Here is a 226,492-nt window from a genome sequence, read left to right as displayed (position 1 = left end):
CGGGAATTCCTGGTCGGACAGGTAGTCGACGGCGCGCTGGGCCTCGGCGTAGGTCGGGTACGAGCCGACCGGCCAGCCCTTCGGCGGGGTCGGCAGGCTGGCGGGGCCACGCCCGACACCGGCTGCGCCGGGCGTTGCGCCCGGGGTCTGTCCAGGCTGAAACGGACTGGTCATCGCTGCTCCATCTCCTCTTTTCGCGCCCGATCGCACTGTCGCATTCACCAGGATCAACGCTGCGAGAGCCGCGATCGTGCCCGGCGGGTGCGCTAGGTTGACAGCATGACAAATCCCGGCGACGACGCGAGACAAACGTCATCATCCGACGCCGCCAGCGGTGCGTCGGAACCGACTTCCAGCGGCTCAGAAGCGCCATCGATCGAGCAGTCCACGGACCAGGCCGCAGCGCAGAGCCAGGGCGGGCAGACCGAGGGCGGACAGGCTTCCGCACCGTACGAAATGCCGGGGCAACCCGGCTACAGCCCGCCGGCCTACGGCGCACCATACGAGACTCCGTCCGGTTACCCGCCGAGCTATCCCCCGCCGTCCGGTTACCCGCCGCCGCCCCAAGGTGGCTACCCGCCCCCGTCGGGCGGCTACCCCCCGCCGTCAGGCGGCTATCCGCCGTACTCCGACCCGTCCACCTTCGGGCAGGCGTATCCGCCGCCGCCCTACGGCGCAGCTCCGTACGGTGGCTCGCCCTACGGCGCACCCGGCGGGTACGGCGCGACCGGCTATGCCGGCGGCTACGGCCTGCCACCACAGGACAAGACGAACGGGATGGCCATCGGCTCGCTGGTGGCCTCGCTGGTCGGCATTCTGTGCGGCATCGGCGCCATCATCGGCATCGTGCTGGGCATCGTCGCGCTCAACCAGATCAAGGAAACCGGTGAGGGCGGCCGCGGGTTGGCCATCGCGGGCATCGCCGTCGGCGCAGCGACGTTTCTCTTCAACGTCATCCTGGCCATCGCCATGCTGGGCACTTGAGCGCTGAGCCGTAGCGTCACTCCGTCGGGCGGAACGGCTCCCCCTGGCGTTGCATGCCTGCAGCGCGGCCCTTTCCGGCGATCACCAAGGCCATTTTCCGGCTCGCCTCGTCGATCATCTCGTCGCCCAGCATGACGGCTCCCCTGGCCCCGCCCGCGCGCGAGGTGTGCCACTCGTAGGCCTCGAGGATCAACTCGGCGTGGTCGAAGTCCGCCTGCCGCGGGCTGAAAATCTCGTTGCCCGCGGCGATCTGGTCGGGGTGCAGCACCCATTTGCCGTCGTAGCCCAGCGCGGCGGAGCGACCGGCAACCCGGCGGAAGCCATCGACGTCGCGGATCTTCAGATACGGGCCGTCGATGGCGAGCACGCCGTGGGTCCGCGCGGCGATGAGGATTCGCATCAGCACGTGGTGGTGCGCATCGCCGACGTCGTAACCCTCCGGTTGCTCACCGACCTCCAGCGTGCGCATGTTCAGGCTGGCCGCCATGTCGGCGGGTCCGAGCACCAGCGCCTGCACCCGCGGCGCGGCGGCGATCTCGTCAATGTTGGTGAGCCCCTGCGCATTCTCGATCTGCGCCTCGATCCCGATGCCGCCGACCGGCAGTCCATGGGTGGTCTCGAGTTGGTTCAGCAACAGGTGCAGTGCGTGGATATGAGAAGCGTCGGTGACCTTGGGCAGGACCACGATGTCCAGCGCCGCGTCCGGTGACGAAGCAACCGTCGACACCACCTCGATGATGTCGGCGTACGTCCAGGGCGTTGTCCAGTCGTTGACCCGCACACCGCGCAGTTGACCGGCCCAGCCCGGCTCGGCCAGCGCGGTCGCCACCCGGGTACGGGCCTCGGCCTTGGCGTCCGGCGCGACCGCGTCCTCGAGATCGAGGAACACCTCGTCGGCGGCCAGGGATTTCGCTTTCTCGACCATCTTCGCGCTGCTCCCGGGAACGGAAAGCACCGTTCGGCGGGGTCGATACCGGTTTTCCACAACAACACTCTCTACCCTTTGAGTCATGGCGGCGGTGAACAGGGTCTATGCGGCCCGACTCGCGGGAATGGTGGTGTTGGGCCCCGATGGGGAGTCCATCGGCCGAGTCCGCGATGTCGTGATCAGCATCAGTCTCGTGCGCCAGCAGCCCCGGGTGCTCGGCTTGGTCGTCGAAATGCTCACGCGGCGAAGGATTTTCGTACCGATTCTGCGGGTGACGTCGATCGAACCCGGTGCCGTGACGCTTGCCACCGGCAGTGTGTCGCTTCGCCGGTTCGCGCAGCGTCCCGGAGAGGTGCTGGTGCTGGGGCAGGTCATCGAAACACGCGTGCGCGTCGACGATCCCGACCTGCCGCAGCTGGCGAACCTCGACGTGATCGTGGTGGACCTCGGCATCGAGCAGACGCGCACCCGCGACTGGATGGTCACCAAGGTGGCGGTGCGCTCGCATCGACGGCTGGGCCGGCGAAGCAACATGCACGTCGTCGACTGGCAGCACGTGCATGGCCTGACGCCGTCCGGTCTGGCGATGCCCGATCAGGGCGTGGCGCAACTGCTCGAGCAGTTCGAGGGCCAGCGGGCGGTCGAGGTCGCCGAGGCCATCCGGGAACTGCCGGCCAAGCGCCGCTATGAGGTGGTCAACGCCCTGGACGACGAGCGGCTGGCCGACGTGCTCCAGGAGCTGCCCGAAGACGACCAGACCGATGTCCTCAAGCGGCTGACCGCCGACCGGGCCGCCGACGTGCTCGAGGCGATGGACCCCGACGACGCCGCCGACCTGCTGGGGTCGATGACGCCGGTGGATGCCGAGCAGTTCCTGCGGCGGATGGATCCCGAGGACTCCGAGGACGTGCGGCGGCTGCTGTCGCACTCCCCCGACACCGCCGGCGGGCTGATGACGTCCGAGCCGGTGGTGCTGGCCCCCGACACTACGGTCGCCGAGGCGCTGGCCCGCGTCCGCGACCCCGACCTGACCCCGGCGCTGGCGTCGCTGGTGTTCGTGGCGCGCCCCCCGACGGCCACGCCGACCGGCCACTACCTCGGTTGCGTGCACCTGCAACGGCTGCTGCGTGAGCCGCCCGCCGATCTGGTCAGTGGGATCATCGACACCGATCTGCCGAATCTCGACCCGGAGGACTCCCTGGCGGCGGTGACCCGCTACTTCGCCGCCTACAACCTGGTCTGCGGGCCGGTGGTCGACGAGCAGAACCACCTGTTGGGCGCCGTGTCGGTCGATGACGTGCTCGACCATCTGCTGCCCCACGACTGGCGGGAGACCGAAGAGCCGGAGCTCACCGGCGCCGAGGGGGCCACATGACCGACCGCGGCCGACTCGACACGCCGCTGGCGTCGCGGCGGCGGTTCTCCTTCAACGTCGATCCCGAGGCGGTCGGGAACTTCAGCGAGTCCATTGCCCGGTTCCTGGGCACCGGGCGGTACCTGGCGTGGCAGACGATCATCGTGATCGTCTGGATCTTGCTGAACCTGTTCGCCGTCGGCCTGCGCTGGGACCCGTATCCGTTCATCCTGCTCAACCTGGCGTTCTCCACTCAGGCGGCGTACGCGGCGCCGCTGATCCTGCTGGCGCAAAACCGCCAGGAAAACCGGGACCGGGTCTCGCTCGAAGAGGACCGCAGGCGCGCGCTGCAGACCAAGTCCGACACCGAGTACCTGGCCCGCGAACTGGCGGCGTTGCGATTGGCCGTCGGCGAGGTCGTGACCCGCGACTACCTGCGGCGGGAGCTCGAGGAGATGCGCGAGATGCTGGCCCAGTTGCAGCCTCCGGCGCCCGATGCGGCTGACGACGGTGCCGGCCGGCCCGAAGCGGGTGACCGGCGGGCCAAGAAGTCGAGTGCGGGCAGCTAACACCATTGCTCAACGCGCGCGGAGCCGAGTAGGTATGGTGACTTGGTTCACAAGCGATCGCAGACCAAGGACGGTTGAGTGCACATAAGGGGAGGAGCCGCCCTCAGGGCCGTGCGGCGCCGAGCGGGGGGCGTGGTGACCGCTTCGGGCCCCCGACTGCGGAAGCTGGCGTCCGCCAACCGCATGCGCGCGGGCCTCGGCGTCGCGATCATCACCCCCGTCGTCCTGGCCGGCAGTGTCGGCGCATCCGCCCCGTCGCCGCGCACACCGTTCAGCGATGCCGCGGTGACCCCGCTGGCCGCCGTCGAACCGTCGCCCGGCAATAGATCCGGGGCGTCGGTGGTCGCGGTGACCAAGGCGCCCTCGGCTTTCCACATCGCCGCCTCGACAGTGGCGGCTCCCCCGCCCGCCGCAATAGTCAATTCCCCTGGTGCTCTTGGCATTCCGGCGATGGCCCTGTCGGCTTACCGCAACGCCGAACGGATGATGGCCGCGGCCTATCCGGCCTGCGGAGTGAGCTGGAACCTGCTGGCCGGGATCGGCCGCATCGAGTCGATGCACGCCAACGGCGGCGCCACCGATGCCCGCGGTACCGCGATCCGGCCGATCTTCGGACCCGCGCTGGACGGCACGCTGCCCGGCAACGAGGTCATCGTGCAAAGCCGCACGGCCGATCGCATCACCTACGCCCGCGCCATGGGCCCCATGCAGTTCCTGCCCGGCACCTGGTCGCGCTACGCCTCCGACGGCGACGGCGACGGCAAGGCCGAAGTGCAGAACCTCTTCGACGCGAGCCTGGCCGCGGCCCGCTACCTGTGCAGCGGCAACCTGAACCTGCGCGACCAGTCCCATGTGATGTCGGCGATCCTGCGCTACAACAACTCGGTGGCTTACGCCCGCAATGTGCTGGGCTGGGCGGCCGCCTATGCAACCGGTGTGGTGCCGATGGACCTGCCACCGATCACCGGCTCGGTTCCCACGCTGGGTGAGACCGGCGACGACGTGCATCTCACCGAACTCCACGAGTACGAGGGTCTCGGCCCCGGCCTGCCGATCAACGCGCTCGGCCTGCCCGCGAACGACCCGATGGCGCTGATGCCGCTGCTCGAACGCGATTCGGTCGCCAGCCAGATCGGTGCGCCCGGCCAGCGGCTCGGCCCGCTGCCCGGACCCATGCCGCAGGGACCGGCCGCGCCACTGGCTCCGCCGCAACCGCCGCCGTGGACGCCGCCGTGGATGCAGCCACCGCCGCGACCCGAGTGCGCGGTGTTCTGCATCGAGGACAACCCGGCACCGCCGCTGCAGCCGGCGCTCGCCGGGCCGCCGGTTGCCCAGCCGTTGGTCCCGCCCGGCCCGGCTCCACTGGCGCCACAGGCAGCGCCGAATCCGATGGCGCCTGCGCCGGGCCCCGCACCGGCCGCCGCCCCGCCGGCACCCGCACAGGCCCCGGCACCGGGACCTCAGCCGGGACCGGCGCCCGGACCGGTCGGTTAAAGACCGCCGTCGAGTCGGCCTAGACTCGACGGTGATGTCTCAATCACCCCCTGACTTGGAAGCCGCGGTTCGTCGCGCGCTCGCCAAGGTGATCGACCCCGAGCTGCGGCGGCCGATCACCGAACTGGGCATGGTCAAAAACGTCACGGTCGAGCCCGACAGCGCGGTCCATGTCGAGGTGTATCTGACGACTGCCGCGTGCCCGAAGAAGACCGAGATCTCCGATCAGGTCAGCCGCGCAGTCGCCGACGTCCCCGGCACCGGCGCCGTCCGGGTCAGCCTCGACGTGATGAACGACGAACAACGCACCGAATTGCGCAAGCAACTACGCGGCGATGCGCGTGAGCCGGTCATCCCGTTCGCCCAACCCGGCTCGTTGACCCGGGTCTATGCGGTGGCGTCCGGCAAGGGCGGCGTGGGCAAGTCCAGCGTGACGGTGAACCTGGCGGCGGCGATGGCCGCGCGTGGGGTGTCGGTCGGCGTCCTGGACGCCGATATCTACGGGCATTCCGTCCCGCGCATGATGGGCACCACCGATCGGCCCGTTCAGGTCGAGTCGATGATCGTGCCGCCGGTCGCCCACGACGTGCGTGTCATTTCCATCGCCATGTTCACCCAGGGCAACACCCCGGTGGTGTGGCGCGGGCCGATGCTGCACCGGGCACTGCAGCAGTTCCTCGCCGATGTGTACTGGGGCGATCTGGATGTGCTGCTGCTCGACCTGCCGCCGGGCACGGGCGACGTCGCGATCTCGGTGGCCCAGTTGATCCCGGGCGCGGAGATCCTGGTGGTGACGACGCCGCAGCTGGCCGCCGCCGAGGTGGCCGAGCGGGCCGGAGCGATCGCGCTGCAGACCCGTCAGCGCATCGTCGGCGTGGTGGAGAACATGTCCGGGCTGCTGCTGCCCGACGGTACGACCATGCAGATCTTCGGCGAGGGTGGCGGCAGGCAGGTCGCCGAGCGGCTGTCGCGCGCGGTCGGAGCCGACGTGCCGTTGCTGGGCCAGGTGCCGCTCGACCCGGCGCTGGTGACAGCCGGCGACTCCGGTGTTCCGCTGGTGCTGTCGGCGCCGGACTCGGCCGCGGGCAAGGAGTTGCGCAGCGTCGCCGATGCCCTTTCCAGCCGCAGGCGCGGGCTGGCCGGCATGTCGCTGGGGCTGGACCCTGCCGGCCGATAACGGTTCCGGTCTCGAGCATCGAAGTAGGTCACACCATGTCGGGCCGGGCGTTAAAGTGCTGATCGTGGGTAGGAGGTTGTTAGCCAACGGGCGCGGCAAGTTGCTGGCCTTGGCGACCTCGATCGCGGTTTCGGCCGCGTTGTTCTACGCCCAGACCGCAGAGCCACCGAAACCGAATGCCGCCGCAGCGCCGGTCGAGAGTCAGGAAGCTGCCCCTGTCGGTGCGCCGCCGCGGGTACCCCGTCTCACCGAAGCCGAGTTGATGGCAGCCAGCGCTCCGGTCGCCAGCACGGCGACCCGGTTCGCGTTGCCGGCCGGCGTCGCGCCCGAAGACGGGCTGCAGGTCAACACGATCCGGGTGGCCCGCGCCATCAGCGTGTTGTTCCCGGAGGTCACTACGATCGGCGGACACCGCCAGGACCCGCTGCCGTGGCATCCCAACGGCTTGGCGATCGACGTGATGATCCCGAACCACGGCAGCGAGGAGGGCATCGCGCTCGGCAACCAGATCGCCGGGTACGCGTTGGCGAATGCGAAACGCTGGGGCGTGATCCACGTGATCTGGCGCCAGGGCTTCTACCCCGGCGTCGGCGCCCCGAGTTGGACGGCGGACTACGGAAACGAGACCGCCAACCACTTCGACCACATCCACATCGCCACCAACGGCGGCGGATACCCCACCGGGGACGAGCAGTACTTCATCTGAGCCCGCGGCCGCGGAGCTAGGTCGCGTCGCTGTCGAACGGTGTCGCGGATGTTTCCGGCTGGCCCGGTGCGGCAGGCGGTATCTGGGGAGTCGGCGCGTGCGGGCTGACCGGTTTGTCGTCCGGTTTGTCGTCCACGGAACGGTCGAACTTTCCGGTGAACAGGGAGTCGTCGCCGTCGAGCAGATGCTTGGTGAGTGCCGCGCGCGGGCTCATGCCGCGCAGTTTGTTGAGCTCGCTCAGCGGCTCACGCAGGTCCTCGAACTCGGGTCCGAGGTCGTCGCGCAGTTGGCTGGTGGCGCCGCTGATGTAGTCGCGGGCCTGCCGCAGCGCACCCGACGTCCAGCGAATCGCACCGGGCAGTCGCTCCGGCCCGAGGATCACCAGACCGGCGATCACCAGGATCAGCATCTCGCCCCAGCCGAGGTTGGCGAACATCGGTTAAGCGGTGTTGTCGGGACCCGGGTTGACGGTCAACGTCACCCGACGACCGTCGCGCATCACCTCGATCGGCGCGTCCTGGCCGATCTTCAGCTGACGCACCGCGACGACGAATTCGTCGGCGTCGGCCACGGTGCGATCGCCGACCTTGACCACGACGTCGTTCTCCAGGATGCCCGCCTTCTCCGCGGGGCTGCCGGCTTTGACGTTGGCCACCTGCGCACCCGAAGCGATGTCGTTGCTGACCGAACGCGCGGTCAGGCCAAGCGTCGGGTGGGCGATCTTGCCGTCGCGGATCAGCGAGTCGACGACCGCCTTGACCTCGTTGACCGGGATAGCGAACCCGAGACCACTGGCGCTTTCCGAAAGCGATTTGCCCGCGGTGTTGATGCCGATCACGTTGCCGTTCATGTCGATCAGCGGGCCGCCGGAGTTGCCGTGGTTGATCGGCGCGTCGGTCTGCAGGCCGTCGATCACCGTGTCGGTGTCCGAGCCGTCGCCGGACAGCGGCACCGGGCGGTGCAAGGCGCTGATGATGCCCGCGGTGACGGTGCTGCGCAAGCCCAGCGGGGCGCCCGCGGCGATCACCTCGTCGCCGACGCGCAGCTTGTCCGAGTCACCCATCTGCGCGACGGTCAGGTTGTCGACATTGTCGACCTTCAGCACGGCGAGGTCGGTCTTGGGATCGCGGCCGACGAGGTTGGCGGGCACTTCCTTGCCGTCGTTGAAGACGATTTTCATCTTGTACTTGCTCGGGTTGTTCGCCGCCTCGGAGATCACGTGGTTGTTGGTCACGATGTAACCGCGGCCGTCGATGACGACGCCGGAGCCCTGCGAGCCTTCCTGATCGCTGGTCGCCTCCACGGTGACAACCGAATCGGCAACCGCTGCAGCGACTTTGGCGATCCGTCCTTCGGGTGGCGGGCCGCTGTCGGAGGTGTTGAGCGTGACCTTCGACGTGGTGAACGCCTCGACCACCTCGGCGGTCTTGCGGCCCACCCAGCCGCCGGCGAAGCCGATCACCAGTGCGACGATCGCGAGCACGGCCAACGCGACGTAGGACACCCGGCCGCCGAACAACACGTCGCGCACGCCCAGCTTGCCGGTCATCGCGTTCCCCGGAGCGCGCGGCGGCTCGTGCACCGCCGGGGCGCCGAGGGCCGCCGGAGCGGACGGATCACGCCATGGATCGGCGAGCTCATCGGGCTCCTGCGCCTCGCGTTCGGCATCGAGCGCGCCCGCGTCGGCCGGATGGCGCTGCAGTGAGTCACCGCCGGCATACGGCCTGCCGAACGCCTCGGCCAACACCGGGTCGGGCGGCTGGTCCGTCGGGGTGAACTCGCCTTGGTCGCGGTACTTCTCCAGGCCCACGAACGAACCTCGAACCCCGTCGGGCCTGCCGAATGCGCGTTGCGCCGACGGGTCGACGGGCGGACGGGAGACAGGACGCGGCTCCAAGCGCTCACGCCCGGTCTGGTCGAGATTGGTCACCCGTATATCACCCTCTGTGAAGGCGCCCGCAATCGCCGGCGCAGAACCCTGCTCGTCTTCGCATTTACCCTACCGGCGCTTACGCCGTGGACGCTCTGCACTGTCAGCAAACTGTGACCGCTGCGTCTCGACGGGCGGCTCCGGCGGAGCATGGTGCGGGATCTCGGACAACAGGCCGAGCAGCGAGCTCGGCACGACGATGGGTCGCGAATCCCGCAACGCCGCGCGGGCCTGCCGCTGGGCGTCGACCTCGGCTGCGCACTGGGGGCACAGCGACAAGTGGTGGGCCGCACGCAGATGTGGAGTCAGCCGCAGTTCGCCGTCCACGAAGGCGGCGATGGCCTCGGTGGACAGGTGCTCGGTGGAGCCGAACTGCCGCGGCCCGACCGGCGCGTCACTCTGGGAGGCGAACTGAGTGGGCAACCATGAGAAGGCGCGGCGGAACACGTGTCCCGGCTCGACCATCGCCCAGCTCCTCTCGCGTCGTGTCACGGTGCTCACTCGAATGTAGCGCGGCGCGGGGTCCGGAACGCCGCGAACCTCAGGCCGTCTGGGCCGAGATTTCGCTGTGGGTGGCCAGATAGTCGCGAAGTGCCTGCCGACCGCGGTGGATACGGCTGCGCACCGTACCCAACTTGACGTCGAGCGTCGCGCCGATCTCCTCGTAGGACAATCCCTCGATGTCGCAGAGCACGACCGCGGCGCGGAACTCCGGCGGCAGTGAGTCCAGCGCGGCCTGCAGATCGGGGCCGAGCCGCGAGTCGTGATAGATCTGCTCGGGGTTCGGGTCGTCGGCGGGGACGCGGTCATAGTCCTCGGGCAGCGCCTCCATGCGGATGCGGCCGCGCCTGCGCACCATGTCGAGGAACAGGTTCGTGGTGATGCGGTGCAGCCAGCCTTCGAACGTGCCGGGCTGATAGTTCTGCAACGACCGGAACACCCTGATGAACGTTTCCTGGGTGAGGTCCTCGGCGTCGTGCTGGTTGCCCGCCAGGCGGTAGGCCAGCCGGTACACCCGATCGGCGTGCTGGCGCACCAGTTCGTCCCACGACGGCATCGTCGCTTTGTCACCGGTGGCGTCGAACACCGCGGTGCCGGTCAGTTCATCCGAGGGCTCAACCCACTCCCCATCCGCGAACTGCTCGAGGTGGGCCATGGAAACCGGAGCCGTCTTGATGGTGGTCGTCAGATCCTCCTGGTCACAGCCGCCATCACGGCGCGGCGGCTCGTTATTGGCGGCAACGTGGAGACCCACATAGGTATTCCCGTGTTCCTGCCCTGAAAGCCAGCGTTCGCCGTTTTCCATGGGACATACCGTCGCCGACCGTTCCGTGCTTGGCATATGAGCAAACTGAACATTTCCTGAGAATGCTTCTCTACCCACTTTCGACCTGCACGAATCCCACAAATTCGGCTCGATCCGGCGTTCGGCAACGGGCGTGTCGCGATGCTGGCCGACGCCGGTTGGCTACGCTGCGGGAATGGCCGGCACCGACGACGTCATCGGACCGCACAGCCGTGCCGACGCCATCGTCTCTCATGCCGAGCAGTCCATCTCAGAGGACGCCATCGTCGCTGCCGCCCGGGAACGCGCCCTCGACATCGGGGCGGGCGCCGTGTCCCCCGCGGTGGGCGCGTTGCTGTGCGTGTTCGCCAAGTTGACCGCCGCCAGGGCCGTCGTCGAGGTCGGCACCGGCGCAGGGGTCAGCGGCCTGTGGCTGCTGTCGGGCATGCGCGAGGACGGCGTGCTGACCACAATCGATGTCGAACCCGAACACCAGCGCATCGCCAAGCAGGCGTTCACTGAAGCCGGTATCGGGCCGGGACGAAGCCGGTTGATCAGCGGCCGCGCCCAGGAGGTGTTGACCCGCCTCGCCGACGAGTCCTACGACCTGGTGTTCGTCGACGCCGATCCGGTGGACCAGCCGCAGTTCGTCGCCGAAGGCGTCCGGTTGCTGCGCCCGGGCGGGGCGATCGTCCTGCACCGCGCGGCGCTGGGCGGGCGCGCCGGTGACGCCACGGCCAACGATGCCGAGGTCATGGCGGTGCGGGAGGCTGCTCGGCTGATCGCCGAGGACGAGCGGCTCACCCCGGTGCTGGTGCCGCTGGGCGACGGCCTGCTCGCGGCCGCCCGCGACTGAGCACTCCTCGCCGAGCACACGTGACCTGCCCCTTTTCGGGGTGCTTCTTGGGCAATCTGCGGCTGATGGCGCCACCCCCTTGACCGCTGGCTGAACGCGCGTTTAATCTACTGAACATGCGTTCAGCTTCGAACGACCGAACGGCGGTGGCGAGGATCCGCGACGCCGCGATCGAGCAGTGGGGCGAGCAGGGGTTCAACGTCGGACTGCGGGCGGTCGCCGAGGCCGCCGGGGTGTCGGCCGCGCTGGTCATTCACCACTTCGGCTCCAAGCAACGCCTGCGCAAGGCCTGTGACGACTACGTCGCTGAAGTGATCCGCGAGGCCAAGTCGGAGTCGCTGCAGAGCGGCGATCCGGCGACCTGGCTCGCGCAGATGTCCGAGATCGAGTCGTACGCGCCGCTGATGGCGTATCTGGTGCGCAGCATGCAGTCGGGCAGCGAGCTCTCGAACACCTTCTGGCAACAGATGATCGGCAACGCGGAGCAGTACCTGGATGAGGGCGTGCGCTCCGGTCTGCTCAAGCCGAGCCGTGACCCCCGGGCCAGAGCCCGCTTCCTGTCGATGTCGAGCGGCGGCAGCTTCCTGCTGTATCTGCAACTGCACCCCTCCACCGATCTGCGCGAGGTGCTTCGCGACTACGGCGAGGAGATGATGCTGCCCGCGCTCGAGCTCTACACCGAAGGGCTGATGACGGACTCGAAGATGTACGACGCGTTCCTCGAGCAGCGCAAAAAAGGTATCCCGTTCAGCACACCCCGAGAAGGAGACGGCGATGACGGCTCAACCAGCCAAGCCCCTGCAGCGGGTTGACGCCGGCGGTGGTCCGGCAGTCGAAATCCGCGGCTTGTCAAAATCGTTCGGCCGAACCAAGGCGCTCGACGGGTTGGATCTGACCGTCGCACCGGGTCAGATCACCGGGTTTCTCGGACCGAACGGCGCGGGCAAGTCGACCACGATCCGCGTGCTGCTCGGACTGCTGCGGGCAGACCGGGGCGCGGTGCGGCTGCTCGGCGGCGATCCGTGGCACGACGCGGTGGAGTTGCATCGCCGTATCGCCTATGTCCCCGGCGATGTGACGCTGTGGCCCAACCTGACCGGCCTGCAAGCGATCGACTTTCTGGTCCGCCTCCGCGGCAACGGAGTCGACACGACCCGCCGGGATCAGCTGATCGACCGCTTCGAACTCGACCCGCACAAGAAGGCGCGCACCTACTCCAAGGGCAACCGGCAGAAGGTCGCCATCGTCGCCGCGTTCTCGACCAACGCCGAACTCTACATTCTCGACGAGCCGACATCCGGCCTGGACCCGTTGATGGAGAAGGCATTTCAACAGTGTGTCGGTGAAGTCGCCGACCGCGGTGCCGCGGTGCTGCTGTCCAGCCACATCCTGGCCGAGGTCGAAAAGCTCTGTGACAGCGTGACGATCATCCGCGCAGGGCGCACAGTGCGGGCCGGCGCCCTCGACGAGCTGCGCCACCTGATGCGCACGACCGTGACTTTGCGCACCCGCCACGACGGCCAGCGGCTGCGCGGCGCACCCTTCGTCCACGACTTCGCGGTCAGGGACGGCCATTACGTCTTCTCGGTCGACCGCAACGACCTCGACCACGCGATGGCCTTCGTCAGCGATCTGGGGATCATCGACCTGACGGTCACGCCGGCCTCGCTGGAGGACTTGTTCCTGCGTGAGTATCAGGGGGTCGATCGATGACTGCCACGGTCGACGCACCGACCACGACGCGGCACGGCACGGCAAGCGGCGCGTGGACCGGAACCGCCAAGCTGCTGCGACTCGCGTTGCACCGCGACCGGGTCCGGCTCGGTGTCTGGATAGCGGTGCTGACGTCGCTGATGGTTTACGCGCCGGGCGCGATAAAGCTGGCCTACCCCGAAGAGGCGCAACGCCTGGCCCGGGTCGACCTGATGAAGACGCCCGCAGGGATCATGATGGGCGGGCCGATGTTCGGCAGCAACGAGACCGACCTCGGCGCGATGATGGCCAACGAGCTGATGCTGACGTTGATCGTCGCGACGTCGATTCTCGCCATTCTCACCGTCATTCGTCATACGCGCGCCGAGGAGGAAAGCGGCGCAGCGGAGTTGGTGTTGTCGTCGGTCGTCGGCCGGTACGCCCGCACCGCAGCCGCGCTGATCCTCGTCGGCGCGGTCAACGCCGTGCTGGCGGTGACGATGACTCTGGCGATGGCGGCCACCGGCTTTGGGCTCGTCGACACCGCGGCGATGTGCCTCGGTGTCACCGGGGTGGCCATGGTGTTCGGCGCGGTGGCTGCCGTCACCGCACAGCTGTGGCGACAAGCGCGCACCGCGACCGGCGCAGCGATGGCGACGCTGGCGGTCGCTGCCCTGGTGCGCGGCATCGGTGACGTCATCGACAACTCGGGCAGCGTGCTGAGTTGGTTCTCCCCGGTTGCATGGGCGCAACAGATGCGCTCCTTCGTCGATCTGCGGTGGTGGCCGTTCGCCCTACTGGTCGCATTGACCGTGGCCCTGATGGCGCTGACCGCCGTGCTGGAGAGCAGACGCCAGTACGACGACGGCACCCTGCCGTCCACCGGCGAGCGCCCCGACGCCCGTCCGATCACGGGCGTGCTGGCCCTGCACCTGACGCTGCAACGCGGCCAGACCGTCGGCTGGACGATCGGACTGTTCCTGGGCGGACTTGCATTCGGGTCGATGACGAAGTCGCTGCTCGACGCGGCGGAAAACAACGAGATGATCCAGCGGGTCATCGCCCAGCAGGGCACCGACAGCGTCCACACCACCATGACGCAGTTCCTCGCGGCGGCGGCGAGCGCGTACGTCGTCGGCGCGGTGCTGCGGGTGTACGCAGACGAGGTCAAAGGGTTCGGCGAGGCGGTGTTGGCCGGCTCGGTGTCGCGGTGGCACTGGCTGTCGACGGCCGTCGGCTCGGCGCTGCTGGGCTCGACCGTGCTGATGGTGGCCGCCGGTCTCGGCAACGGGCTGGGCGCGGGCATCACGGTCGGTGAACCGGCCACCGTGCTGCGGCTGACCCTGGCCGGGTTGGCCTTCGTGCCCGCCATGGCGGTGATGGCAGGGATCGCCGCCCTCGCCGTCGCAGTGCGGCGACCCTGGATCGGCTGGCTGGCGGTGGCGTTCGTCGTCGTCTCGCTGTATCTCGGAGCGCTGTTGCGCTTGCCGCAGTGGCTGATCGACCTCTCGCCGGTCGGGCGCACCACCGCGCCGATGGACTACCCGGTCACCGCGCTGGCCGTGATGGTCGTCGTCGCAGGGGCCCTGATGTTGATCGCGGGCGCGTTGTACCGCCGGCGCGACGTGGTCTGAGGACTAGGAGGAACCGTGAAGGTCGCTCTTCAACTACTGGCGTCGACGCTCGGGGCAATCCTGTTCATGGGTGTGGTGCTGTTCTTGCCCGCAGGGACGTTCGACTATTGGCAGGCATGGGTTTTCATCGCCGTTTTCCTCGTCGGCACCATGGTGCCGACCGTGTACCTGGCGGTGAAGTATCCCGAAGCCTTACAGCGTCGCATGACATCAGGGCCCTGGGCGGAGACCCGGCCGGCGCAAAAGCTGATCACGGTCGGCATCATCGTGTCGGTTGTCGCCGTCGGGGTCCTCAGTGCCCTTGACTATCGCTTCGGTTGGTCGACGGTGCCGACTGCGGTTGTCGTGATCGGCAACGTACTGGTATTGGCGGGCCTGGGCTTGTCCGAGCTGGTGGTGATCCAGAACAACTATGCCGCAGCGACGATCACCGTCGAGGATGAGCAACCGGTCGTGTCGACGGGTCTGTACGGCGTTGTGCGGCATCCGATGTACGCCGGGGCGCTGATCATGACGTTGGGCATGCCACTTGCCCTGGGCTCGTACTGGAGCTTGCTCATGGTGATTCCGGGCGCCCTCGTCTTCGCAGCCCGCATCATCGACGAGGAGAAGGCGTTGCGAGAGGAACTCCACGGGTACAGCGAGTACACCGAGAAAGTGCACTACCGCCTGGTGCCGGGGGTGTGGTGACGATGAAAACCACTGTCCAGGCAATAGTTACGTCTCTTGCCGGCTTCATCGTGTTCGGCCTCCTGGTGTTCGGCCCTGCGGGTACGTTCGACTACTGGCGCGGTTGGGCGTTCATTGCGGTGTTCGCCACGGCCACCCTGATACCGAGCGGCTATCTGGCAAAACGGAATCCGGAGGCGCTGCGCCGTCGTATGCAAGCGGGCCCGCAAGCTGAGACACGACCCCTGCAGAAACTCATCATCGCCATCGCCTTCATCTCGATGGCCGCCATGATCGCGGTGAGCGCGCTGGACTTCCGCTTCGGATGGTCGTCGGTGCCCGCCGTCGTTTCGGTGGCCGGACTTGTCCTCGTCGCAAGCGGGCTCACCATCGCGATGCTGGTGACCATTCAGAATGGTTATGCCGCAGCAAATGTCACCGTCGAGTCGGGTCAACAGCTGTCATCCACCGGCTGGTATGGATTCGTCCGGCACCCGATGTACTTCGGCAATGTGATCCTGATGGCCGGCGTGCCGCTCGCGCTGGGCTCCTGGTGGGGTTTGGTGTTCGTCCCCGTCGGCCTCGCGATCCTCGTACTTCGAATCGGCGACGAGGAGGCTCTACTCAAACGAGACCTGGCCGGCTACCGCGAGTACATGCAGAAGGTGCGCTACCGTTTGGTGCCCTACGTCTGGTGAAGTTTGGTGGTCCGCCCGGCGCAAGCGGAAGCACCGGCTCATAATGCCGCTGTGGAACTGCTGACCGGGCTGGGACTGGCGACAGCCGCGGGACTCAACGCCTACATCCCGCTGCTGGCGCTCGGCCTGCTGTCCCGGTTCACCGACCTCGTCACGCTGCCGAGTGGCTGGGCCTGGCTCGAGAACGGCTGGGTGATGGCGATCGTCGCGGTGTTGCTGGTGATCGAGATCGTCGCCGACAAGATCCCGGCCCTCGACAGTGTCAACGACGCCATCCAGACCTTCGTGCGACCGACGGCGGGCGGCATCGTGTTCGGATCCGGCACCGCCGCACAGACCTCGGCGGTCGCCGACCCCGGCGCGTTCGCGCAGTCCGGGCAGTGGATACCGGTGGCAATCGGGGTCGTCGTGGCCCTGGTCGTGTCGCTGACGAAATCCGCGGTGCGACCCGCCGCCAACGTCGCGACAGCGGGTGCCGCCGCGCCGGTGCTCAGTACCGTCGAGGACGGCGTGAGCGTCGGCCTGGTCTTTCTGGCAATCGTGCTGCCGGTGCTGGTGTTGGTGGCCGTGGCGCTGCTCGTGTGGGCGGCGGTCCGGCTGGTGCGGCGACGACGGCGCAACACCGCAGCAAGTTGATTTCGCTTATGTGAGCGTGGTGACGTAATGGCCGCCGGAGAAGATGTCGATGTAGCTGTTGCCGCTGATGTCCTTGTAGGCGCAGGTGGACACCGTCCCCCTTTTTGTGTAGGACCCGCCGGCGGCCTTGCATTCGCTCTTGATGGTCTTGTCCGAGAGCTTCTCGGCGTGCGCGGCCGGGGCGGTCGTGCTCATCAGCGCGCCGACGGCGATGGCGCCGGCGGCGATGGCGGCCGTAATGCTGGTGCGTCTCATCGTGCTGTCTCCTGTGTTCGTGGCCTCGTTGGCCGTGGTGATCGAACCAGGGTGAAACACAACCGCATAGCGCATAACGGGGCCGAGACCCAAGGCTGTTGCTGCGTCGTAGGGGTTGCCTGGCAGGCGGCGGTTAGGGGCCTAGGGGCTAGATCCAGACGCCCTTGCCGACCGCGACCACTCCCCCGGCGCTGATCGCGAACCGTTCGCGATCCTTGTCCAGATCCACCCCGACCATTTCGCCCGGGCCGACGACGACGTTCTTGTCGAGGATCGCGTGGCGCACCACCGCGCCACGGCCGATCCGGGCGCCGGGCATGATCACGCTGCCTTCGACGATCGCTCCGTCATCGACGACGACGTTCGACGACAACACCGAATTACGCACGGACGCCGCCGAAACGATGCTGCCCGCGCCCACCACCGACTCCTGCGCGGAGCCGCCGTTGACGAACTTCGCCGGCGCGAGCATCTCCGACTCGCCGCGGATGGGCCAGCGCTTGTTGTAGAGGTTGAACACCGGGTGCACCGACACCAGGTCCATGTGTGCGTCGTAGAACGCGTCAAGGGTTCCGACGTCGCGCCAGTAGCCATGATCGCGTTCGGTCGCGCCGGGCACCTCGTTGTTGCTGAAGTCGTACACCGCCGCCATCCCATCGGCGACCAGACGCGGGATGATGTCGCCGCCCATGTCGTGGTCCGAGTGGTCGTCGTCGGCGTCGGCGCGGATCGCGTCGATGAGCACCTTGGTGGTGAAGATGTAGTTGCCCATCGACACGAACGTCTGCTCGGGATCGTCGGGCGTGCCCGGCGGGTCGGCCGGCTTCTCGATGAATCCGCGGATGCGCCCGGACTCGTCGGAGTCGATGCAGCCGAACGCGGTGGCCTCCGCGCGAGGCACCCGGATACCCGCGACCGTCGCGCCCGCGCCGCTCTCGATGTGGAACTGGACCATCTGCTCGGGGTCCATGCGGTAGACGTGGTCGGCGCCGAACACCACGATGTAGTCCGGGTCCTCGTCGTAGATGAGGTTCAGCGACTGATAAATCGCGTCGGCGGAGCCGGTGTACCACCGCGGCCCGAGCCGCTGCTGAGCGGGCACGGGCGTGATGTATTCGCCGGCGAGCCCCGAAAGCCGCCAATTCTGCGAGATGTGCCGGTCGAGCGAATGCGACTTGTATTGCGTCAGCACGCAGATGCGCAGATATCGCGCGTTGACCAGATTCGACAGCACGAAATCGATGAGCCGGTAGGCGCCGCCGAAGGGAACAGCGGGCTTGGCCCGATCCGCGGTCAACGGGTAGAGCCGCTTGCCCTCACCGCCGGCCAGGACGATGCCCAGCACGTGTGGCAATTCCCTCATCCCTCAAACCTATCGGCCGGTTGTGTCCGGGGCCAGGCATTGGTGCGCTGAGTCAGTCACTCGCGGGCTCGGCACAAGCCTGCGGTGGCCCGCCCCCGTAACTATCGTCTAGGACCATGCGGGTGGCGATGATGACCCGGGAGTATCCACCCGAGGTTTACGGCGGCGCGGGGGTGCACGTCACCGAGTTGGTCGCTCAGCTGCGCCACCTCTGCGAGGTCGACGTGCACTGCATGGGCGCCCCGCGCCCCGACGCGATCGTTGCGCAACCCGACCCGGCGCTGCTGGGCGCCAACGCCGCGTTGACCATGCTCTCGGCGGACCTGAACATGGTCAACGCCGCGGCCCAGGCGCACGTCGTGCATTCGCACACCTGGTACACCGGGCTGGCAGGACATCTCGCCGGCTTGCTCTACGGCATCCCGCACGTGCTGACCGCCCATTCGCTGGAGCCGATGCGGCCGTGGAAGGCCGAACAGCTCGGGGGCGGCTATCGGGTGTCGTCGTGGGTGGAGAAGACGGCCGTTGAGGCCGCCGACGCAGTGATCGCAGTCAGCTCCGGCATGCGCGACGATGTGTTGCGTACCTATCCCGCACTGGATCCGAACCGGGTCCATGTGGTGCGCAACGGAATCGATACCGAGGTCTGGTATCCCGCGCCGCCGGAACCGGGCGAGTCGGTGCTGGCCGAGCTCGGGGTCGACCCCACGCGCCCGATCGCGGCCTTCGTCGGGCGGATCACCAGACAGAAGGGCGTCGCGCATCTCATCGCTGCGGCACACGATTTCGCCCCCGACATCCAACTGGTGTTGTGCGCAGGAGCGCCCGACACCCCCGAGATCGCTGCCGAGGTGACCGCGGCTGTTGCCCAACTCTCGCGGGCCCGCGCTGGCGTCTACTGGGTGCGCGAGATGCTTCCGATCGTGAAGATTCGCGAAATACTAACCGCAGCAACAGTTTTCGTATGCCCTTCGGTCTATGAGCCGTTGGGCATCGTGAACCTCGAAGCGATGGCGTGCGCGACCGCGGTGGTGGCCTCCGATGTCGGCGGTATTCCGGAGGTGGTGGCCGACGGGAACACCGGGCGGCTGGTGCACTATGACCCGCTGGACCCGACGGGTTACGAGAGCCGGTTGGCCGCGACGGTCAACGAGCTGGTGGCCGACCCGCAGAAGGCGCGACAGTACGGCAGGGCCGGGCGGCAGCGTTGCATCGACGAGTTCTCCTGGGCGCACATCGCCGAGCAGACGCTGGAGATCTACCGCAAGGTGTCCGACAGCGAACTCACTAGCTTGTGACGTTCTTAAGCTCGTCCCCGAGCGCGGCGGCTTCGTCGGGAGTGAGCTCGACGACCAGTCGCCCGCCGCCTTCCAGTGGTACCCGCATCACGATGCCGCGCCCCTCCTTGGTTGCTTCCAGTGGACCGTCGCCGGTCCGGGGCTTCATCGCCGCCATCGAGTGCTCCCTCCACATGAGCCGGCCCACTGCGGGCTCGGTCGGGGCCGAGTCTGCCCACCCGTTTGACAGCTCCCGGCACTGAACTGCTACTGAACGCCCCTATTGTTCCCTATCGGCGGTGTTCGGTGTGCAAAGACCCGGCTATGGCCGTCTTCGGAGACGGCGGCGACGTCGCCGGCACCCAGCAGTCGGCAGTGTGGTCGTCGACCATTCCGGTGGCCTGCATCAAGGCGTAGGCGGTCGTCGGCCCGACGAAGCGGAACCCGCGACGCTTCAGTTCCTTGGCCATCGCGGTCGACTCCGGGGTGACCGCCGGAACGTCGGCGACGCCGGCGGGCCGCGCCCGGGGCGGCGGCGCGAACGACCACAACAACTCGGCGAGCTCGACCCCGGCATCGGCGAGGGCGGCGGCGGCCCGCGCGTTGGCGATGGTGGCCTCGATCTTTGCGCGGTTGCGCACGATCCCGGCGTCGGCCATCAACCGCGCGATGTCGCGTTCGGTATAGCGGGCGATGCGCTCGACGTCGAAGCCGTGAAAGGCGCGCCGGAAGTTCTCCCGCTTGCGCAGGATCACCAGCCACGACAGCCCGCTCTGGAACGCTTCGAGGCTGACCCGTTCGAACAGGGCGGCCGAGTCGCGCAGCGGTCGCCCCCACTCGGTGTCGTGATAGTCGCGATAGAGCACGAAATCGGCGGGCGCGAGCCGTGATTCGTCGATCCAGGCGCACCGGATGCGACCGTCGGATGCGGCGGCGAGCTCCGTCGCGGCGGTCATGATTCCGCCCCTTCCTCAGATGGCAGCGCGTGCGCGCCACCCTCGACGGGCTCGTCGTCATCGATGCCGTGGGTCGCCCGCAGCGTGGCGAGCTGGCCACGAAGCTGGTCGAGCTCCTGGCCCAACCGGTCGAGCACCCAGTCCACCTCGCTGGTCTTGTAGCCGCGCAGCGTCTGGGTGAACTTGACCGCGTCGACGTCGGCGCCCGTCACACCCGAGGCGGGCAACACCGTGGCGGTGGTGTCGCGCGGCAGGGGCGGCAGCGGTTCACCGCGGCCGAACAGCACGCTGCCCACGGCGAACAACACCACAGCGATCAGCACCAGCACGACCAGATACAGCAGAACCAGGGTCACGCTGTCGATACTGCCTCAGGCGTGCGACAAAAGCGGCCGACTACCCGCGCGGGCGCAGCGTCGCCATCGGCGGGCGGTCGGTGAGCGACACCGGCGAGGTCCGCGGCGTGTAGTCGTCGCCGTCGGCGAAGAACTGCGTGAGCCCGACGCCGGAGTCGGGCACGCCGCAGCGGGACAACAGCGTCGCGATGACCTGCCTGCTCATCGTGGCCAGCTCGGTGAGCGACCGGTTGCGGTGCGTCCGCACGCCGAGGTTGACCTGCGCGATTCCATCCAGCCCGAGACGGTCGTAGGCGTCGATGAGCAGGCCGATCTCCACGCCGTACCCCGGCGCGAACGGTACGGACGTCAACAGCTCACGGGTGCCGGCGTACTCACCGCCCAGGGGTTGCAGGATGCAGCTGAGCTCGGGGCGCAGCGAGGCGAGCAGCGGCCGGGCCACCAGCTCGGTGACGCGCCCGCCACCGTTGGCGTCCTGGCTGCCGCTGACCTTGAGCGGCCTGCGGTAGAAGCCCTTGACCAGGTGCACCCCGTCGGCGGTGAGCAGCGGGCCGACGAGCTTGGGCACGAACATCGGGTCGGGGTCGATCAGGTCGGAGTCGACGAACACCACGATGTCGCCGGTGGTCGCGGCCAGTGAACGCCACAGCACCTCGCCCTTTCCGGGCTGCGGGGCCACCTCGGGCAGCGCGACTTCCCGGCTGACCACCCGGGCCCCGGCGGCCAGCGCGCGGATCTCGGTATCGTCGGTCGATCCCGAATCGAGCACGATCAGCTCGTCGACCAGCCCGCCCATCAACGGCGCGATGCTTTCGACGACGCTGCCGACGGTCTCCTCCTCGTTCAACGCCGGCAACACCACCGAGATGGTGCGGCCGTTCTTGGCGGCTTCGAGTTCGGCGATGCTCCACGCCGGCCGGTTCCAGCTACGGTCGGCCAGCCACTGTCCAGTACGGACCGCGGCGCCGGGCAGTTCCGGAGTGAGTGTCATGCCAGTCCCCTCACCGTGCGCGTCGGCGGCCGTCCGCCCTGGATCGACGCGACCATCTCCAGTACGCGCCGAGTCGGTGCGACCTCGTGCACCCGGAACATCGCGGCTCCGTCTGCGGCCGCCAGGGCGGTGGCTGCAAGGGTGCCCTCCAGGCGTTCGGTCAAACCCACACCCAGAGTCTCCCCGACGAAATCCTTGTTGCTCAGCGCCATCAGGACCGGCCATCCAGTTTTTACAAGCTCTTTCACATGGCGCAACAAAATAAGACCGTGGTAAGTGTTCTTGCCGAAATCGTGGGTCGGATCGATCAGCACCGCGTCGCGCGCCACCCCGGCGGCCACCGCTCGTTCGGCCGCGGCGGTCACCTCGGTGATCACGTCGTCGACGACGCCGCGTTCGGAGATCCCGTAGTTGACCCGGAAAGGCCTCGTCCGCGGTTGGGCGCCGCCGGTGTGCGAGCACACCAGGCCGGCGCCGAATTCCGCGGCGACCTCGGGTAACGCCGGGTCGTGGCCGGCCCAGGTGTCGTTGATCAGGTCTGCACCGGCCGCACAGGCTTGTTTGGCGACCGCCGAGCGCCAGGTGTCGACGCTGATCAGCTGGTCGGGATAGGTGCCGCGCAGCCATTCGATGAACGGGACGACGCGGGCGACCTCTTCGTCGGCGTCGACGAGCCCGCCCGGACCCGCCTTGACCCCGCCGACGTCGATGACGTCGGCGCCCTCCTCGATCACCCGGTGCGCGGCGGCCTTGGCTGCCTCGTCGGTGAACGCGGCGCCGCGGTCGTAGAACGAGTCCGGCGTCCGGTTCACGATCGCCATGATCAGCGCCCGGTCGCCGGCGACGGGTCGCCCGAGGAACCTTGACTCCACGTTTCCAGGCTACGGCCGTGCGATTTGTGGAGTTTTTGCGGCGCTCACCGCCGCTGCGGCTCCACGAATCGCTAGTTCTTGGGCTTCTTTCCGTCGGCGACCTCTTTGGGGTATGCGTCGTAGAACTCGACGTAGCCCTCGTCGCGGCCGGACAGCACGTAGATCGGGTCGTCGATCTCCTCGACGTTGTAACCCTCCTTGCGGAGGTCGACCTTCTGGCTCTTGAACGTCGACGTGTGCGCCAGCTCCTCGACCACCCGAACGAACAGCGGCACCGCATACCCGGGCAGCTTGTCGTAGGCGGCCTTGGCCAGCGCCTTGCCGTCGAATTCCTGGCCCTCCTTGAGCTGGATCGCCGCCATGCCCGCCCGGCCGCCGGTGCCTTCCACCTCGACGCCGAACACCGTGCACTCCTCGACCTGCGGGTCGGCCGAGATCGCCGACTCCACCTCGGTGGTGGCCACGTTCTCGCCCTTCCAGCGGAAAGTGTCGCCGAGCCGGTCGGTGAACGACGCATGCCCGAACCCCTGCGAGCGCATCAGGTCGCCGGTGTTGAACCAGACGTCGCCGTCACGAAAGGCGTTGCGCACCAACTTCTTTTCCGTCTCCTTCTTGTCGGTGTAGCCGTCGAACGGCTGGAAGTTGCTCACCTTGGACAGCAGCAGCCCCGCCTCACCGTTGCGCACCTTCTTGACGCGGCCCTTGTCGTCGCGCAGCGGATCACCGGTCTCCTGGTCGTACTCCACGAAAGCCACGGGCGTCGGGCAGATGCCGGTCGACTTCGGAACGTTGAACACGTTGACGAACGCGGTGTTGCCCTCGCTGGCGCCGTAGAACTCGCACACCCGCTCGATGCCGAACCGCTCGGTGAACTCGTCCCAGATCGCCGGGCGCAATCCGTTGCCGCAGATCACCCGGACCTTGTGCGCCCGGTCGGTGTCCTTTTCCGGCTGGCTGAGCAGATAGGAGCAGATCTCGCCGATGTAGACGAACGCGGTGGCGTCGTAGCGGATGACCTCGTCCCAGAACTTCGACGCCGAGAACGACTTGCCCAATGCCAGCGTGGCACCCGAGTTCAGCACCGACGACAGCGCGACCGTCAGCGCGTTGTTGTGGTACAGCGGCAGGCAGCAGTACAGGGTGTCCTTGCTGGTCAGCCGCATGCCGAGGCCGCCGAATCCGGCCAGTGCGCGCAGCCAGCGGTAGTGGGTCATCACGCTGGCCTTGGGCATGCCGGTGGTGCCCGACGTGAAGATGTAGAAGGCCTTGTCCTTGGCCAGCACCGCCGCGGTGGTGGGCGGGTTGCCGGTGGGCGCGGTGGCGGCCAGGCGCTTCAGCTCGTCGACGGTGATCAGGCCCGAGGTGTCCGCGCCGGACTCGGTGATCGGCTCGACGAAATCGGTGTCGGCGACCACGGCCTTCGCCTCCAGCAGCCCGAGGCTGTGCTGGAGTACCTCACCGCGCTGGTGGTAGTTGAGCATGCCGGCGATCGCCCCGCACTTGACGGCAGCGAGCATCAACAGCACGGATTCGGGTGAGTTGCGCAGCATGATGCCGACGACGTCGCCGTGCCCGACGCCGCGGGCGGCCAGCACCGCGGCATAGCGGTTGGCAGTCTCGTTGGCCTCGCGGTAGGTGATCTGCTCGTCGCCGAACTTCAGGAAGACCTTGTCGGCGTAATGGGCAGCGCGCTCCTGGAACACCCTGCCGATCGACGTCTTGGCCGACGGCCGTGCGCCGAAGCCGGTGACCACGCCGCGCAGGATGGTCGGCACGTCCACGATCAGGCCCGGCATCCTGGCGGCGATGTCCAGCAACCCGACGCTGCTGCCGGTCCCCGACTTCTCGGTCATGTGCGTCCGTCCCTCCGCTCTTCGTTTGTCGCACACCCTAGTGACCCAGGTCATGCCGCGGCGCGCACGCCGCCATGGCCGACTCGATATCGGTCACGACGACCAGCCGGTCCAGCGCCTCCTTGGCGACGTAGCCGCTGTCGAGCAACCCGTGCAACCAGGCCAACAGGCCGTCGTAATGCCCGATTGGATCGAGCAGCACGACGGGTTTTTCATGCATACCCAGATAGCCCGCTGTCCAGGCTTCGAAGAACTCCTCGAGGGTGCCGATGCCGCCGGGCAGCGCGATGAACGCGTCCGATCGGCCTTCCATGACCTGCTTGCGCTCACGCATCGTGTCCGTGACGACGAGTTCGTCGGCGTCCACGTCAGCGACCTCCCGATGCACCAGCGCTTTGGGAATGACGCCGACGGTGTGTCCTCCGCGGGACCGGGCCGCGACGGCGAGCGCCCCCATCGCCGAGACGTTTCCGCCGCCGGAGACCAGGCTCCAGCCCCGCTCGGCGATCGCCACACCCACCTCCTCGGCCAGTGCGAGGAGTTCGGGGTGCGCCGGCCCCGACGCACAGTAGACGCACACCGCCCATTGACGGTCAGGTTCGCCGGACACGAGCACAACCTAGCCGCACGACGATCAAGCGGCCCCCGGGCCGCGCTGAGGAGTGCGGTAATCGAACCAGCCGGACGACGATCAAGCGGCCCCGGCCGCGTTCAGGAGTGCGGCGATCGATTTAGCCATAGACTCCGGCGGTGCCGATTGAGTGGGTCACCTCGCCGCCCGGACCGGCACTCGACTCGATCGAAGCCGGGCTGCGCAAGCGTTCCGGTGCGGTGCTGATCGGGCCTGCCGGCGTGGGCAAGACGACGCTGGCGCGCGCGGCCGTGGACCGGTTCGGCGCCGGGTATCCGCGCGTCGACTGGGTGACCGCGACCAGGCCGATGGCCGCAGTGCCGTTCGCAGCGGTCAGCCACCTCATCGAGATCCCCGAAACCGGCAAGACCGCCGACGTGTTGCGGTGTGCGCGTGAATCTCTCGGTGACGGCCCCTTGCTGGTGCTCGACGACGCCCATCTGCTCGACCCGCTCTCGGCGGCGCTGGTGTATCAGCTGGCAGTCGGTGCCGCCGCCACGTTGATCGTGACGGTGGCGCCCAACGGCGTGATGGCCGAAGGAGTCTCGGCGTTGTGGGAGGACGGCCTCGTCGAGCGCATCGAGCTCGAGCCGCCGGGGCACGACGACAGCCGGCTGGCCACTCGCGTCGGGGAGTTCGTCGCGGCCCTGCCCACCGCCGCGCACCGCGTGCTGGAGTACCTCGCGGTCGACGACCCGCTCGCCCTCGCCGAACTCGAAGCCCTGGCCGGACGCGACGCCGTCGAGGGCGCATCGGCTTGTGGCGCAGTGGTCGTCGACTACGGCTGGGTGCGTCCGGCACATCCGCTGTTCGCCGACGCGGTGCGCGACGATCTGGGTGGCCCGGAGTTGCGGCGGTTGCGCGGTGAGCTCGTCGACCGGCTCGCGGCGCGGCCCGACGACACCGCGGTCGACCGGCTGCGCCGCGCGGTGCTGGCGCTCGACAGCGACAGCCCGCAGGAGCCCGCCGAGGTGGCCGCGGCGGCCGCAGAGGCGCTGCGGCTCGGCGATCTGACGCTCAGTGAACGGCTCGCCCGCGCCGCGCTGCATCGCGCACCGGTTCTGCCGACCCGGCTGACGCTGGGCTATTCGCTGGCCTGGCAGGGCCGCGGCCGTGACACCGACGCGGTGCTCGCGGAGGTGGACAGCGCCGCGCTCTCGGAGCACGAGTTGATGGCATGGGCGCTGCCGCGCGCGGCGAACCAGTTCTGGATGCTGTCCGAGCCGGAACGGGCGACCGCGTTCCTGCGTGCGACGCGTAATCGGGTGTCGTCGCCGGCCGCCCGCACCACGCTGGACGCGTTGTCGGCGACGTTCGCGATGAACGCGGGCAGTGTGTCGCGGGCCGTGGAACTCGCCGAGGAGGTGCTGGGATCGCCGGCGGCCGACGACACCGCGGTCGGTTGGGCCGCGGCTGCCGCGGCGTTGAGTTCGGCGCGGACGGGCCGCTTCACCGAGGTCGACGCATTGGCCGACCGTGCGATCGCCGCCGGACACCCGGGGCTGCTGCGGTTCACCAGTGGGTTCGGCCAGACGACGGCGTTGGTGATGGCCGGGCAACTCGACCGGGCGCAGCAGCTCGCCCAGCGGCTCACCGACTTCGCGCAGCTGCAGCAACCCGGCCGGGCGATCGGCGAGGTGTTGGTGGCCGACGTGCTGATCGCCAAGGGCGAACTCGACGAGGCGGTGCGGCTGCTGCGTCGCGCGGCCTCCGCCCTGTCGCCGACCGGCTATTCATGGGGTGCATTGGCCTGGATGCTGCTGGCCCAGGCGCTCGGCCAGCTCGGCGCGGGCGTCGAGGCCGGAAAAGCGTTGGCGCGCGCAGAATCTCGACACGGCCTCAAGTCGATGTTGTTCGCTCCGGAGCTGGCCGTGGCGCGGGCGTGGACGATGTCGGCGCGACGCGACCGGCACGGCGCCGTCGACGCCGCCCGCGACGCGGTGCGCAGCGCGGAACGGGGCGGGCAGACGGCGGTCGCGTTGCGCGCCCTGCTCGACGCGGTGCGGCTGGGCGACGTGCGCGCCGTCGACGCGATCGGGCGCATCAGCGCCGAATGCGATTGCGCGACCGGGCGTTTGGCGCTGGCACACGGCCGGGCGCTCGCCGCGCGTGATGCAGCCTCGCTGGTCGAGGTGTCGCAGAGTTACGCGGCGGCCGGGTGGCACAGCGCCTCGGCCGACGCGGCCGCGCAGAGCGCTGAGCACCGCTGAATTGGCGTCGGAGACGGTTCGGTCGCGGCCCTAGACTTTCACTTCGACGGAGGTGCAGATGAGCCAGTTGAACGTGCAGACCGATGGGGTGCGGTCCTACGCCCAGATCCACGACCGGGTCGCGACGGACCTGTCACAGATGGTCGACGCCGATGCCAGTGAAGCGGCCGGCGTGCAGGCCAGCCATGGCACGATCGCCGCCGCCGTGGGCGCCGCGCTCACGAGCGCACTCGGCACCCGCCGCGACACCGTGCAGGCCACCGCCCGCTCGGGCGAGACGCTCTCCGAGCTGCTGCGTGAGGCCGCTCGGATGTACGACGAGGGCGACCAGGCGGGCGCCGACAAGTTGCGCGCTGCCGCCGATGCCCTCGAGTCACAACAGGGCACGCCCGGCGGTACCAGCGGCCCTGTGGGCGCGGGCGGCCCGGCGGCAGCCACCGGAAGCCCGGCGGGCGGCGATCAGATGGCCGGTCAGCTGGCCGGCCAGGTCGGCCAGCAAGTAGGTCAGGCGCTCGGCGGGCTGACGGCGTCGCTGGCCGGCCTCGCGCAGGGGCTGGTGCAGGTCCCGCAGCAGGTCATGCAGGCCGTGCAAGGCGCCGCTGGGTCGACGGCCGACGACAAGGCGCCCCGTGAGGCGTACGACGAGGCCGACCGCACGCAGGACGCCGGCGGCGCTGAGGAGGCCCCGCGGCAGGATCGGGCGCCGCAAACCGAGCGCGCGGTCGAGGGCCAGCCGGTCGAGCGGGCCGATGCGGGTGCGGCGGCGAGCGGTCGGACGCCGGATGTACCGGCCGAGCCGCAGCGGCCACAGCCGGCGCAGACGCGCCCGCAGGCGACTAGTTAGCCGGCGCTGAGTTCTGACGCCCGCTAGACGTTGCGGGCGATCGCGTCGTCGCCGCGTCCGGGCTCCGGCGGGGTCACTGGCGCCGGGCCAGCTGCACTGCCCTCGGGTCCTGACGCGCCGGCCCATGGACGATCGTCGGCGTGCTGCAGCGGTTGGCGCTCGTCAGGTTCATCGCGCTCATGCGGTTCGGGTTCCCTTGCCTCGCTGGGTGTTTCGCCTCGCCACTGGGCGTCGTCGCGCGCTTGCTGCGCGGTTGCGCCCGCCGGACCGGCTGGCGTGCCGCCCGAGCCCGCACCGGCGGCCCCCTGACCGCCTGCGGTCTGGCCACCCGCCGCTTGAGCGCCCTGCATGGCCTGCTGCATCAGCGATCCGAAGATTCCGGTCTGGCCGCCGAGCGCCTGCGCCGGCGCCCCCGCCATCTGCCCCATCTGACCGGCCTGCTGGCCGACCTGGCCGAGCATTCCCACGAGCTGGCCGACCGACTGCGAACCGGCGTCTTCGGCGTTCTGATACGCGGCCTGCGCGGCGCCCACCTTGCCGGAGAACGTGTTCTCCTTCGCAGACAGCGCTGCGACGTTGGCCGTCAGCTCGGCGGCCAGCGTCGGCAACACGGCCGAGATGGTCGCGCTCATCGCATCCTGCCCGGCGGGAATCATCGGGATCTCCGGCAGTTCGACCGCCGCGGCGTTCCAGCTGATGCCCTCGGGCTTTCTCAGCGTGCTCATGCGTGCTCCTCGTCACCAGTCGTCATCGTCGTCTTCGTCGAGGTCATGCTCGAGCGGGGCGGGCACGGACAGGCCCGCCACGGTGCCCCCGCTGTCACCGCGCTGACCCATCATCGGGGCCATTCCGCCCATCCCGCCGCCCGCGGCCATCGGGGCGGCGCCGGCGACCACAGCGGAGCCGGCCGTGGCGCCTTCCGCGGCGGGAGCCGTGCTGACGGGCTTGCTGCCGACCAGATTCGCCATCTGCGGCGTCTGCAGCGGCGCGCCACCGGAACCCGGAAGCGATGCCGCTCGCACCATGCCCGAACCGCCGCCCGCACCCGATCCGCCGGCCAGCGGATGGTTGGAGAACGACGAGAACGGCAGCCCGGCGGCGCCGAGCGCGTCGGCCTTGCCGCCTTGGCCGAACATCGACGTCAGTTGCTGCAACGGCTGCGAGAGCTGCTGGAGCTGCTGGCCCATCTGCTGGGGCAGCTGCATCAGCGACTGGCCGATCTGCATGGGCAGCTGCGCGGCCATCGACCCCATCTGGCTCATCATCTGCATCGCCTGCTGCGAGCCGTCGCCGGCCTGTTTCGCGGCTTCCTCACCGCTGTCCTGGGCTTCCTTGCCGCCCGGCACGGGCGGGGCGCCGAAGAACGGGATGCTCGGCGGCACGCCGAGGGTGCCGGCGAGTTCGGTCGTGTTGGTCGTCACGTTGGCGATGTTCTGCGACAACCCCATCTTGATGCGGCTCTGCACCAGCTCTTGGGTATTGCTGAACGGCATCGCCGCGATGGCCTCGCACTCGTGCTGGACTTCCTGCGCGATCGTGTTTGCCAGCATCTTCGTCTTGACGACGGTGGCCTCCATCGCGCGCAGCTTGGCAGCGATCCCGGCCGCGTGCGCGGCGTTGGCCTCGTGGCCGCCGATGATGGTGGTGGCCTCCCCCGCCGCGGCCATCGACGCGACGCCCTCCCACGAGTCGGACAGCTGCATCAACTGGCCCTGCTGTTGCGGCACCACGTTGCCGCTGATCTTGGCGGCCAGCGCCTCATACGACGCCGCCGCCGCTGCCAGCATCTCCTCGTCGACGTTCGGCCAGCCGGGCCCGGTCACGGTCTGCGAGCCGTACGGACTGGAATCCGGAGCGATTCCCATGACGCGACCCCCTTTCGTGACACGCTTCGGGCGTCAAATTTACCGTGCCCTCGACCCCACTCGATGCGCTGATTCGCCAGCGTCCATGCCCCGGTCAGGGAGCGTCAGGTCTCCTGGAGACCGCCGTCGGACAACCGCAGTCGGCGTCGCACCCCGATGTCGGCGAGGAATCGCTCGTCGTGGCTGACGACGATGAACGCGCCCCGGTACGCGTTCAGCGCCGACTGGAGTTGCGCGACGCTGACCAGGTCGAGGTTGTTGGTCGGCTCATCGAGCAGCAGCAGTTGTGGCGCCGGTTCGGCGTAGAGCACGCAGGCCAGCGTCGCGCGCAGTCGCTCGCCGCCGGACAGCGCACTCACCGGCAGGTGGATCCGATCACCCTGAAACAGGAACTGCGCGAGCAGGTGCATCCGACGGGTGTGCGAGAGGCTCGGCGCATACGCGGCCAGACTCTCGGCGACCGTGGCGCGCGGATCCAGCAGGTCGAGCCGCTGGGACAGGTATGCCGTCCGGCCGTCGGCCCGCTGCACCGTGCCGTCGTCGGGTTTCAGGTCGCCACTGAGCAGGCGTAGCAGCGTCGACTTGCCCGTCCCGTTGCGCCCGGTCAGCGCGATCCGTTCGGGACCGCGGACCGACAGGTCGACGTCCGCGAGCAGCACCCGCCTGCCGGCGCGGGCACGTAGCCCGTTGGCGCTGAGCACAACACGCCCCGCGGGCACGTCGGTGTCGGGCAGATCGAGGACCAGGGCGTCGTCGTCACGCACCGCGCGCTCGGCGTCCTCGAGCCGAGATCTGGCATCGCCGACCCGCGCGGCGTTGACCGCGTCGATGCGGCCGGCCGACTCCTGTGCCCGCCGCTTGCGTGCTCCGGCAACGATTTTCGGCAGGCCGGCGTCCTTGACCTTGCGCGCTGCGGTTCCGGCTCGCCGGGCCGCCCGCTCCCGGGCCTGCTGCAGTTCGCGCTTCTCGCGTTTGAGGTGTTGTTCGGCGCTGCGCACGTTGCTCTCGGCGACGCGTTGCTGTTCGCTCACCGACTCGGTGTACATCGTGAAATTTCCGCCGTAGAAGTTGATTTCACCCCGATGTAGTTCGGCGATGCGGTCCATTCGGTCAAGCAGTATCCGGTCATGGCTGACCAACAGCAGGCAGCCGCTGAAGGCGTCGAGCGCGTCGTAGAGCCGTTCTCTAGCGTCGACGTCGAGGTTGTTCGTCGGCTCATCGAGCAGCAACACGTCGGGCCGGCTGAGCAGCCGGCCGGCGAGCCCGATCGCGACGGCCTCGCCACCGGACAACGTGCCGAGCCGCCGGTCGAGCGAAACATGGTCGAGCCCGAGCCGATCCAGCTGCGCCCGCGCGCGTTCCTCGACATCCCAGTCGTCGCCGATCGCGGTGAACAGGTCGGCGTCGGTGCGTCCGTCGGCCAGCGCGTTCAACGCCTCGACGACGGAGGCGATGTCGAGCACCTCGGCGACGGTCCGCTGGCCGTCGTACGGCAGCGACTGGGGCAGGTAGCCCAGGGTGCCGTCGACCGTGACGGCGCCGGCTTTGGGAGTGAGCTCACCGGCGATGAGCTTGAGCAGCGCGCTCTTGCCCGCGCCGTTCGGGGCGACCAGGCCTGTGCGGCCCTCGCCGACGGTGAAGGACAGCTCGTCGAACAGCGGCGTGTCGTCGGGCCATGCGAAAGACAGGTTGGAACAGACGATGGAAGGCATGTGAGAGATCTCTTCGTTGAGCGCACGGGATCGCACGAACAATTGGGACGGCTCGAGCCGGGAGAGTCCCGGCAGACGTCGTCAACTCACATGTCTTCAGGGTAGGTGTGCGGTCAAGCGGTTAAGTACCGGCGCAACATGTCCGTCGCCGCGGTGATCTTCTCGACCTCGACACGTTCGTCGGCGCGGTGCGCGAGGTTGGGGTCGCCGGGCCCGTAGTTGACCGCCGGGATACCGAGCGCGGCGAACCGCGACACGTCGGTCCACCCGTACTTGGCGCGCACCTGTCCTCCGGCGGCGGCCACCAGCGCCGCGGCGGCGGGCTTGGTCAACCCGGGCAGCGCGCCGGCCGCCGAGTCGGTCAGCTCGATCTGCACGTCGAGCCCGCCGAGCACCTCGTGTACGTGTTGCAGCGCGTCGACGACGTTGCGGTTCGGAGCGAACCGGAAGTTGACCGTGACGGACGCGGCATCGGGGATCACATTGCCGGCGATGCCGCCGTCGATGCGCACCGCCGACAGCCCTTCGCGGTAGGTGCAGCCGTCGATCTCGATGCTGCGGGCCTGATATGACGCGAGCCGGTCCAGAACAGCACCGAGTTTGTGGATCGCGTTGTCCCCCAACCAGGATCGCGCGGAGTGCGCGCGGGTGCCCGTCGCGCTGACCACAACGCGCAGCGTCCCCTGGCAACCGGCCTCGATGTAGCCGCCCGACGGCTCGCCGAGGATCGCGACGTCGGCCTGCAACCATTCGGGCAGTTCGCGCTCGATGCGCCCCAGGCCGTTGGCGGACGCCTCGATCTCCTCGCAGTCATACATCACCAGCGTGATGTCGTGCTTCGGTGCCGTGACGGTGGCGGCCAGATGCAGGAACACCGCGTCGCCGGACTTCATGTCCGAGGTACCGCAGCCGTGCAGTTCGCCGTCGACGAGGCGACTCGGCAGGTTGTCGGCGGCGGGCACCGTGTCGAGGTGGCCGGCGAGTAACACCCGCGACGGCAAGCCCAGGTTGGTGCGGGCCAGTACGGCGTCGGCGTTGCGGACGACCTCGAGGGAGGTCTGCTCGCGCAGCGCGGCTTCGACCTCGTCGGCGATGCGCTTCTCGTGGCGAGATTCGCTGGGGATGTCCACCAGCGCGGCGGTCAATGCGACCGGGTCACCGTGCAGGTCGAGGCTCACGGGCTCGACGTTAGTCTTACCCGTGTGACTTCTGCTGCAGGTATCGGGCTGGCGACCATCGCCGCCGACGGATCGGTCCTCGACACATGGTTCCCAGCACCCGAACTCGGCGCCGACGGCCCGTCGGGCACGACTCGGCTCTCGGTCGCCGAGGTCCCGCCCGAGCTCGCCGAGCTGACAGGTCCGGATGAGGACCGCGGGGTCGACGTCGTCGTGGTTCGCACCGTCGTCGGGTCGCTGGACGACAAGGCCACCGACGCCTACGACGCCTATCTACGGCTGCATCTGCTGTCGCACCGGCTGGTCGCGCCGCACGGCCTGAACGCCGACGGTTTCTTCGGTGTGCTGACCAACGTGGTGTGGACCAACCACGGTCCCTGCGCGGTCGACGGCTTCGAGACCGTGCGGGCACGTCTGCGCAAGCGCGGTCCAGTGACCGTCTACGGCGTCGACAAGTTCCCGCGGATGGTCGACTACGTGTTGCCGGCCGGGGTGCGGGTGGCCGACGCCGACCGGGTGCGGCTCGGGGCCCACCTCGCGGCAGGCACGACCGTCATGCACGAGGGGTTCGTCAACTTCAACGCCGGCACGCTGGGCAGCTCGATGGTCGAGGGGCGGATCTCGGCGGGCGTCGTCGTCGGAGACGGGTCCGACGTCGGCGGCGGCGCGTCGATCATGGGCACCCTGTCGGGCGGCGGCACCGAGGTGATCTCCGTCGGCGAGCGCTGCCTGCTCGGGGCCAATGCGGGACTTGGCATTTCGCTCGGTGACGACTGTGTGGTCGAGGCCGGTCTCTACGTCACGGCGGGCACCAAGGTGCTGACCGCCGACGGTCAGACGGTCAAGGCGCGAGAGTTGTCGGGGGCCAACAACCTGTTGTTCCGGCGTAATTCGCTGTCGGGTGCCGTCGAGGTGGTCAAGCGCGACGGCACCGGTATCACGCTGAACGAAGCCCTACACCAGAACTGACCCCCTCTTTTCTTCTGCGCGAGCGACCGCGTCTGCACGGCGACACGCCGGCTGGGGCGTGCATTGAGCGGTCGCTCGCGGGCAACGAGGGCCGCCCCCGCGCAGCTGGGGACGTACTCAACCCGCCGCCGCGTTCGGTTTCAGCGGCGGACAGCGTCCGTCGACGGCGGCCAGCTCGAAGTGCCATATCTCGTTCGCATAGATCTGACAGAGCCCGAACTCGCGTCCGTTGGCGATCAGCCACCTGTCGGCCTCGACCGGCGCTATGTCCACGGCTTCGCCGGTGACGTGCTTCGACTTCTCCGGTGAGGCCACGAATTCCCGTGCCGCCTCGATACTTCCGTAGCGTTCGACACCGTCGGCGAAGAGCCGCTCCTGGAATCCCTTCGATCGCCAACCCGAGTTGACGCGGATGTCGACGCCCTCAGCTCGGGCCTGACGAGCCGCCTCCTGGACCGCCTCGAGCAGCTCGGGGTCCAGCCAGCCGACGATCGGGTCGTCGGTGTCAAACGGGCTCAGCGTCGTGCCCTCGGGCAGCCAACCGCCGACGGTGTCCTGCGCGGCCGGTCCGATGCTCAGCGTCTCCTGCCCGAGGGCGGGTCTCGGAGCCGGCGCCGGTTCGGACGTTCCGCACGCGACGATTGCGCACGCCGAAGCGAGCGCGAGCGTGGACAGGACGCACATCCCCAGCTGCCGCGTGGGCCCACGCGCAATAGTCAGGAGGTGGCGGCGAGGATGCAGAATTCGTTTCCCTCCGGATCGGCCAGCACGACCCAGCTCGCGTCGCCCTGACCGATGTCGACGCGCCGAGCACCGAGGCCGAGGACGCGCTCGACCTCGGCCCGCTGATCGTCGGGGCGAAAGTCGAAGTGAATCCGGTTCTTGACGACTTTGTCATCGGGTACCGCCAGAAACAACCAGTTCGGCCCGGCCCCGGGCGGCGCGTGCAACACCACGTCGCCGTCGTCGTCGACCTCGTGGGCCCAGCCCAGCACCTGCGACCACCACCGCCCCAGCGCGGAGGCGTCGTGCGAGTCGATGCAGATCTCGTCGAACTTGAGCGTCATCGTGCCAGCTCCTTCTTGAGCACCTTGCCCATGGCGTTGCGCGGCAGCTCCTTCACCAGCCGCACCTCGCGCGGGCGCTTGTGCGCCGAAAGCTCCTGCGCCACATAGTCGATGAGCGCCTCCGCGCTAGCGTCACCCACGACGAACGCGACGATGCGCTGCCCCAGGTCGTCGTCGGAAACACCGACGACGGCCGCCTCCCGCACGCCGGGGTGTCCGAGCAGCGCGGTCTCGATCTCCCCCGCGCCGACGCGGAACCCGCCCGTCTTGATCAGGTCGACGGACTCGCGGCCGACGATGCGGTGCATCCCGTCGGCTCCCACGACCGCGGCGTCGCCGGTGCGGTACCAGCCGTCGGCATCGACCGCCTCCGCGGTGGCGTCGGGGCGGTTGAGGTAACCGTCGAACAGCGTGTCACCGCGAACATCCAGTCGCCCAATGGTTTCCCCGTCGTGTGGAACGGCGGCGCCGTCCTCGTCGACCAACCGGGTCTCGACACCGGTCAGCGGCAGGCCCACCCAACCGGGCCTGCGCTCACCGTCGGCCCTGGTGCTGATCGTGATCAGCGACTCGGTCGAGCCATAGCGTTCGACCGGCCGGTGCCCGGTCAACCGAACCACGTTGTCGAACACCGGCACCGGCAGCGGCGCGCTGCCCGAAACCAGCAGCCGCGCCGACCGCAGCGCCGTCGCCGACTCGCGGTCGTCGGCCACCCTCGACCACACGGTCGGCACGCCGAAGTACAACGAGCCGCCGGCCGCCGCATACGCCTGTGGGGTCGGTTTCCCGGTGTGCACGAACCGGTTTCCGATGCGCAGCGAGCCGAGCAGCCCCAGCACCAACCCGTGTACGTGGTACAGCGGCAGGCCGTGCACCAAGGTGTCATCGGGCGTCCATTGCCACGCTTCGGCGAGCGCGTCGATATCGGCGGCGATCGCGCGGCGGCTCAGCACGACGCCCTTGGGCGGGCCGGTCGTGCCCGAGGTGTAGATGATCAACGCCGCCGAGTCGGCGGGCGGTTCGGCGTAGCGGTGCCAGGAACGGGCGTGCAGCCGTACCGGCACGTGTTGCAGCCCGTCGGTCTCGGCCGGCTTGTCCCCCAGCCACGCCTGCGCGCCGGAGTCGGTCAGGATGTGCCTGCGTTCGGCGGCACCGACGTCGGCGGGCACCGGCACGACGGGCACCCCGGCGATCAGGCAACCGGTCACCGCAAGCACGGTCGACACGGTGGGAGTGGCCAGCACCGCGACCCGGCGCGCGCCCGCCACCCGCTCGGCGACCGACGTGGCGGCACCGACCAGATCGCTGCGACTCAGCACCGCCCCGTCGACACGGACCGCGTCCCCGATGTCGGCGCCGCCCGCCACCGCGGCGGGGTTGAGCGAAGCCAGGAGCATAACCAGCGAGGTTACCCACATCGGCTCGGCGATACTGGGTCGCGTGACTCACATCGAGCGGCTGGCGACGCGCGAGGTCTACCGGAACAACTGGATGACGCTGCGTGAGGACGACATCCGCAGGCCCGACGGCAGCAGCGGGATCTACGCGGTCGTCGACAAGCCGACGTATGCGTTGGTGATCGCGCGGGACGGTGACCGATTTCGGCTCGTCGAGCAGTTCCGTTATCCGCTGGGCTTGCGGCGCTGGGAGTTCCCGCAGGGCACCGCGCCCGAGCGGCGGCATCTCGAGCCGGCCGACCTGGCAGCGCGCGAACTACGCGAGGAGACCGGGCTGCGGGCGTCGCACCTGAGGGTCCTGGGCCGGCTCGACGTGGCGCCCGGGATGAGCAGCCAGCGCGGCTGGGTGTTCCTCGCGACGGACATCACCGAGGGCGATCACGACCGCGAGCATGAGGAACAGGACATGCACAGCGAATGGTTCAGCCGTGCCGAGGTGGAGCAAATGATGCGTGACGGGGTTATCACCGACGCGCAGTCGATCGCCGCGTGGGCGCTGCTGTTGCTCGCGGAGCGCTGACTCACCCGTGCCGGCGCGATGAGTTTCGAACCGTACGGCGGTCTATCTCGTTGTAACCAGTAGGACGAACGAAAGGGGTGACACGATGACCGCGCTGTACGGGATGATGGCGATGATGCCCCTGTTGTTCGGCGGGGCCGGCTACGTGCTCGTGGCGTCCGCGGGCTGCGACGAGACTCGGAAGCGCCCGCCCCGGTGAGTGACGAAGAGGCCATCCGCGAGTTGATCGTCCGGTGGGCCGCGGCGGTGCACGGCGGTGACTTGGATTCCGTTGTGGCCGACCATGACGCGGACATCGTGATGTTCGACGTGCCACCGCCGCACCGCGGCGTCCGCGGCATCGACGAGTACCGGGACTGTTGGCCACCGTTCTTCGAATGGCAGCGACAGGGCGCGGTGTTCGAGATCGTCGAACTCGACCTCACCGTGGGCGCCGACGTCGCGTTCGCGTGGGCACTGCTGCGCTGCGGCAAGCCCGCCGAGCTGGCGGCCGACCCCGAGAACCGGCTGCGGCTGACCATCGGATTGCGCAAACGCGACGGCCGCTGGGTCGTCACCCACGAGCACCACTCGTTCGCCGATACGAATCCGTGATGGTCTCGTAGCCGTCGGCAAACCGTGTCGTAGAGCTTTCCGGCGGCTGGTCGATTACCGTTTCGGCCATGTCTGCCCGCCGTCTGACCAGCGCGGTCTTTGGCGTGACTTGTGCTGCGGCCGCGAGCTTTTCGGTGCTGCCGCTGGCCGTCGCAGCGAACCCGGCATGGAATGGACGCTACGAGATCGTCACCTACGCGTCCGACAAGATGGGCAGCAGTATCGCGGCCGCTCAGGCCGAACCCGACTTCGCCGCGCAGTACGACCTGGTGACCGACTGCTCGACGGGGCTGTGCGTGGCCACCGTCGTGGAGGGACCTGCGCCGAGTAACCCAACCATCCCCCAACCGGTTCGCTACACCTGGGACGGGTCAAGGTGGCAGTACGCATACAACTGGCAGTGGGAATGCTTCCGCGGCGACGGCGTGCCCAGCGAGTACGCGCCGGCACGATCGAAGGTGTTCTACGCGCCCGACATCGACGGATCACTGTTCGGGACGTGGCGCACCGAGATTCTGGCCGGAGCGTGCCGCGGCACCGTCGTGATGCCGGTCGCCGCCCGCCCCGTCTAGTTCGTCCCGCGTTCGGCCAGCGCCCGCAGGAAGAACACCAAGTTGGCGGGACGTTCGGCGAGCCTGCGCACGAAGTAGCCGTACCACTGAGTGCCGAACGGCACGTACACCCGCACATGGTCTCCCGCGTCGGCGAGCCTGCGCTGCTCGGCGTCGCGAATGCCGTACAGCATCTGGTATTCGAAATCGTCACGGCCGCGGTTGTTCTCACGCACCAGCGCGGGCACCGCTGCGATGACAGCGGGGTCGTGGGAGGCGACCATCGGGTAGCCGTCGCCCGCCATCAGTATCCGCAGGCAGCGCAGGTAGGAGTCGGTGACGTCGTGGCGGTCGCGGTAGGCCACTGACGCCGGCTCGTCGTATGCGCCCTTGCACAGGCGAATCCGCGCGCCGGACGCGGCGAACGCCTCACAGTCGGCGTGGGTGCGTTTCAGATAGGCCTGCAGAGCCGTTCCCAGCCAACCGAACTCTGTGCGCAGATCGCGCACGATCGCCAGTGTCGAGTCGGTGGTGGTGTGGTCTTCGGCGTCCACCGTCACCCATACGCCCGCTCGTTGTGCCCGCTCGCAGATGGTATGGGCGTTCTCCAGCGCGATCTTGTCCCCGTCGCGGGCCAGCGCCTGCCCGAGCGCCGACAGTTTCACCGACACCTCGAGCGGCGGCACCCCGGTCCGCCTCTCGGCCCGCGCTTCCCCACGCCGCGCGAGGCCGTCGAGCAGCCGGAGATACGCGTCGACGTTCGCGGTCGCCGCGTCGACGTCAGTGACGTCCTCACCGAGGTGGTCGATCGAGACAAGACGGTTCGAGTCACGCAGGCGCGCAACGGAGTCGAGCACCTCGGGCACCGTTTCACCCGGTACGAACCGGTGCACGACGTCGCGTGTCATGGGCAGCCGCTCGGCGGCTCTGCGCAGACCTTCGCGCCGACCGGCGGCCATGATCGCCGGGCGCACCACCCGCTCGAACACGCGCATTCAGACCCCCATGTGGGGATAGTTGTGATCGGTGGGCGGCACGAAGGTCTCCTTGATCGAGCGCGCCGATGTCCATCGCAGCAGGTTCAGCGCCGAGCCCGCCTTGTCGTTGGTCCCCGACGCCCGCGAGCCACCGAAGGGCTGTTGCCCGACGACCGCTCCGGTGGGCTTGTCGTTGACGTAGAAGTTGCCCGCCGCGTGGCGAAGTCGCCGTTGCGCCCGCAGCACCGCGGCGCGGTCATCGGCGATGACCGCGCCGGTCAGCGCGTACCTGACACCGGTTTCGACGACGTCGAGGATGCGGTCGTAGTCGTCGTCCGGATAGACGTGCACTGCGAGGATCGGCCCGAAGTACTCGGTGCAGAACGCCTCGTCGGTCGGGTCGTCGGACAACAGGACGGTCGGCCGCACGAAATAGCCTTCGCTGTCGTCGTATTCGCCGCCAACGGCGATCGTCACCGGGGCGTTCTTCGCCCTCTCAATAGCCTTGACGTTCTTGGCGAAGGCCCGGTCGTCGATCAGCGCGCCACCGAAATTCGACAGGTCGGCGACGTCGCCATAGCGCAGCGCTTCGGTCGCCGACAGGAAGTCGTCGCCCATCTGCTGCCAAACCGTCCGCGGGATGAACGCCCGCGACGCCGCCGAGCACTTCTGCCCCTGATAGTCGAAGGCGCCGCGGATCAGCGCGGTCCGCAGGACGTCGGGGCGTGCGCTGGCATGCGCGATGACGAAGTCTTTGCCGCCGGTCTCACCGACCAGTCGCGGATAGCCGTGGTAGCGGTCGATGTTGGTGCCGACCTCCCGCCACAGGTGCTGGAACGTCGTCGTCGACCCGGTGAAGTGGATGCCCGCCAGCCGCGGATCGGCCAGCGCCACATCGGAAACCGCCACCCCATCACCGGTGAGCAGGTTGATCACCCCTGGCGGCAGACCCGCGGCCTCGAGCAACTGCATCGTCAGGTAGGCGGCGAACGTCTGGGTGGGCGAGGGCTTCCACACCACCGTGTTGCCCATCAGCGCGGGCGCCGTCGGGAGGTTGCCCGCGATAGCGGTGAAGTTGAACGGGGTGATCGCATAGACGAATCCGTCCAGCGGTCGATAGTCGGTCCGGTTGCGGATGCCGCGCACGCTGATCGGTTGCTGGGCAAGGATTCCGCGCGCGAAGGCGACGTTGAACCGCCAGAAGTCGATCAGTTCGCACGCCGCATCGATCTCGGCCTGATACGCCGACTTGGACTGGCCGAGCATCGTGGCGGCGCAGATCGTCTCGCGCCACGGTCCGGCGAGCAGCTCGGCTGCGCGCAGGAAGACGGCTGCGCGGTCGTCGAACGGGGTGGCCTCCCAGTCCGCTTTCGCGGCCATCGCGGCGTCGATGGCGGCGACGGCGTCGGCGTGCGTGGCGTTGGTGAGGGTGCCCAGCCGCCCGGACGGGTCGGAGTGGCGGTGCGGCTGCACCACGTCGACACGGTCACCGTCACCCATTCGGCGGCGCCCGCCGATGACGTGCGGCAGGTCCACCGGCTCCGTCGCGACGGAGCTCAGAGCTTCGAGAAGACGGGTGCGCTCACCCGAACCAGGCGCATAGTCGCGTACCGGCTCGTTGGCCGGAAGGGGCACGTCGATGATGGCATCCATGCCGAAATGATGCTCGGATGCGGCCGCCCTGCCGATGGTCGATCCGACAAGACCGTTGCCGGGCTATAGTCGGATCACACAAAGGGGCGTGCAGTGGACCCAATGGACCCGCGAACCACCGGCCTCGGCCTCGGCCAGCTGCTGTTGGCGCTGGACCGCACCATGGTGACGCTGATCGATGCGCCGCGCGGGCTGGACATGCCGGTCGGATCGGTCGCGCTCGTCGACGCCGATGACGTCCGGTTGGGACTGGCCGTCGGTCCCGGTTCGGCGGACCTGTTCTTCCTGCTCGGCGTCTCCGATGCGGACGCAGAGCGCTGGCTCGAGCGGCAGTTCACCGGCACCGGCCGAGCGCCCGCGGCGATCTTCGTCAAGGAACCGTCTGCCACCGTTGTCGAACGGGCGGTCGCGCTGGGCGCCGCGGTGGTGGCCGTCGAACCGCGGGCTCGCTGGGAGTCCTTGTACCGCTTGGTGAACCACGCGTTCGACCACCACGGCGATCGCGGCGACCCGCACCATGACCCGGGCACCGACCTGTTCGGTCTGGCCCAGTCCATCGCCGACCGAACCCGCGGCATGATCAGCATCGAAGACGAGGACTCCCATGTGCTCGCCTATTCCGCGTCCAACGACGAGGCCGACGAATTGCGCCGGTTGACCATCCTCGGCCGCGCCGGCCCGCCCGAGCACCTCGCCTGGATCGGCCAGTGGGGCATCTTCGACGCCCTGCGTTCGAGCACCGACGTCGTGCGCGTCGCCGAGCGACCGGAGTTGGGGTTGCGACCGCGGCTGGCGGTCGGCGTCCACGTGCCCGACGCAATCGTGCCGCGAGGGTCGCGGTACGCGGGAACCATTTGGCTGCAACAGGGTTCGGCACCCTTGGCCGACGACGTCGACGACGTGCTGCGAGGCGGTGCGGTGCTGGCGGCCCGGATCATGTCCAGACTGTCGGCGTCTCCGTCCACCCACACCCGGCAGGTGCGAGAGCTGCTCGGGCTTTCCGGCGACGACGTCGAAGTAGTCACGCTCGCCCGGGAACTGGGCATCGCGACCGACAGCCGTGCCGCACTTGTGGGCTTCGCAGATGCGCAGTGTCCGGCGCCGCCGGACGTCATCGCGCTGAGCGCCAGCGCTTTTCGTGCCGATGCACAAGTCGCGTCGGACAACGGCCGGGTCTACGTGCTGCTGCCCCAGATCGGGGCGCCGTCGTCGGTGATGTCCTGGGCGCGCGGTGTCGTGTCGACCCTGGACCGCGAGCTCGGGCGCTCGCTGCGGGCGGTCGTCGCCGCCCCGCTCGCGGGTTTGGCGGCCGCCGCGAATGCCCGCGCCGAGGTGGACCGGGTGCTCGACAGCGCTGCCCGTCACCCCGGCGCGATCGGACGCGTCACCTCGCTCGCCGACGCGCGCACCACCGTGCTCCTCGACGAGATCGTGTCTCGGGTGGCCGCGCAGCCGCGCCTGATCGACCCGCGGGTACGTCAACTGCGCGAGCAGGATCCGATGCTCGCCGAGACTCTCGGGGCGTATCTCGACGGGTTCGGCGACATCGCCGCGGTCGCAGCACGGTTGCACGTGCATCCGAACACCGTGCGCTACCGCATCCGTCGCATCGAGAAGCTGTTGTCGACCTCGCTGGAAGATCCCGACGACCGCCTGGTGCTCGCGCTCGGCTTGCGCGCGACGGAACCGTTGGCGCGAGAAGACGCAAACCGCTCAAAATATTGAGGGTTTCAGGGCACTTCGCGTCTGCTCGGTAGAGAGGATGTCAGCTCGTAAGCCGTTGCGCCGCTGCCGAAATCCGTTCATCGGTCGCTGTCAGCGCCACCCTGACATGCGTGGTGCCGCGGGGGCCGTAGAACTCGCCGGGTGCGACCAGGATTCCGCGTTGCGCCAGCCAGGCGACGGTGTCCCGGCACGGCTCGCCGCGGGTCGCCCACAGATACAGCCCCGCCTCGGAGTCATCGACGCTCAGCCCGGCAGAACGCAGGGCGGGTAGCAGGACGTCGCGCCGCCGCGCATAGCGGGCCCGCTGTTCGCGCTCGTGCTCGTCGTCGTCGAGCGCGGCGACCATGGCCGCCTGTACCGGCGTCGGCACCATCATGCCCGCGTGTTTGCGGACGGCCAGCAGCTCGGCGACGACGTTCGGATCGCCGGCGACGAAACCCGCCCGGTAGCCCGCCAGCGACGACGTCTTCGACAACGAATGAACGGCCAGCAGCCCGGTGTGGTCGCCGCCGCTGATCGACGGGTGCAGGACCGACAACGGTTGGGTGTCCCAGCCGAGTCCGAGGTAGCACTCGTCGGAGGCGATCAGGACGCCCCGTTCGCGCGCCCAGCCGACGACCTTGCGCAAGTGGTCGGCGCCGAGCACCTTGCCGGTCGGATTGCTCGGCGAGTTCAGGTACACCAGCGCGGGCGTCTGCGGGCCTAGTTGGGTCAGCGAGTCGGCGCGCAGGAACTGCGTGCCGGCCAGGCGCGCGCCGACTTCGTAAGTCGGATAGGCGAGTTCGGGCGCCACCACCGCGTCGTCGGGACCGAGGCCCAGCAACGTCGGCAACCAGGCGATGAGCTCCTTGGTGCCGATCACCGGCAGCACCGCGCCGTCAGCCAGGCCCGAGACACCGTAGCGCCGCGCCAGCGCATTGACCGCCGCGGCCCGCAGCGCTGGGGTGCCCGCGGTGGTCGGGTAGCCGGGCGAGGAACCGGCCGCGGCCAGTGCCTGCCGGACGACCGGAGCTACCTCGTCCACCGGTGTGCCGACCGACAGATCGACGATGCCGTCGGGGTGTGCCCGGGCCAGCGCGGTGACGTCGGCCAGCGTGTCCCAGGGGAAAGCCGGCAGCGCCGCCGAGACGCGCTTACGAAGCCCGGCGCGAGCCGTTATCAGTCCTCACCTTGCGGCGGCAGGCTCTTGACCGCCTCCGGATCGTTGTCGGTCTGCCCCACCTTGGACGCGCCGCCGGGCGAGCCGAGCTCGGCGAAGAAGTCGGCGTTGATCTGGGTGTAGCTGCTCCACTGGTCGGGCACATCGTCCTCGTAATAGATGGCCTCGACCGGGCACACCGGTTCACAGGCACCGCAGTCCACGCATTCGTCCGGATGGATGTAGAGCATGCGGGCGCCCTCGTAGATGCAGTCGACTGGGCATTCCTCGATGCACGCCTTGTCTTTGACGTCGACACAAGGTTCGGCAATGACGTACGTCACCGTGTTCTCCTCAAGGTCTCCTCGATCTCCTGTCCGGTGGGCTGCCGTACGGGGTAGGGCATCTGAGCTCAGCCGCAAGTATCCGTCGCCGGTACCTGGACGGTCGTCTCAGTGTGCCCTAACTTCACGCGCAACCCGGTTTAGGGGTTGCGCGTGGTTACTGATACTAGACGTTGCACATACAGCTGCCCAACAGACACCCCGGATTCGCCCGGATCTGCTGGTCGACTGCTCAGCATCGCCCCTTGTCGCCTCCGACCTTGCTATACCTGCGGGATGGAACGCTGTGCACCTCCGGTCGACAGGACCGCTGTCCTGCATGTCCGCCAACTGACCGCCGACGAACTCGACGCCGTGCGCGCCGCCAAGAGGTTCTTCAGGGAGAGCGCCTGGGACGAGTGGCGAACCACGCAACCCCTCCGGTTCGAGGGGCCCAACGAGCGATTCGAGGTCCCCGCCGACTTTCCGACCGACCTGGTGTCAGTGCCCGGCGTGGTCGCCTGGTTCGTCCCACGCGCCGGCCGCTACGCGCGTGCGGCCGTGCTTCACGACTACCTCTGGCGCTTCCCCGAGCGCACGGGGTGCGATCGCCGGGCCGCCGACTACCGCTTCCGCCTGCAGATGCAACGCGATGGCGTGAGCCTGCTGCGTCGCTGGATCATCTGGGCCACGGTGCGGCTGTCCGCGATCTTGCAGGGCAAAGGTGGTGCGGGGTGGTGGAAGGACCTTCCCGGCGCGACGCTTCTCGTGCTGCTCGTCGCCGCGCCGATCATCGTCGTACCCGCGGCGGCGATCCTGGTTTCGACCGTGGTGTTCTGGCTGCTCGAATCGGCCATCGCGCTCGTGGTGCCCGACGAGACGCCACCACCGCTGCAGTTGAAGACCTGACGGTCACTCGACGGGCGCGAGCGACCCCGAATTGCACACCAATTGCGGCGTGTCGGGGAACAAACGCGGTCGCTCGCGCTGAAGGGAGCGCTGAGGTAGCTACGCGGCCAGTGGGGCGTACGTCGTGGAGCGCTGGCGGGCCGGGCGGCCGATGCCTTCGGCGATCGCGACGAGGTCCTCGACCGTCTTGTACGAGCCGAACTCCGAGCCGGCCATCCGCGAGATCGTCTCCTCCATCAGCGTGCCGCCGAGGTCGTTGGCGCCGCCGTTGAGCATCACCTGCGTACGCTCCACGCCGAGCTTGACCCAACTGGTCTGGATGTTGGCGATCCTGCCGTGCAACATGATTCGCGCGAGCGCATGCACCGCGCGGTTGTCGCGGTGCGACGGGCCCGGCCTGGCGCCGCCGGCCAAATACAGCGGCGAGCTCTGGTGTACGAACGGCAGCGGCACGAACTCGGTGAAACCGCCTGTGCGGTCCTGAATTTCGCGTAGCACCCGCAGGTGGCCGACCCAGTGCCGCGGCTGGTCGACGTGCCCGTACATCATCGTCGAACTGGAGCGCAGCCCGACCTCGTGCGCGGTCGTCACGACCTCGATCCACATCGACGTCGGCAACTTGCCCTTGGTCAGCACCCACCGCACCTCGTCGTCGAGGATCTCGGCGGCGGTGCCGGGGATACTTCCCAACCCCGCCTCCCGCAAGGAGATCAGCCACTCTCGAATCGACAGCCCACTGCGGGTGACGCCGTTGGCGATCTCCATCGGCGAGAACGCGTGCACGTGCATCGACGGCACGCGTTTCCTCACCGCGCGCACCAGATCGGCGTAGCCGGTGACGGGCAGTTCGGGATCGATGCCGCCCTGCATGCACACCTCGGTCGCGCCTGCGACGTGCGCTTCCCAGGCACGGTCGGCGACCTCGTCGACCGACAGGGAGTAGGCGTCGGCGTCGCCTTTGCGTTGCGCGAACGCGCAGAACCGGCAGCCCGTGTAGCAGATGTTGGTGAAGTTGATGTTGCGGTTGACGACGAACGTGACGTCGTCACCGACGGTGTCACGGCGCAGCGAATCCGCCAGCGCGGCAACGGCGTCGAGGGCCGGACCGTCGGCACACGCCAACGCCAGGTACGCGTCGTCGGACAGGCCGGCCGGATCCCGCTCGGCCGAGCGCAGCGCCGCCAGCACGTCGGTGTCGATGCGTTCGGGCGCTCGGGCGGCCAGTTCGGAGACCTTCTCGCGGATCGACTCCCAGTCGCCGAACGCACTGTCGAGGTCGCTGCGGGTGTCGGTGAGCCGGCCCGTCGCATCGATCGCGGAGTGAAGATCAGTGCGCCCCAACGACTCCGACGCCTCGTCGGGTTCCTGCCACGGTCGGCCCGCCGGGTTGACGTCCAGCGCGAACCCGGACTCGGGGTCTGCCAGCGCGTCGACGTGGCCCCGCACCCGCGGATCGATCCACGCCGCGCCCGCCTGCACGTATTGCGGTTGCGCGGTCAACCGCTGCACCAGGTCGTATCCCGCTTCGGCGGTCACCGTCGCCAACTCGTCGAGCGCCGGCCACGGCCGCTCCGGGTTGACGTGGTCGGGAGTCAACGGCGAGACGCCGCCCCAGTCGTCGACGCCGGCGCCGATCAGGGCCAGACACTCGGTGCGTGACACCAGGTTCGGCGGCGCCTGGATGCGCATCTTGGGCCCCATCACCAACCGGGTGACCGCCACCGTCGCCAGGAAGTCCTCGAATGCCGCGTCGGGGGTCGACGCCATCGCGGTGTGGTCCTTGGCGCGGAAGTTCTGCACGATCACTTCCTGTACGTGCCCGAACTCCTTGTGCGACCGACGAATCGCGTGGATGGTCTCGGCGCGCTCGTGAAGCGTCTCACCGATTCCGACCAGCAGGCCGGTGGTGAACGGGATCGACAGCCGGCCCGCGTCGGCCAGCGTCCGCAACCGAACCTCGGGGTCCTTGTCGGGGCTGCCGTAATGCGCCAGCCCCTTCGTCTCGAACAGCCGCCGCGACGTGGTCTCGAGCATCATGCCCATCGATGGCGCGACCGGTTTGAGCCGCGACAACTCCGACCAGCTCATCACGCCCGGGTTCAGGTGCGGCAGCAGGCCCGTCTCCTCGAGCACGCGGATCGCCATCGCACGCACGTAGTCCAGCGTCGAGTCGTAGCCACGCTCGTCGAGCCATCGGCGGGCCTCGTCCCACCGCGCCTCGGGGCGGTCGCCGAGCGTGAACAACGCTTCCTTGCAACCGAGTTCGGCGCCGCGACGGGCCACGTCGAGAATCTCGTCGGGCTCCATGTACAAGCCCATGCCCTGCGCGCGCAGGCGGCCCGGCACCGTGACGAAGGTGCAGTAGTGGCAGGTGTCGCGGCACAGATGCGTGACCGGGATGAACACCTTGCGCGAGTAGCTGACCGGTGGCCGCCCGGTCGCTCCGCGCCGCGCCGCGGCCTCGAGACCCGCGTCGCGCACCCGCGACGCGCTGGCGCACAGGTCGGCGAGGTCGTCACCGCGCGCGGTCATCGCGATCGCGGCTTCGTCGACGTTGAGCGCCACCCCGTCGCGGGCGCGCCGCAGCACCCGCCGCACAGCGGCAGGATTGGGTTGATCGGACTTCGGTGGGATCACCGGGTCGGGCAGATCGGCGCCGCGCTGAGGGTTCAGGGCCACTCCCCTGTAACCCCGGCGTCGACGCGAATCATCCCTGGCGACTCACATCCGGGATCCGCTTCGCCTGACATACGGGTCACCCTAGTCCCCGGTTCACGCGCCCCCACAGCACCGCCGCCGGCGGCAAGGTACCGAGCACGATCAGTAGCAGCGCCGCGTACTCCATGACCCCGGTCCCGCCGAACACGATGTCGTCTCCCGGCCCGCCCAGTGTCATCAGGGCCACCGTGAGCAGCCATGTCCACAACGGCAACGCCGCCACCCGCGGCGAAGAGGTCCAGTGCAGCGCAGCCCACACCAACGCGGCGTTGAGAAGGCCGGCGATCAGCGCGCTGATGGGAAACGGAACCGAGCCGATGCGTACGGGAAGGAATAAGGCCGCCGCGACCGCGCACAGCGCCCCGTCGACGGCCAGCAGCGTCAGCACGGCCACGCGTCGACGATCCGTGGTGGCGAACGTAGACGAGCTCAGGTCGGGATGCTGTCCAGCACTCCGGTCAGCGAGCCGATCACCCACTGAAGGCTGTCGAGCCGGTCCTGCCAGTGCTGCAGGTTGGGATCGAGGTCCTGATCCATGTGCCGTCCCTTCGTGGCGCCGCTGACTGCGGTGCAGCTTACTCCCCGCGGCACCGCTATTGAAGGTTCAGTCCGGCGAGCAGGTCGGTTTCCCAGCCGCGGTCGTCGCGTTCCCCGGGTGTGCCCGCAGCCAGGATGTAGTGCTCCACCGCGCCGACCGGTAACGCGATGTTGTTCGACAGCGCGAAGGAGCGGCCGTTCGGCGCGACGCTGATCTGCGTGGCGTGGGCGCGCATCGCCGCGACCTTGGCGCTCAACTGCGCGGGCGCGTCGATCATGGCGTCGATCGCGTCGTCGGGATAGCCGAACGGCACCTCGTCGACCGTCACCCGCGTCCACTCCGGCGGCGCGTCGTCGATCGCTGCGAGCCCCTCGGCGATCGCGGTCTTCGACGTCACCGCCCAGTAGACCTTCGGCACGCGCCACGGTTCACCGGCAACGTCGGTTGCGCCGGCTGCCCTGACCGCGGCCATCGTCACCTCGTGGCTGTGGACGTGGTCGGGGTGGCCGTAGCCGCCCTGCGGGTCATAGGTGACGACGACGTGGGGGCGCAGCTCGCGGATGACCGCCACCAGCGCGCCGACCGCCTCGTCGGGGTCGGCGTCGATGAACCGCTGATGGTGTCGTAGCGGCGTGCCCGTCATCCCGGAATCGCGCCAGCGTCCGGCCCCACCGAGGAACTCCGGTTCGTCGATCCCCAGCGCGCCCAGGGCCGCGGTCAACTCGCCGATGCGGTATCCGCCGAGTTGGTCGGCGGCGTCGACGGCCAGACCTGCCCACCGCTGGCCGATCACCTCGCCCTCCTCGCCGAGCGTGCACGTGACGACGCGCACCTGCGCACCGCGGGCGACGTAGTGGGCGATCGTGGCGCCCGTGGTCAGCGTCTCGTCGTCGGGGTGGGCGTGCACGAACAACAGCCGCCCGGTGGCGCGGTCAACCGTGTTGGGTTCCATTCGCACCAGCTTGCCTGGCCCGATAACGCTGTGCTGCAGGTGCTACGGCTTGGTCTTCACCCATTGGCCTGCGTCGCCGACGATGCCGACCGGCACGGCGCCCGACAGGCTGACGTTCTGGACGCTGGGGCCGGCCGCCACGATCGTGGTGTCCTGCAGGATCGGCAACACGGTCGCCATGTTCCACAGCCGCGGTTCGACGGCGGTGATCACGTCGGCGATGTCCGCCGAGCCGTCCAGCGCGGCGTCGATCTTCGGCTGGATGCTGCGGTCGCAGATGCCGGTGATGTTGCTCGGGGCCTGGACGAGCTCGCCCGGTTCGGGCGCCGGACTCGGTGTGGTGGCGGTCGGCGTCGGCCTCGGCGCGGTCGGCGCGGTGGCGGTCGGCGTCTTCGGCGTCGTCGCCCCGGGTTGCACCGTCGCCACCGGCGTCGCCTCCAGCGCCCGGCAGCCGTAGCGCGACGCGAGCGCGGTGGCGAGGTCTCCGCCCGCGTGCCGCCACCCGACCACCGCGTCGACCCGGTTGTTGGTCAGCGCGTCGCCGTAGAGCACCACGGGGTCCAGCGCCGACACCGATGCCGTGATGCCGACGTTGCGCAGTTGGTCGGCGGCCGTGTTCGCGACGGCAACCGAGGTCGGGTCGTTGGCCGCCACCCCGATCACCAACGACAGCGGCACGCCATCCTTGGCGATCCGCCCGCGGTCACCGTCCGGCGGCGGGGCGCCGGGGGTGGGGGGCGCGGTGGTCACGACGGGCTCCAGCTCATAACCGGCGTCGGCGAGCAACCCGAGCGCGTCCTCTTTGGCCATGGCCGGCGGGGCGGTCGGCACGTAACCCGGATCCGACGGCGACCGCACCTGCGCCTGCGCCAAGGTCACCGTGTTGTCGTCACCAGCGCCCACAGACGCGAGAAGGTCGACGTCGAGCAGACCCAGAATCGCCTTTCGGACTTGGGAATCCGCCAATGCGGGTTGCTGGGCCCGCAGGGTCAACTGCATCACACGCGGAGTGACGATCCGCGCGGTGCGCACGTCGGGGATCGCGGACAGTTGCGCGAATGTGGCCGCTCCGCCGTGCACTTGGGCGACCTGCGTGTCGCCGTTGCGGATCGAGTCGGCCAGCGCCGCGGAGTCGCCGCCGCGACGCAGCAGAACCAGGTCGGGCTTGGCGGGTGGACCCCAGTACCGGTCGTTGCGGGCCAGCAGGATCTCGTCGCGCTGCGGGTCGATGTTCTCCACCCGGAACTGCCCGCCGGTGACGGGCAGGGTTCGCGCCAGCCCCGCGGCGAAACCGCCGGGCACGTCCTTGACGATGTGGGCCGGAAGGATGTCGTTGAACAACTCGCGCCACGCCGGATACGGCTGCGAGAACGTCACGACCGCGGTCTTGCCGCCCTCCACCGACTGCACGCCGGTGATCAGGTCATAGCCCGCGGGGTCGACGACGCCGGGCTGGCTGACCATCTGCTGCCACAGGTACCAGTAGTCGTCGGCGCCGATCGGCGCATTGTCGGTCCACGACGCCTCGGGCCGGATCTTGTAGGTGACCGTGAACGGGTCCTCGCTCGTCACCTCCGCGGACTCCAACAGCGTGGGGTCCATCTCCCAACGCGACCCGGTCGGCGTCTTCGGATCGGGAATGGGCCGGAACGAACTGGGCAGCACCAGCGCGCTGATCGCCGCGTTGACCGGCGACTGGTCGGACAGCAGGTGCGGATTGAAGCCTGGGCCGATCCAGTCGATCGCCATGATGATCTGCGTCGCCTTCACCGGCGGAGGCGCCGTCGTCTCCGAGGTGTCGGTGCTCTGCGGCGCGGGCGGCGGGCTGACGGTGCAGGCAGCTACCAGTGTCACCATCGCCGAAAGTGCAACGATGATGCGTAGGGGTCCCGACACGGTGTTCAGGGTATCGGCAGCGCCGGCGCCGCTCGGCCGGGCGACATTCAAACTCAGCCCCGGGCTTTCGCCCGCGCCTTGGCACGCGCACGCAAGCTGGCGTTCAGCTCGACCTTGCGGACGCGGACGACCTCGGGGGTCACCTCCACGCATTCGTCCTCGGCGCAGAACTCCATCGCTTGTTCGAGGGTCAGTTCCAGCGGACGGGCCAGCGTCTCGATGACGTCTGCCGTCGAGCTGCGCATGTTGGTGAGCTTCTTCTCCCGCGTGACGTTGACGTCGAGATCCTCGGCGCGCGGATTGATGCCGACGACCTGTCCCTCATAGGTGTCCTGCCCGGGTTCGACGAAGAACTGGCCGCGGTCGGCAAGCTGGATCATCGCGAACGGTGTGATGCTGCCGCTGCGGTCGGACACCAGCGACCCGCTGTGCCGGGCGCGGATCTCACCGGCCCACGGCCGGTAGCCGTCGAACACCGCGTTGGCGATGCCGGTGCCCCGCGTCAGCGTCAAAAAGTCGGTGCGGAAACCGATCAGCCCGCGGCTGGGCACGATGAAGTCCATCCGCACCCACCCCGCGGCATGGTTGGCCATGTCCTCCATGCGGCCCTTGCGCGCGGCCATCAGCTGGGTGATGGCGCCGACGAACTCCTCGGGGCAGTCGATGGTCATCGCCTCGAACGGCTCGTGCAGCTTGCCGTCGATGGTGCGGGTGACCACCTGCGGCTTGCCGACGGTCAGCTCGAAGCCTTCGCGACGCATCTGCTCGACGAGGACGGCGAGCGCCAACTCGCCACGGCCCTGGACCTCCCAGGCGTCCGGCCGGCCGATGTCGACCACCTTGATCGACACGTTGCCGACCAGCTCCTGGTCCAGCCGGTTGCGCACCATCCGCGCGGTGAGCTTGTGGCCCGACACCTTGCCCGCCAGCGGCGAGGTGTTGGTGCCGATCGTCACCGAGATCGCCGGCTCGTCGACCGTGATGCGCGGCAGCGCGTGCGCGTGGTCGGGGTCGGCGAGGGTGTCGCCGATCATGATCTCGGGAAGGCCGGCCACCGCGACGATGTCTCCGGCCGTGGCCACGTCGGTGGGATTGCGTTCGACGCCGACGGTGGCCAGCAGTTCGGTGATCTTCGCGTTTGTGACGACGGGCACGCTGTCCACCTCGCGCATCCAGGCCACCTGCTGACCCTTGCGCAGCTTGCCGTTGTAGATGCGGACCAGCGCCAGACGACCCAGGAACGCCGACGCGTCGAGGTTGGTGACCAGCGCCTGCAGCGGGGCTTCCGGATCGCCGCTGGGCGGCGGGATGTGCTGCATCAGGACGTCGAACAGCGGATCGAGGTTGGTGCCGTCGGGGTTCTCGCCGTTGGCGGGCTGCGTGGTGCTGGCGATCCCGGCCCGCCCCGACGCGTACAGCGTCGGCAACCCGAGTGCCTCCTCGGCGGCCTTCTGCGCGTCCTCGTCGAGATCGGAGGCGACGTCGAGCAACAGGTCGTGACTGTCGGAGACCACCTCGCCGATCCGCGCGTCCGGGCGGTCGGTCTTGTTGACGACGAGGATGACCGGCAGGTGCGCGGCCAGGGCTTTGCGCAGCACGAACCGGGTCTGCGGCAGCGGGCCCTCGGACGCGTCGACCAGCAGCAGCACGCCGTCGACCATCGACAGGCCGCGCTCGACCTCACCGCCGAAATCGGCGTGTCCGGGCGTGTCGATGACGTTGATGATCGTCACGCTGCCGTCGGTGTGGTGACGGTGCACCGCGGTGTTCTTGGCCAGGATCGTGATGCCTTTTTCCCGCTCGAGGTCACCGGAGTCCATGATGCGCTCGGTGGCGTCGTCACCACGGTGGGTCAGGGCGCCGGACTGCCGCAGCATGGCGTCGACCAGGGTCGTCTTCCCGTGGTCGACGTGTGCCACGATGGCGACGTTTCTAAAGTCAGGCTGCGAATTCACTTCCGAATTATCCCAGTGCGGTCGGCCAATCACGAAAACGAGAGATTCCCGTCACTTGAAGCCCAGCAAGCTCGCCGACCTCAAGCCGAAGAAGAAGTGCTGCCGAAGCAAGCCGCGGTGCAAGCGCTGTCCGGTCGTCGTACACCAGGTGCGCAAGGCTGAGCGAAACGGCATCCGGGGCAAGCATCTGGCGAAGGTGCACAAGCGGGCGCGGCGAGCTTGAAGACGCCGAGACTGCGTACAGATCGCGAATTCTGCGCGACATGCGACCTGTGCGCAGTCTCGATGCATGAGTTAGTGCGCGAGCGCCTGCTTGAGTTCGGCCAGCCACGTCCGGTCGGCGGGTACCCAGGCAAGGTCGTCGAGGTCACAGACGCCGATCCAGCGCAGGGCGCGATGGTCGTTGGGGTGCAGGGTCCCGCCGGCCTGGGTGACGAGGTAAGCGCGCAGCACGGTGGTCGGGTTGAGCGCGACGTCTCCGCCGAGGCGCGCGCCGACGCGCACGACGACGCCGAGTTCCTCGTGCAGTTCGCGGGCCAGCGCGGCTTCGTCCGTCTCACCGGCCGCCACCTTGCCGCCGGGCAACTCCCACAGGCCGGCCAGCTCGGGCGGCCGGTCGCGCTGGGCGACGAGCAGCTGCGGGCCCGAAATGAGGGCACCGGCGACGACGATCTGGTTCGGCTTCGGGGTCAACACTGCGGCCGACGGTATACGGTCGAATCCATGGCTGTGTTGACCGACGAACAAGTGGACGCCGCACTGCCCGACCTGCCCGGCTGGGAGCGCGCCGAGGGCGCCCTGCGGCGCTCGATCAAATTTCCCGCATTCCTCGACGGTATCGACGCGGTGCGCCGGGTGGGCGAGCACGCGGAGGCCAAAGACCACCATCCCGATATCGACATTCGCTGGCGGACAGTGACTTTCGCGTTGGTCACGCATTCTGCGGGCGGTATCACGGATAAGGACGTCGAGATGGCCCGCGACATCAACGCGATCGTCGACCAGTAGCCAGTCCGATCCAGCCCAACGTCGCCAGCGTGGCGACGATATAGATCAGCCCCGCCCACGCCAGATACCACGGTCTGGAGATCTCCCAGATAGTCGGCTGCGCGAAACTCAGCAGCCACGGCAGCCCGATCAGGGTCAGCGCGAGCCAACCCCAGCCCAACGCCCGCGCGCCCAACCGGCGGCGCAGCGGCCCGTGCAACAACCACATCATCAACGGAATCAGCCACACCCAGTGGTGTGTCCACGAGATTGGTGACAGCAACAGGCCGAACAACTGCACCACCACGATCGCGCCCAGCCGATCCGACGCCCCGCCGATCGCGCGCCACGCCAGCACGGCCAACACGGCGGTCAGTGCGATGCCGCACAGCACGGCAGGCCCGTAACCGGCGTCGTACCCGAGGATTCGCGACACTCCGCCCCGCCACGACTGGTTGAACGACGTGCCGATCGGGCCGACACGATCGGCGTCACCCAGCAGTTCGGTGAAGTAATACCGGGTCTCGTCACCGACCACCAGCACCGAAACACCCACCGTGGCAAAGAAAACGAGCGCCGAGAACGCCGCCGCACCCCATCGCCGCGCCCCGACGAGATACAACCCGGAGATCGCCGGCGTCAGCTTCACCCCGGCCGCCAGCCCGATCAACAATCCGGACAGCCACCAGCGTGTGCTGTACACCGCACCGAGGACGGCCAGCGCCAGCAACACGTTGATCTGGCCGTAGTCGAAGGTGCTGCGCATCGGTTCGATCCAGATGCCGACCGCCGTCCACAGCATCGCCAGGCGCCGATCGCCGGCGCCCAGCAGCCGCTGACTGATCCACACGACGCCGTACAGCGCGGCGATGATGCCGAGTTGCCATAGGAACGCGACGAATTCGAACGGCAGCAGGTGCAGCGGATAGAACACCACCGCCGCGAACGGCGGATAGGTGAACGGCAGCGGAAAGTCCGGCGTCTGGTCGGCGTAGACGTAGTCATAGAGCGCGCCGGGGTGGTCCAGCGCACCGGCACCGCCGACGTAGACATGCAGGTCGACGAAGTTCGCGCCGTTGGGCACCAGGTAGGTCCACGCCAGTCGCGCGGCGATGCTGACAACCAGCAGCACCGGCGCCGCAACGGCCAGTCGGGCGGGCGTGCGCGGCGGTGACGGATCGGCGCTCGTCGAGGTGTCTATCCGCCCGACTCTATCGGCCGGTCACCGAAACCCTTCGCTTGAGTAACGGTTGAGTCACCGCCACACGTGTCACTTGAGTAACACCAGTAACTCCGTAGCTTCGGCCGCAGGCGTGCCGAAACAACTGATTGGGAGAACCATGCACAGCACCGGAAAACTGTTCGCCACCACGATGATCGCCGCCGCGGGAGCGATCTCGGCCGCGCTGGCGCTGAGCGCCACCGCGTCCGCACAGCCTGCCGCCCCGGCCCCCGCGCCGAGTGTGCCCGGCCTGCCCCTGATCCAGCAGTTGGCGTCGAACCCGGCCGCCGCATCGCAGCTGATGCAGGGTGTCACGTCGCTGCTCGGCAGCGCCCAAGCGCCGGCCGCCCCGGCCGCGACACCTCCGTCGGCGACAGCGTCGGTCACGCTGCCGCAGCCACCGGCAGCGTTGGCCGGTACGCCGGCACCCGCAGCGCCCGCGACGACGGCGGCCAATCCGGCGGGCAATCTGCTGTCGAACCTGCCGACCGGCCTCGCTTCGCTGATGCCGCAGAACTCGCCGTTGGCGGGCCTGCTGCCTGCCGCGGCGACCGCCGCCACGCCGAGCGCCCCGGCCGCCGCCGTCGCACCCGCGGCCGTCGCACCTGCGGCGTCGGCAGCACCCAGCGCAGGTATGGCGCCGCTGCTGATGCCGCTGTCCGCCCTTCCGTGATCACCGCGGCGACGCCGGACTACCAACTGGCCGACACGACCACCACAACCCGAACCGAGGGAGCCATGTCAGCTCGAAGGATGTTCGCCACCGTCGCCATCGCGATCGGCTCATCGGCCACGCTGCTCATCAGCGGCGTGACCGGTGTGGCCGGCGCGGAACCTCCGCCCCCGCCGCCGATCGACAGCCTGCAAGCGCCGGGCCTGACCGCGGTGCAGGGCATCAGCCCGGCGATCCAGCAGGCCGCCGCCGATCCGACGAATGCGGCGTCGACGCTGATGGCTGCGGCCGCGGTGTTCGCCGGTGACGCCGTCGCACCTGCCGACTCGCGCAATGTCGCGACGGCGGTCAACCAGTTCGTCGCCCACAATCCGGCGCCCGGCGCCGTGCCGGGCGCACAGGCGCACCTGCCTGCGGGCGTCGACCCGAGGCATGCCGTGGGACCCGCGCCGGAAGCACTGCCGGCCCCGGCACCGGAAGCGGTCGTCCCGCCGGCACCGGCCCCTGCGCCCGCGCCGGCACCCGCCCCTGCCCCAGCGCCGGCACCAGCGCCGGCGCCCGCACCCCTGGCCGCTCCGGCCCCTGCGCCGCAAGCCGCGCCAGCACCCGCGCCTGCGCCTGCGCCCGCACCCGAGGCCGCCCCCGGTCCGGCGTTCGGACCGGACGCACCACCGACGCAGGACTTCATGTACCCGTCGATCAGCAACGGCTGTCTCGCTGACGGCGGAAATGTGCTCGCCACCGCGATCTCGGTGGCGGGTCCTGCGAAGATCCCGACACCGGGACCCGGCCCCGGCCAGACCGCCTATGTGTTCACCGCGGTCGGCACGCCGGGCCCCGCGGCCGAGCAGAAGCTGCCGCTCAACGTCACCTGGGTCAACCTGACCACCGGCAAGTCAGGCAGCGCCACGCTCAAGCCGCGGTCGGACATCAACCCGCAGGGACCGACCACCTTGACCGCGATCGCCGACACCGGATCGGGCAGCATCATCTCGACGATCTTCGGACAGGTCACGACCACCGAAAAGCAGTGTCAGTTCATGCCGACCATCGGCTCGACGGTCGTTCCTTAGCGCACACTTCACCTCCGCGAGCGGCCGTGTTTGCACGGCGACACGCCGCCGCGCAATGTACAAACGCGGTCGCTCGCGCGGAGTTGTGAAGCGGAAATCAGTAGGCCATGAAGAGGATTGCGTCCCGGTCGTACTCGCGACCGGGATGCGCCTCGGAGAGGTGCGCCTGCGCCTTCTCGACCAGGTCCTCCTCGTCCTTACCGACGATCGCTTCGCCACAGGGGCAGTTCAGGTGCGTCTTCATATCCTCACCTTCGCACACGTCGCCACCGACAGGCCCAAGATATAGCCATGGACCTCTACAGCGTCATGCGCACGACCGCGGCGGTGCGCGAATACAACGGCGACCCGCTACCCGACGACGTCATCGAGCGCATTCTCGACAACGCCCGCTTCGCGCCCAGCGGCGGCAACCGTCAGGGCAACCGGGTCGTCGTGGTCCGCGATCGGCAGACCCGCGAGGCCCTGATCGAATGCGCGATACCCGGCACCAAGCGCTACATCGCGCAACTGCGCAACGGTGAGAGCCCGTGGAATCCGCTGCAGCCGTGCGGGGTTGACGCGCAGACGATCGAGGCGGTGAACGTGCCGGACCAGTCGCCGCTGCGAACGGCCGAGGCGGTGCTGGTGGTCTGCGTCGACCTCGGTGTCGTGGCAGCGTTCGACCAGCACCTCGACCGGGTCGGCCTGATCGCTGGCGCCTCGGTCTACCCGTTCGTCTGGAACATCCTGCTGGCCGTCCGAAACGAGGGCTACGGCGGTGTGCTCACCACGGCCGCGGTCGCCGAAGAGCCACGCGTCCGGGAACTGCTCGGCATCCCCGACAACTACGCGATCGCCGCGCTGCTGCCGCTCGGCAAACCGGTCCGCCAACTGACCAAGCTGACCCGGCGACCCGTCGCCGAGATCGCCACCAAGGAACGCTTCGACGGCGCCCCGCTCGGCAGCTGACGCCCCGATGCATGTTGACGTCCGGTAACAGTTCGGTCGGCAACGAGACTCGATGTCGTGGTGTCTGTTTCGGCCCCGCGGATGTCGTGCGACCTTGAATAGGTGACCTGCATGCTGGGCTACGCCACAGCAAGCACCGCCGAGCAGGGCCTCGACGGTCAGCTCGCGGCGCTCAACGCTGCAGGCGTCGATCCCCGGCGCGTCTTCACCGACCGGCTGACGGACTCCGCCGACCGCATCGGCGCGGGACTGCACGCGATGCTGAGCTATGCGCGCTCGGGCGACACCATCGTCGTCGTCGCGCTCGACCGGCTCGGCCGCACCGGCGCCGACGTCACCCGCACCGTCGCTGAACTGTGCGACCGCGGCCTTCGGCTACGCACCCTCAAGGAGGGCCTCGACACCGGAACCACGACCGGACGCGTCGTCGCCGGGGTCATCAAGACGCTGGCCCGCCTGGACTGCGACGACTCCGCGGTATCTAGCCCTTAGCGGCTTTCGCTCCGGCTGAATTCGCTCAGGCCTTGGCCGCCTTCGCGGCTGCCTTGGCCTGCTTCTTGTACGACCGCACCTTCTCCAGCGACCCGGCGTCCACCACGTCGGCCACCGACAGGAAAGAACCCGCTTCGCCGTAGTTCCCGGCGGCCTCGCGCCAACCTTGCGGCGTCACCCCGTACTGCTTGCCCAGCAATGCCAGGAAGATCTTCGCCTTCTGCTCGCCGAACCCGGGCAGCGCCTTGAGTCGGCGCAGCACCTCCGCACCGTCCGGATCACCGGCCGTCCACAACGCCGCCGCATCACCGTCGTAGCGGTCGACAATCAACTGCGCCAACGCCTGGACGCGCTTGGCCATCGAACCCGGAAAGCGATGTATGGCAGGGGTTTTCGAACACAACGAGGCGAACTTGTCGGGGTCGTACTCGGCGATCTCACGGGCGTCGACGCCGCCGATCCGGTCGGCCCTCTTCTTCGGCCCGGCGAACGCCGCCTCCATCGGATACTGCTGATCGAGAAGCATGCCCACCAACAGCGCGAACGGATTGGATTCCAACAGCGCGTCGGCCTCAGGGTCTTGAACTAGCTGCAGTTTCGCCACTCGGCCAGTCTAGATCCGATGTTGGGCTTACAGTTGCGTGGCAACCAGCCCAGCGTGACGCACAACTACATCGAGGTCAGGAGTCGCCGGTGCCCGAGACCCAACAATCACCCTCGGACACCCCGATCAGCGGCAAAGAGTATCGGGCCGCACAAGCCAGCCCGGAGTTCCAGGAACTGCGTAGCAGGCTGCGCCGCTTCGTCTTCCCGATGAGCGCACTGTTTCTCGTCTGGTACTTCGCCTACGTGCTACTGGGTGCGTTCGCGCACGACTTCATGGCGATCAAGGTGTGGGGCGATATCAACGTCGGAATCCTGATCGGCCTGGGCCAGTTCGTCTCTACGTTCGTCATCACCGGTCTCTACGTCCGCTTCGCCAACCGTGAACTCGATCCGCGGGCCGACGCGATCCGCACCAAGCTGGAAGGCAACGCGGTATGACCACGCTGCTGGCCGCCGACTCGGGCGTCGGCAACCCCGTCGCCAACATCGGAATCTTCGCACTGTTCGTCGCGGTGACGCTGTACATCGTGATCCGCGCGAGCAAGAAGAACGCCACCGCCGCCGAGTTCTTCACCGCGGGACGAGCGTTCACCGGCCCGCAGAACGGTATCGCGATCTCCGGTGACTACCTGTCGGCCGCCAGCTTCCTCGGTATTGCGGGCGCGATCGCGGTCTACGGCTACGACGGGTTCCTGTACTCCATCGGTTTCCTGGTCGCCTGGCTGGTGGCGCTGCTCCTGGTCGCCGAATTGCTGCGCAACGCAGGCAAATTCACGATGGCCGACGTGTTGAGCTTTCGGCTCGAGCAGCGTCCGGTGCGCCTCGCCGCGGCGACCACCACGCTGGCCGTCTGCCTGTTCTACCTCCTGGCACAGATGGCCGGCGCCGGCGGTCTGGTCGCCCTGCTGCTCAACGTCACCAGCGACCTCGGCCAAGCCCTCGTGATCGCGGTCGTCGGGGTACTGATGATCGTCTACGTGCTGATCGGCGGCATGAAGGGCACCACCTGGGTGCAGATCATCAAGGCCGTGCTGTTGATCGGCGGTGCCGCGCTGATGACGGTGTGGGTGCTCGCCAAGTTCGGTGCGAACTTCTCCGAGATCCTCGGCGCGGCGCAATCGGCGGTGTCCGGGTCCGCCAACGAGGCCGTCGCCGGGCGCGACGTGCTGGCCCCCGGCGCGCAGTACGGCGCCTCGCTGACGTCGCAGATCAACTTCATCTCGTTGGCGCTGGCGCTGGTGCTGGGCACCGCGGGTCTGCCCCACGTGCTGATGCGGTTCTACACGGTCCCGACCGCCAAGGAGGCGCGCCGGTCGGTGGTCTGGGCGATCGCGCTGATCGGCGCGTTCTACCTGTTCACGCTCGCGCTCGGATACGGCGCCGCGGCGCTCGTGGGACCGGACACGATCCTGGCCGCGCCGGGCGGGCAGAACTCGGCGGCCCCGCTGCTGGCGTTCGAACTCGGCGGGGTGATCCTGCTGGGCATCATCTCGGCCGTCGCGTTCGCGACGATCCTCGCGGTGGTCGCGGGCCTGACCATCACGGCGGCGACGTCGTTCGCCCACGACATCTACGCCAGCGTGATGAAGAGCCACAAAGTCTCCGAGTACGAACAGGTGCGGGTCTCGCGCATCACGGTGGTGGTGCTCGGCATCTTCGCGATCGGCCTGGGCGTGCTGGCCGCCGAACAGAACATCGCGTTCCTCGTCGCGCTGGCGTTCGCGGTGGCCGCCGCGGCGAACCTGCCCACGATCCTGTATTCGCTGTACTGGCCGCGGTTCAACACCCGCGGCGCGCTGTGGAGCATGTACGGCGGCCTGATTTCGACGATCGTGCTGATCGTGTTCTCCCCCGCCGTTTCCGGCTCCAAGACCGCGATGCTGACCGACGTCGACTTCGCATGGTTCCCTCTGGCCAATCCCGGCATCGTGTCCATTCCGCTGGCGTTCGTGCTCGGCGTCGTGGGCACGCTGACATCGCGGGACCGCGGCAATCCCGACACCAACGCCGAATTCGAGGTGCGGGCGCTCACCGGCGTCGGCGCGGAGAAGGCCGTCGCACACTAGACCCAACTCGCGAACGGCGTTCCGTGAGTCGCCGCCCGCAACGGTTGAGTGGTTCTACTCATTCGCGACGGCACCCGCCCGGCCAAACTTCGAGGCATGCCGATTTTCCCGAGCCCTGCGCAGGTCGAGGCGAGTACGCCTGTCGGCCGTGACCGCGTCATCGACGTCATCCGCATCGTGTCGCTGGTCGGTGTCGTGGTGGGGCACACCGTCATGGCCACCAGCGAGATCCGCGACGACGTTTTCATCTGGAGCAACCTGCTGACCGCTTCCCCGGTCTTCCAAGTACTGACGTGGGTGTGTCAGATCATGCCGCTGTTCTTCTTCGCAGGAGTGGCGGCGTCCGTCGAGTCGTGGCAGCCGGGAACCAGTTGGGGCAACTGGCTGATGAAGCGCTGCACGAGGCTGTACCGCCCGGTGTTCTACTACCTGACGTTCTGGGCGGTCGCGTTGACCGCGGGCCGGCTCGTGCTGCCCGAGCACGTTTACGAACCGATCGCGGGGGTCTCGACCCAGCTGCTGTGGTTCCTCGGCGCCTACGTGCTGGTGCTGGCCGCGGTGCCGCTACTAGCCCGGATCACCACCGCCGGCAGGCTCGCCGGCGCGGTACTGATCGCGTGGTGCGCGGTGGCCGTCGTCGACGCGGTCCGAATCAACGTCGACGGCTGGTCGGGGCTGGGCTATTTGAACATGGCCGCTTGGCTGATCCCCGGCATGCTCGCGGTCGGCTACCGGCGCAGCCATCTGACCCCGCGCGCCGCGCTCGGAGTCGGCGTGGTGATGCTGGCGGTCAACCTCGCTCTGCTGACGTACGGACCCTACGAGCTGAGCCTCGTCGGTATCGAAACTCAGCAGTTGAAGAACATGACGCCGCCGTCACTGCTGCTGGCCGGACACGCAATCATGATGTGCGCGTTCGCGATTGCGGCCGCACCCGTCATTGCGCGGTGGGCGAGCCGGCCCCGGGTGTGGTGGGCGGTCGCGATCGGCAACACCGGTGCGATGACGCTGTACCTGTGGCACATTCCACCGCTGCTGGCGATGCACCTGGCCTTCGACTACCTCGGCTACCCACGCATCGACCCGTCGTCGGCCGGTTTCATGGTGCTGTCGATCGCGCAGTTGCTGATCATGGCGGCGGTGGTCGCGGTGTTGTTCATCGCGCTTCGGCCGCTGGAGAACGACCCGCTGCCGCTATGGGACGGCGGTTTCATCGACGGGCCCGGCGCCCGCAGCGCCGCGGTGGGCGTACTGCTGTGCGTCGCGGGAGCGGCGACACTGGCCTCAGTCGGATGGGGGCTCAAGGACCAGGGGCTCGTCTGCGTCGCGGTGATGCTCGCGGCACTGGTGGCCGCGCGACGGTTGGCCGATCGTCGTGCGATCAGCCGCTCTTGCGCCGGAACTCCCGCCGGTGCTCGACCGGACCGTGCGCCTTCGGTTGCTTAGCGCCACCGTCCTTGTGCGCAGACCCGCCGGCCGCCTGGGCCTTCTTGCGCTCCAGCGCTTCCCGGAACTTGCGCTTGGTCTCGTCTTCCGGTGCATCGGCCATGACGGCAGCCTAGCTCTACCGCCTACCCGGCGGCATCCCATATAAGTGCGAGATCGGCAGCGTCATCACCACCCGGCGGTCGTCGACCATCGCCCGCCGGTAGTCGTCCCAGTCGGGATGCTCACCGGCGATGTTGCGATACAAGGCGATCAGCGCCTCGACGGTGTCGTCGTCTCGGGAGGCCGCGGGCGGGGTGAGGACGGCGTCGCCCTCGGCGACCGCATACGACCAGCCGTCATCGGAGCTGACGTGGATCGAGGCCCGGGGGTCGCGCCGCAGATTGCGGGTCTTGGCCCGCGGCTCGGTGATCGACACCTGGATGGTCAGCGCACGCGGATCGAAGTAGTAGGACACGTTCGACAGCTGCGGGCGGCCGTCGCGCTTGATCGTCGCGAGGACGCCCAGCGAGTTCCCGCCGATCAGCGCGAGCAGCTTGTCGTCGAACACGTGGCGCCCCATGTACCGAGCCTACGTCTCTACCATCGACGTGTGACCGGTCCTGGACCTCGAATAGACGGCAATGTGCTCGATGGCGTCTCCGCGACCACGCTGTGGACGCCGCACAACCGCGCCAGTGAGGCCAAGCGGTCCGACGGGGTGATCCGCGACCCCTGGGCCGTCACGTTGTTCGACGCGATCGACTACGACTACCGCAAGTTCGGCAAACCCAACCAATCGCACGCATTGCGCGCCGTGGCCTTCGACGCGGCCGCGCGCGAATACCTGGCCGCGCATCCGAAGGCGTCGGTGGTGGCACTCGCCGAAGGCCTGCAGACCAGTTTCTGGCGTTTGCAGCGCCGCGGTGTCACCGACGAATTGACTTGGTACTCAGTCGATCTCCCTCCCGTCATGGCGTTGCGGGACAAGCTGTTACCGCACGACGACCGCATCGTGCCGCTGGCGCAGTCGGTGCTCGACCGCAGCTGGATGAATCGCGTAGACGCGACTCACGGCGTGTTCATCACCGCCGAAGGCCTGCTGATGTATCTCGATCCGGACGACGCGCTGGGCCTGATCCGCGACTGCGCGGCCCGCTTCCCCGGTGGCCGGCTGATGTTCGACTCGGTCCCGCCGTGGTTCAGCCGCCGCACGGTGAGCGGAAAACTCAAGCTCTCCGACCGATATGTCGCGCCGCCGATGCCGTTCGGGCTGTCGCCGGACGAGGCCGTCGCGCTGGCCGGGCGCATTCCCGGTGTGTGCGCCGCCCGAGACGTCGCAATGCCGCCGGGACGCGGGTTGTTCAAGGTGCTCGCCTCACCCGTCTGGGATCGCGTCGGGGTCATGCGCCGCGGCCGTCCCAGCTTCACGCTGCTGGAGTTCGGGTCATGACGCGCTATGCCGCGTTTCTGCGCGGGGTCAACGTCGGGGGCGTCAACCTCAAGATGGCCGACGTCGCAAAGGCGTTTGAAGACGCCGGATTTGGTTCGGTGCGAACGGTTCTCGCCAGCGGTAACGTCCTGTTCGACAGCAAGGCCGGAGTCGACGCGGTGCGCCGGAAGGCGGAGAAGGTGCTGCGCGACACCTTCGGCTACGACGCCTGGGTGCTGGCCTACCCGCTCGATGTGGTGGCGGCGATCTCCGGCGGGTACCCCTTCGAACGCGAGGTGCCCGAACACCACTCGTACGTGACATTCGTGACCGACGAGAAGGTGCTCGACGAGCTGGCCGCAATGGGCGACGACGCCGGACCCGACGAGAAGATCCAGCGCGGCGACGGGGTCATCTACTGGCAGGTGCCCAGAGCCGCGACGCTGGACTCGACGATCGGCAAGACCATGGGCAAGAAGCGCTACAAGTCGTCCACCACCACCCGCAACCTGCGCACGCTGGACAAGCTGTTGCGGTAGGTACATTCGGTCAGGTGAGTTCGAAAGCCGACGGCACCGTGCTGACCGGTGTCTCCGAGACCGCTTTGATGACGCTGCGCGTGCGGGCGACGGAGGCCCGTCGACCGGATGCGCTCATCGAGGACCCGATGGCCATCCAGCTCGCCGACTCCATCGACTTCGACTTCGCCAAGTTCGGGCTCTCGCGCCGTCAGGACATGGCGGTGCGGGCGCTGGCGTTCGACCGGGAGGCGCGTCGTTATCTCGGTGATCATCCACGCGCGACCGTGGTGGCGCTTGCCGAGGGACTGCAGACCAGCTTCTACCGCCTCGATGCCGCGGATGTGGGGCACGAGTTCCGTTGGCTCACCGTGGATCTGCCGCCGATGATCGAGATGCGACGCAAGCTTCTGCCCTCCTCTGACCGGGTGCAGATGCTGGCCCAGTCGGCGCTCGACTTCAGCTGGATGGATCAGGTGGACACCGAGCATGGGGTGTTCATCACCGCCGAGGGGCTGTTGATGTACCTGCAGCCGCACGAGGCGCTCGGCCTGATCGCCGAGTGCGCCGACCGCTTTCCCGGCGGACGGATGATGTTCGACCTGGCGCCGGCTTGGTTCGCCCAGTTGATCACCCGCGGCCTGTTGCGTCCGTCGTTGCGCTACCGGGTGCCGCCGATGCCGTTCAGCATGACACCCTCACAAGTCGCGGGCCTGGTCGACGAGATCCCGGGTATCCGCGCGGTGCACGACGTGCCGCTGCCGCCCGGACGCGGCAAGGTGCTCAACGCCCTGATGTGGGGCGCTCAGCGGCTTCCCATGTTCGATTCCGTACGACCGGTGTTCACGCTGCTCGAATTCGGCTGACATTTATTGCCGTACTCCTCAACGCAGCTCGTGCCTCGCCGCTAGATCGTCATTCGGCTGCGGCTGAGCTCAGCCGAACGCCGTCTCCACATACCTCAACGCATCGGCCTTGTCGACGCCGAGCGCCTTGGCCGCCGAGACGAACGTGTTCGCAGCGGTGGCCATCGCGGCGTCCGCGGGGTCCGCGCGGGCGACGAACGTTCCGAAGCGGCCACGGGTTTCGAGGATTCCGGCGGATTCCAACTCGCGGTACGCCCGGGCCACCGTGTTCACCGCGAGACCGAGCTGGCCGGCCAACTCACGCACCGTCGGCAACCTTGTCCCCGGCGCCAGCCTGCCGTCACGAACGCCGTCGATGATCTGCGTCCTCAGTTGGTCGAACAAAGCGCCTGACGAACGCTGGTCGATTCGTACCCAATCCCCCAAGTTGGCCACGTGCTCAGTATTGCCCACACCGGCTAGTTTGGTCATGTGCAGGTAACGGTTCTCAGCGGCGCGGGCATCTCGGCCGAGAGCGGGGTGCCGACGTTCCGCGACGTCGAGACCGGGCTGTGGGCGAAGGTCGACCCGTACGAAATCTCCAGCTCGGAGGGCTGGCGAGCAAACCCGGAGAAGGTGTGGGCGTGGTATCTGTGGCGGCACTACATGATGGGTGCGGTGCAGCCCAACGACGGCCACCTCGCCGTCGCGGCCTGGCAGGACCATGCCGAGGTGCACGTCGTCACCCAGAATGTCGACGACCTGCATGAGCGCGCGGGCAGCAAGAACGTCTATCACCTGCACGGCAGCTTGTTCGAATTTCGCTGCGACCGCTGCCAAGCGGCCTACGCCGGAGACCTACCCGCCATGCCGGAACCGGTGGAAACCGTCGAGCCGCCGCGGTGCGCCTGCGGCGGACTCATCCGTCCGAACGTGGTCTGGTTCGGCGAGGCGCTGCCCGAGGATGCATGGCAGCGGTCGGTGGAGGCGGTCACCGGGGCGGACCTCGTCATCGTCGTCGGCACCTCGTCGATCGTCTATCCCGCGGCCGGGCTTCCCGAGATCGCGTTGGCCAACGGCACCGTGGTCATCGAGGTGAATCCCGAACGCACACCGCTGTCCGACGCCGCGACGGTCTCACTGCGGGAAACCGCGGTGAGTGCGCTGCCCGATCTGCTGCAGCGGCTGCCCGCGCTGCTCCGCTAGCGACTCGCGTGCGTTTGATCGGTCGGCGATTCGTCAACCGAGTGCATCGGACAACTTCGTCGATTTCGAACTGTCAAGATCGGCGCTGTGTAATATCCGAAATACTCTGCTGATGAGAGGAATCCGAATGGTCAATACCCGTTTGGTTTCGGTGATCGCGGCTGTGGGCGTAATCGGCGCGGGCATCTCGGCGGGCACCGCTTGGGCGGGCGGTCAAGGTGGTGTTGTCGAGGACCCCGAGGACATCTCCGCGGCGGTCGGTACCGGTGTGTTCGAAGGCGCCGTGGTGGGTTTCACCGCGACCGGCGACACCAACGACGAGGCTTCGGCGGCCGTGATCGCGCAGTGCGAGAGCGCCGGTGGCGTGGAGTGCACCAGCGACGAGGTGACCAACGATCGGCTCTGCATCGTATCCGTCGCTGACGACGTCAGCGACGTAGTGGCGGGCGGAGCCGGCGTGACTGTCGAGGCGGCCCGCGCGGATGCATTCAATCGGGCAGCGGCCAACAACACGCCACTGAGTCCGTCCGCCCCCGTTGTCATATCGGCCTGCCCCTGATGGCCGCCGGATATCGCGACGTGCAGCGCATAACCATTCCGCTATCGCAGTTCTCGCCCGCACTGGGAAGGACACCATGATGGGCCGCATCAAGCCAGCACTGCTGATGGCGAGTCTGGTTGTCGTGACGGGCATTTCGGCCCCGACGGCCGATGCCCGACCGACCTGCCAGAATACGCAGTTCCAGTCCGTCTGCCAGACCAACGGCAGCGTGTCGATCAAGACGCGGCCGGGGACGGTTGCGCCGCCCGCGAACCAGCCCCAGCTCCCGTTCGGGATGGGCAGCGGCTTCCCCGGTCGTCGGCGGGGGTAGCCGCCCTCGGCTAGGGCTTGACCGCCCGCCCGATCGCAACCTCCGCGACCGGCAGCGGCAACCACCGCGGTATCGTCCATTCCCGCCGGGCGCCCGCCACGTCGAAGCCGGCGCCGACGATGCTTTGCTCGGTATGACGATGGGTGTGGCAGTTGCCGAGCAGCCGCGGCCACACCGTCGCGTCGGCGATCCTCTGCAGCCGCGCGCGAGCACCGCTGGCGGCGATGTGCTCGAGATAGCGGAGTTCGCCGCCCGGTCGTAACAGCGAATGCAGCTGCCGCAGCACGGTTTCGGGGTTGTCGATCGAACACAGCACCAGTGAGCAGACCACGGCGTCGAACGGTTCATTGCCGGAGGCCATGAACTGCTCGACCGTGTCGGTCCTGACGGTGACCGGGACCTGCACCGACGCGGCAGCCCGCTGGGCATGTTCGGCCAGGCGGCGCTCGGGTTCGACGGCCACCACCTCGGTGACCGTATCGGGGTAGAACTCGAAGTTGGTCCCGGTACCCGCGCCGACCTCGAGCACGCGGCCGGACAGGCCGGCGAGGTTCTCGCGGCGCAACTGCCGGATGGCGTCGGTCTCGTGCGTCGACATCACGGTCCACAACCTCGCGAAGAACGGGTTATCTACTGTGTTCGACATTCTGCAGTCCCTTCAGTTGTGCGACGGTCTCCTGCGGTGGGGCCTTCGGGTCGATGCCGCCCGCGACAATCTCTCCCACGACCACGGCCCGTAGCGCCCGGTCGGTGAATTCCTCGACGTCACCCCAGGGTAGGTACGGCCTGGAGATGAGCATCGCCGCCACCCCATGCGCCGACGCCCATAATTCCAACGCAACGACGGTCGAATCGCCAGCAGCGAAAACGCCTTCGGCCATCAGCGACTCGACCGAGCTTCGGATGTGGGCGAACGCCGAGCTGTTGAGCGCGACGTCCACGTCGCTGCCCGGCCGGCCCGGTCCCATCGTGGCAATGCGGTACAGCTCAGGCGTTTTCAGCGCGAACCGGACATACGCCATCCCCTGCGCGCGCAGCACATCAATGGTCGACGGTTCGTCGGCCGCCGCCCGTTGCATTTCCTCATCGAGATTTTCGAAATACCTCGCACACACCGCGTCGAGCAGCGCATCCTTGTCCGCGAAGTGCAGATAGATCGACGGCGGCGTCACCCCCACCCGTTGCGCCACCGACCGGATCGACACGTCTTTGGCGTGGCCGGTCTCGAGCAGCAGATCGGTGGTCGCGTCGAGGATCTCGTCGCGCAGCTGCTCTCCCGATCCGCGTGGCGCACGCCGGCGTTTCATCGCGTTCCCACGGGTTGGCTCGACGGTTCCGTTACGGCCGGCGGGGTTTCGGCCGCCTCGGCGAGGCCGATTCGTGCGTGTAGCTTGGCCAGCGGCTTGGGCGCCCACCAGTTCCAGCGGCCGAGCAGATGCATGAACGCGGGAACCAGTGCCATGCGCACCAGTGTGGCATCCGCGAGTATCGCGAGGGTCAACCCGACGCCGAACATTCGCATGAACGCCACCTCAGCGGCGATCAGCGCCGCGAACGAGATCGACATCAGCAGCGCCGCCGCGGTGACCACGCGGCCCGTCTTCGCCAGGCCGAGCGCCACGCTCTCGTCGTTGTCGGCGCGGGTCCGTCCCGACTTCAACCAGAATTCGCGGATCCGCGATACCAGGAAGACCTCGTAGTCCATCGACAACCCAAAAGCGATGCAGAACAACAGTACCGGCATGTTCGCCACCAGTGTCCCGGTCGGTGTCGTGCCCAGTGCGCCGAGATGACCCTCCTGGAAGATCCACACCAGTGCCCCGAACGCAGCCGTCAGCGACAAGACGTTGAGCACCAAGGCCTTCAGCGGTAGCACGACGCTGCCGGTGAGCAGGAACAGCAGCACGAAGGTGATCGCGGCAATCACGCCGAGCACCAGCGGTAGCCGCGACGTGATCGCCGAGGAACTGTCGCGGTTGATCTGTGCGACACCGGTCAGCTGGACCGGAACATCGGCAGGGGTGCTCACCGCCCGCAGTCGATCGAGTTGCGCCTCGGAGGCGTCGCTGAACAGGGGCGCGGTGCTGGCCACCGTGAGGAACGCGCTGCCGTCGTTGACGCCGGTCGCGGCCGAGGGCGGGCCGACCGCCCTGCCGTCGACGAACGTCCCGCCGGGCGCCGACACGGAGGACACGTCGGCGACGCGCGACAGGTCTGCGGCATAGCGGTCCACCAGCGTGGGCGCGATCCCGCGGGTGTCGGGTATGACGACAGTGACGTTGCGCGCCGAGTCGACGGCGAAGTTGGTGCGCAGGTCGTCGCCGACCTGGCGCGCCGACGCCGACTCCGGCAGTACCCGGTCGTCGGGGAATCCCCACTTCGCGCCCAGGAACGGCGCGCCGAGCACCAGCAGCAGCACGACGATCGCGAACCCGATCGGAAGTGCCCGGCGCATCACGTATTTCGTGCATTGGTACCAGAACGTCTGCTCGACGGGCTTGCGCACCGGATCCGGCCGGCTGAACACCCAACGCGCAAGCCGGCGCGCATCCAACGAATCCATCCGGTCGCCGAGCAACGCGATCGCCGCGGGCGCGACCACCACCGCTGCGACCGCCGCGAACGTCACCACCGCAATTCCCGCATAGGCGAACGACTTCAGGAAGTACATCGGAAACAGCACCATCGCGACCATCGACAGCGCCACCGTCATCGCGGAGAACAACACCGTGCGCCCGGCCGTCGCCATGGTGCGCACCAGCGCGCGGTCCCGGTCGGCTCCGTCGGCGATCTCGTCTCGGTATCTGCTGATGATCAGCAACGTGTAGTCGATCGCGAGCGCCAATCCCATTGCCACGGAGAGGTTCAACGCGAAGATCGACACGTCGGTGAAGTAGGTGACCGCGCGCAACACGGCCATCGAACCGAGAATCGCGAAGCCACCGATCGCCAGCGGCAGCGCGGCGGCCAGCAGCCCGCCGAACACCCAGACCAGCGCCACGAAGCTCAACGGAATCGCGATGGCTTCCATCCTCAACAGGTCTTTTTCGCTCTGCCCGTTGATCTGCACGTAGATCATCGCCTCGCCACCGGCGCGCACGGTGACGCCGTCGCGGTCGTGCACGAGCCGCTCGGTGAGTTCCTTCGCGTGCTTCTGCGCCCCGCTCTCGCCGCCCGTGATGCCCGCGACGATCAATCCCGTCTTGCCATCGCGACTGATCAACGCCGGCGCGGCCGTGGGCGGCGCGGTCCACAGCGATGTCACGTCGATGACGGACGGCGCGGCCCGCAGCTGTGCGGCGAGGTCCTCCCCGACGGCACGGGCCGCGGCACTCCGCGCACCCTCCTCGGAGCGCACGCTGATGAGCAGTTCCATGTCGCCCTGACCGAACTTGTCCACCAACAGCCGGGTGGCCGACGCCGACTCCGACGTCGGATCCTGGAACCCGCCGGCGGACAGGTGCTTGGCGACGGGAATCCCGAACACGCCGCACGCGACCATCACCAACACTGCGATCGCGACGACGCGCCGAGGCGCCGCCAGGGCCAGATGTGCGATTCGTTGCAGCACGCCGCATCCTCTCGATCGGCAGTCCCCTTGCGGCTAACGACGCTAACTTAACAGCGGTAAGTCAGGGGAGTCAATGCCCCCTACGGAACACGGTTCACGTGCCCGCGACGTTCACCGCGATTCCCCGCGATGAGTTCTGACTTGTCTGGTAGTCGTAATCGGCATGACAACGACGGACGTGGCCACCACCACCACGCGCGACACCGCTGTGGACCTCGGCCTGCTGATCCTGCGGATCGGCATCGGCGCGGCGATTCTTCAGGCCGGCCTGATCAAGGCCTTCGACTTCAATACCGCGGTCGGCTTCATGGAGTCCGCCGGCTGGCGACTACCCGGTCTGGCGGCGCTCATGGTGACGACGGCCGAAACGCTCGGCGGCCTCGGCTTGATCGCCGGCGCGCTGACGCCGTTGGCGGCGTTCGCGGTGATCGCGGCGATGGTCGACGCATGGGCGGTCAATGTGTCGGCGATGGCCTTCTGGTCCGAACCGTTCAATGCGCCGTTCCTGATCGGCATCGGAGCGACAGCACTGTTGTTCCTCGGCGCCGGCGCGTACTCGGTCGATGCGAAGGTGCTCGGCAGAACTTTGTGGGGAACGCGCATAGCGGTAGGCCTGCTCATCGCGGCCTTGGCCGCGGCGGTCCTGACGTGGGTGGCGCTGCTCGGAACGAACCCGATCCACTTCACCGCCCCGAGCTAGAACGGTTCTCCGGCAAAAACCTACCCGCCGGTAAGATTGCCACGATTTTCCGAATCGTGACTCAAAGATTCCTTAGAGGTGACCCCTACTGTCGAGTACATGTGGATCGACGACACCAGTGCCGATGTCATCAAGGTTGACTTCGAGGCGCTCTACCACGGCGATGTCCTGGTAGAAGGCGATACCTCGGAGCAGCTCGACGACGAGCACCCCCTGCGCACCGCCGTCTGACCGAACGCGCGCCGAGGGGCCGCGCGTTCGCTCGGACGTTCGCTTACGCCACGTTCTCTTCCTCGTCGGCCAAAACCATCCCGCTCAGCCGATCCGTGATGATCTCCTCGGCTTCCTCGACGATGCGAGCAACCAGTTCCCCGCAAGTCGGGATGTCGTTGATCAGGCCCATCGCGGTGCCCACACTCCAGATGCCGGCGTCGAGATCGCCGACCTCGTAGACCTTCACGCCGCGCTTGCCCGCCACCAGATCCTTGACGTCCTCGAACTGACCGCCCCGGTTGAGAATCTCCACGACCTCGCGCGAGACCGCGTTGCTGGCCACACGCGCGGTGTTACGCAGCGGCCGGAAGATCAGCTCCGTGTCGAGCTCGGTGCCCGCGACGATCGCTTCCTTGACGTTCTGGTGAATCGCCGATTCGACGGTGCACATGAAGCGCGATCCCATGTTGATGCCGTCGGCGCCCAGCGCGAGCGCCGCGACCAGTCCGCGGCCGTCGGCGAATCCGCCCGAGGCGATCATCGGGATGTCGATCTTGGTCGATGCGGCCGGAATCAGCACCAGCCCCGGGATGTCGTCCTCACCGGGATGCCCGGCGCACTCGAACCCGTCGATGCTGATGCCGTCCACGCCCAGGCTCTGCGCTTTGACGGCGTGGCGCACCGAGGTGCACTTGTGCAGCACCTTGATGCCGTTGTCGTGGAACATCGGCAGGTGCGGAGCCGGGTTCGAGCCCGCGGTCTCCACGATCTTGATGCCGGAGTCGACGATCACCTGGCGGTACTCGTCGTAGGGCGGCGGGTTGATCGTCGGCAGAATCGTCAGGTTGACGCCGAACGGCTTGTCGGTCAGGTCGCGGCACTTGGCGATCTCCTTCGCCAAGTCGGCCGGCGTGGGCTGAGTCAGCGCGGTGATGAAACCGAGCGCGCCCGCATTCGCCACGGCCGCAACAAGTTCCGCGCGGCCGACCCACTGCATCCCGCCCTGCACGACGGGATGTTCAATGCCGAACGTCTCGGTGAACTTCGTCGTGATCGTCATCGCGGCGCCATCCTGATCGCGCCGTCCAGACGGATGACCTCACCGTTGAGCATCGGGTTCTCCACGATGTGCACGGCCAGCGCACCGTACTCGTCGGGATCGCCGAGGCGGGCCGGGTGCGGAACCTGCTTGCCCAGCGAGACCTGCGCCTCCTCGGGCAGCGAGCCCAGCAGCGGGGTCTTGAACAGACCCGGCGCGATGGTGCAGACGCGGATCAGATCACGGGACAGGTCACGCGCGATCGGCAGCGTCATGCCGACCACACCGCCTTTGGACGCCGAGTACGCGGCCTGACCGATCTGGCCCTCGAACGCCGCCACGGAGGCGGTGTTGACGATGACACCGCGCTCGCCGTCAACCGGCTCGGTCTTGGCGATGCGCTCCGCGGCGAGCCGCAGCACGTTGAACGTGCCGATCAAGTTGACCTCGATCACCTTCTTGAACCCGTCGAGCGGGAACGGACCGTCCTTCGAGAGCGTCTTGATCGCGTTGCCGATGCCCGCGCAGTTGACGTTGATGCGCAGGGGGCCCATCTTCTCGGCGGCGTCGAGCGCGGCGGCCACCGCGTCGGGGTCGGTCACGTTGGTCTCCACGAACTGGGCGCGATCGCCGAGTTCTTTGACAGCGTCCTCGCCCTTGAGGTCGATGACGACCACCGATGCGCCCTTGTCGAGTAGGCGCTTGGTGGTGGCCAGGCCGAGGCCCGAGGCTCCACCGGTGACGACGGCTACGGCGTCCTTGATCTCCACTTGAGGGTGTTCCTTTCTGTTCAGACCCAGTCTCGTAAGACGGCTTCGGTGTCGGCTCCGGCTTCGCCTGCTGGCGTCGGTGCGGCGGGCACGCTGCGGGAGAACCGCGGCGCGGGCATCGGCTGCAGATGGTCGCCGTCGCGATAGAAGGTGTTGCGCTCGGTGACGTGCGGCTCGGACTCCACCTCGGAGAACGACAGCACGGGTGTCACACAGGCATCGCTGTCGGCGAAGACCTTGGCCCAGTGGTCGCGGTCCTTGGCGCCGATGACCTCGCTGAACCGCTCGCGCAGCTCCGGCCAGCGGCTCACGTCGTTCTGGTCGGGCAAATCTTCACCGTCGATACCGAGGCCCTTGAGGAAAGCGGCATAGAACTGCGGTTCGATGCAGCCGACGGCGATGTAGCGGCCGTCGGCGCAGGTGTAGGTGTCGTAGTAGGGCGCCCCGCCGTCGAGGATGTTCACGCCACGCTGGTCGACCCAGAGGCCGTCCTGCAGGAAGCCCCAGATCATCTGCGCCAGCACGCTGGAACCGTCGATCATCGCGGCGTCGACCACCTGGCCCTTACCCGACGTCTGCCGTTCGAACAACGCGGACAGGATGCCGACGAGCAGGAACATCGAGCCGCCGCCGAAGTCGCCGGTCAGGTTCAGCGGCGGGACGGGCCGCTCCCCCGCCCGACCGATCGAATGCAGCACGCCGTTGAGCGAGATGTAGTTGATGTCGTGGCCGGCCTGCAGGCGGCGGGGCCCGGTCTGGCCCCAGCCGGTCATGCGCCCGTAGATCAGCCGCTCGTTGACTTTCGCGCAGTCCTCCGGGCCCAGTCCGAGTCGCTCGGTCACACCCGGGCGCAGCCCCTCGATCAGCACGTCGGCCTTGGCGACGAGCCGCAGCACGAGTTCGCGACCCTCATCGCTCTTGAGGTCGGCGGCGACAGAACGCCGGTTGCGCAGCGTGGCCTCGCGCTTGCTGGTCGGAACCCCGCCGAGCTTGCCCGGCCGTTCGACGCGCACGACGTCCGCACCGAGGTCACCGAGAATCATCGCGGCGTGCGGCCCGGGCCCGATGCTCGCGAGTTCGATGACCCGCAGTCCGTGCAGTGGTCCCGCCATGCTCAACCGCCTTCCGTCCGGGCGAACGCCTCGATCGCCGACATAGCTTACTTGTATAACCAAGTCGTCCGGTTCTAGGGTGCAGCCATGACAACCCTCGATTCGGGCGCACCCACATATACCGGAATTGACGCACTGTCGGTCGACCTCACCGACGGTGTGCTCGCGGTGACGCTGAATCGGCCGGACAGCCTCAATTCGCTGACCCAACCGATGCTCGCGACCATCGCGGACACCCTGAACCAGGCGGCGTCCGACTCGAGGGTCAAGGTCGTGCGGCTTGGCGGGGCCGGCCGCGGATTCTGTTCGGGCGCAGGCATCAGCGAAGAGGACCACGCCAATCCGGGCGCGAACGGAACACCGGCCGACGTGCTCGATGCCGCCAACCGCGCGGTTCGGGCCATCGTGAACCTGCCGCAACCGGTGGTGGCCGCGGTGCACGGCCCGGCGGCCGGTGTCGGGGTATCGCTGGCGTTGGCCTCCGACGTCGTATTGGCTTCGGAGAAGGCGTTTTTCATGCTGGCGTTCACCAAGATCGGCCTGATGCCCGACGGCGGCGCATCGGCGCTGATCGCCGCGGCGATCGGGCGCATCCGCGCGACCCGGATGGCGCTGCTGGCCGAACGCATCCCGGCCGACCAGGCCTACGACTGGGGTCTGGTGACCGCGGTCTACCCCGCCGACGAGTTCGACTCCGAGGTCGACAAGGTCATCGCGACGCTCAAGTCCGGTCCCGCGGTCGCACTGCGCAAGACCAAGCACGCGATCAACGCCGCCACGCTCACCGAGTTCGAAGGCGCACTGGAACGCGAAAAGCAGGGCCAGTTGTCGCTTCTCGATTCGCACGACTTCCGCGAAGGCACCAAGGCCTTCCAGCAGCGCAGGCAAGCCAACTTCTCCGACTTCTAACCCTTGTAAGGGCGAACAGACGCAAACTGTCCGGATTCGCGGCGGTTTTTGGGCACTTCGCGTCTGCTCGCGCCGAGAAAATCGGTGGACTCGGTGCCCGCGCATCGGCAACCATCGACGGGTGAGTACGCAGTTCGACATCCAACAGCCGGTGCACAACACCGGCGGCTGGCGTGTGCTCGCACCGTTCCGGATTCGCGAGTACCGCCTGCTGATCGCGGCGGTCTCACTGTCGATCTTCGCCGACGGCATGTTCGCGGTCGTGTTGGCCATGCAGGTCATCGCACTCGACAACGATCCCGTATCGCTGTCGATCGTGACGACGTGCTTCGCCGCCGCCCTGGTCGCCTTCGTGTTGATCGGCGGGATTGCCGCCGACCGGTTCCACCAACGCGCGATCATCATCGCGGTCGAGACGGTCAACGTGCTCGCCTCGTCGGCGATCGCGGTGCTGGGACTGCTTGGTGCTCTGCAGATCTGGCACTTGGCGGTGGGCGCGGCGGCCCTGGGCACCGCGGCGGCGTTCTTCTTCCCCGCCTACAGCGCGATCCTGCCGCGGATTTTGCCGCCGGAGCAGTTGCTCGCGGCCAACGGTGTCGAAGGCGTGGTGCGTCCGGTCTTCCAGCGGGCGGTGGGTCCGGCCGTCGCGGGTGTGCTCGTCGGTGCGACGTTCCCCGCGCTGGGCGCCGTGGCGGTGGCCGTGCTGTTCGCCGTCGGCCTGGTGCTGCTCATCGCGACCCGGCCGGCCATGAAAACCCCTGCACCACAAGAGCACCCGCATGTGTTGCGTGATCTGCGCGACGGCTTCGTGTTCGTACTCGGAACCCCGTGGTTGTTGTGGACACTGCTGTTCGCGAGCATTTTCGTGCTGGTGGTGCTGGGGCCGATCGAGGTGTTGCTGCCATTCATCGCCAAGGACCGCTTCGCCGACGGGGCACGGATGTACGGGTTCATTCTCGCGTTCTTCGGTGTGGGCAGCGCCCTCGGCGCGCTGACGGTGTCGTCGGGCCGGATGCCGCGGCGATATCTGTCGGTGATGCTGGCGATGTGGAGTCTCGGCGCCATTCCGCTCATCGTGTTCGGCTTCACCACGTCGTTCCCGGTGATGGCGGCCGCGACGTTCGTCATCGGGTTCACTGACGGCGCGGGCATGGTCATCTGGGGCACGCTGCTACAGCGACGGGTGCCGACGGCGATGCTGGGCCGCGTGTCGAGCCTGGACTTCTTCGTCTCGCTGGCGTTCATGCCGGTGTCGTTCGCGATCATGGGTCCGCTGTCGAAAGTCGTGTCGATGCAGACGATTTTCCTCGTCGCCGGCATCGTCCCCGTGCTGGTGGCGGCGGTCGCGGTGGGGGCGGCCGGGATGCGTCGCGACGAGTTGGCCCACCCGTTGCGCTGAACTAGACGCCGAAGATCGGCGGCAGCGCGAGCACCATGACCAACCCCCAGAAGAAGTGGGTGAGCATCGGTGCGAGTATGCCGCCGGTCGCTCGGCGTTCCAGCGCGCAGACCGTGCCGAGAATGATCGCGGCGAAGCCGAGCATCGGGTTGCCGGTGGTGGCCGACGTCGCGATGACATAAAGCACGGTCGAGATCAACGCGGGGTGAAAACGGCCCAGCGCCGTGTACATCGCGCCGCGGAAGAACATCTCCTCGGCCACACCGTTGACCACGGTGATGAAGACCACCAGCGCCAGTGGCCCGTAATCGGCGAATTCCAGTACCCGGGTGATGTATTCGCGTACGCCGGGAATCTCGCGCGCGATCAGACCGCCGATGACGAACGCCGCGCCCAACGCCAACCCGACGCCGGTGCCGGTGATCACGGGCCGCTGGTTTCGGCCGCGGAACCTCACGCAGCCCAGGTGCAGGGGTCCGGACAGGACGGCGCCGACGGCCCACACCCCCGCCAGCGCCAGCGTCAGCCAGTAGAACGAGTCGTCACCGGGCGGCCGGGTCAGCGAATAGCCCAGCAGCGCAGCGCCGATCACCAGCACGACCGCGACCACGATCCGCCTGCGCCTGATGACTGCGGGCGGTTCGTGGTGCGGAACGGCGACGGTGGTCGCGATCTCGCGGATCTCCTGCAGGAGTCCGGCGCGCGGCTGCGTCTCCGTCATGCCGGGCTCGCCTTCGGCACCAGGTTGAGAAGCGTATCGAGCCCCGTGCGGACCACTCCGGCTACCGGTCCGGGAACGCCGCCGATGAGTCCGAGCGCGGGCCGGACGATTCCGGGTGTCACCGCGCCGGCCATCTGCTTGAGGCGCAGTGTGTCTCCGCCGGCCCAGTCGGGGTCGGTGTCGGCGAGGTGGTGCGGGTCGGTGAGCTCGTCGACGGGTTTGCGCCGACGACTGCCCAGGGACCGCCTGATCGCATCGTCGATCCCGACCAATCCGCCCGGCGGGTCGGGCACGTGCTCGCGCAGCCGCGTTTCCGAGGCGATCATCGGATGGTCAAGGGACTGAACCAGATCCGCCGCCAGCCCGCCCGGCACGGGCAACACCACCGCCGTCACCCACGACACCAGCCCGGTGTCGACGCCGTCGACCGGCAGTTCGGCCCGCCACTTGCCGGATATCCGCGCATAGGTCCGAAGCAACTCGGCGTATGACGTCGTTTCCGCGCCGGTGATGTCGTAGGCCCCCGCGGGCACGCGATCGCTGTCCGCGGCGGCGATGAGGTAGTGCAGAACGTCGCAGATCGAGATCGGGTCGATCGGGTTCGACGACCACGACGGCAGCGGAAACACCACGAACCGGTCGCCGACGTAGCGCAGCATCTCGAACGACGTCGACCCTGCCCCGATGATGATCGCCGCGCCCAGCCACACCACATCGGCACCGCCGTCAATGTGCAGCGCTTCGGCCACTTCGGCGCGGCTGCTCAGGTGCTCGGACAGATCGTCGCCATCCGGCACGAACCCGCCCAGGTACACGATCCGCCGGACACCGGCGTCCTTGGCGGCCCGCGCCACGTTGGCCGCCGCCCGGTTGTCCGCGTCCCGGAAGTCGGGTTCCCCGATGCCGTGCACAAGGTAGTAGAGGACATCGACGGGCCCGGCGTCGGCGAATGCCGACCGCGCCGAGGCCTCGTCGTGCGCGTCCAACTCGACGGCGGTGACGCGGTCCTGCCAACCGAAATCGGCCAATCTGTCGCGGTTTCGGCTCGCCGCCACGACGTCATGCCCCTCCGACAGCAGGGCGTCGACGAGCCGGGAGCCGACATAACCGGTCGCGCCGGTCACCAGGGTGCGCACACGTTTCACGGTACGGCTGTACCCGGATCGGTCCCGACGGAATCTAGGCCGTCGCGTCGCGGTGCAGATCGATGAGCCGCTGATACACCTGCGCGTTGTGCCGGTTGTGGGCGACCTCGGCGTCGCTCAGGTCGCGTCGCACCTTGCCCGGGACGCCCGCGACCAGTGAGCGCGGCGGCACCACGAATCCCTGAGGCACCACCGCGCCCGCGGCGATGAGCGAGCCCTGGCCGATCGTCGCGCCGTTGAGGATGACCGCGCCCATGCCGATGAGCGCTCCGTCTTCGACGACGCAGCCGTGCAGGACGGCGTTGTGCCCGACGCTGACCTCCGCGCCGATGCTGACCGGGAACTCCGGATCGACGTGGATGGTCACGCCGTCCTGGATGTTGGTGCCGAAGCCGATGTCGACGGGTTCGGCCTCCGCGCGCAGCGTCGCGCCGTACCAGACGCTGGCCCGTGCGGCGAGCGTCACCTGACCGATCAGGCTCGCGTTCGGCGCCGCCCACGCTTCAGCGTGCAGCGACGGTGTGCGGCCACGAATGGAGACGATCAGCGGCTCAGGCATGCGCGTCATCGTATTCACCGGCCGTTGGCCGACGAGACAGCAGCGTGTGGGGAGATCGGCAATGCGCAGGTCAGACGCTTGCGGCGAACGTTTGGCGAGGTGAGGACTTTGGCACTGGCGCGGCCGTGCCTCTAACATCCCTTGCGACCTGTCTAGCCGAGGAGCCGCAAGTGAAGACCCGCACCCGCAAAGCCATCGGTGCCACGGCCGGGATCGCCGCGATGGCGCTCTCGGTGCCGCTGGCCGTCACCGCATACGCCGATCCGCCCGCGCCCGAGCAGCCGGCCGAGCCGACCACCACCGCGGTGATCGAGATCCCGAATCCGGAGGGGTCGGGCTGCGACGCGTTCAAGGAGGCGGTGCCCGACTGGAAATCGCTGAACGCCCTGCCGGTCGGACAGGCGCTGCAAGCCATCCCGGACGCCAGCACCTTCTACTCCGCGATCTCGGGTGGGTTCAACCCCGCGGTCAACGTCGTGCCGGTCCTGGAGAACGGCCCGTACGTGGTGTTCGCGCCGACGAACGAGGCGTTCGCGGCGCTGCCGCCTGCTCAACTGGACGCGCTGAAGGCGAACCCCGCCGCGCTGACGGACCTCGTCTATTACCACGTGTTCCTCGGGGTCCTCGGCCCCAAGGACGTCGAGGGTCAGCGGCCCACCCAGCAGGGTGCGGAGATCAAGGTGACCGGTGAGAACGCCGACATCGAGATCAACGACACCGCGAAGGTGGTCTGCGGTGGGATCCAGGCGGCCAACGCCCGGATCTACCTGATCGACACGGTGCTCGACCCGGCCAAGGCACCGGCGGCGGCCACGCCGTCCGCGACGTCGACCACCACGACTACGACGACCACGACCACTGCGGCGACGACCGAGCCGACCGAGCCGACGCCGGCCGCAGACGCGCCGATCGGCTGACGCTCTTCGCGATTTCGGTGTAGTTGGTTGCGCCCACCGCAACCAACTACACCGAATCGGCTTGTCTTATACGCCCAAGTCGCGGCCGATGATCTCCTTCATGATCTCGGTGGTACCGCCGAAGATCGTCTGGATGCGTCCGTCGACGTAGGCCCGCGCCACGCGGTACTCCATCATGTAGCCGTAGCCGCCGTGCAGCTGCACGCAGCTGTCGACCACCTTCTTGGCGACCTCGGTGGCCCACCACTTGGCCTTGGCCGCCTCGACCGCGGTGAGCTCACCGTCGACGACGGCGCGCAGGCAGCGGTCGATGTAGTTCTCGGTGACCTCGAGCTCGGTGTCCATCTCGGCGAGCAGGAACCGGTTGTGCTGGAAGCTGCCGATCGGCTGGCCGAATGCCTTGCGGTCCTTGGCATATTGCAGCGTCTCCTCCCAGACCGCGCGGGCCCCGGCGATCGCCGAGATCGCGATCGACAACCGTTCCGACGGCAGGTTGGTCATCAGGTGGTAGAAGCCGCGGCCTTCCTTGCCCAGCACGTTGGCGGCGGGCACCCGGACGTTCTCGAAGTGCAGCTCCGAGGTGTCCTGCGAGTGCAGACCCATCTTGTCGAGCTTGCGGCCGCGGCTGAAGCCCTCCATGTCGCGCTCGACGACCAGCAGCGTGAAGCCCTTGTGGCCGGCTTCGGGATCGGTGCGGGCCACCACCACGCAGAGGTCGCAGTTGATGCCCGACGAGATGAATGTCTTGGAGCCGTTGACAATCCAGTCGTCACCGTCACGCACCGCGGAGGTGCGGATGCCGGCCAGGTCGCTGCCCGCGCCGGGCTCGGTCATCGCGACCGCGATGATGGTCTCCCCGCTGGTGATGCCGGGCAGCCAGCGCTGCTTCTGCTCGTCGTTGGTCAGGTCCTTGAAGTACGGCCCGACGACGTCGTTGTGCAGGCTCAGCGCCGGTCCGTGTGCGCCGGAGCGGGCCATCTCCTCGTCGATGATCGCGTTGAACCGGAAGTCGTCGGAGCCGCCGCCGCCGTATTCCTCGGGCATGTTGAACCCGATGAGCCCGTATTTGCCTGCTGCGGTGTACGCCGACCGGTCGACGATGCGCTCGGTCTCCCACTTCTCCTGATTGGGAATGAGTTCGCGTTCGATGTACTCCCGCACGGTTTCCCGGAACGCCTCGTGCTCGGCGTCGTAGATAGCTCTCTTCACTTGGTCACTTGGCCTTCCAAACAGGCTGGCGCTTCTCGGCGAAGGCCAGCGGTCCTTCTTTGGCGTCCTCGGAACGGATCACGGTCCCGATTTCACGCATGGTCCTCGTCCACCCGGCTTCGTCGCCGGTGATGACGCCGTCGTCGACGCCCATCGCCACCCGCTTGCTCGCCCACACCGCAAGCGGCGCATTGCAGGTGATCCGTTCGGCGAGCGCAAGTGCCGCGTCGACCGCGGTCCCGTCGGGAACCACCTGGTTGATGAGGCCCCACTTGAGCGCGTCGGCCGACGACATCGGCTCGCCGGTGAACAGCAGCTCCATCGCGACCTTGCGGGGAAGATGGTCGACGATGCGGAACACGCCGCCCGCTGCGGCGATGAGCCCCCGCTTCACCTCGGGCAGACCGAATTTCGCGCGCTCCTCGGCGACCACCAGATCACTGGCAAGCGCGAGTTCGGTGCCGCCGCCCAACGCGGTGCCGTTGACCGCAGCGATGGTCGGTTTGTCGATGTAATGGTGCACGTAGCCTGCGAAGCCCCACTCACCGTGCTCGGGGTGGAAGAGATTTTCCCGCCGCGAGATGGCCTTGAGATCGGCTCCGGCGCAAAAGGACTCACCTGCTCCGGTGATCACCACCGCGCGAACCTCGGGGTCGTCCTGCGCCTCCTGCAGAGCGTCGCCCACCGCGGTGCTCACCGCGCTGTTGACGGCGTTGCGGGCCTCCGGCCGGTTGAGGGTGATCACCAGGACGTTGCCCCGCCGCTCGGTCAGAGCGGCGGGGACCGCAACGTCGGACGGCACAGATGTCACAGCAGTTCGATGATGGTGGCGTTTGCCTGGCCGCCACCCTCGCACATGGTCTGCAAGCCGTACTGAATTCCCTTGTCGCGCATGTGGTACAGCATCGTGGTCATGATGCGGGCGCCGGAGCCGCCCAGCGGGTGGCCGATCGCGATCGCGCCGCCGTTGGGATTGAGCTTCTTCTCGTCGGCACCGATGTCCTTCAGCCACGCCATCGGAACCGGGGCGAACGCCTCGTTGACCTCGAACACGCCGATGTCCTCGAGACGCAGGCCCGAGCGCTTGAGCGCCTTCTGGGTGGCGGGGATCGGCGCGGTCAGCATGATCACCGGATCGGCACCGGCCAGTACGGCGGTGTGCACCTTGGCGATCGGCTTGAGACCCAGCTCGGCGGCCTTCTCGGCGGACATGAACAGCAGCGCGGCCGAGCCGTCGGAAATCTGCGACGAGTTGCCGGCGTGGATCACGCCGTCCTCGCGGAACGCGGGCTTGAGCTGACCCATCTTCTCGATGGTGGTGCCGCGGCGGATGCCCTCGTCCTTGAGAACCGGATTACCGTCCTGGTCCTTGATCGCGACGATCTGATCGTCGAACGCACCGGAATCCTGTGCGGCAGCTGCCTTCTCGTGCGAGCCGAGGGAGAACTCGTCGAGCATGGTGCGGTCGAGGCCCCACTGCTCGGCGATCATCTCGGCGCCGATGCCCTGGTTCGGGGTCTGGCTGTAGCGGTCCTTGAAGCTCTGGGGATACGGGTTGCCGCCGCTGGCCAGCGACGCGCCCATCGGAGTGCGCGACATCGACTCCACACCGCCCGCGACGACGACGTCGTAGTGGCCGGCGATCACCCCGGCGGCGGCGAAGTGGATGGACTGCTGGCTCGACCCGCACTGGCGGTCGACCGTCACACCGGGCACGCTCTCGGGCCAGCCCGCCGCCAGCAGTGCGGTTCGGCCGATGTCGAGGGCCTGCTCGCCGGCCTGCATGACGCAGCCCCAGATCACGTCCTCGACGAGCGCCGGGTCGACCCCGGCCCGCTCCACCAGACCATTGAGGACCTGCGCGGACAGTTCGGCAGGATGCACACCGGACAGTCCTCCGTTGCGCTTGCCGACGGGCGACCGCACTGCCTCGACGATGACGGCTTCAGCCATGGAACAACTCCTTCGAAAGGTTTGGTGGGATCTCCCACAAAGGTCCACCATCGAACGTAGAGGAACAAAGTTTACTAGGTCAACCTACTGGTTGGTAGGCTGCGACGCATCCAGGCGCCCGCGGCGCCAACCTCCCGCTCTTTATCGCACATGGTTTACTGAGTTGCATAGCTGGACAACCGGCCAGTGGCAACGTCGTGGGAGTGGGAGTGGCTCGAAATACACCGCTGGCGCCGATGATCGGCCCGGACGGCGTCGGCGCCGGCACAGCGGTCCGGTCCCCGAAGACGGCCGAGCTCGTCGCGGGAACACTGCGCCGGATGGTGGTCGACGGGCAGCTCAAGGACGGCGACTTCCTCCCCAACGAAGCCGAACTGATGGCGCACTTCGGGGTGAGCAGGCCGACCTTGCGAGAGGCGGTGCGGGTCCTGGAGTCCGAGCGGCTCGTCGAGGTCCGCCGCGGCTCTCGCACCGGCGCCCGCGTCCGGGTGCCCGGCCCCGAGATCGTGGCCCGTCCCGCCGGCCTGCTGCTCGAACTGTCCGGCGCGACCATCGCAGACGTGATGACGGCCCGGTCCGGGATCGAGCCGATGGCGGTGCGGCTGCTGGCGGAATCGGGATCGGCCGAGGCGTTCGACGAGCTCGACAAGATGCTCGAAGAGCATGTGCCCTCCGGCTGGCAGCACGACACCCTGGCCGAGACCACCGGCGACTTCCACCTCCGTGTCGTCGAATTGTCGGGCAACGCCACGCTGAGCATCATCGCGGGGATGCTGCAAGAGATCACCGTGCGGCACAACGCTTTTCTGTTCAAGGAACGACGCCCCGTCTCCAAAGCCGATTACGACAAGCTGATGCGGTCGTATCGAAAGCTGATGCAGCTGTTGCGATCCGGAGACGGCGTGGCCGCCGAGGCTCATTGGCGCAAGCATCTGGACACCGCGCGCGATCTGCTCCTGCAGGGACTCGAGGACGTCAAAGTCCGCGACGTCATGGGCTGATCGTCGTCTCCCTCTGCCAGGTCACCTGCACCGGCACGGTGTCGTCCCACGGCTGCCGCGTCACCACATCGGCGACCTTGAAGTAGCCGCGCTCGAATTCGCCGGTGGCGGCGTCGACCAAGCGGTACTGCTGGGTCTGTCGGTGTATCGGTTGCCCGTCGATCAGCACCACCCGTACCTCGCCGGGTTCGAACTGGCAGCGCTTCTGCAATGCCGCGATCAGCTGTTCGTTGTGCATGTGACCGTCGCCGAAGTTCCACCCGATCGCCGTGCTGCAGATGCGCTCTCCGTCGGTGAGCACGTAGTCGTCTTCGTTGTGACCCGCCATCGCGCGGTGCGCGAGCGTGAACATCGCGCGGCCGTGAGTGTTGAAGGCGCGGAACGCATATCCCATGTACAGGTACATCTGCGCGGTTTCCGGGCTGCCGTAGTACCGCTCCATCTGCGCCTGCGGCATGCTCGCGATCGAGACGACGTTCTGTTCGATCTTCGCCGAGGCCGACGGTTTGACGCACCACAGCCCGGTGTCCCAGTTGCCCGCGTAATACCGCATGCCGGGCAGGAAGGACACCTTGCGCGGGTACAGGTTTCCGATCACCACGGTGCCCGCGACGACGACGAACAACACGATCGGCCACGGACTCTGCAGATCGCCCAGGCCGATGCCGGCGTGCCCGACGAACAGCGCCAGCACCGAGAACATCATGAAGACGTTCCACTCCAGCGGCACACCCATCGGGATCGACGACAGGATGCCGAAGTGGAACACCAGCATCACGAACGCGGCGATGTACGTCGGCCAGCCTCCGTTGGAGAAGAACAGCACGAGCGGGACCAGTCCTTCGATCGCCGTGCTGAAATGCGCCAGCCAACGTGATAACCGGCCCGGCCGCAGATCGTCCGGAAAGTGTTCGAAGAACTTGCGTTTGATCCACTTGGGCCGGAACACCGGATTGTTGCTCATCATCGTCGAGATGACGAACGGGAAGTGCTTGTTGAGCTTCGACGTCGCGGCGCCGAGCCAGATCGTCAGGCACACGAGTTTGGCCGCGATGATGATGTCGGGACCGGCGAACAAGAAGCACGCCGCCAGACTCGCGTACACCTCGCCGCGAGCGGCCAGGAAGATCACCTTGTCGCGCAGGGCCAGCACGGCGAGCACTCCGAGGATCGCCCAGATCTGCCACACGGGAAGCACACCGACCGTCGTTCCGAGTTCGGGGATCGGTCCGGTGCCGTCGGAGAACAGCGCCACGACGAGCAGCACCAGCAGAGCGGCGTAGAGCAGCGCGTCGAACGGTGTGCGGGTGTCCCCTCTGGTCAGCGGGACGCGGTTCGGCCACGGTGGTAGCCGGATCGTATTCGGCCGCAACCAGTACAGGATCGAGCCCATCGGCGGAAAGAACCGGTTGTTGAGCGGCCCGAAGCCGCAGCCGAGGCCGACGACCTCGAACAGGATCGTGTACAGCACGACCTTCTCGAACACGATCGGCTCGTCGTACCAGGAGGTGACGTCGGTGAATCCGTCGATCCCGGTGGTGGTGAGCGCGACCAGCCATGCGCCCAGGATGTAGAGCAGAATCTTGACGACGTAGAACAGGTGTAGGACGACCGGCGTCCCGAACCCCACCTCGGCCCAGTGCCGGGCCATAGGCACGATTTTCTCGGCGCGGGTGCCCTTGCTCCATTCCTCGAAGTCGACGACGGGCGCTTCCTGCTTCAAGAACCCCATGGCATCACAGATTAGAACGTGTTCTAGCTAGGCAGGTACCGTTCGGGGTCGCAGCGGGTCAGGCGTCGGTCTTGGCCGGCGGCCGGTAGAAGATCGCCAGCTGTCCGACGCCGCCGAGAAGGCCGAGACCCAGCGAGATGACCAGACCCCACCAGCCGTGCAGCAGGTCGTAGAAGCCGGTTTCACTGAACAAGAGATGGTCCAGGCTGATCTTGCCGGCGCCGATCGTGGCGATCCCGACGGCCGCGGCCGCGAGCACCAGGTTGTACTCCCAACCCTCCTTGACGATGAAGAAGCCGTTGGGCCGGTGCACGGTCCACGCCGCGACGAGCATCAGCGCGACGAAGCCCGCGGCCGGAATCGGCGTGAGCAGGCCTACTGCGAGACCGATGCCGGCGGCCATCTCCGTCGTCGCGGCGATGCGGGCGTGGAACATGCCGGGCTTCATCCCCATGCTGTCGAACCAGCCGGCCGTGCCCTTGAGGCCGCCGGGCCCGAAGAACTTGTTGTAGCCGTGGGCGGCCATGGTGAGGCCGAGCACCACCCGCAGAATCAGCACTCCGACGTCGTAGGCAGTCATGGCTAAAAAATCTAGGCCATGCGTTAAGTCGCTGCCCAGCCCCGTCGACACTTGAGCCCGACGGGTTATCCCCAATTGGCAATTCGTCCACAGGCCGGGGTCTGTTCCGGTGGTCGTGGCGTTGCCGCGTCGGTCGGTCTCGGTAACTTCGCTCATATGTTCGAGCGCCTGGTCGATGCGGCGGTGACCGCCCGCGATGCCGCCGCGGCGGTGGGCGGGTGGGCGCGGGTGGAGAACGCCGCCTGCGCGCGACGGCTGGTACGCGATCCTGACGCGATCGCCAAGATCGACGCCGAGGTCGCCGCCCAGCTCGAGGGGTGGACCACGTTGTCGAAAAACAGAGTCCAGACCTCGGTCGACTACTGCAACAAACCTCCACCCTTCTAGGCGCGGTCGGCGGGTAACGCCGCATCCAATCTCTCGACGTACGAGTCAATGTCGCCGATTGCGGACTCCGCGGCGTGGACGCTGATCGCAATCGTGTCGCCGATGCCGTGGACACCGTGTGTCAAGCCCATCATCGGCGACAGGCTGGGATAACCGGCAGTCATGACCACGGAAGCGTCGCCGAAGTGAAGATCGGCGGGGCCACGGTTGACGCTCGACACCACGGTGTTGCCGGTGACCGTCGGTGAGCACAGCGTCGGGTCGAAACGCCCGACACCCCAACGCAGTAGCGGTGCGGGCACCGCCGCGGAGGCCCGCTGGGCTTCGAGCATCGCCGGATGGGCTGCCCGTCGGCGACGCTGCTCGAGATCCTCGGCGATCCGAGCCATTCGCTCGTCCGTGGACAGGTCTGGATACAGGCCGACGCCGACATTGCCGAAGTGGTTGTGAGACGTCCGCTCACCGGCCTTGGCCATCGGCACCTCAGCGCGCAATCGCGACGGGTCGTCGCCGAGCTCCCGCAGATGAGCGGCCAGCGCCGTCGACACCGCGGCCAGTACCCTCACGGTCACCGTGGGGCCCGACAGCTGCGATCGCTTCCTGAGCACGGTGCGCACGCTACGGAGGCCGCCTGGCTGGGAATTGCTGCGCAACGCTGGGCACGAATCCGCCTGCGGCGCAACCGATCCAGCGTCGGTATCGCGCAGCAGCTGACGATGCGCGCGGGCAGCGCGATAGCCACGCCACGGCAGCGCCAAGCCCAAGAGCGGTGGCCGTCCGTCGAGCGTCGCCACCGGCGCCGTCCGCCCGAACAGCCGGGCCGCCAAGGCCGACGACCGGATGCCGTCTCCCAACGCGTGCGCAATTTGTACCACCGCGACCGTGCCGAGCCCTGCGCCGGGCACACCCTCGACGGATGGAAACACATGCAGTCGCCAAGCCGCGACCCGCGGATCGAGTTGGTCCGAGCTTAATCCCACCACCGCGGCCAGGCATTCCGGCCAACTGGTGCCGGCAGCGTGCATCACGAACTGGTTCGGCGCGACGTCCGCAGTAATCCACTGCGGATAGGTCAGCGGATTGCCGTCGCGCACCTTCAGTCGCAACTCCGTGCAACCACGCGCCCGGTCAGCGATTCGGGCCACGGCCTCAGCAAGGTCGGTCACGGTTCCCGCAAAGCCGTAGAGCAGAAACTGGTCGCTCGGGATCTTCGCCGACATCCAGTACATCTGCGCATCCACCGCAGCCAGTCGACGTGCCGTCATGACTCCTAGGTCGGTCCGATGAAGTCGATGATGTGTCCGGCCACTGCCTGCGGCTGTTCCAACTGCAGGAAGTGTCCGGCCCGTTCGACGGTCCCCACCCGGCTTCCTTCCGGCAGCACCGACTGCACCCAGCGCACGTAATCGGCTGAGGCGCAACCGTCGTCGAGTCCATGGAGGTACAGCGTCGGCAGCTGGGGCGCGGACAGCCAATGCCGGTGCAGTTCGGCGTACTGCGCGGGCGGCTTGGTGTTGCGCACGGTGGCACGGTAGTAGCCCAACGCGGCGCGCCAGTTCTCCGGCGCACCGATCGCATCGCGAACGTGGGCGACGTCCTCGGCGGCGTCGTATCCCGGGGACCATTGCCGCCACAACCGGGGCACCACCCAGGACGCGGATCGCTCCGGGAGCCCCGGCAACTGGAAATACATGATGTACCAACTGCGCAGCAGCTGACGCGGCAGTTGGGCGGCCAGTCGCACACCGTCCGGCACCCGGCCCAACGGCCGGAACGCCGCGGCTAACGGCACCGACATGATCACGGTCCTCGAGAACGGGCTGTCGGGCATCGCGGCGAGTCCCGCACCCGCGATCGCGCCCCAGTCATGTCCGATGAGCACGTCGCGGCCCGTCGGTCCGGCCGCGTCGAGCACGTGCAGCGCATCGTCCATCAGCGCGCCGACGTGGTAGCTGCCGTCCGACGCGGTCGACGACGGCGCATAGCCGCGCATGAACGGCGCCACCACCCGCCACCCGGCGCCGGCCAGCAGCGGCGCCACCTTGCGCCAGCCGTGCGCGGTGTCAGGGAAGCCGTGCAGGCACAACGCGATCGGTGCGTCCGAGGCGTCCCAGCTCAGCGCGCGAAGCCGCACACCCGGTGCCTCGACGTCGATGAGCTCGGGTTCGGCCATTACGGTTCCCTATACCGGGTCGAACTTCGAGATGAGCCAGCGACCGTCGACCTTCTCCAACGTCACGCGCACACTCGAGGCGCTGTCGGTGGGAGGATCCTGGCCGACCACCACGGTCTGGTTGACGAACACCAACACCACCGCCTCGTTGGGGTCGGCCGACACCGAGGCCGCCGCCGGCACCGACGCCACCGCGGAGATCTGCTTCTGTTTCGCGCCGGGAATCACCACGTCGTTGATCAGCCCTGTGTAGGACTCTTCGAACTCACCGGTCAGCAGGGCACGCGCGTCGTTGAGTTGCTGTTCGACGGTGTCCGGCTTGTACGACAGCATCGCGACGGTGCTGTCCTTGGCCACTTGAACCGACTCTTCGCGAACGGTTTCGGCAGTGCGCACCGAGTTGTCCACCCACTTCAGATAGCCGGCCGCGCCCGCGAGCAGCAGCGCGATTGCAGGCAACACTCCGAATGCAAAAACGCGCTCCCAGTTGACCTTCCGCTTCGGAGCGGCCGCCGGGGCGGCGGTTTCGGCCGAGTCGGAATCCGCGACGTCGGGTTCAGCGGCTGATTCGGCACCCTTTTCGGGCGACTCCGTATCGGAAGGATCAGTGTCGGAAGGCTCAGCGGCGGATTCCGTGGCGGCGGTATCCGTGGTGGCGGGCTCCGCGGGATTCGATTCCTCCACGGCGGCGGACTCGGTCAACTCCACCGCTTCGGTCTGCTGGTCGGTCGCCGCCTCGACCGAATCGTCAGCGGTGGCGTCGGTGCTCTTGGCGCGCTTGGGCAGCCTGTGTCTACTACTCACGGTACGAACTCCACATTCGAGACCTTGGCCTCATCGTCGCCGGTCTTCTGCACCGAGATCCTCATCCTCCAAGCTCGCGGCTGCTGCTCGGGCGCCCCGGCGTTCGTCGTGTTGACGGTGACCGCCACCAGCACCTGCGCCTCGTCGTCGGAGAACGACTCCAGGCCCGCCTCCGAGATCGTGCCCTCCGACTTGGACTTCGCCTGCTTGACGACCTCGACGAACGGCGCCGCGCGCTGCTGGAAGTCGTCGTAGAACGTCCCGGTCGACGAATCGAGGACCCGCTGCACATCGGCCTCGACGTGCTCGTGGTTGATCGTCGTCAGGTTCAACGCTCCCTGCCGCCCGACCTGCAGGAAAAGGTTCCGCAGATCCTCGGCTTGCCGCGATTCATATGCCCGGTAACCAAGCCAACCGGTCAGTCCTCCGAGCGCCAGCACGAGCACGAGGCCCGCGATGGTCGCGAGCCGCACATGCGACATTGGCGGCTTGGTTGCGGCGGGCTCCGCGGTGTCATCGGCAGCCTCGACGTCGTAATCTTCGACGTCACCGGCGTTATCAGCCGGTTCAGTGACCGATGTGGTGGACTCGTCACCGTCCGCCGCGGCATCGACATCGGATGTCGATTCGCCCGCTTTCTCTTCGGCGGGAGTTGTCTCGTCTGCCATCTACGTTCCTCTACGGCCCGCGGGCCAGGTCTGGGTCAGGTACACGTCGGCTCAAGCCAAACCTACGTGCCCGACACCCTATCGTCGGAGAATGTTCGCTCAGCCGCCCGGCGGGATGAGCATCGACTGCCACGGCCGCTCCCCCGACGCGCCGGCCGCCAGATTCGACTGGGTGTACACCTTGCCGTCCGGGCCGACGTATTTGCCGGTCGCCGGGTCGTATTCGGCGGCCGCGACGGGCAGCGGCGGCGTACCCGGCGGAGGAGGCGTTATCGCAACCGGTACATCGGGCGGCACGTGCGGGATGGGCTGCCCGGACAGGGTGGCGTTCGGATCGCCCTTCCAGTTGTAGCCGTCGTTGAGCGGCACGTACTGCTCGTCACTCTCGCACTGCTGCCACGTCGGGGCGCGCTTTCCCGGCACGGTGATGCACGGCAGGTTGCGGGCGCCGCGGACGTTGAACGGCGCGTCCTGCGGCGTCCGGCAGTAGAGATCACCCTCCGGCCGGTCGGGATAGTCCTCGAAGGTCGGCACCCGTTGCTGCTGCGCGGGCAGGAAACCGGTGGTGCATGGCGGCGGGAGATTCTGCGGTGGCAGCGGTAGCGGCGCAGGGAACGCGGGCAGGATCGCGTTCAGGTTGAAGATCAGGGCATCGCCTTCGTAGTCCTGCTTGGTGTTGCGCTTGTGCACGCCGACGGCCTGCGTGACCGCGGTGCCCTGCGGCAACAACACCAGCAGCTGCTCGAGGCTCGGGTGATAGTCGACGGCGACCTCTCCGATGCTGACCAGGTTGGCCAACACGATCGGCAGCGTGGGCTGCAGCCGGTCGAACAGCGCCCGCACCTCGTCGGCAGCCCCCGGCCCCTTGGCAAGGATCCCCGCCACCGCCGGGTCCTGGCTTTGCAACTGACCGGTGATGCTCGCCAGATTCGCGGCCCAGGCCTGGATCGAGCCGCCGGTCTCGGTCTGGGTGTCCAGCACCGGCTTGGACTGGTCGATCAGTGTGGTCAGCGGGTCGAGATTCTTGCGGGCGTCGATGGCCAGCGTGGCGCTGCCGGCGACCAGCCGGCGCAGTTCCGGCCCGAGGCCGCCGACCGCGAGGTAGGCCTCGTCGACGACGGTCTTGAGGTTCTCCTGCGGGATCGCCTGCAGACCGCGAGCCGTATCGTCCAGCACCGTGTTGATGTCGGTCGGAATCGTCGCGCGCTCCACCGGGATCACGTCGCCGTCCTGCAACTCCGGGCCTTCGCCGCTGCGCGGAAGCAACTGGACGAACTGCTCGCCGACGGCGGACACACTGTGCACCTCGGCGTCGAGGTCGGCGGGGATCCTGACGTCGGAGTTCAGCGACAGCACCGCCTTGACTCCGGTGTCGGTCAGCTCGACGCTTTTCACCTCGCCGACCTGCACGCCGCGGTAGGTGACGTTGCCCCTCGGATACAGCCCACCCGTCTCGGGCAACTCGAGGGTCACGCGGTACTGCCCGACGCCGAGCAGGGTCGGCAACCGCATGTACCCGAAGACCATGACCACGAGCGCGGTGATCGCGATGACGGAGAAGATCGCCATCTGAATGAGGATTTGCCGTGTCATTCGCATGCTAGGGCCCCTGGTCCCAGCGGTATGGAGCGACCAACGGGTTGCCGCCCGGTGGCGGCACGTTGTGGTTGCACGGGCTGGGGAACTGGCCGATGGTGCGGCCCCACTGCAGCTCCAGCCAGGTCAGGTTGCACTCAAACCGCGACCCGGTGAAGAACCCGGAGTCGATTCGGCTCAACGTCAGGTCGACGACGAGCGTCAGGTTCGCGTAGTCGCCCCGCATCCAGTTGGTCAGTGTCTCCTTGGGGAACGGGAAGGTGGGCAGGAAGCTCAGCGCTCGGGTCAGCGCGGGACCGGCATCGGCCAGTTCCTGCAGCACCACGCCGAGGTCCTTGAGCTCCTGCACCAGAGCTTCCTTGGTCTGGTTGACCGAGTCGGCGGCCAGCGCGCTGAACCTGCCGAGCTGGGTCAGCGCCTCGGTCAGGTTCTGCCGTTGATCCCGCAGCACGGCCAAGGCGTCGGGCACCGTCCGTAATGCCTTGTCCACCACCGGCTTCTGCGCCGCGAACTGCCCGATGAGGTTGTTCAGGCTCTCCGTCGCGTCGATGATGTCCTGTTTCTGGTCGTCGAGATGGCCGATCGCGATGTCGAGCTGTTCGATCAGGCTGCGTAGGTCGTTCTCGCGACCGGCGAACGCGACGCTCAGTGCCTCGGTGATGTCGTGGATGTTGCCGATCCCGCCGCCGTTGAGCAGCAGCGCCACGGCGGCCAGCGCCTGCTCTGTGCTCGGATACGAACTCGACGACGCCAACGGGATCAGCGAGCCTTCTTTCAGCTTTCCTTGCGGCGGCACGTCGGTCGGCGGCGCCAATTCGATGTGCAGGGAACCCAACAGGCTTGTCAGCCCGAGCTTCGCCGTCGCGTTCGCGGGCAGCTCGACGTCGCCGTTGAGCTTCATGGTCACCAGCGCGTGCCAGTTCTGCCGCTCGATCTTGGTGACGTGGCCGACGTTCACATCGGCGACCCGGACGCGGGAGTTCGGTTCGATGTTGTCCACGTCGGGCATCTGCGCCTGAATGGTGAACGCGTTCGGTCCCGTGCCCTCACCGCCCGGCAGCGGAAGCGAGTTCAGCCCCTGCCAATCGGAACAGCCGGACAGCAGGCCGGCCGATACGACCACGACGGCCAGCTTGCGAATGACCCTGCGTCGCATCATGGCCCCACCCCCGGCGGCACCATCATCCCGTGCAAACCGTCGGCGGGGTTCGGCGTGACGGTCCCCCCGCTTTCTGCGGCCAACGGCGGACCCGCCGGCGGGGCCGATGGCGACGGTCCTGCGTCGGGCGGTGGGGCCGAAGAAGGAATGGGCTGCGACGGAACAGGTTGCGGCGGAATGTAGTTCGGGCGCAACCAGTCCTCGCTGTAGGTCAGTTCGTTCGGCCGCGTCGAGGCGCCGACGAAGACGTTCTGCATGATGGGCAGGAAGTTGTACTGGCGGTTCTTGAGGATCGGCGCCAGGTACTGCACACACAGCTTCGCCGACTCCTCGGCGCCCAGCCGTGACGCCGCCTGAATACCGCCGCACAGGAACGAGATTGGATTGGCGAAGTTGTTGAGCATCGGCACGCTGCTGACCGCCCCCTGCGACGGCTGCCAGATGTTCACATAGTTCTGCAAGGTGTTGGGCGCCACGTGCAGGAACTGCTTGACGTCGGCGAGGCTGTCGGTCAGCGCCTGGGTCACTCCGGCCAACTTGTCCGACGTGGTGCCCAGCGATTCGCGATTGTCGGCGACGAAGGCCTGGACCTCTCCGACGACGTTGTTGAGGTCGCGCACCGCGTTGGCGACTTCGTCGGGATCGTTGGCGAGCAGGCCGGTCACCGTCGCCAGGTTCTGATTGAGCTGGCGCATCACGTCGGTGCTGTCCTGCAGCGCCGACACCAGGATCGCCAAATTCTTGACGGTGGAGAAGATGTCGGTGCTGTGATCACCCAGCGCCGTCACCGCCTGCGACAGCTTGATGACCGTCTCGCGGATGTTGGCGCCTTCGCCGCGCAGGTTGTCGGCGGTGGTGTTGATGACCGAGCCCAGCGGGCTCACTCCCCCCGGCTCGGTCGGCTGCAGCGTTTCGGCCAGCTTCTCCAACTGTTGGCGGACTTCGTCCCACTCCACCGGAACGGCGGTGCGTTCCCGCGGAATGACCGCGTCGTCCTTCATCACCGGTCCCCCGGTGTAGGCCGGGGTGAGCTGAATGCTGCGCGCGGTCACCAGCGTCGGAGACAGGATCGCGGCCTTGGCGTCGGCCGGGACCTTGTATTTGCTGTCGTACCAGAACGAGATCTTCACCCGCTCGGGCTGCGGCTCGATCGACTCGATCCTGCCCACGCCAACACCGAGGATGTTGACGTCGTCGCCGGGGTAGATGCCATTGGCGTTCTCGAAGTATGCGACGACGTGGGTGCGGTCGATCCTCTCGACGGTGCGCAACAGCACGATCGCACCGGCGGCCAGTATCACGACCAATGCGATGGCCAAGATGTTCCTCGCGGTGCGCGTCACTGTCCGGCCTCCGCGGGTGCACCGTGGGAAACCCCACCGGGAGCGGGCACCATCACCGGAGCGGGAGTCGGCTCAGGAGTCGACTGCAGCCCCGGCGGGGCCGCGGCGGGCGGGCCCGGGGGCGGCCCACCGGGCGGCGGCGCCGGCGGCGGCTGGCGGTACGGGTAGCAGCCGGGTCCGGGCAACGGCAAGCCGGGCAATCCGCACGGTTGGTCGCCGGGATTGCCGGTGATGGCGTCGGGAACGGTCAGCCGCGGTTCGCCGCCCTGACCCGTGCGCGGGAAGGGCACCGGCAGCGCCGGCGTGCCCGGCTGACCGACCTGTGGGTCGCTGAGTTCCGAGGGCAGTAGCACATTCGGATCCAGACCCAGGTCGGAGAACGCGGCGTCGATGAACGGCTGCAGGAATTGGCCGGGCAGCAGGTTCGCGACGTAGGTCTTGAAGAACGGGCCGCCTGAGACCGATTCGCCGAGCGACATCGAGTAGTCGGTGAGCAACGTCAGCGACCGCTGCAGGCGTTCCTTGCGGTTGTCGATGATCGTCAGCACTCCGTTGAGCTTGTCGAGCGCAGGTCGCATGGTTTCGCGGTTCTCGGCGATGAAGCCCTGCAACTGCTCGCTGAGAGCCGAGATGTTGCCCGAGACCTGATCGAGTGCCGCGCTTTGGCTTTCGAGCTCGGCCAGCAGCGCATTGGTGTTGGTGATCAGGCTGACCACCTGGCCGCTGCGCTCGGCCAGCACGGTGGTGGCCTTGTCGGCGTTGTTCAGCAGACCTCTGAGCTGCGCATCGCGCTCGTTGAGCGTCTCGGAGAACCGGGCCACCCCTTCGACCGCGATCCGTAGCTCCGGTGGAGTGTCGGAGAACGTGTCCGCCAACACGCGAAGCGAATCCGACAACTGGTTCGTGTTCAAGCCGCTGATCGTCGTCGCCAGATCGCCCAGCGCATCAGGGAGTTGATACGGCGACGTCGTCCGATCCATCGGAATCGTGCCCTCTTGTTGGCCGTCGCCGCGAGAGGTGACTTCGAGGATCTTCGTGCCCAACAGGCCTTCGGTCTTGATCGCGGCCTCGGTGCGGTCGCCGAGCCGGATGTCCTTGGCGACGGTGAACTTCACCAGGGCGCGCGGCCCGTCCAACTCGATGGACTTGACCCGACCCACCTCGAATCCCGAAACCTGTACGGCCTCACCAACTGTCAGCCCACCCACCTCGGCGAAATAGGCCGAGTACTCCTTGCCCTGCAGGAACGGCAGCCGGTCGTAATTCAGTGACCCCAGCACGATGCCGATCGTCAACACCAGCCCGATGACACCGATGACGGTTTGATTGCGTTCAGAGAAGGACTTCACCTCGGCGCACACCTCCCGGTGGACTGCCCGGCGACTTTCACATACACCGGCTGGCCGCCCTTGCCGTTGAGCTTGAGCACGATGTCACACAGGTAGAAGGTGAAGAAGTCGCCGTAAATGCCTTGCCGTGCCAGCGCTTGATACGCATCCGGCAGGGTGTTCAGCAGGTTGTCGAAGTACTCGTGGTCGGCCACCACGATTCCCGCTGCGCGGTCCGTCTCCTGAATCGTCTTGGCGAACGGCGGACGGGCCTGGGACAGGAGGTCGGTGATGCTCGCGGCGGCGGCGTTGGTGTACGCAACCCCGCTGCTGATGTCCTCTCTGCGGGATTGCAGTGTTCCGACCAGTTCGGTCAGCGCGTCGACTGCCTTGGCGAACTGGTCGCTCTGGTCGCCGAGCGATCCCAGCACGACGTTGAGGTTGACCAGGACCTCGCCGATCAGCCGATCACGGTCGGCCAGCGTGCTCGTCAGCGTGGCGGTCTGGGCAAGGAACGAGTTGATAGTCGCACCCTGACCCTGCAGAGCCGAAATCAGTTGGCCCGACAAGGCATTGACTTGATCTGGATCCAGCGCCCGGAACAGCGGCCGGAAACCACCGATCAGTGCGTCGAGGTCGAGCGCGGGCGACGTGCGGGCCAAGGGGATCGTGCCGCCGGGCTCGAGCTTCTTGATTCCGCCGGCCCCCTCTTCGAGCGCCAGGTATCGACCGCCGATGAGGTCGTCATACCGGATGACGGCTCTGCTGCCCTCGGTCAGCACCACCGACTTGTCGGCGGTGAACTCGACCCGCGCCGTGGTATCCGGTTGGATCTCAACGTTTTCGACCTTGCCGACCTCGACGCCGGCGATGCGGACGAAGTCGCCGTTCTCCAGCCCGGTGACATTGGTGAACTCGGCGACGTAGCTGTTGGTGGCTTCCCCGAAGCGCAACTCCGCGAAGATCGCGAACAAGCCGAACACGCCGAGCAGGCACACAGTCAAGAACACGGCGAGACGCACGGCGTCGTGTCGAACCCTGGCTGTCATGCCTGACACGGCTCATCTCCTTTCATGGCTTGCTCTGTCGGCGGTCGCTGGCGGTCACGGGAACGGCGGTCCCGGTCGGGCCGGGGTGGGCAACGGTGTCGGTCGTAGCGGTGTGGGCTGCATCTGCGCGGGCGAATGCACGATGAACGGCTCAGAACCCGGCGTGGGACCGGGTTCGCGCGGCGCCATCGGCGGCGGCGCGGCCGGCAGGCCCGGCCACAGCGGGGTGCCGTCGTCTGCGTACAGGTCTGCACCGTAGGCCGGAGCGCCCGGGTACGGGATCGGACCGATCGCGGGTCCCCCGAAGAGGTTGCGGACGCTCGGCGGCTCGGGCACGGCGCGGGTGACCGGCAGGTAGTTGGCATACCCGGGGAAGCCGATGCCCGGGTTGGGGCGCCAGTCGATTCCGGTGCCGAATCCGGTGTTGGTGACGAGATTTCGGACCGGCCAGTTCTTTGCGACGTCGGGCAGCGAGCCGCAACTGGGTTTGCCGCCCGGGCCGCCCTTGGCGCCGATGATCGGCAGATGCTCGGGGTACCGGTACGGGTCGTCGCCGAGTGCCAACCCGACATCCAGCACCAGCGTGCGGCCGTTGCCGCCCGGCGCGTCGTACCCGCCGGTGTCCAGCAGCGTCTTCGCGCCGGTCAGCAGGCAGGTGTACTCCGGGCTGTACTTGTAAAGCAGGTTGGTCGTCGGCTCCAGCACGTTGATGGCCTTGATCAGGTTGGCCTGGTTCGGAGCGAGCAGGTTGATGCCGGCGTTGGAAAGCCCGATGGTGGCCAGCAGCAACGCGTCCAGCTGGCTGGCGCGGGCGGCGATCGTGGTGCTGGTTGTACTTGCCGCGTCGAGCGTGGTCAGGATGTCCTGCGCCGCAGCGCTGTACGTGTCGTTGAAGTCCCGCAGCGCGCGCAGGTCGGCGGTCACCGTCTCGTGGCGCGGATTGAGCTCCAGCAGAACCTGATTCGCGGCGGTGGTGGCCTCACCGATCCGCTCGCCCTGACCTCGGACGCCCTGGGCGAGCGCGGACAAGGTGCTGTTGAGCTTGGCCGGGTCGATCTGCTCGAGCACCTCGACGACGTTCTGGAATACCGTGTTGGCCTCCACGGTGACGTTGCGCGACTGGATCACCTGACCGGCCGAGAGCCGTTGCGAGCTGGGGTCGCTCGGATAGATCAGGTCGACGAATTTGGCGCCGAACACGGTGGTGGCCCGGATCTGCGCCTCGACGTTCGCCGGGATGTACTCGAGCTTGTCCTGGTCGATCTCCAGCTTCAACGCCACCGGTTGGCTGCCGCCCTGGATCTCGGCGACCCGGCCGACCTGCACGCCGCGCAACTTGACCTTGGCGTTGGTCTCCATCACCAGACCCGACCGATCGGAGGTCAGCGTGACCGTCTCGGTCGACCTGAAGCTGCCGCGGAACAAGGCATACGTCAGCCAGATGGAGGCCAAGATGATGACCACGAGGATCAATGTCCACCACGCGGGATGCAGGCCTTCGTCGTGTTCGTCCACGGTCAGCCCGCCAGGTTGAAGTTGCCGGATTGACCGTAGACCGCCAGCGAGAGCATCACGAGCACGAACGCGGAGACGATCAGCGAGGTGCGCACCGCACGCCCGACGGCTTCACCCACGCCGGCCGGCCCGCCTCGTGCGGTGTAGCCGTAGTAGGTGTGCACGAGCATGATCACCACTGACAGCGCGATGGTTTGGCCGAACGACCACAGCAGGTCGGTGGGGTTGAGGAACGTCCTGAAGTAGTGGTCGTAGACGCCCGTCGACTGGCCGTAGAGCACGGTGGTGCCGAACCGCGCCGCCCAGAACGCGGCGATCACGCCGACGCAGTACAGCGGGATCACCACGAGGAATCCGGCGACCACTCGAGTGGAGGCGAGATAGGCGATGCTACGGATGCCCATCACCTCGAGCGCATCGATCTCCTCGTTGATCCGCATGGCGCCGAGTTGGGCGGTCGCGCCGGCTCCGATGGTTGCCGACAACGCCACCGCGGTGGTGGCCGGCGCGATGAGGCGCACGTTGAAGAACGCCGACGCGAAACCGGTCAGCGCCTCGACACCGATCTCCGAAAAGTCGGTGTAGCCCTGCACCGCCACCAGCGCGCCCGTCGTCACGGTCAGGAAGCCGATGATCGCCACCGTGCCGCCGATGATGATGAGTGCGCCCGCCCCGAGGCCCATTTGAGCGATGATCCGGATCAACTCGACCTGGTAGTGCATGATCGTGTAGCGGATCGAGCTCAAGGTGCGGCCGAAGAACTTGGTTTGCATCCCGATTCGGTTCCACGGGTCGGCCACGCTGCGGAACCGGCTTTTCAGCCAGGGGAACTGGGAATGCGGCCTCGATACGGTCACATCGTCACCTTCACCGCGACGGCCGTAGCGACGATGTTTATGGCGAACAGCGCCATGAACGTGAAGACCACGGTCTCGTTGACCGCGTTGCCGACACCCGCGGGGCCGCCGCCGACGGAAATGCCTTTGTAGCAAGCGATCATGCCGGCGGACAGCCCGAACAGCGCGGCCTTGAGCAACGCGATGACGACATCGGCGGTCCCGATGATCAGGGTGAGACCGGACGCGAATGCACCGGGCGAGACGTTCTGGATGTAGACGGTGAAGAAGTACGCGCCGGCCAGTCCGACGAGGATCACCGTCGCGGACAGTGCGAGCGACACCAAGGTTGCGGCCAGGACGCGCGGAACAACAAGGGCTTGAATGGGATTCACGCCCATCACCCGCAGGGCGTCGAGCTCTTCGCGGATGGTGCGCGCACCGAGGTCGGCGCACATGGCGGTGGCGCCGGCGCCCGCAACGACCAGCACCGTCACGATCGGCCCGATCTGGCGCACGGTCCCGAGCGCGGCACCGGTGCCGGAGAAGTCCGCGGCACCGAACTCGACCAACAGGATGTTGAACGTGAAGGTCAGCAGGACCGTGTAGGGAATCGTCAGCATCAGGGTCGGAAGGATCGACACCCGAGCGACAAACCACGCCTGGGAGATGAACTCTCGCCAGGCGAAGGGCGGCCTGAACATCCACACGAACGTGTCGAGCGCCATCGAAAAGAACCCGCCGAAGGCTTGGACCGGCTTGGCAATTGCGTTGACGGCGACCATCAGTGGGCTCTCACCCGCGTGCTGTGCGCCGCCATCTGCACTGCCATAGCCCGCCGACCTTCCCTGACACCAACAACGCGCGCCCGTGATGGCTGTGGCGCAAGGTTACACAGGGCCGGACGCCCGGGAACCGTATATCAGTATTTTGCGGCCCGGCAACAGCGGACGCCGCAGACGTGAGGTTCCCCACTCAGGAAGCCATTGGCTAACTTCCGCGCACGGCCTCTTCCAGTTCGGAAATGACGATCTTGCGCATACCGAGCATCGCCTTGGTTGCGGCGATGGCCCGGACGGGATTCGGATCGTCGAGCAACTCGTAGAGCCGGTCGGGCACGATCTGCCAACTCAACCCGAAGCGGTCCTTCAGCCAACCGCACTGCGACTCCTGCCCGCCGTCGACGAGCCGGTTCCAGTAGTAGTCGACCTCCTGCTGGTCGGCACAGCGAACCACGAACGAGACGGCTTCGGTGAAGGCGAAATGCGGCCCGCCGTTGATCCCGACGAAGCGGTTGCCGTCCAGCACGAAGGTGGCCGACACCACTTCGCCGGGCGCACCCGGCCCGGCTTCGGTGTAGCGGTTGAGATTCTCCACCGATGAGTTCGGAAAGATCGAGGTGTAGAACGCAGCGGCTTCTTCGAGGTTGTCGTCGAACCAGAGGGAGGGAGTGATCGAAGGCATGCAGTGAAGACCGCCGCGGCGGCCGAAATTCATCGCCTGCCGGCGACGGGCTCCTCGGCGCCCAGGGCGCGCAGCGCGAAGTTGAGGACGGCGGCCTTGGCTCGGCGCAAACCGTCGTGGTCGTCGTGGGTTTGGGTGATCATCACCCGGCTGATGATCGCGTTGATCGCCACCGCATCCTGCTCGGGGTCGGCGAGCGGGAACGAGCCGTCGTCGCGGCCGCGCCGCAGGATCTGAACCAGTGATCGCTCGCGATCGGCGTGGGCCTTCTCCCGCGTCTCGCGGTAGCCCTTCGCGGCGCGGATCTCGTCGGAGTCGATCACGGTGAAGTGCATCCGGGTCTCGTCGTCGTGGATCAGGGTGAACATGGCCTCGATCCACGCGCTGAGTTGATCTGCGGGTGTGCCCGACCTGTCTTCGGCGACGCCGTCGAGCCGGCGGGACAATGCGTCGGTCTCCCGACGCAGCATCGCGAGGAACAACTCGTCTTTCGATTCGAAGTGACGGTAGAAGGCCCGCGTCGACACCCCCGCACGCTGCAGGATCGCGGCGACGGGAACGGGGCCGGCGTGCGGCTGCGAAAGGCAGGCGTAGGCAGCCTCGATGATGCACTCACGGTCGCGGTCGGCAAGCTCGGGCTGCACGGAGCAAAGTATATTGACGCCCTCATCAATGGTGCCGGGGAACTCCTGATTTTGTCGGCTGGGTAACGTGAGCCAGCGGGGTGAGCCGGAGAGGATGTCCGTGAACGCGACTGGTAGCGAACCGCAGACCGTGAAGTTCCGCGGAAGCGACGACATCACCCTGGTGGCCGACGAGTGGAACTGCGGTGTGGAGTCGGAGCGTTCCTCGGTGCTGCTCCTGCACGGCGGCGGGCAGAACCGGCACTCGTGGAAGCAGACCGGACAGATCCTGGCCGATCGTGGTCTGCACGTGGTGGCGCTGGACAGCCGGGGACACGGCGACAGCGACCGGGCGCCGGATGCGAACTACACGGTCGACGCCCTGTGCTCGGACACGCTGCGGGTGGTGGAGCAGATCGGCCGTCCGGTCGCCCTGATCGGCGCGAGCATGGGCGGAATGACCGGCATGCTGGTGGCCGCCGCAGCCGGCCCGGAAAGAGTCACCAAGCTGGTGCTCGTGGACGTGGTGCCGCGGTACGAGAAGGACGGCAGCGCCCGCATCCGCGAGTTCATGTCCAGCGGCGTGGACGGCTTCGAGTCTCTCGACGAGGCGGCCGAAGCGGTTGCTGCCTATTTGCCGCACCGGAAGCGGCCGCGCAACCCCGAGGGGTTGAAGAAGAACCTGCGATTCCGCGACGGGCGGTGGTTCTGGCACTGGGATCCGGCATTTCTCACCGCACCGGCGGACAATCGGTTCGTCCGCGAGGAAAAGCTGGAGCAGGCGGTGATGAGCTTGACGATCCCGGTTCTGCTGATCCGCGGAAAGCTTTCCGATGTGGTCAGCAGCGACGGCGTGAGGGACTTCCTCGAGAAGGTGCCGCATGCCGAGTTCGCCGAACTCTCTGCCGCCGGCCACACCGCCGCCGGTGACGACAACGACGCGTTCTCCGAAGTCGTGGTGCAGTTCGTCAGCCGCTGACCGGCAGACCGGTGAGCTGCGTCTGCTCGCTAAGAAAACTAAGCCAGCAGCGGCACCGTCTCGTGGCGGGTGTCGGTGAGGATCTCGAACATCGTGCGGCGGGTGGCCGTCAGCTCGGCACGCTCGAAAGCCTTGCCCGCCAGCTGGATCCGGCAGGTAGCGATCGCCGAGTTGTAGCAGTACTTCGTCGTGCCGTCGGTGTCGGTGTAGGTGAGGCCGACGACATCGGCCGGCTCGGTGACGATCTCGCCTTCGATCATCTGGTCGTCGATCCGGCCACCGAACGCCCACGCGAATGGCCGGTAGTGCCCGTGCGTGTGCAGGCTGCCGCGAATCGTGCGTACCGCGAACTCGCTTCCGGCGTGGCGGAACACGAACAGCGTGACACCGGGTAACAACACCGGCCCGAGAGCGGCTCTTGCGGTGACGATTTCGAGGGTCGTCTCCGGTGCATCGTCGAACCCGCAGACCTGCCCGTACGCGTACGCCGGCGTATGCCGGCTGCCCCAGTTGTGATTCACGCTGCCGGACCAGCCGTCGACCACGAGACGGACGTCGTCGAGTTCGAGCAGCCCGTCGAACCGGGCCAAGGGATGGCGCACCGTGGTCTTCGCGGTCGGCAACCGGGCCGCGTAGGCGCGTTCGGTGAGCAGCTTGACCGGATCCTCGTCGCCTCCCGTGATGCGCAGGTCCCACCGTGCCGAGCGTCCGCCGGCCGAGCCGGCGATCAAGCTGGGGCCGCCGGTGACGACGCCCTGCGCCGACCGGTCGTCCAGGACGGTTGCGGCGATGCGGGCAGACCAGTCGTCGTAGCCGAACTCGGCCGAGCCGATCGGATACGGCTCCTTGAGCGCCCGGTTGCCGGCACCGTCCGGATCGAAGATCATCACCCACACGTCCGCGACCGGTTCGCCGGCGCTGGGCAGCAGCAGGGTTTCCCGTAGCCACAGCGCCTGCGGCAGGTCCGGGTGGTTGGCGCGGATGTAGCGACTCTCGTAATACGGGGGCTCCGCAAGCGTCACCGCTTCAGCATCCAATACTTGAGCGGTGATGGGAGCGCAGATTGCGGCTTACATACTCGGGTTCGTGGCGGCGGCCGAGGCCGTCGCGCTGGCTGTGCTGTGGATCCGCTACACCCGCCAACGCGAGGAACTCGACGACGCTCGCCGTCGCGTCGACACCAAGAACATGCTGCTCACCGGTGGCCGCGAGGCGGTCAAGCAGGTTTGGCAGACCGCCAATATTCTGCGCAAGGACGGCTTCGGGGCCGCGGTGCGCTCTTCGATCGAGGATCTTGCGGACTGGGCTGAGGTCGAACGGCCGGATCTTGCCCGGCTGGCGCCGAGCGGCAAGATGGTGATCCTGTTCTCTGACATCGAGGAGTCGACCGCGCTCAACGAACGCATCGGTGACCGCGCCTGGGTCAGGTTGCTGGGCCGGCACGACAAGATGGTGCGACGTCACGTGAACAAGCACTCGGGTTATGTCGTGAAGAGCCAGGGCGACGGGTTCATGGTCGCGTTCGCCCAGCCGGAGCAGGCGGTGCGCTGCAGCATGGACGTGCAGAAGTCACTTCGCCGACAGCCCAACAGCATTCGGGTCCGGATGGGAATCCACATGGGTAAGTCCGTGCGCCGTGGCGACGACCTGTTCGGCCGAAACGTCGCGATGGCGGCCCGCGTGGCCAGTGAAGCCGGCGGCGGCGAGGTGTTGGTCAGCGAGGTGGTGCGCGACGCCCTCGCCGAGGTCGAGGACATCTCGTTCGACGACGGCCGCGACGCCGAACTCAAGGGCTTCAACGGCTCGCACCGGCTCTACGCCGTCGCGGTCTAGCGTTCGGCGTTGCCGGCCTCGGCCGCCCGCTGGTGCAGCCGTGCCCGGATGTCTTCGGGCGTGTAGGAATTGCGGCGCCGCTGATCGCGAGCCACCAGCACTCCGCCCGCCACCACACCGGCGACGCTCGCCAGCCCGACCCACTTCCATATGCCGCGCATAGCGGTCAGTCTGCCTAAGCTGCGGGGGTGAAACCAACCGCGGTGTCACTCGAGCAGGCCCTCGACGCGACGCGAACCGGGGATCTCTGGCTTTTCCGGGGGCGGTCCGGGCCGGACCGGGCCATCCAGTCGCTGACCAACAGCCCGGTCAACCACGTCGGGATGACGCTCGCGATCGAGGACCTGCCACCGTTGATCTGGCATGCCGAATTGGGCGACAAGCTGACCGACATGTGGACGGGCCGCAACCAACGCGGGGTGCAGCTCAACGACGCCCGCCAGGTCGTGGAGCGGTGGATCAACAACTACCACCAGCGGTGCTGGCTGCGGCAGCTCACACCGATCGCCAGCCGCGAGCAGGAGGACCGCGCGCTGAAGGTGATCGCGCGGATGGACGGCACGCCGTTTCCGAGCACGGCGCGCTTGACCGGCCGGTGGTTTCGCGGCCGGTTGGCCGTCGCGGACTTCACCCGAGGAATCCCCTTCCTGCACAGCAGGGTTCGCGATGCGACGCAACGCAGAAAGCAACAGAAGCTCCAAGTCGGACTCGAGACCGCATACTGCGCCGAGACCGTCGCCATCACCTACGAGGAGATGGGGTTGCTGAGTACGGAGAAGCACTACAACTGGTTCGACCCCGGTTCGTTCTGGAGCGGCGACACTCTGCCGCTGGCCCCCGGCTATCAGCTCAGCGCCGAGATCGCCGTCGACCTGGACTAGAGGCGCGCGAAGCAGGGGTTGGCGTCCTCTTTCGGAATGGAGGCGTCGTCGCTGGAAAACTTTCCGATGACCCCGGAGTCGGTCACCTCGACGCTGTCGGCATGGATCCCGAGCGGATAGTTGTCGTTGAGTTTCTTGGTCAACTCGTTGAGCGCCGTCTGCACCGCGTCCTCGGGCAGCGGACCCGTGACGCCGAGGACCTCCAGGTTCAGGTCGCCGTCGCGGACGACGGGCTTGGCGGTCACGCTGTTGTCGCCGGCCTCCAGAATCACCGTGCCGGCCGCGGCGTCGGTGCGCACGCCGGTGATCAGGTTGCCGACTCCCGGCAGGTTGGCGGCGACGGTGTCCTTGATGCCTGACGACTTCCAGCTCAACGTCGCGTCGAGTCTTCCGATGGTGCCCTTGGAGTCCCCGGTGTCCTGCAGGCGGACGTCGGCGAGCACGACCTCGGCGGTCATGCCGTCGGCGCTCTGCACGCGGTTCCCGTCGGTGGTGACCGAGATGTCGGTGTAATGCCCGGTGATGTGCTGCCACAGGAACGGCGGGTTCACGCCGAACGAGATCGTGGCGCCGTCCTCGGTGACGCATTCGGCGACCTCGGTCAGGATGGTGTCGGCGCGGTGCCGGGCGTACAGCTCGCCAACGGCGAGCCCGCCGGCCAGCAGGGCGATCACGATGATGACGATCAGGATGATCGACGTCTTGTTCAAGCCCCTTTCCCGATGCGGCTTTTCGTCAGTTCCGGGCGTCGGCCCGAATTCCGGCGGCGGAGGCGGCGGAGGAGGCTCCCGGAAGATCTGCTCGGTCGGCCGCACATCGGCCGGCGAGGGGGGCTTCGGATATCGCTGAGCCGGCCGGACCTTCGGCGATGGCGACGGTGCCCCGAACCGCTCGGTCGGCGGCTCGGGCGGCTGGTTCGGCGGCGGCTGCCCCGGTGGAGCCAGCCGTCTCGGCGGCGGTGGCGGCCTCTGGCCCGGGTTGGGCGGTGGCGCACCTCGGCCTCGCCAGTCAGGCGGCCCTGGGCGTCGTGGCGGCTGCGTCACTTGCGCGATTCTGCCCTATGCCTGTCGGGAGGCCCGGGTCACTCGGCGCGAAAGACGGTCTGGTGCCGGGCGAGGTAGGCGGCCAGGTTGTCCAGCGAGGAGTTCATGCCGGCCTCGTGGTCAGTCGCCGATATCCCCGGCGGCACGTCGTCGGTGCGCAGGTCGACTCGGGTGCCGCCGTCGACCCTCCTCACCGTCCAGGTCATCGTCATGGTCCCGCCGAAAGCCGGGTCGTCCGAAGCGAAGTCGACTGCTTGCACGACGCGGTCATCGAGTTCGATCGCGAGGAAGCGACCCTCGACGACATCCGAGTCGGCGTCAGTCTTGCCGCCGCCGGTGGGCGGATCGGTGTAGGTCAGGGCCATCCGGTAGGAACCACCCGGGCGGGCGTCGAAGTGATCGAACCGGCCGGTCATCCCCGACGGCGGCAGCCATTCGGCGAGCGCGTCGGGGTCGACAAGCGCTTCGAAGACCCGGCTCAGCGGGGCTTTGACCACCCGAGACGCGGTATCGGTACGAGCCATGGCACAACATTGAACCCGAACCGGCTGCCACGATTCTTGGGACCGGTAGCAATCCCGACGCCATGTACTTGTCGCAACGGCAACGCGGACCGATGCGTCGCCTTCCCGAAAGGACCGTACGACATGAACAGGACCGACAACCTCAAGAAGATGATGGCCGCGGCGTTAGCGGCAGGCGGTGTCGCCCTCACGTTGGGACTGACCGCGGGCCCCGCCGGCGCCACCCCGTCGCCGCAGCCCGGACCGGCGATCGACCACTCGAATCCCAGCGCTGCGGGCGACGGCTCGGTGCGCACCAATCCCGGCTCCAGGCTCGGCGACGGGTCGGTGCGTGTGTCCGCCCCCGAATCACGTTTCGGCGACGGTTCGGTGCGCGTAGGGACCGCCAACTGAGCCGCGCGGCGACGCGGCACAATCTCACTTACGACGCTTCGAAGCTCGGTTTGTGCGGTTGACCTTCACCGCCTCGTTGATCAACTTCTTGAATGCGCCCGGATCCAATTCGTCGTCTTCGCGTAGGTCGATGGAGCGCCCGACCGGTGCCTGCAGGCTCGCGTTGAACAGCTTGTCCGGGTCGCTGATGGACGAACCCTTGGCGAAATTCACCTTCACCTTGCCCTTGTACATCTCGAGGGTGCAGATGAGGCCGTCCAACGAGAATGCCGGCACGCCATCGGGGTTCGATGGTTTACGCCATTTGATCTCCTCGACGACGTCAGGTTCGGCTTGCTTGATCAGCGACCGGATCTCGTCGATCCGACCGATGCGCCAGTCCTCGGTCATGCCTCGAATTTACTCAAACCATCGTCATCGAAAAACATCACGACGATGCGCGGTATGGATGACCCGCGCACCGAAGCCGTCTCCGAACGAGGACTTCCCTGCGCCACCTACTAGTACTACAGTACGTAGTAGCTAGCTGATCGAGGGAGATCGGATGCAGTGGCGCGGTGTGAGTCACGTCGAGTTCGCGGTTTTGGATTACGACGACTCCATCGCGTTCTACGACGCGCTATTCGGCTGGCTCGGTTACAGCAGTTTTTCTCGCTGAACATGGAGTACGAGTCGACGTATTACATGACGCGGTACGTCAACCCGCACAGCTACATCGGCATCCAGCCGGCCCGCACCGGGAACAAGTTGACGCACAGCGACCAGGCCGTCGGCATCAACCACATCGCGCTGTGGGCGCGCAGCAGAAATGAAGTACTACAATGCGTAGTACTCGAGCGGGATGATCGCACGCATCTATGCGCAAACGGCCACAATGTCAGCCTCAGAGCGTCGCCGTGCATATATATCCGCGACGACGCTCTCAGGGTGACGTTGTGTCAGCCACCCACCGACGCCTACACGTTGAACCTGAACTCCACCACATTCCGCGATGGATAAACGTATGGTGATGTCATGCCCACCACCACCGCCCGCCGCGCTGCGGTATATCTGCGCATATCCCTCGACCAGACCGGCGAGGGGCTGGCCGTGGCCCGCCAGCGCGAGGCGTGCCAGCAGATCATCGAGCAACGCGGGTGGACCGCCGTCGCCGAGTTCGTGGACAACTCGATCAGCGCCAGCGATGCCCGCAAGAATCGGCCCGGCTACGACGGGCTGGTAAAGGCATACGAGACAAGGCAATTCGATGCGCTGGTGTGCTACGACCTCGACCGGCTCACCCGCCAGCCCCGCCAATTGGAGGATTGGGTGGATGCCGCCGAGGGCAAGGGGCTGGCGTTGGTGACCGCCAACGGCGAGGCCGACCTCACCACCGACGCCGGGCGGCTGTTCGCGCGCATCAAGATGGCCGTGGCCCGGTCGGAGGTCGAGCGCAAGAGCGCGCGGCAGAAGGCTGCGGCGTTGCAGCGCGCCCAACTCGGTCGCCCGCCGCTGGGTGTGCGGCTGACCGGCTACACCCCGAAGGGCGAGACGGTGCCCGACGAGGCCGACGTGGTGCGCCGCGTGTTCAAGCTGTTCCACTCCGGCGAGTCACTGAAATCGACCGCCCGCATCCTCACCGACGACGGCGTGATGGCCCGCAACGGCAAGCCGTGGAACCCGTCGAGCGTGCGCGACATCTTGACGAACCCGCGTTACGCCGGGCGGGCGGTGTACGACGGCCAGGTGCTCGAAGGCGTGCGCGGCAAGTGGGAGGCGCTTGTGGCCGACGACGTGTTCGACGTGGTGCAGGCGCGCCTGTCCGACCCCCGCCGACGCACCCAGCAGGGCACAGACCGCAAGCATCTCGGGTCCGGCCTCTACTACTGCGACGAGTGCGGGGCGCGCGTCACCGGGTTCGCTGGCAGTCAATACCGATGCAAGGCAACGCACGTCAACCGGGTTCGGGCTGGGGTGGATCAGTACGTGATGGACGTGGTGACCGAGCGGTTGAGCCGCGAGGACGCCGCCGTGCTGCTGGCCCGTCCCGACGAGTCGCTGGCCCCGTTGGTCGAGCGCACCCGAGAACTCCGCGACCAACTCGCGGCGGCGGATGCCGACTACGACGCCGGTTACATCGACGGCGTGCGGTATCACGCACGCACCGAACGGGTTCGGGCCGAGTTGGAGGCTGTCGAGCGCGAGATGCGCGGGTACCAGACCGGCACCGCACTGGACGAGGTGCTGGGCGCACCCGACCCGGCGGCGGCGTTCCGCGACGGGTCGCTGATGGCCCGCCGCGCGGTCATCGAGGCGCTGTGCGAGGTGCGGTTGCGCCGTGGCCGTCATGGGTCCAAGACGTTCGACCCCGACACGGTGCAGATCATCTGGCGTTCCTAGCCAGCGCCGACAATCCCGTAAACGTCGGGATTGTGAACCCGCTCAACGCCTTTCGTTCGGACGCGACCAACGCTAGTCGGCTATAGTGGGCGTCAACGCACGGGCGTCGATTGCTCCCGCAGGTAGTCCGTGCGCCGCCCGCAGACCGAACTACCGAGGCCGACATAGACGCCCCGGCAAGCGCAGCGGACATGCTCATGGCCCAGTGTGGGCGCTGCAAAGCGTCCGCGCGATGAGAGCCTAGGGACAGCGCGGGAGTGTGCCCTGCTAGGCGAACGTCGCGGAACCGCACCGATCAATTCGGAGTTCCGCGATGGCCCCCACCGCCACCACCGCCCCCGTCGGCTACCTCAACACCGCCGAGGTCAGCGAACGATTCTTCGGCGGTCTATCCGCCCAAACCATCCGCAAGTTCGTCGCCGAGGACGGCCTGCCCGCCCACCGCGTCGTGCGGCGGCTGTATTTCGACCCTGTTGAGGTCGATGCGTGGGTCCGCGCCCGAGACGGCCAGCCGGGCACACCGCCGGACCCGTACCGCGAGCACGTCAAGAAGCTGGTCGATGCGGCTCCCCCGCTGACCGCCGAGCAGGCCGACCGCATCCGTGCCGTGCTCAGTGGTGGTGCCGCGTGAGCCTGTACGACTATCGGGCATCCCAGCAGATCGGCGCGGCGGACCCGCCGTTTCACGCGCTCATCATGGCGGCAATCCGCAAGGCGGACACCGGCAACGCCGCCCGGCTGCGGATGGCGTTCCCCGACACGTTCGCCGAGTTCGAGGCGCGCTACAACGCGCCCGGCGGGATGCTGCCCGAGGACCAGGCCGTTGGCGGTGTGCGATGACCTCCCCGCGCCTCACACTCCTGCTGGCGAGCCCGCCGGAAACGACCGACCTGGACGGCCTAGCCGCACTACTGCACGCCGCCTGCGGGCAAGGCGTGTCCGTCGCCGTCATGTGCCCGACCGGCAAGGTGGTCGCCGACATCCGACAGGGTGTCTCCGACGCTGACCGTGTGCCCGTCCGCGACCGGCGAGGAAAGGTGCCGCCCGAGTTGGTCACCACGGACGCCGACACGGCGGTGGCCTGGCTGCGCGTCTACGCGGAGACGGTAGGTCACCCCGGCATCGCGGTCTGCGTCGGCACCGACGCGGCGTCGAGGCTGATTCCGACACCGGGACTGCTGCCCGGTCCGGTCGAGGGGTGGGTGACCGTCTGGCGTCGCCCCGCCAGTGCTCCCCCGCCGCCGTTGGTGTCACCGCCTTTGGTCTCGCGCACCACCCCCGACCCCGAGTGGGTGCGCGAGATGGCTGAGCGGGAGGAGGCACGGCGGAAACGGCTACAACAACAGCAACGGCGGGACCGAGAACGCTGGCAGCGGGAGCGGGAGAAGTTCGACGCTCCTCCCCGTCCCGGCGACCCCCTCGGCCTCAAGCCGATCCGTATGCACCCCGACGAGTTGGGCGACTTCGCCCCCGGCGGCGGGTCGGTGGTCGAGGGGTACTACGTCGTGCAGACGGCCCCGTCGATGCGCTTCTACTTCCGCGTCACCGTCGCCCCCTACGGCTCGGGAAAGCTCTACGCGCGGCGACTGAATCACGAGATGTACACCGGGCGCATCACGACGCAGGGCAAGCAGAAACGCAAGTACCCAATCGAGGAGTGCTGGGAGTACGCCATCCCGCAGAGCCACCACGACTGGATGCACCAGATCGCCAGATACGGGCGGCTGATGACCGAGGAGGAGTTTCAGCGGTTCGGCGCGCTGTACGGGGTGTGTGCACGGTGCGAGCAGTTGCTCACCCGTCCCGAGTCCATTGCGACGGGCTGTGGCGAGGTGTGCGCCGAGCATCTCGGGATCGCCTACCCGTCGGGTAGGCAACTCACCCCCGCTGGCACCGCCTAACCGCCCGCGACACGTCATGTACCCCGGCCAGTTTCACGGCATGACTATCCCGAGGGGGTCGGGATTGTTGCCCACAGCTACCGGCCCGAACACCGAATTGCTAAGCGAGACAAGACCGTAAACGTCGGGAAACTGGCCGGCTCATGCCCCAGCGCGTGCACGGTCGAGCCGTAACGTGAACTCACACCGCCTAATTCGCGGTGATCGAAAGGAGGACGACCCATGACCACGACCGAAGTCCGCCTCGACAACCCCGATGCGTTGTACCCGCCCCAGGCTGTCGCCGAGTTCCGCCACAAGACCGTCGGTGCACTCGCGCAGGAGAGATTCGCCGGGACCGGCCCGCGATACGTGCGTGATGGCCGCAAGGTGCTCTACCGCGCCTCTGATCTCGCCGAGTACATCGCGGCCAACACCGTCGAGACGAAATCCATCGGGGCACAACGTGACTAGACGATGAAAACAGTGATGCCGCCCGGCTCGCGCGTTTGGCTTCGGCGCGATGTTGTTGCCGGACGGCATCACCCAACGACGACTCCCCGAGAGAGTCAGTCCCTCCGGCGGACACCACCCCATCCGAAAGGTACGAAGTGAATAATACCTCCGAAGTCGGTAATGCCGCCGATGCCGAGGCCAGCACCGGCATCACCACCACCATCAGCGGCGCGCATCTGGCGAAGCTGTGGGACGCCGACCCGACCGACGCACTGAGTTCGGTGATGCCGGACGACCGCGCCACGCTCATCGCTGATTGGCTGCGCGAGGCGATCTATCACGGGCGCGACATGATCGACCCCCACACCGGCAAGCCCGACCGCGACCCGTGGTTAGAGGACACCCCGGCCATCCCCATCGACATGGTGGCCGACGGGTTCGCCGAGCGGGGCGTGGCCCTGCCGACGCGCCAGGAGGTTCGCGAGTTCGCCGAGGCCGACGGCAGCGCCGACCCCGAGATCGAGCTATTGCGCGCCCTCTACGTCCCCGACCCCGACCTGGACGCCGCCGCACCCGCCGCCGAGACGCGCATCAACGGCGTCCCTAAGTCCATCTACGACGCGCTGACCGCCGACGAGCAGGCGAAGGTCAACGCCCGCAAGGTGATCGCGCCTCCGCAATCACCCACGGCGGTCGCGCGCTGGCTGGTCCGTGAGAGGTACAGCAGCCGGAGGCTGATGCCCCCCAAGGGCACGCGCCGCAGTCGTCGGCGCGACTGGATGCCGACTCTGGTCCGCATCGACCAGGTGTGGTGCAGCTACGAGAGCACCGCGCCGGGCGAGCCGCCGCGATGGGTGGCCCACACCGACCCCGAGTGGATGCGTGGCCAGTTGCGCGAGGTGTTGCAGACGCTCTGGTACGTCAAGACCCGGCAGTTGGCCAAGGGCAACGAGTATTCGCTCAAATGGTGGAACCCCGACGACCGTGGCCTGACCCAGGTGGAGAACGCTCTCGCCGACGAGTTGCACGCCGGAACCGGCACCGCGCCGCGTGAGTTGCCCGATGTCTACGGCCACCGCCACGGCGTCTATAGCGGCGGCACACGGGTGCTGGTGCGCAACGGCGTGCTCGACCTGGAAACCGGCGAGGTGGTCCGCAACACCCCACTGTGGTTCTCCCTGAGCCGCATCGAGGCTGACTACGACCACCGTGCCGACCCCTATGCCGAGTGCGACTGGCTGCGGATGCTGGCCGACCAGTGGGGCGACGACCCCGGCGCGATCACCTGCCTCCAACAGTGGTTCGGCTACGTGTTGAGCGGGCGCACCGACTTGCAGAAGTGGTTGCTCATCATCGGCCCGAGCGGCAGCGGCAAGTCCATCATCGCCGACATCCTCGGCACACTGCTCGGCATCGTGAACGCGACCAAGCTGGACACCCTCAACAGCCAGTTCGGGTTGCAGGCGCTCTACGAGACCGGCGCGACGCTGGCGCTGATGAGCGACATTCGTTTCGGTGCACGCGACTCCACCACCGCCGTCGGCAACCTTCTCGCCATCACGGGCGAGGACGAGGTGACGGTCGAGCGCAAGTACAAGACGGCGGTGTCGGCGCGGCTGCCGGTGCGGTTCCACGGGTCGGCCAACGAGATGCCGCGCTGGTCGGACAACAGCAGCGCGCTGCAACGGCGCGCGCTGATCCTGGAAACGTCGCGCGGGTTCCGTGGCACCGACGACGACGACCCCGGCCTCAAACGGCGCATCGTCGCGCGCGAACTGGGCCAGGTGTTGCGGTGGGCCGTCGAGGGTCTGGCGCTGCTCAACGCCAGCGGGGGCCGGTTCACCCGCAGCGCCCACGCCGACGAACTCGACGCCGAGATGTCCGAGTTGTCGTCTCCGGTGCGCACGTTCGTCAACGAGTGCTGCGAGATCGGCACCGCCGAGGACTTCGTTGACCTCAAGCCCCTCTACACCGTCTGGCAGGGGTGGGCCGAGACCAACAACACCGGCAAGGGCATGAGCCTGAACAAGTTCCGCGCGGCCCTCAAGGCGCTGTACCTCGACCCGGTGAAGCCGGGGCAGAAGAAGCTACCCGGCGGCAAACCGGGCAAGTGGGCGGTCGTGTGGGGTGTTCAGCGCGCACAAACCGCCGTCATCGCGCGGGGTCTCAACGGTGTGACGGCGCAGCGGGTCGTGTCCACCGACCCCCTCGCCGACCCTTGGACGAACTAGGCGACCGACGCGGCCCGCAGACAGGTTACCCGGCCCCGAAACCGGGTTACCCGACCGGGTTACCGCCCTGCGGCGGTCCGCGCCCGGCCCCGGCGGGCGGTGTCACCCACCCCGCGCGTGGCACTAACCGGGTTACCGGCACCGGGTAACCCGGTGGTAACCCACCTGGCGGTGCGCCCCGGCAGAGTCGGCACGGCGGCGCATATACGCAGGCTGTGGGGCATATTCGGCGGTCCAGACTCCCTCTCGGTAACCCGGTAACCCAGGTAACCCACATAACTATTTGTTGTTGTAGGAGAGGGATATTTGTGTATGGGGGAATGGTTTTGGCCCGGTAACCCGGTTACGTGGGTTACCGGGTCCACGACCCCACCGCCCCACTCCGCGCCGACGGCCATCAACCCGCCGCGCTGTGGGCGGTGGCACCGAAACAACAGCCGCCGCAACCTAATTCACCGTAAAAGTCGGTGTTCTCGATTCGCGCCTAATTGCCCCACAATGGCCACATGGCCAAACCAGGACCGGCGATGAGTCGGGAGGACAGCCGCCGCCGTGCCGAGCGTGCCCGGTGGCTGCGCGGCACCGGCAAGACGTGGCAGCAGATCGCGGACTCCGAGGGGTTCCGGTCGCGGCGGGCGGCGCAGTTGGCGGTGGCCCGCCTGGCCGAGTCCGAACCCGCCGACAATGCCGCCACCTTGCGCCGCACCGCCAGCGATGGACTGCGCATCACCAAGTCGGTGCTGTTCGCCGGAATGGCCGAGGCGAAGCAGGCGGGTGACCATCAGGCCGTCGTCGCGTACGCCCGTGCCATCGCCGACGGCATCGACAAGGACGCCAAGATCAACGGGTTGCATGTTCCGGTTGCGCAGCAGGTGGACGTGAAGGTCACCCACGACCCGCGCGCCGTCATCGACCGGCTCGAATCCGAACTGCTGGCGTTGGTCGCCCAACGCGAACCCCAGACCGCCATCAGCAGCGGCAACATCATCGACGCCGAAGTGGAGGAGATCCCCCGATGACCACGATGACCCCCGAGGACGCCATCAAGGCGGCATCTTCCATCGCCCGCGACGTGGCCGACGGCAGGCTGTCGCCGACCGCGTTGGAGGACCAGGCTGTCGCCGAGTGCCGGGCGCTGTTCGGCACCGTGGGCGGTGATGGCGACCCGCTGTGGGACGTGCACCGCGACATCGCCCGCCAGGCCCTCGCGCTCGGTGCGCTGACCGCCGATGAGTTGAGCGAGTGGGCGGCGGTGTCCCGTCATCAGGCCGGTGAGGCGGTGGCCACGCCGGACCCCTCCGACACCCCGCCCGACCCGGTTCCATTCGTCAGCGTGGCGCACGGCCCCGAGACGGTGCCGTCCGACGACACCGACGACGGTGCCGTTGACATCCATCCCGACGGTGGACCCGGTGCCGTCGATCTTGACGATGTTGGCGGTGCCGAGCCGGCGGTGGTGTCCATCGTCGGGATGGTGCCGACATCGCCGCGACCGGACCATTACGACCCGACGGCGGCGTGGCTGGCGGGCGGCACCCGGCGGAACTGATCTGCCCGTCGCAAAACTATAGATTCGATACGCCACCGCGCTGCCGTGCTGCATCCAGCGTCGCGCGAGGTGGCGTGTCGCAAAAGGTGTCGCGTATCATTACTGGTGTTCGCACCGTTTCGAGACAGGACACCACCATGACCGCCGCCACCGCTACCGGCACGTTGCTCGGATACGCCCGCGTCAGCACCGGCCACCAGTCGCTCGACGCCCAAGCCGACGCACTCACCGCCGCCGGGGTTGAGGCTGCCCGCGTGTACTCCGACAAGCTCACCGGCACATCGACCCGCGAGCAGCGGCCCGGCCTGGCCGCGCTGCTCGACTATGCCCGCGAGGGCGACACCATCGTGGTCGTCGGCATCGACCGGCTCGGGCGCAACGCCGCCGAGGTCATGCTGACCATCCGCGACCTCGGCGCGCGCGGCATCGTCCTGCGGTCGTTGCGCGAGGGCATCGACACGTCCAACGCCACCGGGCGCATGGTCGCCGGGGTGCTGGCATCACTCGCCGAGTTGGAACTGGAACTTGGCCGCGAACGCCGGGCGGCGTCCCGCGCGGCGCGCAAGGCCCGCGACCTGCCCATCGGCAGGCCCAAGAAACTCGACGCCGACAAGGCGGCACTGGCCCGCCGGATGCGCGACAACGGCGAGCCGGTGCCGACCATCGCCGAGACGTTGGGCGTCAGCCGGGCCACGCTGTACCGCTATCTCGCCGACTGACCCCCACCCGACACGCCAAAACCCGGTCCCAACTTATGGGGCCGGGTTTTGGCGTCGATGCCAAACGCATTTCGCCACGTCGTAAGGCGTACGCCAGGCGCCACATTCCCGTATCCGTCGGGATAGTTTGGATAGTTTGCATTGCCGCACAACGGTTTTCGGCGTAGTAGCTTGCGCGCAAGCTAGCTAGTGTGGTGCACATGACGACAGCCTCAACCGCCCGCACCGTCCATCCCCGTGACCGCACCGCCCGAGAGTGGCGCGGCTCCCTCGGAGCGATGGCCAGCCGTGGCGAGGTCGATGGGCCGCGTGTGCAGGAGGCCACCGCAGCACTGGCGTGGTGGAAGCACCGGGGGGCGATGATCGAGACCGGCATCGACCCCGAACGGGCCGAGGAACTGGCCGACCTCATCGCCGCCGAGACCGCGACCGACGCCGAGGCGGTGGCCCGATGACCGGCATTCAGCCCGGCGTGATGGCGCGCAACCGAACGTTCGCCGCACTCGCCGCGCAGCATCCGCAGCCGCCGCGCCGGTACAGCCAGACCGAGTTGCGCCACCGTCGGCGCACCGGGTTCACGGCGGGCCACTACGACGGCGACTGGTCCTTGGTCCGCGAGGTCGCCGATGTCGTCCACCCACTCTCCGAGCGCATCGCCGCCGACGACCGGCCCACCCGATTCATGCGCGCCACGGCAACGGTGCCGTACCTCGCCGAGGCGGTCCATGAGGCTGTCGGCGTCGTCGTCGGGTGGGTGGCCGAGACCGATGCCCGCCGTCGCACCGTGCACCTGGCCGACGAGCCGGGCAAGCGGAAGTACGCCATGACCACCCTCTGCGACCTCGCGTCTCGCCCGGCGCTGCCCGACATCACCGAGGACATGATGGCGTCCGGCGCGTGGGCGGCGGCGGTGGTGGCGATGGCCGAGACGGTCGATGCCGAGTTCTCCGACCTGTTGGCGCGGGCGCATCCGCCCAACGCCGCCGCGCTGCGTGGCCAGGCGTCCCGGTCGGAACTGCTGGCGCGGTTGCTGTCCCGCACCATCGACCGCGCCGTGTTGGCGCTGGAACGCCGCCTCGACCGCGATGACTTCGCCGACCACCGCCCGACCGGGACCGACCGGGCGCGGGCCGAGTTGGCCGCAATGGGCATCGACACCGACTAAGCGCCAACGACATTCGAGGAGACGACCATGACGACCGGCCTGCCCGACTTCCCGGTGACCACCCACCCCGCGATGCTGCCTGTGCACTTCGAGGTTCCGGTGGTCAATGCGGCACCGCAGGGTCTCTACCCGGCGACGTTCTGGACCGACGACACCGGCCCCACGCGCTGGCTCAACGGCGTCGAGGTCCGTGGCGCGAACTACGGCGGCGCGGACGCCGCCGGGGTGTGGGAGGCGGACTGGTGCACACCACCCGCCATCGACAACGACGAGCGCAAGGAGGGCACCCGTCCGCCGATCCTCGACCCGTTCGACCCGCTGACGGTGTGGGGTTACGACGAGTGCGACCTCACCGAGCCGTCGCGCGCGGAGGTCCGCGACCGCGCGGCGCAGATCATGCGGTTGCAGGAACAGCCGATGGTGGAGCGGGAGTTCGCCGAGCGGCTGTTGACCGACGCCGCCGATACGGCGGCGGGCATCGTCTCGGCGGTTGACCTGACCCTGGCCCTCGGCCACCTTGAGGCGGCGTTCGCCGAGACGAACACCGTCGGATTCATTCACGCCGGGGCGCAGTGGGCGGCAGTCGCCGCCGAGTCCCGGTTGGTGAGCCGCACCGGCACCGGCTGGACGACCCCGATGGGCCACCGCTGGGTCTTCGGCGGCGGGTACGTCGCAGGGCTCGGCGACACGCTGGTGGCCACATCGCAGCCGTTCGGGTGGCGCAACACCGTCGCGGTTCGCGAGGCGATTGACGAGCGGCACAACACGTTTGCCGCCATCGCCGAGCGGTCGGTCACCGTCGGCTATGAGGCTGTCATCGCGGCAGTGACGGTGACGCCGGAGGTGACGCCGTGACGATGACCGCCGAGCGTGAGGCCGACACGGTGACCGCCACCTACGACGGGCCGCGCTGCCAGTCGTGCGGCGGGCCGTGCTGGCACTACAAGGGCAGCGTGTGGGAGTACACCTGCACCGACTGCATCGACCGCTACTTGGACGAGTCGGCGGCGCGGTGGGTCGTGCGCCAAGCCAAGGAGCGGGCGAAGAACGAGCGAAAACTGTTGAGAAACAACGACTCAGAACCTCCCGTGTCGGCGAACGGTCGGCGTTCCGACGGCGACGGCCCGGTTGTGTACCGCGCCGCCGTCGGAGCGTCGGCCACCACCACCGACGCGCCCCGATGACCACCATCAGGAAGGACACCACCATGACCCGGCGCAAGCCACCGCTGACACTGGCCACCATCACGCGGCGCGAACGCGCACACCTCGAAACGTGCGTTCACGAAGCGGCCCACGCCGTCGCTGGTGTCGCCCTCGGTGGCCAACTGCGCAGCGCGGTGGTGTCCAACAGCCGCGTGTGGGGCGTCGATGGCCTCGCCTCGTTCGCCGACACGCCCCACGGGCGTGACCCCGAGATCGCGTATGCCGGGCCGTGGGCACAGGCGAAGTTCCGTGCCGGTGGCCGCGACAACCGCCCGACTCAGCGGCAGGTGTTGGCGATTCTCAACGCGGGCGGGTACAAGGACGACCGGATGCTGATCGCTTCCGGCGGCACGCATCTGGGGCACTTCGTCACCCCGCTCATCGAGCGGACATGGCCCGCTGTGATGCGTGTGGCCCGGCGGCTCTACGACACCGGGGAGGCGACCCACGCCGACGTGTGCGCGGCGCTCGGCCTGACCGACGAGGGTGGGCCGGGCAGTGTGCAGTTGGCCAACCTGCGGGCCGGTATGCGCCCGGTGCCCGCATGACCTGACGGGCGACCACAACCACGCGGGGCCACCTCACCACCCAACGACACCATGAGGAGACACCGTGACGAACCCCACCACCGACACCGCGTCGGCTGATCCGTTCCACGACTTCTGGCTGCCCGACTACTGCCCCCGGTGCAACCCGGCGGGGCATCACGCCGACCGTTGCGTGCGCCTGGCCACCGAGACCGAGCCGGACGCCGTGACGTGGCGCGGAGGCAAGGGCGTGGTGTGCGAGTACGTGTGCGATGGCTGCGGGCACCAATGGCGTCGGGCCGACCTGTGGACCGCCGCGTGCGCCGGTTTCAAACCCGTGAAGGAGAACGCCGCGTGACGTCGTGCGCCAACCCCATCGACACGCTGACCGCCGTCCGTGCCATCGGGGCGGCGCGCCAACGGAGGCGTCCCGCGACCCCGGCGGAACTGGCCCGGCGGCTCATCCCCGGCTACGTGGTCACCCCGGCCATCAAGCTGCTGTCCGACGAGTTGGTGCGGGCCGTTGAGGAGTCCGACTCACGTCTGGTCGTGACCATGCCCCCGAGGACCGGCAAGTCGGTGCTCACGTCGCAGGTGTTCCCGGTGTGGCTGCTGTCGCGGAACCCCGACGCCGAAGTCATCGTGAAGTCCTACGGTGATGCCCTGGCCGAGGAGCACAGCGCGGCGGCGCGGCGGCTGATCGCCGAGAACCCCGCAGTCGTCGGCATCGAGTTGGCGGCGGACAAGCAGGCTGTCGGGCGGTGGCGGGTGGCCGGTCACCGGGGCGGCATGTTGGCGGGCGGCATCCTGTCCAGCACAACCGGGTTCGGCGCATCGGTGCTGCTGGTCGATGACCCCGTAAAGGGCGCGCAGGAGGCCGACTCGGACGCCTACCGGCGGCGGCTCACCGCCGAGTTCAAAGCCAGCCTGATGACCCGGCTGATGCCCGGCGCGTCCGCCATCGTCGTGCTGACCCGGTGGCACCCCGACGACCTCGCCGGGTCGCTGCTGGCCGAACCCGGCAGCCGGTGGCGGTGCGTGAACATCCCGGCCATCAGCACCGCCGGAGTTCCCGACGCATTGGGCCGCGAACGCAGCGGCGTGGCCATGACCAGCGCGGTGGGGCGCACCGCCGAACAGTTCCGCGAGATCAAGACCGAGGTCGGGTCGCGGGCTTGGGCCGCAATGTATTTGGGCACCCCCGCGACGCCCGAGGGCGGCCTCATCAAGGCGGCGTGGATCGACACGTGGCGGTTGCCCGCAGCGCCGCCGGGCACGGTGAAGATCGTCGTCGGTGTGGACCCCGCCGACTCCGGCGAGGGCGACGAGACGGGCATCGTCGCCGCCGCGCTGACCGCCGACGGCGTGGTGGCCCTCATCGCCGACGTGTCGGGCCGGATGACATCGGACGCATGGGCGGTGCGCGCTGTGCAACTCGCCGCCGACGTGGGCGCGTCGGAGATCGCGGTGGAGGCGTTCGCGGCTCGGGCCACCTACACCCGGTTGGTCACCGAGGTGTTGGCCCGGTTCCGCATGGACCGTCCCATCCGCGTGACCGGGTGGCCACCGAAGGGCACCGACCGGGGCAAGGGCGATGCGGTGGCCCGTTCTACCGGCCTGCTCGCCGCGCTGGAAACCGGACGCGCACGGGTGGCGGGGTTCCTGCCTGACTTCGAGGCGCAGGCCGTCACGTGGGAAGCGGGGCAGCATCAACCCGACCGGGTAGCTGCGGCGGTGGTGGCCTACGACGTGCTGGCGCACTCCATCGGCCAGACGATGCACGTCGTCAGTCCCATCGACACCGCCCGCCGTGCGCGCGAGGGCAAGATTGCGCCGCCGCCGCAGTGGATGACGCGCCAGATCGGTGGGCGGTGACCGGCTGCACTGCCGCGCGCACCGTCGGCCCGGCGGGCTGCGGGGCACTAACGAGAACGGGCCGGTCGAGGCTGCGCGCGGACCTCACCACCGCCGCCGAGCCGGGCGGCTGCGACTGCGCCCGATGCAACCCGCCGCCGTTGACCGACATCGAGGCGCAGCGCGCGTTGCGGCACGTGTCCAACCGGGATGCGGTGGCCTATGCGCGGGGCGAATTGTCGCTGGTCAGCATGTACGGGTGCGACGACTGCGGGGGATGGGTGCCGACGTTCACCGAGTCGGCGGCGCGCTGATCGCGCGCTGGCCGAGGACGGCTGGCCCCTCCGTTACTGACCACGTAAAGCGGAACCGGGCGCTGACGGGTTAGCTACCATCCCCGGCATGGGGATTGTCAAAAAGGGTATCGGTTGCGGCGTCGTGCTGGTGGGGGGCTTTTTCCTGGTCGGTGGCTGCGTTGCTGTGATGGTTGCGGTGTCCAGCCAAGACGACTCCTCGACAGGCACGACGACGCCGGGCCAGGCTGCACCGGCTGCGCCTCCGGCAGATGATCACGCGACGATTCCCGGCAACGGCACCCACGAGATGGGCGGGATGGACGGCAAGGACTGGGGCGTCTACGAGGCGACCGCGACCGGCAATTGTCAATGGTCGATTCGCTCCGTCGCCCGCTACCGACCGGGGCTGATCCTTGACGAGGGCACAGCCGTGCCAGGCGAGACGGTGCAGGTGAACATCCAACCCGACGGCGATGTCAGCTCTTGGGACGGAATGATTGACGACGACCATCGTCTGGTGTTTATGACTAACGGTTGCGGGGCGTGGCACTTCGTCAGCTAGATGGCATGGCCTGACCTCGATCAGGGTCGCGCACGGGAACAAGGGGAGGAAGCATGGTGTATAGGGGTGGGTGGCTCGCTGTAGGTGTAGTTGCCGGTGTAGTTCTGACCGGCTGCGGAAGTGAGGAGCCCAAACACCGCAACAGCCCGTGGTTGCAGCAGTGGAAGTCCGACAAAGCGGACATGCTGGGGTCAGCGCCGGGCATGGTCGCCCTCTACACCGCCATTGACGACATGGAACTGGTTCCTGCCAGCACGCCACTTGAGGACGTGTCGGAGCGGTTTGCGGGACCGCTGATGGCGTGCGCGTTCAATCCGAACGCCGTCAATGCCGACACACTCGACTCGCTGAACCTCCCCCAAGATCAAGCCGATGAGCTGCTCCCGAAGTACGAGGCTGCCTGCGCTGAGATGCCGATGATGATGGCGCGGGGCATGGCCGAAGGTTCCGACACCGATGAGTCCGAGCCGGGGCCGGAGTCGCCCACGGTGAAAGGCCTGCGCCTGCCAAGTGGTTCTACCCTCCGCGCCACCAATGACTCCCCTGACGGCGACGGCGGCGACGTGATGGAGATGTGGGACGTTCCGCTCAGCTACGACGACACCGAACGCTATGTGAGCACCGAGTGGGACTTCGACACCATCGGCGGTCTAGATCGCCGATACGCGGGCGATGAGGACGGCATCAGCGACGACGGATCGAAGTACCGGAAGCGGGAATGGGTGAATGACACCGCACCTGCTCGCGCACTCCTGGTGCAGGTTTACAGCACCGACGACCCCGACCGTAGCCAGATCATCATCGGCTCCTTCATCGACCAGGACGGCGACGGCTCGGTGTAATCCGGCGGTGCCCGGGCACTCACCGAGGCGGCGCGCCGATCATCGGTTCGATGATGTCGTTGAGCAGGAAATCCTCACACCGCCACATCCGCTCACCGAGGTCCATCGTTCGCATGGGTGCCGAGGCGTTGGCCACCCACTCGGTGACATCGAGCGCGTTCTCCGCCGCGCTGCTGATGTCCATGTACTCGCGGATCGTCGCCTCATCGAAATCAGCCGGAGCGTCCAGTTCGAGCAGCGGCATGGGTGCGGATTCGTCAATCGGCACGCGGCCCGTCGGCAAGTCGGCGAGGTGATTGGTGACCAGTGCGAGCGGGGGTTGCAGGCCGATGCGCACGTTGACGATGTGCGGAACGAGGGCGTGGCCGTAGCGGTGACGGTCGATGCGCGCCAATTCTTCGATCCACCACAACACGTTCGACTTGTGGTCAGGCTGGGCGTTGAACGGCTGGACGGTGCGCAGATCGCCGAACGTCGTGTCGGACAGGGCGATTAACGCCTGCCGGTGCCCCTGGCTGTCGTACTTGGCGGGGTCGGTCTTGATCGGAAAGTAGATGCTGCGCTCGTTGGGCGGCGGGTTCTGGCCGCTGTCGCGCACGGCGACGTAGTACGCCGTGCCGTCGAGTGCAGCGCGCAGGAGGTACAGCCACTCGCCGAACAAGGTGCTGATCCGCACCGGCATCGGCTCGATGGTGTTGATGACGAAGGTCCAGCGGGTGTCGGACTCGGCGTCGGCCACTAGACCGAACTGGCGCGGTTCGCGTTCCATGTACTCGTTCCACAGTGTGCCGATGGACCCGCGCACCTCGCTGGCTCGGTGCACCCGGTCGCGCAGAATCTCGGCGTCGGGTGCGGTCATGGCCATAACCTCCGACTGCGCCTAAGACTTCGACTTTGATGCTTGTCCGTGGCGGAACTCCACCACGTCGCCGTCGGCCATGACGTAGTCCTTACCCTCCATCCGCACCTTGCCCGCCGCCTTCGCCACAGCCATCGATCCGGCCTCGACCAGGTCGTCGTAGGAGACGATCTCGGCCTTGATGAAACCCTTCTCGAAGTCGGTGTGGATCACCCCCGCCGCCTTCGGCGCGGTGTCGCCCTGGTGAATCGTCCACGCACGGGACTCTTTCGGCCCCGCGGTCAAGAACGTCTGCAGCTTCAGCGTGTGAAAACCCGCCCGCGCCAACGCATCCAGCCCACGTTCGGTCTGGCCGATCGACTCGAGCAGCTCGGCGGCCGACTCGTCGTCGAGCTCCTGCAGCTCGGCCTCGATCTTCGCGTCCAGGAACACCGCATCGGCGGGCGCCACCATCTCGCGCAACTCCGCCTTTCGCGCGTCGTCGGTCAACACCGCCTCGTCGGCGTTGAACACGTACAGGAACGGTTTGGTCGTCAGCAGATTCAGTTCGCGCAACGGCGCGGTGTCCGCACCCGCGGCGAACAACGTCGTCCCACCGTTGAGGATCTCCTGCGCCGCCGCGGCCGCCTCGTGTGCCGGCCTGCGCTCCTTGTGCGTCCTGGCTTCCTTCTCCAGCCGCGGCAGTGCCTTCTCCAACGTCTGCAGGTCGGCGAGGATCAGTTCGGTCTCGATCACCTCTATGTCGGACTTCGGGTCGATGCGGCCGTCGACGTGTGCCACGTCGTCGTCGCTGAACACACGCACCACTTGGCAGATGGCGTCACTCTCGCGGATGTTGGCCAGAAACTTGTTGCCGAGCCCGGCGCCTTCGGATGCGCCCTTGACGATCCCGGCGATATCAACGAAGGTGACCGGCGCATGAATGATCCTTTCCGACCCGAAAATTCTGGCCAGCTCGGCCAATCGCGGATCGGGCAGCGGCACGACGCCCTCATTCGGCTCGATCGTGGCGAACGGGTAGTTGGCGGCCAGCACGTCGTTTCGCGTCAACGCGTTGAACAGCGTCGATTTTCCGACGTTCGGCAAGCCGACGATTCCCAGGTTCAAGCTCACAGGGTCCAGAGTCTAGGAGACTGTGACGGGCGCGCCCGAACCGCGCTGACAGCCACACATAGCGAAAGCCGGTACGGTCTACCTGTGTCAGCACAGCGCGCACGGTCGGCGGTGGCCGCCGGCCATCGGTCCGCGCACCCCAATTTCCCCGGTGTCCCCGGGTGGGGTGCTGTGCTCGTCGCATTCACCGCAACCGCGATCGGTTTCGCGTTCGACGCCGGATCGGGCAGCAAAGAACTCAGCTCGGTCTTCGCCGCGTGCTACATCCTCGGCTGCCTCGCGGCGGTGCTGGCAGTCCGGCAGGAAGCGGTGTTCACCGCGGTCATCCAGCCGCCGCTGATTCTGTTCGTCAGCGTGCCGGGGGCCTACTTCCTGTTCACCGGCGGGCAGTTCACCGGCGTCAAGGATCTGGCGATCAACTGCGGCTACCCGCTGATCGAGCGCTTCCCGTTGATGTTCTTCACGTCGGCGGCCGTGCTGGTGGTCGGCATGATCCGCTGGTACGTCGGCATGGCGACCCGCCGCACCTCCCCACAAGCCGCCGACGACCGCAGCGAGTCGAAGCCCGGACGCGTGACGGAGTTGGCGACGGCGTTGATGAGCAAAGCGGCGGTCAAGGTGTCGGCGCTGTTGGCGCGCGAATCGCCCGACGACGCCGAACCGGTCGCGCGGCCTCGCCGTAAGCGGACCGAGAGTGCGAGCCGGCCCGCCCGTACCGCCAGAACGGCGTCGAATCGCAACGGTCGGCCGGCCAGCCGGACCTCGACGCCACGACCGCGCCATGTCCGTCCGCCCGAGACCGAAATCATCGAGCCCGTCGCCGAGCGGCCCCGCCGCACCCGTTCGGGCCGGCACGCCGAGCCGCCGTCACCGGCCGAGCCTCGCCGTCGGCCGCGCCCGGCGAACCCACGGCAGCCCGGCCCTCCCCCATCAGAGCGCCGCGTCGGCTACGACCGCGCCGGCCGCGATCGGACCGGGGAACGCCCCGAGCGTCGCCGCCGCTTCGACGACTACCAACCTCGTGAGCCACACCGTAGCAACGGCAACGGAACCCACCACCCGGTCTCCCGGGTGCGCTATCGGGGCGAAGAGACCGACGACCGCGCGGAGTACCGCACCCGTCGCCGGACGCCCAGGGACTGGGAGGCCGACTCCTGGGAGTACGACATCTGACGCTGCGGCTCTGACGCTCGACGGCTACGCGCGAGCGGGGCGGATCTCTCTGGGCAACGCGAACACCAGCGTCTCGTTGGCCGTCGTCACCGGCTGCACGACGTCGTAGCCGTACTCGGCCAGCCGCTCCAACACGCCGCGCACCAGGATCTCCGGCACCGACGCGCCGGAGGTGACCCCGACCGTCGTCACCCCATCGAGCCACGCGGGGTCGATGTCGTCGGCATAGTCGACGAGGTGGGCGGTGTCGGAGCCGGCGCCCAGCGCAACCTCGACCAGCCGGACAGAGTTCGACGAGTTGCGCGATCCGACCACGATCACCAGCTCGCACTCCGGGGCCATCGCCTTGACCGCCACCTGGCGGTTCTGCGTGGCGTAACAGATGTCGTCGCTCGGCGGGTCCTGCAGGGTCGGGAACTTCTCGCGCAGCCGACGCACCGTTTCCATGGTCTCGTCGACGCTCAGCGTGGTCTGCGACAGCCAGATGACCTTGCTCTCGTCGCGCACGGTGACGTTCTCGACGGAGTCCGGCCCGTCGACGAGCTGCACGTGGTCGGGCGCCTCCCCGGCGGTGCCGACGACCTCCTCATGGCCTTCGTGGCCGATGAGCAGGATGTCGTAATCGTCGCGGGCGAACCGCTTGGCTTCGTTGTGCACCTTGGTGACCAGCGGACAGGTGGCGTCGATGACCTTGAGGTCGCGCTCCTTGGCGGTCTGGTGCACGGTCGGTGCGACGCCGTGGGCGGAGAACACCACGATCGCGCCTTCGGGCACCTCGTCGGTCTCCTCGACGAACACCGCACCCGCCTTCGCCAGCGTCTCGACGACGTGCCGGTTGTGCACGATTTCGTGGCGCACGTAAACCGGGGCGCCGTGCTTTTCCAGCGCCCGCTCGACGGTCTCGACGGCGCGGTCGACGCCCGCGCAGTAACCCCGCGGCTCGGCGAGCAGCACCCGCTTGCCGGAGACGCCACCGGTGACCGAGCTGGAGGCACCCGGAATCCCCATGTTGATAGTCGGCGGCATGACTCCCAGGGTACGCAAAGAGCCGTTCGGTGGCCCTCCCGGACCAGCCGAGAAGCCGCCCGTAGGCTGGGGGCCATGGCAACCGCACCGTATGGGGTCCGTCTGCTGGTTGGCGCGGCGGTAACCGCCATCGAGGAAACCCGTAAGCTCCCCCAGACCATCCTGATGTACCCGATGACCGTCGTCAGTCAGCTCGCGCACCTGGTGATGAAGATGCAGCAGGACGTCGCCGACCTGGTCATCAAGGGTGACGAGACGCTCGAGTCGCTCTTCCCGCCCAAGGATGAACAGCCCGAGTGGGCGACCTTCGACGAGGACCTCGACGACGGCGCGGCCCCGACTCCCACCACCGACGGTGAGCGCCTGACCGAGGGCCGCTTCGCGCTGTTCAGCAACGGGGAACCCGGGACGTCGACGGCTGACCAGGAGACCCGCACGACGTCGGACCCGGGCGACGTCCCCGAGATCGTCACCGAACTGGACTACGAATCGCTCACGCTCGCGCAGCTGCGGGCTCGATTGGGCACCCTGCGGGTCAACGATCTCGAGGCGCTGCTGGCCTATGAAGAGGCCACCAAGGGTCGCGCACCGTTCCAAACTCTGCTCGCCAACAGGATCACCCGCGCGTCCGCTCGGTGACCTCCCCCAGCGGGCGCAGAAGATGACAGACGCCGAGCCGGGCAAGTCCCCCGACAACCCGTGGCCGGTGCGCGCCGTGGCCACCCGCGTCGCCAAGTACATCGACCGGCTCGGCACCGTGTGGGTCGAGGGCCAGCTGACCGAACTCAAGCTGCGCCAGACGACCGCATGGATGGTGCTGCGCGACCCCGCCGCCGACATGTCGCTGTCGGTGAGCTGTCCGCGCGACCTGGTCGCGAATGCGCCGGTGCCGCTGACCGAGGGCACGCAGGTGCTGATGCACGGCAAGCCGCAGTTCTACACCCGCAACGGCTCGTTCAGCCTGCGCATCTATGAGATCCGCGCCGTTGGGCTCGGCGAGTTGCTGGCCCGCATCGAGCGGCTGCGCCGGTTGCTCGACGCCGAGGGGCTGTTCGACCCACGGCTGAAGCGGCCGCTGCCCTTTCTGCCGCGCACGGTCGGGCTGATCACCGGCCGGGCCAGCCACGCTGAGCGCGACGTCATCACTGTTGCTCGAGATCGTTGGCCCGCAGTGCATTTCGCGATCCGTAACACCGCGGTGCAGGGTCCCAACACCGTGCCGCAGGTCGTCGAGGCGTTACGCGAACTGGACGCCGATTCCGAGGTGGACGTCATCGTGCTCGCCCGCGGTGGCGGCAGCGTCGAGGACCTGCTGCCCTTCTACGACGAGACACTGTGCCGCGAGATCGCCAAGTGCACCACGCCGGTGGTGAGCGCGATCGGTCACGAACCCGACAACCCGCTGTGTGATCTGGTGGCCGATGTGCGGGCGGCCACCCCCACCGACGCCGCCAAGCGGATCGTCCCCGACGCCGCCGCCGAGCAGGCGTTGATCACCGACCTGTGTCGACGCGGTGGGCGGGCGCTGCGCAACTGGGTGCACCGCGAACAACGCACCATCGACCAGTTGCGCAGCAGACCCGTGCTGGCGCAGCCGCTGGCCGCGATCAACGCGCGCGCCGATGAGGTCGAGCGCGCTCGCGGCACCGCCCGCCGCGACATCACCCGCCTGGTGGCCGCCGAGACCGACCGCATCGGACACCTGTCGGCGCGCCTGGGCACACTGGGCCCGGCGGCGACGCTGGCGCGGGGCTACGCGGTGGTGCAGACCATGCCCGCGGGCACCGTGCTGCGGACGACGGCGGACGCTCCGAAAGGCAGCCGGCTCCGCGTCAGGGTGGCCGACGGGGCGATCGCGGCGGTCAGCGAGGGGCCGGAAGGAACGAATCAATGAAGCCCATTAGTGAACTCGGCTACGAAGAAGCGCGAGAAGAACTGGTCGCGGTCGTCCAGCAGTTGGAGCAGGGCGGCTTGGACCTCGACGCATCGCTGAAGCTCTGGGAACGTGGCGAAGAGCTCGCTAAACGCTGCGAAGAACACTTAGCTGGCGCGCGCAAGCGGATCGAGGATGCGCTTGCCGCCAAGGAACCTGAAGAAAGTTGATGCGGCAACGACCCCGGCGAAAAGGGGTCGAAACTGTAACACGTTTCAGTTATGCTGCCCGCCATGGGTGACTCAACGCTGACCACCGAACTGGGCCGGGTGCTCGTGACGGGCGGATCGGGATTCGTCGGCGCCAATCTGGTGACCGAACTGCTCGAGCGCGGACACCAGGTCCGTTCCTTCGACCGCGCCCCCTCGCCGCTACCGGCGCACCCGCGACTCGAAGTACTCGAAGGCGACATCTGCGACGTCGAGACGGTGGCGGCCGCCGTCGCCGGTGTCGACACCGTCTTCCATACCGCGGCGATCATCGACCTGACGGGCGGCGGCGCGGTGAGCCGGGAAAGTCGCGAGCGCAGCTTCGCGATCAATGTCGCCGGGACCGAGAACCTCGTGCGGGCGGCGCAGGCGGCGGGCGTGAAGCGCTTCGTCTACACCGCGTCCAACAGCGTCGTCATGGGCGGCAAGCGCATCTCCGGTGGTGACGAAACCCTGCCCTACACAGAGCGGTTCAACGATCTCTACACCGAGACCAAGGTCGTCGCGGAGAAATTCGTACTGTCACAGAACGGCACCGGCGGGCTGTTGACGTGTTCGATCCGGCCGAGCGGCATCTGGGGTCGCGGCGACCAGACCATGTTCCGCAAGGTGTTCGAGAGCGTGCTCGCCGGCCACGTCAAGGTGCTGGTGGGCAGCAAGAACGTCAAGCTCGACAACTCCTACGTACACAACCTCATTCACGGTTTCATCCTGGCCGCACAGCATCTGGTGCCCGGCGGTACGGCGCCGGGGCAGGCGTACTTCATCAACGACGGCGAACCGATCAACATGTTCGAGTTCTCCCGGCCGGTGGTGGAGGCGTGCGGGCAGAAGTATCCGAAGCTGCGCGTGCCCGGCCGGCTCGTGTGGTTCGTCATGACGGTGTGGCAGTGGCTGCACTTCAAATTCGGCGCCCCCAAGCCGATGATCGAACCGCTTGGCGTGGAACGGCTTTACCTCGACAACTACTTCTCCATCGCGAAGGCCGAACGCGATCTCGGCTACCGGCCGCTGTTCAGTACCGAGCAGGCGATGGCCGAGTGCCTGCCCTATTACGTCGACCTCTACGGCCAGATGGAGAACGCGTCGAAGGAACCGGCAGTCAGCATCACCGCGGCGCCGCCCGAGGGCTGAGTTCAGCGGTACAGGTGCACCGGCTGATGCGTGGCCTGCTCGATCCGTGAGGACGCGCGCTGCAGCAAGTCCGCGCCGAGCGCGATCAGCCCTCTCGCCGCAGCGATCTCCTCACCCACCAGCGGCTGTACGGAATCCGCGGGGTTGCGGTAGGCGTCGCCCAACGCAGTGACCGTTTCACCGTCATCACGGGTGGCCCGCACCGTCGCGTGGGTGTGCGTCTCGTCCTCGGCGAACTCGACGTCGATGTGCCAGATGTTGTCCATGACCTTGTCGTACATTGCCATCACCCTCCACTACCAGGGTCCTCCCTAGGCGGGTGCTTCGCACGCAATTCGCGCACGGTGCGGCACGCGATTCGGCATGGTGGTGGCGATGGTCGAATCACGCTTCACCACCAACGGCGACGTGCGCCTTCACTACCTCGACTCCGGCGGGGAGGGTCGCGGCGCGCCGGTCGTCTTCGTTCCGGGCATGACCGACCTCGCCGCCGACTACGCCGACATCCTCACGCTGTTCGGCCGGCGGACCCTCGTCGTCGAGCTGCGGGGACACGGGCGTAGCGCCGCACCGAAAAGTGGTTACGACTCAAGCACACTCGGCAGTGATGTCGGCGCGGTGATCGACACGGTCACCGACGGACCGGTGCACCTGGTGACGTTCTCGCGCGGCACGGCATATGCGTTGACGTGGGCGCTGGCGCATCGCGACCGGGTGCGGTCGATCTCGATCGGCGACTACATCCCCGAGGAGATCACGCTGCCAGAGCACATCTTCGTCCGACTGTTGGACGGACGCTGGCGGGGCACTCCCGTGCGCGAGCGTCTCGACCGCAGCGCCGGCGTCGCCACGTTCCGCTCCGCGCGTTCACAGTCCTTCTGGGAACCGCTGGCGCAGTGGCAGCCGCCGCTGCTGGTGGTACGAAGTCCCACCAGCCCGTTGATCGACGACGCCGCGTGGGACCGCTATCGACGTCTGTTTCCCGCGGCGCGGCTGCATGTCTTCCCCGACTCCCCGCACGACATCTTCCGGCCCGACCGAGGCCGCTTTCCAGCACTGGTGCGTGCGCACGTGGACGCGGTCGACGAAACCGTCAGGGCAACGTCGCCAGCTCAGTGACTTCGCCTGTGCCGCTGTTGATCAGCGCCGCATGATCCACCCGCGCGCGCAGCGGCAGGACGTCCATTACCGTCGCCGCCACGGTCGGCAGCTGCGACAGCGTCGCGCGCGGTGCAAGCGAACAGTGCGGCAGCCAGCTCCCCGGACGATAGTGCTTGTGCAGATCTGCGCCGGTCGCCGCGATGGCCTCGACCACCCGCTGCTGGCGGGTGACCAGGTCCGCGCTGACGCCTGCCACGAGCCACACCCGGCCCCGCCGGAACACGCCTATCCCGTCGAAGTGCAAATCGACCGGTTCTCCATTGTCGAGCCCTGCGAGGGCAGCGCCGACGGCCGCGTCGTCCCACCGGCGCAGCACCGCATAGCTCACATGAGGCAAGTGCTTGCCGTGGGTGTGCGAACGCAGGCTCGGCACGCCGATGTCTTCCAGCCGGTCCCACAACGCGCGGACCGCACGCTCGGAGCGCCGATCGAAAAGCAGGCAGACCGCCAGCGCCATGGCTCAGCGTACGGCGGCTACGGCGTCACGATGTTGAACCAGAACGGGAAGGTGTCCAGCAGGCCGATGAACTCGTTGAACGAGTTCTGGTTTCCGTCGATTGTCACCTGGTTATCCGACCTCGCCTGATCCAGTGTGGTCTTGCCGAGCTGGATGTCGTCCAGCGTGGCCTTGCTCAGCGAGACCCTGGCGTTGGCGTTAGGCACCGGCGTCGCCGCGTAGTTGAGCACACCGTTCTCCACGGTGAGCCCGTACTCCTTCCTCAGATCGGTGAAGTTGATGTTGAGCGTGATGACCTTGCCGGCGGCCTTCGGCCCGTTCAGTCGAACGCCCATGTAGTCGAACAGCATCTCGGGCGGCATCGCTTTGATGGTGTCCGGGCTCACCGTGTCGGTGCCGCCGGCCGTCGGCACGCCGTTGCGAAGCTCATATGCCCCTTGCAGGTACACCGACCGCCACGGCCCCGACTCTGCTTGGTAGCCCATCTGCTCGTAGCTGTCGGCGAGCAAGTTCTTGCCGTTGACGCTGTCAGGGTTTGCGAAGACCACGTGCTTGAGCACCATCGCCGTCCAGCGGTAGTTGCCGTTGTCGAAATCGGACTTGGCCTTCTGCAGAACCGCGTCCTCGCCGCCCATGTACTCGACGTACTTCTTGGCCGCCTCCGCCGGAGGCAGATCGTCGAGATCGGACGGGTTGCCGTCGTACCACCCCATGTAGCGCTGGTACACGGCGCGCGAGTTGTGCTTGAGCGTGCCGTAATAGCCGCGGTCGGGCCAGAAATTGTTGAGCTCCGGCGGAAGCTGAATTTCCTCGGCGATCTCCGATCCGACGAGGCCGTGGTTCATCATCCGGACCGACTGATCGTGCATGTACTTGTACATGTCACGCTGTCGCTTCCAGTAATCAATGATCTTGGCGTTCCCCCACATCGGCCAATGATGACTCTGGAACTTGACCTCGGTCTGCGGTCCATACAAGCGGATCGTCTCGTCGAGGAAACTCGCCCACTTCAACGCGTCGCGGACCTGCGCACCGCGCAGCGTCAGCAGGTTGTGCATGGTGTTGGTCGTGTTCTCCGCCATCCACATGGCTTTGAACTGAGGGAAGAACGTGTTCATCTCGGTCGGCGCTTCGGTGCCCGGAGTCATCTGGAACACCATGTCGACGCCGTCCACGGTCATCTGCGTGCCAGTGGTGCTGATGATGTCGGTCGGGATGATCAACGTCGGCAGGCCGGTCGAAACGGTCATGCCCAAGCCGCCGTTGACGCCGCCCTGCGGGTTGCGTGGCAGCAACGCGCCGTACATGTAGACCGCGCGGCGACCCATGGCGTTGCCGGCGATGACGTTCTCACTGACCGAGTCTTCGACGAACGCCTGTGGCGCAATGATCTTGACCCTGCCCGAGTCGACGTCCTGTTGGGACACCACGCCTCTGACACCGCCGTAGTGGTCGACGTGGGAGTGGCTGTGCACCACCGCGAGGACGGGCCTGGGCCCGAGTTCCTGGTTCGCCAGATCCAGAGCCGCCTTAGCCGTCTCGGGCGAGATCAGCGTGTCCATCACGATCCAACCCGTATCGCCTTGGATCAAGGTCAAATTCGATAAGTCGTAGCCGCGCACCTGGTAGATACGGTCGGCCACCTTGAACAATCCGTATTCCATACACAGTTGCGCATTGCGCCAGAGGCTGGGATTGACGGTGTCGGGTGCAGGCTTGTCGGCACCGATGTAGGTCTTGTACTCCTCCAGGTCCCATACGACGTCGCCGTTGGCGTTCTTGATCGTCAGGGTGTCCGGCCGGGCGAGCAGGTCGCGCTTCGCATCGTCGAAGTCGCTGCGGTCGTTGAACGGCAGCGAGTCGCGCACCTTCTGGTTCGCTGCCTTGGTGGCGTCGGTGGCGCCCTTGGGTTTGTTGTCGGTCGTGAGTTCGCCGTTCCCCGATGGTCCGGACTCTCCAGAATCGTTGCTACAGGCCGACAGCACGCTCGTCGCGGCGACTGTGCCGAGACCGGCGATTCCCAGGCGACTCAGTGCCGTGCGGCGGGAAAGCGTTGCGCCCGGAACAGCGGCGCGGGTATTGGCTTTGTGCGACGTGTCTTCACTCGGATCCATGCGAACGAATTATTGCCGTGTGTGAGCGACGCGATGCGCAGAACGCTGAGTCCTGATCAACTTCACATGGGGCCTCGTCTGACGAATAAGTGAAAGTTTCCCCAAGCCAGCGCATGCCACGACGCTGCGGCATAACGTCGACTTCAGGAAATTGACGTTCAAAAAGGCGAGGAGCCGACATGCCGAACGGCAAACCCAACATCTTGGTCATCTGGGGAGACGACATCGGCATCAGCAACCTGAGTTGTTACAGCGACGGCCTCATGGGCTACCGCACTCCGAACATCGATCGCCTCGCGGACGAAGGCATGCGCTTCACCGACTCCTACGGCGAGCAAAGCTGCACAGCCGGGCGGGCCGCCTTCATCAGTGGGCAAAGCGTATATCGAACTGGAATGAGCAAGGTTGGCATCCCCGGCGCGGACATCGGTTGGGCCGCTGAGGATCCGACCATCGCCGAATTGCTCAAGCCACTCGGCTACGCCACCGGCCAGTTCGGCAAAAACCACTTCGGCGACCTCAACAAGTACCTACCGACCGTGCACGGGTTCGACGAGTTCTTCGGAAACCTGTATCACCTCAACGCCGAGGAGGAGCCGGAGAGCTTCGACTATCCGCACGAGGATCGGTACCCCCGGCTCTACAAGCTGGCCAAGCCGCGCGGGGTGCTCAAGTGCACGTCCACCGAGGAGGTGTCGACCGAGCCCGACGACCCGACGTACGGACCGGTCGGCAAGCAGACGATCGAAGACACGGGGCCGCTGACCACCGAACGCATGAAGACCATCGACGACGACGTGGCCGATGCGACTGTCGACTACATCAGACGCCAGAACGCGGCAGGCAATCCGTTCTTCGTCTGGTGCAACTTCACCCACATGCACCTCTACACCCACACCAAGCCGGAAAGCGCCGGCCAGGCCGGTCTGTGGCAGTCGCGCTATCACGACACGATGATCGATCATGACCGCAACGTCGGCACGGTGCTCGATGTGCTCGACGAACTCGGCATCGCCGAGGACACCATCGTCATCTACTCCACCGACAACGGCCCGCACCGCAACACCTGGCCCGACGCCGGCACCACCCCGTTCCGCAGCGAGAAGGACACCAACTGGGAAGGCGCCTTCCGGGTGCCCGAGCTGGTTCGCTGGCCGGGCAAGATCCCCGCCGGCGTGGTCTCCAACGAGATCATCCAACACCACGACTGGCTGCCCACCCTGCTGGCCGCCGCAGGGGAACCCGACATCACCGAAAAGCTGAAGAAGGGCCACAAGGCGGGGAACAAGGACTTCAAAGTTCATATCGATGGCTACAACCTGCTGCCCTACCTGACGGGCGAGGTTGAGGAGAGCCCGCGTCGTGGGTTCTTCTACTTCTCCGACGACGGTGATCTGGTCGCCATGCGCTTCGAGAACTGGAAGATCGTCTTCGCTGAACAGCGCTGCCAGGGCACGTTGCGGATCTGGGCAGAGCCGTTCACGCCGCTGCGCGTGCCCAAGTTGTTCAACCTGCGCACCGACCCGTTCGAATATGCCGACGTCACGTCCAACACCTATTACGAATGGCTGTTGCGCCACGACTATTTCGTCTTCTACGCGACCGCGATGGCGACCAAGTTCCTCGAGACGTTCAAGGAGTTCAAACCGCGACACGCGCCTGCCAGTTTCAGCGTCGATCAAGCCGTGGAAAAGCTCCACGCGTTTCTGGCAAAGGACTGACACCTGATCACCTGCAGCAGAACACAATAAAGAGGAGTGAATATGCCCGACGCAAAGCCGAACATTCTCGTGATCTGGGGCGATGACATCGGTATCTCGAATTTGAGCTGCTACAGCATGGGTTTGATGGGCTACCAGACGCCCAACATCGACCGCATCGCCAGAGAGGGCATGATCTTCACGGATTCGTATGGCGAACAGAGTTGCACTGCAGGACGTTCGTCGTTCATCACCGGGCAGAGCGTGTACCGAACCGGGCTGTCCAAGGTCGGCATGCCCGGCGTGGACATGGGCATGTCGCCGGAGGACCCGACCATCGCGTCACTGCTCAAGCCGCTCGGTTACGCCACCGGCCAATTCGGCAAGAACCACCTCGGCGACCTGAACAAGTACCTTCCCACCGCGCACGGTTTCGACGAATTCTTCGGCAACCTGTATCACCTCAACGCTGAAGAGGAACCCGAACACCCCGACTATCCGACCGAGGAGGAAGCCCCGGTACTGCGGGCAAAGATGCTGCCGCGCGGCGTCATCCACTCCTGGGCCACCGACGAGGACTCCGGCGAGGTCGACGAACGGTTCGGGCCCGTCGGCAAGCAGCGCATCGAGGACACCGGGCCGCTGACCAAGAAGCGGATGGAGACCATCGACGACGAAACCACCGAAGCCTGCATCGACTTCATCAAGCGCCAGAAGGAGTCTGACACACCGTTCTTCGTGTGGATGAACACCACCCACATGCACTTCCGGACCCACACCAAGCCGGAAAGTATCGGACAGGCGGGCCGCTGGCAGTCGCCCTACCACGACACCATGGTCGACCATGACCGCAACGTGGGCCAGCTGCTCGACGCCCTCGACGAACTGGGCCTCACCGAGGACACCATCGTCATCTACTCGACGGATAACGGTCCTCATGCCAACACGTGGCCCGACGGCGCCACCACTCCGTTCCGCAGTGAGAAGAACTCCAACTGGGAGGGCGCCTTCCGGATTCCGGAGATCGTCCGGTGGCCCGGCAGGATTGCCGCCGGCGCAATCTCCAACGAGATCATCCAGCACCACGACTGGTTGCCGACATTCCTGGCCGCCGCCGGCGAGCCCGACATCGTCGAGAAGCTCAAGAAGGGTTATGACGCCGGTGGCACGAAGTACAAGGTGCACATCGACGGCTACAACCTGCTGCCATATCTGACCGGCGAGGTCGACAAGAGCCCCCGCCGCGGCCTGATCTACTTCTCCGACGATTGCGATGTGCTGGGCATCCGGTTCGACAACTGGAAAGTCATCTTCATGGAGCAACGCTGCCAGGGCACGCTTCAGATCTGGTTCGAACCCTTCACGGTGTTGCGGGCGCCGAAGATGTACAACCTGCGCACCGACCCCTACGAACGCGCCGACATCACGTCCAATACCTACTGGGACTGGTGGTTCGACCGCGACTACATCGCGTTGATGGCGAATGTTGTTGTCACGCAGTTCCTGGAGACGTTCAAGGAGTTCCCGCCGCGGCGTGAGCCGGCCTCGTTCACCGTCACCAATGCGGTCGAGAAACTGCACCATTTCCTCGAGTCGGTCGGCGGCTGAGGTTGGGCATCCTGGATAGCTGGTGCGACGGCACAGGGTCCTCGGCGAAGGCGGCGATCGTCGACTTCGTGGGCCGCGCAGCCAACGACATAGCGCCAGAGGAACGGGTCGCGGTGTTCGACAACGACGGCACGCTGTGGTGCGAGAAACCGGCCTACATCCAGCTCGACTTCCTGGTGCGCCGGATGGCCGATCAGGCCGCCGCCGATCCGGCGCTGGCCGAGAACCAACCCTACAAGGCGGCCGCCGCCGGCGATCTCGAATGGTTCGGGGATGCGGTCACCAAGCATTACAACGGTGACGACTCCGAGCTGAAAGTTCTTGCCGGCGGGATACTCTCGGCCTTCGCCGGGCTGACGGTCGAGGAACACGCGGAACGGGTGAAGACGTTCTTCGGCACCGCAGAACACCCGACGCTGAAGCGGCCGTACACCGCGTGCGGCTATACCCCGATGATCGAATTGCTGCGCTATCTGGAGGACAACGGGTTCACCAACTACATCGCATCGGGTGGCGGTCGCGACTTCATGCGCCCGGTCACCACGCAGATGTACGGAATACCGCCGGAACGCGTCATCGGCAGTTCGGTCGGACTGGACTTCGCCGATGGCGACCTGCGCACCACGAATCGTCCGGAGTTCCTCGACGACGGGCCGGTCAAGCCGGTACGCATCTGGGGCCGAACCGGGAGACGACCGATCTTCGCCGCAGGCAATTCGAACGGTGACATCGAGATGCTGGAGTTCACCCGGGGGCTACGGCTGTTGGTGCTGCACGACGATGCCGAGCGCGAATTCGACTACACCGCAGGCGCCGAGAAGGCGCTGGAGCAAGCGTCGAGGGAAGGGTGGTCGGTGGTGAGCATGCGCAACGACTGGGCGACCGTCTTCAGTGGCTGACCAATCCCCGTCGAAACTGCGCACAGATCGCGTTTTCGGGCGAATCGACGATCTCTGCGCAGTTTCGGCGGAGCATAGGAGCATGAGCGACGACCTTGTCTGGATTCCGGCGCAGACCGCGGTCCTGGGGTCGGACGTTCACTACCCCGAGGAGGCACCAGCCCGGCAGGTCACCATCGAGAGCTTCTGGATGCAGACGCACCAGGTGACCAACGCACAGTTCGCCGAGTTCGTCGACGCCACAGGCTATCTCACTGTCGCCGAGCGGCCCGTCGATCCCGTCGACTTTCCCGACGCGCCCGCCGAGAACCTGCAACCCGGCTCGATGGTGTTTCACCGGACCCAGGGCCCGGTGGATCTGCGGCACCTGAATCTGTGGTGGACGTGGACACCCGGCGCCTCGTGGCGTCATCCCGTCGGTCCGCTGTCGTCGATCGACAAACGCGCCGAGCACCCCGTCGTCCATATCGCCTACGAAGACGCCGACGCCTATGCGGCATGGGCGGGCATGGCGCTGCCCACCGAAGCCGAATGGGAGACCGCCGCCCGCGGTGGCCTTGCCGGCGCCGAGTTCACCTGGGGGGACGACCCCGAACAACCGGGCGAGCGCCTGGCGAATTATTGGCACGGCGAGTTCCCATGGCGACCCGAGAAGGGCTACGGCCGTACCACTCCCGTGGGGACCTTCCCGCCCAACGGCTACGGCCTGTACGACATGGCGGGAAACGTCTGGGAATGGACGACGGACTGGTACGCCGACACCCGGCTCGATGACTCGTGTTGCGAGGCGGCCAGTTACGACCCGCAACAGCCGCAGTTCCAGGTGCCGCGACGAGTCGTCAAGGGCGGGTCGTTTCTGTGCGCCGACTCGTACTGCCGGCGCTACCGACCGGCCGCGCGCCGGCCTCAACCCATCGACACCGGCATGAGCCACATCGGTTTTCGCTGCGTGAAACGCTAACCGCGGCCGTCACCCTCGCCCGAGATCCACTGTTCGCCCCGCCGCGCCGCCTCCTCGACGGGCCCGAACACCCGGTCGGTCGCGGGCACGATGCCGTCGTCGCCCAAGACGTCGCCCAGGCCGCCCGCCTCCAGTACCTTCTTGGTGGCAGGGCTGGCACCGGCGACGATCAGACGTCCACCGTTGTCGCGGAGGTCTTGCGCCCAACGCCGCAGCGATTTGATCACCTTCGTCGAGGGGACATCCGGCAAAGTCCTCATGGCGAGCACGACGACGGCCCGATGCGAATCCGCCACCTGAGGCCACTCCTCGTCGATGCGAGGCACCTCGGCGAACAGGCCCACACCCGAGTACTGCAACACCGTCACCGCGTCGCTTTCGACCTTCTCCGGTACGGGCGCAATCAGCCAGCCGCCGTCGTCGGCACGGACAAGTGCCTCCAGACCCGCTGCCTGCGAAGCCTTTACGCAGTAGAGCACCAGCGAAGTGACCGCGCCGATCAGGATCGCGGTGTGCAGTGGCAATTGGGTGGTCGCCAGAAAGGTCACCACCATGGCCACCGCCGACAGCGGTGCGGTGCGCAGCACCAGCCTGATGTCCGCCCACCGGCCGGCGACGAGTTCCGCGCCGATGACCAGGATCAGCCCCCCGATCACCGGCATCGGGATGAGTTCGGCCAACGAACCCGCGACGACCACCAGAGCGGCCAGCCACACACCGGCGAAGACGCCCGCCCACCGCGTCTGCGCACCCGCCGAAACCGCCACCCCGGTCCGCGACAGCGACCCGCCTGTCGGCAGGGCGCCGAAGAACCCGCCGGCGAGGTTCGCCGCGCCCTGCGCGACGAAATCGCCGTTAGTGCTGGGACGCGAGCGGTCCGGATTCGGTACCGCCGCCGAAATACCGGCCGCCTGCGCCAGGCCGACCAGTGCCACCGCCAGCCCACCGGCAAGCAGTTCCGGCATCGCCGCGAAGTTCGGCATCAGGAAGGGCGGCAGCGCATTCGGGATGGAGGCGATGTCCCCCACGGTCTCGACTTCGACGTCGATCACCGCGACCACGGCGGTCACCACGACGAGCGCGATCAAGGTGGCGAAGGCTTCCAGCGGTTTGATGAAGTGAAAAACCGCCCACACCGCGACGGTCCCGAGCGCGACGAGGCACGGGGCAAGCTGCCAGGATCCAACGTGGGCGAACGCGTCGACAAACTTGCCGAGCGTGTTGTGGCTGTCGGGCCGATACCCGGTGGAGTCGTGGATGACCCCGGCGATGATCTGTAGCGCTATGCCGGTGGTGAAGCCCGTCATCACCGCGTTGGAGACGAAGTTCATCATCGCCCCGAACCGAAGCAGGCCGAACAGCAGCATGATCGCACCGGCGACGATCACCAGCGCAGCGATGTTCGACGGGTTCGTGGGGTCGAGTCCCGCTGCGCTCAAGACACTTTGCGACGTCAACGCCAGCGCACTGGTCAGCGTCGTGACCATCAATACGGTGCGGGCGAACAGCGACCCGACGATCGTCGACACCACACCGGAGTAGAGGCCGGCGACCGGGTTGAACCCGCCGATGCTGGCGTAGGCCATACCCTCGGGGATGGAGAACAGGCCCGTTACAAGTCCGGCGATCACATCGCGGAAGCGCGGTCGTCCCAGCGACGCCGCGGTTCGCCGCAGAGATGGGGCCACGGGTCAACCTTGGCATTGCTCAGCGGCGCGCGACCCGTTTCGGCGACATCGACGGCCACCACCTGCGCGCGGGCCGTGTGCCGAAGCGCTACGTTGTAACGCGTTCTACTTCGCCGTCGAAGGGCCAACCGTATGAGCAACGGGCAAACCGCCAGGAAAGCACTGGTGATCGGCGCGGCATCGGGGATCGGCTGGGCGACGGCCAAGGCGCTGGCGGCCGAGGGCGACGTGGTCACGCTCGCCGACCGCAACCTCGACGGCGCGCGGGCGCGGGCCGCCGAACTCGGCGATCCGCACACCGCAGCGCACGTCGACGTCACCGACGAAGCCTCGGTACAGGCGTTGTTCGACGCGACCGGTCCCCTCGAAATCGTGGTCAACTGTGCGGGTTTCGGCAGCCTCGGGCTGATCACCGATCTGGCGGTCACCGAATTCCGGTCGGTGGTCGACGTCTGCCTGAACGGCGCGTTCATCGTCGCGAAATACGCGGGTCAGAAGTTGCGGGAAGGCGGATCGCTCGTCTCGATCAGCTCGCTGAATGGGCGACAACCGGCGGTGGGCATGAGCGCGTACTGCTCGGCCAAGGCAGGCCTGTCGATGCTCACCCAGGTGGCCGCACTCGAGATGGGCCCTCGGGGTATCCGGGTCAACGCCGTGTCGCCCGGCTTCGTCGAGACGCCGCTCACGGAGGGCTCCTCGCTCATTCCGGGCCTCGTCGAGGACTACGTCGACAACACCGCGCTCGGCCGCGCGGGGCAACCGGAGGAGATCGCCGACGCGGTCGTGTTCCTGTGCAGCCCGAAGGCGTCCTGGTTGACCGGCGAGGTGCTCGACCTCAACGGGGGTGCGCACCTCAAGAAGTACCCCGACATACTCGGTCATGTCATGAACCTTGCGGAGAACTCATGACTTTCGCCGGTAAGACAGCACTGGTCACCGGCGCGGGCTCGGGCATCGGCGCCGCGCTATGCCGAGCGCTGACAGCCGCGGGTGCCGACGTGGTGTGCACCGACATCGACGGCGATGCGGCCGAGCGCACCGCGGCCGTCCTGGGATCGCGGGCCCGCGCGGCACGTCTCGACGTCACCGATGCAGGTGCCGTGCAGGCCGCCGTCGACGAGGTGGTGAACCGCGCGGGCCGGCTGGACCTGATGTTCAACAACGCCGGGATCGTCTGGGGCGGCGACACGGAACTGCTCACGCTGGAGCAGTGGAACGCGATCATCGACGTCAACATCCGCGGCGTGGTGCACGGCGTCGCCGCCGCCTACCCGCTGATGGTGCGCCAGGGCCACGGTCACATCGTCAACACCGCGTCGATGGCCGGGCTGACCGCCGCCGGACAGGTCACCAGTTACGTGATGACCAAGCACGCCGTCGTCGGGCTGTCGCTGGCGCTGCGGTCGGAGGCAGCCGCCCGCGGCGTCGGGGTGCTCGTCGTCTGCCCGGCCGCCGTCGAAACCCCGATCCTCGACAAGGGCGCGATCGGCGGGTTCGTCGGCCGCGACTACTTCCTGCCCGCTCAGGGCGGCAAGCCCTACGACGCCGACCGGCTGGCCATCGACATCCTGCGCGCCATCGAGAAGAACAAGCCGATCCTGGTCAAACCGCGCATCGCGCACGCCCAATGGTTGTTCGCCCGGCTCGCGCCGAGGCTGATGAACCGGGTCTCCATGCGGTTCATCGCCGACCAGCGCGCCAAACAAGCGCAAGCCAGGGCCGACACGCTGTAGACATAGCGGCGTGGATACCGAATTCACGCACACGCAGAAGCGTTCGCTTGCCGTCGCCACCGTGGTCGCGATCGTGTTCGGCGCGTACTTCCTGCGGGGCTACTTCATCCTCGTGGTGGTCGCCGCAGTGGCCGCATACCTGTTCTCGCCGCTCTACATTCGGCTCAACAAACGGATCGGCACCGGGCTGGCGGCGACCGTGACGTTGCTGGCCGCGACCGCGGCGGTGATCGTGCCGTTGAGCCTGTTCGTGTTCCTCGCGGTCGTGCAGATCAGCACCATGGTGGAACGGGTGGCCGAATGGGTCGCCCGCACCGATCTGTCGACGCTGGGCGACCGTGCGCTGCAGTTCGTCAACGACCTGCTGGACCGGGTGCCCTATGTCGACACCACCGTCACCCCGCAGTCGCTGCAAGGGTCGATGACGAGGGTGGCTCAGGATGCCGGCCAGTGGCTGCTCGGCTTGCTACAGGGCGCGGCGGGCGGCGTTTTCGGCGCCGTGACCGCACTGATTCTGTTCGTGTACGTGTTCATCTCACTGCTCGTCAACCGCGACCGGGTGGTGACGATCATCCGCCAGCTCAACCCGCTCGGCGAGGAGACCACCGACCTCTATATGGCGAAGATGGGCGCGATGGTCAAGGGCACCGTGATGGGCCAGTTCGTCATCGCGGTGTGCCAGGGCGTCGCGGGCGCACTGTCGATCTATCTGGCCGGATTCCATCAGGGCTTCTTCCTGTTCGCGGTGCTGCTGTCCGCGCTGTCGGTCATTCCCCTGGGCAGCGGCATCGTCACCATCCCGTTCGGGATCGGAATGATCCTGTTCGGCAACATCTTCGGCGGCGTGTTCGTGATCCTGTTCCACCTCATCGTGGTGACCAACATCGACAACTTCCTGCGGCCGATCCTGGTACCTCGCGAAGCGCGACTCGACCCCGCGCTGATGCTGCTCGCCGTCTTCTCCGGCATCAGCATGTTCGGCGCGTGGGGCATCGTCATCGGTCCGGTGCTGATGATCGTCATCGTCACGACGATCATCGTCTACCTGTCGGTGTACAAGGGTGTGCCCATCCAGCAGCCTGCCGAGGACGAGAAACCCAAGCGGCGCAACCCATTCGGGTGGTTGGGCCGTCGCATCAAGGAATTCCGCGAGCACAAGGCCGGCAGCGACACTGAAGACGCCGACGAGAAGGACGGCGAGAAGGCGCCAGCCGCCACCGGGGACGCCGACTAGCTTGGCTCAAGCGTTCTCAGTCATTCCAACAGTCACGAGGCTCACACCGAACAACGTTTCGCAGCGAAAGGCCGAGAACTCGTCTGCAAAACGTCGCACGCTGTGACACGCGGAACGCATTTGATAGGTGCGCCACAACCGTTCGGGCCGGCGCGCCCAAAGCGCAAGCGGGCCCAAAGCGCAAGCGCGCCCGAGCCTAAGCCAGCCGCTCCGTGAGGAACGCGGTCACGCGCTTGAGCGCCGCGTCGGTCGGATGGTCGTCCTGCTGGCGCAGTTCCCGCGTCAGCACCGAGTGCGCCATCTTCGTGAACCCGTGTTCGTTGCCCTTGCGTGAGTCGATCTCGATCACCTCGAACGCGTCGCCGAGCCGGTCCTTGAGCGTCTTGAACCGTGCCGCGGGCACCAGCGGGTCCTCGGTGAAACGCAAACCCAGCGCGCACAATCCCTCGGTGGCGGCGCGCCGTTCCACGATCTTGAGCTCGGCATCGGACAGCCCCGGGTCGCGGCGCTGCTTGGGGGTGAGCGGAAGCGGCAGCGACGGCTGGCTGAGCACGGGGGCCAGCACGCTGTCGTCTACCGCCGCGGCGAGCGCGAAACCACCGGTGAAGCACTGCCCGATGACGCCGACGCCCTTGCCCGGCGTCCTCTCGTTCAGGTCGCGGGCCAGCGCGCGCAGGTAATGGGCGACGGGCCTGTCGGCGTTGGTGGCCAGCCCCGCGAATTCCCGTGCCACACAACCACGAAGCATCACCGGCACGGCGCCGGGCCGCATGGCGGGTGCACCCGGCGTGCCGAACAGCGACGGGATCGCGACCGTGAACCCGTTGTCCACCAGATGATTACCGAGCGCCAGCACACCGGGGTGCGCGCCGGGCATCTCCGGGATCAACACGACGCCCGGACCCTCGCCCCTGCGGTAGACGTCATGTGTGTAACCGGCCGCGGAGAACGGCGCGACGGTCCACCCCGTCAGGTCTGCTTCCGGGGCGGTCATGGCGTCTCCGTCCGTTACTTGGCGGGCAGTGGCGATGCGGTCTGCGTCGCCGCCGCCAGCGTACGGTACTCGTCGGTACCCGCGGCGCCGGTCAGCGCGATCTGCGCGGGCCCGGTCGGACCGGCCAGCCGCGTCGTCCACACCGGTTCGGCGGGCTCGCCGTCGCCATCGGTGCCCTCGTAGACCACCCATGTCACGCCGTCGACGTCCTGCACCCCGGTCGGCACCACGTCGGGATTGATCGAGCCGACCAGCTTGGCTTCGTCGGCGTTGCTCTGCGTCAGGCTGAGGTACATCCCGCCCGGTGTCAGGAACCCGACCGTGGAGCTGACCGCGCGCGCCGGCTGGCCCGACGCGGGATCGGTGCGTCCGCCGTCGATGCCCTTGCGGCTACCGGAGTTGGAGTGCCAGCCCTCGGGCAGTTCGGGCAATCGGATGGGGATCTCGAGCGCATCGGCGTCGGCCTGTAGCGCGGCCCGGGCGTCGTAGGACGGCGCTGGACCCTGCCCCGGCCCGGCGGGCTGAAACGAGCACATGCCCAGCAGACCGGCCAGAACGATGCAGGCCAGCACCAGCGGCGCCATCGACCAGAACATGTCGCGGCCGTCCTGCAGCAGCCGCGACTTGGCGGGCCGGGGGTGCGGCGCCGGTTGGGCGGCGGCCGCGGCGCGGGGTTCGGGCTGTTCTTCCATTGCCGCCAGTATCCCAGCTCTCACAGGCCGACCGGCTAATGGGACAATCTGCGCATGAGTCCGGCCCGCGGGGAAGCCCCCGATCGAAATCTCGCCCTCGAACTCGTCCGAGTCACCGAAGCCGGTGCGATGGCCGCCGGCCGCTGGGTAGGCCGCGGCGACAAGGAGGGTGGCGACGGCGCGGCCGTGGACGCCATGCGCGAGTTGGTCAACTCGGTGTCGATGCGCGGGGTCGTGGTGATCGGCGAGGGTGAGAAGGACAACGCGCCGATGCTCTACAACGGCGAGGAGGTCGGCAACGGCGACGGGCCGGAGTGTGACTTCGCCGTCGACCCGATCGACGGCACCACGTTGATGAGCAAGGGCCTGTCCAACGCGATCTCGGTGCTCGCGGTGTCCGAGCGCGGCACCATGTTCGACCCGTCGGCGGTGTTCTACATGAGCAAGATCGCCGTCGGCCCCGAGGCTGTCGACGCGATCGACATCACCGCGCCGATCGGGGAGAACATCCGCAAGGTAGCCAAGGCCAAGAATGTCTCGGTCTCCGACCTGACCGTCTGCATCCTCGACCGGCCCCGCCATCAGCAGCTGATCGCCGACGTGCGCGAGGCCGGCGCGAGGTGCCGGCTGATCACCGACGGCGATGTCGCGGGCGCGATCTCGGCGTGCCGGCCGAACACCAGCACCGACATGCTGGCCGGCATCGGCGGCACACCGGAAGGGATCATCGCCGCGGCCGCCATCCGATGCATGGGCGGCGAGATCCAGGGGCAGCTGGCACCCAGAGACGACGAGGAGCGTCAGAAGGCCCTCGACCGCGGCCACGACCTGGATCGCGTGCTGACGACCGAGGACCTGGTCTCCGGTGACAACGTGTTCTTCTGCGCGACCGGGGTCACCGACGGCGACCTGCTCAAGGGCGTCCACTTCTACAGCGGTGGCTGCACCACCCAGTCGATCGTGATGCGGTCGAAGTCGGGCACCGTGCGGATGATCGAGGCGTACCACCGGTTGTCCAAGCTCAGCGAATACTCTGCGATCGACTTCACCGGCGACAGCAACGCCGTCTACCCGCTGCCGTAACACCCAGACACGAAGGGACCACATGAGCATCCGAAGACAACCGCGAGTGAGGATCGCAGCGAGGAACGAGCGAGGACCGGTGGGCCCACGCCCGCAGGGCAGGGGACGAGCGGGAGGCGAGGCATGAGCATCGACTCGTCTCAGGACGTCGAGTACCGCATCGAGCACGACACCATGGGCGAGGTCCGAGTGCCAGTCAATGCGCTGTGGCGCGCGCAGACGCAGCGCGCCGTGGAGAACTTCCCGATCTCCGGCCGCGGTCTCGAGCGCACCCAGATCCGGGCTCTCGGCCTGCTCAAGGGCGCCTGTGCGCAGGTGAACAAGGACCTCGGCCTGCTGGCAGCGGACAAGGCCGACGCGATCATCGCCGCGGCCGGTGAGATCGCCGACGGCAGGCACGATGACCAGTTCCCGATCGACGTCTTCCAGACCGGTTCGGGCACCAGCTCGAACATGAACACCAACGAGGTGATCGCGGGCATCGCGGCGCGCAACGGTGTGACCGTGCATCCCAACGACGACGTGAACATGTCGCAGTCGTCGAACGACACCTTCCCCACCGCGACGCACATCGCCGCGACGGAAGCCGCTGTGCGCCATCTGATCCCGGCGCTCGAGGTGCTGCACGAGTCGCTGGATTCCAAGGCCCGGCAGTGGCGCACCGTCGTCAAGTCCGGTCGCACTCATCTGATGGACGCCGTCCCGGTGACGCTGGGCCAGGAGTTCGGCGGCTATGCCCGTCAGATCGAGGCGGGCATAGAAAGGGTGCGGGCCACGCTGCCGCGGCTGGGTGAACTGGCCATCGGCGGCACCGCGGTCGGCACCGGGCTCAACGCGCCCGACGATTTCGACGAGCGCGTCGTCGCCGTGCTCAGCGAGCAGACCGGGCTGGCCGAATTGCGGGTGGCGGCCAACCATTTCGAGGCACAGGCCGCCCGCGACGGGCTGGTGGAAGCGTCCGGCGCGCTGCGCACCATCGCCGTGTCGCTGACCAAGATCGCCAACGACATCCGATGGATGGGCTCGGGGCCGCTGACCGGGCTCGGCGAGATCCAGCTGCCGGATCTGCAACCGGGCAGCTCGATCATGCCCGGCAAGGTGAATCCGGTGATTCCCGAGGCGGTCACGCAGGTGGCCGCGCAGGTGATCGGCAATGACGCCGCGATCGCTTTCGGAGGCGCGTCCGGTGCTTTCGAACTCAACGTCTACATCCCGATGATGGCGCGCAACATCCTCGAGTCATTCAAGATCCTGACCAACTCCTCGAAGCTGTTCGCCGAACGCTGCATCGACGGCCTGGTGGCCAACGAGGAGCGGTTGCGCGAGTTGGCGGAGTCGTCGCCCTCGATCGTGACGCCGCTGAACTCGGCCATCGGTTACGAGGAGGCCGCAGCGGTCGCCAAGCAGGCGCTCAAGGAGAAGAAGACCATCCGCCAGACCGTCATCGACCGAGGGCTGATCGGCGACAAGTTGTCCGAGGAAGAACTGGACAAGCGTCTCGACGTCTTGGCGATGGCCAAGGTGAAGGACGACGACCGCTAGGGCATCCGCCGGGCGTCATGGGTGAACCCCGACACCAACGGGTATAGGGACGCTCAGCCGAAGTATCTCGATCGGCTGTGAGCAGCTGCGATCCTGGGGGACATGCCGAGGGACGTCGTGATCGGCCAGTCGACACATCTGCGCGCCGTCGCCACCTTCCTGGAGTCGGCGGATGTCGGCCCGTCGGCGCTGCTGATCGAGGGTGAGGCCGGGATCGGCAAGACCACGTTGTGGTCGGCCGCCGTCGAGCAGGCGCGACAGCGCGGTTTCGGGGTCCTCTCCACGCGCGCGACGGCCGCCGAATCCGTGCTCGCCTACACCGCTCTGGCGGACCTGCTCGACGACGCAGACACCGGCGCCTGGGCCGACTTGCCGACCCCTCAACGCCTCGCGCTCGATCAGGTGCTGCTGCGCGCAGACAACGATGCGGTGACCGACCAACGGGCGGTGGCCGCGGCGTTCCTCTCGGTGCTCGAGCGAATCTCTGACGAGCAGCCCGTCCTGGTGGCCATCGACGACCTGCAGTGGCTCGACCCGTCGAGCGTGCACGTGCTCGCGTTCGCGGCGCGCCGGCTCACCGGGCCCACGGGACTGCTGGCCAGTATCCGGACTGATTCCGGCGATGGCGCGGGCACCGCCTGGCTGCAGCTGCCGCGGCCCGAGGCGGTCCATCGAATCCGGTTGAGCCCGTTGAGCGTTCAAGACCTTCATGCCGCGGTGTCCATGCGGCTGCGACGGCCGTTCTCCCGCCCCACGGTCGGGCGGATCCACCGGGTCTCGGGTGGAAACCCGTTCTACGCAATCGAATTGGCCCGCTCGATCGACGAACGCTCTTCGGGTATCGATCCGTCGCTGCCCCAAACGCTGACCGACGTGGTACGTGCCCGGCTGGACGGCCTCGACACCGACGTCAACGACGCGTTGCTCGCCGCCGCGTGCCTGGCCGTGCCCACGGTGGAACTGGTGTCGCAAGCGACGACGGGCGACGACGACCGGCTCGTCGATCTGTTGGAGACGGCCGAGAGCAAAGGCATTGTCGCGATCGACGGCAACCGGATCCGGTTTGCCCATCCGCTACTGGCGACGGGCGTCTACACCCAGGCCTCGCCCGGTCAGCGCCGGTCGATGCACCGCCGGCTCGCCGAGATCGTCGACGAGCCCGAGCTGCGGGCCAGGCATCTGGCGCTGGCTGCCACCCGCGGCGACGAGATCACGTTGCGGGCGCTGGACACGGCGGCGGATTCGGCGCGGGTGCGCGGAGCGCCAGCGGCGGCGGCCGAATTGATGGACCTGGCGATCAGACTCGGCGGCGACACCCCGCAGCGGCGGCTGCGCTCGGCGCTGCACCACTTCGATGCCGGGAACTCCGAACGGGCGGCTGCGGTCCTCGAGGAGGCGATCGAGCACCTGCCGCCAGGCACGTTGCGCGCCGAAGCGTTGAGCCGCCTGGCCGTGGTGCGGCTCTACGGGGAGGGCTTCATCGAAGGCACACGCTTGCTGTGCGACGCGCTCGACGAAGACCATGACAACCGCGCGCTGCGGGTACAGACGCTGATCACGTTGGCCTACACGCTGTTTCACGGCAACGACTTGCAGAAGGGCGTTGCGACCGCCGAGGAGGCGGTCGCGTGCGCCGCGGGCGTCGACAACCCGCATTTGCTCGGCATGGCGCTCGGGATGCTGGTCATAATGCGGTTCGCCGCGGGCGAGGGCTACGACGACGAGTTGCTGCGGCGGGCGCTGGAGCTGGAGGACCCGGAGGCCTACACACCGCTGGTGTTCCGGCCCGCCGTGCAGCACGCGCTGCTGCTGGAATGGACCGGCCGGCTCGACGAGGCGCGCGAGGAGCTGGACAAGATCCTGGCCCGCTGCCTGGAGAAGGGCGAAGAAGGCGAGCACGTGTTCGTCTCGCAGCATGTGGTGACGAACGCGATCTGGCGGGGCGACTTCGTCTGGGCCAACCTGGTCGCCGAGGACGCGCTGGAGAAGGCGCGGCAGATCGGCGGCGACACCCCGCAGTTCCTGACCCAAAGCCTGCGCGCACAGCTGACCGCGTTCGCCGGCCAGGAGGACGCCGCGCGCCAAGCGATCGACGACGCCCTCGAATGTGCCAGGCGCACCGGGGCATTCCGGCTGGCGCAGCGGGTGCTGGCCGCTTTGGGCTTCCTCGAGGTGTCGCTGGGCAACTACCAGGCCGCGGTGACCGCGCTGCAGCCGATGCTGACGCAATTCGATCCGGAGAAGACGCCGACCGAACTGCCCAATGCCGCCTTTCTGCCGGACGCCGTCGAGGCGCTTGTCCGACTGGACCGCCTCACCGAGGCCGAGCCGCTCATCGCAGCGCTGGAGAACAACGGCCGCCGGCTCAACCGCCAGTGGATGCTCGCGGTGGGCGCACGGTCGCGCGCCATGCTGTTGGCCGCCCGCGGCGACCTCGACGGCGCCCACGACGCGGCGCGGCAGGCGATGACCGCACACGAGGACCTGCCGATGCCCTTCGAGCGCGGGCGGACGCTGCTGACCCTGGGCCGGCTCGAGCGTCGTCAGCGCAGGAAGGAGTCGGCGTCGGCGCACCTGCAGGAAGCAGTGGAGATATTCGAGCGCCTGAACATCCCGCTGTGGGCGGCCCGGGCCCGCGCCGAGCTTTCCCTCTCGAGCGTGGGACGACACGGCACCGGCGACCTGACGCCGTCCGAGCGGCGGGTCGCCGAGCTCGCCGCATCGGGGATGAAGAACCGCGACGTCGCGGCCGCGCTGTTCATCAGCCCGAAGACCGTCGAGGCCAACCTTGCCCGCATCTACCGCAAACTCGGCATCAGGTCGCGGGCGGAGCTGGGCCGGCACCTCGGCAGGCCGCACGCGCCCGAAACATCGACCGGGGCATAGGGAAATTCCCTATTCCCCTGTGGCGGCGAAAGATTTACCGTCAAATGGCTGCCCCGTCACCCCGATCGACAGGAGGACCGGTGCGTCTCGACGAAGCTTCCGCGACCCTGACCGACAAGAACACCGCTCTGGTCACGACGGCCACCAGCCAGCCCGCTCTGCGCACCGGGTTCGCGGTGCTGGGCCTGGTGTCGCTGCTCGACCTGCCGCGCGGCGACCGCGCCGATCGGGTGGTGGCGCTGGGTGGGGCGGCGGCCGCCGGCTGGTACCTGGCCCGCAGTAGCCGCCACCGCCAGGGACTTGGGCGCGCTACCGATCGCTGAGAGCCATCACGGCAGCGCGCCGGGGCTGATCTCCTCCAGCATCTCGGTCACCAGCGCGGCAATCGGCGAGCGTTCGCTGCGCAGCAGCGTGATGTGGGCGAACAACGGATGGCCCTTGAGCTTTTCGATCACCGCCGCGACGCCGTCGTGCCGGCCGACGCGCAGATTGTCGCGCTGGGCGACATCGTGGGTGAGCACGACGCGTGACCCCGCGCCCAGTCGCGACAGCACGGTCAGCAACACGTTGCGCTCCAGCGACTGCGCCTCGTCGACGATCACGAACGAGTCGTGCAACGACCGGCCCCGGATGTGCGTCAGCGGCAACACCTCGAGCATGCCGCGCGCCAGCACCTCCTCGAGCACCGCGGGGCTGGCCAACCCCTCGAGCGTGTCGAAGACCGCCTGCGCCCACGGGCCCATCTTCTCGCTCTCGCTGCCGGGCAGGTAGCCGAGGTCCTGCCCGCCGACCGCGTACAGCGGACGGAACACCACGACCTTGCGCTGGGTGCGGCGCTCCAGCACGGCCTCCAGCCCTGCGCACAGCGCCAGCGCGGATTTGCCGGTACCAGCCTTGCCGCCGAGCGACACGATGCCGACGGACTCGTCGAGCAGCAGGTCCAACGCCACCCGTTGTTCGGCGGAGCGGCCGCGCAGCCCGAACGCCTCCCTGTCCCCGCGCACCAACTGCACCCGCTTCTCCGGCGTCACCCTGCCCAGCGCGTGCGAGGTGCCGCCGAGCAATCGAATCCCGGTGTGGCAGGGCAGGTTTCGAGCAGCCTCCAGATCCGTCTCGCCGTCGGCGAACAGCGCATCGATGTCGTCGGCGCCGACCTCCACCTCGGCCATCCCCGTCCAGCCGGATGTGATGACGTCCTGGGCGTGGTATTCGTCGGCCGACAACCCGACCGCACCGGCCTTCACCCGCAGCGGGATGTCCTTGCTCACCAGCGTGACATGCTTACCTTCGGCTGCCAGGTTGGCCGCGACGGTCAGGATCCGCGCATCGTTGCTGTCGGTGCGAAACCCCGCCGGTAGCACCGACGGATCGCTGTGGTTGAGCTCTACGTGAAGTGAACCGCCTTGTACGCCAACGGGAATCGGCTGATCGAGCCGGCCGTATTCGAGCCGCAGATCGTCGAACATCCGCAGTGCCTGACGCGCGAACCAGCCGAGCTCATGATGGTGACGCTTGGCTTCGAGTTCGCTGATCACCACCAGCGGAACCACGACCTCATGCTCGGCAAAGCGCGTGCCGGCCCAGGGATCTGACAGCAGCACCGAGGTATCGAGCACATAGGTCCGAACGGCCGATTCAGTCACGTGGCGCTCCTCGCGTCTCACTTGGCTTCATGCGGCCCCGCACGAACCTTCGGCGGACACTGCGGCACTGAGACCGGGGCCGGTCCCTTCGTGATCGAAACGATCGGTACCGCCCGGACAGCAAAGCAAGTCGCTAGCCATCGGAAGCGACGCTACTCCCGTTGCGGCACATGCGCCGTGCAGGCGCGCCGTAGTGTTCGCCGCTGCTCGCGAGTGCGGTGACCGGCCGGTTACGCGGAGGCGAACTCGCGCAGCTTCGGCTCGTCGGCCAGTCCCCAGGCGGCGATCCGGTCGGCGGTCACCTGGCGCAACTGCTCGGGCCCGAAGATGCCGGCCTCGGCGACGCGCTGCAGCTTGTCTGCGTAGGCGTCGATGTCGCCGCCGACGACGTCGAGTTCGGCGGCGCGGTGTGCGATCGCATCGACGGTTTCGTCGCGGCTGGTCGACAGCAGATGCGCGACGAGGTTGGCGAAGAACTCCTCATGTCGTTCCTCGTCCTTGGCGATGCGCCCGATGAGGCGCTTGAGCACCGGTTCGGTGATCTTGGCCTCGAGGTTGCGGCAGAAGACGGCGTGCGCCCGTTCGAAGAACGCCATGAACACCAGCCGCTCGACCTGGCTGTAGGTGTCGGCGCGGTAACCCTTCATCACGTGCTCAACGCGCACGTCCTCGTTGGCGGCCGGGTCGATCTCGCGAGTCACGACGAGGTAGTTGCGCAGCGCGATCGCGTGCAGGTGCTCCTCCGCGGTCCACCGGCCGATCCAGCGGCCCCACTTCTCCTCGAGGATGAAGCTGAACACGAACTCGCGGTGAAAGCTCGCGAGGTTGTCCTTGGTGATGAGCAGGATCTCCAGCGCATCGGTGACGTCTTTCGGCAGCGTCACCTGCGACGGGTCCCAGTCCTTCCCGCCGAGAAACGCGAAGTTCTCGCCCTGGTCGAACGGTACGTAGTCGTGCGCGTACCAGAGGTCCTCGGAATCGATGTGACGACGCAGCTCCTGCTGCACGACCGGCTCGAGTTCGAGGATCAGCGCATTCGGTACAGGTTTCTGTGCCATAAAAGTAACTGTAACCCGAGTTCACACGTTCTCTGAAATCGGCTCGCCACTTACAGCTGCAACCCCGGGTACAGCGGGTTTGCGGTCAGCAGCTCGGCGGACGCGGCGTGCACACGCTCGGCGGTGCCGTCGGCGAGGGTGTATTTGGCCTTCGATGTGCCCTGGGGTTCGGTGTTCGACAGCACGTCGACGATCAGCTCGGCCACCCGGTCGAAATCGTCGGCGCCGAACCCGCGCGTGGTCAGCGCCGGCGTGCCGAGACGGATGCCGCTGGTGTACCAGGCGCCGTTCGGATCCGCCGGCACGGAGTTGCGGTTGGTGACGATGCCCGCGTCGAGCAGTGCGGACTCGGCCTGCCGGCCGGTCAGGCCGAACGAGGTGACGTCGAGCAGCACGAGGTGGTTGTCGGTGCCGCCAGTCACCAGCCCTGCGTCGCGCTTGAGGAAGCCGTCCGCCAGTGCCTGCGCGTTGTCGGCGACGCGCTGCGCATACGCCTGGAACGCGGGCTGGCGGGCCTCGGCAAGCGCGACGGCCTTGGCCGCCATCACGTGCGACAGCGGTCCGCCCAGCACCATCGGGCAGCCCTTGTCGACGGCGTCGGAGAACTCCGGCTGGGCCAGCACCATCCCGCCGCGCGGCCCGCGCAGCGACTTGTGGGTCGTCGTGGTGGTGACGTGCGCGTGCGGCACCGGATCCTCGTCGCCGGTGAAGACCTTGCCCGCGACGAGGCCCGCGAAGTGCGCCATGTCGACCATCAACGTCGCACCCACCTCGTCGGCGATCTCGCGCATCGTGGCGAAGTTGACGCGCCGCGGATAGGCCGAGTACCCCGCCACGATGATCAGCGGCTTGAACTCGCGGGCGGCTTCGGCCACCGCGCTGTAGTCCAGAAAACCGGTGCCCGGATCGGTGCCGTAGCTGCGCTGGTGGAACATCTTGCCGGAGATGTTCGGCCGGAAGCCGTGGGTGAGGTGGCCGCCGGCGTCCAGTGACATTCCCAACAGCCGCTGGTTGCCGAGCTTGTTGCGCAACGTCTCCCAGTCCTGTTCGGACAGCTCGTTGACGTGCTTGGCATTGAGTTCGGCAAGGCTGGGTGCTTCTATGCGGGTGGCCAGGATCGCCCAGAACGCAACGAGGTTGGCGTCGATACCGGAGTGCGGTTGCACGTAGGCGTACGGCGCTCCGAATAGTTCACGGGCGTGTTCGGCGGCGAGGCTCTCGACGGTGTCGACGTTCTGGCAGCCCGCATAGAACCGGTGCCCGATCGTGCCCTCGGCGTACTTGTCGGAGAACCACGTGCCCATGGTCAGCAGCACCGCCGGCGAGGCGTAATTCTCGCTGGCGATCAGCTTGAGCGAATCCCGTTGGTCGGCAAGCTCTTTGCGCGTCGCCGCCGCGATGCGCGGCTCGACGGATTCGATGACCTGCAGCGCGGCCCGGTAGGCGGCACTCGCGGTCTCGGCGTACTCCGCGCCGGGAGCGCCAGCGTGTGAGGTCACGGGGTCTGCAGTCATGGGGCTAGCCTACTTTCCGCTGCTCTCGCGAACGGCACCCCGCCTCAGGCAGCCCGCAGCGCCGATGGGATCAGCGGCTCGTCGAGCAGCGTCCCGAACCGTTGGGTCAAGCTGACGTGGTCGGGCCTGGCGTCCAGCCAACTCCGCAGCAGCCGGTAGCCCTCGACGTACGTGCTGGTGTAGGCGCGCCACAGCGGCGAGGACAAGAACCGCAACATCTGGCGGGCGCGCTCGTCGTTGACCAACAGCCACCGCTTGAGGAACTCGACGACCTCATCGACGTCGCGGTGCTCGTCGTGCAGCATCAGCGCGGCGTCCTGCCGCACCTCCGCGAGCGCCGATGCCGCCTCCGACACCGCCTGAGCGCGGTCGCCGTCGAACCGCAGCCCCAGGTCGGCGTAGATCTCGCCGGCCCACGCGCCCCAGTCCGGGCCGATCGCCGCGTAGAGCGCGAGGTCGGCCAGGCCCTCGGCCATCAGGCACTGGGGGGTGTTGACCAGGAAGATCGTCTGCTCCGTCTGGCCCCTGACCTCGACCAGACCCGCCTCCTTACGGCAGTGCTCGGTGTGGTGGCCGGGATAGGACTCGTGGGCGACCAGCCGCGGCAGGTTCGACATCTGCTGTCTGAGGTCCGCATTGACGGCCACGGTCGACTTGTAATCCCCGTGGTAGTAATTGAAGCCCGACCACGGCTTGTCGGTGACCACCTCATAGGTGACGGTCTCGGCGTCGGGCAGCGGATACTCCGCACGCACGCCGTCGCGCAGCGCGCTGGAGAACGCGTGAATGCACTCCTCGAGGCGGGCGGGCGGGATCTCCTCCCCTGCCCGGTAGGCCTGCATCCGGTCGGCGAGCGAACCGGTCCCGCCCAACACTTCGTCGAGTCGCCGATGGGCCTGCCGGTACTGCTCGGGATCGCCCTTGCTGATGCGCACATCGAAGTACGCCTGCACCTCGTCGACGAAGCCGACGTCCTCGCCGGCGAACTTGCGGCCGGCGCAGGCGAGAGCGCGCAAATGGGCGGCGACGTAGTCGGCCCGCTGCTGGTCGAGGCCCGCGGGCAGCTCCGCCAGCAGCCGCTCGGCCTGCCGGGCCAAGTCGGCGGGATCCGGCGGCGGCTCGGCGGCCACCGCGCGCCGCAGCGCCGGATCGCCGGTGAATGAGTCGACGTAGCCCTCCTCCACCCGGTCGAAGCGCAAACCGAGCAGCAGATACTCCCGGACTGCCGAAACTGAGGTGCTGGCGATCATGGTCTCAACGGTAAATGCAAGACTGAGCGCATGGCGCGGCTGAGTGAACCCAGCCCATATGTGGAGTTCGACCGGAGTCAGTGGCGGAATCTACGCATGTCGACTCCGCTGAAGCTCACTGAGGACGAGCTGAAGAAGCTGCGCGGTATCGGCGAAAAGATCGACCTGCTCGAAGTCGAGGAGGTCTATCTCCCGCTGGCGCGGCTGATTCACCTTCAGGTTGCCGCGCGCCAACGGTTGTTCGCGACGACCGCCGAGTTCCTCGGTGAGCCTCAGCAGAATCCGGACCGGCCGGTGCCGTTCGTCATCGGCGTTGCGGGCAGCGTCGCGGTCGGCAAATCCACGACGGCCCGTGTGCTGCAGGCACTTCTGGCCCGTTGGGAACATCATCCGCGGGTCGATCTGGTCACCACCGACGGGTTCCTCTATCCGAATTCCGAGTTGGTGCGCCGGAACTTGATGGGCCGCAAAGGTTTTCCCGAAAGCTACGACCGTCGTGCGCTGATGCGGTTCGTCACGACGGTCAAGTCCGGTTCGGAATACGCGTGTGCGCCCGTGTATTCGCATCTGCTGTATGACATCGTGCCGGGTGAAAAGCAGATCGTCCGTCATCCGGACATCCTGATCCTCGAGGGCCTCAACGTGTTACAGACGGGGCCGACGCTGATGGTGTCCGACCTGTTCGACTTCTCGGTCTATGTCGATGCCCGCATCGACGACATCGAACAGTGGTACATCGACCGGTTTCTGGGCCTGCGGTCGACGTCGTTCGCCGATCCTGCTTCCCACTTTCACCACTACGCGACGCTCACCGACGAGCAGGCGGTGTTCGCCGCCCGCGACATCTGGCATTCCATCAACCGGCCGAACCTGATCGAGAACATCCTGCCGACCCGACCGCGCGCGACGCTGGTGTTGCGCAAGGACGCCGACCACTCGATCAACCGGTTGCGGCTGCGCAAGTTGTAGCTGCCACGCGCGGGCAGACGCGTTCGCCTACCGCTTGATTCGGCGCCAGCCCTGGTATTGCAGCTCGGCGAATGCCAGCGTGTACACACCGGTCGCGAGCGTCAGCACCACGCCGATCGTCGTCAGCGGGAACACGTCGGAGACGACCAGCACCACCGCGGCGACGGCGTACACGACGTTGGCGACGATCACCGCCATGCCTGCCCGCTTCACCGAGGGCAGCGCCGCGAGGCCGAGCACAGCCAACCCGTAGGCGATGAAGAAAGCGCTCATCGCGTACTCGAAGGTGATCGTGGTGCCCGACGTCTCGGCCAGCCAGCCGGCGAGCGGCAGCCCGGCGATCCCGGCCAGGCCGGTCAGGATGGCGTCGGCGCGCATGGCGAAGCGCAACAGTGAGTCGGTCGACTCGTTCAGTCTGAGAGTGCTCAGTGCGGTCATCGGTGCGATTCCTTTCTGGTGGGTTATCTGGTGGGGTAGTGAGGGACCGTTCCGGAGCCGACGCCGCAACCTCTTACGACGGCGGCTCCGGACCAGTCATGAGGGGGTCACGTCAGGCGACGCACCCCGAGGTACTGGGCGTAGGCGAAGGCGAGGGTGACGGCGGTGAATCCGACGGTGCCGGCGACGCCGAGTTCCGTCAGTGGCAGCCAGCCGGCGACCAGCACCCCGCCCATCACCACCGCGAACACGACATTGCCGACGAGCACGCCGAGTCCGACGCGCCGGACGTCGGGCACTCCGGCCGCCAGAAACAGCGCGGCCCCGTAGCCGACGAGCGCGGCGCCGGCGATCCACTCGCTGGTGGCCGACAGACCGGACACTCTCGAGAGCGGGTCGGCGGCCATCGCGACGACCAGTCCGATGCCCGCGCACAGCGTCGCGTCGGCCCGTAGCGCGAAACGCAGCAGGGCGTCGGCGGCGATCTCATCGCCGGGGTCCCGGAGGGGACGGGTAGTTGTGGTGGTGGTCATGTCACCGACGATGCGCGGATACCGCTGCCAGATCGACGCAGAACGCTGCCAGTTACTGCCAACCGCAGGTGGCGGTCAGTCTGGGGCGGCGACCAGGTTGCCGCGCAGGTCGGCGGCGATCAACCGCGCGGCGGCGTTCTGCCAGTTGTGCAGCGACCGCTGCGGCACCTCGGTGACGAACCACTGCCAGGCTTGGCGCGCCACCGGGTCGAGCCCCGCGGGCGTGGCGTTCTGGGCGTAGGCCCGCACCCCGACGACGTACGGGAAATACAGGGAGTTGTAGTGCCGCCACTGCTCGGTGGTGCCGAACTCGCCGCCGTCGCGCGGTTTGAGCCGGGCGATGCGGTCGGCCAGCAGCGCCTTGAGTTCGTTGGCACGCTCCAGCGGTTGATCCGGCGCGCCGCGGGCGGCCAGGCGCTCGTCGATGATCGGCAGGGCGGTCAACGGGCTGGCGACGAGCTTGGACAGGTCGCCGTAATGGCCGAGCGCGCGCCGGGTGAGCCGGGCGAAGGTGTCGTCGTCGATGCCGTCGAGTGGGTTGGTCGACCGCAGCGGCAGCGCCGCCTCGGTGCGGCGCAGGGCGGCGCGATCGGCGCGCAGGGCGGGTGACCGGGAGAACGCCAACCGGTCGAGGACGCCGGCGAGCGGATCGGCGAGCACGTTGATCGCGATCGCGATGCCCAGGCTGGTGAACAGCAGCACCGTCAGCGCGATGTCGTGCCCCGTGACGGCCAGTCCGATCAGCGCCTGGCCGCCGAACAGCACCGCGACCACGGCGGTTGCGGCGAAGGAGCGCAGCATGTCGGCACGCAACGCCTGCCCCTCGTCGAACGCGTCGCCGATGGCGACCGCGATTCCCAGCAGTGCGACGTCGAACCCGGTGGACGCCAACGCCACCCAGCTCGGCACCAGGCCGAGCGGGATGACGAGGATCGCGTTGCCCAACGCGAAGAACAGCGTCGCGATGACGACGAAACCCAACACCGGGCCGGGCTGCCACCGGCGTAGCACCGCGTTGATCATCGCGCCCAACACCGAAAGTGAGATCGCGGCGAACATCACCCAGTGCCCGAGGCGCACCGGACCGTCGACGCTGCCGGCCATTGCGGCGCCGGTGAGGGCCACCGCGGCGACGCCCGCGACGAGCGCGATCTCACCCGCGCGGCTGCGCCACGTGTCGCGGGGCCGGGACAGCTCCAGGAGCACCGCGAACCACGCGACGCCGGGCACGGCGACAAGGTAGATCTCGATGCGGCTGAGCACGTCGGAGCCGCTCGTCGTCCGCACGGCGTCCAGCGCGACGACCGCCGCGAAACTGGTCAGCCCGATCGCGGCCAGGACCAGCTCGGGTTTGCGCGGGTCCCGCGCCAGTAGGTACAGGCCCAACCACCAGCTGAGCGCGAACACCACCGCCGACAGCGCAGCCATGGGTTCAGTGTCCCATCACATCCCACATCGGCTGAGCCGATCACATGCCATAGCGACGATGGCGCGCGGTGTAGTCCCGCAATGCGCGCAGGAAGTCGACCCGCCGGAATGCCGGCCAGTACGCCTCGGTGAACCACATCTCCGAATACGCGCTCTGCCACAACAGAAAGCCCGACAGCCGCTGCTCCCCCGATGTCCGGATGACGAGGTCGGGATCGGGCTGTCCCGAGGTGTAGAGATTCTCCGAGATCGCGTCGATGGTGACTGCTTCGATCAGCTGTTCCCCGGAGACACCGTTGGCCAGTTCCTTGCCGAGCAGTTGCCGGACGGCGTCGACGATCTCCTGGCGCCCGCCGTAGCCGACGGCGAGGTTGACATGGAAAGAACCCGGTCCCGCATCGGTCGACTCGACCGCGTCACGCAGCCGCCGGGCGGGCTCCTCGCCGATCAGCTCGAGGTCACCGACGGTGCGCACGCTCCAATGGTTCGCAGGCGCGCAGATCTCCTCGACGACGTCGGTGATGATCTCGATCAGCGGAGACAGTTCGTCGGGAGCGCGCTGCAGGTTCTCGGTGGACAGCAGATACACGGTGGCCATCTCGATGCCCGCGGCCTGGCACCAGCGCAGCATTTCGGCGATCTTGCGGGCGCCCATCCGGTAACCGACGCTGACGTCATCGTGGCCAAGGTCACGTGCCCATCTACGGTTGCCGTCGCAGAGCACGGCAATATGGCGCGGCAGTTGGGATTTGGCCCGCGCCAGCTCCTGGCGCAACCGCAGCTCATACAGCCGGTAGGCCGGCTCTTTGAGGCGCGGCGGAATGAGCTCCACGAGGATCCAGACTACTGTGAGGTTCACAAACCCCCATGGCATTAGTGGAGGTGACATGACCCGATCCATCGACGCCACCGATTCCGACCGGTCCGCACGGCCGCACGGCCCTGCCGAGGACCTCCCGGAAGCCGTCGTCGACGGTGTCGCCAATTTCATCGGCAAGCCCCGGTTACGCGGGTGGATCCACGTCTACGCCGCGGTGATCGCGGCGATATGCGGCGCCACGCTGGTGTCGGTGTCGTGGTCGGTGCAGTCCACCCGCGCCGGGATCGCGACGTTGATCTACACGCTGACGATCGTGGCGATGTTCACCGTCAGCGGTGCCTACCACCGGGTGCATTGGACGTCGGATACCGCGCGCAAGTGGATGAAGCGCCTCGACCACTCGATGATCTTCGTGTTCATCGCGGGTAGCTACACGCCGTTCGCTCTGCTGGCGCTGCCGTCGGGCGACGGCATGGTGTTGTTCTGGATCGTCTGGGGCGGCGCGATCGCGGGCGTGCTGCTCAAGTGTTTCTGGCCGTCGGCGCCGCGATGGGTGGGCGTGCCGCTCTACATCCTGCTCGGTTGGGTGGCGGCGTGGTTCGTCGGCCCGATCACCCAGGGCGCGGGCGTCGCCGCGCTGGTGTTGCTGATCGTCGGCGGGGCGCTCTACAGCATCGGCGGCGTGCTGTACGCGCTCAAGTGGCCCGACCCGTGGCCGTCGGTGTTCGGCCACCACGAGTTCTTCCACGCGTGCACCGCGGTCGCGGCGATCTGCCACTACATCGCGATGTGGTTCGCCGTCTTCTAGCCCTCACTCAGAGCTGGCTGACGTTCTCCGGCGTCCAGTAGGCCTTCATCGACGCGATCTTGCCGTCCTCGTTGAAGGTCATCACGCTGATGATCTCGATGCGCATCTTGTTCTCGCCCAAATCGATCGTGAGCGCCCAGTAGAACGCGACCTCGTTGCCGAGCGCCCGCAGCGTGACGACGTCGGCCTGGGCGCCCATCGTGGGAAGCGCATCGTAGAAACCGCGAATCGCCTTGCGGCCGATGTGCACTTCACCGCCGACCGGGTCCTCGACGGTCGCGTCGTCGGCGTAGAGCTCGGCGACGTCATCGGCCTTGCCCTGGGCGGCCAGCTCGAGGTAGCGGTTGACGGTCTTGGCGTTGTCCTCCGGCGTCGACATGCGCCGAACGCTACACGGACGCACTCAATGCAGCAGCCAGTTCCGAGGTGGTCGTGACCGGCAGGTCGCAGGCCCGGCCGCGGCAGACGTAGGCGGCGTCGGCCCCGTCGACGCGGTCGCGGCCGATCAGCAGCTCCGACGAGTTCACCGGCCCGCCGACGACGACAGCTCCTCCGGGGGCCAGTCGGCGCGCGGCCGCCAACAGCTCCGAGTGTCCGGGCTCGCACGCGACCGCGATCTGAAGCGGCCCGCGCACGGCCGCTTCGGCGACGGCGAGCCAGTGCCCGCCCGAGCGCGGCAGCCGGGTCAGGATCGGCGTGGCGGCCGCCAGGGCGGCCTCGGCCGCCGCGGCGTAACGGTCGGCCCGCTCGGCGGGAGCGAGGTGGGCGGCCACGAGCAGCGCCTCGGCGATCAGCGACGCGCCCGACGGCGTCGCGCCGTCGAGCGGATCCGCGGGCCGCACCATCAACGCCTCGGCGTCGTCGGCGGTGTCGAACCAGCGCCCTGGGCGGTCGGGGTCGGCAAAGTGCTCGAGCGCGATGTCCAGCAGCGTCAGTCCCGCGTCCAGCCACAGCGTCGCACCGGTCATCTGGTGCAAGGTCAGCAGTCCGGTGGCCAGCGCCGCGTGGTCCTCGAGGATCGCCGCGCTGTCGCCGACCTGGCCGCCGAGACTCGCCCGTCGCAACCTACCGTCGACCATGTGCAGATTCCAGACGGCATGCGCGCATTGCGTTGCGGCGTCGAGGAATTCAGGCTGGTCGAGCGCGACACCCGCTTCGGCGAGGGCGGTGATCGCCAGACCGTTCCACGCGGTGACGACCTTGTCGTCACGACCGGGCTGCGGTCGGGTGAGCCTGGCCGCCAGCAGGGCCGCGCGCACCCTGGCGAACCGTTCCGGTTCGTCGGGGTCGCGGGGTAACTGCAGCACCGAGGCGCCGTGTTCGAATGTCCCCGTCTCGGTGATCTCGAAAAGTTCTGCGGCCCAACGTCCGTCGTCGTCACCAAGCACTTCGGCCAGCTGCGCCGGGGTGAACACGTACGTCAGGCCTTCGACCCCGGCGGCGTCGGCGTCCAGCGACGAGGCGAACATGCCATCGGCACCGAGCTCATCGATCATGAACGCTGCCGTCTCCGCAGCCACCTTGCGCGCCAACGGATTCGCCGTGCGCCGCGCCCAATGGGCGTAGGCGCGCAGCAGCAGTGCGTTGTCGTACAACATCTTCTCGAAATGCGGCACCACCCAGGACGCGTCGACACTGTAGCGGGCGAACCCGCCCGCCAACTGGTCGTAGATGCCGCCGCGGGCCATCGCGGTACAGGTGCGCTCCACGGTCTCCATGGGCATGACGTCGCCGGTGCGTTCGTGGTTGCGCAGCAGCGCCTCGAGCAACGCAGACGGCGGAAACTTCGGTGCGCCGGACGGATTGGTGGCGAAGCCGCCACGTACGACGTCCTCGTCCTGCAGCACCGCGGCCACGGCATGGTCACACAGCGCCGGCTGCATCGGCGGCCCGCCACCCGGAAGGCCGGACGCCATCGACCGCAGCTCGTCGGTGATCTTGTCCGACGCCTCCTCCACTTCGCCGCGACGGTTACGCCAGGTGTCGCTCACCGCGGCCAGCAGTTGCAGGAAGGTGCGTTTGGGGTAGTACGTCCCGCAGAAGAACGGCCTGCCGTCGGGGGTGAGGAAGCACGTCATCGGCCAGCCGCCCTGTCCGGTCAGGGCAACGGTCGCGTTCATGTACACCGCATCGAGGTCGGGGCGCTCCTCGCGGTCGACCTTGATGCACACGAACCCGTCGTTCATCGCCGCAGCCACTTCGGTGTCGGCGAACGACTCGTGCGCCATCACGTGGCACCAGTGGCACGCGGCGTAACCGATCGACAGCAGGATCGGCACGTCGCGACTGGCCGCCTCGGCCAGCGCCTCGGGCGTCCACTGCTGCCAGTGCACCGGGTTGTCGGCGTGCTGGCGCAGATAGGGGCTGGTGGCCCGCGCGAGGCTGTTCGTGATCGTTCAACGCCTTCCCGGTGACGGCTCCTCGATCGTGGGCTCGACACTGTCAGCGCCGCATTGAGCCCTAACGGGTTGATTGCCCGCATCAGGTGCGAGTAATCAACCCCTTGGAGTCCAAAGGACCCTCAGCCGCCGGGCTCACGCTTGGGTTCGTCGGGCGGCGCGTCGGATTCGCTCGGCGCCTTCGACTCAATCGGCGGCTCAACGGTGCTATCCGCCTCCGCGCTGGGCGCCTCGAACGACTTCGGCACCTTGCGCAGGTGCCGGTTCATCGACCGGACCAGCAGGAACGTCCCAATCAGCAGCAGCACCACGACCAGCAGGCCGAGCGGGCTTGCCTTGCCGAAATCCGGACCGGTCTCGCGCGGCTGGTCCTGCGCCAGCAGGACGACGTTGAGCATGAGGTTCATCGGTCCTCGATCCCGGCGAAAAGGTCGTCCTCCGGCAGCGAGACCGGCACCCGGGAGCGGGCCAGCTCGAACTCCTCGGTCGGCCAGAGCCGCTGCTGCCATTCGATCGGCGCGCGGAAGAAGTCCCCGTTGGGATCGATCTGGGTGGCGTGGGCGCGTAGCGCGTCGTCCCGCAGCGCGAAGTACTTGGCGCACTCGATCCGGGTGGTCACCCGCTTGGCGAAGATGTCGTGATCGGGATCCCAGTGCTTGAGCCACTTCTCGAACGGGCCCACCTCACCGTGCTTGGCGAACTCGTCCTGCAGCAGTTGCATTCGTTGCCGCAGGAAACCGTGGGTGTAGTAGAGCTTCTGGACATTCCACGGTTCGCCGGCGTCGGGGAACAGCCGATAGTCACCCGCGGCCTCGTAGGCGGCCATCGAGACCTGATGGCACCTGATGTGATCCGGGTGCGGATAGCCGCCGTTCTCGTCGTAGGTGGTCATGACGTGCGGGCGGAATTCGCGCACTACACGCACCAGCGCCTCGGCCGGCTGCTCGAGCGGCACCACGCCCAGGCAACCGTCGGGCAGCGGCGGGGGAGGGTCGCCTTCGGGCAGTCCCGAGTCGACGAAACCGAGCCAGTGATGCTCCACCCCGAGGATCTCCGCGGCCTTCGCCATTTCATCGCGCCGGATCTCGGCCATCCGGCCATGCACCTCGGGCAGGTCCATGGCGGGGTTGAGGATGTCGCCGCGCTCGCCCCCGGTCAGCGTGACCACGAGCACGCGGACGCCCTCGTCCGCGTATCGGGCCATCATGGCGGCGCCCTTGCTGGACTCGTCGTCCGGATGGGCGTGCACGGCCATCAACCGCAGTTCGCTCAACCTGTTCTGCCTTACTAATCGCGATCCGTCGTCTCCGGGGGATAACAACCCATCGGGACAGCCCTATAGTTCCAGTTCTGTAGATCTATCCGACGGGGAGCCCAGAAAACCAGATGATCGAGCGTCCCGCCGAGCGCTATGGGCGCCAGCGGCTGTCCCGCCGTCACCGCCGATGGGTCGCCGTCGGGTTCACGGTGCTCGCGCTGGCGGCCGGTGTCGCGGTGGCGATCGTTGCGTTCGGCCGGTTCGGCAGCGACGACGTCACGGGTGAGCTGAGCGCGTACCGACTCATCGACGATGAGACCGTTTCGGTGACGATCAGCGTCACCCGCGAGGACCCGTCTCGGCCGGTGGTGTGCATCGTCCGTGCCCGGTCGATCGACGGCGCCGAGACCGGCCGACGCGAGGTGCTGGTGCCCCCGTCGGAGCAAACGACCGTGCAGGTGACTGCGCCCGTGAAGGCCACCCGGCAACCCGTCATCGGCGATATTTACGGCTGCGGCACCGATGTGCCGCCATATCTGGTGAGCCCTTGAGATCACGATGATTCGTGGGGCACAACAAACGGCGAACTGCGAATACGTGACGAACCGCGGTCTTCACGGTGCTATCATGGTTCGAGTACACGGTTCCCGCTGGGGCCGTGTATTGCTGCATTTGGTGCGCTGATCAAGCCTCTTGATTAATACCTGATGAACGCGGCAATACACGTCAAGCTCCCGGCGCCGCACCCACAAGACTTCTTACGCGAGAAGTGCGCGAGAGCAACGACGACAGGAGCGCGACGACATGACCGACACGCAGGTCACCTGGCTGACGCAGGAGGCATACGACCGGTTGAAGGCGGAGCTCGACCAGCTGATCGCCAACCGGCCGATCATCGCCGCCGAGATCAACGACCGCCGTGAAGAGGGCGACCTGCGCGAGAACGGCGGTTACCACGCCGCCCGTGAGGAACAGGGTCAGCAGGAAGCGCGAATCCGACAGCTGCAGGAGCTGCTCAACAACGCCAAGGTCGGCGAGGCACCGAAGCAGTCCGGCGTCGCGCTGCCCGGTTCGGTGGTCAAGGTGCAGTACGGGGACGACGAGACCGACACGGAGACGTTCCTGATCGCCACCCGCCAGGAGGGCATCAGCGACGGCAAACTCGAGGTGTACTCGCCCAAGTCGCCGCTGGGCGAGGCGCTGATCGACGCGAAGGTCGGTGACGTGCGCACGTACACAGTGCCCAGCGGGAGCACGGTCAAGGTGAAGCTGCTCGAGGCCGAGCCTTACCACGCCTGACACAGGCGCCCCAGCTGGATACGCGCCCCAGCGCCCCGGCTGGATACGCGCCCACGCGCCCCGGCTGGATACGCGCCCCGGCGCGGTGCGGTTTAGCATCCGCTCATGGCGCAGATCGCCGAGGACCTGTTCCTCCTGCTGATCGACAACGCGTCCGCGCAGCCGGTTCTGGAGCGTCACCGCCGCGAGCGGGTGTTGTCTGCCGCGGTTCTGCTCGATCTGGCGCACGCCTGCCGGATCCGGCCGTCGGTCGACGGTGAGGCGGTCGAACGCGGCCACCTGATCGCGCTTGCGGTGGCGGGCGCGATAGACCCGGTCGCCGAACCGGCGTTCCAACTGTTGCGGCACCGCCCGCTGCGCCCGAAAACGGCGGTGAAGCGGCTGGCCAAGCACACCGAGAGCCACATCGCCGGCCAGCTGGAGCGCACCGGTCAGATTCGGCGTGTCCCGTTGCCGGACAAGCGATTCGGCCATGAGTTCGCGTGGCCACTGATCAACCGTGACCGCGCCGGGCTGGCCCGTTCGGCACTGTTGTCGGCACTGTTCGACCGTAGGCCACCCAGTCCTACGACGGCGGCGATCATCTCGCTGCTGCATGCGGTCGACGGACTGGGTGCGCTGCTGAGCCTCAACGACCGCGGATGGCGGTGGGTACACGCGCGGGCGGGCGAGATCTCACTGGGCAGTTGGGTCGACGAGTACCCGACCGGGCTGCCCGAGGTGAACCTGGCGATCACCGCGTCGGCGTTGCGCCGGGCGCTGACGTAGTCTCTGCGCGGCTAACTGAGCGCCTGCTCCACATCGGCGAGCAGATCCGCGACGTCCTCGATACCGACCGACAGCCGCACCAGGTCGTCGGGCACCTCCAACTGCGAACCGGCCGTGGAGGCGTGGGTCATCGCACCGGGATGCTCGATCAGCGACTCGACGCCGCCCAGCGACTCGGCGAGGATGAAAACCTCTGTCCGCGAGCAGAATTTACGCGCCGCGTCCGCTCCCCCGCGCAGCCGCACCGAAATCATGCCGCCGAACCCGCTCATCTGCCTGGCCGCTACCTCATGTCCAGGATGGGCGGGCAGCCCCGGGTAGAGCACGGTCTCGATCGCGGGATGACCGTCGAGGAACTCGGCGAGCACCGCCGCGTTGTCGCTGTGCCGCTGCATGCGCAGCACCAGCGTCTTCAACCCCCGCAAGGTCAGGTAGGCGTCGAACGGGCCGGGGACCGCGCCCGCGCCGTTCTGCAGGAAGGCGAACGCCGAGTCGAGTTCCTCGTCGTTGGTCAGCAGCGCACCGCCCACTACGTCGGAATGCCCGCCGATGTACTTGGTGGTGGAGTGCAGCACGATGTCGGCCCCCAGCAGCAGCGGCTGCTGCAGCGCCGGCGAAGCGAATGTGTTGTCTACCAACACTTTCACGTTCGATGTCGCCGCGAGTTGGGCGATCCCGGCGATGTCGGCGATCGACAGCAACGGGTTGGTGGGCGTCTCGACCAGGATCAGCCGGGTGCTGGGCGTGACCGCCGCACGCACGGCGTCGAGGTCGGCGAGCGACACGGCGGTGTAGTCGATGCCCCATTTGGTGAACACCTTGTCGATCAGCCGGAAGGTTCCGCCGTAGGCGTCGTCGGGCATCACGACGTGATCGCCGGGCCGCAGAACAGCGCGCAGCGCGCAGTCGGTGGCGGCCATACCGGACGCGAACGCGCGCCCGTAGGTGGCCGCTTCGACCGCGGCCAGCGACGTCTCCAGCGCCGCCCGGGTGGGATTGCCGGTCCGGGCGTACTCGTACCCGTCGCGCAATCCGCCGACGCCGTCTTGCGCGAACGTCGAACTCGCATAGATCGGCGCGTTGACCGCCCCGGTGGTCAGGTCGGGGCGGACGGCGTGGATGGCCTTGGTGGACAGGCCCTGCCTTCTGTTCTCGGTCATCACCGCTCAGCCTAGCGACGCCGGCGGTGCGCGCGGACCGGTGTAGACATGGACCATGAACCCCCCTACGCGCCTCGACGATCTGCTCGAGTTGGATTCATACCTGTCGCCCGAGGACGTCGAGCTGCGCCAAACGGTGCGCCGGTTCGGCGAACAGCGGCTGCGGCCGTACATCGCAGAGTGGTTCGAGACCGGTCAGGTACCGGTCCGCGAGCTGGCCTCGGGTTTCGGTGAGCTCGGGCTGCTCGGGATGCACCTGAAGGGTTACGGCTGCGGCGGCTCGACGGCGACGGCGTACGGCCTGGTCTGCCAGGAGCTCGAGGCCGTGGACAGTGGTCTGCGCAGCCTGGTCTCGGTGCAGGGCTCGCTGGCGATGTTCGCCATCCACCGCTGGGGCAGCGAGGAGCAGCGCAACCAGTGGCTGCCGGCGATGGCGGCCGGCGAGGCCATCGGATGTTTCGGGTTGACCGAGCCCGATTTCGGGTCGAATCCGGCGGGGATGCGCACGACCGTGAAGCAGGACGGCACGGACTGGATCCTCAACGGGTCGAAGATGTGGATCACCAACGGCTCGGTCGCCGACGTGGCGGTCGTGTGGGCGCGAGCAGATGAAGGCATCGTCGGGTTCCTGGTGCCCGCCGGCACGCCCGGATTCTCCGCCACCGACATGACACACAAGTTGTCGCTGCGGGCCTCGGTCACCTCGGAACTGCACCTGGACGACGTCCGGTTGCCGGCCGACGCGAAACTGCCCGACGCACGCGGGTTGTCGGGACCGCTGAGCTGCCTTTCTGAGGCGCGGTTCGGCATCGTGTTCGGCAGCGTCGGCGCGGCCAGGGACTGTCTACAGACGGCGCTGGACTACGTGGGGAGCCGCGAGGTGTTCGACAAACCGCTGGCGGCCTACCAGCTGACCCAGGCCAAGATCGCCGACATGGCAGTCGAACTCGGCAAGGCGCAGTTGCTGGCCCTTCACCTGGGCCGGCTGAAGGACGAGGGCAGGATCCGGCCCGAGCAGGTGAGCTTCGGCAAGCTCAACAACGTGCGGGAAGCGATCCAGATCGCCCGGCAGTGCCGAACGCTGTTGGGCGCCAACGGGATCACTTTGGAGTACCCGGTGATCCGGCATGCCAACAACCTGGAGTCGGTGTTGACCTACGAGGGCACCTCGGAGGTGCACCAGATGGTCATCGGAGAGGCGCTGACCGGTGTCAGCGCCTTCCGATGAGCCTCTGCTGAACCTATTGCGGGGTGGTCTGCGGCGGCGGCCCCGGCGGCAGGGGCTGCGGGTTGAGCTCGGCGACCTGACCTCCGCTGAGCTTGCGCCACGCATGCACCAAGAACAGCTCGGCCAGGGGGACGGCAACCAGCAGTCCGATGCCGCACAGCAGCGCGCCCACGAACGTGATGACCGCAACCATCAGATACGTGAGAAGCGCGGGTACGAAATTGTCCTTCACGGTTGCGAAACTCGCCTTGAGGCCGTCGATCGGTGAGAGGTTGCGATCGACGATGGCGACGATGGCGAACACCGCGAAGAGTCCTACGACGAGACTGCCAATGATCACGATCTGGCCGATCGCCGTCAGAATGCCGATGATCAGCGTCGCGAGAATGACGCTGACGACGTTGCGCGGCTTGAAGAACGACCCGATCGTCACCCGTCGCCCGTCCGCGATGTCGAGCACACCTGCCAGATACGCCGAGTGAATCGCGGCGATGACCACCAACCCCACCAGCGAGCCGACGATGAGGACCAGGATGCTGGTCCCTCCGAGCGACGAACTCGTCTCGTACTCGAATCCGTACTCGGAGGACTCGTACGTGGTCACCGAGTCCGGTGCGGTGGCGAACATGAGGCCGACGACGATGGCGGAGAGCACCCCGATGATCAGGGCGTAGACCAGCATCGGGACGATCAGCGCCGCAGCGTTCTCCTTGAACTTGCCGAACGCCCAGTTGAAACTGTCGCCCACGTTGGCCTGCTGCCCTGCACCAGATCCCGGACCCCAGGCCGGTGGATAGCCGCCCGTCGGTGGCGGGTATCCGGTGCCCGTCGGCGGTGGCGGGTAACCACCCGTGGGTGGCGGCGGGTAGCCGCCCTGCTGCGGAGGCGGCGGGTAACCCCCCGGCGACGGTGGCGGCGGGTAGCCCCCCGGCGGGGGCGGTGGCGGATATCCTCCCGGCGGCGGCGGGGGGTTGTTGCCCGGCGGAGGGGGCGGTTGATCGGACATGTGGCCTTCCCGGTTGATTACTACAACGGTAAGCAGACGGTGCCGATGATCTTATCGGCGATCGTCTGCCGCTTGGCGTCCCACAACGGGAACAAGAAACCGATATAACAGATCACGGCGTCGATGACGTGGGCCAGTTGCCGGACGATCGACATCGCGAAACCGATTGGTTCGCCGGTCTTTTCGCTGACGACCTTGAATTTCAGGATCGACTTGCCGATGCTGGAGCCCGTGGTGCCCTGGCGGTGGCCGTAGTTCCAGATCACGTAGACCAGCGCAAAAATCGAGGTGATGCCGATCGTCAACAGGCCGACGGTGGACGCGCCCGTCGCGCAGGATTCACTCAGGTCGTACCCGGAAACCTCGGTGAGGCAATCCGTTTCCTGAGTTCCGACCAGCACACCCCACCCGATACCGAGTAGGCAGAGGATCGGAATGTAGTCGATCAGCCACGCCACCACCCGGGTGAACCACTCGGTGTAGGCCTCGGTCGGGAGAACCGTCCCCGGGCCATCGTCGACGAAGGACGCACCTCCCTCTGGCGGTGGCGCTGAGCCACCCCTCGGCGGTGGCGGTGCATCGGTCACGAACGCTTCCAGTCTGTGTCCTAGCTGAAACGAGCGTGCTTACCCTACCTGAGAAGTGATCTTGTGCAGGGTTTTCTGACCGGAACGTGACCCCGTGACCGAACGCCGGTGAGCGGCTAGCGGACGCGGCGTCTACTGCCGTCGGAGAGGAATCCGAGTAGATCGTGGCGAGTCAGTACGCCGACCGGCTTGCCCTCTTCGACCACCATCACTGCGTCGCATTCGCGAAGTTGCTTCGCTGCAGCGCTGACCAGTTCGCCGGCGCCGATCAGCGGCAGCGGTGGACTCATGTGCTCGGCCACCGCGTCGGCGAGCTTGGCCCGTCCCTCGAAAACCGCGGACAACAGTTCGCGTTCCGACACGCTGCCCGCGACCTCCCCGGCCATCACCGGCGGTTCTGCGCCGACGACGGGCATCTGCGAGACTCCGTACTCGCGCAGGATCCCGATGGCGTCGCGCACGGTCTCCGACGGGTGCGTGTGCACCAGGTCCGGTAGCGCCCCCGACTTACCTCGCAGCACCTCGCCCACGGTCGACTCCTCCACCGAACCGTCCAGCCGGCTGCGCAGAAACCCGTACGAAGACATCCAATCGTCGTTGAAAACCTTTGACAGATAACCTCTTCCGCCGTCCGGCAACAGGACGACCACAAGCGAGTCGGGGCCGGCCTGCTCGGCCACCTTGATCGCGGCGACGACGGCCATGCCGCAGGACCCGCCGACCAGCAGCGCCTCTTCGCGGGCGAGTCGCCGCGTCATCTCGAACGAGTCGGCGTCCGAGACCGCGATGATCTCGTCGGGAACCGCGGGGTCGTAAGCGGCGGGCCAGAAGTCCTCGCCCACGCCCTCAACGAGGTACGGCCTGCCGGTGCCGCCGGAGTACACCGAACCCTCCGGGTCGGCGCCGACGATCCGGACTCTTCCGCCGGACACTTCCTTCAGGTACCGTCCCGCGCCCGTGATGGTGCCGCCGGTGCCGACGCCGGCCACGAAATGGGTCACCTTGCCCTCGGTGTCGGCCCAGATTTCCGGGCCGGTGGTCTCGTAGTGCGACTCGGGGCCCATCGGGTTGGAGTACTGGTCGGGTTTCCATGCGCCGTCGACCTCCTCGACGAGCCGGTCGGAGACGCTGTAGTAGCTGTCGGGATGGTCGGGCGGCACCGCCGTCGGGCATACCACCACGTCGGCGCCGTAGGCGCGCAACACGTTCCGCTTGTCCTCGCTGACCTTGTCCGGGCAGACGAAGATGCATTTGTAGCCGCGCTGCTGGGCGACCAGCGCCAGCCCCACCCCGGTGTTGCCCGAGGTCGGCTCGACGATCGTGCCGCCGGGCTTCAGTTCACCGCTCGCCTCGGCGGCGTCGATCATCTTGACTGCGATCCGGTCCTTGGCGCTGCCGCCGGGGTTGAGGTACTCGATCTTGGCCGCGACCGTGCCGGCTCCCTGGGGGACAACAGAGTTCAGCTGAACCAGAGGGGTATTGCCAATGAGCTCACTGACGTGCCGGGCGATGCGCATGACTCCATCGTGTCAGGCGGCGTTTCCCGTTACCAGCTGGGTTACCAGGTGGCCTCTCGGATGTAGTCGCCGATCTGACGCAATGAGCGGGTTGCCTCCGGCACCATGGGCGCCGCAAGTTGGAACACGTGCATCTGTCCCGGCCACACCCGCACCTCGACGGGCACGCCGGCGGCCGCCAGCCGTCGCGCGGCCTTGCGAGCGTCACTGATCAGCACCTCGGACCCCGACACGTGGATCAGCGTGCGGGGCAGCCCGGGTTCGATGTGGTCGAGCGGCTCGTAGACCTCCTCGGGGTTGCCGTCGGTCACATGCCTGCCCGCGGCCTCCTTCACCAGATCGACCAGCGCACAAAACGCCCGCGGCGGGAACATCGCGTCGCTGCGGATGTTCGGGTGGTTGGCCCTGGTCTCGTTGTCGATCTCGAAGAGCGGCGACAGCGTCACCATCGCTGCGGGCACCTCACCCTCTAGGCCGTCCCGCTGCAGTCGTTCGGCAAGGGCGAGCGCCAGGTAACCACCTGCCGAGTCACCGGCCAGCACGATCTGGTCGGCCTCGTAGCCCTTCAGGCGAAGCCACTGGTAGGCGTCATAGCAGTCGTCGATCGCCATGCCGACCGAGTGCTTCGGAATCATCCGGTAGTTGACCACCAGCACGGGACAGTCGGCGTAGCCCGACAGCGCCTGCACCAGCCGGCCGTGCGAGTTCACCCCGCAGGTCAGAAACGCCCCGCCGTGCATATAGAGAATGACGCCGCGCTTGCCGTCAGCCGGCAGCACACCGGGCGCTCGGACGAGCTGCGCGGTGCAGTTAGACAACGAGATCGTCGCGCGCACGGTGCCGGGCGCCGGCCGCGCGATACGCGCCGCGAAATCCACCAAACCCCATGGCCAGGGCAGTCTCGGAGCATAGCTTCCGATAGCTAAAGTGGGCCGAACAGTTAGCAGCGCGGCCAGAGCCGTGAGCCGTCCGGCCAGGCTGGGACCGTCTTCGACAACCTCGACGGGCGCGCCGTCACTGACCGGAAACTTGCGGGGTTTACGTGACTGACCAGGCAATACCCGTGAATGGTGAGCATGGCTCACCTTGCTCGGTGCGGTCATGACAACCACTCCCTCCAACGTACAAGCCGTTGTAGTGCCGAGTACGCCTAATTTTCTGAGCGTGACCCGATAGCTTAGCTTGACACCATCTGTTCAATTCAAACAATCAGCGAGTCATATTCGATACCGGAGTTGATACCGCAATGTGACCCCGCCTCGCCTCTCGCCACGCGGGTGGCCCGGGAAACGGACATAAACTTTCATCCGTGGGCACACCGCGACGGATGACCACCATGGCCCTTGCGGCCGCGGCCACGCTCGGTTCGGTCGGTTCCGCATACATCGGGATGCGGAACCTGCTGATCGGGCAGGCTGACCAGGCCCGCAGCGTCATTCCGCAGGCGTGGGACATCCCGCCGCGCGCGGACGGCGTGTACGCGCCGGGCGGTGGCCCCGTCGAGCGCTGGCGCCGGGACGTGCCCTTCGACCTGCACCTGATGGTCTTCGGCGACTCCACCGCGACCGGCTACGGAGCCACCACCGCGGACGAAGTGCCCGGGGTCCTGCTGGCGCGCGGGTTGGCCGAGATCTCGGGACGACGGATCCGGCTGAGCACCAAGGCGATCGTCGGGGCGACGTCGAAAGGGCTCTCGGGCCAGATCGACGCGATGTTCGTCGCAGGACCACCGCCGGACGCCGCAGTGATCATGATCGGGGCCAACGACATCACCCGCCCCAATGGCATCAGACCGTCGGCGCACCGACTCGGCGAGGGGGTGCGCCGGTTGCGAGCGGCGGGTGCGGTCGTGGTCGTCGGCACCTGCCCCGACTTCGGTGTCATCACCGCGATCCCGCAGCCGTTGCGCTCGGTCGCCCGCAGCCGCGGCTTGCGGCTGGCTCGCGCCCAGGCGGCAGCGGTGCGGTCTGCGGGCGGGATCCCCGTGCCGCTGGCCGACTTGTTGGCACCCCACTTCCGCACCACCCCCGACGCGTTGTTCTCCCCGGACATGTTCCACCCATCCGGTGCGGGCTACGCGCTGGCCGCCAACCAACTGCTACCCGCGCTGTGTAATGCGTTGAGCGAGTGGATCGGTGGCGCGGCGGCGGAATTGCCGTGGCAGTCGCAGTCGGGCGAAGGCTTTACGCTGCTGGCCCGGGTCGGCGGGTTGAGCAGGCTGTGGCGGAGGTCGACAGGGGTCCCCGCACCTGTGCTGGGTGGGGTCCCCGGCCTTGGCCCGGGGAGGGTCCCCGCACCCATCGTCGTGCCCGCCAGCTAGGTTTTCCTCATATCCACCGATGCGAGGAGACACCATGCCTGAAGCCGTCATTGTCGCGACCGCGCGGTCGCCGATCGGGCGCGCCGCCAAGGGTTCGCTGGTCGACATGCGGCCCGACGACCTGGCCGCGCAGATGGTGCGCGCCGCGTTGGACAAGGTGCCCGCGCTCGACCCGCGCGAGCTCGACGACCTGATCATGGGCTGCGGCCAACCGGCGGGCGAGGCCGGATTCAACGTCGGCAGGGCGGTCGCCGTCGAACTCGGCTACGACTTTCTGCCGGGCACCACGGTCAACCGCTACTGTTCGTCGTCGCTGCAGACCACCCGGATGGCGTTCCACGCGATCAAGGCCGGTGAGGGTCACGCGTTCATTTCCGCTGGGGTGGAGACGGTTTCGCGCTTCCCGAAAGGCACTGCGGACGGCTGGCCGGACAGCAAGAACCCGGTGTTCGCCGATGCGATGAGCCGCTCGGATCAGGCCGCCGCCGGTGCCGAGGAATGGCGTGACCCGCGCGAGGACGGCGCGCTGCCGGACGTCTACATCGCGATGGGCCAGACCGCGGAGAACGTCGCATTGCACACCGGGATCAGCCGCGAGGACCAGGACCGCTGGGGCGTGCGGTCGCAGAACCGCGCTGAGGAAGCGATCAACAGCGGCTTCTTCGAGCGCGAGATCACGCCGGTGACACTGCCCGACGGGTCCACGGTGTCCAAGGACGATGGCCCGCGCGCGGGCACCACGTACGAGAAGATCAGCCAACTCAAGCCGGTCTTCCGGCCGAACGGCACCGTGACCGCCGGTAACGCCTGCCCGCTGAACGACGGCGCCGCCGCGCTGGTGATCCTGTCGGACACCAAGGCTCGCGAACTCGGACTGACCCCGTTGGCGCGCGTCGTCTCGACCGGGGTGAGCGGGTTGTCGCCGGAGATCATGGGTCTCGGCCCGATCGAGGCGACGAAGAAGGCGCTCGCGAACGCCGGGATGACGATCGGCGACATCGACCTGTACGAGATCAACGAGGCGTTCGCCGTGCAGGTGCTGGGTTCGGCGCGGGCGCTGGGCATGGACGAGGACAAGCTCAACGTCTCGGGCGGTGCGATCGCGCTGGGCCATCCGTTCGGCATGACCGGCGCCCGGATCACCACCACGCTGTTGAACAACCTGACGACGCACGACAAGACGTTCGGGCTCGAGACGATGTGTGTCGGCGGCGGGCAGGGCATGGCGATGGTGATCGAGCGGCTGTCCTAGCTCCCCTTCTCGCCGAAACTGCACACAGATCGCGAATTCACGAAATTTCGCGATCTGTGTGCAGTTTCGATCGCCAGGCTCGGTCGAGTCGGCGGAGGATGTCGGCTCCGGAGTGCGCCTTGACCGCTCGGATCCGGGTCCAGCCGAGCGCCGCGACGTCCTCTGACCGCCGGATGTCGTAGGCGTACTCGCGCGGGTCGAGTCGATGTTGTTCGCCGTCGTACTCGACTGCCAACGTCATGTCGGGCCAGCCCATGTCGAGGTAGTACTGACGTAAGCCGTCGGGGCTGCGCACCGGTATCTGCGTCTGTGGCCGCGGGTAGCCAGCGCGAATCACCAAGAGCCGCAACCACGTCTCTTTCGGCGACGCGGCACCGGCATCGTAGAGCTTGAGCGCTTCTTCCAAACGTCGAAGACCGCGTGCCCCGCGATGCGACCGAGCGACCGCGAGCACATCGTCGGCACTCAAGCCGGTGGCGTTGCCGAGTGCATCGAGACGGGCGACCGCTTCATCCAGCGGTTGCCGACGCCCGATGTCGAAGCCCGTGCGCGCGAGTGTGGTCATGGGGAACCCCGGCCCAGCCTGGTATTCCGTGGAGGGCACTCTCATGTCGTAGGTCCGCATGCCTTGGGGCGCGCGCGTGTTGCGCCACAGCATTTCGATCGGAGCATCGTCATCGACCCACTTCGCGCCGTGCAACGCCGACGCCGTCAACCCCACCATCACGCCTTCGCGATGCGACCACAACCATGCCGCCTTCGCGCGGTCGTACAGTGACGGCACAACGCCTTTCGACATGTACACATCTGGGAAGACCGTGCGGTAGCGCGACCGCAACTCGTGCTTGCGGATTGCACCGTTGATCACGGCTTCACTGCCGACAAAGGGCTCGTTGAGAATCGCCATGGCTCGACTCTCGCCGAAATCATGCGCCGAAACTGCACACAGATCGCGATCTGTGGATGAATCGCGATCTGTGTGCAGTTTCGGCGGAAATGAAAAAGCCCGGCACATTTCGTGCCGGGCCTTCTCGTCAGGCTGCTAGTCGCTGTTGAAGTAGGACAGCAGCCGCAGGATCTCGATGTACAGCCAGACCAGCGTGACGGTCAGGCCGAGCGCGATGCCCCACGCCGCCTTCTCCGGCGCACCGGCGCGGATCATCTGATCGGCCGCGTCGAAGTCGATCAGGAAGCTGAACGCCGCCAGGCCGATGCAGACGAGCGAGAAGATGATCGCGATCGGGCCGCCGCTGCGCAGGCCGAGGCCCTCGCCGCCGCCGACACCGAACAACGCGAGCACCAGGTTGCCAAGCATCAAAACGACCACGCCGAACAGGCTGGCCACGATGAAGCGGGTGAACTTCGGCGTCACCCGGATGGCGCCGGTCTTGTAGACCACGAGCATGCCGGCGAACACGCCGATCGTGCCCAACACGGCCTGGCTGATCAGCGCACCGGCGCTGACACCCGACACCATCAGGTTGGCCACGACGAACGAGAACGCGCCGAGGAACAGACCCTCGAGCGCGGCGTAGCTCAACACGATCCCGGGATTGTCCTGCTTACGGCCGAACGTGGCGATCAGCACCAGCACCAGCCCGCCGAGGGCACCCACCAGGGTGAACGGCATGGCTAGCCCGATGTTCTGAGCGACCAGGAAGTACGAGACGACGGCGACGGCCGACAGCAGCGCCAGCGTGATGCCGGTGCGGGTGACGACGTCGTCGATGGTCAACGGCCGCGCGACACCGGTCTGCCGCTGATCGGGGTACTGGGTCACATAGGGGTCGGCGTGTACCGCCTGCGTACCGTAGCCCGCGGCTCCGGTACCGAATTGCGCATATCCGCCCTGCGTCTTCGGCAGGGTTCGGAATACGGGGTTGCTGGATTCCCGCACCGTCGGTTCCTCTCCTGTGATGTGGTTCGACGTTCGCGAACACACCGTCAACGTTTCGATCCCCTGGTCGGTTCCCGGCTGCGCCGCCGAACTTTCCAGCGTCTTCAAGCAGAAACCCTACCCGGAGCCGCCGCAGGCCGGGCGACGTTCTACATTGCATACCCGTGGGCGAAAACGAGGATGTCCTAGTAACTGTTGACCGCGGCGTCGGCCTCATCACCCTCAACCGGCCCAAGGCCATCAATTCGCTGAACCATCGGATGGTCACCGCGATGTCGCGCGCGCTCGCCGAGTGGGAGAACGACGACGCCGTCACCGCCGTCGTGGTCGACGGCGCCGGCGAACGCGGCCTGTGCGCCGGCGGCGACATCGTCGCGCTCTATCACAGCGCCAAAGCCGACGGCCCCGAAAAAGGGCGCGAAGCGCGGGCGTTCTGGTACGACGAATACCTGCTCAACGCCCAGATCGGCCGGTTCAGCAAGCCGTACGTCGCGCTGATGGATGGCATCGTCATGGGCGGCGGCGTCGGCGTCAGCGCCCACGGCAGCGTGCGCGTCGTCACCGACACCACCAAGATGGCGATGCCCGAGGTCGGCATCGGCTTCGTCCCCGACGTCGGCGGCACGCTGATCCTGTCGCACGCGCCCGGCCTGCTCGGCCGCCACGCCGCGCTGACTGGCGCGAACTTCGACGGCGCCGACGCGATCGCGATGGGATTCGCCGACCACTTCGTGCCCCACGACCGGCTCGCCGACTTCAAGGCCAAGCTCATCGATGACGGCATCGACGCCGCGCTGGCCGCGCACGCCACCGAGCCGCCGCCGAGCAACCTTGTCGCACAGCGCGACTGGATCGACCAGTGCTACGCGAACGACACGGTGGCCGACATCGTCGCCGCGCTGCGGGGACACGACGCCGGGCCCGCCGTCGACGCTGCCGACCTGATCGAGACCCGCTCGCCGATCTCGGTGTCCGTCGCGTTGGAAGCCCTGCGCCGCGCCGCGAAACTCGACACACTCGAAGACGTGCTGCGGCAGGAATACCGAACCTCGTGCGGTTCATTGCGCTCCCACGACTTCGTCGAGGGCATCCGCGCCCAGGTCGTCGACAAGGACCGCAACCCGAAGTGGTCGCCTGCCTCGCTGGCGGCCGTCACCACCGCCGACGTCGAGGACTACTTCGCGCCGGCCGACCGCGAATTGGAGTTCTGATGAGCTACGAGACCATTCTGGTCACCCGTGACGACCGGGTTGCGACGATCACCTTGAACCGGCCGAAGGCGCTCAACGCCCTCAACAGCCAGGTGATGCACGAAGTCACCTCCGCGGCAGCCGAATTGGACAACGACCCCGCGATCGGCGCCATCATCATCACCGGGAACGAGAAGGCGTTCGCCGCGGGCGCGGACATCAAAGAGATGGCCGGCCTGTCGTTCGCCGACGTGTTCGGAAGCGACTTCTTCGCCGCCTGGAACCGGTTCGCCGCCACCCGAACACCCACGATCGCCGCCGTCGCCGGATACGCCCTCGGCGGTGGTTGCGAATTGGCGATGATGTGCGATCTGCTGATCGCCGCCGACACCGCGAAATTCGGCCAGCCCGAGATCAAACTCGGTGTGCTGCCCGGCATGGGAGGCTCGCAACGGCTCACCCGGGCCGTCGGCAAGGCCAAGGCGATGGACCTGATCCTCACCGGTCGAAACATGGACGCCGAGGAGGCCGAACGCGCCGGCCTGGTGTCGCGCGTGGTGCCCGCCGACAGCCTGCTCGACGAAGCCAACGCGGTCGCCAAGACCATCGCGGGAATGTCGCTGTCGGCCTCGCGGATGGCCAAGGAAGCCGTCGACCGCGCGTTCGAGACGACGCTCGCCGAAGGACTCCTCTACGAGCGCAGGCTGTTCCATTCGGCGTTCGCCACCGAAGACCAGACCGAGGGCATGAACGCGTTCACCGAGAAACGCCCCGCCAACTTCCGCCACCGTTAATCTGCGGGGGTGACCGAAACCCGCGGCGACACAGAGCCGACAGTCGAAGCGCCGCCGCAGGACAGACCCGCCGAGAAGCCAGCTGCCAAGCCCTGGTGGCTGCGCCACTACACGTTCACCGGAACCGCGGTCGGGCTGGTGTTCATCTGGCTCTCGCTGACGCCCTCACTGTTACCGCGTGGCCCGCTGTTCCAGGGTCTGGTCAGCGGTGCCGCCGGCGCTTTCGGCTACGGCCTCGGCGTGTTCGCGGTCTGGCTGGTGCGCTACATGCGGTCGAAGGACAGCAGTCCGCCCGCGCCCCGGCAGGCCTGGATCGCGCTGGTGATCGTCGGCGTCGTCGGCCAGATCCTGATGATCATCTACTTCCACATCTGGCAGGACGAGGTGCGCGACCTCAATGGCGTACCGCGACTGGGCTTCTGGGATCACCCACTGACCGCTGTGCTGTCGATCGTGACGCTGTTCGTGCTCGTCGAGATCGGCCAGTTGATCGGCAGGCTGGTGCGCTTCCTGGTGCGCCAACTCGAACGCTTTGCGCCGCCGCGGGTCTCGGCCGTCGTAGTGGTGGCGTTACTGATCGCGCTCACGGTCGCGCTGCTCAACGGCATTGTGGTGCGCTTCGCGATGAGCACCATCAACCGTACGTTCTCCGCGGTCAACGACGAGACCGACCCGGACTTCGCAGCGCCGACATCGCCGTTGCGGTCGGGCGGGCCACAGTCGCTGGCGAGCTGGGAGTCGCTCGGCCACCAGGGCCGGGTGTTCGTGGCCGCGGGCCCGACGGTCGAGGAGTTGACCGCGTTCAACGGGCGGCCGGCCGTCGAGCCGATCCGTGCCTACGCCGGCCTGCATTCCGCCGACGGGATCAAGGCCACCGCCGAGTTGGCTGCCCGGGAGTTGCAGCGCACCGGCGGTCTGAACCGCCAAGTGGTCGCGGTGGCCACCACCACCGGCACCGGGTGGATCAACGAGGCGGAAGCCTCGGCGCTGGAGTACATGTACAACGGCGACACCGCGATCGTGTCGATGCAGTACTCGTTCCTGCCGAGCTGGTTGTCGTTCCTGGTGGACCGTGAGAACGCGCGACAGGCCGGACAGGCGCTGTTCGAGGCCGTCGACGCGCTGATCCGCGAGATGCCCGAGGAACAGCGGCCACGCCTGGTCGTCTTCGGCGAAAGCCTCGGCTCGTTCGGCGGCGAGGCGCCGTTCCTCGCGCTCAACACCCTCATCGCGCGCACGGACGGCGCGCTGTTCAGCGGCCCGACGTTCAACAACACGATCTGGACGCAGCTCACCCGCGACCGCGACTCGGGTTCGCCGATGTGGCTGCCGATCTTCGACAAGGGTGAGAACGTCCGCTTCGCCGCCCGCGCCGAAGACCTGGGCCGGCCCGACGAGCCATGGGGCAGTCCCCGGGTCGTGTATCTGCAGCACGCTTCGGACCCGATCGCCTGGTTCGATCCGGATCTGCTGTTCGCCGAACCTGATTGGCTCAAAGAGCCTCGGGGATACGACGTATCGGGGCGGATGCAGTGGATCCCGGTGGTGACGTTCCTGCAGGTGTCGGCGGACATGGCGGTCGCCGTCGACGTGCCCGACGGGCACGGCCACGTCTACGTCAAGAATGTGGCCGACGCATGGGCGGCGGTCCTGCAGCCCCCGGGCTGGACGCCGGAGAAAACCGAACGTTTGAGGCCGCTGTTGTCCAACGACGAAAACGCCTAGACGACAACCCCTTCGGCCTTCAGCGCGTGGTACCCGCCGATCACGTCGGTCGCCCGGCGCAGGCCGAGGTCGAGCAGCGATGCGGCGGCCAGGCTCGAGGTGTAACCCTCCGAGCACAGCACCACCCACTCGACATCGTCGTCGACGGCCAGCGGCAGCCGCGCATCGCTCGTCGGATCGCAGCGCCACTCGAGCACATTGCGCTCGATCACCAGCGCTCCGGTGACCTCACCCTCGCGCGCACGTTGCGCCTGTGGCCGGATGTCGACCAGGATGGCGCCCCGGCCCAACGCGCCGGGCACCTCCGAGGCCGGCAACCGGCGCAGCCGCGCGCGAGCGTCGTCCAGGACCCGTTCGATTCGACTGCTCATGTCAACCCTCCGGCGCATCCGTGAGCTCGGTGCGGTTCCGGCGCAACGTTTTCCGTTTCGTCACCTCGTAGTAGGACATCGCGGTGAGCGGCGGCGAATATGCGTGCACGCTCAGCGTCGACACGACCGGAGCCGAGGTATCACGCTCGGGCGCCCGAACCACGTCGTGCACCCATCCCAGCGGAAAGGCGGCCTGATCGCCCGCGGACAGCCGACGATGCCGCAAAGCTCCACCGTCCCAGCGGGTTTCCCGCAGCGCGCCGGACACGACAGTCAGCGCCCCGAGGGACCCGCCGTGGTCGTGCAATTCGGTCGACCGGTCCGGCGCCCAGCTGATCAACCAGATGTCGAGTTCGTCGTCACCGTGAAGGCGGGTGAACCACCGCTCGTCGGTGGGCGGACCGCCGAGGGGCATCAGGTGGTCGTAGCGACCGGCGAGCACATCGTCGGCACCGCGATCGGCGGCGAGCAACAGATCGGGTAACCGCAGCCGTGTCGGCGCGGAGACTGCCGGGACGGCAGCGGGCAGGACTGCAGAGGCGGCCATGACAACTCCAGAAGAAGGGGCGAGACGGGCGGGGCGCTAAGCCCCGCAACACTCCTGGCGTCCGGTCGTCATGCACCCAGTCTCACAGCCACCCCGTGGCATGCAGCCCCGCAGCCGGCGAGCGAACCGGATAACCGCTGGCCACCGGGACCCTGCGGCTCAAAATCACGCTGAGCCGAAGTCGACGGTGCAGGCCTGGCTAGGGGATCTGCTCGACACACTCTAAATTGGCGGGCATGCGCAGGCACTCTGGTCATCTCGTCGTGGCGGCCGTCACGATGGCAGGCGTCATCGCGGGATGCTCGTCGGGCACCGAAACCACGCCCGACGAGCCCTCATCTCCGACCGCCACCGAAACCAGCTCGGAAACGCCCACTGCGGCACCGGGTTCCGTCGCGGTCTCCCCTGGCGGCGTCACCACGGCGGTCGGGGCGCCCGCCGAGTCGACCGAGGAGGAGTACTCCAAGGCCTGCACCACGGCCAGGCAGTGGATGGCCGAGCAGGGCGGCGACCCGAAGGAGCAGATCGAGCCGTACCTCGGCATGCTGCAGACCACGGATTCGGCGGGGCCAGGCACCTACGACACCGCGTGGTCTGCGTTGCCGCCGCCGCGGCAGGCCGCGGTCATCGTCGCCGTGCGGGCGGCCGCCGACGGCCTCTGCGGCTAGCCCGCCGCCCGCGCGCGACAATGGCGGTATGGCTGGCAAGCGGGTGGCGCTGGCGCTGGGCAGCGGCGGCGCCCGCGGGTACGCCCACATCGGGGTGATCGAAGAGCTGCAGGACCGCGGCTACGAGATCGTCGGCATCGCCGGCTCCTCCATGGGGGCGCTGGTCGGTGGGCTGCGGGCGGCGGGAAGGCTCGACCAATTCACGGACTGGGCGCAGTCGCTGACCCAGGGCGCGGTGCTGCGCTTGCTCGACCCCTCGATCACCGCTGCGGGCGTGCTGCGCGCCACCAAGATCCTCGACGCGGTGCGTGACATCCTCGGCGAGGTCAGGATCGAGGACCTACCGATCCCCTACACCGCGGTGTCGACCGACCTGATCGCCGGCAAGTCGGTGTGGCTGCAGCGTGGGCCGGTGGACGCCGCGATCCGGGCCTCGATCGCGATCCCGGGCGTGATCGCACCGCACCTACTCGACGGCCGCCTGCTCGCCGACGGCGGCATCCTCGAACCGCTGCCGATGGCGCCGATCGCGGCCGTCAACGCCGACCTGACCATCGCGGTGTCCCTGGCGGGCAGCGAATCCGGTGGCGCCGAGGAGCCGACCGAACCCGGATCGCGCATGACCAGCGAATGGTTGGCTCGGGTGTGGCGCAGCACCACGTCGCTGTTCGAGTCCAATGCGGTGCTGGGCCGCTTCGGCGCCGGCTCCGACGAAGACCTTGCGCCGACAGACAGCGACGAGGAACTCGTCGACGCGACCAAGGAAGCGGCCGTGGTCCCCAAACTCGGCAGCTTCGAGGTGATGAACCGCACCATCGACATCGCCCAGGCGGCGCTGGCGCGGCACCAGCTGGCCGGCTACCCACCCGATCTACTCATCGAGGTGCCGCGTTCGGCATGCCGGAGCCTGGAGTTTCACCGCGCAGCGGAGGTGATCGATGTCGGTGTCGAGCTGACCGCAGCCGCACTTGATGCGCTCGAGAAGCCGCGGCGTCGCGAAATCCCCTCCGCTACTGAAGATTAGAGCTCGAGGTACTCGGCCACCTGAGCGGCCACTCGCCTGCCCTGCCGCCGACCGGCGTGTGCCGACGGGATCCGGCAGGCGGGGTCCAGCGGGTTGGCCCCGAACGCGGCCAGCGCCTCGTCGTCGGCGAACACGCCGAAGGCGTTGCGCGCGGCGACCTCTTCCCTGGTTCGGCTCCCGAAGGGCGACGGTGAGGAGAGGCCCTGCGGGATCAGCGCGACGGCCACCTCACAGTCATCGGCGAGCGCGAGGTTGACCGTGCTGCCGACGCCGCCGTCCATGAACCGCCGCCCGCCGATGGTGACCGGCGGCCACACGCCCGGCACCGCGCAACTTGCTGCGACCGCGTCGACCAGCGAGACGCCCGACGCGCGGTCGAACGCGACCAGTTCGCCGGTCGCGGTGTCGATCGCCGCGATGCGCAGGTCGCGGTCCGGCCAGTCGTGCGACGGCAGCCGCTGCTCGATCACCGCGCGCCGTACCGGTTCGGCGACGGTCTCGGCGGCCACCGCGATCGCGCCGATCCGCTGCAGTTTCTCGGTTTTCGAACCGGGCTCGGTCATCGCGGCGAGGAACATCTCGGTGATCTCCTCGATGCCCGCGCCCGGGTCGAGCTCCGCGGACCTCGCCGCGGTCTGCCTGTCGAACAGCGCGGACAACCCGAGGCCGCTGCCCAGTTGCGCCGCGACCGTCGAACCCGCCGAGGTGCCGACCAGGCCGTGGGAGGTCAGCAGCGTCTCCGCCATCGCGGGGGACTCGTCGGCGATACCGGTCAGGATGCCGGTCTCCCATGCGATTCCCGCCACCCCGCCGCCGGCGAGAACCAGTGCTCGTCTCCTCACAGTCCCGGCGCCGCCCTGCCGCTGATCAACGGCAGGTCCAGATACGTCGCGATGCCGGGCGCGGCGGCACACACCGCCGGTACCGAGTTCACGCAGTGCGCAGCGGTGCCGACGATGCCGTACTCCGGTCCCTCGCCGCCGACCGCCGACTGGAAGCCCTTGACGACGATGTTGACGTCCGGGTTGCCCCGGACCTCCATCTCGTACCGCTGGCCTTCCGGGCCGAACGTCCAAGCGGGATCGAGATTCTCCTCACCCATCAACCAGTTCACGGTCACCCGCACCACCGGTTCGTCGGCCACGAGCGCTTCCCAGTGGAACTTGCGGCCCGCGACCTGTCCCGGCTCGATGACACCGATCGGTGATTCGATGGGCGCAGTCGCGACGGCGATCTCCTGTGCGGAGCGGATTTTCGGGTCCGCGCGGAAGCCGACCTTGTCGACGATCATGTTCACGGCCTGGATGAAGCCTCCGTCGAGCAACTTCTGCATCGGCCCGCTGAGCGCCTTGTCCGGGACTTCGCCGAACCCCATCACGTGCCGAACGACATCGGGCGCTTCGTAAGTCCGTAGATCCGAAAACTCCTCGGCGCGAACGAAAGTCACGCCCGTTGAGAAGGCGGAGAACAGCAGCGGGAACTTCTCGCTGATGCCGCCCGGAGCGATGCCGGTGCCGTGCAACGTCGCGTTGCCCGCGATTGCGGCCTCCCGCAACGGCGTGCCCTGCCGGTCGCTCGGGTACACCCACCCGACGGGGGTGACGACGTTCTTACCGGACCGCAGCAGCGCCGCCACCACGTCCGGATCCGGCAGCAACGGTGAATAGATCACCGCATCAGCGTCGAGGGCGAGGATCTCATCGAGGCTGTCGGTGGCGGTGACGCCCAGTGGTTCGATGCCGATGATCTCACCGACGTCCTTGCCCGCCTTGTGCGATGAGTGCACCCAGCAGCCGACGAGTTCGAGTTCGGGATGTTCGAGCACGCCCTTGATCGCTGCGACGCCGACACCTCCGGTTGCCCACTGCACGACCCGCAGGCCCATACCGACTCCTTCACCACGAAACTAGAACACGTTCTACTCTTGCAGGTCTACACCACAACCCGGGGCTGCGGGTCACAATCGCAGACCGCGGATCCAGCCGCATCCGGCCCAACTGGGGATTAGGGTGACTTCGTCGGATACCGCACCGCCCGAGGAGCACCCGATGACCGACCCCGAGCAGGGAGAATCACGTGTCGGTTCCCAGATCGGCCCGTATCGGCTGCGCCGGCTGTTGGGCAAGGGCGGCATGGGCGAGGTGTACGAAGCCGAGGACACCGCCAAGGACCGCATCGTCGCGCTGAAGTTGTTGCCGGAGTCGGCCTCCAACGACCCGGTGTTCCGCAAGCGGTTACAGCGCGAGGCACACTCGGCGGGCCGGCTGCAGGAGCCGCATGTGGTCCCGATCCACGACTACGGCGAAATCGATGGCCTGCTCTACGTCGACATGCGCATGATCGACGGCACCGACTTGCGCAAGGTGCTGAAGAACTACGGTCCGATGACGCCCGCGCGGGCGGTGGCCATCGTCAAGCAGATCGCCTCGGCGCTCGATGCCGCACACGAAAGCGGCATCATGCATCGAGACATCAAGCCCGAGAACATCATTCTGACCCGCGACGACTTCGCCTATCTCGTCGACTTCGGTATCGCCAACGCCGCCACCGACGAGAAGCTCACCGAGCTGGGCACCGCGGTGGGCACCTACGCGTACATGGCGCCGGAACGGTTCACCAACGACGAGGTGACCTATCGCGCTGACGTGTACGCGCTGAGCTGCGTTCTGTACGAATGCCTCACCGGCTCACAGCCATACCCCGGCGACAGCGTCAGCGTCGTCATCACCGCGCACCTGATGCAGCCCATCCCGCAGCCCAGCCGGCAGCGGCCCGGCATCCCGGCCGCCTTCGATGCGGTGATCGCGCGCGGCATGGCGAAGAGACCGGAGGACCGCTACGCCAGCGCCGGTGACCTGGCGGCGGCGGCGAACGATGCACTCACACAACGTGATCAGGATCAGGCAGCCACCATCCTGCAGCGCAGCCAGGCCGCGACGCCGTATATTCCGCCACCCCCGCCGGTCCCGCAGGGGCCACCGATCTACCAGACGCCTTCCCCGACACCGCCGCCCACGCAAGCCGCTTTCCACACCGCAGCCGGTCCGCCGAGCGGGCCGATGTGGAGCGCCACGCCTGCGCCGGGTCCACCGAGGCCACCACGCCGCAAGAGCACCGCCTGGATCCCCTTGGCCGCGGCTGCCGCGGTGTTCGTATTGGTCGTCGGCGCAGTCGGGATCTGGTTCCTCCTGGCGCCCGACGAGGACGGGCCCTCGGCGTCGGGCACCACGACCACCGAGCCGACCCAGACCAGCGAGCGCCCCCGGCGGACGCCGCGCAGCGCGACGCCCACGCCGAACGCAGGCTCGCTCGACGCCAAGCTGCTGGGCCTGCTGCCGGCCGGCTACGACGAGGGCGTGTGCCAGCCGGTGCACCCGCCCGCCACCGGCGCATTGGCGACCGTGGACTGCGGCCAGGCCGCACCGCAGGGCGGCCCACGGAACGCGCGCTACTCGCTGTACGCCGATCAGCCGAGCCTCGACAAGGCCTTCGACGACATCATCGCCCTGTACACGCCTATGCTGCGATGCCCCGAAAGCAGCACCGACTCGCCGACCACCTGGCACTTCACCGAGACGCCGGACACGGTGGCCGGCCGTATCGCGTGCGGCACCTACAAGGAGCAGTCCGGCGTGACGTGGACCAGGAACGCCGAGTTGATCCTGGGTGACACGCTGAGCGAAAACCTCGTCGATCTGCACAAGTGGTGGCTGAAGTACGGCTGACGGCGCTGGACAGCTGCCGCGCTGTGTGTTTCTGTCATCGCAGCGCAGCGAAAGGATGCATCACATGCCCACCGTCAACAACAACAGAGTTTTCGTCGTCGGCGTCGGAATGACGAAGTTCGAGAAGCCCGGCCGCCGTGAGGGCTGGGACTACCCGCAGATGGCCAAGGAGTCCGGCACCAAGGCACTCGAGGACGCCGGCATCGACTACTCCGAGGTGCAGCAGGGTTTCGTCGGCTACGTCGCGGGCGACTCGACGTCGGGCAACCGGGCGCTCTACGAACTCGGTATGACCGGCATCCCGATCGTCAACGTCAACAACAACTGCTCGACGGGTTCCACGGCGCTGTTCCTGGCCGCGCAGACGATCCGCGGCGGGCTCGCCGACTGCGCGGTCGCGCTCGGCTTCGAGAAGATGCAACCGGGATCGCTGCAGGGCGGTCACGACGATCGCGAATCGCCGATGGGCAAGCACGTCAAGGCGATGGCCGAGATCGACGAGTTCGGGTTTCCCGTGGCGCCGTGGATGTTCGGCGCCGCTGGGCGCGAGCACATGCGGCAACATGGAAGCACCGCAGAGCATTTCGCGAAGATCGGATACAAGAACCACAAACATTCGGTGAACAACCCGTACGCGCAGTTCCAGGAGGAGTACACCCTCGATGACATCCTGGCGGCCAAGATGATCTCCGATCCGCTGACCAAGCTGCAGTGCTCGCCGACCTCCGACGGCTCCGGTGCGGCGATCGTGGTCAGCGAGGCGTTCGTCGACAGGCACGGACTTGCCGGCCAGGCGGTGGAGATCGTCGGCCAGGCGATGACCACCGATTTCGAGTCCAGCTTCGACGGCAGCGCCAAGAACCTCATCGGCTACGACATGAATGTGCAGGCCGCACAGCAGGTCTACGACCAGTCCGGGCTCGGGCCGGCCGACTTCCAGGTGATCGAGCTGCACGACTGCTTCTCGGCCAACGAACTGCTGCTCTACGAGGCGCTCGGCCTGTGCGGCGAGGGCGAGGCCCCCAAGCTGATCGACAACAACGACACCACGTACGGCGGGCGTTGGGTCGTCAACCCCTCCGGCGGGCTGATCTCCAAGGGCCATCCGCTCGGCGCGACGGGCCTTGCCCAGTGCGCGGAGCTGACCTGGCAGTTGCGCGGCACGGCCGACAAGCGGCAGGTCGACAACGTCACCGCCGCGCTGCAGCACAACATCGGCCTGGGCGGTGCTGCGGTGGTGACCGCATACCAGCGCGCCGAGCGCTGATGGCGCATGATTGACCGAAGACGAGAGGGAGGCCGGTCATGCGGACGATTCGGGTAGCGGCTGCGTCCGCGGGCATCTGCGGGCTGCTGGTCGCGCCCGCCGCGTCGGCCTGGGCTCAGCAGGAGTCGGCGGCCGAGGTGATCGAGAAGCTGCAGAGTGAGGGCTACACGGTCCGCATCGACAAGATCGGCACCGCACCGCTCGACGAGTGCGTCGTCACCAGCGTCCGCAACCCGCAGCAGTTCACTCAGTTGCGGCCGCTGCTCGGCGGCAATCAGGACGGCGTGCTGTTCCCGGTAGTCATCAGCCAGCCCGTCTCGGTCTCGCTGGACTGCAGCGGCCGCTAGCGCACGCTGACGCCGCGAGCATCCGGAGGTGAGGGCGTGACTGCTGAGGTGACCACGCGCGACGGACGTCGGCTCGCCTACGTCGACGTCGGCGACTCGAACGGCCCGCTCGTCATTCACAACCACGGCGGGCCCAGCAGCCGACTGGAGGTACGCCTGTTGGCGGATGCGGCCGCCAAGAACGGCATCCGGCTCATCGGGGTCGACCGCCCGGGTATGGGGCAGTCAAGCGCCCAGAAGGTACGGTCCTACGCCGGCTGGGCCGACGATCTGACGGCCGTCGCAGATGCATTGGGATACCGCAAGTTCGGCGTCACGGGCTGGTCTGAGGGCGGACCGTGGGCACTAGCGGCCGCCGCCCACATCGATCCCACGCGGCTGGGCCACGTCAGCAGCATTGCGCCAGGCAGTTACGGCGCCTTCGGTAACAACTCTGCGGCCCAATATCTTTCGAAAATCGACGCGCTGGGTGGCTTGCTCGCAACACGGTTCAAGCCAGGCTTCCAACTCATGTACGCCGCGCTCGGTTACACCGCCAAAAACCTGCCCAAGGGGTTCATCAAGAGCCTGCGTAAGTCGGTCAACGATTACGACCGAGAGATGCTGCGCCGGCCGGGCGTCGAAGAAACATTCTCGAACGCGGTAGCCGAATGCTTCGCTCACGGATCCGACGGGCTGGTGCGCGACGCCGAACTGCTCTACCGGCGGTGGGATTTCGACGTTTCCCGGATCACCAGGCCGGTACATCTGTGGCAGGGGCTCGATGACCAACTCGTGCCGGATCCAATCAACAAGGCGGTGTCCGACGCGATGCCAGGCTCGGTTTGGCATCCCGTCGACGGCGCCGGCCATTTCGTGGCGATCGGTGCGGGCGAGGACATATTCGCCATCGCTGCGCAGGAACTCGGATCGTCGTGATCCCTGCGCTGCACCCTAGGCGGTAACCGGCTCCAGCTCGCGGAACTCGTCGGCGACGATCGGATCGGTCGCGGCGAACTGCGAATACAGCAGCGGCATCGTCGAATCGGCGGCGAACACCGTCACCGCGCCCGCGTAGTCGGCGACATACACCCGACCAGCGTGCGAGTCGACCGTCACGCAGGACGGCCGGGCGCCGACGGCGATGGTGTCGACGACCTGCAGGGTGAGGGTGCACAACACCACGACGTGGTCGTAGTCGACAACGTAGGCCCTGGTCTTGTCCTCACCGATCGCGAGCAGCGTTGGGGCGCCGCCCAGTTCGACGGTGTCGGAGACGCGTCCGGTCGCGAGCTCGACCACGTGCACCACGCCGCCGCGGGTCCGGTCCGAACTGAGGACGTAGGCGGTGTCGTCGGCCACGGCGATGTCGCGGATGGGCGCGCCGATCCGCACAGCGCGACCGAGCCGCCCGGTTTCGAGGTCGACGGTCACCACCGCGCTGCCGCGGGCGTCGGTGGTCGCGATGTGAAGGTGCGTGCCGCTCGGGTCGATCGCGAGGGCGTCGACGCCGATGCCCGCACCCGTCGCGACGTCGATCGTGTCGACACGGTCGGCGGGGATGTCGATCACCGCGACGTCGATGTGTCCGTCGCCGGTTCTTCCGGCGTAGACCCGCTTGCCGTCGGGGCTGACGACGAGTGCCGTGACATTGTGCGCCAGCGGATACGCGGCGATCACCGTCTTGGTGGCGGTGTCGACGACCGCGACCTCGTCCTTGTGACTCCACGAGGAGGTGCTCACGTAGGCACGGTCGTCGTGGACTGCGACGGCGAACGGCTCGCCGTGGACGGCGATGATCGCTTCGACCGCGAGCGTGCGCGCGTTGAGCACCGCGACGCTGTCGTCACCGGGATGCGTCACCAGCGCCGCACCGGTTCCGGTCGCCGCGATGTCGCCGACCGGTCCGCGGTTCAGCTCGACAGCACCCAATGCGGTGACGCTCGGATCCACCCGCGTTCCGGTTGCACCCGCCGCGGGGCGAGCATGTTCAGGCATCAAAAAGCTAACCATTGTTCTCCGGTACCTCCGCCGGCAATGACGTTCGCCGGCCTAGACTCCAAAAGTCGCAGCGCGCCTGCCGGCGCGGTCTCGCAACGAGTCTAGCGACGGAAACCGACACGCTTGGTCGACGAGAAGCACGGTCTGAGAGGAACCGCGAAAAGCTCTCATACACCGCTTAGAAAAGCGTTCGTTACCCGGTCGCTACCTTCGAAGAGCAACAGACGCTGCACGGCTGACCTGTGTAAACGACGCCGTCGCAACAGCTTCCGAACACTGTGTCCAGCGTCATGCGATAACGATTTCTTAGCTTTCGAGCGCAAAGTGAGCGGTAAATCACACGCGGACACGCCAGCAAACCGACCCCAGGCGCCCCGACCGTCACAACTGCAAGCTATGCGGAGTCCGCGTAGCACTCGTGGGAGACGAGCCGGCAATCGTCGAATTCGAGCTGCACGCGCGTGCCCGATGCAGACCGGTCGATCGTCGCGCGGTCCGACAGCGCGCGCATCAGCTCGATCCCGCGACCGCGGGTACTCGGCTTGCCGTCCGGCGTCTTTTCCAGCCATAACCCCTGGTCGGAAACCATCGCGACCAGGCGGCGGTCCGCGGCATCGTAGCGGGCGGTCACCGACATCGTGCCTGGTTGCTGCGCCTGGACGTAAGCGAACTCGGCCGAGTTGGTCAACGCCTCGTTCACCGCCAGCAGCACGTCACTGAGCCGGTCCGCATCGAGCGCGAAATTGGCTCGCAGCCATTGCGCAAAGGCGTTGCGGAACTCGGCAACGGTCTGCGCGTCTGCCGGGCCGTTGCTCGAAAATCCAAGTTCCGTCGGAGTGTTCATGGTTCGAACTGATTACCCCGCCCAGCCCGGGCTCACGCAGTGAGGTTGCCGAGCGCGTCATCCAACGAGGAGAACAGGTCGATCAGATCGGCGATCCCCGTGATCTTCAGCGGCCGGCTGGTGGCAGGGCCCTCCGCGACGACGGCGAACCGGGTCTGCGCACCGTCGGTCTGGTTGTGGGTCTCCATCAGCACCTGCATGCCCGCAGACCCCAAAAACTCCACGTTGGTCAGGTCGACGATCAAACCCGTCGGATCCTTCGCCAACGCCGCCTGCACGGCATCCCTCAGCTGAGGCGCCGTGAGCATGTCGAGATCCCCGGAGGCCGCGACGACAGCGACACGTCCCACCCAGTTCTCGGTACAAAGTTGTCCGTCCAAGACTCACCTCTTGTTTGGCAACCACCGTAGCGGTCATGGCCGATCACGAGGCTGCGGTCTTAACCCGCGCAACAGGGTAGCGAGTCGGCCGAGCGCGCGCATCGTCGGGACCCATCAGTGCCGGTCAGCCAGCAAATATCCGAAGCATCACGATCAGGGTCGGCCGGCCCCGAGGATGCGCAGCAGATCCGGCTTCATCGCCTGCAGTTGCGAACCCCAGTAACCCCAGCTGTGCGTTCCGTCGGTCGGGAAGTGAAAGACCGCATTGCGTCCGCCTGCCGCGAGGTACTTCTGCTGGAACTCCTTGTTCGTCGACAACGTGATGTTCTCCAGGAACTGCGCGCTGTACTGCGCCCCGAAGTCTGCGCCGGCGTCGAGTTCAGAGGTCGCCCCGTTGCCGCAGTAAATCCACAGCGCAGTGTTGTTGGCCACCAGTGCGTTGATGTTGACCATCGGGTCGTTGCGCCGCCACGCCGGATCCGACGTCGGGCCCCACATGTTCGTCGCGCTGTAGCCGCCCGCATCCTTCATCGAGAGGCCGATCAGCGTGGGCCACAAGCCGCTTGACGGGTTGAGGTAGCCCGACAGTGAGCTGGCGAAGATGAACTGCGTCGGATGCCAGATCGCCAACGTCAACGCCGCGCTGCCCGACATGGACAGCCCCACGACGGCATTGCCGGTCGGCGCCTGTCCGCGGTTGGCCGCCAACCACGCGGGCAATTCCTGCGTCAGGAAGGTCTCCCATTTGTAGGTGACGGTGCCCGCGCTTCCCGTCGCCGGCTGATACCAGTCGGTATAGAAGCTGGCCTGCCCACCGACGGGCATGACGACCGAGATGCCGGACTGGTAAAACCACTCGAAGGCGGCGGTGTTGATGTCCCAGCCGCTGGCGTCTTCCCGGGCCCGCAGCCCGTCGAGCAAGTACACCGAATGGGGCCCGCCGCCCTGAAACTGAACGCGGATGTTGCGACCCATCGACGGGGACGGCACATCAAGGGTTTCCACCGGCAGCCCGTCACGCGAATACGCTGTGGCCGTGGGCGTTTGAACCGCAACACCTGCGAGCATCAGCACCGCGGCCAGCATCGCGTAGACAGACGTCCTCACGCCGGCAAGCTAACAATGCGAGTCTGCAGTTTTCAGTGCGCCACGCGCCGCTTGACCAGCTTGTTACCAAATAGAGCGGCGCGTTCGACGTCAGCAGCCGAGTTCGACGACGGCCAGACTGACGATGTCGCCGGCGGCCGGAACCGAGACCCCCAGATCATTGCGGACCATCATCACGGCGTCCGAAGCAGGCACACCGCTGGCCGTGGCGGCGCAGACCTTGTCGCCCGCGGCGATCAGCTGTTCCGCGGTCAGGAAAACGTACTGCTCCTGCAGCTTGCGGATGAACTCCGACTGGTCGGCCGCTGCAGGCGCGGCGACGACGACCGCGGTGACGGCGGCGGCGACCAGTGATCCGACGATGCGTCGCACGAAATCTCCTCCAATAGGTCGAAAAGTCGTTCGTCCCGCCGCGCTGACTGTCAGGGCCGGGCACGGAGAAGGTGCGAAGAGCGGACCCCCGAACGCTCCGTACGCCACCTTCGTCTGCATTGACGCTCGCGTAACAGACTACCCGTTGTTAGCACATCGAATCATCTTCGCGAGCGAAAGATAACGATTCGATAACAGATCGATCTTGGCGGCGGCTGCCGCCCTTCGCGCATCCGCGCAGGTTATTCCGGCATCCAAGCACCACCACATGCCCGGAATCCGGCCGTCGAAACTTGCTTGCGAATTTTTGCTGGCATACGGTCACGTCGCCGATGACGTAACTGATGAGACTCGATGAATTTGTTCGGTGGTGACAACGCAAGTGACGATTCGTGCACGTCGTGAACGGAGCCCAGTCCTAGACCAATGGACTGCAACTTCGAAAGCGACAGCACCGCAAGCTATTTCCTGGACGCGCTTTCTTCGGCCTCCGACCGAGGGTGACGCCATCGCCATGCACCGTCTGGTCGCAGCGACCGAAGTACTCGATCTGAATTCCACCTATACCTATCTTCTGATGGCCACAGACTTTGCCCGTACCTCGGTTGTGGCGGACAGAGACGGTGAGATCTGCGGATTGATCACCGGATACCACCCGCCGGCCCGGCCGGAGGTGCTGTTCGTCTGGCAGGTGGCCGTGGCCTCTACTGCCCGCGGGACTGGCCTGGCCGGTGCCATGCTCGACCACCTCGTCCACCGCGTCCGCAGCGACCGGCGGGGCCATCCGGTCACGGTGGAAGCCACGGTGGCGCCGAGCAATTCGGCCTCACGTGCGTTCTTCGGCTCCTTCGCCCGGCGGCACGGGGTGCCCCTGATCGAGCAGCCCCGCTTCACCGCAGAACAACTGGACGCCGATCGGGCCCACGAGGACGAACCGACCCTGCGGATCGGACCGATCGCCATGCCACTGGCCGACTGACCCCGGAAAGGACACATGTCAACGCCTGCAACACTCCCCCGTCCCGATGAATCCGACCTACCCGAGATCTACAGCTCGGTCGAATCGGAGGTGCGTAGCTACTGCCGCGGCTGGCCGACCACCATGGCTGTCGCCCAGGGCTCCTGGCTGACCGACGCCTCGGGCAATCGGTACCTCGACTTCTTCGCGGGTGCCGGCGCGCTGAATTACGGCCACAACAACCCCGAGCTCAAGCGCCCGCTGATCGACTATCTGGCCAACGACATGATCGTGCACTCGCTCGACATGGCGACATCGGCCAAGACCGAGTTCCTGCAGAACTTCGAACAACTTATCCTCAAACCACGCGGGCTCGACTACAAGGTGCAGTTCCCCGGTCCGACCGGCGCGAACTCCGTCGAGTCGGCGCTCAAACTCGCCCGTAAGGTGACCGGTCGCGAATCGATCATCAACTTCACCAACGCGTTTCATGGCATGACCCTGGGTGCGCTCTCGGTGACGGGCAATTCGATGAAGCGGGCCGGGGCGGGCATCCCGCTGGTGCACGCGACCCCGATGCCGTACGACAACTACTTCGGCGGCGCCACCGAGGATTTCCAGTGGTTCGAGCGGGTGCTCGACGACTCGGGCGGTGGACTCAACCGTCCCGCCGCGGTGATCGTCGAGACCGTGCAGGGAGAGGGTGGACTCAACGTCGCCCGGATGGAGTGGTTGCAAGCGCTCGCCGAATTGTGCAGTCGGCGTGAGATCCTGCTCATCGTCGACGACGTGCAGATGGGCTGCGGACGAACCGGCCGATTCTTCAGTTTCGAGGAGGCCGGCATCGTTCCCGATATCGTCACGTTGTCCAAGTCGATCAGCGGATACGGGCTGCCGATGGCGCTGACGCTGTTCCGCAGGGAGCTGGACGTGTGGGCGCCCGGTGAGCACAACGGCACCTTCCGTGGCCACAACCCAGCGTTCGTCACGGCCGCCAAAGCCCTCGAAATCTTCTGGCAGACCGAGACATTCGCCGATGACACCATCGCCAAGGGGCAGCAGGTGCGGGCGCGGCTGGAGGACATCGCCGCGCGGTATCCGGGCATCACCGCGCGGGGACGCGGAATGGCCCAAGGGCTCAAGTTCGACGACGAACCGATGGCGTCGGCCGTGTGCCGTGCCGCGTTCGACCGTGGGGTACTCATGGAAACCAGCGGCCCGTCGGACGAGGTCGTCAAGCTGCTTCCGCCGCTGACCACTTCCGAGGCGGATCTCGACGCCGGCATCGACATTCTGGCCGAATCGATCGCCGCGACGCTGTCCTGACCGCCGTCTTCGCAACCTGAAAGGAGCACGACCGTGATCGTGCGCACCACTGACGAGATCACCGGCACCGAACGTGATGTGTCGGCGAAGGATTGGAGATCCAAACGCATCGTCCTGGCCGGCGACGGTGTCGGTTTCTCGTTTCACGAGACCACCATCAACGCGAACTCCGTCAGCGAGTTTCACTACCGCCACCACGTCGAAGCGGTCTGGGTGGTTGAGGGCTCGGGCACGCTCACCAATCTGGAAACCGGTGAGCAGCATCCACTGCGGCCGGGCACCATGTACCTGCTCGACGGCCACGAGCGTCATCGAGTCGCGTGCGACACCCAACTGCGGATGCTGTGTGTGTTCAATCCTCCGGTGACCGGCCAGGAGGTACACGACGAGACCGGCACTTACCCTCCGGCGGTGCAAGCGAGTTGAGCGACAACCGTTTTCCCGACCGCGTGGACAGGTATCCCACCCGACTCGAGAAACCGTCGGCGCCCATCCCGCGCGCCGAGCCCACGGTCTGGGGTGGCGAGCCGGACGGTCCGCTGGGCGAGGCCGACCTGAAAACGATCGCTGCGAACGGCTACCTGGTACGCCGCTCGGCGGTCGGTGACAACTGGTTGTCGACGCTCCGCGATGAGTTGAACCACATTGGGGCTCAAGCCGATCCCGGCGACCCGCGGATCATCCGCGAGCCCGGCGGCAGCATCCGGTCGGTGTTCCAGCCGCACTTGTTCAGCGACGTGATCGCCGAGGTCATAACGCTCGACTCCGTGCTGCCCGTAGCCCGCCAGATACTCGGCAGTGACGTGTACCTGCACCAGGCGCGAGTCAACTTGATGCCGGGATTCACCGGGACCGGCTTCTACTGGCATTCCGACTTCGAGACCTGGCATGCCGAGGACGGGATGCCGATGATGCGGGCCGTCTCCTGCTCGATCTCGTTGACCGAGAACTTCCCCTACAACGGTTCGCTGATGGTGATGCCGGGATCGCATCAGGTCTTCTACCCGTGCGTGGGCACCACACCGCCCGACAACCACACCTCATCGCTGGTCAAACAGGAGATCGGGGTGCCGAACCAGGCCACGCTAACCGAGGCCGCCGCACGCTTCGGCATCGACCAGGTCACCGGACCCGCCGGCACGGCACTGTGGTTCGACTCGAACCTGATGCACGGGTCGGGTTCCAACATCACGCCGTTCGCTCGATCGAACGTCTTCCTGGTGTTCAACTCGATCGAGAACCGACTCGTGGCGCCCTTCCGGGCCGAAGCACCGCGGCCCGAGTACTTGGCCGCCAGGGACGGCCAACCGTTCAGCACCCCATCGCTCGTGCAGTGACCCCTGTGCGCTGCTCTCCGCGATACGGTGGGAAGGCAGCGAATCTCACGAGCGAAGGGTGGCCGATGAGGTCGATCTCCTTGTCCGCGCGACGGTTGATCCTCGCCGGCGGGTTCACGGTCGCGGCGTTGGCGCCGGTTCTCGGGGTAACCGTATCCGTGCCGGCAGTCCCGCCGGCCCACGTCGCCAACTGCCCGACCGGCGAGGATGAGGACCTCTACGCCGGACAGTGTGTTCCATACCTGGTGCCGAACTCGCCTGCGGGCTCGACGGCTCCGGCCAATTCCGCGTGTCCGCCGGGAGTGAGCGGGACCGAATGCGGCGGCTCGAGCGGCAATCTAGTGCCATCCCACTCGCCGCCTCCGCCGTCGCCCGAATTACGGGAACTGGAAGACGTCGTCACACCGGGCTACTGACGCTCACGGCATCCTTACCCGCGTTTGTTGCTCGCGGATGCGGTCACCGGCTCCGTCGGCTTCGCAAATTGGATAGCGGAATGCGTCGACCGTCGCCTGTGGGTGGTCGACCCGGCCTCTACAGATTGCGCGATGCCCTGCCTTGTCGGTCGTTTTGCCGAACTGACGCCAAACGGCGGTCGCGCTCAATTACTTTGGCTGTTGTGGAACCACCCCACACCTTCGTACGGGAGTCATCCGCCTCGGTGGTGCACCACAGCGACTACCTGAACCGCCGCGATGACCACGCGCTCTGCGGCATGGCGCTGGAGCGTCCGACGACGCTGGGCCAGACGGTGGGAGCGGTCGCGATTTGCCCCGGCTGTGAGGCGAAGCTGGCCGAATACCACCTGACGTGGTGGCGAGATAAGGCGCGGGCAGTGGCAGCCGAGCTCGAGGAGCTCCGCGTCAAGTACCGCGAATTGATGGAGCGCAGCGGAGGTTCAGACATCGAGACGGTCCGGCGGACCGAGGCGGGGCCGCGTGGGGACCCAACCGTTGGGCACGACGAAGCAGAGCCGGTGTCCCTGCTCGACCATGCGCGAGTCGAAGTCTTGAGACTCTGTCGGCAATGCCGAGAGGAAGCCGTCCCCTACTGGCGTTTGAAGACCACGATGCAGGCGTTCAGTGACAAGCTGAGCGCCGACGAGAGAGTGCGTCTCGCCCAGGAGATCGGCGCTGACGGATCCCTGATCCGGTGGTGCACAACGGAAGTGGTGAACCTCGGCTGGCAGGTCAGCAACAGCCCCGTCCAGGGCGAACCGGAGGAGATGTGGGACGCCTGGACTCACGACTCGTACCAGACGCCGAAGAAAACCAAGTGGCGTCTGGGCCGGTCTCGCTCGCAAGACGCCAGTTGAGGCCGAGGCATTCGCGCCGAGACGCGCACGTCACGGCAGCTGAGCCAACGCCTCGGTGATCGGTACTTCGCCGTTGTTGAACTCGATGGTGCGGCCGACCGTGGTGTCGTCGGCGAGGCAGGCGGCGGCGACCGACGCCACGTCTTCGCGAGAAACGTCACCGTCGGCGGCGCCGGGGCCGACGGCGATGCGCCCGGTGGCCGGTTCCAGCGTCAGGCGGCCGGGCCCAAGAATCGTCCAGCGCAGCCGGCTGGCCCGCAGATGCTCATCGGCAGCGGCCTTCGCCTCGGCGTACGGAAAGAAGGAATTATCCTTCGGCACACCGTGATTCGGTCCGGCGCCGAAGTAGGACACCATGACGAATCTGAGCACCCCGGCCTGCTCGGCGGCATCGATGACGCGGATGGCGGCGTCGCGGTCCACCGCGTAAGTGCGTGAGGGGTTGCCGCCGCCGGCACCCGCGGAGAACACGACCGCGTCATGCCCCGCAACGATCCCTGCCAGTGCATCGGTGTCCAGGTGCTCGACGTCGGCGACCAGCGGATCGGCGCCGGTCGCCCGAACGTCATCGGAGTGGTCCGGGTTGCGAAACACCGAGGTCACCTCGTCGCCGCGGCCACTAAGAATCCCGGACAACTGCAGGGCCACCTTGCCATGGCCACCGATGATCAGAATGCGCGCCATGACTCCACGGTAGCCCGGGAACATATTCCTTGACAGGAATATGTCGTGGACGTACCTTCGACAGCGTGCAGTCGACGATCTTCGGAGCTCTTGCCGAGCCGAGCCGCCTGAGAATCGTCGAATTGCTGCGCGCAGGACCGCTTTCGGTGGGCGAGATCGCCGAGACACTCGAGATTCGTCAACCGCAGGTGAGCAAACACCTCCGAGTGTTGGGTGATTCGGGGATCGTCGCCGGCCAAGCTCTGGCTCGGCAGCGGATCTATCACCTCGAGGCCGCACCGTTCGAGGAGATCGGTCGCTGGGCGGAGTCTTTCGTCCAGCTGTGGGAGGCGCGGCTCGACTCGTTGGGCAGCTACCTCGAGTCCATCACCGAGAGGACAGATGACCTGACCGACCACTGATCGCACCACCGACGAGACCGCTTCCACCGAGAACCCGAAGGACTCACCATGCTGATGCAAATGTTCAAGAAGACCAAGAACCTGGACCTCGAGCGCTCATACCGCGCCGCGATCGAAACGGTATGGCGGGCATGGACGGAGCCGGACATGCTGCGGCAATGGTGGGGCCCCGAGAAGACCTTCGTGCCGGAATGCGAGATCGACCTGGTGGTGGGCGGCAAGGTCTACGTCGTCATGGAGGCCGGCGAGGCCATGGGCAAGTATCAGGGCACGCGCTGGCCGATGGCGGGCACGTTCACCCGCATCGAGGAGCCCTCCCGGCTCAGCTACGACGCCCGTTCGTGGACCGAAGGCGAGGAAGATGGCTCGACGATCCACCACACCAACGACGTCACGCTCACCGAACGCGACGGTATGACCGTCGTACATCTGCACGTCACGATCACCAACATCGGCCCGAAGGCCAAGATGGCCGCGTTCGGCATGAAGTGGGGTTACAAGGCGCAGCTGGACAAGCTCGAGAAGCTCCTGTCGACACGGTGACGGTGTCCCTCTCTCCTGGTTCAACGACGGCGCACGATTAGCTCGCAAAAATAAATCGGTCGGATTTGGGCCAAGCCGAGCTCGCAGGCGGCGCAGCGGTGGTTTCATGCAAGTAGTGCAGCGCGCGATGTAGGGGGATCTGCGGCATGCCACCGCCTAACGACGGTCGATCTTCGACATCGGTCGTCATCGTTGGCAGCCATCGCGTCGTATACGCCGGCATCGAGGCATGGTTGAACGGCAGCCACCCACCGATAAGGATCGCTGGCCATTTCGTCAGCACAACGGAGTTCGCGGCGGCGTACCGGACTGCAGCTCCGGACCAGGTGGTGTTGTTTGACCTGCCTTGTGCTGGTGGCGAACTGGACCTGGATGCGCTCCGCCGGATCTGCGCTGCGGGCCACCGTGTCATTGTCTATACCTGTTCGGTAACCGACGACGTCTTATCAGCCGCTCTGGACGCGGGCGCCGTCAGTTGCATCGCCAAGTCCGAACCCGAACACGTGCTCGCAGCGGCGATCTACGCTGCGCACAGCGATCGTCCACACGTTGTTCCGAGAATGGCGCAAGCGCTGCCCAATAACGGCCGTAGACCGCGGCCGCAACTGAGCCAACGAGAACAACAAGTCCTCGTCGCCTGGTTCCAGACCGATAACAAGCACGCGGTCGCCGAGAAGCTGTACATCGAGCCCTCCACGGTGGCAACTCACCTGCAAAGGGTGCGGGCGAAGTATGCGGCGGTCGGCAGACCGGCACCGACGAAGGCGGCTCTGGTCGCGAGAGCGATCCAGGACGAGATCCTCAGCGTCGATGACCTGTGATGTTCGAGGTCAGGGCAGGCCAGCGGTTCATCGTCATGTCTCCCCAGCATTCGAAACATAGGGAAACACCCGATTCCTTTGGGCAGGAATCGCATTAGGTTCACAGCCGGCCGATCTGGCGATGGCGGCTGCCTTGCGGATGTCCACCGAACGCACGCGGATGTCATCTGAACAGATGAACTAACCGAATTTCTGATAGTTAGCTGCATAACGCTTGCGTTAATACTTCCGAAGCCGCGGCCGCCGGCCCTACGCCGGAAAGAACCGCGGTGACCGGATCATTTTTCGAAAGGGGCCTGAGCATGATGAGAACAATCGCCGCCGGAGCGCTGGCAGTGGGCGGGTTGCTGACTTTCGCTGTGGGAGTGGCCCACGCGGACGAGGTTCAGGTGGAGGGCGGGTACGCGACGCTCGAGGCTTGTCAGGTAGACGGACCGAACGTCGAGATCACGCAGAACGACGCCAACTACGCGCATTGGGATTGCCGTCAGGACGGCGATGGCCTCTGGTACGTGTGGTTGAGCAGTTGATGTCCTCAACCCCGAAGAACAACATTCGCATTTCGCGTCATTCACGACAGGTTCCGGCGGGGCTCTAGGGGGGCATGTGAACTCGGCAAAGGTGGCGTTGCGTGTTGGGGCTGTTGCCTTTTCGCTCGGCGTAGCGGGATTGGTCGGCACGGCAGGGATGGGGCTGGCCTCCGCTGAGCCGAATGATTCAGGTCCGTCGTCCTCGAGCTCTTCGTCTGGGTCGACGAGCTCTTCGTCTGGGGCGGCGAACTCGTCGTCGAGCACAGGCACGAATTCGGACTCGTCTGGCAGTCCTTCCGGTTCGACCGCATCGGGTACGAAGCCGGCGACATCTTCGGGTGCGGGTTCCTCGGCGACGAAGCCGGGGCGGGGTTCGTCGGTGACACGGCCCTCGCGGAGTTCGACCACCAAGCCCGCCCGCGATTCCGACGCCGAGCGGTCCTCCGCCACGGCCCAGCAGTCCGCAGCCGAAGCGGCGAGCGAGGCGGATGAAGCTCCTGCCGCGTCCGTGCCGGCGACGTCGTCAGACGGCGATGAGGTCGGCAGCCCGTCGACCGACCTGCCTGTGCCAGTTGATGATTCGGTCATCCCGGCTCCCCCGCCGGTATCTGAGACCTCCACAGAGCGAGAACCGAGGAAGCGTCGATCGGATCGACTGGAAACCAAGTCCTCGGTCACCGCGCGGCAGAAGCCCACGGCGGCCGCAACCGGCGCAACGGGCACCTCCCATCCGGACAGCGATGTCGGCGCCCGCTCCCTCGCGCAAGTAACCCGCTCCGGGGCAACGGATATCGTGGTGGCACGCGATGACGCTGGGGTCGAAACCGTCGCCGAGATGAACGTCGGTGCGCTGGGCACGGATATATCGCTGCTGCCACTTTCGGCGAGCCCCGATGCGGACAACAAGAGCGCTGTCGTCGCCCGATCGGGCGATCCGATCCCCTCTCCGAAGTCGATAGACGTGGTGTCCGGCCTACTGTCGGTAGTCGGCCTCGGCATGCCGTTGGCCGCAACTGATGGCCCCGTCGCACCACCTCCGGCCGTAATACTCGCGGGCTCACTCGATTTGGTGCGCCGCGATCTGGAGCGGGCGTTTAATGACCAGCCAGCCGGTGACACGCAGCAGATCACGACAAACGCGCTGATCACCGATGCTCAGGCGGACGAGTTGGTGCCCGTCGCCTTGACCGCAGCGTCGGAATCTGGGTCCGAACCGCCCTCATCTGCAGTACCCCTTGAGCTGACGGTGGATCCCACATCGGCCGAGCGGACCGCGGCATTCGAAAAGGAGCAAGCGGAGCGGACAGAGGCATTCACTGAAGCGCAGGCTGCTCGGACAGAAGCGTTCAACGAGCAGGTAGCCACGCAGTCTCCGCTGGAGGCGCTCGTCGGCAGCGCGGCGTTCGTGGTCTCGGAACTCGCCAACACCGCGGCGTTCGTGGTGACGGAATTCGTCAACTACATCTCGTTCGCCGTCACAGAGTTCATCCACGGAATCTCGGACTGGTTCACCGCACCGGAAGTCTTCACCGGCCTGTACGGCGACCCAACGACGAATGCGCAGTACTGGCAAGCGCAGTCGTCCAAGAACTGCGTTTTGATGTCGACGGCGATGATCATCAACCAACTCAAACAAACCCCTAACGAGCCCGACGAAGAGGACATCGTCAAGGAGGCACAGGAAACCGACAGTGTTGCCAACCCGGGCAAGAAGATGTACCAGGGCCTACAGAGCCAAGACGGCGTCAACGTCAAAGATGCTATGAAACTCCTGGACAACCACGGCATTTCGGCGACCCTCACGGAATATGACAAAACGGAGGGCAACCAGGCGCTGAGAGCGGTGGCATTCGCACTGGAGGAGCAGAAGGCCGTGTCGGTCGGACTTCACGGCGGAATCATCTGGAACTCTGTCGATCCCGAGCATATTCCCGAGGACATCCACCTCCCAGACCACCAGGTGGTCGTCACCGGCGTCGACTTCACCGAACGAGTCGTCTACCTCAACGACAGCGGATTCGCCGAGCAGGGGAGGAACTTGAAGATTCCGCTGGACGCTTTCATGAAGGCGTGGCAGGTCGACAACTACGAGACGATCATTGCGGAGCTCAAGGAGCCGAATACGTCGTCGTCGGGACCGGAATCGGCCAGCCTTACCGGTTCGGGCGTGCTTATCAACGTGGCATAGCGGACGGCACTCAACCAAAGGATCACATGAACGAAGTTTGGAGCGCCTTCTACCGGCGCAGCGCTCTCGCCTTGTCGTCGGTGGCAGTCACGACGGCGCTGTGCCTGGGTGCCGTTCCGCCTGCATGGGCCGATCCGTACGACGACGGCGGCGACTCGTCGGAGGTCAGCGACGATTCCGGGTCCTCCGACCAGTCGGCGGAGGAGCCTGCCGCGCCGGACCCGGGCGAGTCGGCCGGCGACGACGCCCCGGGCGGTGGTGACGGGGATGAACCGGGCCCCGCCGGTGCGCCGGAGGAACCGGGAGATCAGGGCGACCCGGGTGACCCCGGTGACCCGGGCGACCCCGACTCGAACGTCTCAGACCCGGCCGTCGACGCCGATACTGCCGAACCCGACATCGCCGAGGTGCCGCAGGAAGACTTCGATGAGGCGCAGGGCGCCGACGCGGTGGACGTCGACTCGGCGGAAGCTTCGGAGTCCGAGGTCACCGAGCTCACCGAGTCTCTCGAGTCGGTGGTCAGCAGCACGACCAGCACTACGTCCTCGACGTGGAGCAGCCCGGTGACGCAATGGAATTCGTCGTGGACCACTTATGACAACTGGTACCGGCCGGTCTTCACGAATCCGTACAGCACGCCGCTGCAACTCGTCTATGCCTACGACAACGCCACCCGCGTCTTCGAGGTCCCGCCGATGCAGCGGGGGGTCCTCAACGCCCCTAACGCCGGTGTGTACAGCTTCACCGCGGTGAACAAGGACCCCTCGGGTAAGCCGGTGACGGTTTCGGCTGGGAGCTTCACCGGTGGCGGGTACCAGCCGGCCCCGGGTCAGCCGCCACCCGTAAAGCCCAAGCAGCCCACGGCCTTTGAGAATGTGCTCGTGCAACTCAAGTACAACGACGGAGTGTCGAAGCCGTTCCGGGTGAAAACGCTGGCCGATCTCGGCGACGATCCGTCGGTCGGTGGTCACCGCGTCCTGCTCGACGGCGAGACTCCCGCATGGGGTACGTGGACCAAGACCGCAGGCGGCGAGCGCTTGTTCGAGGTCACCAGAACCCAGCAACTGCCCGGACTGAGCAAGCCGTCGCAAGCTCCGCTGCCGGGTTATCAGGTGCAGCTGACCAGCAACGAGGCGGCGCCGGCCCAGAACAAGTGGGTCAAACCGATGGTCATCGTCGCGGCGGTCGCCGTAGTGCTGGCCATCGGTGCGGTTCTGTTCTTCCTGTCGCGCCGGCGACGGCAGCCGACGCCGTAGAGTTGACCCTGGTGCCCTCAGTCGGACTCGAACCGACACTGTGCGGATTTGAGCCGCTTCCTGGGCTCTAAGTCCGGTGCGGTGCAGAGGTCAACCTGCAGAGCCCACATTCGTCAGCAGCACGGCGGCCTCGTTGTAGGGAAACGCTCGGTAGAGAAGCCGAGAGCGCGGTATGACGAAGGCCGCGGCCTCGGCCTTGCTCACAACCCGTGGGTTGGCGAGCGCAACAGTCCGTCCACGCTTGCGCAGCACCGTCGGTCCGCCAGCCAGCACGTTCTTCAACCAGTCCGTCTGTAGGCCGTAGCCGACGAGGATGGCGTAGCCGTCATGGGTCTTGAATACCAGAAGGGGCGTTTGATATCGCTTACCCGACCTCCGCCCGACGTGCTCGAGCGTCCCGAGGCTCGGAAGCCACGGTGTGATCGTGCGAGCCGCCGGATTGGTGAATCGCTTGTTGAAATCTGCGATTCGGCGAGGCACGCGCATTCTCGGAGTCTAGGTATCGGTCGAAGTTCCTCGCTGACGCGGTGCTGACGCAGGGAGCTGCCGACGACAGAGACCGCTCGAATGTTCGAGCCGCAATCGGCCCCTATCTGCAAGAACTCCGGTGCCCCCAGTCGGACTCGAACCGACACTGTGCGGATTTTAAGTCCGCTGCCTCTGCCAATTGGGCTATGGGGGCGTCCACCGATGAGCACGCTACCCAACGCGTCGAGTGTTGGTTGATGACCGTCGCAGCGACGAAAACGTGCGTCAGCCTGACACTCGGCGAGTGTCCGCGCTACAGCCGTCGGCTCAGACCTCACCGCACCTTCAGTAGGGCATCGTCGCGACGGTGTGGAGGACCGTGCCCGCACCCCACTCGCGATGCTTGACCGCGGTGCCCGCGGCGATGGCAGGTTCCCCGCGGCCGGGCCGGGGAAGGTGCCCGAGAGATCGCTCACCGCGTCATCAACGACAAAATCGCGCGGTTGAGCTGCCGGCGGGGCCAACCCAATCGTCCCCCCTCGGCCAGCGCCGCGCGCCGCGTTGCGTCCGCAGGCGCCGTGCACTCCCCCGCCCGGCGATGCGCCTGCGCTGCCGAGATACACGTTCTCCACCGGTGTTTCGGCACCGCCGAAGCCCGGCATCGGCCGGAAAATCAACTGCTGGAACAGCTGTGAGGTGCCGCCGTTGACGGCCCCCGCATACAGGTTGGCGTCGCTGGCCTCGAGGTCGGACGGCCGCTGGATCGACTTGCCGACGACATGGTCACCGAACCCTGGGGCATACTTCTCCAGCACCATGTCCACCGCCGCCGACAGCTGGTCGGCCGATGCGTTATCGGCGACGCCGCGCGGCAGATGCGTATACGCCCAAGCGCTTTCGGTGCCCTCCGGCGATCGGCTGGGATCGGCCGTCGTCATCTGCCCGAACAACATGAACGGATGCAGCGGCACCGTCCCCGTGTTGAGATCGGCCATCCACCGGATCAGGCCATCGTGATCGGCGCCGATGTGAACGGTTCCGGCGTCGCTCAGGCTCTTCGACCGCCACGGGATGGGTGCGTCCAGTGCGTAGTTGATCTTCAACACCGGTGTGTCCCAGACGAAGCGGTCGATGCTCTGCAGCACCGAGTCGGGAAGGGCGTCGGCGGGCAGAAGCCGGCGGTACAGCATCGGCGCCGAGGTGTCGGCGATGACTGCGCGCCGCACCCGCACGGTGTCACCGCCTGTGGTGCGCACGGACACGGCGCGGCGACCGCGGACCTCGATCGCGTCGACCTCGTGCCCACACTCGATGTGGGCGCCGGCCGATCGCGCCCGGCGCACCAGCGCCTCGGCCAGCTGTCCCGCGCCGCCGACCGGAACCGGGAAGCCGCCGTCCTGCGCCATCATGATCAGCATGTAGCCCATGACGCCGCTGCCCGGCGCGTCGATCGGCACGTCGGCATGCATCGCATTGCCCAGCAACAGGAGTCGGGCCGCCTCGCCGTCGAACAGGTGCTCACCCATCACGCCGGCGGGTAGCAGCAGCAGATGCGCCAGTCGCAACGCCTCGGCGGTGCCGAGTTTGCGTAGCAGACCGACCGCCCCGCGTACGGGCGGAAACGGCGCGAACAATGTGTCCAGGAGCGGTTCCTTGATCTGGCACCACTGGTCGAACAGTTCCCGCCACCGCGCTCCGTCACCGGGATCGCGCCGATCCAGATCGTCGGCAGTGCGGTCGATGTCGCGCCAGATCACCGGAGCGTCGTCGTCATCGGCCGAACGCGCGTGGCCGACCACCCCGGGTGAATGCGACCACCGCAGCCCGTGGTCCTCGAGGTGCAGCGCTTTCAACGCCGGCGACACCACGGACAACGGATAGAAGGCGCTGTAGAGGTCGCTGACGAATCCGGGAAACAGTTCGGCACTCTTCACCGCGCCGCCGGGTTGCTGCTGTGCTTCCAGAACGAGCACATCCCATCCCGCGTCGGCGAGCATCGCCGCGGCGACAAGACCGTTGTGGCCCGCTCCGATCACCACGGCGTCGGCGGTGGCAGCGACGCTCACTTCGAGATCAACCTGTTGGAGGCCGCCTTGACCGAATCCGGAAGGACGCGGTTCACCAGTCCCATCGCCTTCGAAAGCGGTGAGGCGGCAACGACTTTGCGCTCGCCGGTCATCAGCGCGTCGTAGCCCTGCTTGGCGACCTTGGCGGCGTCGTCTTTGGGCATCCGGCCGACGAGCGTGTCCAGCATGTCGGCGCGGCGGAAGAAGTTGGTGTCGGTGGGGCCCGGCATGAGGGAGGTGATGGTGACGCCGGTGTCGCGCAGTTCGTCCTGCAGCGCCTCGGCGAACGACTGGACGAACGACTTCGACGCGTTGTAGACGGTTTGGTACGAGCCGGGCATCGTCGAGGCGATAGAAGAGGTGAACAACACCTTGCCCGAACCGCGTTTCGCCATGTCGCGCAGCACGAGTTTGGCCAGGTGCGTCGTCGAGCGCACGTTGAGGTCGACGATGTGAAGGTCGTCGTCGAGCTGCCGGTCGACGAACGGGCCGGCCCCGCCGATGCCGGCGTTCAGCGCGATCGCTTCGAGGCGGCGACCGTTCTCGGTGGCAGTGCGGTAGAGGCGCTCGACTTCGTCGGGGTTGCGAAGATCGACCTGCACCGCGTGGATCTCGGCTCCGCCCGCGGCAAGTTTGTCGGCGCCAGCGTGAATCGCATCGTCATCGGCGGCCACGACGACGTCGTATCCGTCGTCGGCAAACAGCTTCGCCAACTCAAATCCGATACCGCTCGAGGCGCCCGTCACAAGCGCAAGTGGTCGTCCCGCTGCCATGGTGGCGGGCTACCCGACGGGGTCTCCGTCAAACGCGCGCGAAGATACCGCGGCGTCAGCCGGCGTCGTCGTCTCCGTTGTCTTCTCCGTCGGGACTCTCGCCGCCTTCGTCATCGTGTCCGTCGTCGGGGATGAGGTAGCGCTGGGGGTGGTGATAGTTGTTGACGCGGGCTTGGCCGGTGTCCAACTGTGGTGGTGGTAGCCATTCGGTGCGGCCGTCTTTGCGTTTTCGGGTGCGCCACCCACCGGGCTTGACCGCCCGGTTGTCGGTCGGGCACGCCAACGTCAGCTCCGTGATGTCGGTCCGGCCGCCCGCAGCCCAGTCCGCGCCGGCATGGTGCACCTGGGAGTGATACGCCGGCGCCGTGCACCCCGGGCGGGTGCACCCACGCTCGCGAGCAAAGAGCATCAACCGCTGCGCCTTGGACGCCAACCGCCGGCCCCGCCCCAGATACAGCGGTTCTTCGGTGTGCTTGTCGAACACCGCCAGATACGGATAGGCGTGCGCGGCCAGTCGGATCACATCAGCCATCGGCACCAACGTTCCGCCGCCGGTGACAGCGTGCCCGGCCGCTGACTGCAGATCCTGCAGCGTGGCGGTGATGATCATGGTGGCAGGCAAACCGTTATGGCTGCCCATTCGGCCCGAGGCCAAAAGATCGCGGCACATCGCGCCGAGCGCGTCGTGGTTGCGCTGTGCGGCCGTGCGGGTGTCCGAGGACACGGCCTCCTCGGCCGGTTCGCCGTTCACACACGGGTTCCCGTCTGCGGGGTTGTTCATTCCCGGGGCGGCGGCCTTGGCGAAAACGGCCTCCAGCGCCGCACTCGTCGCCGGATCGAGCAGCCCGTGCAGCTCGCGCATCCCGTCGCTATGCTGCGCACCAAGTTTCAGCCACCGCTTGCGGGTCCGCAGCTCATCGGAGAACTCTCCGTCCTGATCGAGCAGATAAGCCAACCGGTCGGCGGCCCTGCGCAACTCCTCGGGGGTGTGCTTGGCCGCCAGCTCGGCCAACTGCGCCTCAGCGGCCTCGCGCACGTCAAAGCCCACCGAACGAGGAATCTTCTTGTCGAAGAACGTGCGGATGATTCGCACGTGCTCGGGTCCGATCACCCCACGTTCCACCGCCGTCGCGGTGTGCGCCAGCACCGGCTCCAACACCTCACCGGACATCGTCTGCCGTGGCGCCAACTCCTTGGCCTCGCCCACCCGCCGATTGGCATCGGTGGCAGAGATGCGCAACAGCACCTCCAACGCCTTGGCCACACTGCCGGCCCCCAGTTCTGCGACCGGTGCCCGCTCGAGTTCGGCGACCAACCGGTGCCCCACCGCCGCCTGCGCCCGCGCCAATGTCTCCCACTGCGCCGCCACTGCAAGCTGCTCCGTGGTGCTCAGCGCGTCGAACGATTCGGCCAGCAATCCGGTCAACTCGCGGCTCATCACCGCGATCCGCTCACCGATCCGCTCCACCGACATACTCGAACACTAGTTCGAACCACCGACAGATCCGCCCCGGCTTGTGACTAATGAAACCACTGTGCCGCAAGGGATTACAGGCTACTGCTGGACAGTCTCCTCGGCCAGGGCGACCAGTGCCGCCCGGACGACCTCCGGTCGCTCGTCGACGACGAAATGACTCGCGTCGACCATCGAGACGGTGTAGTCCTCCGCGTTGGCCGTCTCCTCCGCGACGAGTGACGGATGCACGGCGTCATCGCCCGACCCGAACACGCAGCGGATCGGCACCGTGGCCCGCGGCGGGGCGGGCGCCCTGGCCGCGGCGGGCAATTCGCGAAGCAGGAACGTGCGGTAGGTGTCCCGGCCGGTGCGGGCAACGACGGGATCGCGGAAGCGGTCGACATAGACGCGCGCGGTTTCGGGGTCGAGTTCGGACGCGATCCGGAACACGCGCGCCACGAAGTCGGTGCGCCGCTGCAGCGGGGAACCGATCGTGGCCAGCGGCACCTGGTACCAGAGTCGCCACAGATGCGGCGCGAGCACTTTCGGACTCACCCACGGGTGCGCCATGTTCATCGGCAGATAGCCGTCGAAGCGCTCCGGCGCGCCGAGCACCATGCGGTACCCGACGAACGCGCCCCAGTCATGGCCGACCAGCAGCACCCGGTCGAGCCCGAGCGCATCGAGCAGCGCCAGCACATCGGCGGCGACGTCGTCCTTGGCCCACCGGTGCGGCGCGGGCCCCGACCAGCCGTAGCCCGGCAGGTCCGGCGCGATGATCCGTAGCCCGGCGGGCGGGTCGGCCAGCAGATCCCGATACACCCAATGATGTTGCGGCCAGCCGTGCAACGCCACGACGGGACGCCCGTCGGCGGGACCGGCTTCGGTGACGTGGAAGCGCACACCGCGGGCGTCGACGAACGATCGTCGCGCTCCTTCGATCGGAGGCGGTTCAGCGGTCATAACCGCCGACTATAGGCTGCCGCCGCGCTACCGTGCCGATATGGCCGGATACCGAACTCTGTTCGACGCCAGCATCGCCGATCCAGCAGCATTCTGGGCCGACGCCGCCCGTGCGGTCACGTGGACCCGCGAGCCGAAGCAGGTCCTCGACGACTCCAATCCGCCGTTCTACCGCTGGTTCGCCGACGGCGAGCTGAACACCTGCGCCAACGCACTCGACCGCCACGTCGAACAAGGCCGCGCCGACCAGCCCGCGCTGATCTACGACTCGCCCGTCACCGGTTCGCAGCGAACCTACACATACCGCGAATTACTCGATGCGACAGCACGTTTCGCGGCGGCCCTGCGCCGCCTCGGCGTCGGCAAGGGCGACCGCGTCGTCATCTACATGCCGATGGTGCCCGAGGCGGCGATCGCGATGCTGGCGTGCGCCCGACTCGGTGCGATCCACTCGGTGGTGTTCGGCGGATTCGCCGCACACGAACTCGCGGCCCGCATCGACGACGTCCGCCCGTCTGTGGTCGTCTCGGCATCGTGCGGTGTGGAGCCGACGCGGACCGTCGAATACAAACCGATGCTCGACGCGGCGCTGCAGATCGCCGAGCACAGCAGCGTGAGTTGCGTGATCCTGCAACGCGACCAATGTCGTTGCGAGTTGGTGGAGAACCGCGATCACGACTGGCATGAACTGATGGCCACCGACGACAAAGCCGAACCCGTGCCCGTCGCCGCCACCGATCCGCTGTATGTGCTCTACACCTCCGGAACCACCGGCAAGCCGAAGGGCATCGTCCGCGACAACGGGGGACATGCCGTCGCGCTGCTGTGGAGCATGCGCAACATCTACGACACCCATCCCGGCGACGTGTTCTGGGCCGCTTCCGACGTCGGCTGGGTGGTCGGCCACTCCTACATCGTCTACGGGCCGCTGCTGCTCGGCGCGACAACCGTGCTCTACGAAGGCAAACCCGTTGGCACGCCGGACGCCGGCGCGTTCTGGCGCGTCGCCGCCGAGCACGGCGTGAAGACCATGTTCACCGCGCCGACGGCGATCCGCGCCATCAAGAAGGAGGACCCCGACGGCCTGCATGTCGGCAAGCACGACCTCTCGGCGCTGCGGTATCTGTTCCAGGCCGGTGAACGCCTCGACCCCGGCACCTATTACTGGGCCTCGGAGAAACTCGGGGTTCCGGTGGTCGACCACTGGTGGCAGACCGAGACCGGATGGTCGATCGCCGCCAACCCGATGGGTGTTGAGCCGCAACCCATCAAGCCGGGCTCGGCCGCGCTGGCGATGCCCGGATACGACGTCCGGATCCTGCGCCCGGACGGCTCGGAGTGCGAGCCGAACGAGGAGGGGGCGATCTGTGTCAAGCTGCCGCTGCCGCCGGGGACCCTGCCGACGCTGTGGGGTGCCGACGACCGTTACGTCGCGTCATACCTGTCGGCGTATCCCGGCCACTACCTCACCGGTGACGGCGGATACGTCGACGAGGACGGCTTCCTCTTCGTGATGGGACGGACCGACGACGTGATCAACGTCGCCGGGCACCGGATGTCGACGGGGTCGGTCGAGGCCGTCCTGGCCGCCCATCCTGCGGTCGCCGAGTGTGCAGTCATCGGCGTGAGCGACGAGATCAAGGGCCAGGTGCCGCGCGGCTTCGTCGTACTCAAGGCCGGCGCCAAGGCCGACCGGTTGGCTGAGGAGCTGGTCGAGGCGGTACGGCAGAACATCGGCGCGGTCGCCAGCTTGAAGGTCGTCGACGTCGTAGCGGCGTTGCCCAAGACCCGCTCCGGCAAGATTTTGCGCAAGACCATGCGGGGCATCGCCGAGGGTCGAGACGAGCCGGTCCCCTCGACGATCGAGGATCCCGCGGTGCTCGACGCGCTGAAGCCGATCTTGCGCGGCGGTGCCGCTTAGCCCGCGCAGACATCGTCATATCGGCATATATTCGTTGTTACGCCCGTGATTTCGCCGTCGCGAACGGGCGTCACAACACGAGGAGTTGATCCGCGATGCCCACCTCTCCTAAGCCTGCGGCCAAGGCCAAGACGGGCTGTACCTGCAACTGCCACAAGTGCGATCAAGGTCATCACTGCGGAAACGCGCCCAACTGCTACGTCAGGAAGTAGCTGCCGAATCCGCGTTTGCCTCGCCTTTCCCCGGGTAGTTCTCGGCTCACCTCGAGGAAAGGAACAACAATGGTCAGCAGTCACCCGCCGGGGCCGACGGCGGCATCCCGGTACGGCTCACCTGCGCAAAAGGCCGCCCTCGCCGTCGGTGCAGTATTCCTGCTCGTCGGCATCTTGGGCTTCATCCCCGGAATCACCACGAACTACGACACCATGACGTTCGCGGGCCATGATTCCGACGCCCATCTGCTCGGCATCTTCAACGTCTCGATCCTGCACAACATCGTGCACCTGCTGTTCGGTGTGGCCGGGGTGCTGATGGCGCGCACGTTTTCAGGCGCGCGCGCTTTCCTGGTCGGCGGCGGCGTCATCTACCTGCTGCTCTTCGTGTACGGCCTGGTCATCGACCATGACAGCGCAGCGAACTTCGTGCCGTTGAACACCGCCGACAACTGGCTGCACCTGGCGCTCGCGGTCGGCATGATCGCGCTCGGTGTGTTGCTGTCGCGCCACGACATCGACGCGAACACACCGATGAGACGCAACCCCCGCTAGCGACGGCGACGCCCGGTTAACGTCCGGGCGGACGGGGTATCACCTGCAGGTCCGTCAATAACGGTCCGGACGGAGGCGAGGGATGGCGAGGGCGCCCAAGTACATGGCTGTGCAGGCGGCAGCGTTGTTCGCGGGCGCCGCGCTGATCATTCTCGGTGTCCTCGGTTTCATTCCGGGCATCACGCACGACTACGACCGTCTGGACTGGTTCGGCCAGGAATCCGGCGCGCGCCTGTTCGGCATGTTCGTGGTGTCGGGAGTGCACAACGCGGTCAACCTGGTGATCGGCGCGCTGGGTTTGGTGATGGCGCGTAGCTACGCCGCGGCCCGGGCGTATTTCCTCGGCGGCGGCCTGGTGTACATCGCACTGTGGGCTTACGCGTTGAGCGTGGCGCACGCGTTCGACTGGTTGTGGTTCAGTCTGGGCGTCGTCATGGTCATCCTCGGGTTGACACTGGCGGGCCAGCGCGACCCGACGAGGCGCCACAGCAGGATTCGCGCCTGAACTGGCCACCGACGAAAACACAAGAGAACGGCCGGGTTTGACCCCGCGCCGATCCCACGCCGCGAAGATGCTGTAGCCGGCTGGCCGGCCGGACTCGACGGTCTCGACTGTGCCGCAGCGCATTTCCTGAAAAGTAACGTGAGCGTTGCATACACATGGTTGTCTGGGTGGGTGAGCACGGCGACCACGCCGGACACCGGCGTTCGACGCACTCTGAACTTGGCCTTGGCCACGTGGGTCTCCGCCATCAACTTCTGGGCCTGGAACATGATCGGCCCGCTGTCGACCACCTACGCTGCCGACCTGACGCTGAGCAGTGCCGAGGCCTCGATGCTGGTCGCGACGCCGATCCTGGTCGGCGCGCTCGGCCGGATCGTCGTCGGGTCGCTCACCGACCGGTTCGGCGGCCGCGCGATGTTCATCGCGATCTCGGTGATCTCGATCGTGCCGGTGCTGGCGGTCGGCGCCGCAGGGTCGGCCGGGTCCTACCCGATGCTGCTGGTGTGCGGGTTCTTCCTGGGCATCGCCGGCACCGTCTTCGCCGTCGGCATCCCGTTCGCCAACAACTGGTATGACGCGTCGCGGCGCGGGTTCGCCACCGGCGTCTTCGGGATGGGCATGGTGGGCACCGCGCTGTCGGCGTTCTTCACCCCCCGGTTCGTCGGCTGGTTCGGGCTGTTCCCCACCCACGTCATCATCGCGGTCGCGTTGGCGCTCACCGCCGTCCTGTGCCTGGTGCTCATGGGCAACTCACCGACATTCGCGCCGAACACCGACCGGGTGCTGCCCAAGCTGAAGGCGGCCGCGAAACTGTCGGTCACCTGGGAGATGTCGTTCCTCTACGCGATCGTGTTCGGCGGGTTCGTGGCGTTCAGCAACTACCTGCCGACCTACATCAAGACGATCTACGGCTTCTCCGCGGTTGACGCGGGCGCGCGCACCGCGGGCTTCGCGCTGGCCGCCGTGCTCGCCCGGCCCGTGGGCGGGGCGCTGGCCGACCGTTTCGCGCCGAAGTACGTGGTGCTGGCGTCGTTCGGCGGCACCGCGCTGATGGCGCTCATCGCCATGCTGCAGCCACCGCCGGACGTGTTGTCGGCGGCCACCTTCATCACACTGGCGGTCTTCCTCGGTATCGGCACCGGCGGCGTGTTCGCGTGGGTCGCGCGTCGCTCGCCGCGGAACTCTGTCGGCTCGGTCACCGGAATCGTCTCGGCCGCAGGCGGTTTGGGCGGCTACTTCCCGCCGTTGGTGATGGGATCGACCTACGACGCCGCCGAGAACGACTATTCGGTCGGGCTGGTCCTGTTGGTGGCGACCGCGCTGATCGCGTTCGGTTACACCGCACTGCGGCTACATGCCCACGAGCCGCAACCCGAGGAGGCGCCAAGGTGACCATCACGCCGCACATCGGCGGTCGGGTCGAGGAACTGCTCGAGCGCAGCGGTCGGTTCTTCACCCCCGGCGAGGCCTCCGCCGACGGGCGCACCGTGCACCGCCGTGGCGGCCGCGAAGGCGACATCTTCTACCGCGACCGGTGGAGCCACGACAAGGTCGTCCGCTCCACCCACGGAGTCAACTGCACCGGGTCGTGCTCGTGGAAGATCTACGTCAAGGACGGCATCATCACCTGGGAGACGCAGGAGACCGACTATCCGTCGGTCGGGCCGGACCGCCCGGAGTACGAACCGCGGGGCTGTCCACGCGGGGCCGCGTTCTCCTGGTACACCTATTCGCCGACGCGGGTGCGCTACCCGTATGCGCGCGGGGAACTGGTGCAGATGTACCGCGAGGCCAAGGCGCGGCTGTCCGACCCGGTGTTCGCGTGGGCCGACATTCAGGCCGACCCGGAGCGTCGCCAGCGCTACCAGCGTGCGCGCGGCAAGGGCGGCCTGGTGCGGGTGAGTTGGGCCGAGGCCACCGAGATGATCGCGGCGGCGCACGTCCACACCATCAAGCAGTACGGGCCCGACCGGGTGGCGGGATTCTCGCCGATTCCGGCGATGTCGATGGTGTCGTTCGCCGCGGGCTCGCGGTTCATCGAACTGCTCGGCGGCGTGATGACGTCGTTCTACGACTGGTACGCCGACCTTCCGGTGGCCTCGCCGCAGGTTTTCGGCGACCAGACCGACGTACCGGAGTCCGGTGACTGGTGGGACGCGTCGTATCTGATGATGTGGGGCTCCAACGTGCCGGTGACCCGAACGCCGGACGCGCACTGGATGACCGAGGTGCGCTACCGCGGCACGAAGGTCGTCAGTGTCAGCCCCGACTACGCCGACAACACCAAGTTCGCCGACGAGTGGATGCCGTGCGCAGCGGGCACCGACGGCGCGTTGGCGATGGCGATGGGCCACGTCGTGCTATCGGAATTCTTTGTTCAGCAAAGGGTTCCGTTCTTCGTCGACTACGTGCGCAAGTTCACCGACCTGCCGTTCCTGGTCAAGCTCGAGGAGCGCGACGGCACGCTGGTCCCAGGCAAGAACCTGACCGCGGCCGACCTCGGCGGCGAGCCGGCGGCGCAGGAGAACGCGGCGTTCAAACCGGTGCTGCTCGACGGGGCGACCGACAGCGTCGCGGTGCCACAGGGCTCATTGGGCTTCCGCTTCGGGGACGACGGAATCACCAAGTGGAACCTGGAACTCGGCGACCTGGTGCCGGCGTTGACGGTGCTGAGGGCCGAAGGCGATGAGGCGGCGGAGGTTTCGTTGCCACGCTTTGACACCTTCGACGGACGCGCCGAGACCCTGACCCGCGGCGTGCCGGTGCGACGGGTCGGTGAACACCTGGTGTGCACGGTGTTCGATCTGATGCTGGCGCAGTACGGCGTGGCCCGGCCCGGGCTGCCCGGCGACTGGCCCACCGGTTACGACGATCCCAGCCGGCCCTACACGCCGGCCTGGCAGGAGCAGATCACCGGAGTGGCTGCGGCTCAAGCGATCCGGATCGCCAAAGAGTTCGCCCGCAACGCCGAGGAGTCCAACGGCCGGTCGATGATCATCATGGGCGCAGGGATCTGCCAGTGGTTCCACGGTGACGCCACCTACCGCGCGGTGCTGGCACTCGTGTTGCTCACCGGTGCGATGGGACGCAACGGCGGCGGCTGGGCGCACTACGTCGGGCAGGAGAAGTGCCGGCCGGTGACGGGCTGGTCGGCGTTGGCGATGGGCACCGACTGGTCGCGACCGCCGCGGCAGGTGCCCGGCACCTCTTACTGGTACGTCCACACCGACCAGTGGCGTTACGACGGTTACCGCGCCGACGCGCTGTCCAGTCCGCTGGGCCGCGGCCGGTTCCGCGACCGGCACACCATGGATGTCCTCGCCTCGTCGGCGGCGATGGGCTGGAGCCCGTTCTATCCGCAGTTCGACCGCTCCAGCCTCGACGTGGCCGACGACGCCCACGCCGCCGGGCAGGACGTCGCGACCTACGTCACCGAGCAACTCGCCGAGGGTCGGCTCAAGCTCGCGGTCACCGACCCCGACAACCCAGTGAACTGGCCGCGGGTGCTGTCCGTCTGGCGGGCGAACCTGCTCGGCTCGTCGAGCAAGGGCAACGAGTACTTCCTGCGTCACCTGCTCGGCACCGACTCCAACCTACAGGCGGAGCCGACGCCGGAATCGGTGCGGCCCAACGACATCGCGTGGACTCCGGACATCCCGGAGGGCAAGCTCGACATGCTGATGTCGATCGACTTCCGGATGACCTCGACCACGTTGCTCTCGGATGTGGTGCTGCCCGCGGCCACCTGGTATGAGAAGCACGACCTGTCGAGCACCGACATGCACCCCTACGTGCACGCGTTCACCCCAGCCGTCGACCCGCCGTGGGAAACGCATTCCGACTTCGAGGCGTTCGGTGCCATCGCGCGGGTGTTCAGCGGGCTGGCGGCCAAGCACCTCGGTGTGCGCAGCGACGTGGTGATCGGCGCGCTTCAACACGACACCGCCGGCGCGATGGCCTATCGCGGTGGGACCGAAAGCGATTGGCGCACCACCGGGGAGACACCGGTGCCCGGTAAGACCATGGGCCCGCTGGCGGTGGTCGAACGCGACTACCCTGCGGTCGCCGAGAAGTGGGCGACGCTCGGACCGCTCGTCGAGCGCCTGGGCCTGACGACCAAGGGGGTCACCGTCCACCCCGACGAGGAAGTCGAGCAGCTCGCGGCCAGGTTCGGGGTGATGAACTCCGGTCGGGCCGAGGGCCGGCCGGCGATCAACACCGCCGAGCGGATGGCCGAGGCGATCCTGACGCTGTCCGGGACAACCAACGGACGCCTGGCCGTGCAGGGGTTCCGCGAGCTGGAGCGCCGGACCGGGCGGCGCCTGGTGCATCTGGCCGAGGGCAGTGAGGAACGCCGAATCACGTTCGCCGACACCCAGGCCCGGCCGGTCCCGGTGATCACCAGCCCGGAGTGGTCGGGCAGTGAGACCGGCGGGCGCCGGTACGCGCCGTTCACCGTCAACATCGAAGAACTCAAACCGTTCCACACGCTGACCGGCCGGATGCACTTCTACCTCGACCACGACTGGTTGGAGGAACTCGGCGAGCAGTTGCCGACCTACCGTCCGCCGCTGGACATGTCGCGGCTGTTCGGCGAGTCGGCGGTGGGTGAGCATGACGGGGTGGCGTTGACGGTCCGCTATCTGACACCGCACTCGAAGTGGTCGATTCACTCCGAGTACCAGGACAACCTGTTCATGCTGTCGTTGTCGCGCGGCGGCCCGACGATGTGGATGAGCCCGGCCGACGCCGCGAAAATCTCGGTGCGCGACAACGACTGGGTCGAGGCGGTCAACCGCAACGGCGTGCTGGTGTGCCGGGCGATCGTGTCGCACCGGATGCCCGAGGGTGTGGTGTTCGTCTATCACGTGCAGGAACGCACCATCGACGTGCCGCTGAGCGAGACCACCGGTAAGCGCGGCGGCATCCACAATTCGCTGACCCGCCTGCTGATCAAGCCCAGCCACCTCGCCGGCGGATACGCCCAGATGGCCTTCGCGTTCAACTATCTCGGCCCGACCGGCAATCAGCGCGACGAGGTGACGGTGGTGCGGCGCCGAAGCCAGGAGGTGGCGTACTGATGCGCCGAGCGAAGAATGAGCGAGGCAGACAGCGAGGCAGGAAATGAAAGTCATGGCGCAGATGGCGATGGTGATGAACCTCGACAAATGCATCGGCTGCCACACCTGCTCGGTGACGTGCAAACAGGCCTGGACCAACCGGCCCGGCACCGAGTACGTCTGGTTCAACAACGTCGAAACCCGCCCCGGCCAAGGATATCCACGCACTTACGAAGATCAGGAGCGCTGGCGTGGCGGATGGATACGCGACGGCAAGGGCCGGCTGCGGCTGCGCGACGGCGGCCGGCTCAGCAAGCTGCTGCGGATCTTCGCCAACCCGAAGATGCCCAGCATCAGCGACTACTACGAGCCGTGGACCTATGACTACGAGAACCTGACCAAGGCGCCGCTGGGCGAACACATGCCGGTGGCGCCACCACGCAGCCTGATCAGCGGCGAACCGATGAAGGTCGAGTGGTCGGCGAACTGGGACGACGACCTCGGCGGTTCACCGGAGATCGTGTCCGGAGATCCGGTGCTGAAACAGGTGAGCGAGCAGGTCCGCCTCGAACTCGAGCAGACGTTCATGTTCTACCTGCCGCGCATCTGCGAGCACTGCCTGAACCCGTCGTGCGTCGCGTCGTGTCCGTCGGGTGCGCTCTATAAGCGCTCCGAGGACGGCATCGTGCTGGTCGATCAGGACCGCTGCCGCGGCTGGCGGATGTGTGTGTCGGGATGCCCTTACAAGAAGGTGTATTTCAACCACAAGACCGGCAAGGCCGAGAAGTGTACGTTCTGCTATCCGCGCATCGAGGTCGGACTGCCGACGGTGTGTTCGGAGACCTGTGTGGGCCGGTTGCGGTACCTGGGTCTGGTTTTCTACGACGTCGACCGCGTGCTCGAGGCGGCGTCGGTGGAGAGCGATGCCGACCTCTACGAGGCGCAGAAGTCGATCATCCTGAACCCGCACGACCCCGAGGTGATCGCCGGGGCCCACGCCGAGGGCATCTCCGAGGAGTGGATCGAGGCCGCGCAGCGCTCACCGGTGTACGCACTGATCCACCGCTACCAGGTGGCGCTGCCGCTGCATCCGGAGTACCGGACCATGCCGATGGTCTGGTACATCCCGCCGCTGTCGCCGGTGGTCGACGCCGTCGCCCGCGACGGCCACGACGGCGAGGAGTTGGGCAATCTGTTCGGCGCGCTGGAGGCGCTGCGCATTCCGATCGAATACCTCGCCGGGCTGTTCACCGCCGGCGACACCGCTGTGGTGCAGGGCGTGCTGCGCCGGCTGGCCGCGATGCGGTCCTACATGCGTGACATCAGCCTGGGTCGGGAGACCCAGCCGCACATCCCGCAGGCGGTCGAAATGACAGAAGAGCAGATCTACGAGATGTACCGTCTGCTCGCGTTGGCGAAATACGAAGAGCGCTACGTCATTCCGACCGCGTACGTCGCCGACGCGCACGCCTTGGAGGCGCAGGCGCTCGAGGAACCCGGCTGCTCGCTGTCGTTCGAGGGCGGGCCGGGTATGTACGATTCGGGGCCGTTCGGAGAGGCCAGCGGCGGCCCGGTGCCGGTGGCGGTGGAGAGCTTCCACGCGCTGCACCACCGGCAGACCAGTGAGGGAATTGCGGTCACCGAGTCGCGCCCGTCGCGGGTGAACCTGCTCAACTGGGACGGCCGCGGCGAGCCCAGCGGAATCTTCCCCGACCGCAGGCCGGAGCAATGAAACTCCGTAGAAGTCAACGAGAGTCGACGCTCGAGCATCGACTCGTGTGGCAGGCCGCCGCCCTGCTGTTGGCCTACCCCGACGATCAGCATGCCGAGCGGTTGACCACCGTCGGAGAGCTGCTGGCACACCTGTCGGGCAGGCCCGCCCAGCTCCTCGGTGACACCGTCGCCGCGGTGCGGGCGATCGAGCCGATGCAGGCGCAGATCGACTATGTCAACACCTTCGACATGCGGCGCCGCGCCACGATGTACCTGACCTACTGGACCGCCGGCGACACCCGCAACCGCGGCAACCACATGCTGGCGTTCACTCGCGCCTATCGGGAAGCCGGAGTCGACCCGCCGCAGCGCGAGGCCCCCGACTATCTCCCGGTGGTGCTCGAGTTCGCCGCGACCGTCGACCCGGCGGCGGGCCGACGGCTCCTCATCGAGCACCGGGTGCCGATCGACCTGCTTCGCGACGCGTTGGAACAGTGGTGCTCGCCCTACCTGCACGCGGTCAGCGCCGTCTGCGAGACGCTTCCGCTGCGAACCGACTCAGAAACCCAGCGGGCGCAGCGGCTGGCCGCCGCGGGTCCGCCGACCGAATCCGTTGGGCTGCAACCGTTCACCCTGACGGTGCCGCCCCGACGCGTCCAAGGAGTTTGACATGTCGGGTTGGGAGATCTTCTGGGACGTCGTGCCGTACGTGACGTTGGCGATCGTCGCGGTGGGCATCTGGTGGCGATACCGCTACGACAAGTTCGGCTGGACCACCCGCTCGTCGCAGCTGTACGAATCTCGGTTGCTGCGCATCGGCAGCCCGATGTTCCACTTCGGCATCCTGGTGGTGATCGTCGGGCACATCATCGGGTTGGTGATCCCTGAATCATGGACCGACGCAATCGGGCTCAGCGATCACGCCTACCACCTGCAGGCGATGGTCCTCGGCGCCATCGCCGGAGTCACCACGCTGACGGGGATCGCGTTGCTGGTTTTCCGCCGCCGCACCACGGGCCCCGTCTTCTTGGCCACCACCGGCAACGACAAGGTCATGTATCTGGTGCTGGTGATGGCGATAATCGCCGGTCTGGCGTGCACCCTGATCGGTGCGACACCCGTCGGCGCCGAACACGACTACCGCCAGACCGTGTCGCCGTGGTTCCGGTCCATCTGGATCCTGCAGCCGCGCGGCGACCTGATGGCGCAGGCGCCGCTGTGGTTCCACATCCACGTGATGATCGCGCTGGTGCTGTTCTGCCTGTGGCCGTTCACCCGGCTGGTGCATGTGTTCAGTGCACCGATCGGTTACCTGTTCCGGCCGTACATCGTTTACCGCAGCCGCGATGTCGTCGACAGCGGTGAGCTCGTCGGTTCGCGCCCGCACCGCCGCGGCTGGTGACTCAGGCGTTCTCTGCGCGCTGATCGGACGCGCCGCGCACCAGCACACAGCACCTACCCTGGCGAGGGCTCAGTTCCGCGCGCGCCCCGGGACTCGAACTGCCCTCGATGACGCCCTCGACCAGCTGAAGGTTCAATCCGCACACGACCTCCAGGTGGTCCTTCGCAACGGAGTGGAACGGACAGTTGCGCAACGTGATAGAGCCGTCGGCGTCCGCCTGGGGTAGGTAGCCACAGTCGCGCAGCGCTTCCATCACGTCGCCGTCGGCATCAACGGCGGCCCGTCGCCCGGTGTCGCGGGCGGCGATCGTCAACGCCGACCGGACCGTCCCGCCGGTGTCCTGTTCGATCGAGGAGACGAGCAACCGCGCGAGCAACAGATAGTCGCGCGGCGGCACGCTGACGACGATCTCGTCCGCTGTGCGGGTGTAGAGCTTGGCGGGACGCCCGGCGCCGGGTCCGCCGCGACCGGCCGGCCGCTGGTAGCTGACGGCCAGCAGGCCGGCGTCGGCGAGCTTGTCCAAGTGGTAGGCGGCCAAGGTGCGGCCGATTCCCACCGCGGCGGCGGCCGCGTCGCGCGACACCGGCGCGCCGCGCTCCACGACATAGTCGTGCAACCGGCGGCGCAGAGGATCATCCAGGCTGTTCAGCGCCGTCAACGAGGCGGAGTCCGCGAACCGGCGGGCCATCTGCAAATTCTAACACTAATAACTATTGACAAATCTATGCCGCGGGTGTGGTCTAAAAGACATAAGTTGATGTTTTAGAAAGGGGTTCCCCATGACCACCTCGAACGTCCAGCCCGCGCCGGACCACGCGCCGACGGGTCCGCTGCAACGCGCCCGCACCGATCCCGCCTACGCGGCCTATCTGCTGTTGCGGATCGGATTCACCGCGCTGCCGATCCTGATGGGCTTGGACAAATTCACCAATCTGCTGACCGACTGGGAGGGCTACCTCGCGCCGTGGATCGTCGACCTCAGTCCTCTGACCGCGCACCAGACGATGCTGCTCGTCGGGGTGATCGAGATCGTGGCCGGCGTTGCGGTGGCGGTGAAACCTCGATACGCCGCCTACGTCGTCGCGCTCTGGCTCGCGGGGATCATCGTCAACCTGGTGAGCTACCCCGGGTTCTATGACGTCGCGCTGCGGGACTTCGGCCTGCTGGTGGGCGCGTTGGCCCTCGGGTGGCTGGCATCGGTGTACGACACGCCGCTGCACCGCCGCACCACACCGTGATGGTCAAGTAGGGACCGGCAAAGTAGGGACCTAAGCCCCTACTGCCGCGACCACCGGCGGCAGACAGTGGACGTATGGAGCAGCTCACCACCCTGGACGCGGGATTCCTGCAAGCCGAGGACTCCGACCCCCATGTGAGCCTCGCGATCGGCGCCATCGCCGTCCTCGCCGGACCGATGCCCGACTTCGACTCGCTCGCAACCGGTCTGGCCGAGCGGCTGATGGCGGTACCGCGGTTCAGGCAGACCCTGCGCATGCGTCCGCTCGATCTCGGTGCCCCGGAGTGGATTGAGGGCGCCGAGGTCGACATCTCCCATCACATCCGTCGGGCGGCGTTGCCGCGGCCGGGCGACGATGCGGCGTTGTTCCGTTGGGCCGCCGAGGTGATGGAGCGACGACTGGACCGCGACCGGCCGCTGTGGGAGTGCTGGATCGTCGACGGCCTGGCCTACAACCGGTGGGCGATGCTGATGAAGATCCACCACTGCATCGCCGACGGGGTGGCGGCGACGCATCTGCTCACCGGGCTCTGTGACGACCACGGCGGCGAGACGTTCGCGACGGCGATCCGCGCTGCGCACGCGCCGGCGCCGGGCGGCCTGCGGCTACCGGCGCTGTCGTTGAACCCGTTCGACTGGGTGGCCTCGGCGTGGCGGACGTCTCGAGGGGTGACGTCCGCCGCCGGCCAGGCGTTGCAGGGGGCGGTCGAAATCGCGGGTGGACTGCTGCGGCCCGCCGCTTCGTCGTCGCTGACCGGGCCGGTGACGAACATGCGCCGCTACGCCTCGGTCGAGGTGTCGCTGGGCGACGTGTCGCGGATCTGCGAACGCTTCGATGTCACGGTCAACGACGTTGCGCTGGCGGCGATCACCGACAGCTTCCGCACGATGCTGATGCGTCGCGGCGAGCAGCCCCGGAGCACGTCACTGCGCACGCTGGTGCCGGTGTCGGTGCGGTCCACCGACGCGGCCGACAAGCCCGACAACCGCGTCTCGGTGATGCTGCCCTACCTCCCGGTGGACAAGGCCGACCCGATCCAGCAGCTGCAGACCGTGCGCGCTCGACTGACCAAAACCAAGGCGAGCGGACAACGCGAGGCGGGCAGCATCTTCGTCGCCGCGGCGAACGCGATCCCGTATGCGCTCACGGCGTGGGCGGTTCGGACGCTGACCCGGCTCCCCCAGCGCGGGGTCGTCACGTTGGCGACGAATGTCCCGGGACCCCGCAAACGGTTGCGGCTCATGGGCCGAGAGGTCATCCGGTTGCTGCCCATCCCGCCGCTGGCGCTTCAATTGCGGACCGGCATCGCGATGCTGAGCTACGCTGACCACCTCGCGTTCGGCATCATCGGCGACTACGACGCCGCACCCGACGTCAACGAACTCGCCGACGGCATCGAGCGGGCGGTGAGCCGACTGGCCTGCCTGAGCGGCCATTGGCGCGCCACCCCGGTCGGCACCCTGGCGCTGGTGCAAGGAGGATGATCGCGGTGACCACGGGACATGAGCTGGAGGCACTCAACCGCAGGCAGTGTCTGGATCTGCTGCAAGGAGTCCGGGTGGGGCGGCTCGTCTTCACCGAGGACGCGTTGCCCGCGGTGCAGCCGGTGAACTTCCGACTGTGGCGTGACGACGTCGTGATCCGGGTCGCCGGCGGCCCGAAACTGGCCGCCGCCACCAACAATCAGGTCGTGGCGTTCCAGGCTGACGAACTCGATGCGGACCTGCGCACCGGTTGGAGTGTCACCGTCGTCGGGCACGCCGAGCCCATCACCGATGTCGAGGAGCTCGTCGAACTGTCCGGAACTTTTCTTCAGCCGTGGGTGGACGGACGTCGGGATCACTTCGTGCGGATCCGTACCGAGAAGATGACCGGACGTCGCTTCCGGGAACGCGGCGTGCCGCAGTATCGCGGAAGGGACGAAAATGTCGTCTCGTCCTGACACCACGACGGTCGACATCGAACTGATCGCCAACGCCGTCGAGTTGGCTTGCCGCGCACCGTCGTTGCACAACAGCCAACCGTGGCGGT

General features: G+C 67.4%; 237 protein-coding genes, 1 tRNA gene and 4 pseudogenes (2 of these 242 running past the window's edge). 126 read left to right on the top strand and 116 right to left on the bottom strand.

From position 1 onward, the window contains the following. Positions 1-174, bottom strand: partial view of a YflT domain-containing protein gene (locus tag AU187_RS15915; protein ID WP_059097855.1) — the 5' end (the start) only. It extends 351 nt beyond the left edge of the window; 174 of the gene's 525 nt are visible here — the first part of the coding sequence; the start codon lies at positions 172-174; the stop codon falls past the left edge of the window. A gap of 105 nt (positions 175-279) precedes the next feature. Between AU187_RS15915 and AU187_RS15910 the strand changes: the two genes are divergently transcribed. After that, positions 280-984: a DUF4190 domain-containing protein gene (locus tag AU187_RS15910; RefSeq protein ID WP_082683838.1), complete on the top strand. Its 705-nt coding sequence runs from the start codon at positions 280-282 to the stop codon at positions 982-984. Between the two features lie 16 nt (positions 985-1,000). Here AU187_RS15910 and AU187_RS15905 read toward each other — a convergent pair whose 3' ends face one another. Then, complete coding sequence (locus AU187_RS15905; protein ID WP_156425479.1) at positions 1,001-1,969, bottom strand: HpcH/HpaI aldolase/citrate lyase family protein; 969 nt, start codon at positions 1,967-1,969, stop codon at positions 1,001-1,003. 25 nt (positions 1,970-1,994) lie between these two features. Between AU187_RS15905 and AU187_RS15900 the strand changes: the two genes are divergently transcribed. From AU187_RS15900 to AU187_RS15880, 5 genes are all read left to right on the top strand, one after another. Next, positions 1,995-3,287: a magnesium transporter MgtE N-terminal domain-containing protein gene (locus AU187_RS15900; protein ID WP_059097856.1), complete on the top strand. Its 1,293-nt coding sequence runs from the start codon at positions 1,995-1,997 to the stop codon at positions 3,285-3,287. Next, a complete protein-coding gene (locus tag AU187_RS15895; protein WP_059097857.1) occupies positions 3,284-3,835 on the top strand; it encodes a DUF1003 domain-containing protein in 552 nt (183 codons plus the stop codon). Before AU187_RS15900 ends, AU187_RS15895 begins: the two co-directional genes overlap by 4 nt. 78 nt (positions 3,836-3,913) lie before the next feature. Beyond that, positions 3,914-5,329, top strand: coding sequence for a lytic transglycosylase domain-containing protein (locus AU187_RS15890; RefSeq protein WP_082683840.1), 1,416 nt, complete (start codon positions 3,914-3,916; stop codon positions 5,327-5,329). Between the two features lie 34 nt (positions 5,330-5,363). Continuing rightward, complete coding sequence (locus tag AU187_RS15885; protein WP_059097858.1) at positions 5,364-6,506, top strand: Mrp/NBP35 family ATP-binding protein; 1,143 nt, start codon at positions 5,364-5,366, stop codon at positions 6,504-6,506. After that, the gene (locus AU187_RS15880; RefSeq protein WP_502687763.1) at positions 6,439-7,212 is read left to right on the top strand and encodes a VldE C-terminal domain-containing protein; all 774 of its coding nucleotides are present in this window, start codon (positions 6,439-6,441) and stop codon (positions 7,210-7,212) included. Before AU187_RS15885 ends, AU187_RS15880 begins: the two co-directional genes overlap by 68 nt. A gap of 16 nt (positions 7,213-7,228) precedes the next feature. Here AU187_RS15880 and tatB read toward each other — a convergent pair whose 3' ends face one another. The 4 genes from tatB to sigE all read right to left on the bottom strand — a co-directional run bounded on the left by tatB (position 7,229) and on the right by sigE (position 10,448). Then, positions 7,229-7,648 (bottom strand): Sec-independent protein translocase protein TatB, encoded by a 420-nt coding sequence (tatB, locus tag AU187_RS15875; protein ID WP_059097859.1) that lies wholly within the window; start codon positions 7,646-7,648, stop codon positions 7,229-7,231. 3 nt (positions 7,649-7,651) lie between these two features. Continuing rightward, complete coding sequence (gene htrA, locus AU187_RS15870; RefSeq protein ID WP_059097860.1) at positions 7,652-9,142, bottom strand: serine protease HtrA; 1,491 nt, start codon at positions 9,140-9,142, stop codon at positions 7,652-7,654. Positions 9,143-9,211: 69 nt separating this feature from the next. Further along, positions 9,212-9,607, bottom strand: coding sequence for an anti-sigma E factor RseA (gene rseA / locus AU187_RS15865; protein ID WP_059097861.1), 396 nt, complete (start codon positions 9,605-9,607; stop codon positions 9,212-9,214). A 76-nt stretch (positions 9,608-9,683) separates the two neighbouring features. After that, positions 9,684-10,448: an RNA polymerase sigma factor SigE gene (gene sigE, locus AU187_RS15860; protein WP_059097862.1), complete on the bottom strand. Its 765-nt coding sequence runs from the start codon at positions 10,446-10,448 to the stop codon at positions 9,684-9,686. A 175-nt stretch (positions 10,449-10,623) separates the two neighbouring features. Between sigE and AU187_RS15855 the strand changes: the two genes are divergently transcribed. The 7 genes from AU187_RS15855 (at position 10,624) to AU187_RS15825 (ending at position 16,612) form a co-directional block, all read left to right on the top strand. Continuing rightward, complete coding sequence (locus AU187_RS15855; protein ID WP_059097863.1) at positions 10,624-11,283, top strand: O-methyltransferase; 660 nt, start codon at positions 10,624-10,626, stop codon at positions 11,281-11,283. A 116-nt stretch (positions 11,284-11,399) separates the two neighbouring features. Then, on the top strand, positions 11,400-12,095 hold the full coding sequence (locus tag AU187_RS15850; RefSeq protein WP_059097864.1) for a TetR/AcrR family transcriptional regulator: 696 nt from the start codon (positions 11,400-11,402) through the stop codon (positions 12,093-12,095). Beyond that, positions 12,058-12,996 (top strand): ABC transporter ATP-binding protein, encoded by a 939-nt coding sequence (locus AU187_RS15845; protein ID WP_059097865.1) that lies wholly within the window; start codon positions 12,058-12,060, stop codon positions 12,994-12,996. Before AU187_RS15850 ends, AU187_RS15845 begins: the two co-directional genes overlap by 38 nt. Then, positions 12,993-14,609 (top strand): ABC transporter permease, encoded by a 1,617-nt coding sequence (locus AU187_RS15840; protein ID WP_059097866.1) that lies wholly within the window; start codon positions 12,993-12,995, stop codon positions 14,607-14,609. The genes AU187_RS15845 and AU187_RS15840 overlap by 4 nt, the downstream gene beginning before the upstream one ends. A 15-nt stretch (positions 14,610-14,624) precedes the next feature. Further along, positions 14,625-15,299, top strand: a complete 675-nt coding sequence (locus tag AU187_RS15835) for a methyltransferase family protein (protein ID WP_059097867.1) — start codon at positions 14,625-14,627, stop codon at positions 15,297-15,299. Positions 15,300-15,301: 2 nt separating this feature from the next. Next, entirely contained in the window at positions 15,302-15,976 is a 675-nt protein-coding gene (locus AU187_RS15830) for a methyltransferase family protein (RefSeq protein ID WP_059098390.1), read from the top strand. Positions 15,977-16,027: 51 nt separating this feature from the next. After that, on the top strand, positions 16,028-16,612 hold the full coding sequence (locus AU187_RS15825) for a DUF4126 domain-containing protein (protein WP_059097868.1): 585 nt from the start codon (positions 16,028-16,030) through the stop codon (positions 16,610-16,612). Between the two features lie 6 nt (positions 16,613-16,618). On the opposite strand, the gene AU187_RS15820 is transcribed toward AU187_RS15825, so the two are convergent. Both AU187_RS15820 and glgC read right to left on the bottom strand, forming a co-directional pair. Beyond that, positions 16,619-16,867, bottom strand: a complete 249-nt coding sequence (locus AU187_RS15820) for a hypothetical protein (RefSeq protein WP_059098391.1) — start codon at positions 16,865-16,867, stop codon at positions 16,619-16,621. 148 nt (positions 16,868-17,015) lie between these two features. After that, entirely contained in the window at positions 17,016-18,230 is a 1,215-nt protein-coding gene (gene glgC, locus AU187_RS15815) for a glucose-1-phosphate adenylyltransferase (protein ID WP_059097869.1), read from the bottom strand. Between the two features lie 116 nt (positions 18,231-18,346). Between glgC and glgA the strand changes: the two genes are divergently transcribed. Next, positions 18,347-19,528, top strand: a complete 1,182-nt coding sequence (gene glgA / locus AU187_RS15810; protein WP_059097870.1) for a glycogen synthase — start codon at positions 18,347-18,349, stop codon at positions 19,526-19,528. Here the strand turns inward: glgA and AU187_RS15805 are convergent. The 7 genes from AU187_RS15805 to log all read right to left on the bottom strand — a co-directional run bounded on the left by AU187_RS15805 (position 19,518) and on the right by log (position 25,145). Beyond that, positions 19,518-19,685, bottom strand: a complete 168-nt coding sequence (locus AU187_RS15805; protein ID WP_005059648.1) for a DUF3117 domain-containing protein — start codon at positions 19,683-19,685, stop codon at positions 19,518-19,520. The genes glgA and AU187_RS15805 overlap by 11 nt on opposite strands. Before the next feature lie 112 nt (positions 19,686-19,797). Beyond that, positions 19,798-20,463 carry a DNA-3-methyladenine glycosylase I gene (locus AU187_RS15800; RefSeq protein ID WP_059097872.1) on the bottom strand — a complete coding sequence of 222 codons (666 nt, stop codon included), beginning with the start codon at positions 20,461-20,463 and terminating at the stop codon, positions 19,798-19,800. Further along, positions 20,460-20,819 carry a DivIVA domain-containing protein gene (locus tag AU187_RS15795; RefSeq protein WP_059097873.1) on the bottom strand — a complete coding sequence of 120 codons (360 nt, stop codon included), beginning with the start codon at positions 20,817-20,819 and terminating at the stop codon, positions 20,460-20,462. Before AU187_RS15795 ends, AU187_RS15800 begins: the two co-directional genes overlap by 4 nt. A 40-nt stretch (positions 20,820-20,859) precedes the next feature. Beyond that, positions 20,860-21,810 (bottom strand): glucosyl-3-phosphoglycerate synthase, encoded by a 951-nt coding sequence (locus tag AU187_RS15790; RefSeq protein ID WP_059097874.1) that lies wholly within the window; start codon positions 21,808-21,810, stop codon positions 20,860-20,862. Then, on the bottom strand, positions 21,807-22,631 hold the full coding sequence (gene folP / locus AU187_RS15785; RefSeq protein WP_231740245.1) for a dihydropteroate synthase: 825 nt from the start codon (positions 22,629-22,631) through the stop codon (positions 21,807-21,809). The genes AU187_RS15790 and folP overlap by 4 nt, the downstream gene beginning before the upstream one ends. A 122-nt stretch (positions 22,632-22,753) precedes the next feature. Then, positions 22,754-24,535 (bottom strand): long-chain-acyl-CoA synthetase FadD6, encoded by a 1,782-nt coding sequence (fadD6, locus tag AU187_RS15780; protein WP_059097876.1) that lies wholly within the window; start codon positions 24,533-24,535, stop codon positions 22,754-22,756. Positions 24,536-24,572: 37 nt separating this feature from the next. Continuing rightward, a complete protein-coding gene (gene log / locus AU187_RS15775) occupies positions 24,573-25,145 on the bottom strand; it encodes a cytokinin riboside 5'-monophosphate phosphoribohydrolase (RefSeq protein ID WP_059098392.1) in 573 nt (190 codons plus the stop codon). Positions 25,146-25,285: 140 nt separating this feature from the next. On the opposite strand from log, the gene AU187_RS15770 reads away from it, so the two are divergent. Both AU187_RS15770 and AU187_RS15765 read left to right on the top strand, forming a co-directional pair. Further along, positions 25,286-27,376: an AAA family ATPase gene (locus AU187_RS15770; protein WP_059166913.1), complete on the top strand. Its 2,091-nt coding sequence runs from the start codon at positions 25,286-25,288 to the stop codon at positions 27,374-27,376. Positions 27,377-27,434: 58 nt separating this feature from the next. Next, positions 27,435-28,220: an ESX-1 secretion-associated protein gene (locus AU187_RS15765; RefSeq protein WP_059156972.1), complete on the top strand. Its 786-nt coding sequence runs from the start codon at positions 27,435-27,437 to the stop codon at positions 28,218-28,220. A gap of 23 nt (positions 28,221-28,243) precedes the next feature. Here the strand turns inward: AU187_RS15765 and AU187_RS15760 are convergent, their stop codons facing one another. From AU187_RS15760 to dapE, 4 genes are all read right to left on the bottom strand, one after another. Beyond that, on the bottom strand, positions 28,244-28,945 hold the full coding sequence (locus tag AU187_RS15760) for a PE domain-containing protein (RefSeq protein ID WP_059097879.1): 702 nt from the start codon (positions 28,943-28,945) through the stop codon (positions 28,244-28,246). A 12-nt stretch (positions 28,946-28,957) separates the two neighbouring features. Further along, positions 28,958-30,085, bottom strand: a complete 1,128-nt coding sequence (locus AU187_RS15755) for a hypothetical protein (RefSeq protein WP_059097880.1) — start codon at positions 30,083-30,085, stop codon at positions 28,958-28,960. Positions 30,086-30,189: 104 nt separating this feature from the next. Beyond that, positions 30,190-31,797 (bottom strand): ABC-F family ATP-binding cassette domain-containing protein, encoded by a 1,608-nt coding sequence (locus AU187_RS15750; protein WP_059097881.1) that lies wholly within the window; start codon positions 31,795-31,797, stop codon positions 30,190-30,192. A gap of 113 nt (positions 31,798-31,910) precedes the next feature. Further along, on the bottom strand, positions 31,911-32,975 hold the full coding sequence (dapE, locus tag AU187_RS15745; protein ID WP_059097882.1) for a succinyl-diaminopimelate desuccinylase: 1,065 nt from the start codon (positions 32,973-32,975) through the stop codon (positions 31,911-31,913). On the opposite strand from dapE, the gene dapD reads away from it, so the two are divergent. Beyond that, positions 32,958-33,944: a 2,3,4,5-tetrahydropyridine-2,6-dicarboxylate N-succinyltransferase gene (dapD, locus tag AU187_RS15740; protein ID WP_172800270.1), complete on the top strand. Its 987-nt coding sequence runs from the start codon at positions 32,958-32,960 to the stop codon at positions 33,942-33,944. The two genes, dapE and dapD, sit on opposite strands and share 18 nt — an antisense overlap. Positions 33,945-34,061: 117 nt before the next feature. Here dapD and AU187_RS15735 read toward each other — a convergent pair whose 3' ends face one another. The 3 genes from AU187_RS15735 to AU187_RS15725 are packed head-to-tail and all read right to left on the bottom strand — an operon-like array spanning position 34,062 to position 36,408. After that, positions 34,062-34,628: a M15 family metallopeptidase gene (locus AU187_RS15735; RefSeq protein ID WP_059097884.1), complete on the bottom strand. Its 567-nt coding sequence runs from the start codon at positions 34,626-34,628 to the stop codon at positions 34,062-34,064. Between the two features lie 32 nt (positions 34,629-34,660). Beyond that, positions 34,661-35,011 (bottom strand): VOC family protein, encoded by a 351-nt coding sequence (locus tag AU187_RS15730; protein WP_059097885.1) that lies wholly within the window; start codon positions 35,009-35,011, stop codon positions 34,661-34,663. After that, a complete protein-coding gene (locus tag AU187_RS15725) occupies positions 35,008-36,408 on the bottom strand; it encodes an acyl-CoA synthetase (RefSeq protein ID WP_059097886.1) in 1,401 nt (466 codons plus the stop codon). Before AU187_RS15725 ends, AU187_RS15730 begins: the two co-directional genes overlap by 4 nt. A 43-nt stretch (positions 36,409-36,451) precedes the next feature. Between AU187_RS15725 and AU187_RS15720 the strand changes: the two genes are divergently transcribed. From AU187_RS15720 to AU187_RS15710, 3 genes are all read left to right on the top strand, one after another. Next, positions 36,452-36,988: an NUDIX domain-containing protein gene (locus AU187_RS15720; protein WP_156425480.1), complete on the top strand. Its 537-nt coding sequence runs from the start codon at positions 36,452-36,454 to the stop codon at positions 36,986-36,988. A gap of 195 nt (positions 36,989-37,183) precedes the next feature. Beyond that, entirely contained in the window at positions 37,184-37,582 is a 399-nt protein-coding gene (locus AU187_RS15715; RefSeq protein WP_059097887.1) for a YybH family protein, read from the top strand. Positions 37,583-37,650: 68 nt separating this feature from the next. Next, positions 37,651-38,154, top strand: coding sequence for an Rv2253 family sensor-like surface protein (locus AU187_RS15710; RefSeq protein ID WP_059097888.1), 504 nt, complete (start codon positions 37,651-37,653; stop codon positions 38,152-38,154). Here AU187_RS15710 and AU187_RS15705 read toward each other — a convergent pair. Both AU187_RS15705 and pruA read right to left on the bottom strand, forming a co-directional pair. After that, positions 38,151-39,128: a proline dehydrogenase family protein gene (locus tag AU187_RS15705; protein ID WP_059097889.1), complete on the bottom strand. Its 978-nt coding sequence runs from the start codon at positions 39,126-39,128 to the stop codon at positions 38,151-38,153. The two genes, AU187_RS15710 and AU187_RS15705, sit on opposite strands and share 4 nt — an antisense overlap. After that, a complete protein-coding gene (gene pruA, locus AU187_RS15700) occupies positions 39,129-40,763 on the bottom strand; it encodes an L-glutamate gamma-semialdehyde dehydrogenase (protein WP_059166912.1) in 1,635 nt (544 codons plus the stop codon). A gap of 102 nt (positions 40,764-40,865) precedes the next feature. Between pruA and AU187_RS15695 the strand changes: the two genes are divergently transcribed. Continuing rightward, positions 40,866-42,488 carry a PucR family transcriptional regulator gene (locus tag AU187_RS15695; RefSeq protein ID WP_059097891.1) on the top strand — a complete coding sequence of 541 codons (1,623 nt, stop codon included), beginning with the start codon at positions 40,866-40,868 and terminating at the stop codon, positions 42,486-42,488. A 40-nt stretch (positions 42,489-42,528) separates the two neighbouring features. Here the strand turns inward: AU187_RS15695 and dapC are convergent, their stop codons facing one another. Both dapC and fdxA read right to left on the bottom strand, forming a co-directional pair. Further along, positions 42,529-43,647, bottom strand: a complete 1,119-nt coding sequence (gene dapC / locus AU187_RS15690) for a succinyldiaminopimelate transaminase (protein ID WP_082683841.1) — start codon at positions 43,645-43,647, stop codon at positions 42,529-42,531. Then, a complete protein-coding gene (gene fdxA, locus AU187_RS15685; RefSeq protein WP_059097893.1) occupies positions 43,647-43,970 on the bottom strand; it encodes a ferredoxin in 324 nt (107 codons plus the stop codon). Before fdxA ends, dapC begins: the two co-directional genes overlap by 1 nt. Positions 43,971-44,246: 276 nt before the next feature. Here fdxA and AU187_RS15680 point away from each other — a divergent pair, with 276 nt between their 5' ends. Beyond that, on the top strand, positions 44,247-44,858 hold the full coding sequence (locus tag AU187_RS15680; protein WP_059097894.1) for a DUF1353 domain-containing protein: 612 nt from the start codon (positions 44,247-44,249) through the stop codon (positions 44,856-44,858). A 99-nt stretch (positions 44,859-44,957) separates the two neighbouring features. On the opposite strand, the gene AU187_RS15675 is transcribed toward AU187_RS15680, so the two are convergent. The 5 genes from AU187_RS15675 to typA all read right to left on the bottom strand — a co-directional run bounded on the left by AU187_RS15675 (position 44,958) and on the right by typA (position 52,917). After that, the gene (locus AU187_RS15675; RefSeq protein WP_059097895.1) at positions 44,958-47,537 is read right to left on the bottom strand and encodes a bifunctional FO biosynthesis protein CofGH; all 2,580 of its coding nucleotides are present in this window, start codon (positions 47,535-47,537) and stop codon (positions 44,958-44,960) included. A 76-nt stretch (positions 47,538-47,613) separates the two neighbouring features. Beyond that, positions 47,614-48,054, bottom strand: coding sequence for a hypothetical protein (locus tag AU187_RS15670; RefSeq protein WP_502687762.1), 441 nt, complete (start codon positions 48,052-48,054; stop codon positions 47,614-47,616). A 115-nt stretch (positions 48,055-48,169) separates the two neighbouring features. Continuing rightward, a complete protein-coding gene (mshB, locus tag AU187_RS15665) occupies positions 48,170-49,066 on the bottom strand; it encodes an N-acetyl-1-D-myo-inositol-2-amino-2-deoxy-alpha-D-glucopyranoside deacetylase (RefSeq protein WP_059097896.1) in 897 nt (298 codons plus the stop codon). 42 nt (positions 49,067-49,108) lie between these two features. Further along, positions 49,109-50,923: an ABC transporter family substrate-binding protein gene (locus AU187_RS15660; protein WP_059098395.1), complete on the bottom strand. Its 1,815-nt coding sequence runs from the start codon at positions 50,921-50,923 to the stop codon at positions 49,109-49,111. A 92-nt stretch (positions 50,924-51,015) separates the two neighbouring features. After that, entirely contained in the window at positions 51,016-52,917 is a 1,902-nt protein-coding gene (typA, locus tag AU187_RS15655) for a translational GTPase TypA (protein WP_059097897.1), read from the bottom strand. A gap of 55 nt (positions 52,918-52,972) precedes the next feature. On the opposite strand from typA, the gene AU187_RS25490 reads away from it, so the two are divergent. Beyond that, positions 52,973-53,140, top strand: coding sequence for a hypothetical protein (locus AU187_RS25490; protein WP_156425481.1), 168 nt, complete (start codon positions 52,973-52,975; stop codon positions 53,138-53,140). Between the two features lie 71 nt (positions 53,141-53,211). On the opposite strand, the gene AU187_RS15650 is transcribed toward AU187_RS25490, so the two are convergent. Then, the gene (locus AU187_RS15650; RefSeq protein WP_286131918.1) at positions 53,212-53,613 is read right to left on the bottom strand and encodes a (deoxy)nucleoside triphosphate pyrophosphohydrolase; all 402 of its coding nucleotides are present in this window, start codon (positions 53,611-53,613) and stop codon (positions 53,212-53,214) included. 27 nt (positions 53,614-53,640) lie between these two features. Between AU187_RS15650 and AU187_RS15645 the strand changes: the two genes are divergently transcribed. Next, complete coding sequence (locus AU187_RS15645; RefSeq protein WP_059097898.1) at positions 53,641-53,925, top strand: 4a-hydroxytetrahydrobiopterin dehydratase; 285 nt, start codon at positions 53,641-53,643, stop codon at positions 53,923-53,925. Here AU187_RS15645 and AU187_RS15640 read toward each other — a convergent pair. Continuing rightward, entirely contained in the window at positions 53,903-55,105 is a 1,203-nt protein-coding gene (locus tag AU187_RS15640; RefSeq protein ID WP_082683842.1) for a mannosyltransferase, read from the bottom strand. The genes AU187_RS15645 and AU187_RS15640 overlap by 23 nt on opposite strands. 139 nt (positions 55,106-55,244) lie before the next feature. On the opposite strand from AU187_RS15640, the gene AU187_RS15635 reads away from it, so the two are divergent. Then, positions 55,245-55,799 (top strand): hypothetical protein, encoded by a 555-nt coding sequence (locus tag AU187_RS15635; RefSeq protein ID WP_059097900.1) that lies wholly within the window; start codon positions 55,245-55,247, stop codon positions 55,797-55,799. A 65-nt stretch (positions 55,800-55,864) separates the two neighbouring features. After that, complete coding sequence (locus AU187_RS15630; protein WP_059098397.1) at positions 55,865-56,872, top strand: Rv1157c family protein; 1,008 nt, start codon at positions 55,865-55,867, stop codon at positions 56,870-56,872. A gap of 97 nt (positions 56,873-56,969) precedes the next feature. Here AU187_RS15630 and AU187_RS25115 read toward each other — a convergent pair whose 3' ends face one another. Beyond that, a complete protein-coding gene (locus AU187_RS25115) occupies positions 56,970-57,116 on the bottom strand; it encodes a DUF1059 domain-containing protein (RefSeq protein WP_067221678.1) in 147 nt (48 codons plus the stop codon). Positions 57,117-57,163: 47 nt separating this feature from the next. Here AU187_RS25115 and AU187_RS15625 point away from each other — a divergent pair, with 47 nt between their 5' ends. Both AU187_RS15625 and AU187_RS15620 read left to right on the top strand, forming a co-directional pair. Further along, positions 57,164-57,823, top strand: a complete 660-nt coding sequence (locus AU187_RS15625) for a nitroreductase family protein (RefSeq protein ID WP_059097901.1) — start codon at positions 57,164-57,166, stop codon at positions 57,821-57,823. 102 nt (positions 57,824-57,925) lie between these two features. Further along, entirely contained in the window at positions 57,926-58,315 is a 390-nt protein-coding gene (locus tag AU187_RS15620; protein WP_156425482.1) for a recombinase family protein, read from the top strand. A gap of 25 nt (positions 58,316-58,340) precedes the next feature. On the opposite strand, the gene AU187_RS15615 is transcribed toward AU187_RS15620, so the two are convergent. Next, complete coding sequence (locus AU187_RS15615) at positions 58,341-58,919, bottom strand: HhH-GPD-type base excision DNA repair protein (RefSeq protein ID WP_059166911.1); 579 nt, start codon at positions 58,917-58,919, stop codon at positions 58,341-58,343. Positions 58,920-59,008: 89 nt separating this feature from the next. Between AU187_RS15615 and AU187_RS15610 the strand changes: the two genes are divergently transcribed. The 3 genes from AU187_RS15610 to AU187_RS15600 all read left to right on the top strand — a co-directional run bounded on the left by AU187_RS15610 (position 59,009) and on the right by AU187_RS15600 (position 62,433). Continuing rightward, positions 59,009-59,359 (top strand): DUF485 domain-containing protein, encoded by a 351-nt coding sequence (locus tag AU187_RS15610; RefSeq protein WP_059097903.1) that lies wholly within the window; start codon positions 59,009-59,011, stop codon positions 59,357-59,359. Further along, a complete protein-coding gene (locus AU187_RS15605; protein WP_059097904.1) occupies positions 59,356-60,987 on the top strand; it encodes a monocarboxylic acid transporter in 1,632 nt (543 codons plus the stop codon). The genes AU187_RS15610 and AU187_RS15605 overlap by 4 nt, the downstream gene beginning before the upstream one ends. 96 nt (positions 60,988-61,083) lie before the next feature. Beyond that, entirely contained in the window at positions 61,084-62,433 is a 1,350-nt protein-coding gene (locus tag AU187_RS15600; protein WP_059166910.1) for an acyltransferase family protein, read from the top strand. Here AU187_RS15600 and AU187_RS25695 read toward each other — a convergent pair. Both AU187_RS25695 and AU187_RS15595 read right to left on the bottom strand, forming a co-directional pair. Further along, complete coding sequence (locus tag AU187_RS25695; RefSeq protein WP_172799532.1) at positions 62,369-62,536, bottom strand: DUF5302 domain-containing protein; 168 nt, start codon at positions 62,534-62,536, stop codon at positions 62,369-62,371. The two genes, AU187_RS15600 and AU187_RS25695, sit on opposite strands and share 65 nt — an antisense overlap. Positions 62,537-62,551: 15 nt before the next feature. Then, positions 62,552-62,995 (bottom strand): PPOX class F420-dependent oxidoreductase, encoded by a 444-nt coding sequence (locus AU187_RS15595; RefSeq protein ID WP_059097906.1) that lies wholly within the window; start codon positions 62,993-62,995, stop codon positions 62,552-62,554. A gap of 30 nt (positions 62,996-63,025) precedes the next feature. Between AU187_RS15595 and AU187_RS15590 the strand changes: the two genes are divergently transcribed. The 3 genes from AU187_RS15590 to AU187_RS15580 all read left to right on the top strand — a co-directional run bounded on the left by AU187_RS15590 (position 63,026) and on the right by AU187_RS15580 (position 65,228). After that, on the top strand, positions 63,026-63,865 hold the full coding sequence (locus tag AU187_RS15590) for a class I SAM-dependent methyltransferase (protein WP_059166909.1): 840 nt from the start codon (positions 63,026-63,028) through the stop codon (positions 63,863-63,865). Then, entirely contained in the window at positions 63,862-64,383 is a 522-nt protein-coding gene (locus tag AU187_RS15585) for a DUF1697 domain-containing protein (RefSeq protein WP_059097908.1), read from the top strand. Before AU187_RS15590 ends, AU187_RS15585 begins: the two co-directional genes overlap by 4 nt. Positions 64,384-64,451: 68 nt before the next feature. After that, on the top strand, positions 64,452-65,228 hold the full coding sequence (locus AU187_RS15580) for a class I SAM-dependent methyltransferase (protein ID WP_082683866.1): 777 nt from the start codon (positions 64,452-64,454) through the stop codon (positions 65,226-65,228). 69 nt (positions 65,229-65,297) lie between these two features. On the opposite strand, the gene AU187_RS15575 is transcribed toward AU187_RS15580, so the two are convergent. Then, on the bottom strand, positions 65,298-65,663 hold the full coding sequence (locus AU187_RS15575) for an Rv1152 family transcriptional regulator (RefSeq protein WP_059098399.1): 366 nt from the start codon (positions 65,661-65,663) through the stop codon (positions 65,298-65,300). 36 nt (positions 65,664-65,699) lie between these two features. Here AU187_RS15575 and AU187_RS15570 point away from each other — a divergent pair, with 36 nt between their 5' ends. From AU187_RS15570 to AU187_RS15560, 3 genes are all read left to right on the top strand, one after another. Continuing rightward, positions 65,700-66,413, top strand: coding sequence for an NAD-dependent deacylase (locus tag AU187_RS15570; protein WP_059097910.1), 714 nt, complete (start codon positions 65,700-65,702; stop codon positions 66,411-66,413). Positions 66,414-66,525: 112 nt separating this feature from the next. Further along, complete coding sequence (locus AU187_RS15565) at positions 66,526-66,972, top strand: hypothetical protein (protein ID WP_286131917.1); 447 nt, start codon at positions 66,526-66,528, stop codon at positions 66,970-66,972. A 79-nt stretch (positions 66,973-67,051) separates the two neighbouring features. Continuing rightward, on the top strand, positions 67,052-67,285 hold the full coding sequence (locus AU187_RS15560) for a hypothetical protein (protein WP_172800257.1): 234 nt from the start codon (positions 67,052-67,054) through the stop codon (positions 67,283-67,285). A gap of 10 nt (positions 67,286-67,295) precedes the next feature. On the opposite strand, the gene AU187_RS15555 is transcribed toward AU187_RS15560, so the two are convergent. Genes AU187_RS15555 through AU187_RS15545 form a run of 3 tightly spaced genes read right to left on the bottom strand, consistent with a single transcriptional unit; the run spans position 67,296 to position 70,856 of the window. Then, on the bottom strand, positions 67,296-67,931 hold the full coding sequence (locus tag AU187_RS15555) for a class I SAM-dependent methyltransferase (protein ID WP_059097913.1): 636 nt from the start codon (positions 67,929-67,931) through the stop codon (positions 67,296-67,298). Further along, a complete protein-coding gene (locus AU187_RS15550) occupies positions 67,912-68,592 on the bottom strand; it encodes a TetR/AcrR family transcriptional regulator (RefSeq protein ID WP_059097914.1) in 681 nt (226 codons plus the stop codon). The genes AU187_RS15555 and AU187_RS15550 overlap by 20 nt, the downstream gene beginning before the upstream one ends. Further along, a complete protein-coding gene (locus AU187_RS15545) occupies positions 68,589-70,856 on the bottom strand; it encodes an MMPL family transporter (protein WP_059097915.1) in 2,268 nt (755 codons plus the stop codon). The genes AU187_RS15550 and AU187_RS15545 overlap by 4 nt, the downstream gene beginning before the upstream one ends. Positions 70,857-71,019: 163 nt before the next feature. Here AU187_RS15545 and AU187_RS15540 point away from each other — a divergent pair, with 163 nt between their 5' ends. After that, complete coding sequence (locus tag AU187_RS15540; RefSeq protein ID WP_059097916.1) at positions 71,020-71,556, top strand: DoxX family protein; 537 nt, start codon at positions 71,020-71,022, stop codon at positions 71,554-71,556. 78 nt (positions 71,557-71,634) lie between these two features. Next, the gene (locus AU187_RS25485; protein ID WP_165606474.1) at positions 71,635-71,787 is read left to right on the top strand and encodes a hypothetical protein; all 153 of its coding nucleotides are present in this window, start codon (positions 71,635-71,637) and stop codon (positions 71,785-71,787) included. Positions 71,788-71,830: 43 nt separating this feature from the next. On the opposite strand, the gene AU187_RS15535 is transcribed toward AU187_RS25485, so the two are convergent. Genes AU187_RS15535 through AU187_RS15525 form a run of 3 tightly spaced genes read right to left on the bottom strand, consistent with a single transcriptional unit; the run spans position 71,831 to position 74,690 of the window. Next, positions 71,831-72,829, bottom strand: coding sequence for an NAD(P)H-dependent flavin oxidoreductase (locus tag AU187_RS15535; protein ID WP_059097917.1), 999 nt, complete (start codon positions 72,827-72,829; stop codon positions 71,831-71,833). Beyond that, positions 72,826-73,578, bottom strand: a complete 753-nt coding sequence (locus AU187_RS15530) for a 3-hydroxyacyl-CoA dehydrogenase (protein ID WP_059097918.1) — start codon at positions 73,576-73,578, stop codon at positions 72,826-72,828. The genes AU187_RS15535 and AU187_RS15530 overlap by 4 nt, the downstream gene beginning before the upstream one ends. Before the next feature lie 20 nt (positions 73,579-73,598). Then, entirely contained in the window at positions 73,599-74,690 is a 1,092-nt protein-coding gene (locus AU187_RS15525) for a CaiB/BaiF CoA transferase family protein (protein WP_059097919.1), read from the bottom strand. 87 nt (positions 74,691-74,777) lie between these two features. Between AU187_RS15525 and AU187_RS15520 the strand changes: the two genes are divergently transcribed. Then, positions 74,778-75,599: an enoyl-CoA hydratase gene (locus AU187_RS15520; protein WP_059166908.1), complete on the top strand. Its 822-nt coding sequence runs from the start codon at positions 74,778-74,780 to the stop codon at positions 75,597-75,599. 151 nt (positions 75,600-75,750) lie between these two features. After that, positions 75,751-76,998, top strand: coding sequence for a tetracycline efflux MFS transporter Tet(V) (tet(V), locus tag AU187_RS15515; RefSeq protein ID WP_172800281.1), 1,248 nt, complete (start codon positions 75,751-75,753; stop codon positions 76,996-76,998). 1 nt (position 76,999) lies between these two features. Here the strand turns inward: tet(V) and AU187_RS15510 are convergent, their stop codons facing one another. From AU187_RS15510 to AU187_RS15500, 3 genes are read right to left on the bottom strand one after another with little or no spacing between them, the layout of a single operon-like run. Then, positions 77,000-77,719 carry a CPBP family intramembrane glutamic endopeptidase gene (locus AU187_RS15510; RefSeq protein WP_059097922.1) on the bottom strand — a complete coding sequence of 240 codons (720 nt, stop codon included), beginning with the start codon at positions 77,717-77,719 and terminating at the stop codon, positions 77,000-77,002. Beyond that, positions 77,716-78,864, bottom strand: a complete 1,149-nt coding sequence (locus AU187_RS15505) for an NAD(P)H-binding protein (protein WP_059097923.1) — start codon at positions 78,862-78,864, stop codon at positions 77,716-77,718. Before AU187_RS15505 ends, AU187_RS15510 begins: the two co-directional genes overlap by 4 nt. A 34-nt stretch (positions 78,865-78,898) precedes the next feature. Then, positions 78,899-79,423, bottom strand: a complete 525-nt coding sequence (locus AU187_RS15500) for a gamma carbonic anhydrase family protein (protein ID WP_059098400.1) — start codon at positions 79,421-79,423, stop codon at positions 78,899-78,901. 170 nt (positions 79,424-79,593) lie between these two features. Here AU187_RS15500 and AU187_RS15495 point away from each other — a divergent pair, with 170 nt between their 5' ends. After that, positions 79,594-80,340, top strand: coding sequence for a fasciclin domain-containing protein (locus tag AU187_RS15495; protein WP_059097924.1), 747 nt, complete (start codon positions 79,594-79,596; stop codon positions 80,338-80,340). Positions 80,341-80,406: 66 nt separating this feature from the next. On the opposite strand, the gene AU187_RS15490 is transcribed toward AU187_RS15495, so the two are convergent. Genes AU187_RS15490 through AU187_RS15480 form a run of 3 tightly spaced genes read right to left on the bottom strand, consistent with a single transcriptional unit; the run spans position 80,407 to position 83,502 of the window. Then, a complete protein-coding gene (locus tag AU187_RS15490) occupies positions 80,407-81,549 on the bottom strand; it encodes an acyl-CoA dehydrogenase family protein (protein WP_059097925.1) in 1,143 nt (380 codons plus the stop codon). A gap of 4 nt (positions 81,550-81,553) precedes the next feature. Then, positions 81,554-82,351 carry a crotonase/enoyl-CoA hydratase family protein gene (locus AU187_RS15485; protein WP_059097926.1) on the bottom strand — a complete coding sequence of 266 codons (798 nt, stop codon included), beginning with the start codon at positions 82,349-82,351 and terminating at the stop codon, positions 81,554-81,556. Positions 82,352-82,356: 5 nt separating this feature from the next. After that, on the bottom strand, positions 82,357-83,502 hold the full coding sequence (locus AU187_RS15480) for a thiolase family protein (RefSeq protein WP_059097927.1): 1,146 nt from the start codon (positions 83,500-83,502) through the stop codon (positions 82,357-82,359). 209 nt (positions 83,503-83,711) lie between these two features. Here AU187_RS15480 and AU187_RS15475 point away from each other — a divergent pair, with 209 nt between their 5' ends. After that, positions 83,712-84,503: a FadR/GntR family transcriptional regulator gene (locus AU187_RS15475; RefSeq protein ID WP_059097928.1), complete on the top strand. Its 792-nt coding sequence runs from the start codon at positions 83,712-83,714 to the stop codon at positions 84,501-84,503. On the opposite strand, the gene AU187_RS15470 is transcribed toward AU187_RS15475, so the two are convergent. Next, complete coding sequence (locus AU187_RS15470) at positions 84,493-86,235, bottom strand: DUF3556 domain-containing protein (RefSeq protein ID WP_059097929.1); 1,743 nt, start codon at positions 86,233-86,235, stop codon at positions 84,493-84,495. The two genes, AU187_RS15475 and AU187_RS15470, sit on opposite strands and share 11 nt — an antisense overlap. A 58-nt stretch (positions 86,236-86,293) precedes the next feature. Further along, on the bottom strand, positions 86,294-86,815 hold the full coding sequence (locus AU187_RS15465; RefSeq protein WP_059097930.1) for a DoxX family protein: 522 nt from the start codon (positions 86,813-86,815) through the stop codon (positions 86,294-86,296). Positions 86,816-86,971: 156 nt separating this feature from the next. On the opposite strand from AU187_RS15465, the gene AU187_RS15460 reads away from it, so the two are divergent. Continuing rightward, a complete protein-coding gene (locus AU187_RS15460) occupies positions 86,972-87,202 on the top strand; it encodes a hypothetical protein (RefSeq protein ID WP_059097931.1) in 231 nt (76 codons plus the stop codon). On the opposite strand, the gene AU187_RS15455 is transcribed toward AU187_RS15460, so the two are convergent. The 14 genes from AU187_RS15455 to AU187_RS15390 all read right to left on the bottom strand — a co-directional run bounded on the left by AU187_RS15455 (position 87,199) and on the right by AU187_RS15390 (position 101,781). Continuing rightward, positions 87,199-88,467 (bottom strand): WS/DGAT domain-containing protein, encoded by a 1,269-nt coding sequence (locus tag AU187_RS15455; RefSeq protein ID WP_059097932.1) that lies wholly within the window; start codon positions 88,465-88,467, stop codon positions 87,199-87,201. The two genes, AU187_RS15460 and AU187_RS15455, sit on opposite strands and share 4 nt — an antisense overlap. A 5-nt stretch (positions 88,468-88,472) precedes the next feature. Beyond that, positions 88,473-89,375 carry an alpha/beta fold hydrolase gene (locus AU187_RS15450; RefSeq protein WP_059166907.1) on the bottom strand — a complete coding sequence of 301 codons (903 nt, stop codon included), beginning with the start codon at positions 89,373-89,375 and terminating at the stop codon, positions 88,473-88,475. A 9-nt stretch (positions 89,376-89,384) separates the two neighbouring features. Beyond that, positions 89,385-90,179: a hypothetical protein gene (locus tag AU187_RS15445; protein WP_059097934.1), complete on the bottom strand. Its 795-nt coding sequence runs from the start codon at positions 90,177-90,179 to the stop codon at positions 89,385-89,387. Further along, complete coding sequence (locus tag AU187_RS15440) at positions 90,176-90,847, bottom strand: Rv1363c family protein (protein WP_059166906.1); 672 nt, start codon at positions 90,845-90,847, stop codon at positions 90,176-90,178. Before AU187_RS15440 ends, AU187_RS15445 begins: the two co-directional genes overlap by 4 nt. A 99-nt stretch (positions 90,848-90,946) precedes the next feature. Beyond that, positions 90,947-92,446 carry an MCE family protein gene (locus tag AU187_RS15435; protein ID WP_059097936.1) on the bottom strand — a complete coding sequence of 500 codons (1,500 nt, stop codon included), beginning with the start codon at positions 92,444-92,446 and terminating at the stop codon, positions 90,947-90,949. A gap of 1 nt (position 92,447) precedes the next feature. Then, entirely contained in the window at positions 92,448-93,599 is a 1,152-nt protein-coding gene (locus tag AU187_RS15430) for an MCE family protein (protein WP_502687769.1), read from the bottom strand. Further along, positions 93,599-94,945, bottom strand: a complete 1,347-nt coding sequence (locus AU187_RS15425) for a virulence factor Mce family protein (protein WP_059097938.1) — start codon at positions 94,943-94,945, stop codon at positions 93,599-93,601. The genes AU187_RS15430 and AU187_RS15425 overlap by 1 nt, the downstream gene beginning before the upstream one ends. Continuing rightward, positions 94,942-96,294 carry an MCE family protein gene (locus AU187_RS15420; RefSeq protein WP_059098401.1) on the bottom strand — a complete coding sequence of 451 codons (1,353 nt, stop codon included), beginning with the start codon at positions 96,292-96,294 and terminating at the stop codon, positions 94,942-94,944. Before AU187_RS15420 ends, AU187_RS15425 begins: the two co-directional genes overlap by 4 nt. Beyond that, a complete protein-coding gene (locus tag AU187_RS15415; RefSeq protein WP_059098402.1) occupies positions 96,291-97,322 on the bottom strand; it encodes a virulence factor Mce family protein in 1,032 nt (343 codons plus the stop codon). Before AU187_RS15415 ends, AU187_RS15420 begins: the two co-directional genes overlap by 4 nt. A gap of 54 nt (positions 97,323-97,376) precedes the next feature. Further along, on the bottom strand, positions 97,377-98,837 hold the full coding sequence (locus AU187_RS15410; protein WP_059097939.1) for an MCE family protein: 1,461 nt from the start codon (positions 98,835-98,837) through the stop codon (positions 97,377-97,379). A gap of 2 nt (positions 98,838-98,839) precedes the next feature. Next, positions 98,840-99,694, bottom strand: coding sequence for an ABC transporter permease (locus tag AU187_RS15405; RefSeq protein WP_059097940.1), 855 nt, complete (start codon positions 99,692-99,694; stop codon positions 98,840-98,842). Then, positions 99,691-100,458, bottom strand: coding sequence for an MlaE family ABC transporter permease (locus tag AU187_RS15400; protein ID WP_059097941.1), 768 nt, complete (start codon positions 100,456-100,458; stop codon positions 99,691-99,693). The genes AU187_RS15405 and AU187_RS15400 overlap by 4 nt, the downstream gene beginning before the upstream one ends. 205 nt (positions 100,459-100,663) lie before the next feature. After that, positions 100,664-101,137, bottom strand: a complete 474-nt coding sequence (locus AU187_RS15395) for a VOC family protein (RefSeq protein WP_059097942.1) — start codon at positions 101,135-101,137, stop codon at positions 100,664-100,666. A 29-nt stretch (positions 101,138-101,166) separates the two neighbouring features. Beyond that, the gene (locus tag AU187_RS15390) at positions 101,167-101,781 is read right to left on the bottom strand and encodes a TetR/AcrR family transcriptional regulator (RefSeq protein ID WP_231740218.1); all 615 of its coding nucleotides are present in this window, start codon (positions 101,779-101,781) and stop codon (positions 101,167-101,169) included. 94 nt (positions 101,782-101,875) lie between these two features. Here AU187_RS15390 and AU187_RS15385 point away from each other — a divergent pair, with 94 nt between their 5' ends. Beyond that, complete coding sequence (locus AU187_RS15385) at positions 101,876-102,739, top strand: alpha/beta hydrolase (RefSeq protein ID WP_156425483.1); 864 nt, start codon at positions 101,876-101,878, stop codon at positions 102,737-102,739. A gap of 38 nt (positions 102,740-102,777) precedes the next feature. Here AU187_RS15385 and AU187_RS15380 read toward each other — a convergent pair whose 3' ends face one another. Further along, the gene (locus tag AU187_RS15380) at positions 102,778-103,761 is read right to left on the bottom strand and encodes a hypothetical protein (protein ID WP_059097943.1); all 984 of its coding nucleotides are present in this window, start codon (positions 103,759-103,761) and stop codon (positions 102,778-102,780) included. A gap of 28 nt (positions 103,762-103,789) precedes the next feature. On the opposite strand from AU187_RS15380, the gene AU187_RS15375 reads away from it, so the two are divergent. Then, the gene (locus AU187_RS15375; protein ID WP_059097944.1) at positions 103,790-104,572 is read left to right on the top strand and encodes an adenylate/guanylate cyclase domain-containing protein; all 783 of its coding nucleotides are present in this window, start codon (positions 103,790-103,792) and stop codon (positions 104,570-104,572) included. Here AU187_RS15375 and AU187_RS25480 read toward each other — a convergent pair. Next, positions 104,569-104,733, bottom strand: a complete 165-nt coding sequence (locus AU187_RS25480) for a hypothetical protein (RefSeq protein WP_156425484.1) — start codon at positions 104,731-104,733, stop codon at positions 104,569-104,571. The genes AU187_RS15375 and AU187_RS25480 overlap by 4 nt on opposite strands. Before the next feature lie 42 nt (positions 104,734-104,775). Between AU187_RS25480 and AU187_RS15370 the strand changes: the two genes are divergently transcribed. Continuing rightward, positions 104,776-105,453 (top strand): hypothetical protein, encoded by a 678-nt coding sequence (locus AU187_RS15370; protein ID WP_059098405.1) that lies wholly within the window; start codon positions 104,776-104,778, stop codon positions 105,451-105,453. On the opposite strand, the gene AU187_RS15365 is transcribed toward AU187_RS15370, so the two are convergent. Both AU187_RS15365 and AU187_RS15360 read right to left on the bottom strand, forming a co-directional pair. Then, positions 105,450-106,163, bottom strand: a complete 714-nt coding sequence (locus AU187_RS15365; protein ID WP_353612198.1) for an LmeA family phospholipid-binding protein — start codon at positions 106,161-106,163, stop codon at positions 105,450-105,452. The genes AU187_RS15370 and AU187_RS15365 overlap by 4 nt on opposite strands. A gap of 371 nt (positions 106,164-106,534) precedes the next feature. Then, complete coding sequence (locus tag AU187_RS15360) at positions 106,535-107,020, bottom strand: SRPBCC family protein (RefSeq protein ID WP_059097946.1); 486 nt, start codon at positions 107,018-107,020, stop codon at positions 106,535-106,537. A 123-nt stretch (positions 107,021-107,143) separates the two neighbouring features. On the opposite strand from AU187_RS15360, the gene AU187_RS15355 reads away from it, so the two are divergent. Continuing rightward, entirely contained in the window at positions 107,144-107,413 is a 270-nt protein-coding gene (locus tag AU187_RS15355) for a hypothetical protein (protein ID WP_059097947.1), read from the top strand. A gap of 24 nt (positions 107,414-107,437) precedes the next feature. Here the strand turns inward: AU187_RS15355 and AU187_RS15350 are convergent, their stop codons facing one another. Further along, the gene (locus tag AU187_RS15350) at positions 107,438-107,803 is read right to left on the bottom strand and encodes a DUF1801 domain-containing protein (protein WP_059097948.1); all 366 of its coding nucleotides are present in this window, start codon (positions 107,801-107,803) and stop codon (positions 107,438-107,440) included. Positions 107,804-107,957: 154 nt separating this feature from the next. Between AU187_RS15350 and AU187_RS15345 the strand changes: the two are divergent. The 20 genes and pseudogenes from AU187_RS15345 to AU187_RS15250 all read left to right on the top strand — a co-directional run. Continuing rightward, a pseudogene (locus AU187_RS15345) lies at positions 107,958-108,229 on the top strand (VOC family protein); the annotation flags it as partial. A 198-nt stretch (positions 108,230-108,427) separates the two neighbouring features. Next, positions 108,428-109,792: a recombinase family protein gene (locus tag AU187_RS15340; protein WP_059166905.1), complete on the top strand. Its 1,365-nt coding sequence runs from the start codon at positions 108,428-108,430 to the stop codon at positions 109,790-109,792. A gap of 313 nt (positions 109,793-110,105) precedes the next feature. Next, positions 110,106-110,423 (top strand): helix-turn-helix domain-containing protein, encoded by a 318-nt coding sequence (locus AU187_RS15335; RefSeq protein ID WP_059166904.1) that lies wholly within the window; start codon positions 110,106-110,108, stop codon positions 110,421-110,423. After that, positions 110,420-110,632: a hypothetical protein gene (locus tag AU187_RS15330; protein ID WP_059166903.1), complete on the top strand. Its 213-nt coding sequence runs from the start codon at positions 110,420-110,422 to the stop codon at positions 110,630-110,632. Before AU187_RS15335 ends, AU187_RS15330 begins: the two co-directional genes overlap by 4 nt. Continuing rightward, the gene (locus AU187_RS15325) at positions 110,629-111,693 is read left to right on the top strand and encodes a DUF6011 domain-containing protein (protein WP_059166902.1); all 1,065 of its coding nucleotides are present in this window, start codon (positions 110,629-110,631) and stop codon (positions 111,691-111,693) included. The genes AU187_RS15330 and AU187_RS15325 overlap by 4 nt, the downstream gene beginning before the upstream one ends. Before the next feature lie 222 nt (positions 111,694-111,915). Continuing rightward, positions 111,916-112,146, top strand: a complete 231-nt coding sequence (locus tag AU187_RS15320) for a hypothetical protein (RefSeq protein WP_059166901.1) — start codon at positions 111,916-111,918, stop codon at positions 112,144-112,146. Between the two features lie 137 nt (positions 112,147-112,283). After that, positions 112,284-114,359: a DNA primase family protein gene (locus AU187_RS15315; protein WP_059166900.1), complete on the top strand. Its 2,076-nt coding sequence runs from the start codon at positions 112,284-112,286 to the stop codon at positions 114,357-114,359. A gap of 506 nt (positions 114,360-114,865) precedes the next feature. After that, entirely contained in the window at positions 114,866-115,378 is a 513-nt protein-coding gene (locus tag AU187_RS15310) for a hypothetical protein (RefSeq protein ID WP_286131916.1), read from the top strand. Further along, positions 115,375-115,908 carry a hypothetical protein gene (locus AU187_RS15305; RefSeq protein ID WP_059166899.1) on the top strand — a complete coding sequence of 178 codons (534 nt, stop codon included), beginning with the start codon at positions 115,375-115,377 and terminating at the stop codon, positions 115,906-115,908. Before AU187_RS15310 ends, AU187_RS15305 begins: the two co-directional genes overlap by 4 nt. Before the next feature lie 137 nt (positions 115,909-116,045). Continuing rightward, positions 116,046-116,627 carry a recombinase family protein gene (locus AU187_RS15300; protein WP_059166898.1) on the top strand — a complete coding sequence of 194 codons (582 nt, stop codon included), beginning with the start codon at positions 116,046-116,048 and terminating at the stop codon, positions 116,625-116,627. Between the two features lie 200 nt (positions 116,628-116,827). Then, positions 116,828-117,082: a hypothetical protein gene (locus tag AU187_RS15295; protein ID WP_059166921.1), complete on the top strand. Its 255-nt coding sequence runs from the start codon at positions 116,828-116,830 to the stop codon at positions 117,080-117,082. Then, the gene (locus AU187_RS15290; RefSeq protein ID WP_059166897.1) at positions 117,079-117,792 is read left to right on the top strand and encodes a hypothetical protein; all 714 of its coding nucleotides are present in this window, start codon (positions 117,079-117,081) and stop codon (positions 117,790-117,792) included. Before AU187_RS15295 ends, AU187_RS15290 begins: the two co-directional genes overlap by 4 nt. Positions 117,793-117,819: 27 nt before the next feature. Beyond that, a complete protein-coding gene (locus tag AU187_RS15285; RefSeq protein WP_059166896.1) occupies positions 117,820-118,647 on the top strand; it encodes a hypothetical protein in 828 nt (275 codons plus the stop codon). 2 nt (positions 118,648-118,649) lie between these two features. After that, positions 118,650-118,976, top strand: coding sequence for a hypothetical protein (locus AU187_RS15280; protein ID WP_059166895.1), 327 nt, complete (start codon positions 118,650-118,652; stop codon positions 118,974-118,976). Continuing rightward, complete coding sequence (locus AU187_RS15275) at positions 118,973-119,545, top strand: hypothetical protein (protein WP_286131915.1); 573 nt, start codon at positions 118,973-118,975, stop codon at positions 119,543-119,545. Before AU187_RS15280 ends, AU187_RS15275 begins: the two co-directional genes overlap by 4 nt. Positions 119,546-119,609: 64 nt before the next feature. Further along, positions 119,610-119,882 (top strand): hypothetical protein, encoded by a 273-nt coding sequence (locus AU187_RS15270; RefSeq protein WP_059166894.1) that lies wholly within the window; start codon positions 119,610-119,612, stop codon positions 119,880-119,882. Between the two features lie 26 nt (positions 119,883-119,908). Further along, positions 119,909-121,399 (top strand): terminase large subunit domain-containing protein, encoded by a 1,491-nt coding sequence (locus AU187_RS15265; protein ID WP_502687768.1) that lies wholly within the window; start codon positions 119,909-119,911, stop codon positions 121,397-121,399. Next, positions 121,396-121,692, top strand: a complete 297-nt coding sequence (locus AU187_RS15260; protein WP_059166892.1) for a hypothetical protein — start codon at positions 121,396-121,398, stop codon at positions 121,690-121,692. Before AU187_RS15265 ends, AU187_RS15260 begins: the two co-directional genes overlap by 4 nt. A gap of 88 nt (positions 121,693-121,780) precedes the next feature. Continuing rightward, a complete protein-coding gene (locus tag AU187_RS15255) occupies positions 121,781-122,236 on the top strand; it encodes a hypothetical protein (RefSeq protein WP_059166891.1) in 456 nt (151 codons plus the stop codon). Between the two features lie 203 nt (positions 122,237-122,439). Then, positions 122,440-123,078: a hypothetical protein gene (locus AU187_RS15250; RefSeq protein ID WP_059166890.1), complete on the top strand. Its 639-nt coding sequence runs from the start codon at positions 122,440-122,442 to the stop codon at positions 123,076-123,078. A gap of 19 nt (positions 123,079-123,097) precedes the next feature. On the opposite strand, the gene AU187_RS15245 is transcribed toward AU187_RS15250, so the two are convergent. Together AU187_RS15245 and ychF are read right to left on the bottom strand one after the other, a co-directional pair. Beyond that, on the bottom strand, positions 123,098-123,937 hold the full coding sequence (locus tag AU187_RS15245; protein ID WP_156442357.1) for a hypothetical protein: 840 nt from the start codon (positions 123,935-123,937) through the stop codon (positions 123,098-123,100). 21 nt (positions 123,938-123,958) lie between these two features. Next, positions 123,959-125,050 carry a redox-regulated ATPase YchF gene (ychF, locus tag AU187_RS15240; protein WP_059166888.1) on the bottom strand — a complete coding sequence of 364 codons (1,092 nt, stop codon included), beginning with the start codon at positions 125,048-125,050 and terminating at the stop codon, positions 123,959-123,961. Between the two features lie 84 nt (positions 125,051-125,134). Here ychF and AU187_RS15235 point away from each other — a divergent pair, with 84 nt between their 5' ends. Further along, the gene (locus tag AU187_RS15235; RefSeq protein WP_059097950.1) at positions 125,135-126,223 is read left to right on the top strand and encodes a DUF6542 domain-containing protein; all 1,089 of its coding nucleotides are present in this window, start codon (positions 125,135-125,137) and stop codon (positions 126,221-126,223) included. A 24-nt stretch (positions 126,224-126,247) separates the two neighbouring features. On the opposite strand, the gene AU187_RS15230 is transcribed toward AU187_RS15235, so the two are convergent. Continuing rightward, positions 126,248-127,249 carry a 4-hydroxy-3-methylbut-2-enyl diphosphate reductase gene (locus AU187_RS15230; RefSeq protein ID WP_059166887.1) on the bottom strand — a complete coding sequence of 334 codons (1,002 nt, stop codon included), beginning with the start codon at positions 127,247-127,249 and terminating at the stop codon, positions 126,248-126,250. Between the two features lie 75 nt (positions 127,250-127,324). Between AU187_RS15230 and AU187_RS15225 the strand changes: the two genes are divergently transcribed. The 4 genes from AU187_RS15225 (at position 127,325) to AU187_RS15215 (ending at position 130,525) form a co-directional block, all read left to right on the top strand. Beyond that, positions 127,325-127,888 carry a lipid droplet-associated protein gene (locus tag AU187_RS15225; protein ID WP_059097952.1) on the top strand — a complete coding sequence of 188 codons (564 nt, stop codon included), beginning with the start codon at positions 127,325-127,327 and terminating at the stop codon, positions 127,886-127,888. A gap of 22 nt (positions 127,889-127,910) precedes the next feature. Continuing rightward, a complete protein-coding gene (gene xseA / locus AU187_RS15220; RefSeq protein WP_059097953.1) occupies positions 127,911-129,143 on the top strand; it encodes an exodeoxyribonuclease VII large subunit in 1,233 nt (410 codons plus the stop codon). Further along, positions 129,140-129,352, top strand: coding sequence for an exodeoxyribonuclease VII small subunit (locus tag AU187_RS25110; protein ID WP_082683845.1), 213 nt, complete (start codon positions 129,140-129,142; stop codon positions 129,350-129,352). Before xseA ends, AU187_RS25110 begins: the two co-directional genes overlap by 4 nt. 63 nt (positions 129,353-129,415) lie before the next feature. After that, positions 129,416-130,525, top strand: coding sequence for a 3-beta-hydroxysteroid dehydrogenase (locus AU187_RS15215; RefSeq protein ID WP_059098406.1), 1,110 nt, complete (start codon positions 129,416-129,418; stop codon positions 130,523-130,525). A gap of 2 nt (positions 130,526-130,527) precedes the next feature. Here AU187_RS15215 and AU187_RS15210 read toward each other — a convergent pair whose 3' ends face one another. Then, positions 130,528-130,806 (bottom strand): DUF1876 domain-containing protein, encoded by a 279-nt coding sequence (locus AU187_RS15210; protein ID WP_059098407.1) that lies wholly within the window; start codon positions 130,804-130,806, stop codon positions 130,528-130,530. Positions 130,807-130,900: 94 nt separating this feature from the next. Here AU187_RS15210 and AU187_RS15205 point away from each other — a divergent pair, with 94 nt between their 5' ends. Further along, positions 130,901-131,644, top strand: coding sequence for an alpha/beta fold hydrolase (locus AU187_RS15205; RefSeq protein WP_059098408.1), 744 nt, complete (start codon positions 130,901-130,903; stop codon positions 131,642-131,644). On the opposite strand, the gene AU187_RS15200 is transcribed toward AU187_RS15205, so the two are convergent. Both AU187_RS15200 and AU187_RS15195 read right to left on the bottom strand, forming a co-directional pair. Then, positions 131,619-132,143, bottom strand: a complete 525-nt coding sequence (locus AU187_RS15200) for a 2'-5' RNA ligase family protein (protein WP_059097954.1) — start codon at positions 132,141-132,143, stop codon at positions 131,619-131,621. The two genes, AU187_RS15205 and AU187_RS15200, sit on opposite strands and share 26 nt — an antisense overlap. Positions 132,144-132,160: 17 nt before the next feature. After that, on the bottom strand, positions 132,161-134,257 hold the full coding sequence (locus AU187_RS15195; RefSeq protein ID WP_231740219.1) for an alkyl/aryl-sulfatase: 2,097 nt from the start codon (positions 134,255-134,257) through the stop codon (positions 132,161-132,163). A gap of 179 nt (positions 134,258-134,436) precedes the next feature. On the opposite strand from AU187_RS15195, the gene AU187_RS15190 reads away from it, so the two are divergent. Genes AU187_RS15190 through AU187_RS15175 form a run of 4 tightly spaced genes read left to right on the top strand, consistent with a single transcriptional unit; the run spans position 134,437 to position 139,425 of the window. Further along, entirely contained in the window at positions 134,437-135,978 is a 1,542-nt protein-coding gene (locus tag AU187_RS15190) for an arylsulfatase (RefSeq protein WP_059097955.1), read from the top strand. Positions 135,979-136,020: 42 nt separating this feature from the next. Then, a complete protein-coding gene (locus AU187_RS15185) occupies positions 136,021-137,565 on the top strand; it encodes an arylsulfatase (RefSeq protein WP_059097956.1) in 1,545 nt (514 codons plus the stop codon). Between the two features lie 8 nt (positions 137,566-137,573). Beyond that, a complete protein-coding gene (locus AU187_RS15180; RefSeq protein ID WP_059098410.1) occupies positions 137,574-138,464 on the top strand; it encodes an HAD family hydrolase in 891 nt (296 codons plus the stop codon). Positions 138,465-138,507: 43 nt separating this feature from the next. Continuing rightward, positions 138,508-139,425 (top strand): formylglycine-generating enzyme family protein, encoded by a 918-nt coding sequence (locus AU187_RS15175; protein ID WP_502687767.1) that lies wholly within the window; start codon positions 138,508-138,510, stop codon positions 139,423-139,425. On the opposite strand, the gene AU187_RS15170 is transcribed toward AU187_RS15175, so the two are convergent. Then, a complete protein-coding gene (locus AU187_RS15170) occupies positions 139,422-141,113 on the bottom strand; it encodes a SulP family inorganic anion transporter (RefSeq protein WP_231740220.1) in 1,692 nt (563 codons plus the stop codon). The two genes, AU187_RS15175 and AU187_RS15170, sit on opposite strands and share 4 nt — an antisense overlap. Positions 141,114-141,245: 132 nt before the next feature. Here AU187_RS15170 and AU187_RS15165 point away from each other — a divergent pair, with 132 nt between their 5' ends. Genes AU187_RS15165 through AU187_RS15155 form a run of 3 tightly spaced genes read left to right on the top strand, consistent with a single transcriptional unit; the run spans position 141,246 to position 144,080 of the window. Then, a complete protein-coding gene (locus AU187_RS15165) occupies positions 141,246-142,022 on the top strand; it encodes an SDR family NAD(P)-dependent oxidoreductase (RefSeq protein WP_059097958.1) in 777 nt (258 codons plus the stop codon). Next, positions 142,019-142,846 carry an SDR family NAD(P)-dependent oxidoreductase gene (locus tag AU187_RS15160; protein ID WP_059097959.1) on the top strand — a complete coding sequence of 276 codons (828 nt, stop codon included), beginning with the start codon at positions 142,019-142,021 and terminating at the stop codon, positions 142,844-142,846. The genes AU187_RS15165 and AU187_RS15160 overlap by 4 nt, the downstream gene beginning before the upstream one ends. A gap of 10 nt (positions 142,847-142,856) precedes the next feature. Further along, positions 142,857-144,080, top strand: a complete 1,224-nt coding sequence (locus AU187_RS15155) for an AI-2E family transporter (protein WP_059097960.1) — start codon at positions 142,857-142,859, stop codon at positions 144,078-144,080. A 196-nt stretch (positions 144,081-144,276) separates the two neighbouring features. On the opposite strand, the gene AU187_RS15150 is transcribed toward AU187_RS15155, so the two are convergent. Next, positions 144,277-145,074: a dienelactone hydrolase family protein gene (locus tag AU187_RS15150; protein WP_059097961.1), complete on the bottom strand. Its 798-nt coding sequence runs from the start codon at positions 145,072-145,074 to the stop codon at positions 144,277-144,279. Between the two features lie 14 nt (positions 145,075-145,088). Further along, positions 145,089-145,766 carry a DUF4245 domain-containing protein gene (locus tag AU187_RS15145; RefSeq protein WP_059097962.1) on the bottom strand — a complete coding sequence of 226 codons (678 nt, stop codon included), beginning with the start codon at positions 145,764-145,766 and terminating at the stop codon, positions 145,089-145,091. A 54-nt stretch (positions 145,767-145,820) separates the two neighbouring features. On the opposite strand from AU187_RS15145, the gene glpX reads away from it, so the two are divergent. From glpX to AU187_RS15125, 4 genes are all read left to right on the top strand, one after another. After that, positions 145,821-146,849 carry a class II fructose-bisphosphatase gene (gene glpX, locus AU187_RS15140; protein ID WP_059097963.1) on the top strand — a complete coding sequence of 343 codons (1,029 nt, stop codon included), beginning with the start codon at positions 145,821-145,823 and terminating at the stop codon, positions 146,847-146,849. 123 nt (positions 146,850-146,972) lie between these two features. Then, a complete protein-coding gene (locus tag AU187_RS15135; RefSeq protein ID WP_059097964.1) occupies positions 146,973-148,391 on the top strand; it encodes a class II fumarate hydratase in 1,419 nt (472 codons plus the stop codon). A gap of 102 nt (positions 148,392-148,493) precedes the next feature. After that, the gene (locus AU187_RS15130; RefSeq protein WP_059097965.1) at positions 148,494-151,277 is read left to right on the top strand and encodes a helix-turn-helix transcriptional regulator; all 2,784 of its coding nucleotides are present in this window, start codon (positions 148,494-148,496) and stop codon (positions 151,275-151,277) included. 80 nt (positions 151,278-151,357) lie between these two features. Further along, the gene (locus AU187_RS15125) at positions 151,358-151,600 is read left to right on the top strand and encodes a hypothetical protein (protein ID WP_059163317.1); all 243 of its coding nucleotides are present in this window, start codon (positions 151,358-151,360) and stop codon (positions 151,598-151,600) included. Between the two features lie 6 nt (positions 151,601-151,606). Here AU187_RS15125 and phoH2 read toward each other — a convergent pair whose 3' ends face one another. The 4 genes from phoH2 to AU187_RS15105 form a co-directional block, all read right to left on the bottom strand. Further along, positions 151,607-152,920 (bottom strand): RNA 5'-3' helicase PhoH2, encoded by a 1,314-nt coding sequence (gene phoH2, locus AU187_RS15120; RefSeq protein WP_059098413.1) that lies wholly within the window; start codon positions 152,918-152,920, stop codon positions 151,607-151,609. A 230-nt stretch (positions 152,921-153,150) separates the two neighbouring features. Continuing rightward, entirely contained in the window at positions 153,151-153,978 is an 828-nt protein-coding gene (locus tag AU187_RS15115) for an acyl-ACP desaturase (RefSeq protein ID WP_059097966.1), read from the bottom strand. A 50-nt stretch (positions 153,979-154,028) separates the two neighbouring features. Continuing rightward, the gene (locus AU187_RS15110) at positions 154,029-155,492 is read right to left on the bottom strand and encodes a glycine hydroxymethyltransferase (protein WP_059097967.1); all 1,464 of its coding nucleotides are present in this window, start codon (positions 155,490-155,492) and stop codon (positions 154,029-154,031) included. 44 nt (positions 155,493-155,536) lie between these two features. Then, entirely contained in the window at positions 155,537-156,742 is a 1,206-nt protein-coding gene (locus AU187_RS15105) for a hypothetical protein (RefSeq protein ID WP_059097968.1), read from the bottom strand. Between the two features lie 30 nt (positions 156,743-156,772). On the opposite strand from AU187_RS15105, the gene coaA reads away from it, so the two are divergent. Then, a complete protein-coding gene (coaA, locus tag AU187_RS15100) occupies positions 156,773-157,711 on the top strand; it encodes a type I pantothenate kinase (RefSeq protein ID WP_059097969.1) in 939 nt (312 codons plus the stop codon). Positions 157,712-157,738: 27 nt separating this feature from the next. On the opposite strand, the gene AU187_RS15095 is transcribed toward coaA, so the two are convergent. From AU187_RS15095 to AU187_RS15080, 4 genes are all read right to left on the bottom strand, one after another. Next, on the bottom strand, positions 157,739-158,149 hold the full coding sequence (locus tag AU187_RS15095; protein ID WP_059097970.1) for a hypothetical protein: 411 nt from the start codon (positions 158,147-158,149) through the stop codon (positions 157,739-157,741). 107 nt (positions 158,150-158,256) lie between these two features. Continuing rightward, positions 158,257-158,682 (bottom strand): hypothetical protein, encoded by a 426-nt coding sequence (locus AU187_RS15090; protein WP_059097971.1) that lies wholly within the window; start codon positions 158,680-158,682, stop codon positions 158,257-158,259. A gap of 75 nt (positions 158,683-158,757) precedes the next feature. Next, entirely contained in the window at positions 158,758-160,110 is a 1,353-nt protein-coding gene (locus AU187_RS15085) for a hypothetical protein (RefSeq protein WP_059097972.1), read from the bottom strand. Positions 160,111-160,150: 40 nt separating this feature from the next. Beyond that, positions 160,151-160,942, bottom strand: a complete 792-nt coding sequence (locus AU187_RS15080; protein WP_059098414.1) for a (2Z,6E)-farnesyl diphosphate synthase — start codon at positions 160,940-160,942, stop codon at positions 160,151-160,153. 55 nt (positions 160,943-160,997) lie between these two features. Between AU187_RS15080 and trhA the strand changes: the two genes are divergently transcribed. Continuing rightward, positions 160,998-161,738, top strand: coding sequence for a PAQR family membrane homeostasis protein TrhA (gene trhA, locus AU187_RS15075; protein WP_059097973.1), 741 nt, complete (start codon positions 160,998-161,000; stop codon positions 161,736-161,738). Between the two features lie 7 nt (positions 161,739-161,745). Here trhA and AU187_RS15070 read toward each other — a convergent pair whose 3' ends face one another. From AU187_RS15070 to mca, 4 genes are all read right to left on the bottom strand, one after another. Then, positions 161,746-162,117 carry a nuclear transport factor 2 family protein gene (locus AU187_RS15070; protein ID WP_059097974.1) on the bottom strand — a complete coding sequence of 124 codons (372 nt, stop codon included), beginning with the start codon at positions 162,115-162,117 and terminating at the stop codon, positions 161,746-161,748. A 10-nt stretch (positions 162,118-162,127) separates the two neighbouring features. Then, positions 162,128-164,131 (bottom strand): thioredoxin domain-containing protein, encoded by a 2,004-nt coding sequence (locus AU187_RS15065; RefSeq protein WP_059097975.1) that lies wholly within the window; start codon positions 164,129-164,131, stop codon positions 162,128-162,130. 128 nt (positions 164,132-164,259) lie between these two features. After that, positions 164,260-164,544 carry a hypothetical protein gene (locus tag AU187_RS15060; protein ID WP_059097976.1) on the bottom strand — a complete coding sequence of 95 codons (285 nt, stop codon included), beginning with the start codon at positions 164,542-164,544 and terminating at the stop codon, positions 164,260-164,262. After that, positions 164,541-165,410: a mycothiol conjugate amidase Mca gene (mca, locus tag AU187_RS15055; RefSeq protein ID WP_059097977.1), complete on the bottom strand. Its 870-nt coding sequence runs from the start codon at positions 165,408-165,410 to the stop codon at positions 164,541-164,543. Before mca ends, AU187_RS15060 begins: the two co-directional genes overlap by 4 nt. Positions 165,411-165,523: 113 nt before the next feature. On the opposite strand from mca, the gene AU187_RS15050 reads away from it, so the two are divergent. The 3 genes from AU187_RS15050 (at position 165,524) to AU187_RS15040 (ending at position 167,462) form a co-directional block, all read left to right on the top strand. Continuing rightward, positions 165,524-165,946 (top strand): DUF4307 domain-containing protein, encoded by a 423-nt coding sequence (locus AU187_RS15050; RefSeq protein WP_059097978.1) that lies wholly within the window; start codon positions 165,524-165,526, stop codon positions 165,944-165,946. Positions 165,947-166,199: 253 nt separating this feature from the next. Next, positions 166,200-166,694, top strand: a complete 495-nt coding sequence (gene greA / locus AU187_RS15045) for a transcription elongation factor GreA (protein ID WP_059097979.1) — start codon at positions 166,200-166,202, stop codon at positions 166,692-166,694. A gap of 105 nt (positions 166,695-166,799) precedes the next feature. Next, complete coding sequence (locus tag AU187_RS15040) at positions 166,800-167,462, top strand: GOLPH3/VPS74 family protein (RefSeq protein WP_059097980.1); 663 nt, start codon at positions 166,800-166,802, stop codon at positions 167,460-167,462. A gap of 11 nt (positions 167,463-167,473) precedes the next feature. On the opposite strand, the gene AU187_RS15035 is transcribed toward AU187_RS15040, so the two are convergent. Beyond that, a complete protein-coding gene (locus tag AU187_RS15035) occupies positions 167,474-168,622 on the bottom strand; it encodes a cystathionine gamma-synthase (RefSeq protein WP_059098415.1) in 1,149 nt (382 codons plus the stop codon). A gap of 55 nt (positions 168,623-168,677) precedes the next feature. Between AU187_RS15035 and AU187_RS15030 the strand changes: the two genes are divergently transcribed. Next, entirely contained in the window at positions 168,678-169,850 is a 1,173-nt protein-coding gene (locus AU187_RS15030) for an acyl-CoA dehydrogenase family protein (protein ID WP_059097981.1), read from the top strand. 13 nt (positions 169,851-169,863) lie between these two features. Here the strand turns inward: AU187_RS15030 and AU187_RS25690 are convergent, their stop codons facing one another. From AU187_RS25690 to AU187_RS15010, 4 genes are all read right to left on the bottom strand, one after another. Then, the gene (locus AU187_RS25690) at positions 169,864-170,856 is read right to left on the bottom strand and encodes a DUF2189 domain-containing protein (RefSeq protein WP_059097982.1); all 993 of its coding nucleotides are present in this window, start codon (positions 170,854-170,856) and stop codon (positions 169,864-169,866) included. A 20-nt stretch (positions 170,857-170,876) separates the two neighbouring features. After that, positions 170,877-171,443 carry an RDD family protein gene (locus tag AU187_RS15020; protein WP_059097983.1) on the bottom strand — a complete coding sequence of 189 codons (567 nt, stop codon included), beginning with the start codon at positions 171,441-171,443 and terminating at the stop codon, positions 170,877-170,879. Between the two features lie 116 nt (positions 171,444-171,559). Continuing rightward, positions 171,560-172,960, bottom strand: a complete 1,401-nt coding sequence (locus tag AU187_RS15015; RefSeq protein WP_059097984.1) for a cystathionine beta-synthase — start codon at positions 172,958-172,960, stop codon at positions 171,560-171,562. Between the two features lie 41 nt (positions 172,961-173,001). After that, the gene (locus tag AU187_RS15010) at positions 173,002-174,063 is read right to left on the bottom strand and encodes an alpha/beta hydrolase fold domain-containing protein (protein WP_059097985.1); all 1,062 of its coding nucleotides are present in this window, start codon (positions 174,061-174,063) and stop codon (positions 173,002-173,004) included. Positions 174,064-174,287: 224 nt separating this feature from the next. Here AU187_RS15010 and AU187_RS15005 point away from each other — a divergent pair, with 224 nt between their 5' ends. Next, a complete protein-coding gene (locus tag AU187_RS15005) occupies positions 174,288-175,280 on the top strand; it encodes an SGNH/GDSL hydrolase family protein (RefSeq protein ID WP_059097986.1) in 993 nt (330 codons plus the stop codon). Between the two features lie 34 nt (positions 175,281-175,314). Further along, the gene (locus AU187_RS15000; RefSeq protein WP_059098416.1) at positions 175,315-176,532 is read left to right on the top strand and encodes an acetyl-CoA C-acetyltransferase; all 1,218 of its coding nucleotides are present in this window, start codon (positions 175,315-175,317) and stop codon (positions 176,530-176,532) included. A 37-nt stretch (positions 176,533-176,569) separates the two neighbouring features. Here AU187_RS15000 and AU187_RS14995 read toward each other — a convergent pair whose 3' ends face one another. Both AU187_RS14995 and AU187_RS14990 read right to left on the bottom strand, forming a co-directional pair. Beyond that, a complete protein-coding gene (locus tag AU187_RS14995) occupies positions 176,570-177,439 on the bottom strand; it encodes a putative endonuclease domain-containing protein (RefSeq protein WP_082683849.1) in 870 nt (289 codons plus the stop codon). A gap of 135 nt (positions 177,440-177,574) precedes the next feature. Then, positions 177,575-178,429: a Bax inhibitor-1/YccA family protein gene (locus tag AU187_RS14990; protein WP_059098418.1), complete on the bottom strand. Its 855-nt coding sequence runs from the start codon at positions 178,427-178,429 to the stop codon at positions 177,575-177,577. A 164-nt stretch (positions 178,430-178,593) separates the two neighbouring features. Between AU187_RS14990 and AU187_RS14985 the strand changes: the two genes are divergently transcribed. Genes AU187_RS14985 through AU187_RS14975 form a run of 3 tightly spaced genes read left to right on the top strand, consistent with a single transcriptional unit; the run spans position 178,594 to position 182,138 of the window. Then, complete coding sequence (locus AU187_RS14985; RefSeq protein ID WP_059097987.1) at positions 178,594-179,640, top strand: enoyl-CoA hydratase/isomerase family protein; 1,047 nt, start codon at positions 178,594-178,596, stop codon at positions 179,638-179,640. Continuing rightward, positions 179,640-180,413 carry an enoyl-CoA hydratase gene (locus AU187_RS14980; protein ID WP_059097988.1) on the top strand — a complete coding sequence of 258 codons (774 nt, stop codon included), beginning with the start codon at positions 179,640-179,642 and terminating at the stop codon, positions 180,411-180,413. The genes AU187_RS14985 and AU187_RS14980 overlap by 1 nt, the downstream gene beginning before the upstream one ends. A 9-nt stretch (positions 180,414-180,422) precedes the next feature. Further along, on the top strand, positions 180,423-182,138 hold the full coding sequence (locus AU187_RS14975; protein ID WP_059166886.1) for an alpha/beta hydrolase: 1,716 nt from the start codon (positions 180,423-180,425) through the stop codon (positions 182,136-182,138). On the opposite strand, the gene AU187_RS14970 is transcribed toward AU187_RS14975, so the two are convergent. Both AU187_RS14970 and AU187_RS14965 read right to left on the bottom strand, forming a co-directional pair. Then, positions 182,135-182,509: a rhodanese-like domain-containing protein gene (locus tag AU187_RS14970; protein WP_059097990.1), complete on the bottom strand. Its 375-nt coding sequence runs from the start codon at positions 182,507-182,509 to the stop codon at positions 182,135-182,137. The genes AU187_RS14975 and AU187_RS14970 overlap by 4 nt on opposite strands. A gap of 1 nt (position 182,510) precedes the next feature. Further along, positions 182,511-183,056, bottom strand: coding sequence for a cysteine dioxygenase (locus tag AU187_RS14965; protein ID WP_059097991.1), 546 nt, complete (start codon positions 183,054-183,056; stop codon positions 182,511-182,513). A gap of 236 nt (positions 183,057-183,292) precedes the next feature. Here AU187_RS14965 and lpqV point away from each other — a divergent pair, with 236 nt between their 5' ends. Next, entirely contained in the window at positions 183,293-183,724 is a 432-nt protein-coding gene (lpqV, locus tag AU187_RS14960) for a lipoprotein LpqV (RefSeq protein ID WP_059097992.1), read from the top strand. A gap of 28 nt (positions 183,725-183,752) precedes the next feature. Next, positions 183,753-184,748, top strand: coding sequence for a patatin-like phospholipase family protein (locus AU187_RS14955; RefSeq protein ID WP_082683850.1), 996 nt, complete (start codon positions 183,753-183,755; stop codon positions 184,746-184,748). On the opposite strand, the gene AU187_RS14950 is transcribed toward AU187_RS14955, so the two are convergent. Further along, positions 184,745-185,590, bottom strand: coding sequence for a patatin-like phospholipase family protein (locus AU187_RS14950; protein ID WP_059097993.1), 846 nt, complete (start codon positions 185,588-185,590; stop codon positions 184,745-184,747). The two genes, AU187_RS14955 and AU187_RS14950, sit on opposite strands and share 4 nt — an antisense overlap. Further along, entirely contained in the window at positions 185,587-186,633 is a 1,047-nt protein-coding gene (locus tag AU187_RS14945) for an NAD(P)H-dependent amine dehydrogenase family protein (RefSeq protein WP_059097994.1), read from the bottom strand. Before AU187_RS14945 ends, AU187_RS14950 begins: the two co-directional genes overlap by 4 nt. A 163-nt stretch (positions 186,634-186,796) precedes the next feature. Between AU187_RS14945 and AU187_RS14940 the strand changes: the two genes are divergently transcribed. The 4 genes from AU187_RS14940 (at position 186,797) to AU187_RS14925 (ending at position 191,005) form a co-directional block, all read left to right on the top strand. Then, positions 186,797-188,473, top strand: a complete 1,677-nt coding sequence (locus AU187_RS14940; RefSeq protein ID WP_059097995.1) for a serine/threonine-protein kinase — start codon at positions 186,797-186,799, stop codon at positions 188,471-188,473. A gap of 64 nt (positions 188,474-188,537) precedes the next feature. Continuing rightward, a complete protein-coding gene (locus AU187_RS14935) occupies positions 188,538-189,740 on the top strand; it encodes a lipid-transfer protein (RefSeq protein ID WP_059097996.1) in 1,203 nt (400 codons plus the stop codon). A gap of 38 nt (positions 189,741-189,778) precedes the next feature. Continuing rightward, positions 189,779-190,087, top strand: coding sequence for a hypothetical protein (locus tag AU187_RS14930; RefSeq protein ID WP_059097997.1), 309 nt, complete (start codon positions 189,779-189,781; stop codon positions 190,085-190,087). A gap of 36 nt (positions 190,088-190,123) precedes the next feature. Beyond that, complete coding sequence (locus tag AU187_RS14925) at positions 190,124-191,005, top strand: alpha/beta fold hydrolase (RefSeq protein WP_059097998.1); 882 nt, start codon at positions 190,124-190,126, stop codon at positions 191,003-191,005. Between the two features lie 15 nt (positions 191,006-191,020). Here AU187_RS14925 and AU187_RS14920 read toward each other — a convergent pair whose 3' ends face one another. From AU187_RS14920 to AU187_RS25105, 5 genes are all read right to left on the bottom strand, one after another. After that, on the bottom strand, positions 191,021-192,079 hold the full coding sequence (locus tag AU187_RS14920) for an MmpL3/TtfA transport complex stabilizer (protein WP_059097999.1): 1,059 nt from the start codon (positions 192,077-192,079) through the stop codon (positions 191,021-191,023). Positions 192,080-192,461: 382 nt separating this feature from the next. Further along, on the bottom strand, positions 192,462-192,911 hold the full coding sequence (locus AU187_RS14915) for an ATP-binding protein (protein ID WP_059098000.1): 450 nt from the start codon (positions 192,909-192,911) through the stop codon (positions 192,462-192,464). Between the two features lie 32 nt (positions 192,912-192,943). Beyond that, entirely contained in the window at positions 192,944-193,291 is a 348-nt protein-coding gene (locus AU187_RS14910) for an STAS domain-containing protein (protein ID WP_059098001.1), read from the bottom strand. Positions 193,292-193,444: 153 nt separating this feature from the next. Then, on the bottom strand, positions 193,445-194,377 hold the full coding sequence (locus AU187_RS14905) for an esterase family protein (protein WP_059098002.1): 933 nt from the start codon (positions 194,375-194,377) through the stop codon (positions 193,445-193,447). A gap of 111 nt (positions 194,378-194,488) precedes the next feature. Beyond that, positions 194,489-194,770, bottom strand: a complete 282-nt coding sequence (locus AU187_RS25105; protein WP_231740222.1) for a DUF732 domain-containing protein — start codon at positions 194,768-194,770, stop codon at positions 194,489-194,491. A 463-nt stretch (positions 194,771-195,233) separates the two neighbouring features. On the opposite strand from AU187_RS25105, the gene ectA reads away from it, so the two are divergent. From ectA to AU187_RS14875, 6 genes are all read left to right on the top strand, one after another. Then, complete coding sequence (gene ectA / locus AU187_RS14895; RefSeq protein WP_286131981.1) at positions 195,234-195,749, top strand: diaminobutyrate acetyltransferase; 516 nt, start codon at positions 195,234-195,236, stop codon at positions 195,747-195,749. A gap of 15 nt (positions 195,750-195,764) precedes the next feature. After that, positions 195,765-197,054 (top strand): diaminobutyrate--2-oxoglutarate transaminase, encoded by a 1,290-nt coding sequence (ectB, locus tag AU187_RS14890; RefSeq protein ID WP_059098003.1) that lies wholly within the window; start codon positions 195,765-195,767, stop codon positions 197,052-197,054. Between the two features lie 33 nt (positions 197,055-197,087). Continuing rightward, positions 197,088-197,480 carry an ectoine synthase gene (locus AU187_RS14885; RefSeq protein WP_059098004.1) on the top strand — a complete coding sequence of 131 codons (393 nt, stop codon included), beginning with the start codon at positions 197,088-197,090 and terminating at the stop codon, positions 197,478-197,480. Beyond that, positions 197,477-198,391, top strand: coding sequence for an ectoine hydroxylase (gene thpD / locus AU187_RS14880; protein ID WP_059098005.1), 915 nt, complete (start codon positions 197,477-197,479; stop codon positions 198,389-198,391). Before AU187_RS14885 ends, thpD begins: the two co-directional genes overlap by 4 nt. A 65-nt stretch (positions 198,392-198,456) precedes the next feature. Beyond that, the gene (locus AU187_RS25470) at positions 198,457-198,807 is read left to right on the top strand and encodes a hypothetical protein (RefSeq protein ID WP_156425485.1); all 351 of its coding nucleotides are present in this window, start codon (positions 198,457-198,459) and stop codon (positions 198,805-198,807) included. 203 nt (positions 198,808-199,010) lie between these two features. Next, positions 199,011-199,706 carry a hypothetical protein gene (locus AU187_RS14875; RefSeq protein WP_231740224.1) on the top strand — a complete coding sequence of 232 codons (696 nt, stop codon included), beginning with the start codon at positions 199,011-199,013 and terminating at the stop codon, positions 199,704-199,706. A 30-nt stretch (positions 199,707-199,736) separates the two neighbouring features. On the opposite strand, the gene AU187_RS14870 is transcribed toward AU187_RS14875, so the two are convergent. Beyond that, complete coding sequence (locus AU187_RS14870; protein ID WP_059098422.1) at positions 199,737-200,390, bottom strand: SDR family oxidoreductase; 654 nt, start codon at positions 200,388-200,390, stop codon at positions 199,737-199,739. 65 nt (positions 200,391-200,455) lie between these two features. Between AU187_RS14870 and AU187_RS14865 the strand changes: the two genes are divergently transcribed. The 6 genes from AU187_RS14865 (at position 200,456) to AU187_RS14840 (ending at position 206,129) form a co-directional block, all read left to right on the top strand. Then, entirely contained in the window at positions 200,456-200,791 is a 336-nt protein-coding gene (locus AU187_RS14865; RefSeq protein ID WP_059098007.1) for an ArsR/SmtB family transcription factor, read from the top strand. A 48-nt stretch (positions 200,792-200,839) separates the two neighbouring features. Further along, positions 200,840-201,334, top strand: coding sequence for an SRPBCC family protein (locus AU187_RS14860; RefSeq protein ID WP_059098008.1), 495 nt, complete (start codon positions 200,840-200,842; stop codon positions 201,332-201,334). A gap of 329 nt (positions 201,335-201,663) precedes the next feature. After that, entirely contained in the window at positions 201,664-202,155 is a 492-nt protein-coding gene (locus tag AU187_RS14855; protein ID WP_353612197.1) for a LuxR C-terminal-related transcriptional regulator, read from the top strand. A 302-nt stretch (positions 202,156-202,457) separates the two neighbouring features. Continuing rightward, complete coding sequence (locus AU187_RS14850) at positions 202,458-202,685, top strand: hypothetical protein (RefSeq protein ID WP_059098010.1); 228 nt, start codon at positions 202,458-202,460, stop codon at positions 202,683-202,685. A 508-nt stretch (positions 202,686-203,193) separates the two neighbouring features. Further along, complete coding sequence (locus AU187_RS14845) at positions 203,194-204,873, top strand: C39 family peptidase (RefSeq protein ID WP_156425486.1); 1,680 nt, start codon at positions 203,194-203,196, stop codon at positions 204,871-204,873. A gap of 26 nt (positions 204,874-204,899) precedes the next feature. Next, entirely contained in the window at positions 204,900-206,129 is a 1,230-nt protein-coding gene (locus AU187_RS14840; RefSeq protein WP_059098012.1) for a hypothetical protein, read from the top strand. Positions 206,130-206,219: 90 nt separating this feature from the next. Here AU187_RS14840 and AU187_RS14835 read toward each other — a convergent pair whose 3' ends face one another. The 6 genes and pseudogenes from AU187_RS14835 to AU187_RS14810 form a co-directional block, all read right to left on the bottom strand. After that, positions 206,220-206,615 (bottom strand): nitroreductase family deazaflavin-dependent oxidoreductase, encoded by a 396-nt coding sequence (locus AU187_RS14835; RefSeq protein WP_059098013.1) that lies wholly within the window; start codon positions 206,613-206,615, stop codon positions 206,220-206,222. Positions 206,616-206,737: 122 nt separating this feature from the next. After that, positions 206,738-206,811, bottom strand: a tRNA-Leu gene (locus tag AU187_RS14830). Positions 206,812-207,069: 258 nt separating this feature from the next. Then, positions 207,070-208,594 (bottom strand): annotated as a pseudogene (locus AU187_RS14825) (phytoene desaturase family protein). A gap of 65 nt (positions 208,595-208,659) precedes the next feature. Next, positions 208,660-209,436, bottom strand: a complete 777-nt coding sequence (locus AU187_RS14820; RefSeq protein WP_059098031.1) for an SDR family NAD(P)-dependent oxidoreductase — start codon at positions 209,434-209,436, stop codon at positions 208,660-208,662. A 55-nt stretch (positions 209,437-209,491) separates the two neighbouring features. Then, the gene (locus tag AU187_RS14815; RefSeq protein WP_059098032.1) at positions 209,492-210,910 is read right to left on the bottom strand and encodes an HNH endonuclease signature motif containing protein; all 1,419 of its coding nucleotides are present in this window, start codon (positions 210,908-210,910) and stop codon (positions 209,492-209,494) included. A gap of 81 nt (positions 210,911-210,991) precedes the next feature. Further along, on the bottom strand, positions 210,992-211,855 hold the full coding sequence (locus AU187_RS14810; RefSeq protein WP_059098033.1) for an alpha/beta fold hydrolase: 864 nt from the start codon (positions 211,853-211,855) through the stop codon (positions 210,992-210,994). A 40-nt stretch (positions 211,856-211,895) separates the two neighbouring features. On the opposite strand from AU187_RS14810, the gene AU187_RS14805 reads away from it, so the two are divergent. The 8 genes and pseudogenes from AU187_RS14805 to narI form a co-directional block, all read left to right on the top strand. Beyond that, positions 211,896-213,776, top strand: coding sequence for a propionyl-CoA synthetase (locus tag AU187_RS14805; RefSeq protein WP_059098034.1), 1,881 nt, complete (start codon positions 211,896-211,898; stop codon positions 213,774-213,776). Between the two features lie 281 nt (positions 213,777-214,057). Then, positions 214,058-214,543: a DUF4383 domain-containing protein gene (locus AU187_RS14800; RefSeq protein WP_059098035.1), complete on the top strand. Its 486-nt coding sequence runs from the start codon at positions 214,058-214,060 to the stop codon at positions 214,541-214,543. A gap of 82 nt (positions 214,544-214,625) precedes the next feature. Next, positions 214,626-215,048, top strand: coding sequence for a DUF4383 domain-containing protein (locus AU187_RS14795; RefSeq protein ID WP_059098036.1), 423 nt, complete (start codon positions 214,626-214,628; stop codon positions 215,046-215,048). Between the two features lie 213 nt (positions 215,049-215,261). Next, positions 215,262-216,440 carry a nitrate/nitrite transporter gene (locus tag AU187_RS14790; protein WP_502687766.1) on the top strand — a complete coding sequence of 393 codons (1,179 nt, stop codon included), beginning with the start codon at positions 215,262-215,264 and terminating at the stop codon, positions 216,438-216,440. Further along, positions 216,437-220,129, top strand: a complete 3,693-nt coding sequence (locus tag AU187_RS14785; RefSeq protein WP_059166884.1) for a nitrate reductase subunit alpha — start codon at positions 216,437-216,439, stop codon at positions 220,127-220,129. Before AU187_RS14790 ends, AU187_RS14785 begins: the two co-directional genes overlap by 4 nt. Before the next feature lie 43 nt (positions 220,130-220,172). Beyond that, entirely contained in the window at positions 220,173-221,840 is a 1,668-nt protein-coding gene (narH, locus tag AU187_RS14780) for a nitrate reductase subunit beta (protein WP_059098039.1), read from the top strand. Then, positions 221,837-222,490 (top strand): nitrate reductase molybdenum cofactor assembly chaperone, encoded by a 654-nt coding sequence (gene narJ / locus AU187_RS14775; RefSeq protein WP_059098040.1) that lies wholly within the window; start codon positions 221,837-221,839, stop codon positions 222,488-222,490. Before narH ends, narJ begins: the two co-directional genes overlap by 4 nt. Beyond that, positions 222,489-223,223, top strand: a pseudogene (gene narI / locus AU187_RS14770) (respiratory nitrate reductase subunit gamma); the annotation flags it as partial. The gene narJ and the pseudogene narI, both read left to right, overlap by 2 nt. Position 223,224: 1 nt before the next feature. On the opposite strand, the gene AU187_RS14765 reads toward narI, so the two are convergent. After that, entirely contained in the window at positions 223,225-223,911 is a 687-nt protein-coding gene (locus tag AU187_RS14765; protein ID WP_059098042.1) for a helix-turn-helix transcriptional regulator, read from the bottom strand. 91 nt (positions 223,912-224,002) lie between these two features. Here AU187_RS14765 and AU187_RS14760 point away from each other — a divergent pair, with 91 nt between their 5' ends. The 4 genes and pseudogenes from AU187_RS14760 to AU187_RS14745 all read left to right on the top strand — a co-directional run. After that, positions 224,003-224,461: a DoxX family protein gene (locus tag AU187_RS14760; protein WP_059098043.1), complete on the top strand. Its 459-nt coding sequence runs from the start codon at positions 224,003-224,005 to the stop codon at positions 224,459-224,461. Between the two features lie 74 nt (positions 224,462-224,535). Continuing rightward, on the top strand, positions 224,536-225,945 hold the full coding sequence (locus AU187_RS14755) for a WS/DGAT/MGAT family O-acyltransferase (protein ID WP_059098044.1): 1,410 nt from the start codon (positions 224,536-224,538) through the stop codon (positions 225,943-225,945). A 5-nt stretch (positions 225,946-225,950) separates the two neighbouring features. Beyond that, positions 225,951-226,403, top strand: a complete 453-nt coding sequence (locus tag AU187_RS14750; protein WP_156425489.1) for a pyridoxamine 5'-phosphate oxidase family protein — start codon at positions 225,951-225,953, stop codon at positions 226,401-226,403. After that, positions 226,387-226,492 (top strand): annotated as a pseudogene (locus tag AU187_RS14745) (Acg family FMN-binding oxidoreductase) (it continues 882 nt past the right edge of the window). The gene AU187_RS14750 and the pseudogene AU187_RS14745 overlap by 17 nt, the downstream one beginning before the upstream one ends.

Source organism: Mycobacterium sp. IS-1556 (assembly GCF_001499985.1).
GTDB lineage: Bacteria > Actinomycetota > Actinomycetes > Mycobacteriales > Mycobacteriaceae > Mycobacterium.
This window is presented reverse-complemented; position numbering and strand designations above follow the sequence as displayed.

Bases quoted from the DNA above. Each gene is read 5' to 3' on its own strand.
- AU187_RS15910 (WP_082683838.1), top strand. From the start codon at position 280: ATGACAAATCCCGGCGACGACGCGAGACAAACGTCATCATCCGACGCC.
- AU187_RS15900 (WP_059097856.1), top strand. From the start codon at position 1,995: ATGGCGGCGGTGAACAGGGTCTATGCGGCCCGACTCGCGGGAATGGTG.
- AU187_RS15895 (WP_059097857.1), top strand. From the start codon at position 3,284: ATGACCGACCGCGGCCGACTCGACACGCCGCTGGCGTCGCGGCGGCGG.
- AU187_RS15885 (WP_059097858.1), top strand. From the start codon at position 5,364: ATGTCTCAATCACCCCCTGACTTGGAAGCCGCGGTTCGTCGCGCGCTC.
- AU187_RS15880 (WP_502687763.1), top strand. From the start codon at position 6,439: ATGCCCTTTCCAGCCGCAGGCGCGGGCTGGCCGGCATGTCGCTGGGGC.
- tatB (WP_059097859.1), bottom strand. From the start codon at position 7,648: ATGTTCGCCAACCTCGGCTGGGGCGAGATGCTGATCCTGGTGATCGCC.
- rseA (WP_059097861.1), bottom strand. From the start codon at position 9,607: ATGGTCGAGCCGGGACACGTGTTCCGCCGCGCCTTCTCATGGTTGCCC.
- sigE (WP_059097862.1), bottom strand. From the start codon at position 10,448: ATGGAAAACGGCGAACGCTGGCTTTCAGGGCAGGAACACGGGAATACC.
- AU187_RS15855 (WP_059097863.1), top strand. From the start codon at position 10,624: ATGGCCGGCACCGACGACGTCATCGGACCGCACAGCCGTGCCGACGCC.
- AU187_RS15850 (WP_059097864.1), top strand. From the start codon at position 11,400: ATGCGTTCAGCTTCGAACGACCGAACGGCGGTGGCGAGGATCCGCGAC.
- AU187_RS15845 (WP_059097865.1), top strand. From the start codon at position 12,058: ATGACGGCTCAACCAGCCAAGCCCCTGCAGCGGGTTGACGCCGGCGGT.
- AU187_RS15840 (WP_059097866.1), top strand. From the start codon at position 12,993: ATGACTGCCACGGTCGACGCACCGACCACGACGCGGCACGGCACGGCA.
- AU187_RS15830 (WP_059098390.1), top strand. From the start codon at position 15,302: ATGAAAACCACTGTCCAGGCAATAGTTACGTCTCTTGCCGGCTTCATC.
- AU187_RS15820 (WP_059098391.1), bottom strand. From the start codon at position 16,867: ATGAGACGCACCAGCATTACGGCCGCCATCGCCGCCGGCGCCATCGCC.
- glgC (WP_059097869.1), bottom strand. From the start codon at position 18,230: ATGAGGGAATTGCCACACGTGCTGGGCATCGTCCTGGCCGGCGGTGAG.
- glgA (WP_059097870.1), top strand. From the start codon at position 18,347: ATGCGGGTGGCGATGATGACCCGGGAGTATCCACCCGAGGTTTACGGC.
- AU187_RS15805 (WP_005059648.1), bottom strand. From the start codon at position 19,685: ATGGCGGCGATGAAGCCCCGGACCGGCGACGGTCCACTGGAAGCAACC.
- AU187_RS15800 (WP_059097872.1), bottom strand. From the start codon at position 20,463: ATGACCGCCGCGACGGAGCTCGCCGCCGCATCCGACGGTCGCATCCGG.
- AU187_RS15790 (WP_059097874.1), bottom strand. From the start codon at position 21,810: ATGACACTCACTCCGGAACTGCCCGGCGCCGCGGTCCGTACTGGACAG.
- folP (WP_231740245.1), bottom strand. From the start codon at position 22,631: ATGGCGATCGTGAACCGGACGCCGGACTCGTTCTACGACCGCGGCGCC.
- fadD6 (WP_059097876.1), bottom strand. From the start codon at position 24,535: ATGACCGAGAAGTCGGGGACCGGCAGCAGCGTCGGGTTGCTGGACATC.
- AU187_RS15765 (WP_059156972.1), top strand. From the start codon at position 27,435: ATGAGCCAGTTGAACGTGCAGACCGATGGGGTGCGGTCCTACGCCCAG.
- AU187_RS15760 (WP_059097879.1), bottom strand. From the start codon at position 28,945: ATGAGCACGCTGAGAAAGCCCGAGGGCATCAGCTGGAACGCCGCGGCG.
- AU187_RS15755 (WP_059097880.1), bottom strand. From the start codon at position 30,085: ATGGGAATCGCTCCGGATTCCAGTCCGTACGGCTCGCAGACCGTGACC.
- AU187_RS15750 (WP_059097881.1), bottom strand. From the start codon at position 31,797: ATGCCTTCCATCGTCTGTTCCAACCTGTCTTTCGCATGGCCCGACGAC.
- AU187_RS15735 (WP_059097884.1), bottom strand. From the start codon at position 34,628: ATGTGCGTCCTGTCCACGCTCGCGCTCGCTTCGGCGTGCGCAATCGTC.
- AU187_RS15730 (WP_059097885.1), bottom strand. From the start codon at position 35,011: ATGACGCTCAAGTTCGACGAGATCTGCATCGACTCGCACGACGCCTCC.
- AU187_RS15725 (WP_059097886.1), bottom strand. From the start codon at position 36,408: ATGCTCCTGGCTTCGCTCAACCCCGCCGCGGTGGCGGGCGGCGCCGAC.
- AU187_RS15710 (WP_059097888.1), top strand. From the start codon at position 37,651: ATGTCTGCCCGCCGTCTGACCAGCGCGGTCTTTGGCGTGACTTGTGCT.
- AU187_RS15705 (WP_059097889.1), bottom strand. From the start codon at position 39,128: ATGCGCGTGTTCGAGCGGGTGGTGCGCCCGGCGATCATGGCCGCCGGT.
- pruA (WP_059166912.1), bottom strand. From the start codon at position 40,763: ATGGATGCCATCATCGACGTGCCCCTTCCGGCCAACGAGCCGGTACGC.
- AU187_RS15695 (WP_059097891.1), top strand. From the start codon at position 40,866: ATGGACCCGCGAACCACCGGCCTCGGCCTCGGCCAGCTGCTGTTGGCG.
- AU187_RS15680 (WP_059097894.1), top strand. From the start codon at position 44,247: ATGGAACGCTGTGCACCTCCGGTCGACAGGACCGCTGTCCTGCATGTC.
- mshB (WP_059097896.1), bottom strand. From the start codon at position 49,066: ATGGAACCCAACACGGTTGACCGCGCCACCGGGCGGCTGTTGTTCGTG.
- AU187_RS15660 (WP_059098395.1), bottom strand. From the start codon at position 50,923: ATGGTGACACTGGTAGCTGCCTGCACCGTCAGCCCGCCGCCCGCGCCG.
- AU187_RS15645 (WP_059097898.1), top strand. From the start codon at position 53,641: ATGGCTGTGTTGACCGACGAACAAGTGGACGCCGCACTGCCCGACCTG.
- AU187_RS15635 (WP_059097900.1), top strand. From the start codon at position 55,245: ATGCACAGCACCGGAAAACTGTTCGCCACCACGATGATCGCCGCCGCG.
- AU187_RS15630 (WP_059098397.1), top strand. From the start codon at position 55,865: ATGTCAGCTCGAAGGATGTTCGCCACCGTCGCCATCGCGATCGGCTCA.
- AU187_RS25115 (WP_067221678.1), bottom strand. From the start codon at position 57,116: ATGAAGACGCACCTGAACTGCCCCTGTGGCGAAGCGATCGTCGGTAAG.
- AU187_RS15625 (WP_059097901.1), top strand. From the start codon at position 57,164: ATGGACCTCTACAGCGTCATGCGCACGACCGCGGCGGTGCGCGAATAC.
- AU187_RS15605 (WP_059097904.1), top strand. From the start codon at position 59,356: ATGACCACGCTGCTGGCCGCCGACTCGGGCGTCGGCAACCCCGTCGCC.
- AU187_RS15600 (WP_059166910.1), top strand. From the start codon at position 61,084: ATGCCGATTTTCCCGAGCCCTGCGCAGGTCGAGGCGAGTACGCCTGTC.
- AU187_RS25695 (WP_172799532.1), bottom strand. From the start codon at position 62,536: ATGGCCGATGCACCGGAAGACGAGACCAAGCGCAAGTTCCGGGAAGCG.
- AU187_RS15595 (WP_059097906.1), bottom strand. From the start codon at position 62,995: ATGGGGCGCCACGTGTTCGACGACAAGCTGCTCGCGCTGATCGGCGGG.
- AU187_RS15585 (WP_059097908.1), top strand. From the start codon at position 63,862: ATGACGCGCTATGCCGCGTTTCTGCGCGGGGTCAACGTCGGGGGCGTC.
- AU187_RS15580 (WP_082683866.1), top strand. From the start codon at position 64,452: ATGACGCTGCGCGTGCGGGCGACGGAGGCCCGTCGACCGGATGCGCTC.
- AU187_RS15565 (WP_286131917.1), top strand. From the start codon at position 66,526: ATGAGAGGAATCCGAATGGTCAATACCCGTTTGGTTTCGGTGATCGCG.
- AU187_RS15560 (WP_172800257.1), top strand. From the start codon at position 67,052: ATGGGCCGCATCAAGCCAGCACTGCTGATGGCGAGTCTGGTTGTCGTG.
- AU187_RS15555 (WP_059097913.1), bottom strand. From the start codon at position 67,931: ATGTCGAACACAGTAGATAACCCGTTCTTCGCGAGGTTGTGGACCGTG.
- AU187_RS15550 (WP_059097914.1), bottom strand. From the start codon at position 68,592: ATGAAACGCCGGCGTGCGCCACGCGGATCGGGAGAGCAGCTGCGCGAC.
- AU187_RS15540 (WP_059097916.1), top strand. From the start codon at position 71,020: ATGACAACGACGGACGTGGCCACCACCACCACGCGCGACACCGCTGTG.
- AU187_RS15535 (WP_059097917.1), bottom strand. From the start codon at position 72,829: ATGACGATCACGACGAAGTTCACCGAGACGTTCGGCATTGAACATCCC.
- AU187_RS15525 (WP_059097919.1), bottom strand. From the start codon at position 74,690: ATGGCGGGACCACTGCACGGACTGCGGGTCATCGAACTCGCGAGCATC.
- AU187_RS15520 (WP_059166908.1), top strand. From the start codon at position 74,778: ATGACAACCCTCGATTCGGGCGCACCCACATATACCGGAATTGACGCA.
- AU187_RS15510 (WP_059097922.1), bottom strand. From the start codon at position 77,719: ATGACGGAGACGCAGCCGCGCGCCGGACTCCTGCAGGAGATCCGCGAG.
- AU187_RS15500 (WP_059098400.1), bottom strand. From the start codon at position 79,423: ATGCCTGAGCCGCTGATCGTCTCCATTCGTGGCCGCACACCGTCGCTG.
- AU187_RS15480 (WP_059097927.1), bottom strand. From the start codon at position 83,502: ATGGCTGAAGCCGTCATCGTCGAGGCAGTGCGGTCGCCCGTCGGCAAG.
- AU187_RS15470 (WP_059097929.1), bottom strand. From the start codon at position 86,235: ATGGGGTTCTTGAAGCAGGAAGCGCCCGTCGTCGACTTCGAGGAATGG.
- AU187_RS15465 (WP_059097930.1), bottom strand. From the start codon at position 86,815: ATGACTGCCTACGACGTCGGAGTGCTGATTCTGCGGGTGGTGCTCGGC.
- AU187_RS15460 (WP_059097931.1), top strand. From the start codon at position 86,972: ATGTTCGAGCGCCTGGTCGATGCGGCGGTGACCGCCCGCGATGCCGCC.
- AU187_RS15455 (WP_059097932.1), bottom strand. From the start codon at position 88,467: ATGACGGCACGTCGACTGGCTGCGGTGGATGCGCAGATGTACTGGATG.
- AU187_RS15450 (WP_059166907.1), bottom strand. From the start codon at position 89,375: ATGGCCGAACCCGAGCTCATCGACGTCGAGGCACCGGGTGTGCGGCTT.
- AU187_RS15440 (WP_059166906.1), bottom strand. From the start codon at position 90,847: ATGGCAGACGAGACAACTCCCGCCGAAGAGAAAGCGGGCGAATCGACA.
- AU187_RS15435 (WP_059097936.1), bottom strand. From the start codon at position 92,446: ATGCGAATGACACGGCAAATCCTCATTCAGATGGCGATCTTCTCCGTC.
- AU187_RS15430 (WP_502687769.1), bottom strand. From the start codon at position 93,599: ATGCGACGCAGGGTCATTCGCAAGCTGGCCGTCGTGGTCGTATCGGCC.
- AU187_RS15415 (WP_059098402.1), bottom strand. From the start codon at position 97,322: ATGACAGCCAGGGTTCGACACGACGCCGTGCGTCTCGCCGTGTTCTTG.
- AU187_RS15400 (WP_059097941.1), bottom strand. From the start codon at position 100,458: ATGGTCGCCGTCAACGCAATTGCCAAGCCGGTCCAAGCCTTCGGCGGG.
- AU187_RS15395 (WP_059097942.1), bottom strand. From the start codon at position 101,137: ATGCCTTCGATCACTCCCTCCCTCTGGTTCGACGACAACCTCGAAGAA.
- AU187_RS15385 (WP_156425483.1), top strand. From the start codon at position 101,876: ATGTCCGTGAACGCGACTGGTAGCGAACCGCAGACCGTGAAGTTCCGC.
- AU187_RS15375 (WP_059097944.1), top strand. From the start codon at position 103,790: ATGGGAGCGCAGATTGCGGCTTACATACTCGGGTTCGTGGCGGCGGCC.
- AU187_RS25480 (WP_156425484.1), bottom strand. From the start codon at position 104,733: ATGCGCGGCATATGGAAGTGGGTCGGGCTGGCGAGCGTCGCCGGTGTG.
- AU187_RS15360 (WP_059097946.1), bottom strand. From the start codon at position 107,020: ATGGCTCGTACCGATACCGCGTCTCGGGTGGTCAAAGCCCCGCTGAGC.
- AU187_RS15355 (WP_059097947.1), top strand. From the start codon at position 107,144: ATGAACAGGACCGACAACCTCAAGAAGATGATGGCCGCGGCGTTAGCG.
- AU187_RS15350 (WP_059097948.1), bottom strand. From the start codon at position 107,803: ATGACCGAGGACTGGCGCATCGGTCGGATCGACGAGATCCGGTCGCTG.
- AU187_RS15340 (WP_059166905.1), top strand. From the start codon at position 108,428: ATGCCCACCACCACCGCCCGCCGCGCTGCGGTATATCTGCGCATATCC.
- AU187_RS15335 (WP_059166904.1), top strand. From the start codon at position 110,106: ATGGCCCCCACCGCCACCACCGCCCCCGTCGGCTACCTCAACACCGCC.
- AU187_RS15325 (WP_059166902.1), top strand. From the start codon at position 110,629: ATGACCTCCCCGCGCCTCACACTCCTGCTGGCGAGCCCGCCGGAAACG.
- AU187_RS15320 (WP_059166901.1), top strand. From the start codon at position 111,916: ATGACCACGACCGAAGTCCGCCTCGACAACCCCGATGCGTTGTACCCG.
- AU187_RS15310 (WP_286131916.1), top strand. From the start codon at position 114,866: ATGGCCAAACCAGGACCGGCGATGAGTCGGGAGGACAGCCGCCGCCGT.
- AU187_RS15305 (WP_059166899.1), top strand. From the start codon at position 115,375: ATGACCACGATGACCCCCGAGGACGCCATCAAGGCGGCATCTTCCATC.
- AU187_RS15300 (WP_059166898.1), top strand. From the start codon at position 116,046: ATGACCGCCGCCACCGCTACCGGCACGTTGCTCGGATACGCCCGCGTC.
- AU187_RS15295 (WP_059166921.1), top strand. From the start codon at position 116,828: ATGACGACAGCCTCAACCGCCCGCACCGTCCATCCCCGTGACCGCACC.
- AU187_RS15290 (WP_059166897.1), top strand. From the start codon at position 117,079: ATGACCGGCATTCAGCCCGGCGTGATGGCGCGCAACCGAACGTTCGCC.
- AU187_RS15285 (WP_059166896.1), top strand. From the start codon at position 117,820: ATGACGACCGGCCTGCCCGACTTCCCGGTGACCACCCACCCCGCGATG.
- AU187_RS15280 (WP_059166895.1), top strand. From the start codon at position 118,650: ATGACCGCCGAGCGTGAGGCCGACACGGTGACCGCCACCTACGACGGG.
- AU187_RS15275 (WP_286131915.1), top strand. From the start codon at position 118,973: ATGACCACCATCAGGAAGGACACCACCATGACCCGGCGCAAGCCACCG.
- AU187_RS15255 (WP_059166891.1), top strand. From the start codon at position 121,781: ATGGGGATTGTCAAAAAGGGTATCGGTTGCGGCGTCGTGCTGGTGGGG.
- AU187_RS15250 (WP_059166890.1), top strand. From the start codon at position 122,440: ATGGTCGCCCTCTACACCGCCATTGACGACATGGAACTGGTTCCTGCC.
- AU187_RS15245 (WP_156442357.1), bottom strand. From the start codon at position 123,937: ATGACCGCACCCGACGCCGAGATTCTGCGCGACCGGGTGCACCGAGCC.
- AU187_RS15230 (WP_059166887.1), bottom strand. From the start codon at position 127,249: ATGCCGCCGACTATCAACATGGGGATTCCGGGTGCCTCCAGCTCGGTC.
- AU187_RS15225 (WP_059097952.1), top strand. From the start codon at position 127,325: ATGGCAACCGCACCGTATGGGGTCCGTCTGCTGGTTGGCGCGGCGGTA.
- xseA (WP_059097953.1), top strand. From the start codon at position 127,911: ATGACAGACGCCGAGCCGGGCAAGTCCCCCGACAACCCGTGGCCGGTG.
- AU187_RS25110 (WP_082683845.1), top strand. From the start codon at position 129,140: ATGAAGCCCATTAGTGAACTCGGCTACGAAGAAGCGCGAGAAGAACTG.
- AU187_RS15215 (WP_059098406.1), top strand. From the start codon at position 129,416: ATGGGTGACTCAACGCTGACCACCGAACTGGGCCGGGTGCTCGTGACG.
- AU187_RS15210 (WP_059098407.1), bottom strand. From the start codon at position 130,806: ATGTACGACAAGGTCATGGACAACATCTGGCACATCGACGTCGAGTTC.
- AU187_RS15205 (WP_059098408.1), top strand. From the start codon at position 130,901: ATGGTCGAATCACGCTTCACCACCAACGGCGACGTGCGCCTTCACTAC.
- AU187_RS15200 (WP_059097954.1), bottom strand. From the start codon at position 132,143: ATGGCGCTGGCGGTCTGCCTGCTTTTCGATCGGCGCTCCGAGCGTGCG.
- AU187_RS15195 (WP_231740219.1), bottom strand. From the start codon at position 134,257: ATGGATCCGAGTGAAGACACGTCGCACAAAGCCAATACCCGCGCCGCT.
- AU187_RS15190 (WP_059097955.1), top strand. From the start codon at position 134,437: ATGCCGAACGGCAAACCCAACATCTTGGTCATCTGGGGAGACGACATC.
- AU187_RS15185 (WP_059097956.1), top strand. From the start codon at position 136,021: ATGCCCGACGCAAAGCCGAACATTCTCGTGATCTGGGGCGATGACATC.
- AU187_RS15165 (WP_059097958.1), top strand. From the start codon at position 141,246: ATGAGCAACGGGCAAACCGCCAGGAAAGCACTGGTGATCGGCGCGGCA.
- AU187_RS15160 (WP_059097959.1), top strand. From the start codon at position 142,019: ATGACTTTCGCCGGTAAGACAGCACTGGTCACCGGCGCGGGCTCGGGC.
- AU187_RS15150 (WP_059097961.1), bottom strand. From the start codon at position 145,074: ATGACCGCCCCGGAAGCAGACCTGACGGGGTGGACCGTCGCGCCGTTC.
- AU187_RS15145 (WP_059097962.1), bottom strand. From the start codon at position 145,766: ATGGAAGAACAGCCCGAACCCCGCGCCGCGGCCGCCGCCCAACCGGCG.
- glpX (WP_059097963.1), top strand. From the start codon at position 145,821: ATGAGTCCGGCCCGCGGGGAAGCCCCCGATCGAAATCTCGCCCTCGAA.
- AU187_RS15135 (WP_059097964.1), top strand. From the start codon at position 146,973: ATGAGCATCGACTCGTCTCAGGACGTCGAGTACCGCATCGAGCACGAC.
- AU187_RS15130 (WP_059097965.1), top strand. From the start codon at position 148,494: ATGCCGAGGGACGTCGTGATCGGCCAGTCGACACATCTGCGCGCCGTC.
- AU187_RS15115 (WP_059097966.1), bottom strand. From the start codon at position 153,978: ATGGCACAGAAACCTGTACCGAATGCGCTGATCCTCGAACTCGAGCCG.
- AU187_RS15110 (WP_059097967.1), bottom strand. From the start codon at position 155,492: ATGACTGCAGACCCCGTGACCTCACACGCTGGCGCTCCCGGCGCGGAG.
- AU187_RS15105 (WP_059097968.1), bottom strand. From the start codon at position 156,742: ATGATCGCCAGCACCTCAGTTTCGGCAGTCCGGGAGTATCTGCTGCTC.
- coaA (WP_059097969.1), top strand. From the start codon at position 156,773: ATGGCGCGGCTGAGTGAACCCAGCCCATATGTGGAGTTCGACCGGAGT.
- AU187_RS15095 (WP_059097970.1), bottom strand. From the start codon at position 158,149: ATGACCGCACTGAGCACTCTCAGACTGAACGAGTCGACCGACTCACTG.
- AU187_RS15090 (WP_059097971.1), bottom strand. From the start codon at position 158,682: ATGACCACCACCACAACTACCCGTCCCCTCCGGGACCCCGGCGATGAG.
- AU187_RS15085 (WP_059097972.1), bottom strand. From the start codon at position 160,110: ATGGCTGCGCTGTCGGCGGTGGTGTTCGCGCTCAGCTGGTGGTTGGGC.
- trhA (WP_059097973.1), top strand. From the start codon at position 160,998: ATGACCCGATCCATCGACGCCACCGATTCCGACCGGTCCGCACGGCCG.
- AU187_RS15070 (WP_059097974.1), bottom strand. From the start codon at position 162,117: ATGTCGACGCCGGAGGACAACGCCAAGACCGTCAACCGCTACCTCGAG.
- AU187_RS15060 (WP_059097976.1), bottom strand. From the start codon at position 164,544: ATGAACCTCATGCTCAACGTCGTCCTGCTGGCGCAGGACCAGCCGCGC.
- AU187_RS15050 (WP_059097978.1), top strand. From the start codon at position 165,524: ATGATCGAGCGTCCCGCCGAGCGCTATGGGCGCCAGCGGCTGTCCCGC.
- greA (WP_059097979.1), top strand. From the start codon at position 166,200: ATGACCGACACGCAGGTCACCTGGCTGACGCAGGAGGCATACGACCGG.
- AU187_RS15040 (WP_059097980.1), top strand. From the start codon at position 166,800: ATGGCGCAGATCGCCGAGGACCTGTTCCTCCTGCTGATCGACAACGCG.
- AU187_RS15035 (WP_059098415.1), bottom strand. From the start codon at position 168,622: ATGACCGAGAACAGAAGGCAGGGCCTGTCCACCAAGGCCATCCACGCC.
- AU187_RS15030 (WP_059097981.1), top strand. From the start codon at position 168,678: ATGAACCCCCCTACGCGCCTCGACGATCTGCTCGAGTTGGATTCATAC.
- AU187_RS25690 (WP_059097982.1), bottom strand. From the start codon at position 170,856: ATGTCCGATCAACCGCCCCCTCCGCCGGGCAACAACCCCCCGCCGCCG.
- AU187_RS15015 (WP_059097984.1), bottom strand. From the start codon at position 172,960: ATGCGCATCGCCCGGCACGTCAGTGAGCTCATTGGCAATACCCCTCTG.
- AU187_RS15010 (WP_059097985.1), bottom strand. From the start codon at position 174,063: ATGACCGCACCGAGCAAGGTGAGCCATGCTCACCATTCACGGGTATTG.
- AU187_RS15005 (WP_059097986.1), top strand. From the start codon at position 174,288: ATGACCACCATGGCCCTTGCGGCCGCGGCCACGCTCGGTTCGGTCGGT.
- AU187_RS15000 (WP_059098416.1), top strand. From the start codon at position 175,315: ATGCCTGAAGCCGTCATTGTCGCGACCGCGCGGTCGCCGATCGGGCGC.
- AU187_RS14995 (WP_082683849.1), bottom strand. From the start codon at position 177,439: ATGGCGATTCTCAACGAGCCCTTTGTCGGCAGTGAAGCCGTGATCAAC.
- AU187_RS14980 (WP_059097988.1), top strand. From the start codon at position 179,640: ATGAGCTACGAGACCATTCTGGTCACCCGTGACGACCGGGTTGCGACG.
- AU187_RS14970 (WP_059097990.1), bottom strand. From the start codon at position 182,509: ATGAGCAGTCGAATCGAACGGGTCCTGGACGACGCTCGCGCGCGGCTG.
- AU187_RS14965 (WP_059097991.1), bottom strand. From the start codon at position 183,056: ATGGCCGCCTCTGCAGTCCTGCCCGCTGCCGTCCCGGCAGTCTCCGCG.
- lpqV (WP_059097992.1), top strand. From the start codon at position 183,293: ATGCGCAGGCACTCTGGTCATCTCGTCGTGGCGGCCGTCACGATGGCA.
- AU187_RS14955 (WP_082683850.1), top strand. From the start codon at position 183,753: ATGGCTGGCAAGCGGGTGGCGCTGGCGCTGGGCAGCGGCGGCGCCCGC.
- AU187_RS14945 (WP_059097994.1), bottom strand. From the start codon at position 186,633: ATGGGCCTGCGGGTCGTGCAGTGGGCAACCGGAGGTGTCGGCGTCGCA.
- AU187_RS14940 (WP_059097995.1), top strand. From the start codon at position 186,797: ATGACCGACCCCGAGCAGGGAGAATCACGTGTCGGTTCCCAGATCGGC.
- AU187_RS14935 (WP_059097996.1), top strand. From the start codon at position 188,538: ATGCCCACCGTCAACAACAACAGAGTTTTCGTCGTCGGCGTCGGAATG.
- AU187_RS14930 (WP_059097997.1), top strand. From the start codon at position 189,779: ATGCGGACGATTCGGGTAGCGGCTGCGTCCGCGGGCATCTGCGGGCTG.
- AU187_RS14920 (WP_059097999.1), bottom strand. From the start codon at position 192,079: ATGGTTAGCTTTTTGATGCCTGAACATGCTCGCCCCGCGGCGGGTGCA.
- AU187_RS14915 (WP_059098000.1), bottom strand. From the start codon at position 192,911: ATGAACACTCCGACGGAACTTGGATTTTCGAGCAACGGCCCGGCAGAC.
- AU187_RS14905 (WP_059098002.1), bottom strand. From the start codon at position 194,377: ATGCTGGCCGCGGTGCTGATGCTCGCAGGTGTTGCGGTTCAAACGCCC.
- ectB (WP_059098003.1), top strand. From the start codon at position 195,765: ATGTCAACGCCTGCAACACTCCCCCGTCCCGATGAATCCGACCTACCC.
- AU187_RS25470 (WP_156425485.1), top strand. From the start codon at position 198,457: ATGAGGTCGATCTCCTTGTCCGCGCGACGGTTGATCCTCGCCGGCGGG.
- AU187_RS14870 (WP_059098422.1), bottom strand. From the start codon at position 200,390: ATGGCGCGCATTCTGATCATCGGTGGCCATGGCAAGGTGGCCCTGCAG.
- AU187_RS14860 (WP_059098008.1), top strand. From the start codon at position 200,840: ATGCTGATGCAAATGTTCAAGAAGACCAAGAACCTGGACCTCGAGCGC.
- AU187_RS14850 (WP_059098010.1), top strand. From the start codon at position 202,458: ATGATGAGAACAATCGCCGCCGGAGCGCTGGCAGTGGGCGGGTTGCTG.
- AU187_RS14840 (WP_059098012.1), top strand. From the start codon at position 204,900: ATGAACGAAGTTTGGAGCGCCTTCTACCGGCGCAGCGCTCTCGCCTTG.
- AU187_RS14835 (WP_059098013.1), bottom strand. From the start codon at position 206,615: ATGCGCGTGCCTCGCCGAATCGCAGATTTCAACAAGCGATTCACCAAT.
- AU187_RS14820 (WP_059098031.1), bottom strand. From the start codon at position 209,436: ATGGCAGCGGGACGACCACTTGCGCTTGTGACGGGCGCCTCGAGCGGT.
- AU187_RS14815 (WP_059098032.1), bottom strand. From the start codon at position 210,910: ATGTCGGTGGAGCGGATCGGTGAGCGGATCGCGGTGATGAGCCGCGAG.
- AU187_RS14810 (WP_059098033.1), bottom strand. From the start codon at position 211,855: ATGACCGCTGAACCGCCTCCGATCGAAGGAGCGCGACGATCGTTCGTC.
- AU187_RS14805 (WP_059098034.1), top strand. From the start codon at position 211,896: ATGGCCGGATACCGAACTCTGTTCGACGCCAGCATCGCCGATCCAGCA.
- AU187_RS14800 (WP_059098035.1), top strand. From the start codon at position 214,058: ATGGTCAGCAGTCACCCGCCGGGGCCGACGGCGGCATCCCGGTACGGC.
- AU187_RS14795 (WP_059098036.1), top strand. From the start codon at position 214,626: ATGGCGAGGGCGCCCAAGTACATGGCTGTGCAGGCGGCAGCGTTGTTC.
- narH (WP_059098039.1), top strand. From the start codon at position 220,173: ATGAAAGTCATGGCGCAGATGGCGATGGTGATGAACCTCGACAAATGC.
- narJ (WP_059098040.1), top strand. From the start codon at position 221,837: ATGAAACTCCGTAGAAGTCAACGAGAGTCGACGCTCGAGCATCGACTC.
- AU187_RS14765 (WP_059098042.1), bottom strand. From the start codon at position 223,911: ATGGCCCGCCGGTTCGCGGACTCCGCCTCGTTGACGGCGCTGAACAGC.
- AU187_RS14760 (WP_059098043.1), top strand. From the start codon at position 224,003: ATGACCACCTCGAACGTCCAGCCCGCGCCGGACCACGCGCCGACGGGT.
- AU187_RS14755 (WP_059098044.1), top strand. From the start codon at position 224,536: ATGGAGCAGCTCACCACCCTGGACGCGGGATTCCTGCAAGCCGAGGAC.